General features: G+C 57.7%; 210 protein-coding genes, 1 tRNA gene, 2 pseudogenes and 3 CRISPR repeat arrays (2 of these 216 only partly in view). Of the genes and pseudogenes, 141 read left to right on the top strand and 72 right to left on the bottom strand.

Going from position 1 to position 230,686, the window contains the following annotated elements; all coding sequences use genetic code 11:
• Nucleotides 1–476, top strand: partial view of a zinc-dependent alcohol dehydrogenase family protein gene (locus tag JL015_RS07690; protein ID WP_201018014.1) — the 3' end only. 535 nt of this gene lie to the left of the window's left edge; the window shows 476 of its 1,011 coding nt (coding positions 536–1,011); its start codon lies beyond the left edge, outside the window; the stop codon is at nt 474–476.
• Between the two features lie 11 nt (nt 477–487).
• Here the strand turns inward: JL015_RS07690 and JL015_RS07685 are convergent, their stop codons facing one another.
• From JL015_RS07685 to cas1f, 7 genes are all read right to left on the bottom strand, one after another.
• Nucleotides 488–1,147: a hypothetical protein gene (locus JL015_RS07685; protein WP_201005926.1), complete on the bottom strand. Its 660-nt coding sequence runs from the start codon at nt 1,145–1,147 to the stop codon at nt 488–490.
• 386 nt (nt 1,148–1,533) lie between these two features.
• A CRISPR array of direct repeats spans nt 1,534–1,862; the repeat unit is 28 nt; unit sequence CTTCACTGCCGAATAGGCAGCTCAGAAA.
• Between the two features lie 58 nt (nt 1,863–1,920).
• Complete coding sequence (cas6f, locus tag JL015_RS07680) at nt 1,921–2,484, bottom strand: type I-F CRISPR-associated endoribonuclease Cas6/Csy4 (RefSeq protein WP_201018013.1); 564 nt, start codon at nt 2,482–2,484, stop codon at nt 1,921–1,923.
• A gap of 3 nt (nt 2,485–2,487) precedes the next feature.
• A complete protein-coding gene (csy3, locus tag JL015_RS07675; RefSeq protein ID WP_201018012.1) occupies nt 2,488–3,498 on the bottom strand; it encodes a type I-F CRISPR-associated protein Csy3 in 1,011 nt (336 codons plus the stop codon).
• A gap of 32 nt (nt 3,499–3,530) precedes the next feature.
• Nucleotides 3,531–4,514, bottom strand: coding sequence for a type I-F CRISPR-associated protein Csy2 (csy2, locus tag JL015_RS07670; protein ID WP_201018011.1), 984 nt, complete (start codon nt 4,512–4,514; stop codon nt 3,531–3,533).
• The gene (gene csy1, locus JL015_RS07665; protein ID WP_201018010.1) at nt 4,507–5,853 is read right to left on the bottom strand and encodes a type I-F CRISPR-associated protein Csy1; all 1,347 of its coding nucleotides are present in this window, start codon (nt 5,851–5,853) and stop codon (nt 4,507–4,509) included. Before csy1 ends, csy2 begins: the two co-directional genes overlap by 8 nt.
• A 95-nt stretch (nt 5,854–5,948) precedes the next feature.
• Nucleotides 5,949–9,320, bottom strand: coding sequence for a type I-F CRISPR-associated helicase Cas3f (gene cas3f, locus JL015_RS07660; RefSeq protein WP_201018009.1), 3,372 nt, complete (start codon nt 9,318–9,320; stop codon nt 5,949–5,951).
• Nucleotides 9,317–10,294: a type I-F CRISPR-associated endonuclease Cas1f gene (gene cas1f / locus JL015_RS07655; RefSeq protein ID WP_201018008.1), complete on the bottom strand. Its 978-nt coding sequence runs from the start codon at nt 10,292–10,294 to the stop codon at nt 9,317–9,319. The genes cas3f and cas1f overlap by 4 nt, the downstream gene beginning before the upstream one ends.
• Nucleotides 10,295–12,099: 1,805 nt before the next feature.
• Between cas1f and JL015_RS07650 the strand changes: the two genes are divergently transcribed.
• A complete protein-coding gene (locus tag JL015_RS07650) occupies nt 12,100–12,942 on the top strand; it encodes an AraC family transcriptional regulator (protein ID WP_201018007.1) in 843 nt (280 codons plus the stop codon).
• Nucleotides 12,943–12,992: 50 nt separating this feature from the next.
• Nucleotides 12,993–13,559 (top strand): LysE family translocator, encoded by a 567-nt coding sequence (locus JL015_RS07645; protein WP_201018006.1) that lies wholly within the window; start codon nt 12,993–12,995, stop codon nt 13,557–13,559.
• Nucleotides 13,560–13,561: 2 nt separating this feature from the next.
• Here JL015_RS07645 and JL015_RS07640 read toward each other — a convergent pair whose 3' ends face one another.
• Both JL015_RS07640 and JL015_RS07635 read right to left on the bottom strand, forming a co-directional pair.
• Complete coding sequence (locus tag JL015_RS07640) at nt 13,562–13,957, bottom strand: RidA family protein (protein WP_201018005.1); 396 nt, start codon at nt 13,955–13,957, stop codon at nt 13,562–13,564.
• Complete coding sequence (locus tag JL015_RS07635) at nt 13,947–15,083, bottom strand: DSD1 family PLP-dependent enzyme (protein ID WP_201018004.1); 1,137 nt, start codon at nt 15,081–15,083, stop codon at nt 13,947–13,949. The genes JL015_RS07640 and JL015_RS07635 overlap by 11 nt, the downstream gene beginning before the upstream one ends.
• Nucleotides 15,084–15,178: 95 nt before the next feature.
• Between JL015_RS07635 and JL015_RS07630 the strand changes: the two genes are divergently transcribed.
• Together JL015_RS07630 and JL015_RS07625 are read left to right on the top strand one after the other, a co-directional pair.
• On the top strand, nt 15,179–16,060 hold the full coding sequence (locus JL015_RS07630; RefSeq protein WP_201018003.1) for a LysR family transcriptional regulator: 882 nt from the start codon (nt 15,179–15,181) through the stop codon (nt 16,058–16,060).
• Between the two features lie 115 nt (nt 16,061–16,175).
• Nucleotides 16,176–16,931 carry a hypothetical protein gene (locus tag JL015_RS07625; protein WP_201018002.1) on the top strand — a complete coding sequence of 252 codons (756 nt, stop codon included), beginning with the start codon at nt 16,176–16,178 and terminating at the stop codon, nt 16,929–16,931.
• A 55-nt stretch (nt 16,932–16,986) separates the two neighbouring features.
• On the opposite strand, the gene JL015_RS07620 is transcribed toward JL015_RS07625, so the two are convergent.
• The 6 genes from JL015_RS07620 to JL015_RS07595 form a co-directional block, all read right to left on the bottom strand.
• On the bottom strand, nt 16,987–17,217 hold the full coding sequence (locus tag JL015_RS07620) for a hypothetical protein (protein WP_201005909.1): 231 nt from the start codon (nt 17,215–17,217) through the stop codon (nt 16,987–16,989).
• Between the two features lie 97 nt (nt 17,218–17,314).
• A complete protein-coding gene (locus JL015_RS07615) occupies nt 17,315–18,190 on the bottom strand; it encodes an alpha/beta fold hydrolase (RefSeq protein WP_201018001.1) in 876 nt (291 codons plus the stop codon).
• Nucleotides 18,187–18,978, bottom strand: a complete 792-nt coding sequence (locus tag JL015_RS07610; protein ID WP_201005904.1) for a TSUP family transporter — start codon at nt 18,976–18,978, stop codon at nt 18,187–18,189. Before JL015_RS07610 ends, JL015_RS07615 begins: the two co-directional genes overlap by 4 nt.
• A gap of 82 nt (nt 18,979–19,060) precedes the next feature.
• Entirely contained in the window at nt 19,061–20,140 is a 1,080-nt protein-coding gene (locus JL015_RS07605) for a hypothetical protein (protein ID WP_201018000.1), read from the bottom strand.
• Between the two features lie 966 nt (nt 20,141–21,106).
• Nucleotides 21,107–21,555: a CRISPR direct-repeat array (repeat unit 28 nt; unit sequence CTTCACTGCCGTATAGGCAGCTCAGAAA).
• Between the two features lie 92 nt (nt 21,556–21,647).
• Nucleotides 21,648–22,178: a BRO-N domain-containing protein gene (locus JL015_RS07600; protein ID WP_201005900.1), complete on the bottom strand. Its 531-nt coding sequence runs from the start codon at nt 22,176–22,178 to the stop codon at nt 21,648–21,650.
• A gap of 299 nt (nt 22,179–22,477) precedes the next feature.
• Complete coding sequence (locus JL015_RS07595; RefSeq protein WP_201017999.1) at nt 22,478–23,746, bottom strand: DUF1835 domain-containing protein; 1,269 nt, start codon at nt 23,744–23,746, stop codon at nt 22,478–22,480.
• 252 nt (nt 23,747–23,998) lie between these two features.
• A CRISPR array of direct repeats spans nt 23,999–24,507; the repeat unit is 28 nt; unit sequence TTTCTAAGCTGCCTATACGGCAGTGAAG.
• Between the two features lie 745 nt (nt 24,508–25,252).
• On the opposite strand from JL015_RS07595, the gene JL015_RS07590 reads away from it, so the two are divergent.
• Nucleotides 25,253–26,251 (top strand): tyrosine-type recombinase/integrase, encoded by a 999-nt coding sequence (locus JL015_RS07590; protein ID WP_201017998.1) that lies wholly within the window; start codon nt 25,253–25,255, stop codon nt 26,249–26,251.
• A gap of 31 nt (nt 26,252–26,282) precedes the next feature.
• Here the strand turns inward: JL015_RS07590 and JL015_RS07585 are convergent, their stop codons facing one another.
• The 11 genes from JL015_RS07585 to JL015_RS07535 form a co-directional block, all read right to left on the bottom strand.
• Nucleotides 26,283–26,597, bottom strand: coding sequence for a hypothetical protein (locus JL015_RS07585; RefSeq protein ID WP_201017997.1), 315 nt, complete (start codon nt 26,595–26,597; stop codon nt 26,283–26,285).
• 192 nt (nt 26,598–26,789) lie between these two features.
• Complete coding sequence (locus tag JL015_RS07580) at nt 26,790–27,098, bottom strand: Arc family DNA-binding protein (protein WP_201017996.1); 309 nt, start codon at nt 27,096–27,098, stop codon at nt 26,790–26,792.
• Between the two features lie 69 nt (nt 27,099–27,167).
• On the bottom strand, nt 27,168–27,773 hold the full coding sequence (locus JL015_RS07575) for a hypothetical protein (RefSeq protein ID WP_201017995.1): 606 nt from the start codon (nt 27,771–27,773) through the stop codon (nt 27,168–27,170).
• The gene (locus JL015_RS07570) at nt 27,770–28,036 is read right to left on the bottom strand and encodes a hypothetical protein (RefSeq protein WP_201017994.1); all 267 of its coding nucleotides are present in this window, start codon (nt 28,034–28,036) and stop codon (nt 27,770–27,772) included. The genes JL015_RS07575 and JL015_RS07570 overlap by 4 nt, the downstream gene beginning before the upstream one ends.
• A 79-nt stretch (nt 28,037–28,115) precedes the next feature.
• The gene (locus JL015_RS07565; RefSeq protein WP_201017993.1) at nt 28,116–28,436 is read right to left on the bottom strand and encodes a hypothetical protein; all 321 of its coding nucleotides are present in this window, start codon (nt 28,434–28,436) and stop codon (nt 28,116–28,118) included.
• An 88-nt stretch (nt 28,437–28,524) separates the two neighbouring features.
• Nucleotides 28,525–28,815 carry a hypothetical protein gene (locus JL015_RS07560; protein ID WP_201017992.1) on the bottom strand — a complete coding sequence of 97 codons (291 nt, stop codon included), beginning with the start codon at nt 28,813–28,815 and terminating at the stop codon, nt 28,525–28,527.
• A 5-nt stretch (nt 28,816–28,820) separates the two neighbouring features.
• Entirely contained in the window at nt 28,821–31,517 is a 2,697-nt protein-coding gene (locus JL015_RS07555; RefSeq protein WP_201018097.1) for a toprim domain-containing protein, read from the bottom strand.
• Between the two features lie 8 nt (nt 31,518–31,525).
• Entirely contained in the window at nt 31,526–31,759 is a 234-nt protein-coding gene (locus tag JL015_RS07550) for a hypothetical protein (protein WP_201017991.1), read from the bottom strand.
• Nucleotides 31,760–31,830: 71 nt separating this feature from the next.
• Complete coding sequence (locus JL015_RS07545; protein WP_201017990.1) at nt 31,831–32,196, bottom strand: hypothetical protein; 366 nt, start codon at nt 32,194–32,196, stop codon at nt 31,831–31,833.
• On the bottom strand, nt 32,193–32,666 hold the full coding sequence (locus JL015_RS07540; protein WP_201017989.1) for a YmfL family putative regulatory protein: 474 nt from the start codon (nt 32,664–32,666) through the stop codon (nt 32,193–32,195). The genes JL015_RS07545 and JL015_RS07540 overlap by 4 nt, the downstream gene beginning before the upstream one ends.
• A gap of 29 nt (nt 32,667–32,695) precedes the next feature.
• Nucleotides 32,696–32,917 (bottom strand): DNA-binding protein, encoded by a 222-nt coding sequence (locus JL015_RS07535; protein ID WP_201017988.1) that lies wholly within the window; start codon nt 32,915–32,917, stop codon nt 32,696–32,698.
• Between JL015_RS07535 and JL015_RS28045 the strand changes: the two genes are divergently transcribed.
• On the top strand, nt 32,834–33,364 hold the full coding sequence (locus JL015_RS28045) for a helix-turn-helix domain-containing protein (RefSeq protein WP_374063384.1): 531 nt from the start codon (nt 32,834–32,836) through the stop codon (nt 33,362–33,364). The two genes, JL015_RS07535 and JL015_RS28045, sit on opposite strands and share 84 nt — an antisense overlap.
• A gap of 302 nt (nt 33,365–33,666) precedes the next feature.
• Here JL015_RS28045 and JL015_RS07525 read toward each other — a convergent pair whose 3' ends face one another.
• Genes JL015_RS07525 through JL015_RS07515 form a run of 3 tightly spaced genes read right to left on the bottom strand, consistent with a single transcriptional unit; the run spans nt 33,667 to nt 36,864 of the window.
• A complete protein-coding gene (locus JL015_RS07525) occupies nt 33,667–33,939 on the bottom strand; it encodes an ogr/Delta-like zinc finger family protein (protein ID WP_095068222.1) in 273 nt (90 codons plus the stop codon).
• Between the two features lie 56 nt (nt 33,940–33,995).
• On the bottom strand, nt 33,996–34,868 hold the full coding sequence (locus tag JL015_RS07520) for a phage portal protein (protein WP_236250180.1): 873 nt from the start codon (nt 34,866–34,868) through the stop codon (nt 33,996–33,998).
• Nucleotides 34,795–36,864, bottom strand: a complete 2,070-nt coding sequence (locus tag JL015_RS07515; protein ID WP_201017987.1) for a terminase large subunit domain-containing protein — start codon at nt 36,862–36,864, stop codon at nt 34,795–34,797. Before JL015_RS07515 ends, JL015_RS07520 begins: the two co-directional genes overlap by 74 nt.
• A gap of 160 nt (nt 36,865–37,024) precedes the next feature.
• Between JL015_RS07515 and JL015_RS07510 the strand changes: the two genes are divergently transcribed.
• The 24 genes from JL015_RS07510 to JL015_RS07395 all read left to right on the top strand — a co-directional run bounded on the left by JL015_RS07510 (nt 37,025) and on the right by JL015_RS07395 (nt 54,503).
• Nucleotides 37,025–37,948, top strand: coding sequence for a GPO family capsid scaffolding protein (locus JL015_RS07510; protein WP_201017986.1), 924 nt, complete (start codon nt 37,025–37,027; stop codon nt 37,946–37,948).
• Nucleotide 37,949: 1 nt separating this feature from the next.
• Complete coding sequence (locus JL015_RS07505) at nt 37,950–38,978, top strand: phage major capsid protein, P2 family (protein ID WP_201015516.1); 1,029 nt, start codon at nt 37,950–37,952, stop codon at nt 38,976–38,978.
• Nucleotides 38,975–39,814 carry a phage terminase small subunit gene (gene gpM, locus JL015_RS07500; RefSeq protein WP_201017985.1) on the top strand — a complete coding sequence of 280 codons (840 nt, stop codon included), beginning with the start codon at nt 38,975–38,977 and terminating at the stop codon, nt 39,812–39,814. Before JL015_RS07505 ends, gpM begins: the two co-directional genes overlap by 4 nt.
• A 99-nt stretch (nt 39,815–39,913) precedes the next feature.
• Entirely contained in the window at nt 39,914–40,375 is a 462-nt protein-coding gene (locus JL015_RS07495; protein WP_201017984.1) for a head completion/stabilization protein, read from the top strand.
• Complete coding sequence (locus tag JL015_RS07490; RefSeq protein ID WP_201017983.1) at nt 40,372–40,812, top strand: phage tail protein; 441 nt, start codon at nt 40,372–40,374, stop codon at nt 40,810–40,812. The genes JL015_RS07495 and JL015_RS07490 overlap by 4 nt, the downstream gene beginning before the upstream one ends.
• Entirely contained in the window at nt 40,805–41,491 is a 687-nt protein-coding gene (locus JL015_RS07485) for a phage virion morphogenesis protein (protein WP_201017982.1), read from the top strand. Before JL015_RS07490 ends, JL015_RS07485 begins: the two co-directional genes overlap by 8 nt.
• 14 nt (nt 41,492–41,505) lie before the next feature.
• A complete protein-coding gene (locus JL015_RS07480) occupies nt 41,506–42,621 on the top strand; it encodes a DUF2586 domain-containing protein (RefSeq protein ID WP_201017981.1) in 1,116 nt (371 codons plus the stop codon).
• A gap of 6 nt (nt 42,622–42,627) precedes the next feature.
• Complete coding sequence (locus JL015_RS07475) at nt 42,628–43,080, top strand: phage protein (RefSeq protein WP_201017980.1); 453 nt, start codon at nt 42,628–42,630, stop codon at nt 43,078–43,080.
• Nucleotides 43,080–43,289 carry a TraR/DksA family transcriptional regulator gene (locus tag JL015_RS07470; RefSeq protein ID WP_201017979.1) on the top strand — a complete coding sequence of 70 codons (210 nt, stop codon included), beginning with the start codon at nt 43,080–43,082 and terminating at the stop codon, nt 43,287–43,289. Before JL015_RS07475 ends, JL015_RS07470 begins: the two co-directional genes overlap by 1 nt.
• Nucleotides 43,289–43,591, top strand: a complete 303-nt coding sequence (locus JL015_RS07465) for a hypothetical protein (protein ID WP_236250176.1) — start codon at nt 43,289–43,291, stop codon at nt 43,589–43,591. The genes JL015_RS07470 and JL015_RS07465 overlap by 1 nt, the downstream gene beginning before the upstream one ends.
• A complete protein-coding gene (locus JL015_RS07460; RefSeq protein ID WP_201017978.1) occupies nt 43,588–44,100 on the top strand; it encodes a lysozyme in 513 nt (170 codons plus the stop codon). The genes JL015_RS07465 and JL015_RS07460 overlap by 4 nt, the downstream gene beginning before the upstream one ends.
• The gene (locus JL015_RS07455; protein WP_201017977.1) at nt 44,097–44,609 is read left to right on the top strand and encodes a lysis protein; all 513 of its coding nucleotides are present in this window, start codon (nt 44,097–44,099) and stop codon (nt 44,607–44,609) included. The genes JL015_RS07460 and JL015_RS07455 overlap by 4 nt, the downstream gene beginning before the upstream one ends.
• Nucleotides 44,609–44,899, top strand: a complete 291-nt coding sequence (locus JL015_RS07450; protein WP_201017976.1) for a putative phage tail assembly chaperone — start codon at nt 44,609–44,611, stop codon at nt 44,897–44,899. The genes JL015_RS07455 and JL015_RS07450 overlap by 1 nt, the downstream gene beginning before the upstream one ends.
• A 20-nt stretch (nt 44,900–44,919) precedes the next feature.
• Complete coding sequence (locus tag JL015_RS07445) at nt 44,920–45,063, top strand: DUF6890 family protein (RefSeq protein WP_201017975.1); 144 nt, start codon at nt 44,920–44,922, stop codon at nt 45,061–45,063.
• Between the two features lie 7 nt (nt 45,064–45,070).
• Complete coding sequence (locus JL015_RS07440) at nt 45,071–47,149, top strand: phage tail tape measure protein (protein ID WP_201017974.1); 2,079 nt, start codon at nt 45,071–45,073, stop codon at nt 47,147–47,149.
• The gene (locus tag JL015_RS07435) at nt 47,149–47,466 is read left to right on the top strand and encodes a DUF2590 family protein (protein ID WP_201017973.1); all 318 of its coding nucleotides are present in this window, start codon (nt 47,149–47,151) and stop codon (nt 47,464–47,466) included. Before JL015_RS07440 ends, JL015_RS07435 begins: the two co-directional genes overlap by 1 nt.
• Nucleotides 47,463–48,638, top strand: coding sequence for a baseplate J/gp47 family protein (locus tag JL015_RS07430; RefSeq protein ID WP_201017972.1), 1,176 nt, complete (start codon nt 47,463–47,465; stop codon nt 48,636–48,638). Before JL015_RS07435 ends, JL015_RS07430 begins: the two co-directional genes overlap by 4 nt.
• Nucleotides 48,631–49,155: a phage tail protein gene (locus JL015_RS07425; protein WP_201017971.1), complete on the top strand. Its 525-nt coding sequence runs from the start codon at nt 48,631–48,633 to the stop codon at nt 49,153–49,155. Before JL015_RS07430 ends, JL015_RS07425 begins: the two co-directional genes overlap by 8 nt.
• A gap of 10 nt (nt 49,156–49,165) precedes the next feature.
• Nucleotides 49,166–51,046, top strand: coding sequence for a phage tail-collar fiber domain-containing protein (locus JL015_RS07420; RefSeq protein ID WP_201017970.1), 1,881 nt, complete (start codon nt 49,166–49,168; stop codon nt 51,044–51,046).
• 5 nt (nt 51,047–51,051) lie between these two features.
• Nucleotides 51,052–51,402 (top strand): hypothetical protein, encoded by a 351-nt coding sequence (locus JL015_RS07415; protein ID WP_201017969.1) that lies wholly within the window; start codon nt 51,052–51,054, stop codon nt 51,400–51,402.
• Complete coding sequence (locus tag JL015_RS07410) at nt 51,399–52,328, top strand: hypothetical protein (protein WP_201017968.1); 930 nt, start codon at nt 51,399–51,401, stop codon at nt 52,326–52,328. The genes JL015_RS07415 and JL015_RS07410 overlap by 4 nt, the downstream gene beginning before the upstream one ends.
• Nucleotides 52,325–52,858 (top strand): baseplate complex protein, encoded by a 534-nt coding sequence (locus JL015_RS07405; RefSeq protein ID WP_201017967.1) that lies wholly within the window; start codon nt 52,325–52,327, stop codon nt 52,856–52,858. Before JL015_RS07410 ends, JL015_RS07405 begins: the two co-directional genes overlap by 4 nt.
• Nucleotides 52,855–53,559 (top strand): hypothetical protein, encoded by a 705-nt coding sequence (locus JL015_RS07400; protein WP_201017966.1) that lies wholly within the window; start codon nt 52,855–52,857, stop codon nt 53,557–53,559. The genes JL015_RS07405 and JL015_RS07400 overlap by 4 nt, the downstream gene beginning before the upstream one ends.
• Complete coding sequence (locus JL015_RS07395; protein WP_201017965.1) at nt 53,532–54,503, top strand: hypothetical protein; 972 nt, start codon at nt 53,532–53,534, stop codon at nt 54,501–54,503. Before JL015_RS07400 ends, JL015_RS07395 begins: the two co-directional genes overlap by 28 nt.
• A gap of 371 nt (nt 54,504–54,874) precedes the next feature.
• Here JL015_RS07395 and JL015_RS07390 read toward each other — a convergent pair whose 3' ends face one another.
• The 4 genes from JL015_RS07390 to JL015_RS07375 all read right to left on the bottom strand — a co-directional run bounded on the left by JL015_RS07390 (nt 54,875) and on the right by JL015_RS07375 (nt 58,595).
• Complete coding sequence (locus tag JL015_RS07390) at nt 54,875–55,411, bottom strand: hypothetical protein (RefSeq protein ID WP_201017964.1); 537 nt, start codon at nt 55,409–55,411, stop codon at nt 54,875–54,877.
• Between the two features lie 15 nt (nt 55,412–55,426).
• Complete coding sequence (locus JL015_RS07385) at nt 55,427–55,759, bottom strand: STAS-like domain-containing protein (protein ID WP_201017963.1); 333 nt, start codon at nt 55,757–55,759, stop codon at nt 55,427–55,429.
• A complete protein-coding gene (locus JL015_RS07380) occupies nt 55,752–57,158 on the bottom strand; it encodes a hypothetical protein (protein WP_201017962.1) in 1,407 nt (468 codons plus the stop codon). The genes JL015_RS07385 and JL015_RS07380 overlap by 8 nt, the downstream gene beginning before the upstream one ends.
• Before the next feature lie 1,352 nt (nt 57,159–58,510).
• Nucleotides 58,511–58,595, bottom strand: a tRNA-Leu gene (locus JL015_RS07375).
• A 117-nt stretch (nt 58,596–58,712) separates the two neighbouring features.
• On the opposite strand from JL015_RS07375, the gene queA reads away from it, so the two are divergent.
• The 6 genes from queA to JL015_RS07345 all read left to right on the top strand — a co-directional run bounded on the left by queA (nt 58,713) and on the right by JL015_RS07345 (nt 64,891).
• Nucleotides 58,713–59,777: a tRNA preQ1(34) S-adenosylmethionine ribosyltransferase-isomerase QueA gene (gene queA, locus JL015_RS07370; protein WP_095067088.1), complete on the top strand. Its 1,065-nt coding sequence runs from the start codon at nt 58,713–58,715 to the stop codon at nt 59,775–59,777.
• 14 nt (nt 59,778–59,791) lie between these two features.
• Nucleotides 59,792–60,907 carry a tRNA guanosine(34) transglycosylase Tgt gene (tgt, locus tag JL015_RS07365; protein WP_095067087.1) on the top strand — a complete coding sequence of 372 codons (1,116 nt, stop codon included), beginning with the start codon at nt 59,792–59,794 and terminating at the stop codon, nt 60,905–60,907.
• A 53-nt stretch (nt 60,908–60,960) separates the two neighbouring features.
• Entirely contained in the window at nt 60,961–61,296 is a 336-nt protein-coding gene (yajC, locus tag JL015_RS07360; protein WP_025258825.1) for a preprotein translocase subunit YajC, read from the top strand.
• A 61-nt stretch (nt 61,297–61,357) separates the two neighbouring features.
• Complete coding sequence (secD, locus tag JL015_RS07355) at nt 61,358–63,226, top strand: protein translocase subunit SecD (protein ID WP_201003799.1); 1,869 nt, start codon at nt 61,358–61,360, stop codon at nt 63,224–63,226.
• 9 nt (nt 63,227–63,235) lie between these two features.
• The gene (gene secF, locus JL015_RS07350) at nt 63,236–64,147 is read left to right on the top strand and encodes a protein translocase subunit SecF (protein ID WP_201003797.1); all 912 of its coding nucleotides are present in this window, start codon (nt 63,236–63,238) and stop codon (nt 64,145–64,147) included.
• A 201-nt stretch (nt 64,148–64,348) separates the two neighbouring features.
• Nucleotides 64,349–64,891, top strand: coding sequence for a glycine zipper 2TM domain-containing protein (locus JL015_RS07345; RefSeq protein WP_025258828.1), 543 nt, complete (start codon nt 64,349–64,351; stop codon nt 64,889–64,891).
• Between the two features lie 86 nt (nt 64,892–64,977).
• On the opposite strand, the gene suhB is transcribed toward JL015_RS07345, so the two are convergent.
• Entirely contained in the window at nt 64,978–65,793 is an 816-nt protein-coding gene (gene suhB, locus JL015_RS07340; RefSeq protein ID WP_201003793.1) for a type III secretion system regulator SuhB, read from the bottom strand.
• A gap of 193 nt (nt 65,794–65,986) precedes the next feature.
• On the opposite strand from suhB, the gene trmJ reads away from it, so the two are divergent.
• From trmJ to JL015_RS07230, 22 genes are all read left to right on the top strand, one after another.
• Nucleotides 65,987–66,760: a tRNA (cytosine(32)/uridine(32)-2'-O)-methyltransferase TrmJ gene (trmJ, locus tag JL015_RS07335; protein WP_201017961.1), complete on the top strand. Its 774-nt coding sequence runs from the start codon at nt 65,987–65,989 to the stop codon at nt 66,758–66,760.
• A complete protein-coding gene (cysE, locus tag JL015_RS07330; protein WP_201017960.1) occupies nt 66,760–67,536 on the top strand; it encodes a serine O-acetyltransferase in 777 nt (258 codons plus the stop codon). The genes trmJ and cysE overlap by 1 nt, the downstream gene beginning before the upstream one ends.
• Nucleotides 67,537–67,693: 157 nt before the next feature.
• A complete protein-coding gene (iscR, locus tag JL015_RS07325; RefSeq protein WP_201003787.1) occupies nt 67,694–68,185 on the top strand; it encodes a Fe-S cluster assembly transcriptional regulator IscR in 492 nt (163 codons plus the stop codon).
• A 44-nt stretch (nt 68,186–68,229) separates the two neighbouring features.
• Complete coding sequence (locus JL015_RS07320; protein WP_201003785.1) at nt 68,230–69,444, top strand: IscS subfamily cysteine desulfurase; 1,215 nt, start codon at nt 68,230–68,232, stop codon at nt 69,442–69,444.
• Between the two features lie 83 nt (nt 69,445–69,527).
• Complete coding sequence (iscU, locus tag JL015_RS07315; RefSeq protein WP_002552476.1) at nt 69,528–69,914, top strand: Fe-S cluster assembly scaffold IscU; 387 nt, start codon at nt 69,528–69,530, stop codon at nt 69,912–69,914.
• A gap of 44 nt (nt 69,915–69,958) precedes the next feature.
• Nucleotides 69,959–70,282: an iron-sulfur cluster assembly protein IscA gene (gene iscA / locus JL015_RS07310; RefSeq protein WP_201003783.1), complete on the top strand. Its 324-nt coding sequence runs from the start codon at nt 69,959–69,961 to the stop codon at nt 70,280–70,282.
• 11 nt (nt 70,283–70,293) lie between these two features.
• Nucleotides 70,294–70,815, top strand: a complete 522-nt coding sequence (hscB, locus tag JL015_RS07305) for a co-chaperone HscB (protein WP_201003781.1) — start codon at nt 70,294–70,296, stop codon at nt 70,813–70,815.
• Between the two features lie 44 nt (nt 70,816–70,859).
• Nucleotides 70,860–72,722 carry a Fe-S protein assembly chaperone HscA gene (hscA, locus tag JL015_RS07300; RefSeq protein ID WP_201017959.1) on the top strand — a complete coding sequence of 621 codons (1,863 nt, stop codon included), beginning with the start codon at nt 70,860–70,862 and terminating at the stop codon, nt 72,720–72,722.
• Between the two features lie 3 nt (nt 72,723–72,725).
• Entirely contained in the window at nt 72,726–73,067 is a 342-nt protein-coding gene (gene fdx, locus JL015_RS07295) for an ISC system 2Fe-2S type ferredoxin (RefSeq protein WP_201003777.1), read from the top strand.
• Between the two features lie 14 nt (nt 73,068–73,081).
• Complete coding sequence (gene iscX / locus JL015_RS07290; protein ID WP_117182667.1) at nt 73,082–73,282, top strand: Fe-S cluster assembly protein IscX; 201 nt, start codon at nt 73,082–73,084, stop codon at nt 73,280–73,282.
• Between the two features lie 93 nt (nt 73,283–73,375).
• Entirely contained in the window at nt 73,376–73,801 is a 426-nt protein-coding gene (gene ndk, locus JL015_RS07285; RefSeq protein WP_002552482.1) for a nucleoside-diphosphate kinase, read from the top strand.
• 32 nt (nt 73,802–73,833) lie between these two features.
• Nucleotides 73,834–74,982, top strand: a complete 1,149-nt coding sequence (rlmN, locus tag JL015_RS07280) for a 23S rRNA (adenine(2503)-C(2))-methyltransferase RlmN (RefSeq protein ID WP_201003775.1) — start codon at nt 73,834–73,836, stop codon at nt 74,980–74,982.
• Nucleotides 74,983–74,996: 14 nt separating this feature from the next.
• Nucleotides 74,997–75,755, top strand: coding sequence for a type IV pilus biogenesis/stability protein PilW (gene pilW / locus JL015_RS07275; protein ID WP_201017958.1), 759 nt, complete (start codon nt 74,997–74,999; stop codon nt 75,753–75,755).
• A complete protein-coding gene (locus tag JL015_RS07270) occupies nt 75,755–76,753 on the top strand; it encodes a RodZ domain-containing protein (RefSeq protein WP_201017957.1) in 999 nt (332 codons plus the stop codon). The genes pilW and JL015_RS07270 overlap by 1 nt, the downstream gene beginning before the upstream one ends.
• Before the next feature lie 3 nt (nt 76,754–76,756).
• Nucleotides 76,757–77,866, top strand: coding sequence for a flavodoxin-dependent (E)-4-hydroxy-3-methylbut-2-enyl-diphosphate synthase (ispG, locus tag JL015_RS07265; RefSeq protein WP_025258843.1), 1,110 nt, complete (start codon nt 76,757–76,759; stop codon nt 77,864–77,866).
• Between the two features lie 22 nt (nt 77,867–77,888).
• Complete coding sequence (gene hisS / locus JL015_RS07260; protein WP_200978163.1) at nt 77,889–79,178, top strand: histidine--tRNA ligase; 1,290 nt, start codon at nt 77,889–77,891, stop codon at nt 79,176–79,178.
• A 39-nt stretch (nt 79,179–79,217) separates the two neighbouring features.
• Complete coding sequence (locus JL015_RS07255) at nt 79,218–79,859, top strand: YfgM family protein (protein ID WP_201003767.1); 642 nt, start codon at nt 79,218–79,220, stop codon at nt 79,857–79,859.
• Nucleotides 79,852–81,003, top strand: coding sequence for an outer membrane protein assembly factor BamB (bamB, locus tag JL015_RS07250; protein ID WP_201003765.1), 1,152 nt, complete (start codon nt 79,852–79,854; stop codon nt 81,001–81,003). Before JL015_RS07255 ends, bamB begins: the two co-directional genes overlap by 8 nt.
• Before the next feature lie 139 nt (nt 81,004–81,142).
• A complete protein-coding gene (gene der, locus JL015_RS07245) occupies nt 81,143–82,612 on the top strand; it encodes a ribosome biogenesis GTPase Der (RefSeq protein WP_201003763.1) in 1,470 nt (489 codons plus the stop codon).
• A 121-nt stretch (nt 82,613–82,733) separates the two neighbouring features.
• Nucleotides 82,734–83,882: a pyridoxal phosphate-dependent aminotransferase gene (locus JL015_RS07240; protein ID WP_201017956.1), complete on the top strand. Its 1,149-nt coding sequence runs from the start codon at nt 82,734–82,736 to the stop codon at nt 83,880–83,882.
• A complete protein-coding gene (locus tag JL015_RS07235) occupies nt 83,870–84,661 on the top strand; it encodes an amidohydrolase (protein ID WP_201017955.1) in 792 nt (263 codons plus the stop codon). Before JL015_RS07240 ends, JL015_RS07235 begins: the two co-directional genes overlap by 13 nt.
• A gap of 58 nt (nt 84,662–84,719) precedes the next feature.
• Nucleotides 84,720–85,154 (top strand): hypothetical protein, encoded by a 435-nt coding sequence (locus JL015_RS07230; RefSeq protein WP_201017954.1) that lies wholly within the window; start codon nt 84,720–84,722, stop codon nt 85,152–85,154.
• A 71-nt stretch (nt 85,155–85,225) separates the two neighbouring features.
• Here JL015_RS07230 and JL015_RS07225 read toward each other — a convergent pair whose 3' ends face one another.
• From JL015_RS07225 to xseA, 4 genes are all read right to left on the bottom strand, one after another.
• On the bottom strand, nt 85,226–86,095 hold the full coding sequence (locus JL015_RS07225) for an isocitrate lyase/PEP mutase family protein (protein ID WP_201017953.1): 870 nt from the start codon (nt 86,093–86,095) through the stop codon (nt 85,226–85,228).
• 358 nt (nt 86,096–86,453) lie between these two features.
• The gene (gene leuA / locus JL015_RS07220) at nt 86,454–88,124 is read right to left on the bottom strand and encodes a 2-isopropylmalate synthase (RefSeq protein WP_201003753.1); all 1,671 of its coding nucleotides are present in this window, start codon (nt 88,122–88,124) and stop codon (nt 86,454–86,456) included.
• Between the two features lie 372 nt (nt 88,125–88,496).
• Entirely contained in the window at nt 88,497–89,321 is an 825-nt protein-coding gene (locus tag JL015_RS07215) for a peptidoglycan DD-metalloendopeptidase family protein (RefSeq protein WP_201003751.1), read from the bottom strand.
• Nucleotides 89,322–89,328: 7 nt separating this feature from the next.
• A complete protein-coding gene (gene xseA / locus JL015_RS07210) occupies nt 89,329–90,708 on the bottom strand; it encodes an exodeoxyribonuclease VII large subunit (protein WP_201017952.1) in 1,380 nt (459 codons plus the stop codon).
• A gap of 97 nt (nt 90,709–90,805) precedes the next feature.
• Here xseA and JL015_RS07205 point away from each other — a divergent pair, with 97 nt between their 5' ends.
• The 5 genes from JL015_RS07205 (at nt 90,806) to JL015_RS07185 (ending at nt 100,235) form a co-directional block, all read left to right on the top strand.
• Complete coding sequence (locus tag JL015_RS07205) at nt 90,806–91,585, top strand: sulfite exporter TauE/SafE family protein (RefSeq protein WP_201017951.1); 780 nt, start codon at nt 90,806–90,808, stop codon at nt 91,583–91,585.
• 67 nt (nt 91,586–91,652) lie between these two features.
• Nucleotides 91,653–92,201 carry a sugar ABC transporter ATPase gene (locus tag JL015_RS07200; protein ID WP_201017950.1) on the top strand — a complete coding sequence of 183 codons (549 nt, stop codon included), beginning with the start codon at nt 91,653–91,655 and terminating at the stop codon, nt 92,199–92,201.
• Between the two features lie 95 nt (nt 92,202–92,296).
• The gene (gene guaB, locus JL015_RS07195) at nt 92,297–93,766 is read left to right on the top strand and encodes an IMP dehydrogenase (protein WP_201017949.1); all 1,470 of its coding nucleotides are present in this window, start codon (nt 92,297–92,299) and stop codon (nt 93,764–93,766) included.
• A 125-nt stretch (nt 93,767–93,891) separates the two neighbouring features.
• Nucleotides 93,892–95,469, top strand: coding sequence for a glutamine-hydrolyzing GMP synthase (gene guaA, locus JL015_RS07190; protein ID WP_025258858.1), 1,578 nt, complete (start codon nt 93,892–93,894; stop codon nt 95,467–95,469).
• Between the two features lie 143 nt (nt 95,470–95,612).
• On the top strand, nt 95,613–100,235 hold the full coding sequence (locus tag JL015_RS07185) for an ATP-binding protein (RefSeq protein WP_201017948.1): 4,623 nt from the start codon (nt 95,613–95,615) through the stop codon (nt 100,233–100,235).
• A gap of 441 nt (nt 100,236–100,676) precedes the next feature.
• On the opposite strand, the gene JL015_RS07180 is transcribed toward JL015_RS07185, so the two are convergent.
• Nucleotides 100,677–102,623: a putative bifunctional diguanylate cyclase/phosphodiesterase gene (locus tag JL015_RS07180; protein WP_201017947.1), complete on the bottom strand. Its 1,947-nt coding sequence runs from the start codon at nt 102,621–102,623 to the stop codon at nt 100,677–100,679.
• Nucleotides 102,624–102,974: 351 nt separating this feature from the next.
• Nucleotides 102,975–103,352 (bottom strand): winged helix-turn-helix transcriptional regulator, encoded by a 378-nt coding sequence (locus JL015_RS07175; RefSeq protein ID WP_201003731.1) that lies wholly within the window; start codon nt 103,350–103,352, stop codon nt 102,975–102,977.
• 101 nt (nt 103,353–103,453) lie between these two features.
• On the opposite strand from JL015_RS07175, the gene JL015_RS07170 reads away from it, so the two are divergent.
• On the top strand, nt 103,454–104,578 hold the full coding sequence (locus JL015_RS07170) for an NADH:flavin oxidoreductase (RefSeq protein WP_201017946.1): 1,125 nt from the start codon (nt 103,454–103,456) through the stop codon (nt 104,576–104,578).
• Between the two features lie 241 nt (nt 104,579–104,819).
• Nucleotides 104,820–106,622 carry an amidohydrolase gene (locus JL015_RS07165; protein WP_201017945.1) on the top strand — a complete coding sequence of 601 codons (1,803 nt, stop codon included), beginning with the start codon at nt 104,820–104,822 and terminating at the stop codon, nt 106,620–106,622.
• Nucleotides 106,623–106,696: 74 nt separating this feature from the next.
• On the opposite strand, the gene JL015_RS07160 is transcribed toward JL015_RS07165, so the two are convergent.
• The 4 genes from JL015_RS07160 to JL015_RS07145 form a co-directional block, all read right to left on the bottom strand.
• Complete coding sequence (locus tag JL015_RS07160; protein ID WP_236250175.1) at nt 106,697–109,117, bottom strand: TonB-dependent siderophore receptor; 2,421 nt, start codon at nt 109,115–109,117, stop codon at nt 106,697–106,699.
• A 113-nt stretch (nt 109,118–109,230) separates the two neighbouring features.
• The gene (locus JL015_RS07155; RefSeq protein ID WP_201017944.1) at nt 109,231–110,193 is read right to left on the bottom strand and encodes a FecR family protein; all 963 of its coding nucleotides are present in this window, start codon (nt 110,191–110,193) and stop codon (nt 109,231–109,233) included.
• An 88-nt stretch (nt 110,194–110,281) separates the two neighbouring features.
• Nucleotides 110,282–110,779, bottom strand: coding sequence for an RNA polymerase sigma factor (locus JL015_RS07150; protein WP_201017943.1), 498 nt, complete (start codon nt 110,777–110,779; stop codon nt 110,282–110,284).
• Between the two features lie 201 nt (nt 110,780–110,980).
• Nucleotides 110,981–113,875 (bottom strand): membrane-targeted effector domain-containing toxin, encoded by a 2,895-nt coding sequence (locus JL015_RS07145; protein ID WP_201017942.1) that lies wholly within the window; start codon nt 113,873–113,875, stop codon nt 110,981–110,983.
• A 177-nt stretch (nt 113,876–114,052) separates the two neighbouring features.
• Here JL015_RS07145 and JL015_RS07140 point away from each other — a divergent pair, with 177 nt between their 5' ends.
• Nucleotides 114,053–115,426 (top strand): multicopper oxidase family protein, encoded by a 1,374-nt coding sequence (locus tag JL015_RS07140; protein ID WP_201017941.1) that lies wholly within the window; start codon nt 114,053–114,055, stop codon nt 115,424–115,426.
• Nucleotides 115,426–115,914 carry a tRNA adenosine(34) deaminase TadA gene (gene tadA / locus JL015_RS07135; protein ID WP_201017940.1) on the top strand — a complete coding sequence of 163 codons (489 nt, stop codon included), beginning with the start codon at nt 115,426–115,428 and terminating at the stop codon, nt 115,912–115,914. The genes JL015_RS07140 and tadA overlap by 1 nt, the downstream gene beginning before the upstream one ends.
• Nucleotides 115,915–115,920: 6 nt before the next feature.
• On the opposite strand, the gene mltF is transcribed toward tadA, so the two are convergent.
• Nucleotides 115,921–117,405, bottom strand: coding sequence for a membrane-bound lytic murein transglycosylase MltF (gene mltF, locus JL015_RS07130; RefSeq protein ID WP_201017939.1), 1,485 nt, complete (start codon nt 117,403–117,405; stop codon nt 115,921–115,923).
• Nucleotides 117,406–117,618: 213 nt separating this feature from the next.
• Here mltF and purL point away from each other — a divergent pair, with 213 nt between their 5' ends.
• Both purL and JL015_RS07120 read left to right on the top strand, forming a co-directional pair.
• Nucleotides 117,619–121,515 carry a phosphoribosylformylglycinamidine synthase gene (gene purL / locus JL015_RS07125; protein ID WP_201018092.1) on the top strand — a complete coding sequence of 1,299 codons (3,897 nt, stop codon included), beginning with the start codon at nt 117,619–117,621 and terminating at the stop codon, nt 121,513–121,515.
• 6 nt (nt 121,516–121,521) lie between these two features.
• Nucleotides 121,522–121,833 (top strand): Nif3-like dinuclear metal center hexameric protein, encoded by a 312-nt coding sequence (locus JL015_RS07120; protein WP_201003716.1) that lies wholly within the window; start codon nt 121,522–121,524, stop codon nt 121,831–121,833.
• A 69-nt stretch (nt 121,834–121,902) separates the two neighbouring features.
• On the opposite strand, the gene JL015_RS07115 is transcribed toward JL015_RS07120, so the two are convergent.
• Nucleotides 121,903–122,466, bottom strand: a complete 564-nt coding sequence (locus JL015_RS07115; RefSeq protein ID WP_201003713.1) for a L,D-transpeptidase family protein — start codon at nt 122,464–122,466, stop codon at nt 121,903–121,905.
• A 36-nt stretch (nt 122,467–122,502) separates the two neighbouring features.
• On the bottom strand, nt 122,503–123,054 hold the full coding sequence (locus JL015_RS07110; RefSeq protein ID WP_201003711.1) for an NUDIX hydrolase: 552 nt from the start codon (nt 123,052–123,054) through the stop codon (nt 122,503–122,505).
• A gap of 150 nt (nt 123,055–123,204) precedes the next feature.
• Between JL015_RS07110 and JL015_RS07105 the strand changes: the two genes are divergently transcribed.
• The 5 genes from JL015_RS07105 to purT all read left to right on the top strand — a co-directional run bounded on the left by JL015_RS07105 (nt 123,205) and on the right by purT (nt 126,431).
• Nucleotides 123,205–123,801: a CoA pyrophosphatase gene (locus JL015_RS07105; RefSeq protein ID WP_201003709.1), complete on the top strand. Its 597-nt coding sequence runs from the start codon at nt 123,205–123,207 to the stop codon at nt 123,799–123,801.
• A 57-nt stretch (nt 123,802–123,858) separates the two neighbouring features.
• Nucleotides 123,859–124,383, top strand: a complete 525-nt coding sequence (locus JL015_RS07100; RefSeq protein ID WP_201003707.1) for a gamma carbonic anhydrase family protein — start codon at nt 123,859–123,861, stop codon at nt 124,381–124,383.
• The gene (locus JL015_RS07095; RefSeq protein WP_201017938.1) at nt 124,383–124,595 is read left to right on the top strand and encodes a DUF1289 domain-containing protein; all 213 of its coding nucleotides are present in this window, start codon (nt 124,383–124,385) and stop codon (nt 124,593–124,595) included. Before JL015_RS07100 ends, JL015_RS07095 begins: the two co-directional genes overlap by 1 nt.
• Before the next feature lie 84 nt (nt 124,596–124,679).
• A complete protein-coding gene (locus JL015_RS07090) occupies nt 124,680–125,147 on the top strand; it encodes a VUT family protein (RefSeq protein WP_025258878.1) in 468 nt (155 codons plus the stop codon).
• A 102-nt stretch (nt 125,148–125,249) separates the two neighbouring features.
• Nucleotides 125,250–126,431: a formate-dependent phosphoribosylglycinamide formyltransferase gene (purT, locus tag JL015_RS07085; protein ID WP_201017937.1), complete on the top strand. Its 1,182-nt coding sequence runs from the start codon at nt 125,250–125,252 to the stop codon at nt 126,429–126,431.
• Between the two features lie 72 nt (nt 126,432–126,503).
• Here purT and JL015_RS07080 read toward each other — a convergent pair whose 3' ends face one another.
• From JL015_RS07080 to JL015_RS07070, 4 genes and pseudogenes are all read right to left on the bottom strand, one after another.
• On the bottom strand, nt 126,504–127,814 hold the full coding sequence (locus tag JL015_RS07080) for an MFS transporter (protein ID WP_201017936.1): 1,311 nt from the start codon (nt 127,812–127,814) through the stop codon (nt 126,504–126,506).
• Nucleotides 127,815–128,156: 342 nt separating this feature from the next.
• Nucleotides 128,157–128,891 (bottom strand): annotated as a pseudogene (locus JL015_RS28040) (transporter associated domain-containing protein); the annotation flags it as partial.
• Between the two features lie 62 nt (nt 128,892–128,953).
• Nucleotides 128,954–129,401: pseudogene (locus JL015_RS28035) on the bottom strand (DUF21 domain-containing protein); the annotation flags it as partial.
• A 12-nt stretch (nt 129,402–129,413) separates the two neighbouring features.
• On the bottom strand, nt 129,414–130,226 hold the full coding sequence (locus JL015_RS07070; protein ID WP_201017934.1) for a cytochrome C assembly family protein: 813 nt from the start codon (nt 130,224–130,226) through the stop codon (nt 129,414–129,416).
• A gap of 210 nt (nt 130,227–130,436) precedes the next feature.
• Between JL015_RS07070 and ffh the strand changes: the two genes are divergently transcribed.
• The 11 genes from ffh (at nt 130,437) to JL015_RS07015 (ending at nt 143,971) form a co-directional block, all read left to right on the top strand.
• Nucleotides 130,437–131,813, top strand: coding sequence for a signal recognition particle protein (gene ffh / locus JL015_RS07065; RefSeq protein WP_201003693.1), 1,377 nt, complete (start codon nt 130,437–130,439; stop codon nt 131,811–131,813).
• 246 nt (nt 131,814–132,059) lie between these two features.
• Complete coding sequence (rpsP, locus tag JL015_RS07060; RefSeq protein ID WP_025258884.1) at nt 132,060–132,317, top strand: 30S ribosomal protein S16; 258 nt, start codon at nt 132,060–132,062, stop codon at nt 132,315–132,317.
• 5 nt (nt 132,318–132,322) lie between these two features.
• Nucleotides 132,323–132,862, top strand: a complete 540-nt coding sequence (gene rimM, locus JL015_RS07055) for a ribosome maturation factor RimM (protein WP_201017933.1) — start codon at nt 132,323–132,325, stop codon at nt 132,860–132,862.
• A gap of 5 nt (nt 132,863–132,867) precedes the next feature.
• A complete protein-coding gene (gene trmD / locus JL015_RS07050; protein WP_201003689.1) occupies nt 132,868–133,620 on the top strand; it encodes a tRNA (guanosine(37)-N1)-methyltransferase TrmD in 753 nt (250 codons plus the stop codon).
• A gap of 44 nt (nt 133,621–133,664) precedes the next feature.
• Nucleotides 133,665–134,015: a 50S ribosomal protein L19 gene (gene rplS / locus JL015_RS07045; protein ID WP_025258887.1), complete on the top strand. Its 351-nt coding sequence runs from the start codon at nt 133,665–133,667 to the stop codon at nt 134,013–134,015.
• A 103-nt stretch (nt 134,016–134,118) separates the two neighbouring features.
• Complete coding sequence (gene xerD / locus JL015_RS07040; RefSeq protein WP_201003687.1) at nt 134,119–135,015, top strand: site-specific tyrosine recombinase XerD; 897 nt, start codon at nt 134,119–134,121, stop codon at nt 135,013–135,015.
• A 133-nt stretch (nt 135,016–135,148) separates the two neighbouring features.
• Nucleotides 135,149–135,889: a bifunctional protein-disulfide isomerase/oxidoreductase DsbC gene (gene dsbC, locus JL015_RS07035; RefSeq protein WP_201017932.1), complete on the top strand. Its 741-nt coding sequence runs from the start codon at nt 135,149–135,151 to the stop codon at nt 135,887–135,889.
• A 139-nt stretch (nt 135,890–136,028) separates the two neighbouring features.
• Nucleotides 136,029–137,333: a homoserine dehydrogenase gene (locus JL015_RS07030; protein ID WP_201017931.1), complete on the top strand. Its 1,305-nt coding sequence runs from the start codon at nt 136,029–136,031 to the stop codon at nt 137,331–137,333.
• A 120-nt stretch (nt 137,334–137,453) separates the two neighbouring features.
• Nucleotides 137,454–138,863 carry a threonine synthase gene (gene thrC, locus JL015_RS07025; RefSeq protein WP_201017930.1) on the top strand — a complete coding sequence of 470 codons (1,410 nt, stop codon included), beginning with the start codon at nt 137,454–137,456 and terminating at the stop codon, nt 138,861–138,863.
• A gap of 192 nt (nt 138,864–139,055) precedes the next feature.
• Nucleotides 139,056–142,598, top strand: coding sequence for an ATP-binding protein (locus JL015_RS07020; RefSeq protein ID WP_236250178.1), 3,543 nt, complete (start codon nt 139,056–139,058; stop codon nt 142,596–142,598).
• 89 nt (nt 142,599–142,687) lie between these two features.
• Entirely contained in the window at nt 142,688–143,971 is a 1,284-nt protein-coding gene (locus JL015_RS07015) for an EAL domain-containing response regulator (protein WP_445177104.1), read from the top strand.
• On the opposite strand, the gene JL015_RS07010 is transcribed toward JL015_RS07015, so the two are convergent.
• Nucleotides 143,944–144,606 (bottom strand): response regulator, encoded by a 663-nt coding sequence (locus JL015_RS07010; RefSeq protein WP_201017928.1) that lies wholly within the window; start codon nt 144,604–144,606, stop codon nt 143,944–143,946. The genes JL015_RS07015 and JL015_RS07010 overlap by 28 nt on opposite strands.
• Before the next feature lie 283 nt (nt 144,607–144,889).
• On the opposite strand from JL015_RS07010, the gene JL015_RS07005 reads away from it, so the two are divergent.
• Nucleotides 144,890–145,183 (top strand): DUF3509 domain-containing protein, encoded by a 294-nt coding sequence (locus tag JL015_RS07005; protein WP_201017927.1) that lies wholly within the window; start codon nt 144,890–144,892, stop codon nt 145,181–145,183.
• 195 nt (nt 145,184–145,378) lie between these two features.
• Here JL015_RS07005 and JL015_RS07000 read toward each other — a convergent pair whose 3' ends face one another.
• Complete coding sequence (locus JL015_RS07000) at nt 145,379–146,215, bottom strand: TIGR02285 family protein (protein WP_201018090.1); 837 nt, start codon at nt 146,213–146,215, stop codon at nt 145,379–145,381.
• 296 nt (nt 146,216–146,511) lie between these two features.
• Here JL015_RS07000 and JL015_RS06995 point away from each other — a divergent pair, with 296 nt between their 5' ends.
• The 3 genes from JL015_RS06995 to JL015_RS06985 all read left to right on the top strand — a co-directional run bounded on the left by JL015_RS06995 (nt 146,512) and on the right by JL015_RS06985 (nt 150,013).
• Nucleotides 146,512–147,054, top strand: a complete 543-nt coding sequence (locus tag JL015_RS06995; protein WP_201003674.1) for a YaeQ family protein — start codon at nt 146,512–146,514, stop codon at nt 147,052–147,054.
• 60 nt (nt 147,055–147,114) lie between these two features.
• Nucleotides 147,115–148,824, top strand: coding sequence for a single-stranded-DNA-specific exonuclease RecJ (gene recJ / locus JL015_RS06990; protein WP_201017926.1), 1,710 nt, complete (start codon nt 147,115–147,117; stop codon nt 148,822–148,824).
• An 82-nt stretch (nt 148,825–148,906) separates the two neighbouring features.
• Nucleotides 148,907–150,013 (top strand): NADH:flavin oxidoreductase/NADH oxidase, encoded by a 1,107-nt coding sequence (locus JL015_RS06985; protein WP_201017925.1) that lies wholly within the window; start codon nt 148,907–148,909, stop codon nt 150,011–150,013.
• A gap of 10 nt (nt 150,014–150,023) precedes the next feature.
• Here JL015_RS06985 and JL015_RS06980 read toward each other — a convergent pair whose 3' ends face one another.
• Nucleotides 150,024–152,123 carry a hybrid sensor histidine kinase/response regulator gene (locus JL015_RS06980; RefSeq protein WP_201017924.1) on the bottom strand — a complete coding sequence of 700 codons (2,100 nt, stop codon included), beginning with the start codon at nt 152,121–152,123 and terminating at the stop codon, nt 150,024–150,026.
• Between the two features lie 288 nt (nt 152,124–152,411).
• Here JL015_RS06980 and JL015_RS06975 point away from each other — a divergent pair, with 288 nt between their 5' ends.
• From JL015_RS06975 to JL015_RS06905, 15 genes are all read left to right on the top strand, one after another.
• Nucleotides 152,412–153,155: a tellurite resistance TerB family protein gene (locus JL015_RS06975; RefSeq protein WP_201017923.1), complete on the top strand. Its 744-nt coding sequence runs from the start codon at nt 152,412–152,414 to the stop codon at nt 153,153–153,155.
• Between the two features lie 248 nt (nt 153,156–153,403).
• Nucleotides 153,404–155,026: a methyl-accepting chemotaxis protein gene (locus tag JL015_RS06970; RefSeq protein WP_201017922.1), complete on the top strand. Its 1,623-nt coding sequence runs from the start codon at nt 153,404–153,406 to the stop codon at nt 155,024–155,026.
• Nucleotides 155,027–155,035: 9 nt separating this feature from the next.
• Nucleotides 155,036–155,572: a chemotaxis protein CheW gene (locus tag JL015_RS06965; RefSeq protein ID WP_201017921.1), complete on the top strand. Its 537-nt coding sequence runs from the start codon at nt 155,036–155,038 to the stop codon at nt 155,570–155,572.
• Nucleotides 155,569–156,864, top strand: a complete 1,296-nt coding sequence (locus tag JL015_RS06960; RefSeq protein ID WP_201017920.1) for a CheR family methyltransferase — start codon at nt 155,569–155,571, stop codon at nt 156,862–156,864. The genes JL015_RS06965 and JL015_RS06960 overlap by 4 nt, the downstream gene beginning before the upstream one ends.
• Nucleotides 156,861–157,550, top strand: coding sequence for a chemotaxis protein CheW (locus JL015_RS06955; protein WP_201003658.1), 690 nt, complete (start codon nt 156,861–156,863; stop codon nt 157,548–157,550). Before JL015_RS06960 ends, JL015_RS06955 begins: the two co-directional genes overlap by 4 nt.
• Entirely contained in the window at nt 157,547–159,937 is a 2,391-nt protein-coding gene (locus JL015_RS06950; protein WP_201017919.1) for a hybrid sensor histidine kinase/response regulator, read from the top strand. Before JL015_RS06955 ends, JL015_RS06950 begins: the two co-directional genes overlap by 4 nt.
• The gene (locus tag JL015_RS06945) at nt 159,934–160,944 is read left to right on the top strand and encodes a chemotaxis response regulator protein-glutamate methylesterase (protein ID WP_201003655.1); all 1,011 of its coding nucleotides are present in this window, start codon (nt 159,934–159,936) and stop codon (nt 160,942–160,944) included. Before JL015_RS06950 ends, JL015_RS06945 begins: the two co-directional genes overlap by 4 nt.
• A 45-nt stretch (nt 160,945–160,989) precedes the next feature.
• Complete coding sequence (locus JL015_RS06940; protein ID WP_201017918.1) at nt 160,990–161,997, top strand: response regulator; 1,008 nt, start codon at nt 160,990–160,992, stop codon at nt 161,995–161,997.
• Nucleotides 161,998–162,108: 111 nt separating this feature from the next.
• A protein-coding gene (prfB, locus tag JL015_RS06935; RefSeq protein ID WP_201017917.1) for a peptide chain release factor 2 occupies nt 162,109–163,204 on the top strand; the annotation gives its coding sequence in 2 pieces (ribosomal slippage) (nt 162,109–162,180 and nt 162,182–163,204; 1,095 coding nt in all).
• A 94-nt stretch (nt 163,205–163,298) separates the two neighbouring features.
• A complete protein-coding gene (lysS, locus tag JL015_RS06930) occupies nt 163,299–164,801 on the top strand; it encodes a lysine--tRNA ligase (RefSeq protein ID WP_201003649.1) in 1,503 nt (500 codons plus the stop codon).
• 282 nt (nt 164,802–165,083) lie between these two features.
• Entirely contained in the window at nt 165,084–165,809 is a 726-nt protein-coding gene (locus JL015_RS06925) for a TetR/AcrR family transcriptional regulator (protein WP_201017916.1), read from the top strand.
• A gap of 24 nt (nt 165,810–165,833) precedes the next feature.
• Nucleotides 165,834–166,379, top strand: a complete 546-nt coding sequence (locus JL015_RS06920; RefSeq protein WP_201003645.1) for a hypothetical protein — start codon at nt 165,834–165,836, stop codon at nt 166,377–166,379.
• A gap of 33 nt (nt 166,380–166,412) precedes the next feature.
• A complete protein-coding gene (locus JL015_RS06915) occupies nt 166,413–167,690 on the top strand; it encodes a flavohemoglobin expression-modulating QEGLA motif protein (protein ID WP_201003643.1) in 1,278 nt (425 codons plus the stop codon).
• Between the two features lie 80 nt (nt 167,691–167,770).
• Complete coding sequence (locus tag JL015_RS06910) at nt 167,771–168,685, top strand: alpha/beta hydrolase (RefSeq protein WP_201017915.1); 915 nt, start codon at nt 167,771–167,773, stop codon at nt 168,683–168,685.
• Nucleotides 168,678–168,992: a hypothetical protein gene (locus tag JL015_RS06905; protein ID WP_201017914.1), complete on the top strand. Its 315-nt coding sequence runs from the start codon at nt 168,678–168,680 to the stop codon at nt 168,990–168,992. Before JL015_RS06910 ends, JL015_RS06905 begins: the two co-directional genes overlap by 8 nt.
• Before the next feature lie 60 nt (nt 168,993–169,052).
• Here JL015_RS06905 and JL015_RS06900 read toward each other — a convergent pair whose 3' ends face one another.
• Together JL015_RS06900 and JL015_RS06895 are read right to left on the bottom strand one after the other, a co-directional pair.
• Nucleotides 169,053–169,835 carry an OmpA family protein gene (locus JL015_RS06900; RefSeq protein WP_201017913.1) on the bottom strand — a complete coding sequence of 261 codons (783 nt, stop codon included), beginning with the start codon at nt 169,833–169,835 and terminating at the stop codon, nt 169,053–169,055.
• Between the two features lie 59 nt (nt 169,836–169,894).
• Nucleotides 169,895–170,308, bottom strand: coding sequence for a DUF4398 domain-containing protein (locus JL015_RS06895; protein ID WP_201017912.1), 414 nt, complete (start codon nt 170,306–170,308; stop codon nt 169,895–169,897).
• Between the two features lie 413 nt (nt 170,309–170,721).
• On the opposite strand from JL015_RS06895, the gene ppc reads away from it, so the two are divergent.
• From ppc to JL015_RS06860, 7 genes are all read left to right on the top strand, one after another.
• On the top strand, nt 170,722–173,358 hold the full coding sequence (ppc, locus tag JL015_RS06890) for a phosphoenolpyruvate carboxylase (RefSeq protein ID WP_201017911.1): 2,637 nt from the start codon (nt 170,722–170,724) through the stop codon (nt 173,356–173,358).
• A gap of 281 nt (nt 173,359–173,639) precedes the next feature.
• Nucleotides 173,640–174,287: an adenylate kinase gene (gene adk, locus JL015_RS06885; protein ID WP_201017910.1), complete on the top strand. Its 648-nt coding sequence runs from the start codon at nt 173,640–173,642 to the stop codon at nt 174,285–174,287.
• A 90-nt stretch (nt 174,288–174,377) separates the two neighbouring features.
• Nucleotides 174,378–175,055 (top strand): tRNA (adenosine(37)-N6)-threonylcarbamoyltransferase complex dimerization subunit type 1 TsaB, encoded by a 678-nt coding sequence (tsaB, locus tag JL015_RS06880; RefSeq protein ID WP_201017909.1) that lies wholly within the window; start codon nt 174,378–174,380, stop codon nt 175,053–175,055.
• Between the two features lie 234 nt (nt 175,056–175,289).
• Nucleotides 175,290–175,607 (top strand): hypothetical protein, encoded by a 318-nt coding sequence (locus JL015_RS06875; RefSeq protein WP_201017908.1) that lies wholly within the window; start codon nt 175,290–175,292, stop codon nt 175,605–175,607.
• Nucleotides 175,608–175,609: 2 nt separating this feature from the next.
• Entirely contained in the window at nt 175,610–176,473 is an 864-nt protein-coding gene (locus tag JL015_RS06870; protein ID WP_201017907.1) for a DUF72 domain-containing protein, read from the top strand.
• A gap of 56 nt (nt 176,474–176,529) precedes the next feature.
• Nucleotides 176,530–177,363, top strand: coding sequence for an isocitrate lyase/PEP mutase family protein (locus JL015_RS06865; RefSeq protein ID WP_201017906.1), 834 nt, complete (start codon nt 176,530–176,532; stop codon nt 177,361–177,363).
• A 2-nt stretch (nt 177,364–177,365) separates the two neighbouring features.
• On the top strand, nt 177,366–178,055 hold the full coding sequence (locus tag JL015_RS06860; protein WP_201017905.1) for an extensin-like domain-containing protein: 690 nt from the start codon (nt 177,366–177,368) through the stop codon (nt 178,053–178,055).
• 82 nt (nt 178,056–178,137) lie between these two features.
• On the opposite strand, the gene JL015_RS06855 is transcribed toward JL015_RS06860, so the two are convergent.
• A complete protein-coding gene (locus tag JL015_RS06855) occupies nt 178,138–178,761 on the bottom strand; it encodes an energy transducer TonB (RefSeq protein WP_201003620.1) in 624 nt (207 codons plus the stop codon).
• A gap of 96 nt (nt 178,762–178,857) precedes the next feature.
• Here JL015_RS06855 and JL015_RS06850 point away from each other — a divergent pair, with 96 nt between their 5' ends.
• Nucleotides 178,858–179,640 carry a class I SAM-dependent methyltransferase gene (locus JL015_RS06850; RefSeq protein WP_201017904.1) on the top strand — a complete coding sequence of 261 codons (783 nt, stop codon included), beginning with the start codon at nt 178,858–178,860 and terminating at the stop codon, nt 179,638–179,640.
• A gap of 98 nt (nt 179,641–179,738) precedes the next feature.
• Here the strand turns inward: JL015_RS06850 and JL015_RS06845 are convergent, their stop codons facing one another.
• Nucleotides 179,739–180,371: a TetR/AcrR family transcriptional regulator gene (locus JL015_RS06845; RefSeq protein ID WP_201017903.1), complete on the bottom strand. Its 633-nt coding sequence runs from the start codon at nt 180,369–180,371 to the stop codon at nt 179,739–179,741.
• Nucleotides 180,372–180,461: 90 nt separating this feature from the next.
• On the opposite strand from JL015_RS06845, the gene JL015_RS06840 reads away from it, so the two are divergent.
• The gene (locus JL015_RS06840; RefSeq protein WP_201017902.1) at nt 180,462–181,562 is read left to right on the top strand and encodes an efflux RND transporter periplasmic adaptor subunit; all 1,101 of its coding nucleotides are present in this window, start codon (nt 180,462–180,464) and stop codon (nt 181,560–181,562) included.
• Between the two features lie 6 nt (nt 181,563–181,568).
• Complete coding sequence (locus tag JL015_RS06835; RefSeq protein WP_201017901.1) at nt 181,569–184,628, top strand: efflux RND transporter permease subunit; 3,060 nt, start codon at nt 181,569–181,571, stop codon at nt 184,626–184,628.
• Nucleotides 184,629–184,679: 51 nt separating this feature from the next.
• Here the strand turns inward: JL015_RS06835 and JL015_RS06830 are convergent, their stop codons facing one another.
• The 6 genes from JL015_RS06830 to JL015_RS06805 form a co-directional block, all read right to left on the bottom strand.
• On the bottom strand, nt 184,680–185,369 hold the full coding sequence (locus tag JL015_RS06830; protein WP_201017900.1) for a DUF4197 domain-containing protein: 690 nt from the start codon (nt 185,367–185,369) through the stop codon (nt 184,680–184,682).
• Between the two features lie 97 nt (nt 185,370–185,466).
• Nucleotides 185,467–187,953, bottom strand: a complete 2,487-nt coding sequence (gene plsB / locus JL015_RS06825; RefSeq protein WP_201003608.1) for a glycerol-3-phosphate 1-O-acyltransferase PlsB — start codon at nt 187,951–187,953, stop codon at nt 185,467–185,469.
• Between the two features lie 280 nt (nt 187,954–188,233).
• Complete coding sequence (locus JL015_RS06820; protein WP_201017899.1) at nt 188,234–188,611, bottom strand: hypothetical protein; 378 nt, start codon at nt 188,609–188,611, stop codon at nt 188,234–188,236.
• A gap of 18 nt (nt 188,612–188,629) precedes the next feature.
• Nucleotides 188,630–189,439 carry a putative RNA methyltransferase gene (locus JL015_RS06815; RefSeq protein ID WP_201003604.1) on the bottom strand — a complete coding sequence of 270 codons (810 nt, stop codon included), beginning with the start codon at nt 189,437–189,439 and terminating at the stop codon, nt 188,630–188,632.
• Nucleotides 189,439–190,590 (bottom strand): succinyl-diaminopimelate desuccinylase, encoded by a 1,152-nt coding sequence (gene dapE, locus JL015_RS06810; RefSeq protein ID WP_201003602.1) that lies wholly within the window; start codon nt 190,588–190,590, stop codon nt 189,439–189,441. The genes JL015_RS06815 and dapE overlap by 1 nt, the downstream gene beginning before the upstream one ends.
• A gap of 124 nt (nt 190,591–190,714) precedes the next feature.
• Nucleotides 190,715–192,148, bottom strand: a complete 1,434-nt coding sequence (locus JL015_RS06805; RefSeq protein WP_201017898.1) for a DHA2 family efflux MFS transporter permease subunit — start codon at nt 192,146–192,148, stop codon at nt 190,715–190,717.
• 343 nt (nt 192,149–192,491) lie between these two features.
• Between JL015_RS06805 and tcdA the strand changes: the two genes are divergently transcribed.
• Nucleotides 192,492–193,322, top strand: coding sequence for a tRNA cyclic N6-threonylcarbamoyladenosine(37) synthase TcdA (tcdA, locus tag JL015_RS06800; protein WP_201017897.1), 831 nt, complete (start codon nt 192,492–192,494; stop codon nt 193,320–193,322).
• Here tcdA and JL015_RS06795 read toward each other — a convergent pair.
• The 7 genes from JL015_RS06795 to map all read right to left on the bottom strand — a co-directional run bounded on the left by JL015_RS06795 (nt 193,313) and on the right by map (nt 201,476).
• The gene (locus JL015_RS06795; protein WP_201017896.1) at nt 193,313–193,720 is read right to left on the bottom strand and encodes a SufE family protein; all 408 of its coding nucleotides are present in this window, start codon (nt 193,718–193,720) and stop codon (nt 193,313–193,315) included. The two genes, tcdA and JL015_RS06795, sit on opposite strands and share 10 nt — an antisense overlap.
• Nucleotides 193,717–194,922: an aminotransferase class V-fold PLP-dependent enzyme gene (locus JL015_RS06790; protein WP_201017895.1), complete on the bottom strand. Its 1,206-nt coding sequence runs from the start codon at nt 194,920–194,922 to the stop codon at nt 193,717–193,719. Before JL015_RS06790 ends, JL015_RS06795 begins: the two co-directional genes overlap by 4 nt.
• Nucleotides 194,923–194,982: 60 nt before the next feature.
• Complete coding sequence (gene dapD, locus JL015_RS06785) at nt 194,983–196,017, bottom strand: 2,3,4,5-tetrahydropyridine-2,6-dicarboxylate N-succinyltransferase (RefSeq protein WP_201003594.1); 1,035 nt, start codon at nt 196,015–196,017, stop codon at nt 194,983–194,985.
• A 35-nt stretch (nt 196,018–196,052) separates the two neighbouring features.
• Nucleotides 196,053–196,400, bottom strand: a complete 348-nt coding sequence (locus JL015_RS06780) for an ArsC family reductase (protein ID WP_201017894.1) — start codon at nt 196,398–196,400, stop codon at nt 196,053–196,055.
• A 195-nt stretch (nt 196,401–196,595) separates the two neighbouring features.
• Entirely contained in the window at nt 196,596–197,789 is a 1,194-nt protein-coding gene (gene dapC, locus JL015_RS06775; protein WP_201017893.1) for a succinyldiaminopimelate transaminase, read from the bottom strand.
• A gap of 141 nt (nt 197,790–197,930) precedes the next feature.
• Complete coding sequence (locus JL015_RS06770; RefSeq protein ID WP_201017892.1) at nt 197,931–200,630, bottom strand: [protein-PII] uridylyltransferase; 2,700 nt, start codon at nt 200,628–200,630, stop codon at nt 197,931–197,933.
• Nucleotides 200,631–200,693: 63 nt separating this feature from the next.
• Nucleotides 200,694–201,476 (bottom strand): type I methionyl aminopeptidase, encoded by a 783-nt coding sequence (gene map, locus JL015_RS06765; protein ID WP_025258943.1) that lies wholly within the window; start codon nt 201,474–201,476, stop codon nt 200,694–200,696.
• Between the two features lie 321 nt (nt 201,477–201,797).
• On the opposite strand from map, the gene rpsB reads away from it, so the two are divergent.
• The 23 genes from rpsB (at nt 201,798) to ispD (ending at nt 228,012) form a co-directional block, all read left to right on the top strand.
• Nucleotides 201,798–202,541, top strand: coding sequence for a 30S ribosomal protein S2 (gene rpsB, locus JL015_RS06760; RefSeq protein WP_201003586.1), 744 nt, complete (start codon nt 201,798–201,800; stop codon nt 202,539–202,541).
• Nucleotides 202,542–202,732: 191 nt separating this feature from the next.
• The gene (tsf, locus tag JL015_RS06755) at nt 202,733–203,602 is read left to right on the top strand and encodes a translation elongation factor Ts (protein ID WP_201003584.1); all 870 of its coding nucleotides are present in this window, start codon (nt 202,733–202,735) and stop codon (nt 203,600–203,602) included.
• A gap of 205 nt (nt 203,603–203,807) precedes the next feature.
• A complete protein-coding gene (gene pyrH / locus JL015_RS06750; protein ID WP_025258946.1) occupies nt 203,808–204,551 on the top strand; it encodes a UMP kinase in 744 nt (247 codons plus the stop codon).
• Nucleotides 204,548–205,105, top strand: a complete 558-nt coding sequence (gene frr / locus JL015_RS06745) for a ribosome recycling factor (protein ID WP_201003582.1) — start codon at nt 204,548–204,550, stop codon at nt 205,103–205,105. Before pyrH ends, frr begins: the two co-directional genes overlap by 4 nt.
• 16 nt (nt 205,106–205,121) lie before the next feature.
• On the top strand, nt 205,122–205,877 hold the full coding sequence (gene uppS, locus JL015_RS06740) for a polyprenyl diphosphate synthase (protein ID WP_201003580.1): 756 nt from the start codon (nt 205,122–205,124) through the stop codon (nt 205,875–205,877).
• Nucleotides 205,877–206,692, top strand: coding sequence for a phosphatidate cytidylyltransferase (locus JL015_RS06735; RefSeq protein ID WP_201017891.1), 816 nt, complete (start codon nt 205,877–205,879; stop codon nt 206,690–206,692). Before uppS ends, JL015_RS06735 begins: the two co-directional genes overlap by 1 nt.
• Complete coding sequence (gene ispC / locus JL015_RS06730) at nt 206,689–207,876, top strand: 1-deoxy-D-xylulose-5-phosphate reductoisomerase (protein ID WP_201017890.1); 1,188 nt, start codon at nt 206,689–206,691, stop codon at nt 207,874–207,876. Before JL015_RS06735 ends, ispC begins: the two co-directional genes overlap by 4 nt.
• 101 nt (nt 207,877–207,977) lie before the next feature.
• Nucleotides 207,978–209,330, top strand: a complete 1,353-nt coding sequence (rseP, locus tag JL015_RS06725; RefSeq protein ID WP_201017889.1) for a sigma E protease regulator RseP — start codon at nt 207,978–207,980, stop codon at nt 209,328–209,330.
• A gap of 75 nt (nt 209,331–209,405) precedes the next feature.
• A complete protein-coding gene (bamA, locus tag JL015_RS06720; RefSeq protein ID WP_201017888.1) occupies nt 209,406–211,790 on the top strand; it encodes an outer membrane protein assembly factor BamA in 2,385 nt (794 codons plus the stop codon).
• A gap of 44 nt (nt 211,791–211,834) precedes the next feature.
• Nucleotides 211,835–212,338 carry an OmpH family outer membrane protein gene (locus JL015_RS06715; RefSeq protein ID WP_025258953.1) on the top strand — a complete coding sequence of 168 codons (504 nt, stop codon included), beginning with the start codon at nt 211,835–211,837 and terminating at the stop codon, nt 212,336–212,338.
• Nucleotides 212,339–212,341: 3 nt separating this feature from the next.
• Nucleotides 212,342–213,397 (top strand): UDP-3-O-(3-hydroxymyristoyl)glucosamine N-acyltransferase, encoded by a 1,056-nt coding sequence (gene lpxD / locus JL015_RS06710; RefSeq protein WP_201017887.1) that lies wholly within the window; start codon nt 212,342–212,344, stop codon nt 213,395–213,397.
• Between the two features lie 110 nt (nt 213,398–213,507).
• A complete protein-coding gene (gene fabZ, locus JL015_RS06705) occupies nt 213,508–213,948 on the top strand; it encodes a 3-hydroxyacyl-ACP dehydratase FabZ (RefSeq protein ID WP_201003571.1) in 441 nt (146 codons plus the stop codon).
• Entirely contained in the window at nt 213,945–214,721 is a 777-nt protein-coding gene (gene lpxA, locus JL015_RS06700) for an acyl-ACP--UDP-N-acetylglucosamine O-acyltransferase (protein WP_201003569.1), read from the top strand. The genes fabZ and lpxA overlap by 4 nt, the downstream gene beginning before the upstream one ends.
• A gap of 2 nt (nt 214,722–214,723) precedes the next feature.
• Nucleotides 214,724–215,863, top strand: coding sequence for a lipid-A-disaccharide synthase (lpxB, locus tag JL015_RS06695; protein WP_201017886.1), 1,140 nt, complete (start codon nt 214,724–214,726; stop codon nt 215,861–215,863).
• Between the two features lie 11 nt (nt 215,864–215,874).
• The gene (gene rnhB / locus JL015_RS06690) at nt 215,875–216,525 is read left to right on the top strand and encodes a ribonuclease HII (protein WP_201017885.1); all 651 of its coding nucleotides are present in this window, start codon (nt 215,875–215,877) and stop codon (nt 216,523–216,525) included.
• Between the two features lie 66 nt (nt 216,526–216,591).
• Complete coding sequence (gene dnaE, locus JL015_RS06685) at nt 216,592–220,113, top strand: DNA polymerase III subunit alpha (protein WP_201017884.1); 3,522 nt, start codon at nt 216,592–216,594, stop codon at nt 220,111–220,113.
• A gap of 114 nt (nt 220,114–220,227) precedes the next feature.
• The gene (locus JL015_RS06680) at nt 220,228–221,175 is read left to right on the top strand and encodes an acetyl-CoA carboxylase carboxyltransferase subunit alpha (RefSeq protein WP_201003561.1); all 948 of its coding nucleotides are present in this window, start codon (nt 220,228–220,230) and stop codon (nt 221,173–221,175) included.
• A gap of 132 nt (nt 221,176–221,307) precedes the next feature.
• Nucleotides 221,308–222,639 (top strand): tRNA lysidine(34) synthetase TilS, encoded by a 1,332-nt coding sequence (tilS, locus tag JL015_RS06675; RefSeq protein ID WP_201017883.1) that lies wholly within the window; start codon nt 221,308–221,310, stop codon nt 222,637–222,639.
• Between the two features lie 263 nt (nt 222,640–222,902).
• Nucleotides 222,903–224,534, top strand: a complete 1,632-nt coding sequence (locus JL015_RS06670) for a CTP synthase (protein WP_201017882.1) — start codon at nt 222,903–222,905, stop codon at nt 224,532–224,534.
• 15 nt (nt 224,535–224,549) lie between these two features.
• Nucleotides 224,550–225,395, top strand: coding sequence for a 3-deoxy-8-phosphooctulonate synthase (gene kdsA, locus JL015_RS06665; protein WP_201003555.1), 846 nt, complete (start codon nt 224,550–224,552; stop codon nt 225,393–225,395).
• A gap of 142 nt (nt 225,396–225,537) precedes the next feature.
• A complete protein-coding gene (eno, locus tag JL015_RS06660; protein ID WP_201003553.1) occupies nt 225,538–226,827 on the top strand; it encodes a phosphopyruvate hydratase in 1,290 nt (429 codons plus the stop codon).
• A gap of 188 nt (nt 226,828–227,015) precedes the next feature.
• Nucleotides 227,016–227,294, top strand: coding sequence for a cell division protein FtsB (gene ftsB / locus JL015_RS06655; protein WP_025258964.1), 279 nt, complete (start codon nt 227,016–227,018; stop codon nt 227,292–227,294).
• Nucleotides 227,295–227,304: 10 nt separating this feature from the next.
• Entirely contained in the window at nt 227,305–228,012 is a 708-nt protein-coding gene (gene ispD, locus JL015_RS06650; RefSeq protein WP_201017881.1) for a 2-C-methyl-D-erythritol 4-phosphate cytidylyltransferase, read from the top strand.
• On the opposite strand, the gene JL015_RS06645 is transcribed toward ispD, so the two are convergent.
• Entirely contained in the window at nt 228,009–228,905 is an 897-nt protein-coding gene (locus tag JL015_RS06645) for a LysR substrate-binding domain-containing protein (protein ID WP_201003549.1), read from the bottom strand. The genes ispD and JL015_RS06645 overlap by 4 nt on opposite strands.
• A gap of 105 nt (nt 228,906–229,010) precedes the next feature.
• Here JL015_RS06645 and JL015_RS06640 point away from each other — a divergent pair, with 105 nt between their 5' ends.
• Together JL015_RS06640 and fghA are read left to right on the top strand one after the other, a co-directional pair.
• Entirely contained in the window at nt 229,011–230,123 is a 1,113-nt protein-coding gene (locus JL015_RS06640) for an S-(hydroxymethyl)glutathione dehydrogenase/class III alcohol dehydrogenase (RefSeq protein WP_201017880.1), read from the top strand.
• 97 nt (nt 230,124–230,220) lie between these two features.
• Nucleotides 230,221–230,686 carry the 5' portion of an S-formylglutathione hydrolase gene (fghA, locus tag JL015_RS06635; RefSeq protein ID WP_201017879.1) on the top strand. The gene runs 380 nt beyond the window's last position, so the window shows 466 of its 846 coding nt (coding positions 1–466); the start codon lies at nt 230,221–230,223; its stop codon lies beyond the right edge, outside the window.

Below are 230,686 nucleotides of genomic sequence, written 5' to 3'. Positions count from 1 at the left end.
TCGCCAAAATGGCCGGAGCAACGGTTATCGCCACATCCTCCAGTGACGAGAAACTGGAGCGTCTGCGCGAACTGGGCGCCGATCACCTGATCAACTATCGCAAGGACAGCAACTGGGGCAAGACAGCCCGCACCCTGACCGGTGGCCGTGGTGTCGATCACATCATCGAAGTCGGCGGTCCATCGACACTTGAGCAGTCCATGCAGGCGGCGCGTGTGGGCGGGCATATCTCGGTGATCGGCATTCTGACCGGCGTTGCCGGACAACTGGCAATCGTGCCGGCCCTGATCAAGCAATTGCGCCTGCAAGGCGTGCTGGTCGGCAGTCGCAGCCAGCAGCAGGACATGATCCGCGCGATCAACGCCACCGGTATCCGCCCGGTCATTGACCGCTCGTTCCCGCTGACCGATATCGTCGAAGCATTCCGCTATCAGGAAACCAACCGGCATTTCGGCAAGATCACGCTGGATATCTGATCGGTCCGGGCCTATGTGTAGGACTCTTCCAGCTCTGTGAGCTGTTCTTCGATCGTCGTCATGAGGGTTTCCCAATCGGCCTGGGTTCTTTGCCAGGCCTCACCCTCATGGGCATAGAGAAAATCCACGATGGAGTGGGTGATCTTGCCTTTGCCCACGGCCCCGAACGCTTCGGCACTTAGAGCCCGTGCCAGCATTTCGAGTTCGGCTGCATGGTTCAGCCAGCGCCAGTGACTCTTGATCACCACCTTGTCCAGCAGGATGCACTGTTTTTTGAACGCCCTCAGCGCCAGACCCAGCGGGCTGGCGCTGAGCAGCGAATCGATCTGGCGCGCATCGTTGCCGGCCTTTAGCTCGGCATCCGGGCCGAAGAACCACTCGTTGAACCCGATCTCGATCTCCCGGAACGCCACACTGGCATCCCAGATAACGCCAAGCGCCTTGTGCTGGCGCACATCCCGCTTCCAGGACCCATAAGCCTTGAACGTCACCCCCGCGATCCCGATGATCGCCAGAGCCTCGACCAGAGAAGAGGCCGAATAAATGACAAAATAGGCATCTGCTGTCCGAATCGGATGAGTACCGGAAGCCGCGCTGTAATAAGTCGCCGCAACCACCACCATCAGCGCAAAACAGGCACTGTAGAACCCGAAGGCATAAGGGTCTTTCATTATTATTCTTGTCCCCATCAGTCAAGGTGGCCAGAGCATCAACCGCTTAAATGATGGGTTTGAGGGTAGTCGAGAGTGGGGGTGTTTGCTGCTGAGAGATCTATCCCAAGAACACATAACCCCGTGGGAGGGGCCTTGGCCGCGACTTCAAGTTTCAGGCGCTGAAAATATGTTGTCTGGAAGCAGGTCGTCGCGGCCAAGGCCCCTCCCACTGGTGACATGTATGCCTTAAATGATCGGCATTACCCTTTCCTGACCCTCTTTTTTTCACCATAGGTTCATCCTTTAAAAATCAACGACTTACAAAGCTCGATAAAAAAAGGGGTAAAACGGCTGAAAACGCATATTTTTCTTTGAAAACGGAGGGTTATCGGGGAGAGTGTCTACTTCACTGCCGAATAGGCAGCTCAGAAATCCTGCTCAACCAAGGCATTGACGTTACCCCCCTTCACTGCCGAATAGGCAGCTCAGAAAATCACATCATCCAAGCACTTGCGCAACTCTGACTTCACTGCCGAATAGGCAGCTCAGAAAATCTGCTGTACCACCTCGCTTGGGCTTGGTCACTTCACTGCCGAATAGGCAGCTCAGAAAATTGCGGCGCCGCGGGCTGACGAGCCTCTATCCTTCACTGCCGAATAGGCAGCTCAGAAAAGATGCATCTCGGGAAGCTCCGAGCGCCTGCATCTTCACTGCCGAATAGGCAGCCCAAACCAAACCCCTCGCAGTTACATCACCTGCAAGGGGGGGGCGGTCCATTAGCCAAAAAATCATCAAAACCAGGGAACAGTCGCCGTAGCACTCAACCCATAGCTATTGAAGGTCCCCGGCTGGGCGTTGGCTTGTAGTGATCCATGCTGGATGAACAGCAGAAACGTCTGGCCACTGGTGCGGCTGCGAAGTTGGGTGAAGGGCAGATTGCAGCGTTTCGCGGCGCTGTCGGAGATGCGTTTTCGGGCTTGTTCTTCAGTGATGCCGTGGCGTTTTATCAGGCGCCGTCTTGTGCGTTCCGGGTTGCTGTCCACTTGCACGCGGCTGACGCGGCGATGCTGCGCATCAGCAGGCACCACGCTCAGTTCGCCTACCCGCACATGGTCGCGCATGCCCGTCAGCCAGCTCTGGGCCATCAGGGCATCCAGCGCTTGCACACTGCCATGTAAGCGCAGGCAGTCGCCCAGGCCGCTGGCCTTGCCTCCAAGAGCCGGGAAGCTGATGCCGATGTCATCGCGGCGCAGGTCATGCAAACCGCGATGCAGCTTGGACATCAGCGCGCTCATCAGTTGCGTGGCTGCAAACTCCGGATCGGGCAGTAATTGCAGGTCTAGGTAGTGATCCATGGCTTAGCCCGCCTCACCGAATACGCCGCCACGAATCAGGGTCGCGATGACGAAATGCTGCTGATCCAGCTCCGGCACCTTGTCCTTGAGCACCCAGCCGTCGAGCAGGGTGTAGAAGTTATCCTTGGCGCGATACGCCTTGCCCTGCGTGGTCACCGAGCCATAGGGTTCCACGGCAATCGGGCCGTTGATATCGGCTTCCTGATACCAGGTGTCGATGCTGCGAATGGCGTTGCCGATCTTTTGCGAGTGGATACCTGCGATAGCATCGACTTGATAGAGCGTTCTGCTTTTGGTGCTGCTGGAGCGATCCAGAATCAGCTCTTGGGAAGGAAAAACTTCCTGCCCTGAGCCGATACGCACATAAGCCGTCACGCCTAGCAGTACATGCTGTTTACCTGCCAGACCGCTGGCGATCAATTTCGTCAGTTCGCCCAGCGCCTTGGTGTTTTCAGCGTTGGTTTTGAAGTCCCGCAGAGATAGAGCCAGACCATCGAAATCCCATTTCGATGTAGCCTTGCCATCCACCAGATGAGTGACTTCCACCTCAACCTGTTCGGCACCGATGCGATTGCGCCACAGGAAGCGACCGTTGGCCAGATTGTGGGCATAGCGGCGTGCCAGTTCATCGAAGCCATTGCCGTCTAAGTAGCTTTTTACGGTAGCGAGCAGCTTGTCCCGATACTCGATGTTATTACAGGCCGAAGGCTGGCCGGTGCCGCTCAGGATGCGCAGAGTAAAGCTGACCCGCAGGGTGTCGGCGTCGTGGGGCAGAGCGGCCACATCTACCGTTTGCAGGTTGGGCTTTTCGATCACGGTATTCAGTTTGGCTGGGTCCAGGTCTTTGGTTTTCAGGCGGTTGGAAATGGTGCCACGTACCGATTTTTCACGAACTTCCACCGGCGTCCAGCTTTCGCGAGACTGCCAGTCGCCTGAATGAAACAGCGCATCGGAAGGATCGAGCTTGCGCTCGAAAGCCAGAACGGAAGCGGTCTTGAGGGTGTCTTTAGCCATGTTCAAATACCTTTTAGGAAGATGGTCAGCAGTCAGTCGAAGTCGTGCAAAACAACAGGGCGATAATCGTTGGCGCAGCGATAGAGGCCATCATTGGGTTGCGAATCGGCGTACCAGAGCAGGTGTTCTGGTTTGTGCAGGCGATGGGGGCTGATCCATTCACCGATGCCATACAGGCTTTCGACGAAACAGAACTCGGTTTGCCCATCGCGGGCGTTAGCCACCGAACCAGCGGCTAGCACATCACTCAACGCGCCATAGCCGACAGGAATGGGCACTATCCAGCCTTCGCCTTTTTTATCGTTGACCCACTCGGGCTTCTTGTCCTGATCCTGGTTGGCAACGCTGTGCCAGTTGATGCGTGATAACGACAGCCAGGCGTCGAGCGAGGATGCATCGGGATCGTTTTCCTTTAATGCGTCATGCCGCTTTTCGAGCAAATCCTGACGATCAACCAGCGCAAAGCCCGGCAGCAGGCGCAAGCGGATTTTGCTGAACAAATCTTGCCTGTCGCTCTCTTCTTTGGGCATGAGCGCCAAGAAAGGCTGCTGCTTGTAGGGCGGCGCACTGGACGGAACCACACTGCCGCCTGCAATACGCATTTGCGAAAGCTGATCGCGCACTTGTCTGGCGATCAATTGCGCAGCTTCGCTATCGGTCGGCAACGTGTCGCCTTGCACCCCGAATACAAGGCTGATCTCCATGTGCATCCGACCTTCTTCAACAATCGCGGCGGTGCTGCCGTCCTTGTTGACGGGGTTGCGTGTCAGGCGCAAGGCACTCACGTACTTGCTGTCGGTTGTCTGCTCTTCGTGATGATGCACAACGACGCCGACAGCTTTGAATTTCAGCTCCAGGCCTGCATCGTGGGTCTTGCGTTCGAGTGCCCACATCAGGCCCAGGAAGGCCGTCATCGACGGAAAACCGTGGGTCAGCGGGCTGGAAATGGAGTTGGCGTTCTGCACGCGAATACGTGGGATAACCAGCAGGTGAGTGAACGAGGGGCAGTCAGCCATTGGCGCTCTCCCGACCAGTGATCGGCATGAAAGAGTCAGCCTCAATGATTGCCTGTTTTGTCCAGTGTCTCAGCTCCACATCGCCGACAGGCAAACCTATATCGCGCAGGATCGCGTTCAGCCATTGGCCAAAGCGCTTGGCGACCTGATCGGGCCAGTCATTGCGCTCAAAGGCCGCGATAAATGCCTGATCCTCATCAAGATGATCGTCGCGCAAAGGCAGATCGATGCGGCCAGGGTCGAGCCAGAGTTGTTCGCATAACGGCAGTTCGCAGTCAGTGTGACGGCTCCAGCCCGGTTCTATCAGTTCGCGACTTGTAACGCCGAAGGCTGCCAGTGACTGGTTCAAGGCGTGTTCGATTTTCTTGCGGGCATTACGAGTTGGCAGCGTTTGGGGCGGGTCACTTTTCAGTAGCTTGCATAAAGCATCTATCTGTTCGCTCACGCCTTCAAAATGCTCAAAACGATCCAGTGCCGTTTCGATCTTGAGAAAGTCACGTAGTCTGTTTTGCTTCCATATAGGTGGTATTGAGGCCAGCAGATAATTCACCCCACCGCGCTCGCTGTTGAGCTGGCTGATGTTCTGCGGCTTGGTGCCCCCCAGCTTGCGGGTGACCAGATTACGGTAATCGCGGTATTGGCCATCGTGAAGCTGTTTATCTCGTCTGGCCTGCCGGGCTGCCTTGTTGGCTTCACCGAAGCGCGCATCGTTGATGTTCTGATGTACCGCATGGGCAAGGCTGCTGGCGAACAAGGGCTGCAAGAGATGAAAGCCCGAGTTGTCAGTCGGATCACCGGAAACGCTCCAGTAAACCTGCTTGGCCATGGTGTGAGAAGCCAGTGTAGAGGCTGATCGGATCAGGCCCTTGAATGCCGATGCCCACTCATGAGCAGTGGCTTCATCATCATTCAATGCATTGAGCAGGTCTGGATCATTGGCTTGCAGCCAGTCCAGCAGACGACGGCCTTCGACTTCTACCTTGAGAAATTTGTACACATCGAGAGCGGCAGCATTGCCAACGATATCGTCGGCATACACTCCGCCCAATACATGGCTGCCTACCTCGGCATGTTGATGCAGCGATTGCGGCACGACATGCAGGCTACTGCCCCGAGCATCGGGATGCGTGGCCTTGAGCACATGAGTCACTGCCTGAATCTGAGTGACCCGGCGAGCGGCATCGGCCAGCCAGGTGGCGTAATCATATTTGCCGGCAGCTTGATTACTGTCGCCCTCGTCACTGCCCTTGAGCTTTGCTTCTTTGCGCTCATTGATAAAGGCAGTGATGGCGGCACGAAAAAGGGTGGAGCGGGGCGAGGGCCTAGATCCTTCATCCATGTTCGGAACCTTTAAAAATCGACTTGGCGGATGCCAGTCCCATGACTGGTTTTGGGTAATTCTCTATCTGCATATGCCTTCCTTTGTCTTGATGTTTATTCGTTTCTGGCTTTTTCAAACCCCAAAACCGGGTGATACCTCCACCCAAACCGGCTTTCACGCACGCTGACCGAGGTGAATTTCTCGGCACATCTCTCAAGGGAGAGGCCTTGAGCCTCTGCCTGTTCAACAAGCAGCTCCATCAAGTCATGCCGACCCCAAGGGGTTATCCGTGGGCCAAGCAAGCTGTCGAGGTCGATAGTGGTGAGTTCGCTCTGGGCTAGGGTATGAATTGCAGGCTTGCCGCGTTTTGCTTCTTCATGAATGCGATGCAGCACAAGTTGCTCTTCATCCTCGTCAGGCAGAAACACCAGTTCGGTTTCCTGTGTGGTCTGTTCGCGGAAGGGCTGATGCTGCGGCAAGATCCAGGTCAGTGAAGCCTGTGGATACTGCCAGGCGCAGGCGGCATCCAGGCTGAATGCGGTTTTCGAGACTGGGTTGTGATCCTTGGGCAGCATTTGTGCCGCAAGCCGACTATGTTCGAGATCCACCAGGCTTTTCTTGGCCTGCCACTCCTGAGCTGGTCGCGGCTGGATGCGCGGGCGGGCTGTAAGGGTCTTGTATTCATCTTCTTTCAGCAGCTTTTCGAGCCGATGAGTCATCAGCCTGAACGGATCATCAAGCGTGCCATTTTTGTTCTCGAAACCCGGCTGCACAAAAGCGGCTGCCTGCGGGTGTTCAAAGTGTCGCAGGTTGGCATCGAAGATAAGCTCATTGGGCGACTTGCAGGGTTCGTTGCGATGCCGCTGTATGCGCCCGGCCAGTTGAATGAACGAGCGCATGGACGACGGCTCTACGATGGCCCAGTCATAATCGTGATCACGACCGACTTCCGTCACCGGCGAGCCCAGCACCACAAACAGATGGTTCTGCTCGGGAGACTGATCGATGGCTTGCCTGATTCCCGGCAGCCCATAAACCGCTTCACGCTTGCGCCGGTTCAGGCTGGCGTCCAGTTGCGCTTCGATGGCCGAGCGCAGCAGTAGCGGAAAGCGCGAATGGTAAACGCATAAATGGATGCGGTAATCCTCAGGAGCGCCTGCCTGAAACAACGCCAGAGCGGTATCGAACAGCGGCTCGATATTGGCCATGCGCACCAGACCGAAACTGACCCGCTTGCCGCTGTGCGGGCAGCTTTCTGCGTGTCGGGCATGGGCCTCAAGCATGGCGCTGCGCACATGCCTGGCGAACTCGACACGAATGGCTTCCGGTTTTTTGGCTGTGATATTCAGCGGTATCAGCTCACCGCATCTTCGCGGCTCGGCTTTGCCCAGTTCTTCAACACGACGCTGCACGAAGGCTTCATGCTCGGCGAGAAAGTGCTGGATATCAGCGCAGGTCGTGCCGTGGGCGCTGAACTCATCCACCCACAGGCACGCTACATCTGATGGTGAATAAGTCTGATGGTCATGGGAGCCGCGGTTGCGTCGATAATGCACACGACCTGCTCGATAGGCCTGAAACATCCCGTCCACCAGCGCCGGCGGCAATGTTGCCGATGACAGCAAGACCCGCGTGCCGAGCATACCGGCCCAATGCATCAGGCGGGTCAGGGCGGGCAAATCAGACAGGTCGAAGTCGTCCAGTTCATCGAGCACCAGATCACTGCTCATCATGCGCAACATCGGCGCGATCTGGCGGCCCGAGCGCTGGGCTTCGGTGGCCGGCATCAGATGATCGATGGTGCAGACCAGCATGGGCGCGCTGAGCAGCGAGCGTATGTCCTGATTGGCCATGGCTTTGGAAAGCAGACCGTGATCGCTCGACTGGCCTTCGTACAAAACGTGGCTGTCTTCTTCGATCAAGGCCTGCACCGAGCCCGAGCCTGTTTGCTCCGCCTGCTTCTGGTGGAACTTGAACAAGGCTTTGCTGGCCGAGCCGCCGACATGCACGGCCAGTTCGTCTTCGTTCAGGTGCAGATCCTGGCGATAGCTGGCCCCGGTCTGCAGCGTCAGCGTGCGCAGGCCCAAGGCGAACGTGCAGCGAAACCCCAGTTGCGGGTCGGCCAGGGCATTCATGATGCGGGCGTTGGCGAGAGTCTTGCCGCAGCCGGTCGAAGCCATATTGACGATGAACGCCCCGTGCTCGAATGACTTGTCGCGCAGGCTGGTGGCGGCATCGGTGGCTTTGTCCTGCCACTGAAAGCGTTCCGAACCACTACGTTTGCGCAGCCCTTTGTGCTTTGCAAGACGCGGCAGATGACGCTCGAAACCCGGCAGCCCATGAACAATGGTGCCCGCAAGACGAGCCACGCCCAGCAAGTGTTCATCCAGTTTCTGCTTGAGCACGTTATTTTCGGTATTGGCGTAGAGCAGGCATTGCGCATCGCCCTGGACGCGCTTTTTCGAGTCGGCCTTTAGCCCCGAGTAATGATGGTCGGCCAGCATCAAACTCATGCGTGCCACATGCATGACATAAGGGTTATTCAGCCAGTCGCCTTTGCCTGCCTTGCCCAGCAGTGCTAACAGGCGAGTAGCCAGTTTCGCTGCCTGGGTGCGCCATTTGGGCAGCGTCACCGGTAAACCGTGCTCGAACTGCCAGTAAGGCTTTATCTCGCCCGGTTCGGCAGGGCGTTTCAGCTCGTTCCACTCGTGGGTGATGCCATCCAGAATATTGCTCAGCGATGCTGTGGATATGGTGCGCGATGGCTTGCCGAACCAGAGCTTTTCGTCGCCCAGATAATCCTCAAAAGGCTTTGTCGGCAAGCGATGGTGGGTCACGACCAGCCAGGCAATCGCTGCCGCCAGTGGTGGCAATTGGCGAAAAGGAGGCGGCGTGTCGGGGTCAAGACCATCGCGCAGGTATCGGCCTTCAGCCAACCAGCTAGCGTCGTCCAGTGAGTCGGGTTTGGCCAGACGTCCAAGCCAGGTTTCGTCGGAGTCGCGCCCGACGAATGCCAGAAAAAGCCGCAGCGAAACCCACTCGTGGCGATAAAGGTTTTTCTCGTGGATGGAGCTTGTCAGGCGTTTCTGAAAAGCGATGCTGGATTTGCCAAGGTCGTGCAGTAACGCGGCCATCTGCGCGAGCAAGGTGATGTCTTCGCCCGTGTGCCAGTCGTTTTCATCGCCGTTGCGCAGCACATTGCGGCGTGTGACGTTGGTCGGTACGGCGCCCTGTTCATTGAAGCGGCTGGCATCACCGACAATCCATAGCAATTCGCTATGGTCCAGTCCTCTGATCCAGTGACAGGCCACCGCCGTGTTGCGGCGGGCGCTTTTTCTCAACAGACGGCGCAAGGTGTCGAGGCCGGCCTGGGTGATCGGCGTTTGCCAGGTGCGCTCACCACGACGTTCGGCGAACTGATCCAGGATGCGCCGGGTTTCTACCAGTGCTCGCTTGTCGCACTGGCAGATAAGCAGAATATTCACGCGACGCTGCCTCCCAGTTGCTCGGCAACGTCCTTGAGGCTGTCGATCATGAAATCCAGTGCTTCGCTGCGGGTCAGGTTCTCGATGCAGGCCTGGCGGAACGCTTGCTCATCGTCGCCACGCATGGCCGAGATAAAGGCCTGGGGCAAGATCAGCCCGTCCTTGACCAAGTCGGCGGCATCGAATACCAATCCGCCGCGCCGGGTCTTGCCGTGCAGCACCGCCAGACCATGGGGCAGGCCCAGCACCCACGTGGCCGTTGCAGCCAGGCCATAAGCGAGGTAATTGCCGTGATCGAGAAACCGGTTGGCCGGGTCGCCACCTGCGCCACGCTTGGCCCGCACGAAATCGCCATACTTCATCGCCGTGGCCGCGAGTTTGAAGAGGCGTTTGGTCAGCCGGGCTTCTTCGGTGAGCAGGAAGGTGTGGTCTGGAGCGTTGTTCAGGGCTACGAGAGATTGCTCAAGTGCGCTGTCCAGCTCAGCCGGATCGACTTTGAAACCGGCTTTGGCGAAGGCCTTGTGCTCGACCCATTGGCGCCTGATGTGTGCCAGCCGCAACCGTTGAAAAGCCTTGGCGGCCTCGAGTCGCAGATCATCCTTGAACCAGAACGCGACCCAGCGTTGCAGGTATTCGGTTGGCCGGTATTCGCTTTGCGGCGAGAACCATGCGACCTCGATATCGATCTCGTTGGCACTGAACAACGGCGTGCCGCCACCGCCGCAAAAGCCGACCAGCACACCCGCCTTGGCCAGCTCACGCATCGCCGCCTGAGTGACCGAAGTGCCGGTGCCCAACAACACAGTCGTGGTATTGGCGATGGGGATATTCCAGTACAGCGACTGCTTGCCCGCATCGGTCACATACTCGACCCGACCGCCATTTACCAATAGCCGGCAATGCTGCAAGTAATAAATATTCGCGCGTTTGGAATGCAGGATCGTCTTGAGATCCGAAGAGCTGATGTCATCCATGAAAGAAGCACTACCACTAATGGCACTAGGCCGGTGAGAGGAAACATATATAGCCGATAGCGTAGGGCGGCGCTTTATGTTTTTTGAGCCGGGGAGCGGCAGAGTGTCAGAAAGACCAGTCCGCGATTTGTGTACGAAGGGAGTTACGGAAAGGGCCGTAGGAGAGTGCTTGCCCGCGACGGCATAGACAGAGTCGATACACATCTGTCGTCAGGAATATTGCCGTCGCGGGCAAGCGCGCTCCTACAGTGAGTGCTTTAAATTTATGTAAATCAGTTGTTTATGGTTTTTAGAAAGATGATTTGATTGGTGTTGAGCTGCCTGTTCGGCAGTTAATCAGAGCAGATGACCGTTAGTGACCGGGTCGTATTTCTGAGCTGCCTATACGGCAGTGAAGAGACCCCACCGGCAAGCGGCTTGCCGCGCTCGTTTCTGAGCTGCCTATACGGCAGTGAAGCATCTGCATTGAAACGGTTGGCCCATCCAAGCTTTCTGAGCTGCCTATACGGCAGTGAAGGACTTTCCGTTGTGTCTATCGAACTTTGGAAATTTCTGAGCTGCCTATACGGCAGTGAAGTAGACACTCTGCTCGATAACCTTACGTTTTCAAAGAAAAATATGAGCTTGCGATCGTTTTACCCCTTTTTTTCGTCGGTTCTGTAAGTGATTGATTTTAAAAGGGTGCATGGTGGGCGAAAAAAAGAGGGTCAGGATCAGCAATTGATCCAGACTCGCGGCCTCATCGTCCCTCGATTACCGAACAACCGCAGCGCAAGGCCTCCCGACAATGGTGCCAGCACTGCGAGAGTCACCGTGTGTTGCCTTGTCGCGGGCAAGCCCCTCCCACGGGGATTTGATTTATCTGCGACAAGGTATCGAGGGCAATACATTTTCGTGGAAGGGGCCTTGGCCGCGACAGTGCTCAGACAGAAATGCACCAGCAATGAACCCTTTTTTGACCCTCTTTTTTTCGCCTCAGATTCGTTCTTTAAAAATCAATGACTTACAAAACTCGGTAAAAAAAAGGGTAAAACAGCTTTTGGTGCATATTTTTCTTTGAAAACTGTAGGTTATCTAGCAGAGTGTCTACTTCACTGCCGTATAGGCAGCTCAGAAATGGCAGTTCCGGGGCGACCGCCTTACCAACCTCTTCACTGCCGTATAGGCAGCTCAGAAATTTCAGGTCAGGCGGCGCTTACGCGGCGCGGGCTTCACTGCCGTATAGGCAGCTCAGAAAAATGGCACGGGCAGCGGCAGACGTACCCAACGCTTCACTGCCGTATAGGCAGCTCAGAAACAAGTCAAATATTCTCGGAACTGTTTCACAGTCTTCACTGCCGTATAGGCAGCTCAGAAAATGCGATTCTCCAGGCAATAAAAAACCCGCGACTTCACTGCCGTATAGGCAGCTCAGAAAGACCCAACGAAGCTGCGCTCTCAGCGCCGCGACTTCACTGCCGTATAGGCAGCTCAGAAATTTGGCTACACGGCAGTGAACTCGACTCGGTCGAGCAGGTATTCACCCAGGCGTTTCTAAGCTGCCTGCATGACACTGAAGTCGCCAGCAAGCTGCCTCCCACAAAGTAATTCATGACCTTAACTGATCCGCCTTACTCGGTAGGCGGATTCATTCGCGAAAGGGTACGTCCGACATAGATATGTCGTTTGAAATACCCCTTTCCCGGATGAATCCGGTCCTACAGGTTTTGAGGGCCGTGATCAGCCAACCCTGCACAAACCTTCTAGACTTCCCGCCTCCCATACGCGATAACACTCAACCCGACCCCAAACCCTGTAAGCCCACCATGACTCAGAGCAACTGGATCAATCTTGCTCAGGACCGCGACACCGGTATCGAGACGTTGCATGCCCATTTCCAGGGGAATGCTCATGTCTACGATCCGCATTGGCATGACAGTTATCTGGTGGGTGTCACGGAGCAGGGTGTGCAGCAGTTTCATTGTCGGCGGCAGCGTTATGCCTGTACGCCGGGGCAGGTGTTCATGCTGGAGCCGGGGGAGATTCATGATGGGGATGCGCCAAGTGCAGACGGTTTTACGTACCGGATGCTTTACCTCGACCCGGACTGGGTGGCCCGTGAGTTGCCCTCGCTGTTTGAAGACGCGCCAGATGGCTATCAACTGGGGTTCGCCAGCACTCTGGCAAGCGACCCGCGACTGACCAACGCCACTCTTTTTGCTTTTGCCGCGCTGCATGGGCAGGAAACGCGGTTGTTCCGGCAAAGCGCGCTCGATGGATTGCTGGAGCGGCTGACCGGCAATCTGCGCTGGCGGCTTCGGCAGAATCAGGACCCGCGTCTGCCACAGGTCGCCTTGCGCGCCCGTGACTATCTGCATGCCAACTTTCGACGCGATCTTGGCCTTGATGAGCTGGCTCAGGTCTGCGGCGTGGATCGTTTTCGTCTGAGTCGTGCCTTCAAGTCGGCATTTGGCTTGCCACCCCATGCCTATCTTGTGCAACTGCGTCTGGCCCAGGCCCGAAGGATGCTGGCTGCCGGAGCGTTGCCCGTTCAGGTTGCCAGTGACCTGGGTTTTGCCGATCAGAGCCACCTGGGTCGATGGTTTCTGCGAGCCAACGGCATGACACCATCGGCCTATCGAAACCGCTGCACGGATCTTCCAGACTAAGGCCGCATACCGGGCGAGCATGAGCGCATCCCGCTTCCGGAGTTGTGCTCATGTTGTCCTTCCTGCTGTTTGCCTTTGTTTCCTCGATTACCCCTGGCCCGACCAATATTCTGGTCCTGAGCAACAGCGCCCGTTATGGCCTGCGGGCCAGCCTGCCGATCATTTTCGGTGGCTGCATGGGCGCAGCGGCACTGGTGCTGGTGGTCGGGACTGGCGTGGGACGTTCTCTGGTACAGATTCCGGGTGCTCAGACGCTGATGTCGGTTGTCGGTGTGGCGTGGTTGACCTGGCTGGCGTGGAAGATTTTCACCAGTGCCAGCACCATCGAGCAGGACGACAAACAGCAACGGCTCGGTTTTGTCGGCGCGGCAGGCCTGCAAGTGGTCAACCCCAAGACATGGATGATGGCGCTGGCGGTCGTCAGTGTCTTCAGCCAGGGCACGGTGGTCGATCTGGCGCTGGTGTTCTTCCTGGTATCGCTGCCCTGCATGGCGTGCTGGGCATTGCTGGGCCGTGGATCGGCGCGGCTGCTCAAGTCCGGGCAGGCCATGCAGCGGCTGAACCGTGGCATGGCGGTGTTGTTGCTGGTGTCGGCATGGGCCGGGTTCCTGCGTTGACGTCAGTCCTCACACCGCGCAACCGCCTCGATCTCAATCAGATACCCATGATGCAAAACCGGCACGGGCACCACCGCGCGTGCCGGGCGATGTTGGCCCAGGCAGCGGGCATAGAGTTGATCGAACGCGGGCCAGTGTTCGATGCCGACGATATAGACGGTCACCTTCAGAAGATCATCTGCCCCACTGTCAGCCTTTTCGAGAATCGCCATCAGGTTATTCAGGGCAATCGTGGCCTGTACCTCGAAAGGCTCATCGACACTGTGGCTGCCATCGGCGCGTACCGGTAACTGGCCGGACACCCACAACAAGCCTTGATGACGCACGGCCTGTGAATAATGCCCGCCCGGTGCCGCAGCATTCGGGGTGTGGATCAGGTCAATCGGATTACCAGCCATGCAGACGACTCCAGATGTGCGTTTCGCCATTGGCATCAAGGGCGTGGTAATGAGGAAATTGCGCACCCGTCGCGCAGGCATGGTTCGGCAGGATGCGCAGGCGGCTGCCTATCGGGAAGAAGGCGGTCAGGTCGCTGCCTGCTGACGCTTGCAGAGTCACGATGCCGTGCTCTTGGTTGGCGCTGTGCAGAAGGGTGCCGTCGATCCATTGGCCGTCTTCGCTGCACACCTGGCCATAGGCGAAATCCTGCTGCTGACGTTGCGTGCCACGGTCGCGGCTCATGGCCATCCAGCCCGAGTCGGTAATCACCCAGCCCTTGTCCAGTTGATGGCCGATGACCGTGGTCAGAACGCTCAAGGCCAGTTCATCGGCCTGGCACACACCGACGTTATGCATCACCAGATCAAAGAACACATAGACCCCGGCGCGCACTTCGGTGACGCCTTGCAGATCGGCAGCCGACAGCGCGGTGGGTGTCGAGCCGACACTCACCTGCGGGCACGGCAGCCCTGCCGCCCGAATCCGCTCGGCGGCGCTGACGCATTGATAACGCTCTTGCTCGGCCAACCGTTGCAGGGCTTCGGGGGTGTTCAGTTCATAGCTGGAGCCTGCATGAGTCATGACCCCGACGAGATGCATTCCGCCGTCATGCAGCACCTGAGCGACCTCGATCAGCACATCGTCGTCGTACTTGATTCCAGAGCGATGGCCATCGCTGTCGACTTCGATCCAGACGTTCAGCACCTCACCTTGCTCCTGGCCAAAAGCGACGATGGCCTGAGCTCCGGCAACGCTGTCGGTGATGATGCTCAGCTTGCAACCCTGACGTTTGAGCGCCAGTGCTTGAGCTAACTTGCCGGGCACCATGGCGACCGCATAGAGAATGTCAGTGATCCCGGCCGCAAAGCAGTGCGCGGCTTCTTTCAGGGTCGACACCGTGACACCACTGGCACCTGCTGCTATCTGCGCCTCGATCACCGGCAGGCACTTGCTGGTTTTGACATGAGGGCGCAGGCGAACGCCCAGGCCGTCCATGCGCTGCTGCATACGCTGGATATTGCGCTGCATTCTGGCCACATCAATGATCGCAGCAGGCGTTTCAAGAGTAGAGAGAGCGGTGGGCATGGTCGGTTCTCCAATGTCGACTGATGGCCTCACTCTACTGATCAACCGTAAATCCATGGTTAAATCGGCTGTCACTTATGATTAAGTAAAATTGAATGATCACCATCGAAGATCTGCGTCTGGCCGTGACCCTGGCGCGCTCCGAATCCCTGAGCGCAGCCGCCAGAACCCTCAATGTTTCACCTCCGGCGCTGTCCATGCGCTTGCGCAAGCTGGAGGCTTTGCTGGGTTCCAACCTGGCCAATCGGGATGCCCGACGCCTGAGCCTGACGGCGGAAGGCGAGCGTTTTGCCAAAGAAAGCGCAGCCTTGCTGGAGCGGCTGGAAGCACTGCCCGAGTCTTTCAAGCAGCCAGACGATCAGTTGAGCGGCACCCTGCGACTCGCCGCGCCCTTCGGCTACGGTCGCCAACGCATCGCGCCACTGCTCGCCCGGTTTGCGAAGCTGCACCCAGGGCTGCGCCTGCATCTGGACCTGCGCGAAACTCCTTGGCCTGATCGGTATGACAGCGACGCCGTGATCCATATCGGCAGCATCAATGACAGCTCATGGGTTGCCCGCACGCTGGTGCAAAACGAGCGTTGGCTGTGTGCCAGCCCGCAGTATCTGAAAACTTACGGTGTACCGCAGAGCCCGGCCGAACTGGCTAACCATCGTTGCATCTGCATTCGCGAAAACGAAGAAGACGTCACGCTCTGGCACCTGCGCAAACAGACCGCCCGGCATACGCTGCGTATCGAGCCTGCGATGCTCTGCAACGATGGCAGCGTTGCGCGCCGTTGGGCCGAGCAGGATCAAGGGTTGGTCCTGCGCTCCGAGTGGGATGTAAACGATGCCATCCAGAGCGGCGCCCTTGTGCGGGTACTCGCGGGCTGGTCGTTCGAGAGCGCGCCGATTCTTTTGCTGGTGCCCTCGCGCAAGCACCGCAGTGCGCGGATGCAGGCGCTGGTGGGGTTTCTTGAGGCGTCGTTGAAGTGAGAGCGATGGATTACTTTTAAAGATGAATGATGTCACGCCGATACCGCTGTAACTTCAATCACGGCTCGGCCCAACCTCGCAGGATGCGCAGAGCTTCCGTCATGGACGAACATCAATGAATCAAAGTGGTTACCTGTGTCTGGCCTTCATGCTCGCCGTGGGCTGCCTGAGCTTTTTTCTGCAACCCGAAGCCGCTGGCGTTTCATTCGCATTGATTGCGCTGTTTTCCTGTAGCTACTTCGTCTATTTCCTGATCAAGAACAACCTGCATCACGGCATCATCCGTGGCCTGCTGTTGTCAGTGCTGATCATGGCACTGGCTGTCATCCCGGTGATTGGCTGGATCGTGGTGATCGGTTTTGTGATCTACAACATCTCCAAAGCTGTGGATGGCCTGAAAAGCCTGATCCCGGATGTGCTCACCAGTGTGGTCATTTACGGCCTGCTGCTTGCCCGACTGGCCTTCGATATTCGTGACCCGCTGGCTATTGCCGTACTTGCCAGTGCTTATCTGGTGGCTGCGATCATCTATTGCCGAAGCCTCAACGGGCTGACCACCCGGAATGCGCTGTTCAAGATGAGCATCATGTGGCTCTCGATTCCCTTTGCGGCGCTGACCGTCATTTCCATCGTTTCAGCCTTGGGCAACCTGTTCCGCACCATCAGCTCCACCATCACCCGTACGGTTCTTACGCCTCAAGTGGTTTCTGCCCACATGCGTGGCGGCATTCAGATTGAGGAATACACCCGCACTATCAGCACCTCCGTCAACGAAACCGTCACGCGAGTCGTGCCAGGTGTGGGGGGCGTAGTGACAACTTCCATGGCCGGTGAAGTGGCGCAGAAAGTAAAGGACGAGAAGGGCGAATGACAGGGATGGCCGTCAGTTCTTGGCTGACGGCCAGGTTCTGGATATCCAGGGCAGGTCAGAGAAGTTTCTTCTCTTCCTTGTCGACATGCTTGTCCGCCTTATGGCGTTCTTCATCGTCGTGCTTGGCACCTTTGTCGACTTCTTCGGCGTCATGTTTGACACCCTTTTCCACTTCACGGGCATCGTGCCGGACGCCTTTCTCCAGCTCGCTCTCGGCAAGGGCCGGAGCCGTGACGCTACCCAGCAATAGAGTTGCAGCGAATGTCGCCATCACCAGCTTCTTCATAGACTTCTCCATGTTATGAACGGCCGTCCCTTCATGGGGCGATCAGGTTCAACGATAGACCAGTCGAAAAGAGCGAGTGGGTATTCTGTCGGCGAGTTCAGCTATTGATGAAATCTGAAATCTCTAACGAAAGTTGCTGCGCATATTCCGGGTTATTGCGAAACCAGGCCGAAACAGCATGGTCGCATTCGGGCAGAACATGCTTTTTGAACTGATGGGGAAGCAGGTTCTTTTCAATGGCTTCGATCACTTCATAAGGAATCGCGCTATTGATGATGCGTTCTTGCGGCGTGCCCTGATCTATTGTCACTGTCCCCACCGATGTACCGGAAACTTTGCCGAAAGCCGTGGATTCAAGACCATCGAACTCGCCGATTACCAGCATGAGTTCTCCCTCGAAATCGCGCAGGAACTCAAGCGACGATGAGTCGAGAAAGTTACAGGGGACCGAAATGGCACGTTTGAACGGCTCGCCAAACGGTTGTTGATACGCCGCATCTGCATACAGGGCAGGGCAAAACAGGACGATCTTCTTGACGCTGGTTCTGTGGGCTTCAGCCACTTTCAGGGCCAGTGCTCCGCCCATGCTGTGGCCGATCACGGTATTGAAACCTGTGCCCAGGCAATCGGCAAACCGCAAGGCTTCTTGCAGGTTATTGGCCAGGGAAGTGTCTGCTAACGGGATATCAGTTGTTGTGTTGTGCCCGGAAAGATTGAAACTCAAACTGGCAACGCCCGATGCCTGCAAAGGGTACAGAATGCCGTTCAGTTTGCTGTAATCCGAGCGAGCGCCATGAATGGCCAGAACCTGCGGCATTGCATCTGGCGTTGCTGGGTTCGACAGGATTCGACCTTCAAGTTCATACCCCTCGAAGGCTTGTGAAAAATAACAGGCAGGGCCCGCCGGCGTTTCATCAAACTGCAACCGGGACCGAAGTCGAGAATCGCGGGTTAACGCCGGCAGATTGATCATAACGAAGCCAGTGTGTGCATGAATGCAACGCGCAACGGGTTGGTTTCCACGCTCAAGAGTTTAATGGCCAGCGCGCAGCACACCACGACCAACATGGGTTTGATCAACTTTGGGCCAACCTTTACAGCGGCCCGTGCACCCAGTTGAGCGCCAATGAAGGCCGCCAGGGCCATGGCAATTGCTATCGGCCAGATAATCACGCCCTTGGTGATAAAGACCGACAGAGAACCCAGGTTGCAGGAAGCATTGGCCAGTTTGGTAAAACTCATTGCTCTCATCATTCCCAGGCCGCACAGCAGGACGAAACCCACAATGAAGAACGAACCGACACCAGGGCCAAATACACCGTCGTAAAAACCCAAGGCAGGCGCAACGGTAAATGAGAACAATAGAATACCGATTCTTTTGCGGCGATCTTCATTGCCGATCTTTGGCGAAAAAGCAAAATACAGCGCAACCAGAATCAGCATGATCGGTACACAGACTTCCAGATAGTGCTTGTCGATGGAGCTGACCAGTAACGCACCACTGGCACCGCCAATAAACCCGCATAACACCAGAAAACGACCTTCCCGCCATTCGATCATGCCCTTGCGAGCAAAGGTGACCGTTGCCGAAATGGTTGCCGAAGCCGCCTGGAACTTGTTTGTGGCAATTGCACTGATCGGGTCGACACCGGCCAGAAACAGTGCCGGCAATGTTATCAGCCCGCCGCCTCCGGCAATCGCATCAAAAAAACCGGCGCAAAAAGCCACGAGCGCCAACATGCCAATCAAATCCCAAGACATCACATTCCCTCATTACCCATACAGGCCAGCCATCTGCATGGCTGGCCGTTCAAGAATCTCGGCAAAACCGAGAGCAACGCAATCACCCACGCAGCAACAGCGGGTCCTCTGAAATAACGAGAGGGGAAGAGAACTTGGACATGCCAAAGATACGGACCAGTACCCGCCGGTTATCCTTGATGACATCCCGGCAATGCAAGGCCCGAATATTATTGATGATAATGGCCGACTCCTGAGTCAGTACGTACTCATACGGCGTGCTTTCTTTAATACCGTCGCAAAGAGCCGCGTAGGCTTTTTTCACGAAGGGCGAAGCGTTTTCATTGACTGAAAAACGATATGAATTGAAGCGGGCCGCAAAGCCGACTTTATTATCGAACTCCAGAATCGACACGCCTTTACCATCTTCACCTTTACCGCTGACAAAAGAGTCGCTGCGGGTGAACTGGAAACTGCCGGTGGTTAATGCCAGACAGTTGGTGACACCGATCTTGTCCAGTATCGGTGGGAGCGGAATGACTGTGGTCGGCTCCTGGCTCGGATTCCAGAGGGCTGACAGTATCAGCGAAGACGGTGAAGGCGAATGCCCGTCCTGAGCGTTCACGGCACACCAGTAAGGTGCTTCGGTATGAGGCCCGAGCGCCAGGCCTGAATGGGAACTCAGTTCCTTGATCTCTGGCTCGGCCTCGATTTTAGTCAAGCCTCCGCCTTTGAAGTTGGCGACCAGACGAACCAGTTTGCCTTCGTTGTCCATGTCATAGGCAAAGGAACTGTTATCCACAAGCTTCAACAGGATCTGATTACGTGCGGCCATGCACAGTACGTCGTCTCGATTCTCCAGTGCTTCCAGCTCCGGCAACTCATCGGGAGGGCTGACATCGCTGATCTTTTGCAAACCTTCAAATATCAGCAGCGAGATAAGACCATCGGAATAAGCACCCAGAAGTTCGCATTGCTCTTTCGACATCGAGAACTTCAACTCAGTGGCCGCCACAGAAGCCTTGGCCCTCGCGCCCGCAGCTTGCGGCCCGCCAATGGCCGCCAACTCTTGCGAGAATGTATGCAGCAGTTTGGACTGTTGGTCATCAAAACGGAAAGTTCTGACTTCCTGTTGAGCGATAGATACAACGGATTCGGCACTTTGTTTTATAGCTGTTGTCATGTGTGACATCCCTGTGGTGCTAAGCACCTTTTTTATTGTTTATAAGTACTGCTGGAACAACAACGGGTGAGGCAACGCATGACACAAGATGCATGGCCTCAGGCATAAGCGAATCAATGATGTTTTTGAAGTTAGCGCAACAAGGCAGCCCGCAGAGAAGCGCAAGGCATGGAGGATAGGAACGGGAGCGGCAATTTTTTGCGTTCTTGACGGCGCATATTCTGAAAACCTGGCTGACTGTTTTTATTTTAATTCTTGTAGCTGCTCTCGTATCCAGGCGCTGGCAGTACCCTGGATAGAGGCCTTTCAGAGTGGGTGGGAGTATTGAAACTTCCCGAGGCAGATAACGGCCCACTGAAAAAGCGCGCAGAGATTAACATCAAAATAATGGCCGTCAAATTCTTTTACAATATTGTGCCTGTCATGCCATAAAAAACGCTTGATAAATATATAAACCACTTGGTCAGGTTTTTTAACACTTTGCCATTCGCAAACGATTGCAGGAACGAATTCATTCACGAAGAAGCATATATGGTGCTCTGAAAATACGCAGGAGCGCGCTTGCCCGCGACGGGGCAATGAAAAATGCATGGTTCAAAACGCAGGCAGTGCGAATATCAGCAGCGGTGCATTTCTGAGCTGCCTATGCGGCAGTGAAGAGTGTGCCCTGTCGCGGGCAAGCCCCCTCCCACTGGGATCGGATCTACCCGTGAGATGCATCGCGGGCAATGAATTTTCGTGGGAGGGGCCTTGGCTGCGACATATCAACAGGTACGGCTATGTCGCATAGTGTTTGAACACCTGTCTACAACGGCCAGGAATGAACCCTTTCTTGACCCTCTTTTTTTCGTCTCAGGTTCGTGCTTTAAAAATCAATGACTTACAAAGGTTGATGAAAAAAGGGGTAAAACGGCTTCAGGTGCATATTTTTCTTTGAAAACGGAGGGTTATCGAGCAAAGTGTCTACTTCACTGCCGTATAGGCAGCTCAGAAACGACCAAAGCTGCGACCGGTATGAGTTGTCTGTCTTCACTGCCGTATAGGCAGCTCAGAAAAGTCAGCCTCAAGTGAAGATGAAGCCCGCCGCCTTCACTGCCGTATAGGCAGCTCAGAAATGTTCAGGATCACCCCCGAAGAACAGCAGCAGCTTCACTGCCGTATAGGCAGCTCAGAAACCGCACCCTGCATGCTGTCGCCTTCCACTTGCCTTCACTGCCGTGTAGGCAGCTCAGAAAAGATTCAAATCGCACAGTCCTGAGAGCCGTAACTTCACTGCCGTGTAGGCAGCTCAGAAAGGCCTCGGCCAGCAGTAGGGTGGTGCCCATGACTTCACTGCCGTGTAGGCAGCTCAGAAAAACGAATGACACGCTGCTGCTTACCAGGGCGGCTTCACTGCCGTATAGGCAGCTCAGAAAATCACCGGATGAATGTCGCCGTCCGGCAATCGACTTCACTGCCTATAAGGCAGTGAAGGCAAAAGCCGTTGATCGTGAAGGCCTGTATCACCTCAGCTACCAAACGCGCCCCAAACCTTGCGCCACATTCCTTGCCTGGGCTGCGGCGGGACCTCCATCACCACATGTGGCATATCCCGAAACCGAATCCATGATTCGTTACGCCATTGCAATACGCTCAGGGCATTGCCGAACCATTGCATCTGATTCAGGCACGGTTGATCGCCCGTGACCGCATGTTGCTGATGCAAAACCGGCAACACGTCATGAGTCAGCCAGTGACGCAAGGCGCGGTTTTCGGGGATGTAATGGTGAACCAGCATCGCAAACACACCGGATTCACTGAGCAGCACGCACTTTTCCCAACGGCCATGGGCTTGCAGCCAGGCTGTGCGACGTTGATCCGGGTCGAGCTTGAGGGTGGCGCGTTCGTCCAGCTTCTTGCCCATCAGGCGCGCAAGGTCTGCCAGACAAAACCATGCCTGAGCGTCACACACGACGGCACGCAATGCGCGGTGATGGCGGTTGAAAACGAGGGCTTCAAATTGTTCTGTGCAGGGCGCAGAGGGATTGAGGGGGTACATCGGCGTAGCTCCTGGATGATTGAAGCTGCCAAACAACGTCGTCAAACGAATGGGTGGCAGCTGTGCGAAGGTTGACGAACCGGTATCCAGGAAACCGGCAGACCCGAAGGTCTCCGACGCACAGCCGCCATAACACGTACTTCAAGCGTAAGCCTGAGGCAGTGGGGGAGACGCTGATACGCCTGGATAGATCGGATCGTCAAACCCGGCCGCTGATTTTGCAGCGAACGGCGCGGAGACTAACGCGCACTGCGAGACGTGGCAACTGCTGGCCGTTCGATGCCTGTTTCAATCACTGCTCATTCAGAGAAGCCAGTCAGCTGTTCACGCCAAACCGGCAATAGCTGCTCATCAATCACCCAATGAGACTGCCCAGGACGTATGCAGACACCACCGACCCAACGCTCATGAGCAGCATGCTCCAGCCAATATGCTTCACCCCTCAAAACCTGCTTGCCCAATGGCGTAATCGTCAACAGACGACGAGGCCATTCCAGATGAGCCTCCGACTCGATCAGCAAAGGGCGCGGAGTATCGATCAGCGGTCGCATCATCGCGTGAAACATCAAATCCCCAAGAAACGGCAGCGGTTCGCGTTTGGCCATCAGCTCGGCGAAAACCCTGCCGCATGCCACCGGGCCTGCTTCGTCCACACACTGCAAAGCCAGACGCTCAGTGAGCGACAAACCATCGCGAATACCCGGCAACTCCTGCAATTGCCGCAACAGCGCCGGCGCGAGAAAGGGTAGGGCAGCGTTCGGTTCATGAGCCAGTTTCGCCAACGCGACGGGAGATGAATCGCAATAAGCCAGCCACGCCTGGCGCGCCAACAGCAGCGCGTCCTCATCGATCAGCCTGCGCTGCGGCCAAAGCCAGGCAAGCACATCGGGAGCCAGTTGCCCGATACCGATAAAACGCTGAACGCCGGGCACACGATCCACCTCAATCAGCTCAAGCTTGCGCGGCAGACGCTCAAGCCCCGCCAGCGCCCGAATCAGGAAAAGCTGGTCATAAGCATCCGCTTCACACCACAGCACACTATGGTCGGCGTCGCTCAACTGCGTAAGGTTCGAGTATTCATCGTCGAGCCGTTGCGCAGCATCGGCCACATCAATCCCGAAAGCATCGCTGATGAACTGACCGCGAAGCGCCTTGTACGCCTCGGCAGGCAAATCCTGAACCGGCCCCATGCACAGCGGGTCCGCCAGCATCCGAAATGAACCCTTGAAACCCGCCAGTTGCAGGCTGTGCGCAATGTCATTGCCGCAACGCCAATGCACCGTCCGCGCCTCATCACTCGCCTCGAAATCCGGATGCCGCGCCGCAAAATCCACCGCATCCACATGCGCCTTGAGCTTGGGCCAACTGCTGAAACCCAACTCCCGGGCGATCAGCCACTGAGCATCGGACAGCGTCACAGGCGCGGAGGAATGATTACGTGAAATCAGCGAAAGCTCATCAGGCGCAGCGCCATTTTTCATACGCTGCAAAAGCTCCTTGGCCCGCTTGCGCTGCTGCTCAAGGTTGATACGACCGTCATTGGACAATGACGCAGAACGAGTAGACATACGATCTCCTTGCACAAACCTTGTCCGCTTGAAGGTCGGGAGTCGTAGTGACGAATGCGAGAGGCAAGATCCTGGGCGCAGCCCTTTCCGCGGATGGAGGCGTGGATAGCGCCGAGCGGGAATATAGGCAATGGGTCCGATGAAAGCAATGTTCACCGGACCCTGATACTGCGCTTTCTGTGGGACCGGATTTATCCGGGAAGGGCGTCACCGAATAACCATCTGGATGCTGCTGGTCATACATGTAGGAGGTTTCTGGGCTGCCTACACGGCAGTGAAGGCGCTTCCTGTGCCGTTCTGCGGCCTCGGCCTTTTCTAAGCTGCCTACACGGCAGTGAAGATCGCACGAGCGCCTGGCGGTGATTCGGAGCTGTTTCTAAGCTGCCTACACGGCAGTGAAGATGTCGTTCGGCGACGCCCGCCTAGCCATATGTTTCTAAGCTGCCTATACGGCAGTGAAGTGGGGCGCTTCAGATCGCGACCCTGACACCAATTTCTAAGCTGCCTATACGGCAGTGAAGACACGCGGGCTGGTCGTGCCACATCAACATATTTTCTAAGCTGCCTATACGGCAGTGAAGGCGCCAACGGCGGGCGTATCAGCGCCGTGGATTTTCTAAGCTGCCTATACGGCAGTGAAGCACCAGCCTGCGAACTGCCACTCATCCTCGCCTTTCTAAGCTGCCTATACGGCAGTGAAGTAGGCGCCGCTCAGGTTGGCGTCCTCCAGGTTTTTCTAAGCTGCCTATACGGCAGTGAAGTAGACACCTTGCCTTATAACCCTCCGTTTTTAAAGAGAAATCACGTGCCCAACACTGTTTGACCCTTTTTTCTTAGGCTTCCGTAAGTTATTGATTTTAAAGAAGCCTGAGAGGGCTAGAAAAAAGAGGGTCAGAAAAGGGGTAGTTAAATCGTGGCTTGGCATCGGCAATCTAGGAGTAATGCCGATCAGTTGAGGTCATAGATCGCTTTGTGGGAGGCAGCTTGCTAGCGACTTCACGTACAGACGCAGAATATCTGTCGGTTTCAAGGCCTTTTTCGCCAGCAAGCTGCCTCCTGCAAGCTTGCGTGTGCCTTAAATGATCGGCATCGGGATCTGCAATGTCGGAGGGAGAGGTCGGTACATTCAAGGAATATGTATTGTCTGGAATGCCGTCTCGCGAATGAATTCGCTCCTACTCAGGTAGCTACTTTCTTTCATTGGCAGGACGATAGTTGTCGCCTGTAAGCGGGCTCCAGGCTCAGCAACCAACAAAATCCAGGCACAAAAAAACCGGCTCAGTGGCCGGTTTCTTTTAAACCCAAGTTCTGCAACCGCTTGAGTGTCTTGCTATGTGGTGCCCCGAGGGGGATACGGGATCTTCTGAGCAGAAAAGTACCAAATGCTGCAATTGGGTGAAACGCCCGGCTACTCTGGGGATCGGAGCTGTTTGGTTTTGGCCATAGACGGCAGGATCTTGCAACTGCGTGGTAGCCTTTACGCCATTTTTACGCCAGGAGGGTGCAATGGCTTCGTATAGAAAGCGAAGTGGTGGGTGGCGGGCTGAGGTGGCCAAGCAAGGCGTGCGGGATTCTCAGACATTCGACACCAAGGCTGCGGCCGTCGCTTGGGCGACCGCTCGCGAGGTAGAGATCATGGCTCAGTGCGGGAAGTCGCGTTTAACTGTGTCGATGACTCTCTCTGAGGCATTACGTCGTTACAAGCTTGATGTTTCACCAACAAAGGCTGGTCAGCGCTGGGAAGAGCTGCGACTTGATCGGTTTGACAGAGAGCTGGAGTGGGTCGGTGATCTGATGGAACGTATCACCTCTGAGCAAGTTGCCCAATGGCGAGATGCACGCTTGAAGGTAGTCAAGACTGCTACTGTTCGGCGCGAGATGACTTTGCTTTCATCCGTATTTGAAATCGCCAGGCTGGAGTGGAAGGTATGTTTGGCCAATCCAGTTCGTGACGCAAAGCGCCCGAGCAACGGGCCGCCCCGCGAGCGACGTGTTGCTCCAGGTGAGATCAGTGCACTGATCAACAGGTTGGGCCATGTCGAGGGTCAAGCGCCAGTGACACTGATGCAGGAACTGTCCTACGCCTTCTTGATTGCCATTGAGTCCGCCATGAGGCAGGGGGAGATATTGGGCATGACCGCTAAGTGGGTGAATCTGCGAGAGCGCTTTGTTCGGCTGCCCAAAACGAAAAACGGTTCAAGTCGTAACGTACCGCTCAGCAAGCGTGCGTGCGAGTTGCTGGAGCCGTTGTACAAGGGGAAGGGGCCGAATGATCGATTGTTCCGGCTTGAGTCAGCTTCAGCGGATACGATGTTTCGCAGGGTCCGTGACGAACTGGGGATCGATGGACTGACTTTCCACGATACACGGCATGAGGCTATTACCCGGCTCGCTCGTAAGATCGATGTACTGGACTTGGCCCGCATGACCGGGCACAAAGATCTGAAGTCGTTGATGATCTATTACAACGCCACCGCATCGGAGGTGGCCGAGCGATTGGGATAAAAAAGCCTGCGAGATCCGCAGGCTTCTTTCTTCACGCTGGCTGTCGCAATCGCCTGGCAACGGGCAACTTGGCTCTGTGTTGTCGCAACCAGGTAATCACCTCTCCAGCAAACCACCGCTTTGCAGCTTTCGCGCCAGTGGCACAAGGCTGCATGCTTACCGGAAAGCCTGGCTGAACCACGACTCTACGTTCAACCGTGTAGGTCGAAAGTTTCAAGTAGGCGGCGATATCTTGCGATGTCCATAGTTCGTTTTCAGCGGTCACCGCTGGGCGTTGCAGTTGCCGGATCAGATTTTGGATTGAAACAAGCAGATCTGCATCGCCGTTTGGCAGTTCAGCGTGCATAGCGTTTCTCTCTGGTTGCACGGGCTGCAGCTTGGTTGGCCATCACCGTTGCCCATTCCTCGTTTTTCCGCTGCTGCCTTATTTTGCTGCATCCCATGTGGCGACGTGTTGAGCGTGCGAACCCACATATGTCGCAGATACTGGGTAGATCAAGCCGCTTGCTGGCCATCGCTGGCCGAGTACGAGAGAGAGTCATGCTTGGCCCTCACTATGTCCTGGTCTTTTCTGAGCCGATGCTACTGCTTGTGCAAGAGCATCAAGAAGTAGGTCCTGACGTTTTTGGCGGTCAAGTTTTTCAGCTATGGCCTGGATGACGAATGTGTTCATGCTGATGTACTGATCTACAGAGGCGTTATGAACTTCTTCACGCATTCCATCCGGATACCTGATGACGAACTTATCAGCTTCCCGAGAGTTTCTTATCTTTGACTGGATAGTGTCGTTAGATATGACTTGTGCTTCCCGAGCAATATTTAAGTATTTTTGAGCAATAGACGTCATAGAATGGACTCTCTGTTAAAACTAAAAGATTGGGTTTATATCGATTTTTATATGCAGCCGGAGTGAGGTTTAGGTTTTGGCAACCTTCCTTGCCTGCTGATTGGCTGATCGTGCTGCTTGGTAGTCGCTTGAGGTGATTTCGACCGCACCCTCTATCCAGCCTGCTGATGGCTTACCGGTCGCAATATTTTGGGCGTGCATGACTTCATTGATTTGAAACCCAAGTTCAAAAAAAGCGCTGCTGTCGTGAATAAAGAAGATGCCGCCGCACAGCAGCAGGTTGCCTGTGTTGATGTTTAAGCGATCCCAAGTATCGTGAATCGATAGACGGCTAGGGCAGTATGCTTGCCAAAGGTCAAGCAAACGCTGGTGTTCAGATCGGGCTGCTGTGCGATCTTCCTTCGTTGACCCCTTGGGGAGCCTTGCTGCTACCCGGAGGCTTCGATAGCCATATTCGTCCGGTAGACGCCAATGAACGTCATGCCCTTGGCCAGCACTGAGTTTCACACCACCGGCGAAGTTCGACGTGATATCGCGCATAGGTGCGACTTCCCCGCCAAATTGCTGGCCAAGTGTTTCTAAGGCCCTGAGAAACAAGTCCTTGGATGCATGGAACTCTTCAATGATAGCGACCGGGCAGGGGGCTTGGGTCTTGTAGAAGTAGCTTGTGCTCATGCTTGTGCTCCGGGGTGAAACGGGTTGGCCAGCAGTTGGGCCACAATGGCCGCATCGCTCGCAGTTAGGTCACCTTGGGCTTGAGCCATGCTGGTCAGGCATTCGAGGCGGATCCGGGTAACAGGTGTTTTTTGCACCTGGTAGTCGAATAGCGCCGTGCCGACGATCCGTATGGCCATAAGGCGACGTGCAGGTGTTACCGCTTGCTGATCTGGTGTTGTGGTAGCCTTCGCATCGCTGCCGCTTTGGTGCTGTGCTTTCATCGTGTTGCCCTCAGTGGTGGTTGGTGCCGGGGAGTTGCCCCTCCTCGGCACCGTTCTAATCAACTCTATTAAGAAACTGCTACACCGGGTCCTCCTCACCCATTGATCGTGCAAGCTCTAGAAGTTGATACGGCTCGCAGTTCTGAATCTCCGTAACGTTCAACTCACCGTTCTTGCCAAAATCAAATAACCACTGGCCAGACATGAACCGTTCAGGAATTTCTTTCCCGAACCCCTTCGCTGCATCCCGAGCTGCGTCAAAGCTATTGATAGCTTTTGTTATCTCTCTCTCAAGATCTCCTTTCGCTTTAGAAAGTTCTTCATGTGCTCTTTCCAAATAGAAAAGTTGGCTCTTGAATTTGGTAATTGGTTTTTCTGTAGCATTTGTTTTTGCAGTCAAGATATTTCTCCCTTCGTGGTTTGGCGTTACGTTAGTTGGTATTGGTACTCTGCATTTCTGATCAGATCCGGCGTTAACCGATGCTCATTTATGTCTGATCCTTTCGGACCAGGTGAATCACAAGGTCTTTAAAATCGACGCAATCCTCTGTTTCTGACTGCCAGATCAAAACCGCATCGATCTGCCCTCTCGTGCAGCTATCAACCAGAAGTGTTCTATGTCCGCTGCTTACTACTACATCCATGATCACTAGCAGGCCTTGGTCGCTATAAGCTTCTGCATTGATGATTCGTGTATCGACACCTCTGGTTTCAAGGTGCTTTTGGGTGGCTTTGAGTCGGGCGATGCCTTCGCAAGCGGGGATAAGTTGAATGTGCATATCCCTTACTCCTTGAATACGAAGCAACGAACCGTTGCTGGAAGGGGGGCGAGTGGCGTCAGAGCTTGCTGGTTCGCCCGGATCTGGCTTTCCACACGGCGGCTTGTATCGATTAGCGGATGTGTTCGGCAGTCCTTCAGTAGCCGGCGCAGAACACCCAAGTCCGGAAGCTTCTGCCGGTGTTCGTGGGCCACCTCTGCGAACTGGTTGAGGTTGATCGCAATCAGCCCAGGCTTTTTGCTGTGATTGACCAGAGGCTGATCTGTGAGGCTTTCCAGGTAGTCATATAACTGCCAGAACTCGTTCACCTCTTTAGGGTCTGTAGTGATCGCTGCTTGCCGCTCGTTCGCCATCGCGAGCAGGTATTTGCGTGTCGCTTGGACCATGTGGTCAGGTACTGGCAGCACAAGCTGTAAGCAGTCCACCAGGGCCAACATCATGCTGTGGTTCCGAATCACCCGGTCTGATGACAGTTTGCGAGAGGCCCACAATTCTGTTCGGTATTTGGGGTACATCTCGGCAAATCGCGCCATTACCTTGGACTCGGATTTCATGGCCTTGACGATGAAGTGATTCACTGTGTCCAGGTCCGTCTGCACCAGGGCATCAGCCGCAGCTCTGCTCTCCTCGGTGATTTGTGGCTTCATAAACGGGAGTCGGACGATACGGCTTATGATCGCTTCGTGGGCCGTAACTATGGCGTTCTGAGCGATCACAATTGCTGCCCGGAATGGTGGTTCGTAGGTGTCGTTGGTATTGGTCTTCACACCTCTAGTGCGCAAAAGTCCGCCGCCGTAGAAATCCTTGAACTCGTCCCACTCAAATGACTTTGCGTTATCTGCGTCGGTGTTCCGGTCGGCTTCCAACAAGACCAGGGGAAGATTGGATACTTGGCCCATGGCTCGGCTCCGGCCAGACGTTGACGTCTTGGCGGGGTCGAATCCCTCATAGAGCCGCCCGAACAGCTTCCACACAAACTTGATAAGTGTCGTCTTGCCTGAGTCCGGTTCACCCGACATCTCAAGGAACGGAAAGCTTTCGTATTCGTCCCTGATCTGTTCTGCGAACAACGACCCAAACCAATAAGTAACTGCCAGCAGGCCGTTCTCTGCGAAGCACAGCCACAGATTGCTCAACCAGTCATCACGGTAGTTTTTCGCATCAATGGCCATCTTCACCTTCACCGACCGCATCAGGCACTTGACCCGCTTCCGGCCGAATTCAAAGTAGTCCTCATCGTTGACCTTGAACACGCTGCCGCTGTGGATCGCGATGTCATTGAAGATGTAGGCCTTGTGTTCCTTGCTGTAGCCTAGGAAGTCTATGGTTTCGACCGTACGCAGTCCTTCGGTCTGGCGCATGATGATCTGGTCAAGGTGTTTCTGAGTTCCGAGCCAGGTAGCGCCGGCATACATCAGGCGAGTCTTGAACTCGCCGCTTGAGGAAATCTGTTTGGGAGTGAAGGTGATTTTTTCATCCTTCTCATCCTGAGATCCCGCTACGCACACGTAGAACCAGGCGTCGCCGGTTACATCATTGACCTGCTTGTACAATGTGTTGAATCGGCAGTTAGCCAGTAGCTTGAGTGTGCAGACCTTTTCCAAGGCCTTGCGCCTGGCTTCCCTATCACTTATCAGCTGTTCGTCGTGGTCCTTGGGATCGGTTGGCTCATCATCGAGCTTGGATAGGTCGAACTTGGCCCAATAGGTCTGGTGACCAAACTCCAGGGCAAACTCCGAATTTGTCTCATCCCAGGTGTACATCAGCAGCGCCTTTTCCCTTGGCGTAGGGGCCAGCAGCAGCTTTCCTTCGTGACGGGCAGCAGCCAGGTCACGCTCACGTCGCTTGTCGCGTGCTTCGCCTTTTTCCTCAAAGTTCCAGCGCAGATGTAGATCGTTCCAGTCCACTTTCTTTTTGCCGCGCTGCGGTACTAGTGCTGCCCGGCATGTGAAGCCGAGTTCACGGGCCTGTTTCACCCAACGCATCAGGTAAACGTGGGCCGTAGGTTCGTTGTCCAGTGCCCACACAAGCGTAGGCAGATCACCCTTGCGCTGTTCTGCCAATGCCTTCAGCGCTTCTCCGGGATAGTTGGTGCTGGTCATGGCCGATATAGCCTTGACCCCGTTCAATCCCAGGGCGATTGCATCGAACACGCCTTCCACGATCCACAGTTCTTTCTCCGTGGCCAAGTCAGTGTCAGGTGGGCACCACCACTGGCCCGCGATGCTGTACTGGGGCTTGAAGCGCGCCTTCATTTTGCCGAAGCGTGCAGGCCGGTCGATCAGTCGTTCCCAATACCCACCATTGGGCATTTCAAAACGCACTGTTGCAGACGTGTCGCGATTTTCGTAATTGACGTACGTTTCTTGGGTGAACCAGGCACCGATCATTCCAACATCAAACCCACGGATAAATTCCAGATAGGCCCGTGCTGTAGCGGTAGGGTTTTCCTCAGTTGCAGGTGCTCGCTTGCTCATGTCCTCGAATAGGTCAGGGTAGATGTCCTTGACGTCCTCGATCAGGCCGCATCTAGGGCGTCCGCAGCGAATCTGATAAGGATTGTCATAACGTGCGTACAACTCTTTCTGGCGGCAACTGGGACACTCGCCGCCGCGCATGTAGTTGGCTCCATTAGTTTTGTGCTTGAGGTTGTAGTCATCCTCCAAATACTTCAGCACTTGATCACGGATATTCGCTTCCATCATTTCGATTACTTCACTGTCTTCAGGCTATGCGCGAGTGCGCCTATCAACCGCTTTTGCGCGGCCATTGCAGGGTTTTTCATGAGAATTACGGTGTGGCGTTCTTGGTTATTTACGGTTCGGTAGGCGTCGTCGTACCAGTGCTCGGCAAGGGCCAGGCTGTAGCTAGCCTTCAACAGTTTGAGCAGTGCTGTTGCCTCGGCCGGGGCCAGTTCAGCTCTGATAACAACGGCGTTTCCCATCGTGAAACCTCGATTTCGGGCATAGCTCACCCAAACCCACGGCAAACGGGGCAGGGAATGATTAAGGGGAATTACGAGTTGGTAATGCGGTAGCGCCCGTTGTCGGGGGCGTTAATGATGCGTTCGTAGATCAGGCTGACCGGGATAGCCCAGGCGTGGCCGGTTGATGGGTCGGTGATAACAGAATGGGTTTCCGTGCTACTGGCGACATCGAGGCGCTGCCGATCGCTGATCGCACTCAGGTCGCTATAGGCCAGATGAACCATCCTTGAGGCCATTTGATTCTGGACGTCGTAGTCCGTAACCAGATACTGGACAGTGCGGTCGAAAAGTTGCTGATCGTTGCTCAGGTGTTCTGAGTGGTGACGTTCCAGAAAGGCAAGTGCCGCAGCTTTCAGCACGTCCTGATACTCCAGGGCTACGGGGGACTTGTTCATTGTGCTGACTCCGGGGCCTGGAACAGGTTGATTGCTGCCAAAACCTCTCCATGCCGTGCGGCCATGTGGTCCTTATGGGCACTCAAAATCTGCTTGGACTCGGCCATGCTGATCGAGCCGTCTTCCAACGATTGAGCAATGATCTGATCGACTGTGCCGCGCTTGGCTGCGACCTGGACAGATCGAGCATATAGCTCGACGTTATCTAGTGTTTCAGGGTCAGCTACTTGGACAAATAATCCCCCATAGATCCCAGCTATGTAGGCCGGATAGTGTGTGGTTCCGACCATATTTTCCAACTGGTGGATCTGGAAGTCGGTCAGAGGGCTGCTGCCACAGTTTTGGAAGGCATGGTTTTCAAACTTCTTCTGCTTCATACCGAGACGGCTTGCTGCGAGACGGATACCGCCCGAACTACGGATAACCGAACTGACCATTTTTTTCCGTGCATCTAGAATTTGGCGTTTCATCTTCTAGTTCTCCCTGATGGCCAGCGCCGTTATTGTGAGGCGGCGCTGGTTCTGTTTTCGATCACGCCATCTTTGATCCCCAGCAGTACCGCAGCGCGATGTGCCTCCCCCCGGCGACCTTTGATACGACCGTTGAGAAGGTCGCTGACCAAATTTTTGTGCAGACCATGAAGCCGACTGAATTCCGCAATGCTCATTCCTTTTCGATCAAGCGCTCTGCGGGCTTGCTCCGGCGTAACTGGCGCGGGCATAGTGTGGTCACTCCTGTTTGTTTGGGGTGTTTTGTGTTCAGTGACGGTCATTATGCACGCGAAATTGGTCTTGTACAGAGGGAAAGCTTGAAAAGTTGTGCATCGAATTTAATGGATGAAAGAATTCCAGGTGAGCGGCTGCGTGAAGAACGTGAGCGCCTGGGCCTAAGCCAAGAGGATTTGGCGCAAGCAGGGAGTGTTAATAGGAACACTCAAGGCAGCTATGAACGGGGGGTTCGGAATCCGGACACCTCCTATCTTGCCGCCGTGGCTTCCCTTGGCATTGATGCTGGCTACGTTGTGACCGGGGTTAGGCAGATCTCGGACATTTCCTCGGAAGAGGCCACGATCATTGAGCAGTACCGATTGATTCCAGATGAAGACAGAAAAGCGTTGCGACGCTTTCTGCGAGCCATGGTCGATGACATCGGCAGTGACCGCGAGTGACCTTGATCCGTCTTTCACTTCAAACCTCCTGATCCTTCCCGATACAGCCATTTCCTCAATGCATTTCAAGGAGTTAAGGCATGTTGGAAATGGCAGCGGTCAAGTGTGCGTGTCCCGAAACCATCGCCTTGCAAGGCTTTCAAGTGAGTCACTGCGAACGTCAATTGGTCCAGAGCTACCGGCAAATGACGGAGCTGGAACAACGGCAGATACGGCGGCTCATCGACCAACTGGTTTTACACCCCGAATCATTGGCTGAGTAGCGTTCCTTTCCCCTGATCGTCGGCTTTGGTGTCGACGATTTAAGCAACACGTTGATGCCCCAGATGGTCAAATAGCTCCCTCTGCATATCTGCAGGCAGGCTTCGGATCTGCGCTGCCAGATTGATTGCATCATGGGGTTCCTGATGCAATGCCGATGGGCGCAGCGTGTGATCGAATGAAAGAGTTGAAAGCCAAGTGTGTCCGCACTTGGCGTCCAGACATTGGCAGTACAGCTTGACGTAGGTTCGCGTGATTGTCTCCCGCGAGCTAATCCGCCCCTTGTGTCCGCACGTCGTACAATGAATCCGCATTGTGTCCCTCCCCAGGGTGTCCAGTGGCCAGCATATTAAAACAATTTTTAGTTGTTTTAACTTTGATTTGGTGTATCGGCAGTGTTTTGGTCTGTTGAAGGCAGATCTTTCCAGTTAAATCGCCTGTCTTCCCGCAGTGTTTGGTTAGCCTGGTCAAAGAGCTGGCAGATCGGGCGTATCTCGTTGCTTGTGTACACCCGGTCGATCTTCTCGATGTCACCGAAACCACCGCTGTTTTCCGGGATGATGCCTGCCAGGGCCGGGTTCATTCGCCAGGCTGCAATCACGTCGTTACGGGTGATGTTCTTGACCTTCTCCAACTCGTCCTTGGCCTGGAAGTCACCTACAGGGATGATCTGAATGGCTTTCTCGGCACCGCCCGGAATGTTGACGAACATCGACCGGAAGTTGCCCACGCCCTTGCTGGCCGACATCTGAGCGCGCAGCTCGTCCTCGTCCTCTTCGGTCAGGTTCGGATCGTTCGTGTAGAAGATGTAACCCGCGTGAGCGCCGTTGTTGTAGTAGCGCCGGCGAAACAGGGTTGCTGCCTCGTTGAGCAACAGTGACTGCAGGCCGCCGAGATATTCCGGCACGCCGTAAATGTTCTGTTCCACGTCGTAGTTGAAGATGTGTTCTATCTCGTCCTCTTCAAACTCTTCTTCCTGGCCATTGGGCAGCAACTGGATGAACCCGCCGCCGATCCTCACCCGCATGTTGATCGCTGGCAGGTGCTGCAGCTCCAGGATCTGCCCGATCAAGTTCGGTACTCGATAGAAATACGCCTCACCGAACACATTGAAGTCGAGCGCGGCCCGGCTCATGGTGCTGACCGTCAACCCTTCGGATGGCTTGAATTCACGCAACAGCAGATTGCGCTTGAACCCTGGAATTGCGCCGTGGTGCGCGTTGGCCTTGAGCAGCTTGGCCAGGCCTTGGCGCGACACCGGCGGGGTGTAGATACGTCCGTTTTCGCTGGCGAACACGCCCAGGTACTGCCCGATATTGTTTGTCAGTACCGGTTCCGGTGCTCCGAATGTGAATGCTCGCATTGGCTGCTGTGCCGGCTTTTCCAGCAGTTGGGGTTTTCGCTTTGCCATGTTGTGTGGATCCGCTGAGTGTGTAGCGGCTACGCCGCTGCTTGTCGGTGTTGAGGGGTTCGTATTGCAGGGCGTGCATGATTGCCCAGGCGACGTCGGCGTGGCCGGTGGCGTCGGTGCGTGAAGCGCTGTAGGTGACCTGGCCGCTGTTCGTCGTGCCGCGCTTGATCGTCAGGAAGGCCTGAGCGATATCGTTCCAGCCGGCGTCCCATTCGATACGGCTGCCCTGAATCGTGTCTTGGGCCTTGAGTACCAGGAGATTTTTGGTTTCCAGGCTGTAGTGGATCGAGGTCGCACGCGGGTAGAAGTCCCGCACCATGTCGAAGACGCCATAGCCAATGCCGGTCGTGTCGATGCCGATGTGCTGGACGTTGAAGCGCTCTGTCAGCTTCTTGACCTGAGCGGCCTGGTACTTGAACGACTGCCCGCGCCAGGAATGCTTCTCCAGGATCCGGAACTTGCCGCCCGTCTCCAGCGGTGGTGCGATGACCACACACGTTGCATCGTCGCGGGTCCGGCTCGGGTCGTAGCCGATCCATACCGGGCTGTTGCCGAACGGTCGTGGTTCTTTGGGATCGGGGTCGTAGTCGGTCCATAGCGCCTGGTCCGAGTAACAGCGTTCCAGGTCTTTAAGCGAGAACGCGCCCATGGTGCTGTCGATGAACTTGCACATGAAGAGCTGTTCAAACGTGTCCTCGTCATACTCCAGTTGCAATTGCTCGATGTCGAACAGGTCACAACCGCCGGCAATGGCGTCCAGAATCGTGATGACCTTGCGCCATTGGCCATCCGGACAGAGTGCCCCGGCTGATATCTGCTTATCGCTTGGCCACGGATCCTTTGCCTTCTTGCGTTTGCTGTTGCGGAACTTCTCGCCGTCCCAGAATGGATAGGCCTGGTGGGACACGGCGCTGGGCGTTGAAAAGTAGGTCTTGCGCCACTTCTTGTGGGTCGCCATGGCGCTGGCCACTTTGTTCAACTTATCGAAGTCGCGGATCCAGAAGTATTCATCCACATACACATGGCCATGGTGTCCCTGGGCCGTGCTGCTGTTCGTGCTCAGAAAGCGCAACTCTGCCCAGGGCTTGCCGTCTTTGCTGAGCACAATCGGGTTGCCGGTCAGCTCCAGGCCGAACCACTCCTGGGCAAACGCGATGATGTAGCTTCGGAAGATCTCGGACTGGGCGCGGCTGGCTGACAGAAACACCTGGTTATCGCCGGTCAGCACGGCGTCCATGAAGGCCTCACCGGCGAAGTAGTACGTCAACCCAACCTGGCGACTTTTGAGGATGTTCCGGATCCGGGCGGTCAGTGGGTTCTGTTTGGCGGCAAACAGCTCTTTCTGATAGCCGTACATTTTGCTGATGAACTTGTCGAGAAAGTCCACTTCGCGCAGTTCGCTGACGTCGTTCTTCGCTGCTTTCTCGCGCTTCTTGCCACCTTTCTCCTTGCGCCCGCCACGTTCACGGCGTTCGCCGCGTTGATCGTCATGACGCTGGCCATCGTCGCCCTGGACGTCATTCACGGGTGCCGGCAGGGGCTTGGCGCACTGCTTGGCCAGGCGTTCGCGAACCGTCGTCAGCCGGTCCAGTTCGTCCAGCTCGCCCTTGCTCAGTGTCTCGGTTTTCTCCAGGAGCAGGGTGATGCGCCGGCTGACAGCGGTCAGCGGCTCTTCATCCGTCAGCATGTCTTCCCAGCAGCCCTGGCGGATCCAGTAATAGACGATCCGGATATTGGGCAGGTTGAGCTGCGCCTGGATTTCCTTCGCTTTATAGCGTCGGAGAAACATGCGTTTAGCGGCTTCTTTTACTTCTGTCGAGTAGTACATGGGCCGCAGTCTATGCGGCGAAAAGGCGAGAAACGCGCAGTAAAATTCCTCTTTTCTCCTAGATTGCAAAAATAGGAGAAACGCGGATTTTAACCGTTTGTTCGGGGCCAAACGGGTCAATATTGTGGCGGCTCAAATCACCGATTGAGCGCAGTTATCAATGCCCCGTTCCCTTGTCAGCTTCTGGAAACGTGTCGCCACCAGCGGTCCTACCTGCGACGGTCGCGTCATTCTTCCGCAAGAACTGCGCGATATCGCTGAAACGTACAGCACCTCTACTTACACGGCGGTGATCTGGTCCGAGCATGAGCGCTGGCCAGGATCGTATGGCACGGTCTACTCGGTGCGCCTGATCGAAGGTACTGAGGATCTGCTGCCTGGTCAGGTCGCCCTGGAAGCCCAGTTGAAGCCGAACGACAAGCTGTTGTGGCTCAACGACCAGGGCGAAAAGCTGTTCACCAGCATCGAGATCACCCCGGACTTTGCCAGCAGCGGCAAGGCCTATCTGACCGGTCTGGCCGTGACCGATTCCCCGGCGAGCCTGGGCACCCAGGAACTCTACTTTTCCCGCAAGACCGGCAAGCCCGTTCATTACGCGGCAGCAGTGGCGCTCGGCTCGCTGAAAGACGACGAGCCAAAAGGCGAGATGGCCAAGGTGCTCCATCTGTTCACCAGCCTGTTCAAGCGCTTCGGTATTGAAGAAGCGCCCGCCGACACACCCCCGCAAACCCCTACCGAGAGCAAACCCCCAATGGATGAAGCTACAGCCAAAGCGCTGCAGGCCTTGATCGAGCAGCAACTGATCGTGACTGCTGGCATTCAGGCTCTGATCGACAGTTTCGCAGAAGCACCGCCGGAGCCTGATCAGGAGCCGATCACCGATGTACAGACCGCTGTTGACGACATCGTGGCAACTGCTGAGGAAGAAAAGCAGTTGAGCCGTCGCCAAAACACCGGCAACAAAGCCGTTCTGGCTGGCATGGCCAAGCTTGAACAGCAGTTCAGCAAACTGCTGGACGCTCCTGCAGGTCGCCATCTGTCACGCACCACCGGTGCGAATGACCAGAAAAAGAAGGTGTTCTGACATGGCGCACCCACTGAGCGCCTATGGCGCAAAAATGTATGCAGAGCTGCAGGTGGCCATTGCTGATACCTACGGTGTCGAAACCGCAGCCCGCATGTTCAACGTCGAGCCGACGATTGCCCAGGAGCTGAACGACGCAATCACCGCGAAATCGGACTTCCTGGAGCGCATCAACGTTATCCCCGTTGGTGAGATCAAGGGTCAGAAGGTTTTCCTGGGCACCAACGGTCCCGTTACGGGCCGTACCAACACCAAGACCACTGATCGTGAAGCCAACGATGCGTCAGGTCTGGAAGACGACCAATACGAGCTGTCGTCCACCGAATCGGATGTCGGTCTGCCTTACGCGAAGATCGATGCCTGGGCCAAGTTCCCGGAGTTCCACCAGAAGTATTCGGCAGCGGTCCAGAAACAGATCGCCCTCGACCGCATCATGATTGGCTTCCATGGCACTCATGCCGCTGTTCAGACTGACAAAACCCAGTACCCGCTGTTGCAAGACGTCAACAAGGGCTGGCTGCAGCAGTTGCGCGAAAAAGCACCTGAGCAGGTGCTGAGTGAGGGCGGCAAGGAAGACGGCAAGGTCATCATGGGCGCCGGCGGTGACTATGAAAACCTCGATTCCCTGGTGCATGACGCCAAGCAACTGGTGGATGAGCGGTTGCGTGAGGGCGGCGACCTGATCGTCATCATCGGTTCTGATCTGCTGGCTGCCGACAAGGCGAAGCTGTATGCCCAGCAGGCCGGCAAGCCTACCGAAAAAGAGCGCATCGAAAGCCAACAAGTGATCGCGACATACGGCGGCCTGGCAGCCTTCAACGTTCCGTATTTCCCGGCCAATGCTGTCCTGGTCACCAGCTTCGACAATCTGTCGATCTATTACCAGGATTCCAGCTGGCGTAAGCAGACCATCGACAACCCGAAGCGCAGCCGTGTCGAGGATTACAACAGCCGTAACGAAGGCTATGTGATCGAGCAACTGGAAAAGGCCGGCCTGATCGAAAACGTCGAACAGGCGGTGGCTGCATGAGCCTGGCATTGGCGCACAAGCGCCGCGTGATCGCCCAAGGCCCAGCGGTGGCGGCTTTCGCCACTGCCAAGGTGCCGTACTCGGCGGATACCGCCCTGGCCAGCAAGGCGAATGCAAGTAAGCAATTGAAGCTCATGGAAGATGCGTTGGCCGTGGATCTGGAGCGTATCAGCGGTATCAACAGCCATGAGCAGCGCCAGTTGCTCAAGCGTAACGAGCTGCTGCCCAAATACATGGATTACGTGCAGCGCTACCGCGCTTCGGGCTTGAACTTCCAGAACTCGGTCCTTGCGTACGTCCTGATCTGGCTGTTCGACACCGAACAGTTTGAAGAAGGCCTGGAACTGGCGAGCTTTGCCATGAGCCAGGACCAGCAGTTGCCGGCACGCTTCAATCGCGACATCCCGACTTTCGTTGCTGATGAGCTGATCGAGTGGGCCGAGGCCGAGTACAAGGCTGGCCGCAGCCCTGAGCCCTATGTCTCCAACATGCTGCCCCTGGTCGATGGCCAGTGGAAGCTGTTTGAACGTATTCCGGCTCGCTATCACAAGCTCCTGGGGATGGTGGCCATCGACCGCGAAGAGTGGGCCAATGCCATCGCCAGCTTTGAACGCGCAGAAGCCCTCTACGACCGCATCGGGGTAGGGGGACGCCTGACCGCGTGCCGCAAGGAATTGGCCAAGGAAACTGCGCTGAAGTCTGCTGACTCGCCAGCGCCGGACCAGGCTCAAGAGCACGCCCAGGATCAAGCCGACGCGCCCCCTGAACGTCCTGAAGGTCCCGAGCAGGAAGCACAGGACCCAGAAGACGATCCCGCCGGCAACGGCAACGAATAACCGACTACCCCCCCCGGCGAGAAACTGTGGATGTGAGCCAACCATTTATGGCCATGACCCACTGAAACAGTTTCCTCGCCCCTATTTGAGCGGCCAGCAATGAGCTTTTCCGGGAAACCCACCACTTTTGTGGACCGTGTAATCGAGAACGATGGCTTCTGGCCGGACCTCTCCATTGCCGAGTTCCAGGCAGGTTATCGCCTGCCTGGTGAATACCTGGTGGATCTGCTGGCCGCTGACCTGAACATGGCCATGGTCGAAGTGAATACCGACCTGGCCAAGTGCAAAGCGCGCTGGCAGGCCGCTGGAGTGTCAAACGTTGAATCCGCAGACACCAGGATCCTGCCAGAGCGCACCTTTCAAGCGGCGACGTACAAACGCGCCGTATACAGTCGTGCAAAAGCCAGCCTGTTGACCCAGTTTGCCAGCGTCAATCGACGCACCGAGGCCGAAAACGCGGGCAAGGAAGCCCCAGAGACGCGGGAAACCTTTCTCGCGTTCAGCCAGGCTGCCGTCCGCTCGCTCCAGGGCCGTGGCCGCATCACGGCAGCGCTGCTGTGATCAAGCTCAAGGCGCTGACCGCCTACCTGATCGAGCGCCGGCTTGTTATGCCGGAACAGCTCGACTCCTGGACTGACCAGGTGCAGGTCGAACTGATCTGGAAGCCCGATACCCAGGGCATGCACATGGGCGACATGAATTACGGCGCAACGATAGCCATCGAGCGCTTTGCCGATCATCCGGCGCGCCTGTTTGCCCTGATCGGCAGTTGGCTGGAAACCAATGACGAAGACCGCGACGGCCTGCCTGGCGTGGTGTTTGACGTGACCATGCTCGATGACGACCTGGCCGACGTCGATATCAAGCTGCAGTTCACCGAGCCTCAGTACCTGACTGAGGATCCTGACGGCGAGATCAAGGCGTATGAAAAAACCTGGTCATTCGTGCCCTTTGAATTGTGGGTCGCGGAAAAGGGCGAGGTGACCAGCAATGTCTGATAACCCGTTCAATCTCGACATTCGCGGCATGCTCGATGCCGAAAATCTGCTGGCCCTGATGGATCTGCCCGTTCAGAAGCGCAAGCGGCTGCTGAACAACGTTGGCAAGCGCGTGCGCAGTCTGAGTCGCCAGCGAATCCGCAACCAGGAGAACCTGGACGGCACCCCTTTCGAGGCGCGCAAGGACACCAGCAAGGGCAAGAAAAAGATGGAGGCGGGGTTGGGCAAGTTGCTCGACATCACCCGTCTGACCGCCGAAGAGGCCGAACTGGGCTGGCGCAACACGCTGACCCGCTGGGTTGCTTCGCAGCAGCACAACGGCGTGTCCGAACGTCGCACTGCTGCGCAAATGCGCCAGTGGAATCAGGTTCCACCCGGCACCGCGGCGACCGTCAAGCAGGCCAAACGCTTGCGTCAACTGGGCTTCAAAGCCCGCCAGGCAGGCAAGAAGGTCGCGACCCGGCCACCGGTCGCCTGGATCCAGCAACACCTGAACTACGCCCGTGCCGGCCTGCTGATCCGTGTCCTTGAAACCGGCCCTACCAACGGTACAGGTTCGCAAAGCTGGGAAATCAAGCTGCCGAAACGGCAGTTCCTGGGCGCAAGCAGCAGTGAAACCACGCAACTGGTGAACACCGTGCTGCAGCAAATCCTCAACTCACCCCCTTCACCACGCTAACCAAGAGGCATCACATGGCACTCGGTACAGTCAGCGTTAACAATCTCAATCTTGGCCAAGGTGCCGTGACTGCTATTGAGCGCTATTTCCTCTTCATCGGACCTGGTGCGAAAAGCCAGGGCCAACTGATCCCCCTGAACTCGCAAAGCGACCTGGACGACATGCTGGGCATTCCGGCCAGCGACCTGAAAACCCAGATCACCGCCGCGCAACTGAATGGCGGCGAGAACTGGGCCTGCCTGGCTGCGCCCCTTGCTGACGATGGCGACTGGCAAGACGCCCTGGAGCAATCCCAGCAGCAGAACTATTCGGTGGAAGCCGTGGCGATTACCACGCCCGTGACCGCCAAAGCAGAGCTGTCAGCGATGCATGATGCGGTTATCGCGCTGCAAAGTCGCTACGGCCGTCGCATGTTCGTGATGGCCACCACGGTCGGTATCGATGCGGCCACACAGACCTGGGCGCAGTACCTCGGTGGTCAGAAAGCCCTGGTTGACGGTCTGTCAGCCCCTCGCGTGCTCCTGGTTCCCCAGTTGCACGGCAACAACCTCGGTGTGCTGGCCGGTCGCTTGGCCAACGCCACCGTAAGCGTGGCTGATACCCCCATGCGGGTGGCCACCGGTGCAGTACTGGGCCTGGGCGCAGTGCCGGTCGATGCCGATGGCATTCCGCTGCCGTCCGCCATATCGAGCGAGCTGGACAAGGTTCGGCTGTCCGTCCCGCAGATCTATCCGGACTACGAGGGAACGTTCTGGGGCGACGGCAACATGCTCGACAGCGCAGACAGCGACTTCAAGGTGATCGAGTACCTGCGCATCGTCGATAAGGCCGCCCGGGCCGTGCGTCTGCTGCTGATCCGCCGTGTGGGTGATCGCCGCTTGAACAGCTCGGCCAACTCAATGGCCGTGAATATCAGCGCTCTGATGGCCCCGCTGCGTGCGATGGCCAAGTCCACGAAGTTCGCTGGCCAGGTCTTCCCGGGAGAGATCGAGCAGACCCAGGACGGGGACATCGTACTGACCTGGGCGAGCAAGACCGCCGTTGAAGCCTACATCAAGCTTCGTCCTCTCAACTGCCCGAAATCGTTGACCGCGAACATCGCGCTCGATCTTTCCAGCCTCTCGGAGTAACCCTGCATGGCAGCAAAAATTGGCGGCAAGAACTTTGATGTGAACCTCGGAGATCTGATGGTTCACGTCGAGGCCGGCACCCTGGATATCACAGACAACAGCACCGTGGCGCAGACCCGAGGGGTGCCCAACGGGCATGTCGATGGTGACGTGTCAGCAGCCGGCGAACTGGAGCTGGATTCCACCAACTTCAATCTGTTGATCGAGCAGGCAAAGAGCGCCGGCAGTTTCCGCAAGCTGGAGCCGTTCGACATCGTGTTCTTTGCCAAGGCCGGCGAAGAGGAAATTCGGGTTGAGGCCTTCGGCTGCAAAGTCCGCATCTCCAGTCTGCTGAGCGTGGACCCCAAGGGTGGGGCGAAAAGCACCCACAAAATTCCGTTCGACGTCACCAGTCCGGACTTTGTGAAGATCAACGGCGTGCCGTACCTGGATACCGAAGAGATCGAGGGCCTGACCTGATGGTGTGCCCGTTTGATCGTGCCCAGGCCCTGGAGCTGCGTCAGCGCGAGCAGGCCATTGCCGCCGCGCTCGCCTCGCCACGCCCGAGCGGGCCGAGCCTGACCCATTGCGATGATTGCGGCCACGAGATTCCCCCGGCGCGCCAGGCGCTGGGAGGGATGACCCGCTGCGTCCCGTGCCAGACCCTTTTTGAGCAAGGAAAGCGCTGATGACCGATACCACAGCCAAAGATCCTGTGCGCGAGTTGGAACGCGACATGGCGGTGTTCAAACACCGCCTGGTCAGCCTGGAAAAGCGCCATGAGTCGGTGCCGATCCGGGTCACCAAGCTTGAGCAGCAGTTTGAGCACATGTCCGGACAGCTGGCCGAACTCAACGAGGGCCAGCAGAAGCTGACCAGCGTCGTGTCCGATATCGGCAAGAAGATCACCTGGGCGCTGGCCATCGCCAGCACCCTCTGGGCCATCCTGCAGATGATCGGCCCCACCCTGTTAAAGCAGGTGTTCCAGTGAGCCTGCGTAAGAAGATCGCTGCCGGCGTGCTGATCCTGGGCAGCGGTGTGCTGACCGGGTTCCTGGGCAAGTGGGAAGGCGAAGGCCAGAACGTGGTGTATGCGGACAAGCTGGCCCGAGGCCTGCCGACTGTCTGCAAGGGCATCACGCGCTACACAAGCCCGTATCCCGTGATCGTGGACGACTACTGGTCCGACGCGCGTTGCGCCGAGGTTGAAGCCCTGGTGATCGAAAAGGGCCAACTTTCCCTGGCCGACTGCCTGACGAATCAAGCCATCGGGCAGAACACGTTCGACGCGCTGAGCAGCCATGCCCACAACTTCGGCACCCCGACAACGTGCGCCAGTCGGGCCGTGGGCCTGATCAACGCTGGCCGCATTGCCGAGGGTTGCAAGGCCTTGGCCTGGGCACCGGACGGCAAAACTCCGGTATGGGCCTATGCCGGTAATACCTTCATTCGCGGCCTGCACTACCGCCGTCTTGCCGAGATGGAGCTGTGCCTGAAATGAAAGCTGCCCTGACTGGCTTTGCCTGGCCGTTGTTCAAGCTGCTGTGCAGCGTGCTCATTCTGGCTGCCCTGTACATCCAGAGCGGCCAACTGGACGACGCCAAGCGTGAACGTGATGGCCTCAAGACTGAACTTGCCACCCAGCTCGAAACCGCACGCCTGGCTCGCGAACAGCTCGCAGCGCGTGACGCACTCGACATCCAACACACCCAGGAGCTGAACCGTGTTCAGACTAAAAACCGCGCTCTGCAGCTCGATGTTGCTGATAGCCGTCGCCGGCTGCGCATCAAAGCCATCTGCCCCGCAATGCCCGGTTCCGCCGGCACCGCCGGCCTGGATGATGGCGGATCCGCCGAACTCGCAGCAGACGCTCGACCGGATTATTTCACCCTCCGAGATCAGCTCGCCTTAAGCCGGCAGCAGATCCTCGGCCTGCATGACTACATCCGGCGCGTCGTATTGACCGCGCCGGCCACCGCAACACCTCTCAAACCAATGGAAGCACAGTAATGACCGAAGTAAATCGCACTATCACCCTGGAAATTGGCGTTCAGGAATTCAAGTTCAACATGACGCCCGAGGACGTCACCAAATACTTCAACTCGGTTGGCCCTACCAACAAGGTGGCCCCGGCCCATAACCTGCTGATGACCACAGTCGCCCAGGACGAGAAAGCCAAGCTCAAGCCGCTGCTGGAAAATCCGGTCACCACCATGACCATTGGCGGGGCATTGCTTGAAGAGTACGCGCCGAAAATTGATGTGATCGTAAAAAAGCCCTCGATCAAGCAGAGCGCCTGAACGAAGACGGGTTAGGCCAGTTGCTGGCTTTGACCCAGCGCTGGCTACCCGGTGCCGCGCCCACGGTAGAGAACATGGGCACGGCCAAGTGGCTGGAAGACGAATACTGGAAACGCATGGAATTCGCCGTCGCCAACGGCATTGCCACTGCCTTCAACGGATAACCCCCGCATGGCTGACCGCTCCGCCCGCCTGGCTTTCATCCTGAGCCTGACCGATAAGGTCAGTGCCCCTTTGAATAAGGTGAAAACCACCTTTTCAGATCTGGCTGAACAGGGTGAAAACAACATCAAACAGATGGGCACCGGTCTGGCGGGGCTTGTCGGCGCGGGCGTGGCCATCAATGAATCACTGCAGCCGGCCTTGGAAATGAACCGCGCACTGGGCGAAGTACGTTCCCTGGGCGTGGCTGAGGATGCGTTGGAGTCGCTGAACCGCAAGGCGCTGGAATTCTCAATCGCCTACGGTGCAAACGCTGTGGAGTTCGCCGCCTCGGCCTACAGCATCAGCGGTGCAATCAAAGGCCTGGCCGGCGACCAGTTGGCCACGTTCACGAACACCAGCAACCTCTTGGCCAAGGCCACAAAATCAGACGCCGCCACGATGGGCGCGTACGTCGGCACGATGTACAACTTGTTTAAGGGGCAGGCTGATGCAATGGGCAAAGGCCAGTGGGTCGAGCAACTGGGCGGCCAGACGGCATTGGCCGTTCAACTGTTCCGGACTGACGGCGCGCAGCTCAAAGACGCTTTCAAGGAAGTCGGCGCAATCGCGACTCAGGCCGGCGTCAGTGTGGCCGAGCAAATGGCCGTGATCGGCTCGCTGTCGAGCACCATGGAAGGCGGCGATGCCGGCGGACGCTATAAAGCGTTCTTTGAGAACATCGGCGCTGCGTCCGAAAAACTGGGCATGAAGCTCACGGATTCCGCCGGCAACACGCTGCCGATGCTTGAGATCCTGGACAAACTGGAAGCCAAGTACGGCGACCTGACCAGCGCTTCTGCAGGCAGCAAGCTCATGGAAGCGTTCGGCGGCGAAGGTGCGCAAGTGCTCGGCTCGTTGGCCAAGGACACCGACCGGCTACGCAACGGTATCGACGCCCTGGGCAAAGTCCGAGGCTTGGAAAACGCGGACAAGATGGCCAAGGCCATGGTTGACCCATGGATGCAGTTCTCTTCTGCAGTGCAGGCGTTGCGTACATCCTTCGGCCAGGCACTGATTCCGATGTTGACGCCGCTTATGGACAAGCTTGTCGGCATTGCCTCGACGTTGACCCGCTGGACGCAAATCTTCCCGAACATCACCCGCGTTATTGGCGCGACGGTGCTGATCATTCTCGGCCTGGTCGCGGCCATGTCGGCTGTGACGCTTGTTGTCGGTATCAGCAAAATGGCCTGGCTGGGGATGGTGACAGTCTGGAAGCTGCTGAACCTGCAGGGCCTGAAGTCGGTCGCGATGTTCATGCTCAACGCCTTGTATATCACTGCGTTGGTGGTGGTGATGACGACGCTGTACACCGCGTTGGTCATCGGTCGGACAGCCATGATGCTCTGGCAAGGCGCGATTTGGCTGGCTAACGCCGCCCTATTGGCCAACCCGGCGTTGCTGATTGTTGCCGGCATAGTTGCCCTGATCGCGGTCGTCGTAGCAGCGGTTGTCTATTGGGACCAATGGACCGGCGCGCTGATGAACACGGCAGCGTTCCAGTGGATTGCTGGCCAACTGAAAGGGCTTTCGGAGTGGTTCGGCTCAATCGGCGGCTGGACCGGCATGGCCAGGTCCGCCTGGGACGGGATCGTCAACATCTTCAAGACCGCGATAAACGGCCTGATCGAGATGATCAACAAAATCCCGGGCGTGAAGATCGATGCCGTTTTCAGTGATCTGCCAGCGCCTCCTGAAGTGCCGGATCTGCCCGGGGCAAAGGCCACATTGCCAGTAGCCCCTGGTATTCCAGATCTGCCCGGGGCATCTGCCCCGGCCCAGAAAGCCCCACTTTCATTACCGCTCAACGAAATGCTGATGCCGCCAGGCCTGCCGCAAGCGCAAGAGCCGCGCACGTCGAACGTGCCCTCGATCAGCCCGAGTAAACCCCTATCTGTTCCCCGTGGAGGACTGATGCAGAGCATCCAGAACACAACCATGAATCAACGCCCTGGCACGCACGTCGAGAAGATCGAGATCAACACGTCGAAGCCGATGACGCCCCTTGAGCTTGAAAGCATGGTTGCCATGTCGGTGGGTGGCTGATGGCCGAATACATTGACCTTTTGATCGTCGACAACGACTTGGCACTTGATCCGTCGCAGCAGCCGAATCAGATCGAGGACAGGGCCTGTATTGCCCAGGACATCGCGCACATGATCCGCGACAGCGGCCTGCTTGTGACGCTGGTTGCAGAGCGCGACAGGCTGCGTCAGCGCGACTGCATACAGCAACTGGAGCTGCTGGTGGAGACAGACACACGCATGGTGCCGGGCACGGCGCTGATTACCCAGCAGGAGCCTGGTTTGTACCAGGTCACGGCCACCACCCTTGAGTTCGGATCTGTCGAGGTGACGGTGTGAGTGACGTTGACTTCAAGCAAGCGCTGGCCGACGCCGGCATTCCGACGACCGAAGCAGGCCTGCGCGCAGCATGGGAAACCGAGGTCGCCGCACAGGACAGCAAAGTGAGCAACACCAGCGCCTACAGCCCGTTTTGGCGGGTCGTCACGGCGCTGGTGACCAAGCCCGTGCTGTGGATCCTGGACTTCGTTGTCGCCACAGTGCTGCCGAACTTCTTCGTGAAGACCGCTGTAGACGCCTGGCTCGACATGCTGGCTTGGGCCGTCGACGTCGAGCGCAAGGGCGCAACCAAGGCCGCCGGCCTATTGCTGTTCACGCGCACTACGGCCGGCGGATCGCTGATCGTCGAAACTGGTACGGTCGTCACGTCTGCATCGATCAATGGCCACGTTTACCAGCTCGTTACGACCGCTGACGGGATCTTTGCCGATGGCCTGATGCAGCTCGAAATCCCGGTCGAGGCCGTCGAGAGCGGATCCGGTTATAACCTTGCCCCGGGTTACTACGCGATCCTGCCAGCGCCGGTACCGGGAATTGCCCAGGTCGTGAACGCGGACAACTGGTTGACCACACCAGGTACGGATTCTGAAGACAACGACGAGCTGCGATTGCGGGTTCGCAACCAGTTCAGCGCCGTGAACCAGTGGCACACCGACGCGGTGTATCGGGCCATGATCTCGGCCTTTCAAGGTGTGCGGTCGGACGGCGTGTACTTCGAGCATGGTGCGCCGCGTGGTCCTGGCAGCGCCAATGCATACGTGCTGTTTGAGTCTGGCGTGCCGGCGGATACGTACCTTGAGCAGATCAACGCCCATATCCGCGACCAGGGCAATCACGGCCATGGCGACGATCTGTTGGTCTTGGTCATGCCGGAAACCTTTCACGCGCTGCGCCTTGAGGTCTGGCCGCGCTCGACGCTGACCGCCGAGCAACTGCAGACGCTGCAGGCGAACATCGATCAGTTCGTGCGTGCAGCGTTCCGCGAGAGCAGCAACAACGGCTATCAGCCGACGCTGACGCATCCCCAGTCGCGTTTCTCGTTCAGCCGCCTGGGCGAAGAGCTGCACCAGCAGTTCGCGGGCATCGAGTCGCTGTCATTCACGAACGAAGACATTCTGTCCGAGCTGGCTATCCCCAGGATCCAGAGCCTGGAAGTGGTGCTGCATGATTAAGCTCAACCTCAAGTTCTGGCTTGCCGGCACTGAGCTGACAAAACTCAAGGACGCCGCGCAATCCTGGTGGGAAAACGTCGAGGAATGGCTGCGCTGGCCCCTTCTGCAGATGGACGCCGAAACCTGTCACCTGGTCGTCCTCGATCTGCTGGCTTGGCAGCGCGACATCACACGGTTCAAGGGTGAGCCGGAAAGCCTGTACCGCTTGCGGGTCAAGTACGCATTCATCAACGCCGTAGATGCCGGCAGCACATCAGGGATGAAACGCATCCTGGTGCGCCTTGGTGTGGGCTACGTCGAGATCGAGGAGCGTCAGCCCGGACGCGACTGGGACATTGTGCTGCTACGCCTGACCGACAGTCAGCTCTCGAAAAACCCCGAGCTGCTGCGCGTGCTGATCCAGCAATACGGGCGCACCTGCCGCCGCTACGAATTCTCAACCATCACGCCAGTAAGCCTTTCGATTGCCCTGGTGGACTTCAATGACGATCAGCAAACGCTGGTCGCCCGCCTTTAGGAGTGCCCACATGGGTGCCAACATTACACTTGCCGGCGAAAGCCTGATTGCCCAGAAACAGGGGGCAAAAGAGGTGTTGCGCATTGCCCGCTTCATCTTTGCGAACGTGCCAGATCTCGACACTGCCGGCGCGGTGGACCGCGCTGCAGCGAAACCCGCTGCAGGCCAGATCGTCTACAGCTACGACATTCCGGACAGGAACAGCGGCTATGTGAACCCCAACCAGGTGGTGTACAGCGCGCAGATCGGCTCCGATATCGGTGACTGGGACTTCAACTGGATCGGCCTTGAGAGCATCGAAGGCGTGTTGTTCGCGGTGTCGTATGTGCCGCTGCAGCAGAAGCGCCGCTACATCCCGCCGCTGCAGATCGGCAACAACCTGACCCGCAACTTCCTGGTGGAATTCGACGGTGCCCATGCCCTGACTGGGATCACAATCGACGCAAGCACATGGCAACACGACTTCACCGTGCGCCTGGCCGGCATCGATGAGCGTGAACGGCTGAGCAATCGTGACGTGTTTGGACGTGCCTGTTTCTTCGGCAGCGCCCTGCAGCTTGAAAAGGCCGGCACGACGTATCAGCTCAAGCCAGGCACCGCGTACATCGAGGGCATTCGCCTGGTCCAGTCGGCGGCCTTGCCTGTTGTCATGCCGGCGCTGCCGGCACAGGTCTGGATTGACGTTGTGCTGCAGCGTGAACTGAGCGATGTCGTGGCCCGGTTCAATGTGGCGTTTGGTGCAAACCTGGCCGATTACATCGATGCACAGGGCAAACAGCACTACTGCGTGCCGGTTGCGAATGTGACAGCAGCAACGCTTGTAGATCGCCGGGTTGTTGAGCCAATCAATGGGCCGCTGGTTCAGCAGTTCGCGTTCCGGACAGGGGATTACGCCGCCTTGCGCGCACGCGCAACGACAAAAGAGGACGTCGGCCTGGGCAAGCTGCCGAACGCCCTGAGTGACGATCCAACCACCAACGACAGCCAGATCCTGGCCTCGACAAAATCCGTGATGGCAGCACTTCAGCGGGTGCAGGCCCTGGAGCTGCTGGATGCGGCAGCCGGCCCTTTGACCCATACCTTGCCCGAATCGAACGCGGCATTGGGAGTCAGGGACATCACCTTGCGTCGCACGGATGTGACGATAAATCCCCTCGTCATTGCCGCTGCCGGCAACGACAAGTTGATGCTGGATACCACGGCCTTTGCGAACGGGCAGGCCTCAACCGAACTCTTGTTTGCCGGCGATTTTCTGCATCTGCGCAGTGACGGTAAGGGCAAGTGGTGGTGTGTCGGACAAGCACCGTTGCCGGCCAGCATCGCCTCCGGCTTGTTTGTCCAGGCTGCCGCAGGTTCGTACACCTATATCGTCCCGCCCGTGCTGCGCAGTGGTCGTCGACGTGCAAACGTCACCGTTATTGGTGGCGGCGGTGGCGGGGCCTACGCATACGACATGGTAACGACCGGTGCCGGCGGTGGCGGATATGCCTTTAAACCGCTGGACCTCACGGGCGTGTCGTCGGTGGCCATTGTTGTGGGGCCTGGCGGTCCCGGATCCGTACCGCATATGGGTAACGGGGCGAATGGCGGCACCTCAAGTTTCGGGGCGTACATCAGCGCAACCGGCGGCCAGGGCGGTCAGTACCAGCCTGGCGTCCTCCCGGTCGGAGGTAAAGGGGTCGGTGGCACGCTCAACGTCGCCGGCGGCATGGGCAGTGCCGGACAGACCAACGGCCAGGGCGGGGCGGGTGGTGGAAACGTTATGGCCAGCACCGCGCCCATTTCTGCAAGCGGTGTCCCAGGCGTGTGGCCAGGTGGTGGTGCAGGATCTCGCTCGCAGGATGGCCTGCCGGGATTGGGTGCTGATGGCATGGTTAAGGTGGAGTGGTAAAGAGTATGTGGGCACGAATTGAAAATGCTGCAGTCGCGGAAACAACGGACGTGGACCCAACGGGCAAGTTTCACCCGTCACTGATCTGGGTGCCTTGCCCGGCGGATGCCAAGCCAGGCTGGGGGTATGAGGGTGACAAGTTTCAGGCAAGCCCGTCAGACGTCAACGCGCTGTATCAAGCGCAGGGGCAGCGGATCAGCCTCGCATGTGAAACGGCTGTTGCCGGCTCTTCTGATGCTGAGTTCAAGGCGCAAATGTGGCAGAAAGCCAATGAACTCAAGCGCCAGCTGGATCTGGCCTTGGCCGCCGGCGACATGGCCAGCCTGCAGGCAGTGACCTGGGACGACGAGCAATGAATGCCTGGCTTCCCGTCACAATGCGGTGGCCCGAGCAGGCCACCGCCTGGATGGACGATCTGTCAGCCGCCAAGGATCTGGCCAGCGGTGAGCTGGTCAGCACAGGGCAGCGCCTGGCGAGCCTGGCCGGCCTGGTCAGCACAAGCCCGGGGCCGGTTGGTGCTGCTGCAGAAAGCGTGATCGATGCCGGCAAGACGGCGATGGCCAACACCTTGGGTGAAGCGCCGGCGTGCCTCACCGTGACACCCTTCCAGTCCGGAATTGGGCAGGGCAAGGGCAATCAGCGTTTTCTGTCGGCACCGAATCTGCTGCAGTTGCTCGCAGACAAACTGACGGACGGTACTGACGATGCCCGTCCTGTCGAACAGCAATACGCACTGTCGATCCTGTTCCTTGCGACGCACTACGGCCAGCTGGCCAGCACCTTGTCACGCTTCAATGCACTGCTGCCGATGCCAGATCTGGTGCGGGCCGAGCGCCGGGCTCAGAGCCTATCGACCCTTGAAACAGACAAGTGGGTGATCCCCGAGGCCGGCACGCTGCCTCGCTGGAGCAGCCTGCCGCTTGAACGCTGCACCGTGCTCAAGTCTGCAAAACAGGCCATGTCCGGCCAGATCGCGGCACTGGAGAGCTATGCCGACAGCTCGCCCCTGGAGGATCTGGCCGCGCTGGCCAGCCGCAAGGCCGAGCTGCAGCAGAACCGGGATAAACAAATGGATGACCTCAAGGCGCTGCTGACTGGCAGCGACGAAGACACGACGATGCGCGCCAGGCTGATCGGCCCTGGTACACCTGCTGAACTGAGCAAGGAGCTGCTGGCCGGCGGTGACGATGCACCAGGTCATGAGTGGGTGCTGTCGTCCGGAACGCTGTTGGTCGGCTCGCTTTCGGGCCTGAGCTTTGTGCGCGAGCTGGTGGGCCTATGACGATCCTTCTCAATGGTGAACAGATCATCGGCAACCGCATGAAGGTAACGGCAAACCTCAAGATCGAGGCCGGCGACATGAGTGGCCAGACTTCGGGGACCGACGCTTCACACAAGGGCTTCAAGCCAAAGACCCTCACCGTGGCGATGACTATTCGGTACAAGGACAAAGCCAACCTGCGCACCTTGATGCGCCTGGCAGAGAGTACCGAAGGCGGTGGCCAGCTCACGACGTATCGGATCGTGAACGACACCGCCGAGGCCTTCGGTGTCCGGCAAGTGACCTTTGCCGATGGGGTCAGTGCTCGCGAAGACGACAGCCTTGCCCAATGGATCATCCAGTTCACACTGAGCGAAAAGCTGTCGAACCCGGAGAAAGTCGAGAACCGGCGCGTCGGCAACGCGGTGGCCTCGCAATCCGCGCCTGGTGACGGTGTGTCGGGATCGGATGGGAGCACCAAGCCCGAAGAGCTGACCGGTTTTGAGGCCGTAATGAAGAAGGTGGACACTTATCTGGGCGGTGGGGCATGAAACTCCACAAGATCCTGACCATCGACGGCAGTGTAGTTCCCCTGGTCAACGACGAGGTGCGCCTGGAGCTGAAAAGCCCTGGGCGCGCCATGTTCACGATCAAGGCCAGCGACCAGGTGAAAGGCCTGGTGACGTTCGATATTGGCTACAACGAAGCTACGCTGCAGCGCCATTTCATTGGCTACGTTGAGCGTTGCACGGCGGCCAACGGCATCGAGCAGGTGGTGTTCTGCCGCGAGCTGGCCGCTGTGCTTGCAAACCCGTTGCCAATGAATATGCGGCATGCAGATCTGCGCGCCGTGCTGGCTGATATCAGCACCAAGACAGGCCTGCGTTTCCGTGTTCCGGACAAGGCCTATACCCGGACCAAAACCGCATTTTTCTACAGCCTGGCAGCGGGATATCAGGCCATGGACAGCCTCGGGCGGGTATTCGGCATTGATGACTTTATCTGGCAACAGCAAGGCGATGGTGAGGTGTTCGCTGGATCCTGGGCTGACAGCTTCTTCGGTGCTCGATCTGCACTCCAACTGCCCGTGAGCCTGTTTGACGGGTATCAAGGAAATCAAAGCGCGATGATCGCGGCCCTTCCGGGCATGCGACCGGGCGTTTCATTCAACCAGGGCGAGCGGATCACAAGCGTGACACTCGCCGGCACACAGATGGCGATAAAATGGACGACGCAATCAAGCGCAGCGTAGAGCGCCAATTCCCAGAACTGACTGGCGGCTACCACCTGCCGCGCTTTGCCCGTGTGGTGTCCGTTTCAGACGCGCCGGCCAGCGCAGGACTGTGCGACGACTTTCGACCGAGGTACGCCGTCGATATCGAAGTCCTGACACCAGACGGCGAGCCTGATCCAGATCTGCCATTGCTGGCCGGCGTACCGTTGCCTCTGTCCAATGCTGGCGATGAAAAGGGCATGTTTGGCTTTCCAGAGGAAGGCACCCGCGTGGTCGTGAGCTTCGCCTACGGCCTGCCCAGCAAACCCTACATTCAATCGATCCTGCCGCATGGCCTGAGTCTGCCGAAAGTCCCGAAAGGCGACCAAGTGTGGCAGCACAGCGACGCGGCGCAACAGCGTGTGGACGCTGACGGCAACTGGCTGCGCAAGACGGATGGCAAGATTCGGGACGAAGCCATCGAGCGCGAGGTCGAAGCCCTGAGCAATTCGGAGCAATTCCAGAGCCACACACGGAACGTGGATGATCATTCAACGGAGAAGGTCGGAGGGATCAAGAAGATCGAGGCGATGGGCGCGCTCAAGCTGTTGTCAGCCGGATCTGCGAGCCTGGTAGCGGTGGACGACCTGCACATGGCTACTACGCGGGATCTGAACCTTGTCGTGGCTCAAAAGCATAACTCAACGGTCCGTGGCGACATGCATGAGCGGATCGAGGGGCTTCGTCAGAGCATTGCGAAGGAAAGCCAGCGCCTGCAGGCTCCAAAGAACTGGGTAGGCTCCAGAGGCGTGAACATCTTCAAGGTGCTGTGTGACACCCTAGATCTGTTGCAAGAGATGAACGCGCAGATCGCTGGTCACGTTCATGGGCAGTCACCACCGCCGAACAATGCAGCAACATTCATAGCTGATGCCACTAAAGCTGCGTTACTTTCCGCAATGCTTGAAGCAGTTACACTTTGAACTTTAATATCAGTTGAATATGTTTGACTCATACAAGTCACAATCCCTATAAACACCCTGCTCTTGCATTCAGGATCAGAAGGCGTGATCTGCACATCAGAGGCTGCGCGCGCTAAAACTTCACACTTAAACCTCTTGAAACTCACACTAAGAAATTATACTTTGACGACGTTGCTTTTGCTGTAGGCGTAACTAGGCGATTATTTTTGACTTACATTTGGTCGCCTGGTAAGGGCAGCACCCAGCGCATCAAAACAAATATGATATCTATATCCAAAAACGCTGCGGTATTTTTTATATAAAGTATCAGGTTTGCTCTTGGAGAAGTTGTTAGGGACCAATATTAATTGCGTATGGAGCCCAATTAAAGCTTAGTAGTTTTCCGGCCACTTCCATTCGGACATTGGTTGAAATCGCATAATCACAAAAGATGAGATGTTTCCGGAAAGCTTTAATGTAAGGCTATTGATTGTACTTATTCTTGAATATCTGTCGCGTAATTGATCTAGTTTTTCGGAGTTTATTGTTGATTTGTCGCGTATTTTCGCAATCAGATCAATAGAGTCACTTACAAAACTTGAGCTGGCTACAGCAGGATTCCAACAGGCTTCACTTTTCTTATAAAGAATAGAAATTTTCTTTTCCACAATGTTGCAGCGATAGTCGATATACGATGCGAATAGCTTGCTTTTCGCTAGATGTTCTTCCCGGTCTTCCGACAAATCTTTCCAGAACTTGTAGTTCTCGTCAGAGATTTCTTGTAGCGTTTTTTCCATAGCACTGGCAAGCGCGTTAATCTCAGATTGGCGCGCCAGTGCTCTAGAGTTTTTAAACACGAAAAGCCAGCCAGCAATCATTAACAATACAGCCAATATTCCATATTCCGCGAGAAGCTTAACTACATCCATTCTCAGTAATCCCCATCAAACTTTAGCGGTCATCGGCTTCGCTTCTAGTATGTATTTTTTTATGTTGGTTTTTATGCTTTCAAACTCGGTAATGAAGGAGATCCTTCTCAGCACTTCCTCTTTTGAGAATTTTTCATAAATGACAAGGCCTGCGAATGCCTCATCTGAAAAGGAGGAAGGGCATCCAAGTACATTAGAAAGATCGATAACAACATACTCATATTTATCAAGCGCCTTGAGCAAGATATCTTTCCTGAATCGGTAGCCGTTATCATCACCATCTTTGTCATCTCGACCAAAGGGCATGTCAGAAAACTCGTTTCCAACATCGATTGTGACTTTAGACATTATCTGTTTTCTCCAACTTTAGATTCCATTGAATCAAAGTACCCTTAAATGGCGTGCTTAATGTTCCAAGGGACTCCTTGTCCCCTTCGGTCTTATAAGTGTAATGACCTTGACCGCTGAATATCAGTAGTGATCCCTGCGGATTTCTTTGTACAAAGTCTTTAGCTTCGGTTAAGCCTTTACCTCGGTTGTCCTGCTTGAAACGCGACTTCCCATAATCAACTGATGCCTTGATACTCTTTGCATCAACTGAAAGTATAAAGAATCCAGTTTTTTCAAGAATCTTAGATATACTTTCAATAAGCGCAGGAGCCCACGGTTTAGTGTTTATAGTAGTTGGTATGCCTGCCCCCATATCATACATGGATACAAAAAACTGATCCTGTATACACTGTACAATAATCCACCAGTTCTGGAGCTCTATAGGCACAGGATCTTTGAAAAAGACGTCATCATATGCATGCTGCCATACGTTCGATATGGATTCTGTTATGGCGTTGTAAGCTAAGAGACTTCCTTCATGCATCCCAAACTTCATCACATTGCTTTGGGCGTATTTTAATATTTTCCTTAATTCTTTTTTATGGTCACCCGCCGCATTAGATTCGTGTGGCATGGTACATATTTCTATTGAGTCAGGATAAGCTCTTGTGGAATGAATATTAGATTCGCCTGTCAAAGTCCAAAGACCAAATGTGCGAAACATTATAGCCACTTCTCTGGATACTAGTCCTTTGGTTTTTATTATAGATGAATTGCTATGAATTTTCTGAAGCTGCTCAATATTTGCATAAAGAACAAGAAGTGCTGACACCTTTGCCCTTCGCACTTTTGAAAAATCTATTAGCACCTGCCCTTTTTCGCAGTTATCTATCAGCTCTGAAATGAAAACCGAGAAAGAGTTATATTGCTTATTAAAAAAAGAAAGTATAGAAGGCGCTAAGACTACTGTTCTTGAAAGCAACCTAACTTTGTTTTTTTCTGAGTTGAGGCGATTGTAGCGCCTTTTAAAGGTAGCGTTATTTAGTGCTCTCTTTGAAGCGATTACTTGCTGCGTCCAGTCTGATTCCGTTCTTTTTTTCATGCGCGCATGGATCCCATTAATAACTTTTCGCAACCTAAAAGCTAGTATGCAACCGAAAGGTAAATTGGAGCCTTGCTTAGAGTCAACCAGAATGCGGGGATTTGTTATGCGCAATGAATTGTCAAGTAAAAAATAAATACCTTTGAGCGAAAGAAAATCGAGATCAGTGGGTGGCCTTTGGCCTGCCTTTATAGGCTCCAATCCACTGTGGTGGCCAAGCATAGAAAAGATAGGCATAGCGCCCCATTCGTTGCTCAGTTTGACCTTTGTGATCGCTGGGAGGCTTTGCCGATCCAGTGCGAGAGCGTGGAGCATAGGTGTATCTCAAAATTATCTTGGCACGGTTCGAGGTAATTCGATTTTGACTTTCCGCATGACATCTCTGACACCTTGATCTTCCGAAAAACCACCCAAATAGACGAAAAATTACCAGTGCCGGACGTCCTTGGACTGAGCACGTTGGATGCTGGATCTCTCCTCGCAGCTTAGAGCGATTCTTCTCAGCCTGGAAGGCCGAGAGGTGAGGTTTTGGCGGGATTGTACGGCTATTCCGCGTCAACGGTAGCCGTGGATGGTTTTAGTTGAGTACTCGCCCGAATGTAGCTGCTCCTGCTGAAAACGACCTGCTTGCCAAAGCATTGCCCACCAAGATGCTGCGGAAAGAAAATCTTAGTTTAAAAGCACTTATCCCCCTCCCGCCGACGCGCTTTGCGTCCTTTTTTTGTGCAAATCCTAATGTAGTGCAAACGAACCTGTAGCCCAGGCGGGCCGTGGGCCTCTGTAGGTGATCGGCCATTTCATTGTGTGAAAGGTTTTGCAGAGAAATGAAGCGCAGTTGCACAGCGGCGCTGCAGGCGGTCATTGACGGGGGAATGCTGGAGTGCCCGGATTCATTGGGCGAAAAATTGAAAAACCGCTGAAAGGGCGGGTTTTCAAAATCGGCACCGCTCCAGGAATGGTGCATATGATTGCAGTGCGTCAAACGGGCTGGAGGTGGTGTAGGTCAGGCGGGCTGTGGCCTGGAGGGAATTCAGATGCGTGCAGACCCTTTCACAGCTCTGCATCGTCATGGCGATGGTTGAGGCGGCTCCAATTTAGTCAAACGTGCGTGCAGCTTGGGCCTCCCACCGAACCTTTATTTAGGTTCACCCCAAAAAGCCTGTCAGACAGTGGATATCTGTCGGGACCACGGCTACAGGCCTTGATTTCTCAGGGTTTGTCGTCTGACAACGGGGGTGGATGTAGGTGTACAGTTCTGCCGGTATAAAAATAAAAACCTTACGAATCAATGAGTTATAAGGGTGAAAAAAATAAAAATCTGACACCTAGGTACTGTCAGTGTTTGACACCTATCCGACATCTATCCGACAGTTATTGAAAGCTCTCAAAGCCATATAGAACAAGGCTTATAGAGTAATTGACAATACAATCTGACAAATCTGACAGGCTTTTGAGGTAAGGGTAGAAATTTTTCTTTACCTCGCATACGGGCCTGTCTGTGGCACGCGCTCACACTGCCGAGGGTGGTTAAGTTGGAGGGCTATCACACTGCCGACTACCGAGGCACAGAGGAGGGGCAAGATGCCTCACCCGTTGACACGCATTACGCCACATTTACGCCAGACGAAAAAAAAGGCCTTTAAATTCAAGGCCTTTCTTCATTGTGTTGGTGCCCCGAGGGAGACTCGAACTCCCACTCCTTTCGAAAACGGATTTTGAATCCGCCGCGTCTACCAATTCCGCCATCAGGGCTCAATGGCGGCGAAGTATAGGGATGCGCATACCGTTGGTCAACAAGGATTTTTGCAGGTTTTTTACTAATCTCTCCAAACCGGATAAACTCCCCGGCCCTGCTTATCGAACACCATCATGCGCGTTGCTGACTTTACCTTCGATCTCCCTGATTCCCTGATTGCTCGCCATCCGCTGGCCGAGCGGCGCAGTAGTCGTCTGTTGACCCTGGACGGGGTGAGCGGCGCGCTGGCGCATCGTCAATTCACTGATTTGCTTGAGCATTTGCGTTCTGGCGATCTGATGATCTTCAACAACACCCGTGTGATTCCCGCACGTCTGTTCGGGCAGAAGGCGTCCGGCGGCAAGCTGGAGATTCTGGTTGAGCGGGTGCTGGACAGTCATCGGGTGCTGGCGCATGTGCGGTCGAGCAAGTCGCCCAAGCCGGGCTCGTCGATTCTGATCGATGGTGGTGGCGAGGCCGAGATGGTGGCGCGCCACGACACGCTGTTCGAGTTGCGTTTTGCCGAGGAAGTGCTGCCGCTGCTCGACCGCGTCGGGCATATGCCGTTGCCTCCTTATATAGATCGCCCGGACGAAGGCGCTGACCGCGAGCGTTATCAGACGGTCTATGCCCAGCGTGCCGGTGCGGTGGCTGCGCCGACGGCGGGTCTGCATTTCGACGAGCCGCTGCTGGAGGCGATTGCCGCCAAGGGTGTCGAGACGGCTTTCGTGACGCTGCACGTGGGCGCTGGCACCTTTCAGCCGGTGCGTGTGGACCGGATCGAAGATCACCACATGCATAACGAATGGCTGGAAGTCAGCCAGGAAGTCGTCGATGCCGTGGCCGCGTGTCGTGCGCGGGGCGGGCGGGTGATTGCGGTCGGGACCACCAGCGTGCGTTCGCTGGAGAGTGCCGCGCGTGATGGCGTGTTGAAGCCGTTCAGCGGCGACACCGATATCTTCATTTATCCGGGGCGGCCGTTTCATGTGGTCGATGCCCTGGTGACCAATTTCCATTTGCCTGAATCCACGCTGTTGATGCTGGTTTCGGCGTTCGCTGGTTATCCCGAAACCATGGCGGCCTACAAAGCGGCCATCGAGCATGGGTACCGCTTCTTCAGTTACGGTGATGCGATGTTCATCACCCGCAATCCCGCGCCGACTGCCCCGCAGGAATCGGCCCCAGAGGATCAAGCATGAGTCGCACCTGTCGTATGTCTTTCGAGCTGCTGGCCACCGACGGTAAAGCCCGTCGCGGTCGCTTGACCTTCCCTCGTGGCGTGGTGGAAACCCCGGCGTTCATGCCGGTGGGCACTTATGGCACGGTCAAGGGCATGCTGCCTCGGGATATCGAGGCCACCGGCGCGCAGATCATTCTGGGTAACACCTTCCACCTGTGGCTGCGTCCGGGCACTGAAGTCATCAAGGGGCACGGCGACCTGCACGATTTCATGCAGTGGAAAGGGCCGATCCTGACCGACTCCGGCGGTTTCCAGGTGTTCAGCCTGGGCGCCATGCGCAAGATCAAGGAGGAGGGCGTGACCTTCGCTTCTCCGGTCGATGGCGCCAAGGTGTTCATGGGGCCGGAAGAGTCGATGCAGGTCCAGCGTGACCTGGGCTCGGACATCGTGATGATCTTCGACGAATGCACGCCGTATCCGGCCGATGAAGACGTCGCACGGGTTTCCATGGAGCTGTCGCTGCGTTGGGCCAAGCGCTCGAAAGTCGCTCATGGCGAGAGCACGGCAGCGCTGTTCGGCATCGTGCAGGGTGGCATGCATGAAAACCTGCGCATGCGCTCGCTCGAAGGGCTGGATCAGATCGGTTTCGACGGCCTGGCCATTGGCGGTCTGTCGGTGGGCGAGCCCAAGCACGAGATGATCAAGGTGCTGGATTATCTGCCGGGCCAGATGCCAGCAGACAAACCTCGTTACCTTATGGGGGTAGGCAAGCCCGAAGATCTGGTTGAGGGTGTGCGCCGCGGAGTCGACATGTTCGACTGCGTGATGCCGACCCGCAATGCCCGCAACGGCCATCTGTTCATCGATACCGGTGTTCTGAAGATTCGTAATGCGTTCCATCGCCATGACGATTCGCCGCTGGATCCGACCTGTGACTGCTACACCTGCAAGAACTTCTCCCGCGCTTATCTGCATCACCTGGACAAGTGCGGCGAAATGTTGGGGAGCATGCTCAATACGATCCACAATTTGCGGCATTACCAGCTGCTTATGGCTGGTTTGCGCGAGGCTATTCAACAAGGTACATTGGCCGCCTTCGTCGATGCCTTCTATGCCAAACGCGGCCTTCCAACGCCGCCGCTTGGCTGAAACAGAACCGATTTTTCGTGTTTCTTATACTAATTATGCAATTGGAGCGCTAAATGAGCTTTTTCATCTCTCCCGCTTTCGCGGATGCTGCTGCACCGGCTGCCGGTCCTGCGGGCACCGGCTTTGAGTGGATCTTCCTGGTCGGCTTCCTGGTCATCTTCTATCTGATGATCTGGCGTCCACAGGCCAAGCGCGCCAAGGAGCAGAAAAACCTGCTCAGCAACCTGCAGAAGGGCGATGAAGTCGTTACCACTGGCGGTATCGCTGGCAAGATCAACAAAGTGACCGATGACTTCGTGGTTATCGAGGTTTCCGACACTGTTGAGCTGAAGATCCAGAAGGGCGCTATCGCTGCCACTCTGCCAAAGGGCACCCTGAAAGCGATCTGAGTACCATTTTTACCAATCGACGGGGCGCGCAAGGCGCCCCGCGTTCTAAGCGGGCGGCGTGATGCTGAACAAATACCCTCTGTGGAAATACGTACTGATCCTGGCGGTGCTGGCGATCGGTTTCATTTATTCCGCACCCAATCTCTACCCTGACGACTCGGCTATCCAGATCAGTGGCGCCAGTACTGCGCTGCAGGTCAGTCAGGCGGATCTGGATCGTGCAGGCAAGGCGCTTGCCGATGCCGGTATCTCGGTCAAGGCCTCCTCTCTGGCTGAGAATGGCAAGGGCGGTTTGTTGCGTCTGAGCAAGCAGGAAGATCAGTTGCCAGCCAAGGATGTGGTGCGCAAGGCTTTGGGTGATGACTATGTCGTCGCACTCAACCTGGCCCGTACTACCCCGACATGGTTGCGTAACCTGGGCGCAAGCCCGATGAAGCTGGGCCTGGACCTTTCCGGTGGTGTGCATTTCCTGTTGGAAGTGGACATGGACAAGGCCATCGATGCTCGCCTGAAAGTCTACGAAGGCGAAGTCAAGACTCTGTTGCGCAAAGAGAAGGTGCGTTATCGCAGCCTTCCACAAGTCAACAATGTCATTCAGTTGGGTTTCACCGACGATGCCGAGCGTGAACAGGCCCGTGCCCTGGTCCGCAAGAGCTTCACCGACTTTGAAATCACGCCTGCCGAGTTGAACGGTATTCCTGTTCTGCGTCTGGCGCTGACTGCAGCCAAGCTGGCTGAAATTCGCGAATATTCCATCAAGCAGAACCTGACTACGGTTCGTAACCGCGTCAACGAGCTGGGTGTTGCCGAGCCTCTGGTCCAGCGTCAGGGTGCCAACCGTATCGTGGTTGAGCTGCCGGGCGTGCAGGACACTGCCGAAGCCAAGCGTATTCTCGGCAAGACGGCCAACCTGGAGTTCCGTCTGGGCGCAGGCCCTGATGACTCCAAGGGCACCACCGAGATGTTCGAGTTCCGCGAGGGCGGACGTCCTGCCGCTGCGGTCGAGCGTGGTCTGATCATCACCGGTGATCAGGTAACCGACGCCAAGGCGAGTTTCGACGAGCATGGCCGTCCACAGGTGAACATCAACCTCGATGGTCACGGTGGCGAGCTGATGAGCCGTGCAACCCGCAGCAACGTGGGTCGCAGCATGGCGGTGATCTTCATCGAGCAGCGTCCGACCACGACCTATGTCAAGCAGACGGTCGATGGCGTCGAGAAAGACGTGGCGGTGCAGACTTTCAAGGAAGACAAGAAAATCATCAGTCTGGCGACCATTCAGTCGCCGCTGGGCAGTCAGTTCCGGATCACCGGTCTGAACGGCCAGGGTGAGTCCTCCGAGCTGGCGCTGCTGCTGCGTGCCGGTGGTCTGGCGGCGCCGATGTACTTCGCTGAAGAACGCACAATCGGTCCAAGCCTGGGTGCCGACAACATCACCAAGGGTATCGATGCTTCCCTGTGGGGCATGCTGTTCGTTTCGCTGTTCATCATGGCGATCTACCGTTTCTTCGGCCTGATCGCGACTGTCGCTCTGGCCTTCAACATGGTCATGCTGCTGGCGCTGATGTCTCTGCTGGGTGCAACGCTGACCTTGCCGGGTATTGCCGGTATCGTTCTGACCATGGGTATGGCGGTCGACGCCAACGTGCTGATCTTCTCGCGGATTCGTGAGGAAATCGCCAATGGCATGAGTGTGCAGCGTGCAATCAACGAAGGTTTCGATCGTGCCTACACGGCGATCCTCGACGCCAACCTGACGACGCTGCTGGTCGGCGGCATTCTCTTTGCGATGGGCACAGGCCCCGTCAAAGGGTTTGCGGTGACCATGTCGCTCGGGATCTTTACCTCGATGTTCACGGCCATCATGGTGACCCGCGCTATGGTCAACCTGATCTACGGCGGTCGTGACTTCAAGAAGTTGTGGATTTAAGGGGCTGCCATGTTACGTACCATCAACTTCATGGGCGTTCGCAATGTTGCGTTCGCCGTTACCATGCTCCTTACCGTACTGGCGTTGTTCAGCTGGTTCCATAAAGGGCTTAACTTCGGTCTGGACTTCACCGGCGGTACGCTGATCGAGCTGACCTACGAGCGTCCGGCGGACCTGGGCAAGGTGCGTGAGGAGCTGGCTTCGGCTGGTTACCACGATGCTGTGGTTCAGAGCTTCGGCGCGACCACTGACTTGCTGGTGCGCATGCCGGGCGAAGACCCGCAACTGGGCACCCAGGTCGCTGAAGCGCTGCGCCAGGCGGGTGCCGATAACCCGGCAACCGTCAAGCGCGTCGAGTTCGTTGGTCCTCAGGTTGGTGAAGAGCTTCGCGACCAGGGCGGTATCGGCATGCTGCTGGCGCTCGGTGGCGTTCTGATCTACCTGGCGTTCCGTTTCCAGTGGAAGTTTGCGATCGGCGCGATCATCTCCCTGATTCACGACGTGGTCGTGACCATGGGTATCCTGTCGTTCTTCCAGATCACGTTCGATCTGACGGTTCTGGCGGCGGTGCTGGCGATCATCGGTTACTCGCTGAATGACACCATCGTTGTATTCGACCGGGTCCGTGAAAACTTCCGCTTGCTGCGCAAGGCTTCGCTGATCGAGAACATCAACATTTCCACCACCCAGACACTGCTGCGCACCATTGCGACTTCGGTCTCTACGTTGCTGGCAATCATCGCGTTGTGGGTGTTTGGTGGCGACAGCCTGGAAGGCTTCTCCATCGCGTTGTTCATCGGTGTTCTGGCGGGTACTTACTCGTCCATCTACATCGCCAACGTGATGCTGATCTGGCTGAACCTCACCACAGAGGATCTGATTCCTCCGGTTGTGACCGAGAAGGCGGATGATTTGCCTTGATGTCCTCCTTCTGTAGGAGCGAATTCATTCGCGAATGCCTCTGATGCCAGGGTGATCGGGAATGTTCGCGGATGAATCCGCTCCCACGGAAAATGCAAGAAATGAAAAGGCGCGAGTTCGGAACTCGCGCCTTTTTTTATGCTCCAAGGCTTGGCAGTGCGTAGGAAAGAATCTACGCGAACGTAGGTCAGGAGGTTCAAAGTGAACAAGTCTCTGCTTGTTGGTGCTGTGTTGGGTGCTGCTGTCGTTACCGCTGGTGGCGCTGTTGCCACCTACAGCCTGGTCAAGGGCGGCCCAGAGTATGCAGATGTGTTGGCCGTCGAGCCGATCAAGGAGCAAATCAAGACCCCGCGTGAGGTCTGCAAGGATGTAGCTGTTACCCATCGCGCTCCGGTCAAGGATGAGCATCAGATTGTAGGTAGTGTGATCGGTGCTGTCGCAGGTGGTTTGCTCGGTAACCAAGTTGGTGGTGGTAACGGCAAGAAGATTGCCACGGTCGCCGGTGCGGTAGGTGGTGGCTATGCAGGTAACAAGGTTCAGGAAGGTATGCAGAACCGCGATACTTACACCACGACTGAAACTCGTTGCAATACCGTCAACGATATCAGCGACAAGGTTGTGGGCTACAACGTGAAGTACAAGTTGAACGAGAAGGTTGGACAGGTTCGTATGGCCAATGACCCAGGCAGTCAGATCCCTGTGGACAAGAATGGTCAGTTGATCCTGAGCCAGGCTGCTCAATAAGCTGTGATGCAGGAGTGAATGAATTCGCTCCTGCGGTCAGCAGGCATAAAAAAACCGGCGAAAGCCGGTTTTTTTACATCTGCCATTCAGCGTTTCAGCGAAGGCGGCAGGTGTGGAGCGATGGCGGTCAGGACTGCCTTGAAGCATTTGGTGTTGCCAGCAACGATGTGGCCTTTCTCCAGGAAGTCGTGACCGCCTGTGAAGTCGCTGACCAGGCCGCCTGCTTCCTGAATCAGCAGTGCGCCTGCTGCCATGTCCCATTCGGACAGGCCTGATTCCCAGAATGCATCGAAACGGCCGGCTGCAACGTAAGCCAGGTCCAGGCTGGCAGCGCCTGCGCGGCGGATGCCTGCGGTCTGGCCGACGAGGCTGCGGAACATGCCCAGGTAGTTTTCCAGGCCGTCCATTTGTTCATCGCGGAACGGGAAGCCGGTGCCCAGCAGTGCGCCTTCAAGGCTCTTGCGGGTGCTGACGCGCAGGCGGCGACCGTTCAGGGCTGCGCCACGGCCACGGCTGGCGGTGAATTCTTCCTGGCGAACCGGGTCGAGAACGACGGCGTGCTCAAGGCGGCCGCGATATTTGCAGGCGATGCTGACAGCGAAGTGCGGGATGCCGCGAACGAAGTTGGTAGTGCCGTCCAGCGGATCGATGATCCACAGGTAATCGGCGCCTTCGCCGCTGCCTGCGTGCAGGCCGCTTTCTTCGCCGAGGATGCCGTGGGTAGGATAAGCCTTGCGCAGGGCGGTGATGATGCTCTGCTCGGCGGCACGGTCAATTTCCGTGACGTAGTCTTTGGCTTCTTTTTCGTCAACCTTGATGGTATCCAAGCGCTCGATGGAGCGGAAAATCAATTCGCTGGCGCTGCGGGCGGCGCGCAGCGCGATATTCAGCATGGGCTGCATGGACATTTCACCTAAGGTTGTTAAAGAGAGCCGAACATTCTATGGGTTAAGTCAAATTATTTCCAGCCCTGGCGTTGTCGTCTCGATCAGGTTTTACGATTTTCCGTGGTCAGGCGTTTGTAAGGGTTCATAGCGTTAATGAGGCGGGTTCTGTAATATTTGCACCCCTTAATTTTGTCAGTGAGCGCTTGCATTGCTGCAGAACATTCGTGTTGTCCTGGTCGGCACTACCCATCCCGGAAATATCGGTGGGGCTGCGCGTGCCATGAAAAACATGGGGCTTTCGCGGCTGGTGCTGGTCGAGCCGCGTGTGTTCCCGTCTCCTGAAGCCGATGCGAGAGCGTCGGGGGCTGGCGATATTCTTGAGGGCGCGCAGGTCGTGGCGACTCTTGAGGAGGCGTTGGTCGGTTGCAGTCTGGTGCTGGGCACCAGTGCCCGAGATCGCAGTCTTCCCTGGCCGATGCTCGACCCGCGTGAATCCGGCGTGAAAGTCGTCGAGCAGGCCGGGCAGGGCGCCGAGGTTGCGTTGGTCTTTGGTCGTGAACATGCCGGCCTGACCAACGAGGAATTGCAGCGCTGTCATTACCATGTGCATATTCCGTCCGATCCCTCGTTCAGTTCGCTCAATCTGGCCGCTGCGGTCCAGGTGCTTGCCTACGAGGTACGCATGTCGTGGCTGGCTGCCCAGCAGCAGTCGTCGGGCGCCGATGTGGCTCCAGTCGTTTCGGCGCGCAATGCCGAACTGGCGACGATGGATGAGATGGAAGGCTTTTATGGGCATCTGGAAGCGGCACTGGTTGCCATCGGCTTCCTTGACCCGGAAAAACCACGTCATTTGATGGCGCGACTGCGTCGGCTGTATGGCCGTAGCGAAGTCGAGCGCTCCGAGTTAAGCATTCTGCGTGGCATTCTCACCGAGACTCAGAAAGCGGCTCGCGGTGAACCTTATAAGCGGAAGGATCAGTGATGTTCGAGCGTCTGCGAGAAGATATCCAAAGTGTTTTCCATCGTGATCCTGCTGCACGCAATGCTTTCGAGGTTCTGACCTGCTATCCGGGCATGCATGCGATCTGGCTGCACCGGCTGGCGCATATCCTGTGGCGCAGTGGCTGGAAGTGGCTGGCGCGGCTGGTGTCCAACTTTGGTCGCTGGATGACCGGTATCGAGATACACCCTGGTGCCCGGATAGGTCGCCGCTTTTTCATCGATCACGGGATGGGAATCGTGATTGGTGAGACCGCCGAGATCGGCAATGATGTCACGCTTTATCAGGGCGTGACCCTGGGTGGAACAAGCTGGAATGCGGGCAAGCGTCACCCGACCCTGGAAGATGGTGTCGTCGTCGGTGCGGGTGCCAAGGTGCTTGGGCCGTTTACTGTGGGCGCCGGTGCCAAGATCGGTTCCAATGCGGTGGTCACCAAGGCTGTACCGGCAGGAGCGACGGCGGTCGGTATTCCGGGGCGCATCATCGTGAAGTCCGATGACGAGGCGGAGGCTCGGCGCAAGGCGATGGCCGAGAAGCTGGGGTTCGATGCCTATGGTGTCAGTGCCGACATGCCGGACCCGGTTGCGAGGGCTATCGGCCAGTTGCTCGATCACTTGCAGGCTGTTGATGCTCGCCTGGAGGATATGGGCGGCGCTCTGGGCCGGCTTGGCAGCGATTACTGCGCCAAGGAGTTGCCCGAATTGCGTGACGAGGTCTTCGATTGCGTGAAGGACAAGAGCGAAGAGAAGGTCGGCTAGAGGTCGCTGCATGTGGGGCGTGTCAACAGGACGCACCTTTGCTATGATATCGCCCGCTATTTTTGCTAATCCCGACTATTTCACTTGGTCTAATAGTTGACTTAAATACTCGGGAATAGCATACTCGCTCCCATTCTGAACCTCCGCGGTACACGCCATGCGACTGACTACAAAAGGCCGATACGCTGTAACAGCAATGCTTGATCTGGCATTGCATGCGCAGCACGGGCCAGTGTCTCTGGCCGATATCTCTGAGCGGCAAGGCATTTCCCTGTCTTACCTTGAGCAACTGTTCGCCAAGCTGCGTCGCAGCAATCTGGTGTCGAGTGTGCGCGGTCCTGGTGGTGGTTACCAGTTGTCCCGCGACATGCAGGGCATTCAGGTCGCCCAGGTCGTCGATGCAGTCAATGAGTCGGTCGATGCCACTCGTTGCCAGGGGCTGGGTGATTGCCATGCCGGTGATACCTGCCTGACCCACCATCTGTGGTGCGATCTCAGCCAGCAGATTCACGAATTTCTAAGTGGTATCAGCTTGGCGGATCTTGTCACTCGCCGTGAGGTGCAGGAAGTCGCCCAGCGCCAGGACCTGCGTCGCAGTAATAACAATGTGTCGCAGCTGGGTAAGATTGAAACGTCCGCCGTCGAATGAACGTAGATGAATGAGCGGTGCGCCTGCCTGATAGGAGAGATTCAATGAAGTTGCCGATTTACCTCGATTACTCCGCGACGACGCCGGTCGATCCGCGCGTTGCGCAGAAAATGATGGATTGCCTGCTGGTTGACGGAAACTTCGGCAACCCGGCCTCGCGCTCCCACGTTTTTGGCTGGAAAGCCGAAGAATCCGTCGAGAACGCTCGCCGTCAGGTCGCTGATCTGGTCAATGCCGATCCGCGTGAAATCGTCTGGACCTCCGGTGCTACCGAGTCCGATAACCTGGCCATCAAGGGCGTAGCGCATTTCTACGCCACCAAGGGCAAGCACATCATCACTTCAAAGGTCGAGCACAAAGCCGTTCTCGATACCACGCGCCAGCTGGAGCGTGAAGGTTTCGAAGTGACTTACATCGAGCCGGGCGAAGACGGCCTCATCACGCCGGCCATGATCGAAGCGGCACTGCGCGACGACACCATCCTGGTTTCGGTCATGCACGTGAACAACGAGATCGGCACCATCAACGATATCGCTGCCATTGGCGAGCTGACCCGTTCGCGTGGCGTGCTGTTCCATGTCGATGCTGCCCAGTCCACCGGCAAGGTTGAAATCGATCTGGCCAGCCTCAAGGTTGACCTGATGTCGTTCTCGGCCCACAAGACTTACGGCCCTAAAGGTATCGGCGCGCTGTACGTGAGCCGCAAGCCGCGTGTTCGCCTTGAAGCGACCATGCACGGCGGCGGTCATGAGCGTGGCATGCGTTCCGGTACGCTGGCGACTCACCAGATCGTTGGCATGGGAGAAGCCTTCCGTATCGCCAAGGAAGAGATGGCGAGCGAGAACGTTCGTATCAAGGCCTTGAGCGACCGTTTCTACAAGCAGGTCGAAGATCTGGAAGAGTTGTACGTCAACGGCAGCCTGACTGCCCGCGTACCGCACAACCTGAACCTGAGCTTCAACTATGTCGAAGGCGAGTCGCTGATCATGGCGCTCAAGGATCTGGCGGTTTCGTCCGGTTCTGCCTGCACCTCGGCTTCGCTTGAACCTTCGTACGTGCTGCGCGCCCTTGGTCGTAATGACGAACTGGCACATAGCTCGATACGCTTTACCTTTGGTCGCTTCACGACTGAAGAAGAAATCGACTACGCCGCGCAGAAGGTCTGCGAGGCTGTTACCAAGCTGCGCGCTCTTTCGCCGCTGTGGGACATGTTCAAAGATGGCGTCGATATCTCCAAGATCGAGTGGGCGGCGCACTAATTTAAAGTCGCCGCCAAACAGGCCGGGCGCAACCCCGTTGACCGGCCTGCAGAGCGACTCCCTGATGTGAGAGGAACAGAATCATGGCTTACAGCGAAAAGGTCATTGACCACTACGAGAACCCGCGCAACGTCGGCAAGATGAACGCGGAAGATCCTGATGTCGGCACCGGCATGGTCGGCGCTCCGGCGTGCGGCGACGTGATGCGTCTGCAGATCAAGGTCAACGAACAGGGTGTCATCGAAGACGCCAAGTTCAAGACTTACGGCTGCGGCTCCGCCATCGCTTCCAGCTCCCTGGCGACCGAGTGGATGAAGGGCAAGACTCTGGATGAAGCAGAGACCATCAAGAACACTCAGCTGGCTGAAGAGCTTGCTCTGCCTCCGGTGAAGATTCACTGCTCCGTACTCGCGGAAGACGCCATCAAGGCGGCAGTTCGTGACTACAAGCAGAAGAAAGGCTTGCTGTAAGAAGCGGTCTTTTCAGAAAAGCTGGCGACAAGAAAGGAGTTCCGATGGCTATCAGCATGACAGAAGCTGCCGCTAACCACGTGCGTCGTTCCCTCGATGGGCGCGGCAAGGGTGATGGCATTCGTCTGGGGGTTCGTACCACAGGCTGTTCAGGTCTTGCCTATGTGCTCGAATTCGTCGATGAGGCGGGTAGCGAGGACACTGTGTACGAGCTGCATGGCGTCAAGGTGATTATCGACCCTAAAAGCCTGGTCTACCTCGACGGCACCGAACTCGATTTCGTACGCGAAGGTTTGAACGAAGGCTTCAAGTTCAATAACCCCAACTCGCGCGGTGAGTGCGGCTGCGGCGAAAGCTTCAACGTCTGAGGCTTTTATTCGTGGGTACTCCTTGTCACTTCGCCCTGTTCGACCTCAAGCCTGATTTCCGTCTTGATCTCGACCAGTTGGCGACGCGCTACCGTGAGCTGGCGCGCAGCGTACATCCAGACCGCTTTGCTGATGCCTCCGAGCGTGAGCAGCGTCTGGCGCTTGAGCATTCCGCACGTCTCAATGAGGCCTATCAGACTCTCAGGAGCGCCCCGAAAAGAGCGCGTTACCTGCTGGTCATGAAGGGCGATGAGGTACCGCTTGAAGTCACTGTGCATGATCCCGATTTTCTTCTGCAGCAGATGCAATGGCGCGAAGAGTTGGAAGATCTGCAGGATGAGGCTGATCTGGCGGGTGTCGCGGTATTCAAGCGCCGCCTCAAAAGCGCTCAGGATGAACTGAACGAAAGCTTCGCCGCCTGTTGGGACGATGCTGCACAACGCGAGCACGCCGAACGGCTGATGCGGCGTATGCAGTTCCTCGACAAGCTCTCCTACGAAGTGCGCCAGCTGGAAGAGCGCCTCGACGATTAACTCCGTGCCGCCCTGGCCGCACGCCTGTGATTATTCAGAAAAGCATGGCCTTACTGCAGATCGCTGAACCCGGGCAAAGTCCTAAACCGCACCAGCGCCGTCTTGCTGTCGGTATTGACCTGGGCACCACCAATTCGCTGGTTGCTGCATTGCGCAGCGGCCTTTCCGAGCCTCTGGCCGATGCAGAAGGGCAGGTCATCCTGCCGTCTGCTGTGCGCTATCACGCCGATCGCGTGGAAGTGGGCCAGTCAGCCAAGGCTGCGGCTTCTGTCGATCCGTTCAATACCGTGCTTTCGGTCAAGCGTCTCATGGGGCGCGGTCTGTCCGATGTGAAGCAGTTGGGCGAGCAATTGCCTTATCGCTTTGTCGAGGGTGAGTCGCACATGCCGTTCATCGACACGGTCCAGGGCCCGAAAAGCCCGGTCGAAGTGTCGGCGGATATTCTCAAGGTGCTGCGCCAGCGTGCCGAGGCTGCCCTGGGTGGTGATCTGGTCGGTGCGGTGATTACCGTTCCGGCCTATTTCGATGATTCCCAGCGTCAGGCGACCAAGGATGCAGCTCGGCTTGCGGGCCTCAATGTGCTGCGCCTGCTCAACGAGCCGACAGCGGCTGCCGTTGCTTATGGTCTGGACCAGAAAGCCGAAGGCGTGGTGGCCATCTACGATCTGGGTGGCGGTACCTTTGATATTTCCATCCTGCGCCTGACTGGCGGTGTCTTTGAAGTGCTGGCAACGGGCGGCGATACTGCATTGGGCGGCGATGATTTCGATCACGCGATTGCCAGCTGGATTGTTGCGGATGCCGGCCTGTCGGCCAGTCTCGATCCTTCTGTCCAGCGCAGTCTGTTGCAGGCTGCCTGTGCGGCGAAAGAAGCGCTGACCGATGCTGAGTCTGTAGAAGTCGTTCATGGCGACTGGCGCGGCGTGTTGACACGTGAGGCCTTCAATGCGCTGATCGAGCCGATGGTTGCGCGCAGCCTCAAGGCTTGCCGTCGTGCCGTGCGCGACTCCAATATCGAGCTTGAAGAGGTCGAGGCTGTGGTCATGGTCGGCGGTTCGACCCGTGTACCGCGTGTTCGCGAGGCGGTTGCCGAACTGTTCGGGCGTCAGCCGTTGACCAAGATCGATCCGGATCAGGTGGTGGCCATTGGTGCTGCGATCCAGGCCGATACCCTGGCGGGCAACAAGCGTGATGGCGAAGAACTGCTGCTGCTCGATGTGATTCCGCTCTCTCTGGGGCTGGAAACCATGGGCGGCCTGATGGAGAAGGTGATTCCGCGCAACACCACGATCCCGGTGGCGCGTGGTCAGGATTTCACCACTTACAAAGATGGCCAGTCGGCCATGATGATTCATGTCCTGCAGGGCGAGCGCGAGCTGATCAGCGATTGCCGCTCCCTGGCGCGCTTCGAGCTGCGCGGCATTCCGGCGATGGTGGCTGGTGCGGCGAAGATCCGTGTCACTTTCCAGGTCGACGCGGACGGCTTGCTCAGTGTGTCGGCCCGTGAGCTGGGTTCGGGTGTCGAGTCGAGCATTCAGGTCAAGCCGTCCTATGGCCTGACCGATGGCGAGATCACCCGGATGCTCAAGGATTCGTTCGAGTATGCCGGTGACGACAAGGTCGCTCGCGTACTGCGTGAACAGCAGGTCGATGCCCAGCGCCTTGTCGAGGCGGTGGAGGCTGCGCTTGAAGTCGACGGCGAGCGGCTGCTCGATGCCGAAGAGCGGATGGTGATCGAACTGCAACTGACAGAATTGCGTGAATTGATGCAAGGCACCGATGGCCCGGCCATCGAGCAGCAGACCCGACGTCTGTCGCAGGTGACCGATGCATTTGCTGCCCGACGCATGAATTCGACGGTGAAAGCCGCACTCGCGGGGCGCAACCTGAATGATATTGAGGAATAACTGATGCCGCAGGTGATTTTTCTACCCCATGCCGAGCACTGCCCGGACGGGTTGGTTGTAGAGGTGGAGCCCGGTACGTCTATTCTTGAAATCGCTCACGATAACCATATCGAGATCGAGAGTGCATGCGGCGGTGTCTGCGCCTGCACGACGTGTCACTGCATCATTCGCGAGGGTTTCAACTCGCTGAACGAGGCGGACGAGCTGGAAGAAGATATGCTGGACAAGGCCTGGGGGCTGGAAGTGCAGTCGCGCCTGTCCTGTCAGGCAATCGTCGGAAATGAAGACCTGACCGTTGAAATTCCGAAGTATTCGCTCAACCATGCTGCCGAAGCGCCGCATTGATTCAAGGAACGCTCATGAGTCTAAAATGGGTCGATGTGCTGGAAATCGCGATTCAGTTGTCTGAAACCAGGCCTGATGTCGATCCGCGCTATGTGAATTTTGTCGATCTTCGCAACTGGGTAGCGGCGCTGCCAGAGTTCGATGACGAGCTCAATCGTGGCGGGGAAAAGGTCCTGGAGGCCATTCAGGCGGCCTGGATCGAAGAAGCTGACTGAACCTGTAACGCAAGCAGTTAGGCAATACACCAGAACCCGCGTATAATTCGCGGGTTTAATTTTTCGCTTTAATCATTGTTTCTGGAGTTTCACATGGCTGTTCAACGTACTTTCTCCATCATCAAGCCTGACGCCGTTGCTAAAAACGTAATCGGCGAGATCACCACTCGTTTCGAAAAAGCCGGTCTGCGCGTTGTTGCTTCCAAGCTGAAGCAACTGTCCAAGGCTGAAGCTGAAGGTTTCTACGCTGAGCACAGCGCTCGTGGTTTCTTCGGCGACCTGGTTGCTTTCATGATCTCCGGTCCTGTCGTTGTTCAGGTTCTGGAAGGCGAAAACGCTATCGCTCTGAACCGTGAGCTGATGGGCGCTACCAACCCTAAAGAAGCTGCTGCCGGCACCATCCGTGCTGACTTCGCTGACTCCATCGACGCCAACGCTGTTCACGGCTCGGACTCCGAAGCTGCTGCTGCTCGCGAAATCTCGTACTTCTTCGCAGCTACAGAGGTAACCGCTCGCTAAGTCTTGCCGACTAACGAGTGGAGGGTGAATTCATGATTGCATCGACTGGTAAAACCAACCTTCTGGGCCTTACTCAGCAGGAAATGGAAAAATTCTTCGACTCTATCGGGGAGAAGCGCTTCCGTGCCGGTCAGGTCATGAAGTGGATTCACCACTTTGGCGTCGATGATTTCGACGCCATGACCAACGTCAGCAAGGCATTGCGCGAAAAGCTCAAGGCCTGTGCCGAAATACGTGGTCCTGAAGTCGTCAGCGAGGACATCTCCAGCGATGGCACCCGTAAATGGGTCGTGCGCGTAGAGTCCGGCAGCTGCGTCGAAACCGTTTTCATCCCCCAGGGCAAGCGCGGCACTTTGTGTGTTTCGTCCCAGGCGGGCTGTGCCCTGGATTGCAGTTTCTGCTCCACCGGCAAACAAGGCTTCAATAGCAACCTGACCGCCGCCGAAGTCATCGGCCAGGTCTGGATTGCCAACAAATCCTTTGGCAGTGTCCCGGCAACCGTCGACCGTGCCATCACCAACGTGGTGATGATGGGCATGGGTGAGCCACTGCTGAACTTCGACAATGTCATTGCCGCCATGCATCTGATGATGGATGACCTGGGCTATGGCATTTCCAAGCGCCGCGTGACCTTGTCCACGTCTGGCGTGGTGCCGATGATCGACGAGCTGTCAAAGCACATCGACGTCTCGCTGGCCCTGTCGCTGCATGCGCCCAACGATGCATTGCGCAACCAGCTGGTGCCGCTGAACAAGAAATACCCGCTGAGCGTCCTGCTCGACTCCTGCCGCCGCTACATGTCCAGCCTGGGCGAGAAGCGCGTGCTGACGGTCGAGTACACCCTGCTCAAGGATGTAAACGACAAGGTCGAGCATGCCATCGAGATGATCGAGCTGCTCAAGGACACACCTTGCAAGATCAACCTGATCCCGTTCAACCCGTTCCCGCACTCCGGTTACGAGCGTCCGAGCAACAATGCAATCCGCCGTTTCCAGGATCTGTTGCATCAGGCTGGTTATAACGTCACTGTGCGTACCACGCGCGGCGAGGACATCGATGCTGCATGCGGCCAGTTGGTCGGGCAGGTAATGGACCGCACGCGCCGTAGTGAACGCTATATTGCAGTGCGTGAGCTGAATGCCGACGCCGATGTGGCTCCAGGCACTGGCGCTCGAACCTGACCGAGAGGGACTCCATGTCTGTGCGTGCCTTGCTGTTGTCATGCCTTGTTATCTTGCTGGTAGGGTGCGTTTCGACAGGGCATGTCGATCCGCTCAAGACTTCGCAGGGGCGTGACGAGGCTCGCAAGGCATACGTGCAGTTGGGGTTGGGATATTTCCAGCAGGGCCAGACCGAGCGAGCCAAGGTTCCGCTGAAAAAGGCAATTGAGCTCGACAGTTCCGACCCGGACGCCAATGCTGCACTGGCGCTGGTGTTCCAGGCCGAGATGGAGCCTGAACTGGCCGACCAGCACTTTCGCAAGGCGCTTGCCTCAAGCAGGAACGATGCTCGCATCGTCAATAACTACGGCAGTTTCCTTTATGAGCAGAAGCGCTATCAGGAAGCCTACGAACGTTTCCAGCAGGCAGCAGCAGACAACCTGTATCCTGAGCGGTCCCGGGTCTTCGAAAGCCTGGGCATGACCGCCTTGAAGCTGAACAAGCGCGAGGAAGCTCGCGAGCACTTCACCAAGGCACTGCGTCTTGACCGTCAACAGCCACGTTCCTTGCTGGAAATGGCTGAGTTGTCTTACGAAGACGGGCATTATGTGCCGTCGCGTGACTACTACGACCGTTTCAGCCAGCTAAGCGAGCAGAATGCACGTAGTCTGCTGCTCGGTATCCGGTTGGCCAAGGTCTATGACGACCGTAACAAGGCAGCCAGTTTTGGCTTGCAACTTAAAAGACTCTATCCCGGTACGCCGGAATATCAGCAATACCTGTCGGAGCAATGATGAAAGCGGCGCATCCCGAAGTTGTAGCAACCACTCGCTCGAACCCTGGTGAGACCTTGCGTCAGGCCCGTGAGAGCAAAAACTGGTCGCTGCCAGATGTGGCTTTGAGGCTGAATCTCACCGTGTCTTCCCTGACTCATCTTGAAAACGGGAATTTTGACAAGTTGCCCGGGCATACCTTTGCCCGTGGCTATGTGCGTGCCTACGCTAAATTGCTGGAGCTCGATCAGGCCGCGCTGGTCGATCAGTTCGATCAATGCACCGGCACCGATGGCAAGGGCAGTTCCGTTCACGCGCTGGGCCGTATCGAAGAGCCAGTGCGTCTTTCACACAACATTCTGCGCATTGTCAGCCTTCTGCTGCTGATGGTTCTGGTCGGCGGCGGCTTTTTCTGGTGGCAGGATCAGACCTCCATGCGTGGCAAGGACCAGTCCGGTCTGAGCCTGGAGCACGTCGAGGTCGAAAGCGCCGATGGCACCACTCAGATTCATCAACTGGATGAGTCTCAAGAGCAGGCTGCCACTGAAAGCAGCAAGCCTGCCAATGAAGCGCCGCTGCCTCTGACTCCAAGTGCCCCGGTTGAAACTCCGGCCCCTGCGCCTGTTGCGCCGGCACCGGTCGTCACTGCACCGGCTGCTCCGACTGCACCCGCTTCGCCAGCGCCTGCGGCACCTCATGCTCCGTCTGTCGCACCGGTTGCTCCTGCCGTGCCTTCAGCCCCTGCCGAAGTTGTCGAATCAGCACCTGTCCCTGCTGGCTCTGGCCAGATCAAGCTGCAATTCACTGCCGATTGCTGGACTCAGGTCACCGATGGCAATGGCAAGGTCTTGATGAGCGGTCTCAAGCGCAAGGGGGATAGTCTGGACGTCACTGGCCGTCCGCCATTGACCTTGCGTCTTGGTTACGCCCGTGGTGCGCAAGTCAGTTATAACGGTGAGCCTGTAGACGTAGCTCCCTTTACCAGCGGCGAGACTGCTCGCCTGAAACTAGGGCAATAAGTCATGCACGGCGAATCTCCCATCAAGCGTCGCGAATCCCGCAAGATATGGGTCGGCTCTGTTCCGGTCGGCGGCGATGCGCCGATTGCCGTACAGAGTATGACCAACAGCGACACCAACGATGTCGCTGCCACTGTGGCTCAGATCAACCGCCTTGAAGCGGCCGGCGTCGATATCGTGCGGGTTTCTGTTCCCGACATGGATGCCGCCGAGGCGTTTGGCCGGATCAAGCAACTGGTCAAGGTGCCTCTGGTCGCCGATATCCACTTCGATTACCGGATCGCACTACGCGTCGCCGAACTGGGTGTCGACTGCCTGCGTATCAACCCGGGCAACATCGGTCGCGAAGACCGTGTTCGCGCCGTGGTCGATGCTGCCCGTGATCGCGGCATCCCGATCCGCATCGGCGTCAATGCCGGTTCTCTGGAAAAAGACCTGCAGAAGAAATACGGCGAGCCAACGCCCGAGGCGCTGGTCGAGTCGGCCCTGCGTCATGTCGAGCATCTGGATCGCCTGGATTTCCATGACTTCAAGGTCAGCGTGAAGGCTTCGGACGTGTTCATGGCCGTCGCAGCCTATCGCCTGCTGGCGAAACAGATTGTCCAGCCGCTGCACCTGGGGATCACCGAAGCGGGTGGATTGCGTTCGGGTACGGTGAAATCGGCTGTCGGCCTCGGTATGCTGCTTGCCGAAGGGATTGGCGATACTATCCGCATCTCGTTGGCCGCTGATCCGGTTGAAGAAGTGAAAGTCGGCTACGACATTCTCAAGTCCTTGCGCCTTCGTTCCCGTGGCATCAACTTCATCGCCTGCCCGAGCTGCTCGCGGCAGAACTTCGATGTGGTCAAGACCATGAACGAGCTGGAAGGGCGTCTCGAAGATTTGCTGGTGCCGCTGGACGTCGCGGTCATCGGGTGTGTGGTCAACGGTCCTGGTGAAGCCAAGGAGGCGCATATCGGCCTCACGGGCGGTACGCCGAACCTGATCTACATCGACGGCAAGCCTGCGCAGAAACTGACCAACGACAATCTTGTGAACGAGCTTGAACGCTTGATTCGCGAGAAAGCGGCCGAAAAAGCTGAAGCTGACGCATCTGTCATCGTGCGCGGCTAATCAAGATTGCTAAGGATTTTTTGTGAGTAAGTCTCTGCAAGCCATTCGTGGCATGAACGACATCCTGCCCGAGCAGACCCCGCTGTGGCGTCACTTCGAAGGCACTGTTGCGCGTTTGCTGGATAACTACGGTTATCGGCAGATTCGCATGCCTATCGTCGAGTTCACCGACCTGTTCAAGCGTTCCATCGGCGAAGTCACCGATATCGTCGAAAAAGAGATGTACACCTTTGCCGACCGCAACGGTGACTCCCTGACCCTGCGCCCGGAAGGCACTGCCGCTTGCGTGCGTGCGGTACTCGAACACGGGATTACCGGTGGCGGTCAGGTGCAGAAACTGTGGTACATCGGCCCGATGTTCCGCCACGAGCGTCCCCAGAAAGGCCGTTATCGCCAGTTTCACCAGATCGGTGTCGAAGTCTTCAACCTCGACGGTCCCGATATCGACGCCGAGCTGATTGTCCTGACCTGGCGCCTGTGGGGCCTGTTGGGCATCCGCAATGCCGTCAAGCTCGAACTCAACAGCCTGGGCACCAGCGAAGCGCGTGCGCGTTATCGCGATGCTCTGGTGGAGTTCCTGTCTGCGCGTCTCGAGCAACTGGACGAAGACAGCCAGCGTCGCCTGAAGACCAACCCTTTACGGGTTCTGGACACCAAGCATCCGGATACCCAGGCCGTGCTGGTCGATGCGCCGAAGCTGGCGGATTACCTGGACGACGAGTCGCGTATCCACTTCGAGGGCCTCAAGGCGCGTCTGGATGCTGCGGGCATTCCCTACGTCATCAACCCCAAGCTGGTACGTGGCCTGGATTACTACAGCAAGACCGTTTTCGAGTGGGTTACCGACCAGCTCGGTGCTCAGGGAACTGTGTGCGCCGGTGGCCGTTACGATGGCCTGGTCGAGCAGATGGGCGGCAAGCCTACGGCGGGTGTCGGTTTCGCCATGGGCATCGAGCGTCTGGTGCTGCTGCTGGAAACCCTTGAAAAAGTCCCGGAAGAAATCTCGCGTCAGGTGGATGTCTACCTGTGTGCCTTCGGCGAAGCGGCCGAGCTGGCTGCACTGGCCCTCACCGAGCGCGTGCGTGACCAGTTGCCGAATCTGCGTTTGCAGGTCAATGCCGGTGCTGGCAGCTTCAAGAGCCAGTTCAAGAAGGCCGACAAGAGCGGTGCGCTGTATGCGCTGATCCTCGGCGACGAAGAACTTGCCCGGCAAGAGATAGGCGTCAAGCCTTTGCGTGGGCAGGGCGAACAACAAAATATTGCCTGGGATGCTCTGTCCGAGCACCTGGCCTCCTGCGTCGTGCAGGGTTGAAGCTGATTAACAGCCGATTTAGCGAATAGGAGTATTGGGGTGTCGCGTACCGATGATGAAGAGCTGGCCGTAATGAAGGACTGGTGGCAACGCAACGGCAAACCCCTGGTAACTGGCGGTCTGCTGGCGTTGGTTGTGGTCTTTGGCTGGTACACATGGCAGAACTACAACAGCAAGCAGTCGCAAGGCGCCTCGATGCTGTATCAGCAACTGCTTGAAACCTCGCTGACGCCAAGCGGCCAGGCCGATACCGCTCGCGTTGCCGAAATCGCCGGCAAGCTCAAGAGCGAATTCGGTGGCACTGCCTATGCCCAGTTCGGTAGCCTGTTCGTCGCCAAGGTTGCAGTCGATGCTGGCAAGCTCGACGATGCTGCGGCTGAGCTGAAGCCAGTGGCCGACAAGCCTGCCAGCGCGACGCTGGGCGAAATCGCCCGTCAGCGTCTTGCTCGCGTTCTGGCTGCGCAGAACAAGGCTGACGATGCACTCAAGCTGCTTGCTGGCGATGCCGACAAGGCGTTCCTGGCCAGCCGTGAAGAACTCAAGGGTGACCTGCTGGTGCAGTTGGGTCGTACCGACGAGGCACATGCTGCATACCAAAAGGCCAAGTCCGCTTTGTCTGAAGACGCAGCGGTGGGTGGCCTGCAAATGAAGCTCGACGATCTGGCGAAAGGGGATGCGTGACGTGATTCGTTGGAAACATGCAGCATTGCTGGCTCTGGCCATTCTGGCCGCGGGTTGCAGCAGCAACAGTAAAAAGGAATTGCCTCCAGCCGAACTGACCGACTTTAAAGAAGAAGTGGTTCTGCACAAGGAATGGAGCCGTTCGATCGGTGACGGTCAGGGTAAAACCTACAACATGCTGGTTCCGGCTGTTGAGGGTGACCGGATCTACGCTTCGGATGTGACCGGGGTCATCATGTCCCTGGATCGCCTGACCGGTGACGTGATCTGGAAGAAGGATCTTGAGCTGCCTGTTTCCGGCGCTGTCGGCGTAGGTTATGGCCTGGTCATGATCGGCACCGAGAAGGGCGAAATCGTTGCTCTGGACGTTTCCTCCGGTGAAGAGAAATGGCGTTCCCGTGTGACCAGCGAAGTCCTGGCTCCACCTGCCAACAACGGCGACGTTGTTGTGGTTCAGACCCAGGATGACCGTGTGATCGGCCTTGATGCTGTCACAGGCTCCCAGCGCTGGATCTACGAAAGCACTCCGGCGGTACTGACCCTGCGCGGTACTGGCGCACCGGTCGTGACCAACCGTCTGGCTGTTGCAGGCCTGTCGACCGGCAAGGTCGTGGCTCTGGATATCAGCAACGGCGTACCGGTCTGGGAGCAGCGTGTCGCTATCCCGCAAGGTCGTTCGGAGCTGGATCGTGTGGTCGATATCGACGGTGGCCTTCTGCTGTCGGGCGGTACCTTGTACGTTGCCAGCTATCAGGGCCGTGTTGCCGGTCTGGATCTGGAAAGCGGTCGTGTGCTTTGGCAGCGTGATGCGTCAAGCTACTCGGGTGTCGCTCAAGGCTTCGGCAGCGTATACGTGACTCTGGCCTCCGGCACTGTCGAAGGTATCGACGAGCGTTCTTCCACTGCACTGTGGAGCAACGAATCGCTGGCTCGCCGTCAACTGGGCGCGCCGGAAGTGTTTTCCAGCTATGTAGCGGTTGGCGACCTGGAAGGTTATCTGCACCTGTTGAGCCAGGTAGATGGCCGTTTCGTAGGGCGTGAGCGTATCGACAGCGATGGTCTGCGTGCGCGTCCGCTGGTGGTTGGTGACATGATTTATGTGTTTGGTAACAGCGGCAAGCTGGAAGCCCTGACCATCAAGTGATGATTGTCCATGTTCGGGGCCAAGGCCCCGGACGACCTTGCTTCGGCAAGGCTGCGGCGCCTGCGGGCGCTGCTCCGAACTCCGGCCGCTGCCCTGCAGCGGCTTTTGTATTTTCTGAAATAACGAAGTGGAGAGCCGCATGGTTCCCGTAATTGCCCTGGTGGGTCGACCGAACGTCGGCAAATCCACCATGTTCAACCGCCTGACCAGGACCCGCGACGCCATTGTCGGCGATCTGTCCGGTCTGACCCGTGATCGCCAATACGGAGAGGCGAAGTGGCAGGGGCGCTCTTATATCCTGATCGACACCGGTGGTATTTCCGGCGACGAGCATGGCATGGACGAAAAGATGGCCGAGCAGTCGCTGCTGGCCATCGAAGAAGCCGATGTCGTGTTGTTCCTGGTGGATGCCAAGGCGGGTTACACCGCGGCTGACCAGATGATCGGTGAGCACCTGCGCAAGCGCAACAAGCGTTCTTACGTGGTTGCCAACAAGATCGACAACATCGATGAAAACCTGGCGCGTGCCGAGTTCAGCCCGATGGGCCTGGGCGATGCGATCCCGGTTGCCGGTGCCCATGGCCGTGGCATTTCCCAGATGCTGGAAATCGCCCTGAAAGATTTCCCCAAGGATGAGGACGAAATCGAAGAGGGCGAGGCCGAGGACGTCGCTGAAGGTGAGGAAGCCAAGCGCATTCCCGGCCCGAGCGAAAAAGACGGCATCAAGATCGCCATCATCGGTCGTCCTAACGTCGGCAAGTCGACACTGGTCAACCGCATGCTGGGTGAGGACCGGGTGATCGTCTATGACCAGCCGGGCACCACGCGCGACAGTATCTACATCCCGTTCGAGCGTAACGACGAGAAGTACACGCTGATCGACACGGCGGGTGTGCGCAAGCGCGGCAAGATCCACGAGGAAGTCGAGAAGTTCTCCGTGGTCAAGACGTTGCAGGCCATCAAGGATGCCAACGTGGTGATCTTCGTGATGGATGCCCGCGAAGGCGTGGTCGATCACGACCTCAACCTGCTGGGCTTTGCACTTGAGGCTGGCCGTGCTCTGGTTATCGCACTGAACAAGTGGGATGGCATGACACCGGGCGAACGTGACTACGTGAAGACCGAGCTGGAACGTCGTCTGTTCTTCGTCGACTTTGCCGATATCCACTTCATCTCTGCCTTGCATGGCACCGGTGTGGGTAACCTGTATCAGTCGGTGCAGAACTCCTTCAAGTCTGCCGTGACCCGCTGGCCAACCAGCCGCCTGACCCAGATTCTGGAAGATGCCGTCAGCGAGCACGCGCCGCCGATGGTGGGCAGCCGCCGTATCAAGCTGCGTTATGCGCACTTGGGTGGTGCCAACCCGCCGCTGATCGTGATCCACGGTAACCAGGTCGAGAAAGTACCGAAGTCCTATGTCCGTTACCTGGAAAACACCTATCGCCGTGTTCTGAAACTGGTCGGTACGCCGATCCGTATCGAATTCAAGGGCGGTGAGAACCCGTACGAAGGTAACAAGAACACGCTGACAGACCGTCAGGTCAACAAGAAGCGTCGTTTGATGTCGCACCACAAGAAGGCAGACAAGAAACGCCGCGACAAGCGCTGAGTCTTTCTCCTGAAAAGGCACCCTGCGTCTGCACGGGTGCCTTTTTTTATGCGCGCTCGATGGGCTATCCTGCTGGACCCGTGCCACCGTGATGCCGGGGGTATTGCAGGGAAGGGCCCTAATGATCGACAGCAAGTTGCCTAATGTTGGCACCACCATCTTCACCGTCATGTCTCAGCTCGCCGCCGAAACCGGTGCGATCAATCTGTCCCAGGGCTTTCCCGATTTCGATGGGCCACAAGCACTGCGCGACGCCTTGAGCCTTCATGTTGCTCAAGGCCATAACCAATATTCACCGATGACCGGTCTGCCAGCCCTGCGTCAGCAGGTTGCAGCCAAGATCGCCCGCTGCTACGGGCGTCAGGTAAACTCGGACAGCGAAGTCACCATCACACCGGGCGCGACCCAGGCGATTTTCTGCGCCGTTCAGGCGGTCATTCGTCCCGGCGATGAAGTGATCGTCTTCGATCCTTGCTATGACAGCTATGAGCCCGCCGTGGAACTGGCCGGTGGCCGTTGCGTGCATGTGCAGCTTGGCCTGGATGACTTCTCCATCGACTGGCAGAAGCTGGGCGAGGCCTTGAGCCCGCGCACGCGCATGATCATCCTCAACAGCCCGCACAACCCCAGCGGCGCCTTGATCAGCCGTGCCGAACTGGACCAGTTGGCTGCTCTTATTGCCAATCGCGACATTTATCTGGTCAGCGATGAGGTGTACGAGCATCTGGTCTTCGACGGCGTTCAGCATGTCAGCGTACTGGCCCATGAAGAGCTTTATCAGCGCGCCTTTGTGGTCAGTTCGTTCGGCAAGACCTATCACGTGACCGGCTGGAAGACCGGCTATGTGGTCGCTCCTGCTGCATTGACCGCCGAACTGCGCAAGGTTCACCAATACGTGAGCTTCTGCGGCGTTACGCCGTTGCAGTGGGCACTGGCTGATTTCATGGCCGCGCATCCCGAGCATGTCGAGGAGCTGCCGGCTTTCTATCAGGCCAAGCGTGATTTTTTCTGCGATCAACTGGCGTCTTCGCGCTTCAGCTTCGAGCGGGTGGGCGGCACGTATTTCCAGTTGGTGGATTACTCGCAGATCCGCCCGGACCTCAACGATGTCGACATGTCGTTGTGGATGACCCGCGAGCATGGCGTTGCCAGCATTCCTGTCTCGGTCTTCTACCAGAAGCCGCCTGAAGGCCAGCGTCTGATACGCCTGTGCTTTGCCAAGCAAGAGGAGACGCTGCGTCATGCAGCGGAAAAACTATGCGCGATTTGAGCCAGTTAGAGGATCTGAATCTGGCATTGATCCAGACCAGTCTGGTCTGGCATGACCGGCAGGCCAATCTCGATCACTTCAGCGCTCTGCTGGGGCAGGTGAGAAACGTTGATCTGGTGATTCTGCCGGAGATGTTCACCACCGGGTTTTCCATGGACTCTGAAGCTCTGGCGGAACCCGAAGGCGGTCCGACATCTGTATGGATGCTGGAGCAGGCCAGGCAGGTTCAGGCTGTCATTACCGGCAGCGTGATCATTCGTGATGCCGAGGGTAATCATCGCAACCGGCTGCTGTGGGCACGCCCCGATGGCGAGTTGCTGTATTACGACAAGCGTCACCTGTTCCGTATGGCGGGTGAGCATGAGCACTACAGCCCGGGCGAGCGTCAGGTGATGTTCGAGTTGAACGGCTGGCGCATTCGTCCGCTGATTTGCTATGACCTGCGCTTCCCGGTCTGGAGTCGTGATGCACGGGACACCGACCTGTTGCTCTATACCGCGAACTGGCCCGGCGCACGCCGTCTGCACTGGAATCGTCTGTTACCGGCCAGGGCCATCGAAAACCTGTGTTACGTTGCTGCCGTCAACCGGATTGGCAGCGATGGCAAGGGCTTTGCGTATACCGGTGATAGCCAGGTGCTGGATTTCCAGGGCGACAGCCTGGTCGATATCGGGGATGGAGATGGCGTCTTTCTGGCAACCCTGAGCGCTGCGGCTCTGCGGGACTACCGCACGCGCTTCCCGGCCAATCTGGACGCCGATACATTCGAGATACAATGATTTATTCAAGTTGTGTGTAAATGTGTCGATAGCCTTCGCATACAACCAGGAGTTCGTCATGACTACCATCAATACCTCATCGCTGAGTGCCTATTCGAGCGCACTGACGCTTACCGTCAAGAACAAGGACGCAGACACGGCGACCTCGACCGCAACCGATAGCACGGAAAAAAGCGGTGTAAGTGTTTCGCTTGACGGTGCCAAGGCTGGTGGTAGTGCTGCGGCTGGTGGTGCAGGCGGCTCTTCCGCTAGTGCGGGTGTCGAAGAAACCATCGAAAAGATCAAAGAGCAGATCAAGCAGGCTCAAAAACAACTGGTTCAGCAGCAGGCTCAATTGGCTGCCGCTCAGAACAGCAAAGGCTCGGAAGAGGAAAAGGCTGCGCGTATTCTGGCCATTCAAGGGCAGATCGCTCAGACCTCCTCAACCATACAGACTCTGCAAGGCACATTGCTGCAACTGACAACCAGCGGTGGCGTCAACACTACTGCCTGATTGCAGACAGACAAAAAAGCCTCCGTTTACGGAGGCTTTTTTTATCGCTTCAATCGATAAGTGCAGCGTACTTACTCGTTCACATTCATGAACTTCTTCGCCCACTCAACATAGTCACCGGGTTGTGTGTAAGTGTGGGTAAGTTCAGTCGCGTTCATGTCGCTGGTGCTGCTTAGAATCTGGCGCTGTTCTCTCAGGCAGTCATAGGTTGCCTTGATCGATGCGAAGTAAGCCGCATGGCCGTCTACGCAGATCCGTACGCCCATCTTTGCAAGACGTTCGTTGTCATGCAGTGCAGGGTTTCCGTAAGTGACCAGCATCAATGGAACGGTTACCCCTTCGGATATCTGTTCCAGATGCTCGAAATCACGCACGCCTACAATAGTAATGCCGTCAGCGCCTGCACTTTGATATTGCTGAACACGGCTGATGGTTTCCTGTACGGGAATGATCGCGGCATTGGTGCGAGCGAAAATCGACAGTTCAGGATCGACACGGGCTTCCAGTGCTGCGCGGATCTTGCCTACGCCTTCTGCGGTGGAAATCAGGTCGGTGGACTTGCGGCCAAACTGGGCGGGCAGCAGCGTGTCTTCAATGGTCAGTGCCGCAACGCCTGCGCGCTCCAGCTCAGTGATGGTGCGCATGACATTGAGCGCGTTGCCATAACCGTGGTCGGCGTCTGCAATGAACGGAAGCTCTGCGACGCGGCCGATGCGAGTGGCCTGCTCAACGAATTCGCTCAGTGTGATAAGTGCGAAGTCGGGCGCTGCCAATACTTGCAGGGAGGCGACGGAGCCGCCGAGGATACCCACTTCAAAGCCCAGGTCCGCTGCGATTCGTGCAGACATGGGGTCGAAAACCGAGGCCGTGTGATAGCAGGAACTTGAAGAAGTGAGTGCGCGAAAGTTGCGGCGCAGATCTTGATGGGAAGCCTTAGGCATAATCGCTCCAAATGTGATTGGATCAGCTCAGCGTTACCGAGGCCGATGGTTTTTCAATGCACGGTTGGTCTGCCCGTGCATTCTTTTCGTCCGAAAATCAATGCAGTAGTCATCGTGGTTTTTAAGAAAGGGTGCAACTTGAAACAGGCAAGTTGAACTTGGCGCCAGTAGCTGAAAAAAGTGCTATCAGCAGGCCAAATCCATTAAAGGCAGCATGCTACCACAGCATAAATGAAAAGATTATGCCGAATATGCGCATGGTTATGCGGATTCTGAAACGGGGATTACAAGGTTAAAGGCCTGTGTTAGAGCCTGTTGGAAGATGACGGACGGGCGTCCGTCATCTTCCTTATCCGACTCAGGCGGCCTTGGCTTGAGCCTGGTTCAGCGAACGGTTCAGGGCGCTGAACAGTGCGCGGAAGCTGGCGGTGGTGATGTTCTCGTCAATACCCACGCCATGGACAGCACGATCACCGTTGACGCGCAGTTCTATGTAGGCAGCGGCTTTGGCCGTGGTGCCGGAACCGATGGCGTGTTCGTTGTAATCCATGATTTCCACGCTGACTGGCAGACCGGCAACCAGTGCTTCCAGAGCACCTTTGCCCTTGCCACGCCAGTGTTGGGTTTCGCCATCGACATGCACTTCGGCATCGACCGAGCTGTTGCCGTTTTCTTCCTGCAGCTTATGGCTGATCAGGGCGTAAGGCGTGTTGGCTTGCAGGTACTCGCGACGCAGCAGCGAGTGGATCTGCTCGGCGGTCATTTCCAGGCCCAGACGGTCGGTTTCACCCTGAACCACCTGGCTGAACTCGATCTGCATGCGACGTGGCAGGGAGATGCCGTATTCCTGTTCCAGCAGGTAAGTAATGCCGCCTTTGCCCGACTGGCTGTTGACGCGAATCACCGCCTCGTAGCTGCGACCGATATCGGCCGGGTCGATTGGCAGGTAAGGCACTTCCCACAGGGCGTCGTCTTTCTGCTGGGCGAAGCCCTTGCGGATAGCGTCCTGGTGCGAGCCGGAGAACGCGGTGTGAACCAGGTCGCCGACATAAGGAGCGCGTGGGTGAACCGGGATCTGGTTGCACTCTTCAACGACCTTGCGCACGCCGTCGATGTCCGAGAAGTCCAGGCCAGGGTTGATGCCCTGGGTGTAGAGGTTCAAGGCGACGGTGACCAGATCCACGTTACCGGTACGCTCGCCGTTGCCGAACAGGCAGCCTTCGACACGGTCTGCACCGGCCATCAGGCCCAGCTCGGTGGCGGCAACGCCGGTGCCACGGTCGTTGTGGGTGTGCAGGCTGATGAGAACGCTGTCACGACGGGTGATGTTGCGACCGAACCACTCGATCTGGTCGGCATAGACGTTCGGAGTGGCGACTTCAACGGTGGCTGGCAGGTTGAGGATCACCTTGTTCTCTGGTGTCGGGTTCCACACCTCGATCACGGCATCGCAGACTTCCTTGGCGAACTCCAGTTCGGTGGCGCTGAAGGTCTCTGGCGAGTATTCGAAGGTCCATTGGGTTTCTGGCTGCTGGGCTGCGTATTTGACGAACAGCTTGGCGGCGTTCACGGCGATTTCTTTCACGCCGGCCTTGTCCTGGTTGAAGACAATACGACGGAAGGAAGGGCTGGTGGCGTTGTACAGGTGAACGATGGCTTTTTTCGCGCCGCGCAGGGATTCAAACGTACGCGCGATCAGGTCTTCACGGGCCTGGGTCAGCACCTGAATGGTGGTGTCATCCGGGATGTGGCCGTCTTCGATCAGGGTGCGCACGAAGTCGAAGTCGGTTTGCGATGCCGCCGGGAACGAAGCTTCGATTTCCTTGACGCCGACCTTGACCAGCGTTTTCCAGAAGCGCAGTTTCTTGACCGAATCCATTGGCTCGATCAGCGATTGGTTACCGTCGCGCAAGTCCGAGCTGCACCAGATCGGCGTCGTAGTAATGGCTTTGGAAGGCCAGGTACGATCAGGCAGGTCGATGGTCGGGAACGCACGGTACTTCTTCGATGGATCTTTGAGCATGGTCATTTGATAAGTCCTTTGTACGGAATAGGCCGAAAAGAGGCGGCCAGCCATTGACGCGCAAGACAGGGGCGAGGCACCGCAATCTAGCCTGGCAGTCGGGAACTGACCAGGCGAAGACACCGATGTTGGCGCAATAGAATGAGGGTTTGAGCGTTTTTCATGAAGCCAACCGTAACGATTGAGGTGAAAGTTGGCAAGCACCTGGAAAAAATTGAGATAAGTTCTCGAATTTCGGTTTGTGGCGAGTTTTTATCGCTGTTTAAAGGCGTTTATTGCTTGGTTATTGTGCGAGTTGAAAAGCGTGTGCAAACACCTTCGCGAATGAATTCGCTCCCACACGGTCGCCGTAGGAGCGAATTCATTCGCGAAAAAGGGTTACGGCTGAAACGCGCCAATGAATATCGCCGGGTCTACCCGCGCATCGTTCAGGCTGACGTTCCAGTGCAGGTGTGGGCCGGTGGCGCGGCCAGTGGAGCCGACTTTACCCAGCAGCCCGCCGCGTGGCACGAGGTCGCCGGTCTTCACGTCGATCTTCGACAGGTGGCAGAACATGCTGATAAGGCCTTGGCCGTGATCGACATACACCGTGTTGCCATTGAAGAAGAAATTACCGGTCAGGATCACCTTGCCTGCTGCCGGAGATTTGATCGGCGTGCCTGTAGGCACCGCGAAGTCCAGGCCTGAGTGTGGGTTGCGTTCTTCACCATTGAAGAAACGGCGCACACCAAACTTGCTCGACAGCGGCCCGTTTACCGGTTTGTCGAAGATCAGGTTGCTCGGCGTACCGGGGCTGAACACCGCATAGCCGCCCAGCAGTTTTGGCGTTTCGCTGTTGATGCGCTTGGTGTCCTCGGGGTTCGGGTTGACCTGGCGCTTGTTCTGCAGAGTGATGTGCTGCTCCGGGTATTTCTTGCTGCCAACCGTAAAGCTCAGGTTGCGTCCGCCCGTCGTCAGTTGTTGTGTGCCGGGCTTGACCGTCAGCGGCAGGCCGACAATCGCCAGCCAGCGAATACCCTGTTCCTTGACCACCAGCACCGGTTTGCCCTGGAACGTGGCTTTCGGCGGCTGATTGCTGTCGCCCAGATCAATCACCGCGACGCCACCGGGCACCGGTTTGTTGAGTGCGCGAGTGATGTAGCTATCGGCATGAGCGGGCAGGCATAGCAAAAGGGCGAGCAGCGGAGCGATAAAACGTAGCATCGATAGGTCAGTCCAGAAGAGAGAGGGTCACAGGCGTCAGGTGGTTATCCTCGACGCGCACTTGCAATTCGCCTTCGCCCAGCTTGGCCGTGAGTCGTTGGCCGGGTTGGGTTTGCGCTGCGTTTTGGATGGCATGGCCGCGTTCGTCGAGGAGGATACTGTAGCCGCGACCCAGTGTTGCCAGCGGGCTTACGACATGAAGTGTCTGAATCTGGCTTTGCAGTTGCAGTTTGCGCGTCTTGATCTGTTCGCGCATGGCGCGTGGCAAGCGTTCGGCCAGGACGTCCAGCCGCTGGCGCAGGAAGGCCAGGGTGCGTCCTGGGTGCTGTGCGGCGAGACGACTGTCCATGTTCGCAAGACGCACCTGACGTTTTTGCATGCCTTGCTCAAAGGCGCGGCGCAGGCGCATGTCCAGGTCGTCCAGACGCTGGGCTTGCTGACGCAAGCGTTCACCGGGATGGCGCAGGCGGCGAGCAATACCGTCCAGGCGCAACCGCTCGCGCATGAGTCGATCCTGCATGCGGCTTATCAGTCGGCGATTGAGGTTTTCTACCCGGCGATGCAGGTCGCTGGAGTCTGGCGCCAGCAACTCCGCAGCGGCGGAAGGGGTTGGCGCACGCACGTCGGCGACGAAGTCACTGATGGAAACATCGGTCTCATGCCCCACTGCACTGACGATAGGCGTCACGCAGGCATCGATTGCACGGGCCACGGCCTCTTCGTTGAAGCACCACAGGTCTTCAAGCGAGCCGCCGCCTCGGGCGAGGATCAAGGCATCGAAGCCTCTGGAGTCGGCCAGCTTGAGTGCCCGGACAATCTGCGCAATCGCTTCGCGGCCCTGGACCGCCGTCGGAATCAGGGTCAGCTCGACTTGCGGCGCGCGACGACGGAACACGCTGATGATGTCGCGTATCACTGCGCCCGTAGGCGAACTGATGATGCCAATGCGTTGCGGGTGCAGCGGCAGCGCGATCTTGCGCTCGGCGCTGAACAACCCTTCGTCACTGAGCTTGGCTTTGAGTGCATCGAAGGCCAGTCGCAATGCGCCATCGCCCGCAGGCTCGACGGTATCGAGGATCAGTTGATAGTCGCCGCGCCCTTCAAAGAGGGAAACCTTGCCGCGGACCTTGACCTGCAAGCCATCCTTGAGCGCCTGTCGTACACGCGCCGCGCTCTGGCGAAACAGCGCGCAGCGGACTTGCGCACCGGAGTCCTTGAGCGTGAAGTACACATGGCCGGAGGCCGGGCGCGACAGGTTGGATATCTCGCCCTCGACCCAGATGCTGCTGAACACATCCTCCAGCAACACGCGGGCGCGGCCGTTGAGCTGGCTGACAGTAAGGACTTCCCGGTCCAGGCCGAGTCTTGCGAAGGGATCTTTAATCATGGCGGCATCATAAAGGGATTTGCCTGCTCGTCACCACTGGCGGTTTCCGGGTGGCGCAGCTATATAAGCAGCGCGTAGTGAATTCAGGGAGCGTCGTGTGGCGGCTTTAGAGTTAGGCGAGTGGTTCAGCCATTTGGGCTTTGCGCCGCTGGATCTGCTGTGGATCGAGCTGGCGGTGGTTGCGGCCTATGTGGTGTTCGGTGTTGCCGGTTTTGGCACGGCGCTGGTTGCCGGGCCTGTCCTGATTCATTTCATGCCGCTGTCGCGGATCATTCCTTTGTTGGTGATGCTGGATTTCCTGGCAGCATTTGGCAATCTGTTGCCTTCCCGGCAGTCGGTGGCCCGCTCGGAGTTGCTTCGTCTGCTGCCTTGTATGGCGGTGGGTTGCACTTTGGGTGTGCTGTTTCTGCTCAATCTTAAATCCGATGTGCTGCTTTTATTGATGGGGCTGTTCGTGACCGCGTATGCGCTTTATAGCCTGGCGGTGAAGGTGCGGCCGACGCAACTGGCGGCAGGTTGGGCGATCCCCATGGGGACGATTGGTGGTCTGTTCGGTGCCCTGTTTGGCAGTGGTGGCTTTCTTTATGCGATTTACCTTAATAGTCGACTGACTTCCAAGGAGCAGGCGCGTGCCACGCAAAGCGCGCTGATCAGTTGCAGCACCATCGTGCGCCTTGGACTGTTTCTGCTGGCTGGGGTCTATGCCGAAATCCCGTTGCTGCTTCTGGCTGCCTGTTTATTGCCTGCCATGTTGCTGGGCTCATGGATCGGCAGGTCCCTGGTGATAAAGCTGTCACGCGAAGCCTTTGTGCGGCTGGTGACCTGGCTGGTACTGATCAGTGGCCTGGCGCTGATCGGCCGCTACATTGCCGGTTGATGAGCCGAGGGTTGGGGCTGACCTGTTAAACTGCCGCCCCCCGATCAGCTTTCAGCGACACATTGCCATGAACACCCAAAGCATCATCGTTCCGCAAATCTCCAGTTTTCCCGGGCATGAGGCTCGTGCGCGTCTGATCCTGCGCTGGCTGGTCAAGCTCAATGTGGTCGAGCCGGAACTGAGCACCTGCGGGCGGACCTACAACAAGATGGCCTATGCCATTGCTCCGGGGGCAAGAAGGGTGGTGCAGCACCCCGACGCCTTGCCGTTCGGGCAGGCCGTCAACGGGCTGGAAATCGTGACCAGGCGCTGTATCTTCACGCCGCTGAACAACTTTGCCGAAGAAGCTGGCTGCCCTGAGTGCCGTCGGGAAATCGGTGAGGCGCTGTTCGATAGCCTGGAAGACTGGATGCCCGGCCATACCGATAACTTCATCTGCCCTGAATGCCGCCATGAAGACGATATCAACGGCTTTCTGTTCCTGGATGCCTGCGGTTTTTCCAACCTGGGATTCATCTTCAATAACTGGCTCGATGCTTCGTTCACTCAGAGCTTTCTCGACGACTTCGCCGAACGTCTGGACCGCCCGGTTTCCTTCGTCAAAGTCCGGCTATAAGTTCGTTTGATATTAGGCTGAGGTTTGCATTGAGCCTGCGCGGGTGTGTAGGTATAATGGCGCGCTTCCAATTTTCCCGCCCGGGAGCCCCCGCGATGCTGCGTATCAGTCAAGAAGCCCTAACATTCGACGACATTCTCCTTGTGCCCGGTTATTCCGAGGTGCTGCCCAACGAAGTCAGTCTGAAAACCCGTTTGACCCGTGGCATTGAACTGAATATCCCTTTGGTTTCCGCTGCAATGGATACTGTCACTGAAGCCCGTCTGGCCATCGCCATGGCTCAGGAAGGTGGTATCGGTATCATCCACAAGAACATGACCATCGAGCAACAGGCTGCTGAAGTTCGCAAGGTCAAGAAGTTCGAGGCCGGTGTCGTCAAGGACCCGATCACCATCGAGGCTGACGCCACGGTACGTGACCTGTTCGAGCTGACCCGCCTGCACAACATTTCCGGCGTACCTGTCCTGCATGATGGCGACCTGGTCGGCATCGTGACTTCCCGCGACGTACGCTTTGAAAACCGTCTGGATATCCCTGTTCGCGAAGTGATGACGCCTAAAGAGCGTCTGGTCACCGTACGCGAAGGCGCAGACAAGAACGAAGTGCGCGATCTGCTGCACAAGCACCGTCTTGAAAAGGTCCTGATCGTCGACGCCAAGTTCGCGCTCAAGGGCATGATGACCGTCAAGGACATCGAAAAGGCCAAGGCCTACCCGCTGGCGAGCAAGGACGACCAGGGTCGTCTGCGTGTCGGCGCTGCTGTCGGTACTGGCAAGGACACTGGCGATCGCGTTTCGGCGCTGGTTGCTGCCGGTGTTGACGTCGTAGTTGTCGATACTGCTCACGGTCACTCCAAAGGCGTGATCGACCGCGTTCGCTGGGTCAAGGAAAACTTCCCTGAAGTGCAGGTCATCGGCGGCAACATCGCCACCGGCGCTGCTGCCAAGGCTCTGGCTGCTGCCGGTGCCGACGCAGTCAAGGTCGGTATCGGTCCTGGCTCGATCTGCACCACCCGTATCGTTGCTGGCGTGGGCGTGCCGCAAATCAGCGCTATCGCCAACGTTGCCGCTGCCCTTGAAGGCACTGGCGTTCCCCTGATCGCCGACGGGGGCATCCGTTTCTCGGGTGACCTGTCCAAGGCCATCGTTGCCGGCGCAAGCTGCGTGATGATGGGGTCGATGTTTGCCGGTACTGAAGAAGCTCCGGGCGAAATCGAACTGTTCCAGGGCCGCTCCTACAAGGCTTATCGCGGCATGGGCTCGCTGGGCGCCATGTCCCAGGCGCAAGGTTCTTCGGACCGTTACTTCCAGGATTCGTCCGCAGGTGCCGAGAAGCTGGTACCGGAAGGTATCGAAGGCCGTGTGGCCTACAAGGGTTCGCTGTCGGCAATCATCCATCAACTGATGGGCGGCCTGCGTTCTTCCATGGGCTACACCGGTAGCGCCGATATCGAAGAAATGCGCACCAAGCCCGAGTTCGTACGCATCACCGGCGCTGGCATGGCTGAGTCCCACGTCCATGACGTGCAGATCACCAAGGAAGCGCCGAACTATCGTGTCGGCTAAGGCCGACAGCTGATAGCTTCAAGCTTTAAGCTACAAGCGGTAGTTGCGCTTATGCAGCTACCGCAGATTCCGATAACTTGCAGCTTGCAGCTTAAAGCTCGCAACTGCTCATCAGAGCTCCTTCCATGGCCCTCGATATTCACGCCCACCGTATCCTGATCCTCGATTTCGGCTCCCAATACACCCAACTGATTGCCCGCCGCGTGCGTGAAATCGGTGTGTACTGCGAACTGCATCCGTTCGACATGGACGATGAAGCGATTCGCGAATTCGCTCCACGCGGGATCATCCTCGCTGGCGGCCCCGAGTCCGTCCACGAAGCCAACAGCCCGCGTGCTCCGCAAGCTGTGTTCGACTTGGGCGTGCCGGTCTTCGGTATCTGCTACGGCATGCAGACCATGGCCGAGCAGTTGGGTGGCCGCGTTGAAGGCTCCGACCTGCGCGAGTTCGGTTACGCCCGTGTCGACGTGGTCGGCAAGAGCCGCATACTCGACGGCATCGAAGACCATGTCGATGCCGATGGCGTCCTGGGCCTCGATGTCTGGATGAGCCACGGCGACAAGGTCACCGAAATCCCGGACGGCTTCCACGTCCTGGCCAGCACACCAAGCTGCCCTATCGCCGGCATGGCTGACGATACCCGTGGCTACTACGGCGTGCAGTTCCACCCGGAAGTGACCCACACCAAGCAGGGCGGTCGCATCCTGTCGCGTTTCATCCTCGATATCTGTGGTTGTGAAGCGCTGTGGACCCCGTCGCACATTGCTGAAGACGCGATTGCCAGCATCCGCGCCCAGGTCGGTACCGACAACGTTCTGCTGGGCCTGTCCGGCGGCGTCGACTCCTCCGTGGTCGCAGCTTTGCTGCACAAGGCCATTGGCGATCAACTGACCTGCGTCTTCGTCGACAACGGCTTGCTGCGTCTGCACGAAGGCGAGCAGGTCATGGCCATGTTCGCCGAGAACATGGGCGTCAAGGTCATCCGCGCCAACGCCGAAGAGCAGTTCCTGAACAATCTGGCTGGCGAAAGCGACCCGGAGAAAAAGCGCAAGATCATCGGCCGCACCTTCATCGACGTGTTCGATGCCGAATCCTGCAAGCTCGACAACATCAAGTACCTGGCGCAAGGCACCATCTACCCGGACGTCATCGAGTCGGCTGGCGCGAAAAGCGGCAAGGCTCACGTCATCAAGTCGCACCACAACGTGGGCGGCCTGCCGGAAGAAATGAACCTCAAGCTGGTTGAACCCCTGCGCGAGCTGTTCAAGGACGAAGTCCGCCGCCTCGGCCTGGAACTCGGCCTGCCCTACGACATGGTCTACCGCCACCCATTCCCGGGCCCGGGCCTGGGCGTGCGCATCCTGGGTGAAGTGAAAAAGGAATACGCCGACCTGCTGCGTCGTGCCGACCACATCTTCATCGAAGAACTGCGCAAGGCCGACTGGTACCACAAAGTCAGCCAGGCATTCGTCGTCTTCCAGCCAGTCAAATCGGTTGGCGTCGTAGGCGATGGCCGCCGCTACGCCTGGGTCGTTGCCCTGCGCGCCGTAGAAACCATCGACTTCATGACCGCACGTTGGGCACACCTGCCTTACGAACTGCTGGAAACCGTCAGCGGGCGGATCATCAATGAGATCGAGGGGATTTCGCGGGTGACTTACGATGTTTCGAGTAAGCCACCGGCTACGATTGAGTGGGAATGATCCTACGGTGCAGCATGAAAGAACCGGCTTTTGCCGGTTTTTTCATGCCCGAACGAATGGTTTACTCTCGCTATTGAAAGTTCCGCATTATTGGTAGCAGTTCTCTGTCAGTAGCTGGATATCGTCAAACACGGAAGATCAGAATGAAATTCCTCACAGATGATGAGATTAAAGTTGCGTACGCTCACGTCGGAGCCGTAGACGAAGGGAGTGTTGGGCCAGATAGAGCAAATTATCTTGCGTTAACGGACGCTGATTTTGAACTCCTTCTGTACAGCATCTATAGAGAGTGTACGTCTGATTTTCCGTGGTACAGCAATGCTCGTTTGATGGTCACGGGAGCAGACCAAGGGCGGGATGTTTGGCTTACGAAGGATGAGCGGCCGGTTGGGCTTATTCAGTGCAAAAAAGTTAAAGCTGGTTTTACTCGGCCGGACACGCTCCGTGAGGTAATCAAGTTCCTTCTAAATGTCGTGCTTGAGCCGGCGCTTATGCCGGACCCGACCGATTTCCGCTTTATTCTTGCCCTTGCTTCGGATCCTGCAAGTACAACAGCCGATTTTTTTGACACGTCACAGACTTGGCTAACTGCCAATGAAGCAAAGCTTTTAGGTCTGGTTACCGACGTCATTAAAAAGTATGAGGCATTCTCGACACTTAAGATCGAGGCTGTTATGCCAGGCATCAGTACGGCTCTCAAAAGTTTGAAATATGAGCTTCTTAGGCCAGTCGACCTCGATGCGTTACTGGAGCGCATTCCTGCTGTCCGTCAACGGTTTTTCAAAGTTCAACTTGTCATGTCTCTGAAGGATGCCGATGCCATGATTGAGGCTCGGTTCGCTGCAGTCGGCTTGGTTTCAAAGAGCACAACGACATTCACCAGAGATGATGTTGAAGAAGACATTACGCGCGGGTCACGCGGTCTGGCTGATTGGCCTCAAATGATTTGGGGACAGCATATAGAACGACCAGAGTTCGACGAACTGATCCAGCGGATCAGTCGGCATCCTGCAGGCTCCACGCTGGTCGTCGGAGGAGCAGGGACTGGGAAGTCAGCACTGCTCGCTGAGCTGTATTGTGCCCTCAAAGCCCGCGGCCAGATTGTGCTAGCGATAAAGGCCGACATGCTTAGCCCTGATATTGTGAATTTCGCCGACCTCGCCCGCGATCTTGGTATGTCAGGTGATATCGAACAGGAGCTTCTCTCGCTGGCGGTTGAAGCGCCGGTTGTGCTGATCATTGATCAGCTTGACGCTGTCAGTGAAGTGATGGACCAAAGTTCACAGCGCATGCAGGTTTTACTTCGCCTTGCGTCTCGGCTACAGGAGGCAGAGAGTCAAGAGGGCAATAAACTTCCCATTCACGTAATCGTTTCTTCGCGACCATTTGAGGCGAAGTTCGACGCTCGATTTAGGTTACTTGATGCGGATGAGTTACTACTTGCTCTGCCTCCGTTCGAGCGGATATCCACACTGCTTGGTGAGCTCGGTATCGACTCCACGGTCGTGCCAGATAGTCTCAAAGAGGCGCTGCGTACACCTTTTGCTCTCGCTATATACGTTGATCTTGCCAAGTCTGGCTTGAATCCTGCGGATTTTACAGCAGCAAACTTACTTGATCGATGGCTCGACAAAAAATTACCTGTAGGGACCGCGCGTGCTTCGTGTCTGGCGTTCTTGCGCCAACTCGCAACTGACATGACGCAGTATGAGAGCCTCTGGCGGCCGGCCGCTCACTATGATCCTGATTACAGCGAGATGCTGCGTTGGGCCGAGTCAATTGGCATCGTCATCCGCGAAGACGTCAGTATCGGATTCAGTCATCAGTCATGGCTAGATGATTTCCAAGCTAAGACACTCCGAACCGCACAAGAGCTGGCTGATTATGCATGGAGTCGCCAAGAAGGGTTATTTGCGCGGGGAACAGTCTTGCGTGGCCTTGAGCATATGCGAAGGGTTGATAGGGCTTCCTATGAGGTTGCTATTCGCTTGTTGCTACCAGACCCCAAGACACGCAGACATTTGCGCCATCTTGTGGCCGATTATTTGGCGAGTGTTGATGATCCGAGCGCAAGTGATATTGCTTGGGTCGATTGGATGGCGCGTAACGATCATGCACTTGCGAATCGGGCATTCAGGCAGCTAGCGACAAGATGGCCGTACTGGAGGTCAGGGGTGCTGCCGCTCCTTCCTTTTCTTCTACAGGACGAAAAGCATCGCTGGAATGCGACCATGTTGCTCGTTCGAGAAGTTGCTGAGGACTCGAGCCAAGTTATGGATCTGGTCGACCGCTATTGGTCTGATACTTCACATGACGGAGATGTGTTTAGTCTCTTTGAGCGTTCTGGTATTGCGACCGACCGTGCAATCGCCCATGTCCGTACGATCTTTAATCGAACGACGTTGGCAGATTGGGCGATATCCCATTACGCCAAGACTTTATATGAGAACGGTAATACTCACGTTGCTTTGGATCTCATTTCATTTTGGGCTGAGTTGCAGCCTGCGGATCGGCACAATGACATCAGCGTTTATGGTGTTGAAAAGATTGCGGCAGCCGCACCGCTCTATTGTGCCGAACGGCTCCTGCCTTGGTTTGTTGGGGTGGCATCGCGAGAGGTTGGTGATGGACGGCCAGGGCATCGGTATCCGCAATCGATATCTGTTCCATACGATTGGAAAAATGACTCTGGCCAAGGGCATTTGACGCAGCTTCTGCGAAGTGTGCTCGAAGAGTCAGCAGTTTCTGACCCGCTGGGTGTGCGCACCTTGCTTGTTACTGTTGTTGCTGTAGAAATTGATGAGGTCCAGTCGCTAGTGGCCGATACCCTGGCGGCGAACTCGGCTGTATTTGCTGAGTATGCGCTCGCGTTTCTCCTGGCCGATCAGCGGCGTCTTCATCTAGGTAGCGACATGTTCGACGATGAAAGAAGTGTCGGCCACATGATCTGTGGTTGGTCGTCAAGCACACTGATTGCCCAGATCACTCCCTACCTCTCTCTCGCTGATATTGAGCGGATGCGCGATTACATCGAGGCTTGGGAGCCTTGGGGGAAAGAATTACAGGAAGAGCGAGATCCTGCCCATCGAAGGCAATTGCTCCGTTGGTCTGATGAGCGGAGGTTGCGTTTACTTGCCGAACTACCTGTGCAAGTACTGACGCCCCGTCGTCGTAGGCAAGTTGAGGAGTGGCAGGTCGAACAGCCCACGCTACAAGCAAAGCGTGGCGGTCGGAGGATGGCGCAGTTCGTTGGATCACCCATGAGTCACGATCAGATGGCGAAAGCCAGTGACGATGCGATTATCAAAATGTTCGATGCAGTAAATGACCACACTGGGCGTCATGAGCACCCGAAACACTGGTTGAAGGGTGGTATTACTGAGTTGTCTCGGGCTTTTGCCGCGTTTGCGAAGTCGTTTCCAGACCGTGTTCTTCGTATCATTCCGCGTTTACAACCGGGTCTGCACGAGCAGGTTACAGGCGCCGCGATTAGGGAGTTGTCGGCGGTTGAGGCAGTTGACGCTCAGACACAAAAAGCTTTGATTTTGGATGCCCAGTCCCGTGGCTTTTCGTCGACTAGCTTTCGCCACGATGTTGCCAGCGCCATGGAGGTACTCGCTAAACGCCTGAAAGGTCTTGAGGGTCGTGACATCGAGTTGCTCAAGGGCTGGCTGCAGCGCGACCCCAATGTGTTGGCCGCAGAAACACTACGTCACGCCAAGTTAAACAAATCCAATCGTGAGAGGAATGAAAAACCAGATCAACGCCCTGAGGCCATGCTATTTGGCCGGGGCGGGGGGATGCATTTTCTCCCTCAGCGCAATTTCACGCTGCTGTCTGCGATCGCGGCGGGATATCTTTATCGTGACGGCGTGGATTTTGATGGTTGGCTCGCGGAGTTGGAACTACACGTTACTTATCCTGAAGATCCCGAGGTTTGGAGTGCGATCCTAATATTCAGGTCGTATGAACTTTGGTGGGCAGATGCTGCAAGAGTGGGCGAGCTGATTGAGGCGATCTGGCGGAGGTTTCCAGCGGCGTTTGAAGATGCAGCTGTAGTCCAGTCGTTGTGGCGCCTGCGCGTTAGCATGCATACGAGCTTACAGCAGGAGATTGTCAACTTCTGGCTCAGTCATAGCGATCATAAGCTTAGGCAGATAGGTGGTGAGTTCTCTGCTGCTAGCGTGATTATCGATAGCACTGCTTCTTGTGGGATGGGCGAGATAGTCGAAGCGGTGAAGGGCGGGAATGATGTTTCCGCCAGGTCTGGTGTGTTATTTGCGGCTGCAGCGGGGTGGGGTGAACTTGATCAAGATATTCGAAGCCGCTCGCATGCCTACCTCATTTCTATGGCCAGCATTGTCAGTGGGTTCGAGGCTCATGCTCTATCTACAGCTGTAGATCGTGGCGAGCGATTACCTCCCGATGAGATGACGCGAGCCCTGCTGGCTTCTGTTGCAGTAAATATTGATCTGCTCAGAGAATCGATGGGGTTGCTGTTTGTACGCTCGCTTCAGCACCTGTTGCTTTATCCAGGCTTTGAAATGCTGGTGCTTGAAATCGCAGAGGCTGCAACTGAGCTTGCACGTAAATCGCCAGATAGGACCGTTGGAGGGATGTACGACGGCGAATTTATAGGGCTTGTGATTGCACTTCAGCGCTCACCAATAGAAATCAAAACTCGTGCGATGACGATCTACGAGCGCTTGCTTGACGCCGAGGTTTACGGCGCTGAGGACGCTGCAGCATTTGCGCTGCGTCGTTAAGGCCCAAGCCGTATCCGCTCAACCCGTTCGCTTCCTAGCCTCTCATAGCATGGATGAGACGATATCCCAATCGGTCGCCAGATTCGATTATGGGCTGACGTTCTCCGGACTCCGGTGTTGATGCGGCAGCTTTTACCGGCCTTGCCTTAGGAAGGTGTTCCTAGCGATATCACCCTCAAGAGCAGTCATCCGCATGGTATTTATCATGGTCTCGAAATGGTAGTTGCTTTAAGGAGTACGGTTACAAGGGGCTATATATGCCTATTGATAATAGAGTGGGAGTTATCCTGCGTCCGGTGTAGGCTGGCAGTGATTGGATTGGCAAGAAACACCCAAAAGCCCGCATAACTGCGGGCTTTTCGCTTTTGGGGCTGGCAAATTCAGATAGCGGGGCTTGCTACCGTGGCACGAGCGCCAGCTGCGCCCTGCCCCATCAGCAAATTAAACCGCCTGCACCCTGGCCAGTTGCTCGCCTTCAAGCCAGGTGCTGATGTCGCTGGCGCGCATGGGTTTGGAGAACAGGTAGCCTTGGGCCCAGGCGCAGCCGAGGTTTTTCAGGGCGTCGAGTTCTGCGGCGGTTTCCACGCCTTCGACGATGCATTCCAGCTTCATGTCCTGGCACAGGGCAATCAGTGACTTGACGATCTTGAAGCTGGCCGGGTTTAGGTGGATGTTGGTGACGAAGGTGCGGTCCACCTTCAGTTTGGTCAGCGACAGCGCGTGGATCTGGCTCAGGCTGGAATAGCCGGTGCCGAAGTCGTCGAGGGAAATGCCGCAGCCCAGTTCGCGAAACCGGCTGATTGCTCGCTGGGTCTGCAGCAGGTCCTGGATGACCGCAGTTTCGGTGATTTCCAGATCGAGGCAGGCCGGGTCGAAACGGCTGCTTTTGATCAGCTCGACGATCTGCTGGGCGGCTTCCTCCGAACCACAGTCGTGGGCGGACAGGTTGAATGACAGGCGGATACCCGCAGGCCAGCTCGCGGCTGTGTCCAGCGCCTTGCTCAGCAACGGCACCGTTAGGCGATTGACCATGCCGACGCGCTCGGCAATCGGGATGAACTCACTGGGCGGCACGTTACCCAACTCCGGGCTTTCCCAGCGTGCCAGGGCCTCGAACGCGACGGTTTGCTGGCTGTGAACATCCACAATGGGCTGGAACACCACGTGAAACTCCTCATCCAGATCGGCCCTGCGCAGGGCCTGTTCGGTTAGCCCTTCGCGATTGAGCTGCTGGCGATGGGCTGCGCTGAACAGGCAGACCGTGCCGGGGCGGTGGCGCTTGCTCTGATACAGGGCATAGTCGGCGTATTCATACACTTGCGTTGCGTCGGATGCCTGATCCGGGAAGGTCGCGATGCCCAGTGACGCACTAATCTGGATAGGGATGTCCACCAGCAGAAACGGCTCGCGCATGCTGGCGCAGATTTTCTCGCCAAACGCCCGCAACTGATCGTCGCTCATGGCCTGAGTGATGATCAGGCCGAACTCGTCGCCTCCCAGCCGGGCCAGATGCACATCTTCGTCGAGCAGCCCGGTCAGGCGCTGGCCAACCTGACAGAGCAGTTTGTCACCAATGCTATGGCCATACAGATCGTTAACCGGCTTGAAGCCATCCAGGTCGATCAGCCCCACGGCCAGGCGAATCTCCTGCTCGCGGGCGCGGGACAGCAGCGTATCGAGGCGGGAAAAGAACTGCCGCCGATTGGCCAGTCCGGTCAGGCTGTCCTGATTGGCCAGGTGAAGGTTTTCCTCGCTGAGTTTTGCCGTCTGCGCCTGCATGTTCACCAGCCGGGTGAAGTCGGCGTACTGCGCCTTGAGAATGATCAGCATGGCGATGGACACCAGCAGGACGTCAATCGCAGTGGCAATAAAGGTAATGATATTGGTGGACGCGAAGAACACCACGAACGCCGTGTTGACCACTGCTGTGGTGGCCAGGGCTGCTGGCAGCAGGTGCATCATGCAAAAAATGCAGCCGATGACGGTGATCGCCATATAAAAGGCGACATGCGCCTGGGCATAGCTGTCGCCATAGGGAAACAGCGCCAGCGACCAGGCGGTGAACGCCACGGCGACAAACGGCGCGAGCATATTGGTGCGCTTCAGCGCCGCCAGCATCTGCTCCGGGCTGCGCGTCCGCCCGCGCGTGCGCATCCATTCCGCCGCACGAATCACGCCGAACAACGTCATGATCAACGGGCAATACACCACCAGCCAGCGCGGCGCGACCGCAAAGTGGGTGCCCGCCAGCATCAGGGTGTTGATCAGCAGGATGAAATACATCATGGGCAATTGGCGAGACAGCGCGATGTATTGCGCCTTGACCAGCCCAGGATTGTCCTTGGGCACAGACATCAACGCTCGCACGCCGAGCAGTGTTTTCTTCATCAGACGACGCTCTGAAAATACAACCAGATAAATAACCGAACGGATTATCCTTTCCAGACCGGATCGAGCAGGGCTAGAAACTGCTCTCATGGGATCGTGTCGGCCAATCCTCTGATTTCTACAATCGTTACGACTAGTGGCACTTTGATTTCGTTCCGCCAACCGGTCGTAATAGTTGTAAGCGGGGCAGGCACCGTCGAACAGCATCGACAATTAATGGCCAGTGGGCTGTCATCTGCGACGATTGGCGCTTTTCCGGAGGTGAGACGGTTTTTAACTTTTGGCTTAAGACGGTGCCGGTGGGTTTTGGTTTGGAGGTCAAGAACTTCAATCTCAACAATACACGGCCCCCTAAATCTCCCTCCCAGCCGCACTATCAAACTGCAACCTCGCCTCTTCAACCTCCGGCAATTTCAGCAGTGTCCATTTGTGCAGCTCACGAAATGGCTGTTGCAGGCTTTGGCCTAGCGGGGTGATTTCGTATTGCACTGCCACGGGCGAAAGCGAGATGACCTGTCGGGAAACCAGTCCATTACGCTCCAGTCGTCTCAGGCATTGTGTGAGCGCCTTTTGGGTCACGCCTTCCAGTCGGCGTTTGATGGCGTTGAAGCGGTGTGGCTCTTCATCCAGAACAGCCAGAACCATCATGGACCACTTGTCTGCGATCTGATCAAACAGTGCGCGACTGGGGCAGTCCGACGAAAAACATTGTGGCTGTATTTCGAGCATCAGGTTTCCTCAGGTATACCTAGGCGACTCAAGGTGCCTAATTGACATTAAGTTTACAAAATATACTTATATGCCTTCCGAAATCAATGGATTCAACTTCGATGTCAAACCTTGATACCAGCGTTTTATTCCGTCCTTTTTCCATCGGCTCTCTGGAGTTGAAAAACAGGATTGTCATGGCTCCGATGACGCGCCTCTTCGCTCCGGAGGGCATACCGGGTGAGGCGAGTGCTGCCTATTATCGCCGTCGGGTGGAAGGGGGCGTTGGGTTGGTTCTGTCGGAAGGCACGGTCATTGATCGCCCGGCGTCACGTAATGAGGCCAGCATTCCTTTTTTCCATGGTGACGCGGCGTTGGCCGGATGGAAGAACGTGATCGATTCGGTTAAAGGTGCGGGTGGTCGCATGGGGCCGCAACTCTGGCACACCGGTGCAGTACGTAGCGACAGAGGTTGGGAGCCGGATGCGCCCGTTGAAAGCCCGTCTGGCCTCAATACGCCAAGTGATCCGCGCGGTGTGGCGATGAGCGAAGAGGATATTGCCGATACGGTGGCTGCGTATGCCAAGGCCGCTGCAAATGCCAAACGCCTGGGCTTCGACACCGTCGAGATTCATGGGGCTCATGGTTACCTGATCGATCAGTTCTTCTGGGCGGGCACCAATCAGCGCACCGACCGTTATGGCGGCCCGACCATCAAAGAGCGCTCGCGCTTTGCCAGCGAGATCGTTGCTGCCGTTCGTGATGCGGTCGGCCCCGAATTCCCGATCATCATGCGCGTCAGCCAGTGGAAGCAGCAGGATTTTGGCGTGCGTGTCGCCGAGACACCAGCGTTGATGGAAGACTGGCTGCTTCCGCTGGTCGAGGCCGGTGTCGACGTGCTGCACTGTTCGCAACGCCGCTTCTGGGAGCCTGAGTTCCCCGAGATTGATGGCGAAAACGGATTGAACTGCGCGGGCTGGGCCAAGAAGGTGACCGGGGCCGCAAGCATCAGTGTGGGTTCGGTTGGTCTGGACAACGATGTAACCAATGCCTTTGCCGGCAAGGGTTCGGCCCCTGCGCTTGCGAGTCTGGACCGGCTTGTCGAGCGCATGGAGCGCGAAGAGTTTGACCTGATCGCTGTAGGCCGTGTACTGCTGAGTGATCCGGACTGGGCGTCGAAGGTAGAAAGTGGAGAACTCGCAACGTTGGGCGGATTCAACCCCGCTTCTTTAGCCGAGTTGGTTTAAGCGTCTTGTGATGCAGCTCCCGTGTTACGGGAGTTGCTCTGCAATCGTTCGATATTCGTGAATAGGAAATGTCGGCATGCTCAAGCCCGCTTGAATACGGGCTTTTTTTCACCCCCGAATTATCTGGAAAGTCCCTGTGATGGCACGTTAATCTCATCTACCCATACCCACACAGTACCCCCTGAAAGGAATCACCATGTCTGAACGCTTCCAGTTCGGTTGTGCCTGTTGCAGTCCCCATATGTTGCCGACTTATCAGCACGATCACAGTCAGTGGCAGGACTTGCTCGCTGAAGTGGCCCAGCAGAAAGGCCCAAAAGGGTTGCCGCAGGCTGTGATCTTTCATGGCGGACATATTTATCCGGACCCTGAGCACCCCGAGCATCCTGTCGAGGCTATCGGGATCGCCAACGGTAAGGTGATCGAGAGCGGTATGCTTCATGGTGTGCGTGAGGCGATGAAAAAGTACGAGCCGGTTGAGCGGCAGCTCACGGGTGATGAGACTCTGTTGCCGGGCCTGATCGATCCGCATGCGCACCTGATCTCGAGCGCACTCATGACCACCTGGACGGATTTGTCGCCGTTTAACGGGCAGGACCTGAATACGGATTACAGCATTGAAGTGGTCAAGGAGCGGCTCCGCAAAGCCGTCAAGGCGGCGAGCGAGTTAGCACAGCCGTGGGTGACCGGTTATGGCGTCGATCCTTCGTTGATGACGGTCTGGAAAGACATCGATGCCAAGTTCCTCGATGAGATCAGCGCCGGTACCAAGGTCCAGATTTTTCTGCTCAACGCCTCTGGTCACATCAGCTATGCCAACACTCTTGCGCTGAAGGCGGCCGGGCTCGACAAGGAATACCCGACAGGGGTCCTGACCGAGCAGCAATCCCAACTGATGATAAAAGCAATGCCAGCTACTACACCTCAGCAGATCTTCGACGGACTGAAGATCGTGTTTCGGCAGGCGAACGAGCGTGGCATCACAACCGTGTTCGATGCGAGCGTCGGTCTGATTGCAGGGACGGTTGAGGTCCCACTGATGAAAGGGCTGGCGGCGACCTCGGCGATGACGCTCCGGGTAGGCGGCGCGCTGTACGGTAATAGCAACGACTTTATGACCTGGATCGATTGCTACAAGCCCGAGTTGTCGAGTGACGGAAACAGCCTGTTTACATTGCGTGCGATCAAGCTGATCGCCGACGGCTCGAACCAGGGGTTGACCGGGTTGCAGAGCCAGCCATACCACTGCTGCGAAGAGCATTCTGTGCCAGGCGTCGGTGCCTACGGACTGTTCAACTACGATCCGGTGAGGAAACTGGCGGACGTGATGGCGTTGGCGAACTCGGCGGGCTGGCCGATTCTGACGCACGCCAACGGCGACGAAGGCATCGCCAACGTGCTGGCTGCCTATCAGATGGCACTCAGCAAGGTGCCGCCTCCGCCAGCACCCAAGCGGCCTTTCCCGACTGAACCTGCCTGGGCCGGGCAACGCCACCGGATCGAACACGCTTCGTTGCTTCACGATGATGCAATCGGCCTGATGAAGCGGATGGCGATCTCGCCAAGCTTTCTGATCGGTCACGTCGGTTACTGGGGTAAGGCGTTCAGGGACACGATTCTCGGTGCCGAGCGTGCATTGCTGCTGGACCGTTGCGCCTCGGCGTTGAAAGCGGGCCTGCGAATCAGCCTGCACAGCGACCATTTCGTCACGCCGTTCGGCCCGCTGCGTTATATGGAACAGTCGATCGGGCGTGTGATGGAGGCCTTGAAGGACAAGACTCCGGTGAACGAGGATGACAATGTGCTGAACCCGGATGAGCGTCTTAATGTGCATCAGGCGTTGCGTGCAGTGACGATCGATGCGGCCTGGCAATGCCATCTTGATCATCAGGTCGGCTCGCTGTTGCCGGGCAAGCAGGCCGATCTCGTGATCCTGGCGAAAAACCCGTTGCAGTGGCCGATGATTCACGCCAAGGGAATGCGCGACATCGGGGTACGGGAGACTTGGGTAAACGGCAGCCAGGTGTTTCCAGTCCTGCTGTGATGCCCATGTTGCTCCTGTAACCAGATGACCAAAAGAAAGCCCCTGAACTCAGGGGCTTTCCTGCATCTGGCAGATCAATACTTCCACGTCACCGAAGCCGTCAGATTCCGTGGCGCGCCATAGTTGGTGGAGCCTGCCGACTGATACAGCGACAGCAAGTATTTGCGGTCGGTGACGTTGTTCATGTTCAGCGATGTGCTCCAGTGCTCGTCGATGTCGTAGCTGGCCATCAGGTCCACCAGGGCGTAGGCCTCCTGGCTGACATTTTTGTTGGTGTCCAGCTCGGTTGAGCTTTGCCATTGAAGGCGGGTGCCGACTTTGGCCTTGGGCAGGCCGGGCAGGCGATAAGTCAGGCTGCCGCGCAAGGTATGAGTAGGGATGTACTTGCGAGCCTCCTCGCCATCGTCGTCTTCGATCCGCACAAAGTTATAGCCGCCAGCCAGTTCGAGGCCGGTCAGTACTTCGCCGGAGGCTCCCAGTTCGATGCCCCGGCTTTTGACGTTCGTGCCGCGATAGACGTATTGGCCACCCACGATTTCCCCGGTGAGTTCGGCGACGTTTTGCTGGTCTGTCTTGAATACCGCAGCAGTCACGGTCAGTCGTTCATCGAGCAGGCGACCTTTCACACCGGCTTCCATGCTTTTGCCTTCAAGTGGCAGGATCACTCCACCACTGGTGCTGCGCACGTATTGAGGTTTGAAGATCTCCGTCCAGCTGGTGTACAGGCTCCACTGTGGCGTGAGGTCATAAACCAGGCCGGTATAGGGCGTTACCTTGCCGTGTACTCGGGTGTTGTGTGGCGAGCCGTAGCCAGCCCCTTCGCCATCGGCGCTGAGCATGCGTGCCCCGGCGATCCAGTGCAGTTCATCGACAAGGCTGAAGCGCGCCCCGGCGAACAGGCTTTTCTGGCGGTCGGTGAACAGTTGGGTATTGAGGTCGTCGGTGTAGTTCAGTGCCGGTTGCACCACGTTGCCGGCCAGTGCATCGGAGAGGCTGACAAGCTGGTTGCCCGATGCATCTCTGTAGTGCCCGCGTTCGTCATGATGGGTGCGCCCGTAATTGGCGCCCACGGTCAATTCATGTTCCCGTCCGAGGAGTTTGAATGGGCCGGACAGCCGCGCTTCACCCGTCACCTGATGTTCCGTGCTGGTGGTGCGGTTGATATAGGCATAAGCATCGGTAGCCGTTGCCGGGATGGCGTACAGCATTTTGGTATCGGAGTCCTGGCTCATTCCTGCCAGGGTGACAGTGCTTGCCCAGCCATTGTCGAAAGCGTGTGTCAGCTCGATGAAAGCGCGTTTGGTATGGACGTCCCAGTAGGTCCACGGCTGGCCGACGCTGGAACTGCGGCTGCTGTAGTGAATACGGTTGCCTGCGTAATCGGCGATAGGCAAGGCTCCCCAGGTGCTGCCATTGGAGTAGCTGTTCTGTTGGGTAAAGCCCACGGTCAGGGTATCGGCATCGGACAGGTCAAAGGCCAGCAAACCTGCTGCCACGTTGACTTCGTGGCTGTACTGATCGAGGTAGGAGTTACCTTTGTCGTGGGACGTGATGAAGCGTCCGCGAACGTTGCCGCTGTCTGTCAGGGGGCCGGATACATCCAGGCCCAGTCGGCGGTTGTCCCAGGAGCCGATGCTGCTGTCGATTCTGGCCTGGAAGGTATCGGTAGGCCGTTTGCGGACCAGATTGACGGTAGCCGACGGGTCACCCGTGCCGCTCATGAGCCCGTTGGCGCCATGCAGCACGTCGACCTGCTCGAATTCCGTCATGTCTTGATCGCCGACCAGCACGCCGCCCGAAAATGGCAGGCTCATGCCGTCGTATTCAAAGTTTTCGATCTTGAAGCCACGCGAGGTAAAGGCGGTGCGATCGGTTTCGAACTGTTCGACGGTGACGGATGGTGCGTTGCGCAACGCCTCTTTCACGCTGTTGAGTTTGAAGTCGTCCATTTGCTCGCGGGTTACTACGGTGATCGCCTGTGGTGTGTCCTTGTCGCTCAGGCCCAGGCGCGTAGTGCTGGAGACGGGTTTGCCCTGATAGCCTTGGCTTGGGCTGTCGTCTTGCATGGCGCGATACTGAATCTGGGTAGGGCCAAGGATCACTTCGTTGTCCACACTTTTATTGTCTGACGGGACAAGGTAAACCGTGACCGCGTCAGTACGGGCGAAGCTATAGCCACTGCCTTGCAGTAACTTCGTCAATGCTTCCTCGGCTGAATAACTGCCGATGACTGCGCTACTGCGCAAGGTCGCGTCCAGGTTGCCGTCGAGCAGCACGTTCTGCCCGGATTGTCGGCTGAATATCAACAGTGCCTGACGTAGCTGTTGCGCAGGAATATTGAGCGACAGCTTTTCTACAGTGCTTGCAGCGGCCTGACCTGATGCTCCGTGAGCCTGAACGGTACCGACGAGTAAAGCACACGCGAGTGCTGCGCCAAGGGCATTACGCTGCCAGCGGGGATCGGTTTTCAGGCTCGGGTTTGGTGTTTTGGCCATTCAGGTCGCTTCCTATGAAGTGCGCGCAGATATGCGAATATCAATCAGTCCCGTTAAGACGGATGAGCAATCGCGATTCCTGAAGGTGTCTTGAATTATTTATGCGCGAAGTTTCAGGCGGGGTAGATCAGCGTGACCAAGTCGGTGTAGCGAGTCGTACGCACCGACAGAGCCCTGGCAAGGACATCCAGCATCTGATCGGGCCTGTTCAGGTTGAGGATCAGGCTGACCCGGCGTGCAGCGAGTCGCTTGTCCATGATGAAGATTTTCCCTTCTCGCCATCGCTGCAATTCATCGACAACGGTGAGCAGCGGGGTGTCGAAGAATGCCAGGCGGCCATCGCGCCAGGCCAGTATTTGCTCCAGCTCGGCGTGTTGAATCGTACCGGTCTGGTTGGGGCTGAAGCGTACGGAAAAGCCTTCTTCCAGGTCTGTCTGTTGAGTGGCCGTGACGACCCGTACGTTCTTTCGAGTGACTGCCAGCCGGGCGCTTGCCTTGTCGCATGCCAGGCAGAATTCGCCTTCACGAGCGAGCACCTGGCCAGCTTCCGTATTGATCCGAAACTCAATGGCAGCAGGCACCACGCTGAAAAACGCTTCGCCCTGCAGCAGTTCCACTGAGCGTCTGGAGGATGAAAAGTCCAGATTCAGGGCTGTATCTGCGGCAAGGTCCACGGTCGAGCCATCTGGCAAGTTCACCTGACGACGCTCGCCCACGGCGGTACGCACATCTGCAAAGGGTGAGCCTGTTCCCTTGAGCCAGAAGGAGGTCGCACCCGCCGTGACGGCCACAGCGCTGGCGGCGACCCCAAGACCGACGAAGCGACGCCGGGACAGTTGAGTGCGCGCCACGGGCGGTTCAGGTTTCAGCAAGAGTGCCGATGCGGCCCATAGACTTTCCAGCTCGGCATAGGCCTGAGCATGCTGAGCAGAGGTCTCTATCCACCTTGCCAGTTCCTCGCGCTCGGCCTGAGTTGGCGATCCGCCATTCATCAACGCAAACCAGACGCTGGCCTGATGGCTTATATCATCAGGCTGACGTGCGGATTGATCGAGCAAGGGCGGTTCGGGATTCATTGGATAATCAATTCAACTGGAAAGAGTACTGGCGGGTGATTGTAATCCAGCCTGTTCACATGCGTTGGCTGTTGCGACAGATACAGGCTCACTTGGACATGCCAAGCTTCAGTAAGTCCAGTGCCTTGACCATACGGCTATAGGCCGTTTTCGGAGAAATGCCGAGGCGTTCGCCAATCTCGGCATAGGTCATGCCTTCGACCCGTACCATCAGGAAAACCTCGCGACAAGGCGCAGGCATGCGTTGAATCACCTCGTTCAAGGTTGCCAGTTGCTGGTTGGCGATGGCTGCCTGTTCAAGGGTTGGCGTTCTTTGCCCGACGCTGCTCATTTCCTGGCTTTCCAGCGGCTCGCTTTTACGATGTTCCTGGCGTCTGGTGTGATCGATAAACAGGTTTCTGGCGCTGGAAAACAGATAGGCGCGGAAGTTTTCTATCCGTGTACGACCCATCTGCTCGGAGAGGCGAATGAACGTGTCCTGCGTCAGGTCGGCAGCGGTCTCTTTGCAACGCAAGCGGCGATCCAGGTATTCCTGGATTTCTGCGCGATGGGCGAGATAAAGCGCCTTGAGATCTGAACCGGACATAAAGCCACCTTGGCTGACATGCAAGCGAGCGCGGGAAAATATCACAAACGAGAATCGTTTGTGTTGAGGCTTGGTATCAAAGTGCATTTTCAGCCGGCAGAGATGATGGATGGCGATCAAAGTCGAGCCATGGCGCCCCTAAAAAGGGCGGATACAACCGCTGAGTTCTATCCGCCTCTTGTTCATTTACCTCGGCACCTTCTAGCTGACATCCTTCATTCCCATCAATTTCAGCGCATCGACCAGTTGGCCCAGATTGTCAAAAGGGCGGCCGCTGATGGCCAGCCATCTAGGGCGTTCGATAAAGAACTTGCCGCGGCTGGTCTTGATGGCCGTTCGCACGATAGCGCCGTCCGAGGCGCGGTGGATCAATAGCGGGCTGCCTGTATTTCTATTGATGACAAACATTCCCGGAATGATCAGGCGATTTTCTATCGTTGGTTGTGGATACACCTTGTTGATTGCCATCTGCATTCTGAAGTCGCTTTTGACGAAAGTGGGCAGCCTGCCGATCTCGCCATTCATGACCTGGCCCGGGTCAATCGAAAAGCCTTCGGGCTGGCCCAGGCTGACGTCCTCGGCTCTTATGCCTATGACCCCTTCCAGTTCGCTGATGCCGGGCACCCCTTCATAGGTATTGGCGTGTGCATTGCCGACCAGCGCCAGCCATTTGCCTTTAGGGCCTAGGTTCGGTGCATCGGCCTGGATGGTGGTGTGAGCGAAGTAGTTCATCATTTTGATACGCAGCAGCCCATCGGAGTCGTTCATGCCGACAATTCGATAACTGGCCATGCAGTCGAGGGGCTGGATACGGATGTGGTTTTCATTGGCGGCATTCACCAGTTCGAGAAAGGTGTACTGCCCCATGGGGTCTGTGTGATGACCTGTGTCCAGGTTTCGCAGGTAGGTTTTCAGATTGCCCGGCATGTTCCCCGATTCGGCAAACGTTTTCAGGTCCTGCAAATGGAAGTCGTTGAGCAGATGTTCCATATACAGCGTTCTGACATTAAGTTTTTTCAACAGGCGCATGTTATCGATCAGGAATTTCTTGCTGCCTAATTCGGCGTGGCTTTCCCCGATAACCAGGCCAGGAGCATTGGCCAGGATTTTCTGCAGTGTGGATTTACAGGTGTCGGTGGCTTCAAGCCGTGGCATCTCAGGCCTTTGCGGCAACTTTGTCTGACTGAAGAACTGGAAGGCATCCGTACGCAATCGCTCTCTCAGTGCCCTGAAATCAATGTAGGGGTCTGTCCATGAATGAAGCCTGGCCCAATCCCCCTGCAAGACCTTGCGGTCTCCACCATTGGCTGCAACGGCGAGATCCTGCTTCATGTTTTCGGGGACGTCGTAGGCGCTGGCCCTGATTGGGTAAGTGACTCGCGATGACCTCAGGCTTGATGCCACGGGGCCTCCGCCTCTAAGGCCATTGGTCTTGAGCGTTTCCCACTGACCGGCCGCATTGATGCGTATCGGGACATTGCGGTAGAACGAGAAAGGATTGTTCGGGTCGATAATTGCCCAGCCGTTCATCTCGTTAATGAAGCGAACGCGGTAAGTCTCGCCCTTGATCGAAACGTAGGTACTGCCGTCAGTCAGTTGATAGATACCCTGCATGCGGCCACTTTGCGCCACGGGTGAGCCGACAAGCGAGACTGTGCTCTTGAAGTCTTCAGGCAGCTCCGGCGCCTTGGCCGGTATCACTGCTGAAGCCTCTGTGATTGCAGGGGCAATGCCTGGCTCGACCTCGGTTGCAACAGGCAATGTTGCTTCGTGAGCGATAACCGGGTGTTCTGCTTCCGGAAAACCGCCGATCAGGAACAGGCTGTTGAACAGCACGTCCACTCCGCTGGTGATGGCCCCGATAACACCTGCCTTGCGCTCGGCAGTGGTGTGGCCGTTGACCGCCTGATCGATGTTCAGCCCCATGTCCGCCAGCCCGGCACCCACCACGGCCAGCGCAACAGGCCAGTCAATAGCCGCCAGTGGGCCGATGACATGGGAGAACGCATTGAGATAACCGATCCACATCTGCTTTCGCAGGTCCGAATTGGAGCGCATGGACAGATTGGCATCGGCGTTCATGCGGGTGCGTGCGCTGTCCCGAAGCCAGGTGAATGCATCCATGCCCAGGTCGCGGTCATTTTGATTGATCAATGAGGTGCTGGCAGTGGGCAGCAGATCCATCAGATGGTTGAGGCCGACGTCGTTGCTGATCTCGTTGCGCATTGAAAGCGGGAAATGCGAGAGCAATCGCGCCCGGTCACCGACTTTCGTTGTTTCGCTGACGAGCCAGGTTTTCAAGTGCTCCGGCGTATCGAAAACATGAATAGGGGTGATTTCCCCGGGTATATAGATAATTTGTCGGCCCTTGGGAGTCACGATGCGCAGGATATCGCTGGCTTCATGACCCCCGAGATCAAAGGCCGTGACACGTACTCCGGCAGGCGCGCTGGTTGTAGCAGTCAGCATCGACAACTGGATCGGTGTGTGAATATTGTTCGCGACAGCCTGAATGATCGACTGGGTGTCCTGGGCGGATAAATGACCGTTGTGCCGATCTTCCAGGACCTTGGACAGGAAGTTGGCTTTGCTGAGGGTACGGAAGTCCTCGGCGCAGTTTTGCCAGAAGCTGGCAAGTTTTGCCTTGTATTGCGTGCTGAAATCGATAGCCCACAAATCGCTCATGACATCTGAAACAAGCATTTTTATTTCAGTGTGCTCATCGTAGACATCGGCCTGCGGCCCGGCTGTGTAAAAGCCACTCATCGTTTGCAGTTCGTCTGCATAGTCCTGATCCTCTGCGTTGAATCGATGCAGGATCAGTTGCGGCAGGGTCATTGACTCGATTGGCGAACCATAATGCTGCCAGCCACTGAAGGTGACATGGCTGCTCACCGCCGTGGTGAAGCGGTGCCAGTAGACGGTGTCTGGAGAAATCGTCAGGCCGGTGTGTTTGCGCAGGATATTCCCGGCTGTTTCCAGGGCCTGCTGGCGCATGTCGGGGCAGCCTTCTGCAAGGCGTCGGGCGATGCTTTTCAGCGTCATCCGGTCCTGGGAAAAGGGCGGTGCGGATGTGGGGGTGTTGTTCTGGTTCACAGGTTCTATCTCGTGTATGGAATCCTCCAAGCGTGTCGTGAATCGTGAGAACGGGAGCGCTAGATAGTTAGTGCGGTATTGATGCCCTTATCTTTCCCTAAACGCAGGTGTATCGTATTCGCCCCTCGCACCCACTCTCAGGTGCATCCCGCAGTCGTTCTTGAGGTTTTTTCCCCTATGTCCTTTACCCGTCGACAAATTCTCGGAGGTCTGGCCGGTCTTGCCGTGGTTGGTTTGGGCGCAGGTGGTGCTTCGCGTTACTGGCTGGGACGGCGTGGGCCGGGGGAAGGGCATGATTTCGAGCTGATTGCCGCGCCGCTGGATGTCGAGCTGGTCGCAGGGCACAAGACGCCAGCCTGGGCGTTCGGTGGTTCTGCGCCGGGCACCGAGTTGCGCGTACGTCAGGGCGAGTGGCTGCGCTTGCGCTTTATTAACCAGTTGCCTGTGGAAACCACTATTCACTGGCATGGCATCCGGTTGCCGCTGGAAATGGACGGCGTGCCTTATGTTTCGCAGTTGCCGGTCAAGCCGGGCGAATATTTCGATTACAAGTTCCGTGTGCCGGATGCAGGCAGTTACTGGTATCACCCGCATGTCAGCAGCAGCGAAGAGCTGGGCCGCGGTCTGGTGGGGCCGCTGATTATCGAAGAGCGCGAGCCCACGGGCTTCCTGCATGAGCGCACGGTCAGCCTGAAGAGCTGGCATGTGGACGAAGAGGGGGCTTTCACAGAGTTCAGTGTCTTGCGCGAAGCCGCCCGTGAAGGCACGGCGGGACGGCTTTCGACCTTGAACGGCATTCCCCAGGCGGTTATCGATCTGCCTGCCGGGCAGATTACTCGGGTTCGCCTGCTTAACCTCGACAACACGGTGACCTATCGTCTCAACCTGCCGGACGCTGAGGCGCAGATCTATGCGCTGGATGGCAACCCGGTGACGCCGCGTCCTTTCGGCGAGGATTACTGGCTAGGGCCGGGGATGCGCATCTGTCTGGCAATCAAGGCACCGCCTGCGGGCGAGGAAATCGCCTTGCGCAACGGGCCGGTACGGTTGGGGACTTTCCGTTCGGTCGCCAATAACGACGCGCCGGGCCAATGGCCGCCAGAGTTGCCTGCCAATCCGATTGCCGAGCCGGATCTGGAGAATGCCGAGAAGATCAACTTCAACTTCGAGTGGGTCGGCTCCATGTCGGTCAACACCGACAATGGCAAGCCGCCAAGCCTCTGGCAGATCAATGGCGAGGCCTGGGACATCACCGACAAGACCTGTGCAGACCGGCCTATTGCCAAGCTGGTGTTGGGCAAGAGTTACATCTTCGAGCTGAAGAACATGACTCAGTACCAGCACCCGATCCATCTGCATGGCATGAGTTTCAAGGTGATCGCGTCCAATCGGCGCAAAATCATTCCTTATTTCACCGATACCTTTCTGCTGGGCCGAAATGAGCGGGCGCGGGTGGCGTTGGTCGCGGATAATCCCGGCGTGTGGATGTTCCACTGCCATGTGATCGATCACATGGAAACCGGCCTTATGGCAGCGATAGAGGTTTCTTGATGCGGCAACCGCAAATCATTGATCGCAGTCGCGATCAGGACTTCATGCGCGAAGCGCTGGCGTTGGCCGCCGAGGGCGCGCTATTGGGCGAGGTGCCCGTTGGCGCGGTACTGGTGCTGGACGGCCAGATCATTGGTCGCGGCTACAACTGCCCGATCAGCGGCAGCGACCCTAGTGCCCATGCCGAGATGGTCGCCATTCGCGATGCGGCCAAAGCGGTCAGCAACTATCGCCTGCCCGGCAGCACGCTGTACGTGACGCTGGAGCCTTGCAGCATGTGCGCGGGCCTGATCGTTCATTCCCGTGTGGCCCGCGTTGTTTACGGTGCGCTGGAACCCAAGGCAGGTATTGTGCAAAGCCAGGGGCAGTTTTTCACTCAAGGGTTTCTCAACCATCGCGTGTTGTTCGAGGGCGGTGTCCTGGGGGAGGAGTGCGGGGCGATGTTGAGCGAGTTTTTCAGGATGCGTCGGGCGGCCAGCAAGGGTTAGCGCCGATCAGAGTGCGGGGTTCTGCTTCTGCTCATCCGGCTGTGTAGCCTGCGTGGGTTTGGTCTTGTCTACGGCGGGGACATGCAGATTGCCTTCGGCTACCTGATTGCCTTCGAGTTGTGGCTGTGTGACCCAGGTCAGAATGTCGTAGTAGCGGCGAATGTTGGCGACGAAATGCACTGGCTCGCCGCCTCGGGCATAGCCATAGCGGGTCTTGCTGTACCACTTCTTCTGAGAAAGACGAGGCAGCATCTTTTTGACGTCCAGCCACTTGTTGGGGTCCAGCCCCTCGTTTTCGGCCAGTTTGCGCGCATCTTCCAGATGACCGCCGCCAATGTTGTAGGACGCGAGCGCCAGCCATGTGCGATCCGGCTCTTGTATCTTCTCGTCCAGTTGATCCTTTACATAGGCGAAGTACTTGGCTCCGCCCTGAATGCTTTGTTTCGCGTCGAGCCGGTTGGTAACGCCCATGGCTTGTGCGGTGTTCTGAGTCAGCATCATCAGGCCGCGAACCCCGGTCTTGGAGGTCACAGTGGGTTGCCACAATGACTCCTGATAACCGATGGCCGCCAGCAGCCTCCAGTCGACCTGCTCTTTCTTGGCCGAGGCCTGGAAGTGTTTCTCGTATTTGGGCAGGCGTTCCTGCAGGTGCTGGGCGAAGGTATAGGCGCCGACATAGCCCAATACATCGACGTGACCGTAATAGCGGTCTTTCAGTCGTTGCAGGGTGCCGTTCTTTTCAACCTTGTCCAGGTAGGCGTTGATTTCGTTCAGCAGGCTGTTGTCTTCGCCCGGAGCCACGGCCCAGCGCTGTTCACGGGCTTCGCCGAGATCAAAGGCCACGCGCACGTTGGGGAAGTAGACCTGGTTCATGGCCAGCTCGTTGGAATCGACCAGGGTCAGGTCGATCTGGCCTTCATCGACCATGCGCAGCAGGTCGACCACTTCCACGGCGTCCGACTCTTCATATTCCAGGCCGGGGTTCTGTGCCTTGAGGGCGGCCAGTTGTTCAGCATGGCTGCTGCCCTTGAGGACCATGATGCGTTTGCCTGCCAGATCGCCTGCGTCGGTGGGACGTGACTGGCCGTTGCGGTAGACAACCTGCGGCGTGACCTCAAGATAAGGATGAGAGAAGCGGGCCTGCTGCTTGCGCTCCTGAGTATCGATCAGGCCGGCTGCCGCCAGTACCGGGCCGCCAGGCTTGTTGATCTGCTCGAAAATATCGTCGAGGTTGTCAGCCGTTTCGATCTTGAGTTCGACCCCCAGATCATCGGCAAAACGCTTGACCAGCTCGTATTCAAAGCCGGTTTCACCGTTGCGATCCTGGAAATAAGTGGCGGGGCTGTTACGGGTTACAACGCGCAGGACGCCATCCTCCTTGACTCGCTCCAGTGTGCTGGGTTTATCCACACAGGCGCTGAGCATCAGGAAGAGTCCGGTTGCGACGAGCCATTTGGCGCAACGAGGGCGGAAATCTGCTAGGGAGAACATCGGTGCAGTATACGCAAAGCACCGGTGCCGCCATATCTCGACAGCAAGGCTTGCGTCTGATAGGAGAGGGCTTTTTGGCAAAAAAGGAGGTGTTTTCTGCAAAGAAGCGACATTCGGGCGCATTCCTTGTCGCCGTTTTGGGTGCTCAAAGGGTCGGTTTAGGCTAGAATGCGTGGCCTCAAAGCACACCCCCTTCCCGAGGCTGTCCCGAAGATGTTGATCCTGCGCGGTGCTCCTGCCCTTTCTGCCTTCCGCCACAGCAAATTACTAGAACAACTGAAACAAAAAGTTTCAGCTGTCAGTGGCTTGTACGCTGAATTCGCTCACTTCGCTGAAGTCACTGGCGTTCTGTCCAGCGAAGAACAGCAGGTTCTCGATCGCCTCCTGAAATACGGCCCGAGTGTGCCGGTTCAAGAGCCGAACGGTCGTCTGTTCCTGGTGTTGCCACGTTTCGGCACTATTTCGCCCTGGTCGAGCAAGGCCAGCGATATTGCCCGTAACTGTGGTCTGACCAAAATCCAGCGTCTGGAACGCGGTATTGCCTTCTATGTAGAAGGCCAGTTCAGCGATGCCGAGGCTCAGGCCATCGCCGACAGCCTGCACGACCGCATGACCCAACTGGTTCTGGACAATCACGAGCAGGCCGCCAGCCTGTTCAGCCATGCCGAACCCAAGCCGCTGACTGCCGTGGATATCCTCGGTGGCGGTCGCGCTGCGCTGGAAAAAGCCAACGTCGAGCTGGGCCTGGCCCTGGCTGAAGACGAAATCGATTATCTGGTCACCAGCTTCAACGGTCTGGGGCGCAACCCTCACGACATCGAACTGATGATGTTCGCCCAGGCCAACTCCGAGCATTGCCGTCACAAGATCTTCAACGCCAGTTGGGATATCGACGGCGAAAGCCAGGAAAAAAGCCTGTTCGGCATGATCAAGAACACCTACCAGATGCACAGCGAAGGCGTTCTGTCTGCTTATAAGGACAACGCCTCGGTGATCGTCGGCAATGTTGCCGGTCGTTTCTTCCCGGACCCTGAAACCCGCCAGTACGGTGCGGTGCAGGAGCCTGTGCATATCCTGATGAAGGTCGAGACTCACAACCACCCGACCGCGATTGCTCCGTTCCCTGGTGCATCGACCGGTTCCGGCGGCGAGATTCGCGACGAAGGCGCAACCGGTCGTGGTGCCAAGCCAAAGGCCGGCCTGACCGGTTTCACCGTTTCCAACCTGCAGATCCCCGGTTTCGTGCAGCCATGGGAAGTGCCTTACGGCAAGCCCGAGCGCATCGTGACCGCGCTGGACATCATGATCGAAGGCCCGCTGGGTGGCGCGGCGTTCAACAATGAATTCGGTCGTCCGGCCCTGACCGGTTATTTCCGTACCTTCGAGCAGTCGATCAGCACGCCGCACGGCGATGAAGTTCGTGGTTACCACAAGCCGATCATGCTGGCTGGCGGTATGGGTAACATCCGCGAAGATCACGTCCAGAAGGGCGAGATCACTGTCGGCGCCAAGCTGATCGTGCTGGGTGGCCCGGCCATGCTGATCGGTCTGGGCGGTGGCGCTGCTTCCTCCATGGCGACCGGCACCAGTTCCGCCGATCTGGATTTCGCTTCCGTTCAGCGTGAAAACCCTGAAATGGAGCGTCGTTGCCAGGAAGTCATCGACCGTTGCTGGCAACTGGGTGACAAGAACCCGATCAGCTTCATCCATGACGTGGGTGCCGGTGGTCTGTCCAACGCCTTCCCTGAGCTGGTGAACGATGGCGGCCGTGGCGGTCGTTTCGAGCTGCGTAATGTCCCTAATGACGAGCCGGGCATGGCCCCGCTTGAAATCTGGAGCAACGAGTCCCAGGAACGTTACGTCCTGGCCGTTTCTGCCGAAGATTTCGAGCGTTTCAAGGCGATCTGTGAGCGCGAGCGTTGCCCGTTCGCAGTCGTTGGCGAAGCCACTGCCGAGCCTCAACTGACCGTTACCGACAGTCACTTCGGCAACAATCCTGTGGACATGCCGCTGGAAGTGCTGCTGGGCAAAGCCCCGCGCATGCACCGTTCGGTCGAGCGCGAAGCTGAACTGGGCGACGATTTCGATCCGAGCACGCTGAGCATCGACGAAAGCGTGGAGCGTGTTCTGCGTCACCCGGCAGTAGCCAGCAAGAACTTCCTGATCACCATCGGCGACCGCAGCATCACCGGTCTGGTGGCTCGCGATCAGATGGTCGGCCCATGGCAAGTGCCAGTGGCTGACTGCGCCGTGACGGCCACCAGCTTTGACGTCAACACCGGCGAAGCCATGGCAATGGGCGAGCGCACTCCGCTGGCATTGCTGGACGCCCCGGCTTCCGGTCGCATGGCCATTGGTGAAACCCTCACCAACATCGCCGCTTCGCGTATTGAAAAGCTGTCCGACATCAAACTGTCGGCCAACTGGATGTCGGCTGCTGGCCATCCGGGTGAAGACGCGCGTCTGTACGACACCGTCAAGGCTGTGGGCATGGAACTGTGCCCTGAGCTGGGCCTGACCATTCCGGTGGGCAAGGACTCCATGTCCATGAAAACCCGCTGGAGCGACGAGGGCGCCGAGAAGAGCGTGACCTCGCCGCTGTCGCTGATCGTGACCGGTTTTGCGCCTGTTACCGATATCCGCAAGACCCTGACTCCAGAGCTGCGCATGGACAAGGGCGAAACCGACCTGATCCTGATCGACCTGGGTCGTGGCCAGAACCGTATGGGCGCTTCGATTCTTGCCCAGGTTTACGGCAAGCTCGGCAGCTCTGCGCCGGACGTTGATGACGCTGAAGACCTCAAGGCTTTCTTCGCCGTTATCCAGGGCCTGAATGCTGATGGCCACCTGCTGGCTTACCACGACCGTTCCGATGGTGGCCTGCTGACCACCGTGCTGGAAATGGCGTTCGCCGGTCATTGCGGCTTGAACCTGTACCTCGACAGCCTGGCTGAAACCTCGGCCGAGCTGGCTGCGATCCTGTTCAACGAAGAGCTGGGTGCTGTCATCCAGGTTCGTCAGGATGCAACTCCACTGGTGCTGGCTCAGTTCAGCGCTGCCGGTCTGGAAGACTGCGTATCGGTCATCGGCAAGCCGGTGAACAACGACGAAGTGGTCATCAGCTTCGCGGGCGAGTCGGTATTCACCGGCCAGCGCCGTCTGCTGCAACGTCAGTGGTCCGAAACCAGCTACCAGATCCAGCGTCTGCGCGACAACGCCGAATGCGCCGATCAGGAATTCGATGCGCTGCTGGAAGAAGATAACCCTGGCCTGACCGTCAAGCTGGGCTTCGACGTCAACGATGACATCGCTGCGCCGTACATCAAGAAAGGCGTTCGTCCTCAGGTTGCGGTTCTGCGTGAGCAGGGTGTCAACGGTCAGGTCGAGATGGCGGCTGCGTTCGATCGCGCCGGCTTCAATGCCATCGACGTACACATGAGCGACATCCTGGCCGGTCGTGTCGACCTGAACGACTTCAAAGGCATGGTTGCGTGCGGCGGCTTCTCTTACGGCGACGTACTGGGTGCCGGTGAAGGCTGGGCCAAATCGGCCTTGTTCAACAGCCGTGCCCGCGATGCGTTCCAGGGCTTCTTCGAGCGTACCGACAGCTTCACCCTCGGTGTGTGCAACGGTTGCCAGATGCTGTCCAACCTGCATGAGCTGATTCCGGGCAGCGAGTTCTGGCCGCACTTCGTGCGTAACCGTTCCGAGCAGTTCGAGGCCCGTGTTGCCATGGTCCAGATCCAGGAATCGCCATCGATCTTCCTGCAGGGCATGGCCGGTTCGCGTATGCCGATCGCCATCGCTCACGGCGAAGGTCATGCCGAGTTCGCCCATGACGACGCCCTGCTCGAAGCCGATATTTCCGGCACCGTTGCGCTGCGTTATGTGGACAACCACGGCAAGGTCACCGAAACCTACCCGGCCAACCCGAACGGCTCGCCGCGCGGTATTGGCGGCATGACCACCCGCGACGGTCGCGTCACCATCATGATGCCGCACCCTGAGCGTGTATTCCGTGCCGTGCAGAACTCCTGGCGTCCTGAAGAGTGGAACGAAGACGGCGCCTGGATGCGCATGTTCCGCAACGCTCGCGTCTGGGTTAACTAAACCCCGATGTACAAGCTTGCCTTCTTCGTGCCTGCAAGCCATGTAGAGCAGGTCAAGAACGCCGTATTCGCCGCTGGTGCAGGGCGAATCGGCGCTTACGATCACTGTTCATGGCAAGTGCTCGGCCAGGGTCAGTTCCGCCCGCTGGATGGCAGTCAGCCATTTATCGGTCAGGGTGGAGTGGTCGAGACGGTCGAGGAATGGAAAGTCGAGATGGTCGTGGCCGATGAGTCTATTCATCAGGCAGTGATGGCTCTCAAGCAGAGCCATCCGTACGAAACGCCAGCTTATGAAGTGTGGCGGCTGGAAGCGTTCTAGAGTTACATCGTGTTTTTCGCGTATGAATTCGCTCCCACTGTAGGAGCGAATTCATTCGCGAACATGCGATTACGGCCGAATCTCGATCATCGTGCCGTCCTTCACCAGATCCCAGACCTCACGCATATCGTTGTTCTTCAGCGCGATGCAGCCATTGGTCCAGTCCAGGGTATGGAAATACCACTCCGGATATTCTTCGTCCACGGGCGTGCCGTGCAGCATGATCATGCTGCCAGGCTTGACGCCTTCACGGCGTGCGCGTGCTGAATCTGAGATGTTCGGGTAGGAAATGTGTATCGACAGGTTGTAGTTGTTGCTGGGCTTGCGCCAGTCAAGCCAGTAGAAACCTTCCGGTGTGCGCTGGTCGCCTTCCTGCAACTTTGTGCCCTTGGGGTTTCTGCCCAAGGAAATGCGGTAAGTCTTGAGCGCTTCGCCGCCGCTGATCAGTTGCAACTGGCGTGCGGATTTCAGCACCAGCACCTTGTCGATTTTCTTGTCAGCCAGGCTTTGGGTGTTGATGACCTTGTGGTCGATGATTTTCTGTTCGCTGCCCTTGGGCACGATGGTCTGGGTAAAGGCCGCCTGCGACAGCGGAACGAAAGACATGCAGAAGAGAGCGAACAGCCAACGCATTGCGGTATCCCTGAAAGCACCTGAGTGCCGGATTGATTAGGTGTCCTGTATCGGGCGCGAGGCTGGCAGGGCGCTGGTATGCACTGGGTAAACCTGCTGGCGTCTGTCCGCGAAGAAGTATTCTAGGGTACGCCTGACTGTCATGAAAGCCAGGTCATGCCATGGAATATCGGCTTCGTCGAATAATTGCACCTCAAGGCTTTCGACCCCGGCGGCGAATTCTGGAGTGGCGAGTTCGGCGCGGTAGAACACATGCACCTGATTGATATGCGGTACGTCGATCAGCGCATACAGATGCAAGTCAGTCAGCGTGGCGCAGGCTTCCTCGATGGTTTCGCGGCGCGCCGCCTGTTCGATGGTTTCACCGTTCTCCATGAAACCGGCCGGCAAGGTCCAGAAACCCAGGCGCGGCTCGATGGCGCGGCGGCACAGCAAGACTTTTTTGCCCTGCGTAACCAGGCAGCCCGCCACAATATTCGGGTTCTGATAATGAATGGTATGGCAATGCTCGCATACATGGCGCAGGCGGCTATCGCCCTCTGGAATGCGCAGGATGACTGGGTTACCGCACTGGCTGCAGAATTTCATGGTTTCGTTCGATCCGTTAAAGCAGACGCTATCCTGGCTTGCTGCAGGGCGGACCTGCAAGTTTCGCGATTGTATGACCGTCCTGCAAGGGGTTGGGCAGTTCGCCGCTTTGGTGCATGATGCCAAGAGTGCAACAGATCGAGATTTCCCATGCTGGATGAGCTACTTCTCCGTGTAAGCAGTCACACGCCAGATATTCTTGAGTCGGACCGACGGTTTCCCGAGGCGGCGGTATTGCTGCCGGTCACGCGCAGTGATGAACCCGAATTGATCCTGACCTTGCGCGCCAGCGGGCTTTCCACCCACGGCGGGGAAGTGGCTTTTCCGGGTGGACGACGCGATCCGGATGATCCCGATCTGATATTCACGGCCCTGCGCGAGGCCGAAGAGGAAATCGGCCTGCCGCCCGGCCTCGTCGAGATCGTCGGCCCTCTGAGCCCGCTGATTTCCAAGCATGGCATCAAGGTCACGCCTTATGTCGGCGTGATTCCCGACTTTGTCGAATACCGCCCCAATGATGCTGAAATCGCTGCGGTCTTCAGCGTGCCGCTGGAATTCTTCCGCCAGGACGCTCGCGAACATACCCACCGGATCGATTATGACGGTCGCAGTTGGTACGTGCCGAGCTATCGTTATGGCGGATACAAGATCTGGGGGCTGACGGCGATCATGATCGTCGAACTGGTCAATGTGCTGTATGACACGAAGATCAGCCTGCATCATCCGCCCGAGCGGTCCACCACCTGAGTGATCATTTATAACGAACCGCGCCTGTGAGTGCGGTCATCAGCCTGAGGAAAAACCATGAAATATCGCCTGGGAGACTCCCGTGTCCAGACCGATCCACAAAGCTGGGTCGCGCCCAATGCGGTCCTGATCGGCAAGGTCAAGCTGGAGGCCGGGGCGAGTGTCTGGTTCAATGCCGTGCTGCGGGGCGATAACGAACTGATCCATATCGGCGAAAACAGCAACGTGCAGGATGGCACGGTGATGCATACCGATATGGGCTCGCCGCTGAACATCGGCAAAGGCGTCACCATTGGTCATAACGTCATGCTGCACGGTTGCAGCGTCGACGATTACAGCCTCATCGGCATCAACTCCGTGATTCTCAACGGCGCAAAGATCGGCAAATACTGCATCATTGGCGCCAACTCGCTGATCGGCGAAGGCAAGGTCATCCCCGATGGTTCCCTTGTGATGGGCTCGCCGGGCAAGGTGGTGCGTGAACTCACCGATGTCCAGAAGAAGATGCTCGAAGCCAGCGCCGCGCATTACGTTCACAACGCCCAGCGTTACGCCCGCGACCTGGCCGTGCAGGAAGACTGATGAGCACTGAACCGATTACAGAAAAACCCGTCCGCTCGCCCTGCGTGAGCATCTGTGCGCTGGACGAAGACGATATCTGCACCGGCTGTCAGCGAACGGTCGCCGAGATCACCGGCTGGAGCCGCATGAGCAATGACGAGCGGCGGGCGGTGCTGGGGTTGTGCCATGAGCGGGCCAAGGCGAGCGGGGTGGTCTGGTCTGTTTCTCGGTAATGAATGTGTCGGTTCTGTTGCCGACAAGCCGCCTCCCTCATTCTGCTACCATTGCCACCCGTTTTTCCCAAGACATCTTTTTCCATGCTTTTCCTGATCGCCTACATCAGCAGTGTCGTGCTGATCAACTTCGCTTTTTCCACCGCCCCGCATCTGGATATCATCTGGTCGGCCTGGGGCGGGCTGGTGTTTGTCCTGCGCGATATGGTGCAGACCCGTTTCGGCCATGGCGCGATCCTCGCCATGCTGGTGGCGCTGCTGCTGTCTTACGTCACCAGCGAGCCTGCCATTGCTCTGGCCAGCGCCACGGCTTTTGCGGTTTCCGAATGCATCGACTGGCTGGTGTTCAGCATTACCAGGCGCCCGTTGCATGACCGGCTGTGGATCAGCTCTGCGCTGAGCATCCCGCTGGACACCTTTATCTTTTTCGGCCTGATCGATGCCTTGACGGCGCCGGTGATACTGACAGCTCTTGGCTCCAAATTCGCGGGCGTGACGGCCGTCTGGCTAATCATGGCCTGGCGTATCCGCAAGAACGCTTGTCCGGGTTGAGCCCCTATTTGCAGGGCTTCGTGGTAAATTGCGCGCCTTTCTCCTTAGCGGTCGCTCGCATACGGCGGGCTGCCATCGATATCTGCTTCACGAGGACCTGAGATGACTCAAATCGGAACTCCACTGTCGCCTACCGCGACTCGCGTATTGTTTTGCGGCAGTGGCGAGCTGGGCAAGGAAGTAGTGATCGAGCTGCAACGCCTGGGCGTCGAAGTGATCGCCGTTGACCGTTATGCCGATGCGCCTGCCATGCAGGTCGCCCATCGCAGCCATGTGATCAACATGCTCGACGGTGCTGCTCTGCGTGCGGTGGTCGAGGCCGAGAAGCCGCATTTCATCGTTCCGGAAATCGAAGCCATCGCGACCGCTACCCTGGTCGAGCTTGAGTCCGAAGGTTTCACCGTCATTCCAACAGCCCGTGCTGCGCAACTGACCATGAACCGTGAAGGCATTCGTCGTCTGGCTGCCGAAGAACTCAAGCTGCCGACGTCGCCGTACCACTTTGCCGATACCTTCGAGGACTACAGCAAAGCGGTCCTGGACCTGGGCTTCCCTTGCGTGGTCAAGCCGGTCATGAGTTCGTCGGGCAAGGGCCAAAGCCTGCTCAAGAGCGCCGATGATATCCAGAAGGCCTGGGATTACGCGCAGGAAGGCGGTCGTGCAGGCAAGGGCCGTGTGATCGTCGAAGGCTTTATCGATTTCGATTACGAAATCACTCTGCTGACTGTGCGTCATGTCGGCGGTACTACTTTCTGTGCGCCGGTTGGTCATCGTCAGGAGAAAGGCGACTATCAGGAATCCTGGCAGCCACAGGCCATGAGCCCGGTTGCGCTGGCTGAGTCCGAGCGCGTTGCCAAGGCGGTGACCGAGGCGTTGGGCGGTCGCGGCATCTTTGGTGTCGAGTTGTTCATCAAGGGCGATCAGGTGTGGTTCAGCGAAGTGTCGCCGCGTCCGCATGACACCGGTCTGGTGACCCTGATTTCTCAGGACCTGTCCCAGTTTGCCCTGCATGCCCGTGCCATTCTGGGCCTGCCTGTACCGTTGATCCGCCAGTTCGGGCCATCGGCTTCGGCGGTGATTCTGGTCGAGGGTCAATCCACACAAACCGCTTTCGCTAACCTGGGTGCAGCACTGGCCGAGCCGGATACTGCATTGCGTCTGTTCGGCAAGCCAGAAGTCAACGGTCAGCGCCGCATGGGCGTAGCCCTGGCGCGTGACGAGTCCATCGAAGCCGCTCGCGCCAAGGCGACCCGTGCTTCGGCGGCGGTCAACGTCATTTTGTAAGTAGCCCCGCGTAGGAGCGAATTCATTCGCGAAGCCATTTTTCGCGAATGAATTCGCTCCTACCGGCGATCTTCAGAGTTCTCTGTCTCTCGTCTCTTTCAGGCACAGCACAGCCAGCAGGCTGATCAGCGCTGCTGCCGACACATACCCGCCAACCCAGCTCAAGCCGCCCATTGCCACCAGCTTCTGTGCAAAGAACGGGGCGACGGATGCGCCGACGATTCCGCCCAGGTTGTAGGCTGCCGATGCGCCGGTGTAACGCACCTGTGTCGGGAACAGTTCCGGCAACAGTGCGCCCATGGGGGCGAAGGTCACGCCCATCAGGAACAGCTCGATACACAGGAACAGCGCAACACCCCAGGTCGTGCCGTGGGTGAGCAGCGGCTCCATGAGAAAGCCCGAGAGAATCGCCAGTACACCGCCGACAATCAGCACCGGCTTGCGCCCAAAGCGGTCGCTTGCCCAGGCCGACAAAGGTGTGGCCGCGGCCATGAACAGCACCGCGAAGCACAGCAGGCCCAGGAAGGTTTCCCGGCTATAGCCCAGTGTGGAAACCCCGTAGCTCAGGGAAAAGACCGTCGAGATATAGAACAGCGCGTAGCACACGACCATTGAGGCGGCACCCAGCAGCATCGGTTTCCAGTGCTGGCTGAAGGTTTCCACGATCGGCATCTTGACCCGCTCATGGCGTGCAATGGCTTTGGCGAAGACCGGTGTCTCTTCCAGTTTCAGACGCACATACAGCCCGACCATGACCAGAGCGGCGCTGAGCAGAAATGGAATCCTCCAGCCCCACGAGCGAAATTGCTCGTCGCTGAGTGTCAGCGCCAGTGCCAGAAACAGGCCGTTGGCTGCCAGAAAACCAATGGATGGCCCCAGTTGCGGGAACATGCCGAACCAGGCTCGTTTGCCCTTGGGGGCATTTTCCGTTGCCAGTAGCGCAGCGCCTCCCCATTCACCGCCAAGCCCCAGCCCCTGGCCGAAACGCAGCAGGCAGAGAATGATCGGTGCCCAGGCTCCGATGGTTGCATAGCCGGGCAGCACGCCAATCAGGGTGGTGCAGAAACCCATCAGCAGCAATGAAGCCACCAGCGTTGATTTGCGTCCGATACGGTCACCGAAATGGCCGAACAGTGCCGACCCTAGCGGCCGTGCGAGAAAGGCGATGCCGAAGGTCAGAAATGACGACAGCATCTGGGCGGTGCCGGAGGTCTGTGGAAAGAAAACCGGGCCGATCACCAGTGCCGCAGCCGTGGCGTAGACGTAAAAGTCGTAGAACTCGATGGCGGTGCCAATGAAGCTGGCGGTTGCAACGCGGGTTGGCGAGTTGGTGGGTGGTGTTTGGGTGTCGTCGTTTTCGCTGAGAGTAGCGGTGCTGGTCATGCGGATATCCCTGACAGTCATCTTGCCTGCGACGTGGGCCACGTAGCGGCAAATGTTCATTCTTGTGATTGTGGGCGCAGCACTGATCAGATTGGCCCGGTTGGGCTGGAGGGTAATGACAGCGCTCGTGGATGGGAGCGTGCCATAAAAGGTGCGAGTCGTTCAGGCTGAATGACTGGCCGTCTGCGCTGGGTGCGGGTAGCACGCGCTACGGCTGGCTGGGTAAGCGAAGGGATTATAGGAAGGGCTGTGCTCGCGAAACAAGTAGTAACATCGGGCTGTCTGAAAACTGCTGTGCTCGGTCAGGCTGTGTTTTCACGCAGCCTGAGCATTACGCTTTTCTCAGGTAAAAACCAGGCTTGGAGCGTTCTGCCACATCAGCACCCGCTTCACGCGATTATCCTCGGTTTCCAGGATTTCCAGCCGGTACGGGCCGATTTTCAGGCAGACCGGACCTTCGGGAATGGTTTCCAGCGCTTCGGTCACCAGGCCGTTAAGGGTCTTGGGGCCATCGGAAGGCAGGTGCCAGCCGAGGCTCTTGTTCAGTTCGCGAATCGACGCAGCGCCTTCCACTTCAAGGCGTCCGTCCGTCTGGCGCGTGACATGGGGATTGTTGAGGCTTTGTTCGTTCTCGAACTCGCCGACGATCTCTTCGAGGATGTCTTCCAGGCTGACAATGCCCAGCACTTCGCCATATTCGTCCACCACCACACCCAGCCGACGCTGCTGCTTGTGGAAGTTGAGCAGTTGCAACTGCAATGGCGTGCTTTCGGGCACAAAGTAAGGTTCGTAGCAGACAGCCAGCAATTGCTCCTTGGTCAGTTCGCCCTTGGGCAGCAGATGGCTGATCTGACGGGTATTGAGAACCCCCTGAACCTGATTGATATCGTTGTGATAGACCGGCAGGCGGGTGTGTCGCGAAATGATCAGGCGTTCGATGATCTGCTCGATGGGGTCGTCGAGGTTGACGCCGTCCACTTCGTTGCGCGGTATCAGAATGTCATTGACCGTGATGCTGTCCAGGGCATGAATGCCGGAGATGACATTGGCGCGTGGGTGATATTCCTGAACGCCATCGTGGCTGTGTTTCTGCGATTCGTCGTCCAGGTCTTTATCCTGGCTCGGCACTTTATGTACGCCGAAAAGGCGCAGCAGGTATTTTGCAATCGCGCTGAAGACGCAGGTCAGCGGCCAGACGATCTTCATCGGGATATGCAGCGTCCCGTTACCGAGCAACAGAGTGGCGACGGGGTAGCGGGCTGCGAGGCGGCGCGGGATGAATTCGGCAAATACCAGCATGGCGCCAGCGGTGATGAGCCAGGCAACGGTTGGGCCGTTATCGAACCAGCCATTGACTGCAATCAGCGTGGCGATGACGGTGATCAGGGTCTTGATCAGCGTATTGCTCAGAATCAGGCTGTTGAGCTCGAAGGCCAGTTCCGGAAAGGTCGCCGCCTCACTGGAGCGGCTGCCGGCGCGCAACGTCTTGAGCAGGTGATGAGCCGTCTCGACAGCGGTCAGCAGACCGGACCAGAGCATCAGCAGGGTCAGCACACCCAGAAGTGGGCCGAGGGGCAGATTATCCATGATCGACGCCCGTCAGATATGCAGAATGAATTCGCGTACCAGCTTGCTGCCGAAATAGGCCAGCATCAGCAGGCAGAAGCCGCCCAGGGTCCAGCGAATAGCTTTATGCCCACGCCAGCCGAGGCGGTTGCGACCCCACAGCAAGACGCTGAAAACCACCCAGGCCAGACAGGCGAGCAGGGTCTTGTGTACCAGATGCTGGGCAAACAGGTTCTCGACGAACAGCCAGCCGGAGATCAGCGACAGCGACAGCAGTGTCCAGCCGGCCCACAGGAAACCGAACAGCAGGCTTTCCATGGTTTGCAGGGGCGGGAAGTTCTTGATCAGGCCCGAAGGGTGCTTGTGCTTGAGCTGATGATCCTGCACCAGCAGCAGCAACGCCTGGAACACTGCGATGGTGAACATGCCGTAAGCCAGGATGGAAAGCAGGATATGGCTGAGAATGCCCGGCTCTTCAATGATCGGCTGCACCGTGCCGCTGGGGGCGTACTGGGCGAGCAGGGCAGTTATCATGCCCAGCGGGAACAGCAGAACCAGCAGGTTTTCCACGGGTATTCGCGTGGTGGCGATCAGGGTCAGAGCGATGACCGACACGGCGATCAGGCTGGCGGAGTTGAAAAAGTCCAGTCCCAGGCCTGCCGGGTGCATCAGTTGGGAATAAAGGCCGATGGCATGGGCAATGACGGCCAGGGTGCCGAGCAGTACAAGCAGCCGCTTGTCGGGTTTGGTGGTCTGATTCAGGCGTACGCCCTGATAGACGGTCGCAGCGGCATAGAGGCTGGCGGCGGCGAGGCTTGAAAGCAGACTGGGTGTTAGAGGGAACATAGATCCTGAAGGACGAGCCCGAAAGACGCTGAGTTTGGCATAGAACCGACATTTCACGAAAGACTACATAAGCAGTCAGCGTGGTGTCAGTTCCGCGGAGTCTTCGCTATAATCCGCGACCTGCTCAAGCCGCAGGCTCGCCGAGCGCCATTATTATTGCGGGCCGGGCCGCACCAACCGGGGTTCGACCAGAGCCTGAAAGGATCGCGCATGTTTGAAAACCTTACCGACCGCCTCTCGCAGACGCTGCGCCACGTAACTGGCAAGGCCAAGCTGACCGAGGACAACATCAAAGATACCTTGCGCGAAGTGCGCATGGCTTTGCTTGAAGCCGATGTCGCCCTGCCGGTGGTCAAGGACTTCGTCAATAGCGTCAAGGAACGCGCCGTAGGCACCGAGGTGTCGCGCAGCCTGACGCCAGGCCAGGCATTCGTGAAGATCGTTCAGGCCGAACTCGAAAGCCTGATGGGCGCCGCCAACGAAGATCTGGTGCTCAACGTCACGCCGCCGGCTGTCGTGCTCATGGCGGGTTTGCAGGGTGCGGGTAAAACCACCACCGCCGGCAAACTTGCGCGCTTCCTCAAGGAGCGCAAGAAGAAAACCGTCATGGTCGTGTCGGTTGACGTTTACCGTCCGGCGGCCATCAAGCAGCTGGAAACCCTGGCCAACGATATCGGCGTGACGTTCTTCGCTTCCGATATCAGCCAGAAGCCTGTGGATATCGCCCAGGCTGCCATCCGCGAAGCGAAGCTCAAGTTCATCGACGTCGTGATCGTCGATACCGCCGGTCGCCTGCACGTCGATGCAGAGATGATGGGCGAGATCCAGGCATTGCATGCCGTGGTGAAACCGGCAGAAACCCTGTTCGTGGTCGATGCCATGACCGGTCAGGATGCTGCCAACACCGCCAAGGCCTTCGGCGATGCGCTGCCATTGACCGGTGTGGTTCTCACCAAGGTCGATGGTGATGCGCGTGGCGGTGCCGCACTGTCGGTGCGGGCGATTACCGGCAAGCCGATCAAGTTCATCGGTATGGGCGAGAAGAGCGAAGCTCTGGAACCGTTCCACCCGGATCGTATCGCGTCGCGAATTCTCGGCATGGGCGACGTACTCAGCCTGATCGAACAGGCCGAGCAGACGCTCGATAAAGAGAAAGCCGACAAGCTGGCCAAGAAGCTCAAGAAGGGCAAGGGCTTCGATCTCGAAGACTTCCGCGACCAGTTGCAACAGATGAAGAACATGGGCGGCCTTGGCGGCCTCATGGACAAGCTGCCGAGTATCGGTGGCATGAACCTCTCGCAGATGGGCAATGCCCAGGGTGCTGCCGAGAAGCAGTTCAAGCAGATGGAAGCCATCATCAACTCGATGACGCCGGCCGAGCGCCGCGACCCTGATCTGATCAGCGGTTCGCGCAAGCGCCGTATCGCCATCGGTTCGGGAACCCAGGTTCAGGACATCGGGCGTCTGATCAAGCAGCATAAACAGATGCAGAAGATGATGAAGAAATTCTCCGCCAAGGGCGGTATGGCAAAAATGATGCGCGGCATGGGTGGAATGTTCCCTGGCGGCGGCATGCCAAAAATGTGATTGTGTCGCGCGCAAGAAACTTTGCGCGCATTCATTCTGGAGGCTTGGCCTCCAGCAATCCCGCGTTCTGCGGGACTCAACCGCTGTCTTACGACAGTTTCATTGCAAATCTGGATGGCATGCCGACAGGCGCCGGAAAAAGACATTTGCAAAAGTCGGGATATTCCTTAGAATATGCGGCCTTTCGGGCACCCATGCCCGCTGTGCATCTTAGATTTGCAGCACCGACTACAGGAACGATGTTCAATGCTAACCATCCGTCTTGCCCTTGGCGGCTCCAAAAAGCGCCCGTTTTACCACCTGACCGTAACCGACAGCCGCAACGCTCGTGACGGTTCCCACAAAGAACAAATCGGTTTCTTCAACCCGATTGCTCGTGGTCAGGAAGTTCGTCTGTCCGTCAACGAAGAACGCCTGAACTACTGGCTGGGCGTTGGTGCTCAGACTTCCGAGCGCGTTGCTCAGTTGATCAAAGAGCACAACAAGGCTAAGGCTGCGGCCTGAAACCTATGAACGCGACGCCTGCATCTGCCGACGATCTGATCGTCATAGGCAAGATTTTCTCGGTTCATGGCGTTCGCGGCGAAGTGAAGGTTTATTCCTTTACGGATCCGATTGATAACCTGCTGGACTACACGACCTGGACGCTGCGGCGCGAAGGGAAAGTGGAAAAACAGGTAGAGCTGGTCAGCGGACGCTTGCAAGGCAAGTTCCTGGTCGCAAGGCTCAAGGGTCTCGATGATCGCGACGAAGCGCGTCTTCTGTCCGGTTGCGAAATCTGCGTGCCGCGTAACCTGTTCCCTGATCTGGACGATGGCGAGTACTACTGGTACCAGCTTGAAGGCCTGAAGGTCATCGACACGCTTGGGCAATTGCTCGGCAAGATCGATCACCTGCTTGAAACCGGCTCGAACGATGTAATGGTGGTCAAGCCCTGCGCGGGCAGTCTGGATGATCGCGAGCGCCTGTTGCCCTACACGGAGCAATGTGTGCTGGCAATCGACCTGGATGCCGGCGAGATGAAGGTGGATTGGGATGCGGACTTCTGAATGCCATGGCTAGCATGCGCATAGAAGTCATCAGTTTGTTCCCTGAGATGTTTTCCGCCATCAGCGAATACGGCATTACCAGCCGTGCGGTGAAACAGGGGCTCTTGCAGCTCACTTGTTGGAATCCGCGGGACTACACCACTGATCGTCATCACACTGTGGATGATCGCCCATTTGGCGGTGGTCCGGGCATGGTGATGAAGATCAAGCCCCTTGAGGATGCTCTGGTTCAGGCCAGGCAGGCAGCGGGGGATGCGGCGAAGGTGATTTACCTGTCGCCACAAGGCCGCAAGCTGGATCAGTCTGCGGTACGCGAACTGGCGCAGGAGGAAGCGATTATCCTCATCGCCGGTCGTTATGAAGGCATTGACGAGCGTTTTATTGATGCTCATGTCGATGAAGAGTGGTCGATTGGTGACTATGTACTGTCTGGTGGCGAGCTACCGGCAATGGTGCTGATCGACGCGGTTACGCGACTGCTGCCTGGAGCTTTAGGGCATGTGGACTCCGCGGAGGAAGATTCCTTCACGGACGGTCTGCTGGATTGCCCGCATTACACCCGACCTGAGGTGTATGCGGATCAGCGTGTTCCCGACGTGTTGCTAAGTGGCAATCACGCGCATATCCGGCGTTGGCGTTTACAGCAGTCCCTTGGGCGGACCTATGAACGACGCGCCGATCTTCTGGAAAGCCGCTCGCTTTCTGGAGAAGAGAAGAAGCTGCTGGCGGAATACATCCGCGAGCGGGACGATAGTTAACGTATCGATGGTCGATCCAGACGGATTACCTTAGGAGCACCAGCATGACTAACAAAATCATTCTTGCCCTCGAAGCAGAGCAGATGACCAAAGAGATCCCTACCTTTGCCCCGGGCGACACTATCGTCGTTCAGGTGAAAGTGAAGGAAGGCGACCGCGCACGTCTGCAAGCGTTTGAAGGCGTTGTAATTGCCAAGCGTAACCGTGGCGTGAACAGTGCTTTCACTGTTCGTAAAATCTCCAACGGTGTTGGCGTTGAGCGTACTTTCCAGACCTACAGCCCGCAAATCGACAGCCTGGCTGTGAAACGTCGCGGCGACGTTCGCAAGGCCAAACTGTACTACCTGCGTGACCTGTCCGGTAAAGCAGCTCGCATCAAAGAAAAACTGTCCTGATACAGTCTTTCGATGCATAAAAAAAGCAGCCTTCGGGCTGCTTTTTTGTTGTGTGCTGTTTAATCATGCAACTCATCTGTCGCCATACAGCCTACGAGTGAAAATGCCTGCCATCGACCACCCCCTGATCGACCGTTTTCTGGACGCGCTCTGGCTGGAAAAGGGTTTGTCCGATAACACCCGTGACTCTTATCGCAGTGATCTGGCCTTGTTCAACGGCTGGCTGCAAGAGCGCAATGTGGATTTGATCGATGCCGGGCGCGATGTGATTCTCGATCACCTGTCCTGGCGGATGGATCAGGCCTACAAGCCTCGTTCGACTGCCCGCTTCCTGTCCGGAGCCCGTGGTTTCTATCGTTACCTTCTGCGCGAGCGGCTGATTGCGGTTGATCCGACCTTGCTGATCGATATGCCGCAATTGGGCAAGCCACTGCCCAAATCCCTGTCTGAAGCCGATGTTGAAGCCTTGCTGGCCGCGCCCGACCTGAGCGAGCCGATCGGTGAGCGTGACCGGGCAATGCTGGAAGTGCTTTATGCCTGTGGCCTGCGGGTCAGTGAGTTGATCAGTCTGACGCTGGAGCAGGTCAATTTGCGTCAGGGTGTCCTGCGAATCATGGGCAAGGGTAGCAAGGAGCGGCTGGTACCCATGGGGGAGGAGGCCATTGTCTGGGTCGAGCGTTATATGCGCGGCGCACGTGATGAGCTGCTGGGCGGACGTCCCAGCGATGTCCTGTTTCCCAGCCTGCGTGGTGAGCAAATGACTCGGCAGACCTTCTGGCACCGCATCAAGCATCAGGCCGCTGTCGCCGGCATCGGCAAGTCACTGTCACCCCATACCTTGCGTCATGCTTTTGCCACTCATTTGCTCAATCATGGTGCCGACTTGCGGGTTGTGCAGATGCTGCTTGGCCACAGTGACCTGTCCACGACACAGATTTATACACACGTTGCCCGTGCCCGATTGCAGGATATGCACGCCAGGCACCATCCACGCGGCTGAACCTTGATTTAAGTTGTGTTTGTCCGGGTCGGTGTTACAGGCCTTATGTGATAGGCTTTGCCGGTTTCACAGATTGAAGCTGGCGTCAGTCGTTTTCAGCGCCGCCGGTCTGTCCGCCTTCATAGGAGTTTTCATGCGCTTGCCTCATGTTTTTGCTGCCGCCATTGTTGCCCTGGCCAGCTCTTTCAGTGCGTTTGCCCTGGCTGATGCTGTCCCCGATCAAGCCATCCGCAAGACCCTGGAGTCGCTTCAACTGGAGCTGCCTGTAGAAAGCATCGCAGCCAGCCCGCTCAATGGCCTCTATGAAGTCAAACTCAAGGGCGGTCGTGTTCTTTATGCCAGCGCCGATGGCCAGTTCGTGGTGCAGGGTTATCTGTTCCAGATCCAGAACGGCAAACCGGTCAACCTGACCGAAAAGACCGAGCGTCAGGCGATTTCAAAAACGATCAATGGCATTCCTGCCAGCGAGATGGTGGTTTACCCGGCCATTGGCGAAACCAAATCGCATATCACCGTCTTCACCGACACCACCTGTCCTTATTGCCACAAGCTGCATGAAGAAGTGGCTCAATTGAACAAGATGGGTATCGAAGTTCGTTACCTGGCTTTCCCGCGTCAGGGGCTGGGCTCGCCGGGCGACCAGCAACTGCAGGCGGTATGGTGTTCCAAGGACCGCAAGGAAGCCATGGACCGCATGGTCGATGGCAAGGACATCAAGGCACCGAAGTGCGAGAACCCGGTGACCAGACAGTTTGAAATAGGCCAGTCGATTGGCGTTAACGGTACGCCGGCCATTGTCCTTGCCGATGGCCAACTGATTCCTGGCTATCAGCCGGCTGCCCAGGTTGCCAAGCTGGCGCTGGGTGCCAAATAATCCTGCATCGTCAGGAACGCCTCATGGGCATGGGGTGACGCCTTGCCGTCATCCCGCTAAAAAAATTGGAGTCGCATGGTGACATGCGGCTGTTTTCCACGGCCGACTTCGGGGCGGCCGTTTTTCGGGGAGTTCATCAGTGAAACCGGTCAAAGTAGGCATCTGTGGGCTGGGTACTGTCGGTGGCGGTACCTTTAACGTACTTCAGCGTAACGCCGAGGAGATTGCCCGTCGTGCCGGGCGTGGAATCGAAGTTGCGCAAATTGCGGTTCGTACACCAAACCCCAACTGCCAGATTACCGGTACACCCACCACGAACGACGTGTTCGCGGTGGCGGAAAATCCTGAAATCGATATCGTCGTCGAGCTGATCGGCGGCTACACCGTCGCCCGTGAGCTGGTGCTCAAGGCCATCGAGAACGGCAAGCACGTGGTTACCGCCAACAAGGCGCTGATCGCGGTACACGGCAATGAAATCTTCGCCAAGGCCCGCGAGAAGGGCGTGATCGTGGCTTTCGAGGCCGCCGTCGCAGGCGGTATTCCGGTCATCAAGGCGATTCGTGAAGGCCTGTCGGCAAACCGCATCAACTGGGTTGCCGGGATCATCAACGGTACCGGTAACTTCATCCTCACCGAAATGCGCGAGAAGGGCCGTACTTTCCCGGACGTCCTGGCTGAAGCCCAGGCGCTGGGGTACGCCGAAGCCGATCCGACCTTCGACGTGGAAGGCATCGACGCTGCCCACAAGCTGACGATTCTGGCTTCCATTGCATTCGGTATCCCGTTGCAGTTCGACAAGGCCTACACCGAAGGCATCACCAGACTGACCACTGCCGACGTGAACTACGCCGAAGCCCTGGGCTATCGCATCAAGCACCTGGGCGTTGCGCGCAGCACGGCGCAGGGTATCGAGCTGCGGGTTCACCCGACGCTGATCCCGGCCGACCGCCTGATTGCCAACGTCAATGGCGTGATGAACGCCGTGATGGTCAATGGCGACGCCTCGGGTTCGACCCTGTTCTACGGCGCTGGCGCAGGCATGGAGCCAACGGCTTCTTCCGTGGTTGCCGACCTGGTGGACGTGGTGCGTGCCATGACTTCCGACCCGGAGAATCGCGTACCGCACCTGGCCTTCCAGCCGGATTCGTTGTCCGCTCACCCGATTCTGCCGATCGAAGAGTGCGAGAGTGCCTATTATCTGCGTATCCAGGCCAAGGACCATCCGGGCGTACTGGCTCAGGTTGCAAGCATCCTGTCCGAGCGCGGCATCAACATTGAATCGATCATGCAGAAAGAAGTCGAAGAGCAGGATGGCCTGGTGCCAATGATTCTGCTGACGCACCGCGTACGCGAGCAGCGCATGAACGATGCAATCACAGCGCTGGAAGCCTTGCAGGATGTGGTAGGCCCCGTTGTGCGGATTCGTGTCGAACATCTCAATTAATTGATTAGTTGCAAGCGGCAAGCGGTAAGCGGCAAGCGGCAAGTAGAGGTCAACGTGCCTTTACTTGCAGCTTGAAACTTGCAGCTTGAAGCTTGAAGCTCAAACCAAAGGTTTGAAAAAATGCGCTACATCAGTACCCGCGGCCAGGCGCCAGCGTTGAATTTCGAAGATGTGCTGCTTGCAGGCCTGGCCAGCGATGGTGGCCTGTATGTGCCGGAAAACCTGCCTCGTTTCACTCAGGAAGAAATCGCTTCCTGGGCTGGCCTGCCTTATCACGAGCTGGCTTTCCGGGTGATGCGTCCGTTCGTGGATGGCAGCATCCCGGATGCCGACTTCAAGAAGATCCTCGAAGAAACCTACGGCGTGTTCGCCCACAGCTCGGTTGCCCCGTTGCGCCAGTTGAACGGCAACGAGTGGGTGCTTGAGCTGTTCCATGGCCCGACTCTGGCGTTCAAGGACTTCGCTCTGCAATTGCTCGGTCGTCTGCTCGATTACGTGCTGGCCAAGCGTGGCGAGCGTGTGGTCATCATTGGCGCGACTTCCGGCGATACCGGCTCGGCAGCGATTGAAGGCTGCCGTCGTTGCGACAATGTCGATATTTTCATCCTGCACCCCAACAAGCGTGTTTCGGACGTTCAGCGTCGCCAGATGACCACCATCTTCGGCGATAACATCCATAACATCGCCATCGAAGGCAACTTCGACGATTGCCAGGAGATGGTCAAGGCCAGCTTCGCGGACCAGGGCTTCCTCAAGGGCACACGGCTGGTAGCGGTCAATTCGATCAACTGGGCGCGGATCATGGCCCAGATCGTCTACTACTTCCACGCAGCCCTGCAGTTGGGCGGCCCGGCTCGCTCGGTATCGTTCTCGGTGCCTACCGGCAACTTCGGTGACATCTTCGCCGGTTACCTGGCTCGCAACATGGGGCTGCCGGTCAATCAACTGATCGTGGCCACCAACCGCAACGACATCCTGCACCGCTTCATGAGCGGCAACCAGTACGTCAAGGAAACCCTGCACGCCACGCTGTCGCCTTCGATGGACATCATGGTGTCGTCCAACTTCGAGCGTCTGTTGTTCGATATGCATGGTCGCAGCGGCGCAGCAATCGCCGGCCTGATGGACACCTTCAAGCAGGGTGGCGGTTTCAGCGTCGATGAAGATCGCTGGACCGAAACACGCAAACTGTTCGATTCGCTGGCCGTCAGTGATGAGCAGACCTGCGAAACCATCGCCGAAGTGTTCGCACAGACAGGTGAAGTACTCGATCCGCACACGGCAATCGGGGTCAAGGCCGCGCGTGAGTGCCGTCGCAGCCTGGATACGCCTATGGTGATCCTGGGAACGGCCCATCCGGTCAAATTCCCTGAGGCAGTGGAGAAGGCAGGCGTAGGAAAAGCGCTTGAGCTGCCTGCACATTTGTCTGATTTGTTCGAGCGCGACGAACGCTGCACCGTTTTGCCAAATGACCTCAAAGCCATGCAGGCCTTTGTCAGCCAGCACGGCAACCGCGGAAAACCGTTATAACAGAAGCGTTGTGTAACAACTTAAGGCCCGCCACCCGGCGGGCCTTCTCATTTTCCCGTGCCAAACTTTGGAGGTTTTTGAGTTCCTACGGGTGAGTCAGTGGTTGTGAAACAGGCAAGTATGCAAGGTGTGGTCAGGGCGACCGGCAACCTGATTATCGGGCGTGCATGGCGCACGATTTTGGTCCTGTTGATGCTGTCTTTCGGCCAGTCCGCAAGTGCAGCGCAGGATTTGCCATTTACGCTGAGTGCGCCATTTCTGGCATTGGACGATTTGCCCCTCGATGCGGCGGATCGACAGTGGCTGGAGCAACGCAAGGCTCTACGGGTCGGCATTGCCATTGCCGATTACGAACCTATCGATATCACCAGCGACCGTAATCGTTATCAGGGCATCAGCGCCGATTACCTCAGCCTGATTGGCGACAAGTTGAACATGCCGATCCAGGTGATTGGCTTTGCCGAACGCGATCATGCGATTGCCGCATTGCGTAGCGGCGCCGTCGATATTCTCACCAGTGCCAACGGTTTCGAGCGTGCCGTGAAGGGGTTGGCATTTTCCCATGAGTACATGCCCGATCGTTCGATGGTGGTCGGACGAGGCAGCGACCCGTGGCCGTCGTTGGGGCTGGCAGGCAAGAAAGTCGTATTGCTCGATGGGTATGCGGACTCAAGCACTGTCCATAAAGCCTATCCCGAAAGCGAAATCATTATTGCGCCCAATCTCTACAGTGCTCTGGAGGCCTTGAGCCAGGGAGAAGTTGACGCTTTTATCGGCAATGAAGTGATTGTGCGTTCCTATAACGCCTTGCGGCCTTACCTGGGTTTGCAGATCAAGTTCGAGAGCGCATTGCCGCCCGTGGGCTTTGCGTTTGCCGTGCGTGAGGACGAGCAGCGGCTGTTGACCCTGATCAACCGGGCCTTGAGCAGCCTTGAGCCATCCGTCGCCCGTGAGGTGCTGGGGCGCTGGACACTGGGGCTGGGTGCCGATGTGGTCGGGCAACGGATCACTCTCTCCAGAGCAGAGCGGCTCTGGGTGAGCAAACACCCCAGCGTGACAATCTCCACCACACAGCATCCGCCCTATATCTACAAGGACAATAACGGCCATTGGGTCGGGCTGAATATCGATGTGCTGGCGCGGATTTCCCGCATGACCGGCCTGCAGTTCGTTCACAAGGAAGTACCTTCGACCCAGATGAGCATCGAGGTGCTGAAGGCCGCAGAGGCGGAGATGAATACAACGCTGGCCGAAAACGCCGAGCGCAGGCAGTTTCTGGATTTCACCTATTCGTTTGGCGGTAATAGCTGGGTCTTTGTCGTGCGCTCCGAAAACTCTTCGCACGTTTCCCTGGGCAACCTGTCCGGCCGGGTACTGGCATTGCCTGCAAAGCATGCGCTGGAAGAGGAGATCCGCCGCAACTTTCCCGAGGTCCAGTTGCAACTGGTTTCGACTTATGCCGAAGCACGCAACCTGGTGGAAACCGGGCAGGCGGATGCCACGATCCAGAACGAAGCCGGCGCCTACCTCTTTCCGCCCGGCAATCTGAAAGTGGCGCGCAGTGTCGACGGCAAGTGGTCTCCCGACCAGTTTTCAGTGATCAAGTCGCAACCTGAACTGCTCAGCATCCTGAACAAGGCTCTGGAGGCATTTCCGGTGGCCGAGATGCGCTCCATCCGCATGAAATGGCTGGGTTCGGTATTGCCTCAGCCCTCTCTCTGGAGCCGTATCCCGCAGTGGGTGTTCTGGGTTGTGGTACTGGCATTGTTGCTGGGGCTGGTATCCCTGGGCTGGAGCAGCCGGCTCAAGTCCCAGATTCGCCAGCGGCTCAAGGCCGAAAGGCAACTCAACGACCAGTTGGCTTTCAAGCACGCGCTGTTCGATGGCATTCCCAATCCGATTTACGTCCGCGATCTCAAGGGACGGCTTATTTCCTGTAACCGTAGCTATGAAGAAAGCTTCGGGATCAGCTTTGAGCAAATGAATGGTCGCCGCCTGATCGACGTCGATCTGATCCCGCGCTCCGTGGCCGAACAGATGCATGCCGACTATCTCAAGTTACTGGAGACCAGACGTCCGATATTCGCCGACAGGACCATGGAGCTGTTTGGCAAGCATGTCGATGCCTGGCAATGGACGACGCCTTTCTTTGGTGCCGATGGCCAGTTGCAGGGGCTGTTGGGCGGCTGGATAGATATCACCGAACGCAAGCGGCTGGAGATTCAGCTTGAAGAGGCACTACGGCATGCCGATCAGGCCAGCGAGGCCAAGAGTGCGTTTCTGGCGAGCATGAGTCATGAGATCCGCACGCCGATGGGAGCCATCATCGGCCTGCTGGAGCTGGAATGTGAGCAGGCACTGCGTCGTGGCGAGACACCTTCCCAAGGTTTGCAAGTGGCTCATCAATCGGCAAGGGAGCTTGTCGCTCTGATTGGCGACAGCCTTGATCTGGCCAGAATCGAGGCGGGCGGGATTCAGTTGTCGTTGTCCGCGACTTCGCTCCATCCGTTTTTTGAAGGCATTGTGCAGTTGTTCTCGGCCCAGGCTGAGCAGAAAGGGTTAGAGCTGAGGCTGGATTTTGCAGAGCAGGCCCGTGGTGATTATTGGCTCGACCCGTTACGGCTGCGTCAGGTGCTGCATAACGTGCTGGGCAACGCTCTGAAGTTCACACAACAAGGTTCTGTGGTGATCACTGTCAGTGTGCTTGAGGAGCACAGCGAGTCGCGACGCCTACGGATAATTGTCCAGGACAGCGGAACGGGGATCGATCCCCAGCGTCAGCAGCAGATATTCCAGCCTTTCATTCAGGCCCATGACGATATTGCGGTCCGCTATGGCGGCAGTGGGTTGGGGCTGAGTATTTCCCGGCAGCTTGTAGAGCTGATGAACGGGGAAATCAGCCTGTGCAGTGAACCGGGACATGGCACGCAAGTGACTGTCGATGTGGCGCTCGCCAGAGTGAAACGCCTGACCGTGCAGCAGGATGAAACCCGGATGCAGAGCCGCAATCCGGGTGAGCGCAGTTTGCGTTTGCTGGTGGTGGACGATATGTCGGCCAACCGTCTGGTGTTGACTCAGCAACTGGAGTTTCTCGGCCACCAGGTCGTGCCCGCCGAAGGTGGTGCCCAGGCCCTGGATATGTGGCGCGAGGAGGCGTTCGATGCCGTCATCACAGACTGCAACATGCCAGGGATTACCGGTTACGCACTGACCGAAGCAATCCGCAATATCGAGTCTCAGGAACAGCTCCCGCGTTGTCCGGTCATTGGCTGTACGGCCAATGCCATGACGGATGAGGCCTCGCGATGCGAGCGCATCGGCATGGATGGATTGCTGGTCAAGCCGTTGTCTCTGGAGCGCTTGTCAGAGGAACTGGCCAAAGTCATTCGTGAGCAGACATTCGATATTCGTACCTTGCGGCGCATGACTCAGGCCAACGAGGAACAGATACAGCGCCTGCTGGGAGAGTTGTGGAAAAACCTGCGTCATGAGCGTGAGGTGATGCAGCCAGCGGTCGGAGCCCATGACTGGAAGACTTTAAGTGCCTCCCTGCATCGTTTGAAAGGCGCAGCCTGTCTGGTGGATGCCGTGCCGCTGGCCAAGGCCTGTGCAGCGCTCGACGCCAGCGTGAAGAGCGAATCCGGTGCTGCCTTGAGCGAGCGCTGGCCGGTACTGGATGCTTCCATTGAAAGCCTGCGGGCAGATATTGAATTGCAGTTGGCACAGGTGCCCTGAATTTTAGGACTTGTCTTATGGGGGGCAGCCAACAGGAGATCTAGAGTGCTGTCACTTTCGGCCTGAAGGCTGTGATCTGGAAAATGACCGTGCGCTCTCTCAAAGTTCTGATCCTTGAAGACAATCCTTTTCAATTGATGGCCTTGCACCAGATGCTCAATGCCAATCAGGTATTCGACGTGCTGACCGCAGACAGCGTCGAAGCTGCAAGGCAGTCTTTGCTCAATCGGGGTGAGGTCGATATCGCCATCTGTGATCTGCAGATGGAGGGGCCTGATGGCCTGGAGTTGATTCGTCATCTGGCGCAGAGTGGCCAGGCCAGGGCGCTGATCGTTCTCAGCAAAGTTTCGGAATCGGTGCTTGATGGCGTGGTTCAATTGGCCCGCAGTCAGGGGCTGGAAGTATTGGGGGGTTTGCAGAAACCGGCCTCGGCGGCCCGGCTGTGCGATTTGCTCGAAGCCTATGATCAGTCCGCCTCGATACCCGGCCAGAGCGTGCCGGATACCCAGCCTCAACCTGTCTTTTGTGCCGAGCAATTGCTTGTCCCGGCAGCAGGCCGGGATTGTCCGGATCTGGCAGTGCTGGCTGAGCAGTGGATCACCTGCTTTCAACCCAAGGTCAGCGTCGATGGCGATGTTCTGGGCGTCGAAGCGCTGGTCCGTTGGCAGCATCCATTGCACGGTCTGTTGGCCCCTGGCAGTTTCATGCAGGCGATTGAAAGCGCCGGGCTGCTGGTGCCCTTGACCTGGCACGTGCTTGAGCAGTCTTTGCAATTGTCCGCAGATGTCCGCTGCAAGCAAGGCGAGGCGTTGCCTGTTGCGGTGAACATTGCTCCGCGGGTACTGGAGCAGACGGACTTTGCCACGCGAATCATGGCGCTTCTTGTGCTGTATGAGTTACCGGCAAGCATCCTCACCCTGGAAATTCTCGAACATGACGCCCTGCAACCCGAGGCATGGCAACTGGAGGCGTTGCTGCGCCTGCGCATGCAGGGCTGCACGCTGTCCATCGATGATTTCGGTATGGGAGCCTCTAACATCATGCGGCTTTTGCAGCTCCCGTTCTCTGAGCTGAAGATCCCTGCCGAATTCGTGCGTGGCATGGCGGACGATCCTCGCAAGTCGGCGGTTGTTGCCGGGGTGATGTTCATGGCTCGACGCCTGTCGCTGGATGTCGTGGTGGAAGGGGTGGAAACAATCGATGACTTTCACAGCCTGCTGGTGCTGGAGACTCCGGCCATTCAGGGCTATTTCGTTTCCCGCCCCCTGTGCGTGGCAGATCTGTTGTGCTGGCTCGACGAGCGCAAAAGGTGCAGTCCGAGGCCGGTATCGCGAAAGGTAGCGGGTCAGGAAAGCCCGTGTTCCTGTAGGTAAATGAAAAACGCTGCTTCGTTGCTCAGGCCGAGTTTGCGCATGGCGCTGACTTTTTGTGCGCTGACGGTCTGTTTGCTGCGGCTCAGTTGGGTGGCGATCTCACCGACGGTATTCCCGGCAGCCAGCAGGCGTACGACTTCCAGTTCTCTGGGGCTCAACTGCTCAAGCGGTTTCAGCCTGTCTGCCCCATGATCCTCGGCTTCGAGCAGGATTCTGTGTACCGAGTCGGCCATGAACACTTCCTTGCGCCGGATGCTCCTGATTGCAGCAGGCAACTCGCCCACCACACTGGCCTTGCTCAGCAATCCCTGGACATTGAGCGAAAGCATCGCTCGAAACAGTCCGGCATTGCTCAGGGTTGTCACCACGATAACCGGTAGCTGCGGGAAGTGGCGATGAATGCGCTGCAGCAGACGTAAACCATCGCTTTGCCGTTGCGCCGGCATCATGAAGTCCGTGACCAGCACATCACACTCATGGTTCTTGAGTTCCTGAAACAGTTCGTTCGGGCTACAGGCCTGTGCGACGACACGGGCTGCATTGTCTTGCTCGATCACCACGCGCAGGCCGATCAGAAAGATCGGATGGTCATCCGCCAGGATGATGCGCAGGGGGCGATCAGTGGAAGCGCTCAAGGTATTGCTCCATCGAATGGCAGCTAACGTCATTGCATACGATGTTGCTGTTTGGGTATCACCTTGATCTATAGGAAATTTGTAGGATGTTGGGTGTAGATGGTGGTGAATGTTCCTATAACTAATGAGCGGATCTGATCTCCGGTTTTTTCTTTGTCATATTCGACAGGCATGCTCGGTTATCAGAGCCGTCCAATGAACCTCGCAGGCCAAAGAACTTTCCGCGCTTGCCGATGGTCAGTGATAAGCACCTTTGCATTCAAACTGTTGAGTGGTGATCCAGATGGAAAATATCAGCTTACTGCTAAGCGAAGCGCTGGCTCCTTACCAGGCCAGCCTCAGCCCGGAAGGCGCACGTGGAGAGCGTCTGGTAACACTGAAAGATGCTACTGGTGCCATTGTGATCGAGCGCAGTTTCACTGCCGATCAACTGCGCGATAAACGTCAGCTCACAGATGTCGTGGACGGTTTGCACCGGGATTTGATGGTTGCCGAAGGCCGGATCGAGCCCTGCGTGATCGCTGCGACGCGCCATGCCGCACTGGCCCGTGCGTTCACTGCGCCCGCTTTTGCCTGAGCGAGCCAGGAACCTTATTCCTTGAGAGCGTTCACATAGGTTGTGGCAGGTTCGATCATTGTGCTCCGGTGATCGAAACCTCCCAGGTGTTTGCCCCGGGTAGCTCTCCCCTCTGCCCGGGGTTTCTTTTTTTGAAATGTATCTGCGCATCGGTGATGCTGCGTTGAAAACAGGCTCACCTTCGTCGTACAGCGCTTAGTTAGTCTCAAAAAACGCCTTGGCATCCTCTATGTACTGCGCCCGCAATTCCGGGTCCAGCCAGTTTGCATAGAAATTCAACAGGCTGGTTTCGCGCAGGGTACGCATTTCCCGGTTGATGATTTCCATGGCTTGCCTGCCTTGTGGCGTATCCGAGCAGCCAATGTGGGTGAACTGGTATTTGGGGGTGTCCTTGACAGGCAGGAAGGTCAGTTCCTCGGGCCTTATCCCCTGTAGCAAGGCATGGGCGCGGGCTTCGGGCCAATAGCTGATCAGTGCCTGCAGACGTCCCAATCGCTCCATTTGCAGCAGGCTGCCGACGGCATCGTTGCCATAGTGCTCGCTCAACTCCTGCCTGGGAGTGTGGCTGAGCGCTTCGTCGATCACAGCTCCATAACTGCGCTCTGCAACGACACCCAGCTTGATGGTCTTGCTGGCCATCAGCGCGCGCAGGTCGATATGCCCGTCGGCGATGAACGGGGTGAAGCGCTCAAGGTCATCCTTGCGCACCACCAGCCCATTGCTGAACACGATGTAGGTCGGAATGGAAAAGACGATGGTCCTGGCCCGTGTCGGGGTCCACAGCAAAGTGGGGTCGCAGGTCAGCGAAGTGTCGTTCAGCATCTGTGTGCTGCGGGCCCGATTGACCCGCATCAGCACATGTTCATACTCGGGCATGCGGGCTATCAGCACCGGCATGAATTGATCGATAGCGCCTTGCCCTTGATAAGGGCCGGAAAATATCGTCGCTGGCGGCATGTCGCGCAGAAGCCAGATCAACGTCTCTTTGGCCTGGCTGATGCAAGGTAATCCCGATAGCAGCAGTGCCAGCAGCAACCTGGTCAAATACGATCTTGCAGACGGCGAGGCGAGAGAAGACATTCTCTGGTTTCATCCCGAAAAATAGTATTCAAGTGAATGGACCGTGATTGGATCGTTGCAGTGACGATGGCGTCACAAGTGCTTCAAATCCTGACATCAGGGTCAATATGGTTGCCTTTTTCGCAGTCGTAAATTGCATCAATGTCTGCAATCAAGCCAGTGGATTTTGCTTGCCGGGGCAATGTGGTCGTTCCCCGGCCCGGTATCGGTTAGACTTGCGCCTTTTCCCCGACACTAGAAGCCCGTTCATGGCACAGCCCTCCACGACCTACAAGTTTGAACTGAACCTCACCGATCTTGACCGTGGGGTCTATGAAAGCGTCAAGCAGACCATCGCCCGCCACCCGTCCGAGACTGAAGAGCGCATGACTGTGCGTCTGCTTGCCTATGCCTTCTGGTACAACGAGCAATTATCGTTCGGGCGTGGCCTGTCTGAAGTAGACGAACCAGCCCTTTGGGAAAAAAGTCTCGACGACCGTGTTCTGCACTGGATCGAGGTTGGCCAGCCCGATGCTGATCGCCTGACCTGGTGTTCGCGTCGTACCGAGCGCACCAGCCTGCTGGCCTATGGCAGCCTGCGCGTCTGGGAAGGCAAAGTGGTTCCGGCCGTCAAGAACCTGAAGAACGTCAACATCGCGGCGGTGCCTCAGGACGTTCTGGAAGCGCTGGCCAAGGACATGCCACGGGTCATCAAGTGGGATGTGATGATCAGTGAAGGCACTGTTTTCGTGACCGATGACCGCGGTCAGCACGAAGTACAGTTGCAGTGGCTGGCAGGTGAGCGCGGCTGATAGCCGTGCCTTGACCGACCCGCTCAGATTGTTGAATACACAGAGAATCACCTGAACCGCATGCGCATCGAACCTCGTCTGTTGCCCGACACCCTGCCTTTTCTTGGCGATCTGCCGCCTTTGCTTACCCGGCTGTACGCCTCAAGGGGCGTGATGTCCGAAGCCGAACTGGATAAGGTTCTGAAGCGACTGATTCCGTATCGGCAGCTCAAGGGGATCGATGCGGCCGTAGACCTGCTGGTGACAGCACTCCGTGAGCGCCAGCGCATACTGATCGTCGGAGACTTCGATGCTGACGGCGCGACGGCCAGTACGGTCGGTGTGCTGGGGCTGCGCCTGTTTGGCGCGGCGCATGTGGATTATCTGGTCCCCAACCGCTTCGAGTACGGCTACGGCCTGACCCCTGAAATCGTTGAAGTGGCCTTGCAGCGCAAGCCTCAATTGCTGATCACCGTGGATAACGGCATCTCCAGCGTCGAAGGCGTGGCTGCTGCCAAGGCGGCGGGGCTGCAAGTGCTGGTGACCGATCACCACTTGCCCGGTCACGAATTGCCGAAGGCTGACGCTATCGTCAACCCGAACCAGCCCGGTTGTACCTTCCCGAGCAAGTCTCTGGCGGGCGTGGGGGTGATCTTCTACGTCTTGATGGCCTTGCGCGTGCAGTTGCGTGATATTGGCTGGTTCAATGAGCACGCCGAGCCCAATCTGGCTGAACTGCTGGATCTTGTTGCCTTGGGCAGCGTGGCCGATGTGGTGCCGCTGGACGCCAATAACCGCATTCTGGTGCATCAGGGCCTGCTGCGTATTCGTGCCGGCCGTGCGCGGCCAGGGTTGCGTGCCATCCTCGAAGTCGCTGGTCGCGACGCCTCGCGCATTACCTCTACCGACCTGGGATTTATCCTTGGTCCGCGGCTGAATGCGGCCGGTCGTCTGGACGACATAAGCGTGGGGATCGAGTGCCTGCTCTGTGATGATCCGGTGCTGGCGCGGGAAATGGCCGTGCAACTGGATGAGATGAACCAGGACCGCAAGTCCATCGAACAAGGCATGCAGCGCGAGGCGCTGGCGCTGCTCGAGAACCTGTCGGTCGATTCCATGCCGTTCGGTCTGTGCCTGTTCAAGCCCGACTGGCATCAAGGCGTGATCGGTATTCTCGCTTCGCGCCTGAAAGAGCGTTATCACCGTCCGACCATTGCCTTCGCCAGTGCCGGGGAGGGCGTGCTCAAGGGCTCGGCCCGGTCTGTGCCGGGCTTCCATATCCGCGACGCACTGGATGCGGTTGCCGCCCGTCATCCGCAACTGATCAGCAAGTTTGGCGGGCACGCCATGGCTGCCGGCCTCTCATTGCCCGAAGCGAACTTCCCGATGTTTGCCGAAGCATTCGATCTGGAGGTGCGTCGCCAGCTCAATGAGGAAGATCTCACCGGACGCCTGCTGTCCGATGGTTCGCTGACAGTCGAGGAGTTCAATCTGGGGCTGGCGCGAGAGCTACGCAACGCAGGTCCATGGGGGCAGCACTTCCCCGAGCCTTTGTTTCACGGTGTATTTCGTCTCGTGAATAACTACATCGTCGGCAAGAAACATCTGAAAATGGTGCTTGAAACCGAATGTGGCAGTATCAAGCTTGATGCCATTTCCTTCGGCGTTGACCTCGATATCTGGCCTGTCCAGGAGAAGTGCAAGGTCGAACTGGCCTACCGGCTGGACCTCAACGAATATCGGGGCAACGAGACAGTGCAGTTGATCGTGACTCATATCGCCATTCGTTGAACCAGACTCTCTCCCGGGTTGTCGACTAGGCTCTGTAGACACAAAACAGTCCAGCGCCTGATTTTCAACCTGAGAGGTCGCCATGAGCCTGCTGCTTGAACCCTACACCCTTCGCCAGCTCAACCTGCCCAACCGCATCGCTGTTTCGCCCATGTGCCAGTATTCCAGTGTCGATGGCCTGGCCAACGACTGGCACCTGGTCCATCTAGGCAGTCGCGCCGTTGGCGGTGCAGGGCTGGTGTTCAGCGAAGCCGTTGCCGTGACCGAAGATGGCCGTATCACAGCCCAGGATCTGGGCCTGTGGAGCGACGAGCAGATCGAGCCCCTGCAACGCATCACCCGTTTCATTACGTCCCAGGGTTCTGTTGCGGGTATTCAACTGGCCCATGCAGGACGCAAGGCCAGCACCTGGCGTCCCTGGCTGGGCAAGCATGGCAGCGTGCCCGAGAGCGAAGGTGGCTGGAAGCCCTGGGGGCCTTCGGCCATTGCTTTCGATCCACAACACACGGCCCCGGTGCAACTGAGCGAAAGCCAGATCCAGGGTTTGATCCAGTCCTTTGTCGACGCGGCCCGTCGTTCCTTGATCGCAGGTTTCAAGGTGGTCGAGATTCACGCAGCCCATGGCTATCTGCTGCATCAGTTCCTGTCGCCACTGAGCAATCAGCGCACGGACCAGTATGGCGGCTCGTTTGAGAACCGTATTCGCCTGACCCTGCAAGTGACCGAAGCTGTTCGGGATGTCTGGCCTGAAGAGTTGCCGCTGTTCGTTCGTGTCTCCGCCACTGACTGGGTAGAAGATGGCTGGAATCCCGATGAAACCGTCGAGCTGGCGCGTCGCTTGAAAGCCCTGGGTGTCGACCTGATCGATGTCTCTTCAGGAGGCACTTCCGCCAATGCGGAAATCCCGGTCGGCCCAGGCTACCAGACGCGCTTTGCCGAGCGGGTGCGCAAGGAGTCCGGGATTGCTACCGGCACGGTGGGGCTCATTACCGAACCTGCCCAGGCCGAACATATCCTGCGCACCGGTCAGGCTGACATCATCCTGCTTGCGCGTGAGTTGTTGCGCGACCCTTACTGGCCGTTGCATGCCGACGACGATCTGGGTGGACGCAAGGCTGTCTGGCCAGCGCAGTATCAGCGTGCGACCCATCGGGACCAGCCGATCCATGAGTCCGATCTGCGGGACTGACCGGCCCGCTTCAGCATGGCTCCTGTGCCGACCCGTCCAGCAGCTCCGTGATACGGCTGGTCAGGGTCGTGATAGCAAACGGTTTGGTCAGTACATGCATCCCCGGCTCCAGGTTGTCCTGAGCCAGGGCTGCGTTTTCCGCATAACCGGTCACGAACAACACCTTCAATCCCGGACGTACCGTTCTTGCGGCATCGGCTACCTGGCGGCCATTCATGCCGCCGGGCAGGCCGACATCGGTGATCAACAGATCAATGACTGCTTTCGATTGCAGAATCACCAGGGCTGCGGCGCCATGTTCTGCCTGCAAGACGATATAGCCTTGCTCTTCGAGCACTTCGGCCATCAGCGAGCGCACGGCAGGCTCGTCATCCACCACCAGTATGGTTTCACCGCCTGCGCTCTGGGTGAGCGGAACATCGAGGCTGATGTCATGTTCGGCAGGTTCGGTGTCGCCCACGAACTGTGGCAGGAGAATACAGATCCTCGATCCTTTGCCGGGCCGTGAGTCAATGCTGACCCCGCCGCCTGACTGGCGGGCAAAGCCATAGATCATCGACAGGCCAAGGCCGGTGCCCATGCCGATGGGTTTGGTGGTGAAGAACGGATCGAATGCCCGCCCGACCACTTCTTCGGACATGCCGGTGCCGGTATCGCTGACGCAGAGCGCCACGTAACGCCCCTCGGCCAGCTCATGCCTGGCTGCTGTCGCCGTGTCCAGAATGCGATTGCTGGTTTCGATCCTTATCGTGCCGCCGTCAGGCATGGCGTCCCGGGCATTGAGGCACAGGTTGAGCAGCGAGTTTTCCAGTTGATGCGGGTCGACCATCGTCGACCACAAGTCATCGGTGGGCTTTACCTGCATGTCGATGGCGGGGCCGACGGTGCGGCGTATCAACTCTTCCATGCCCTCGACCAACTCATCGATATGCGTGGCTTTGGGCGCCAGCGTCTGGCGCCGGGAGAAGGCCAGCAGGCGATGGGTGAGGGCGGCTGCACGTCTTGAGCCTTCAAGAGCGGAAGAGATATAGCGTCCCAGGTCTGTGCGACCTTGATTCACACGCGACTGGAGCAGTTCGATATTGCCGGTGATGCCCATCAGCAGATTATTGAAGTCATGGGCCAGCCCGCCCGTCAGTTGCCCGACCGCTTCCATCTTCTGCGACTGGCGCAAGGCTTCCTCTGCTTTGCGCAAGGCTTCGGAATGCAGCTTTTCAGGTGTGATGTGCTTGCCCAGCGCAAAGATCAGACCGTTACCCGGTGCTGCGGTCCAGCCGATCCAGCGATAGCTGCCATCCTTGTGCATGTAGCGGTTTTCAAACAGGGGCAACACGCTGCCAATGGCATGCTGCAAGGCGTCCTGTGTTCTGGAAACATCGTCAGGATGAACCAGATCCAGAATGGAGCTACCGACCAGCTCTCGCGTTTCTCGTCCCAGAATAGTGCCCCAGGCCGGATTTACCCGCAGGAAGTACCCCTTGAAGTCGACTACCGCCAGCAGGTCCGGGGAGATATCCCAGAAGGTATTCAGCTCGGCAGTCCGCTGTTCCAGCTTGGCGGTCTGCTGTTTTTCCAGTTCGATCAGGTCATTGATCAGTGCCTGTCGCTTCAGCTCACTGGATTCCAGTGCCTGTTTATCCAGGACATAGCGGGTGGTTTCCTTTGTGATGCAGAACATGCCGGCGGTCACGCCATGTTCATCAATCACCGGGGAGAACGAGAACGACCACCAGGTCTGCTCGGTCTCGCCATAGCGAGCCATGGTCAGTGGCATGTCCTTGTACAGGCAGGTCTTGCCAGCCAGGGCATTTTCAACCATGGGCGCCACCTGGTCCCAGACATCAGCCCACAATTCAGGGGCCTTGGCACCGATTGCATTGTCTTTGCGCGGGCCGAGAATGGGCGTGTAAGTGTCGTTATGGAAGAAGATCAACTGCGGCCCCCAGAGCAGATACATCGACTCCGGTGAGTTCAGGATCAGGTTCAACGTATTTTTCAGTGAAGCAGGCCACTGTTCTATCGGGCCCAGAGATGTCTGGCTCCAGTCCTTGTTTCTTATAGTCCGGGCCGTTTCGCTGATGCCCGCAGGAAAACCAATGCTTGACGTCACTTCAGGCAAGCTCCGGTAGGGCAATGTGGATGGAATGGGGATTTCATAGACTTTTTTCGGAGTCAATTATCAATGTACCCACATGGGCGCATAATTTCTTCTTGAGTGAGTTGACCTTTGAAATGCATCAGGGTTGCACCTGCTGCGGTTTAACTTTTTGCGGCGTGAATTGACCTCGCCGATAACGTCATCTGCAACATTCAGATGCACACCTGAAATCACCCGTTTGAGACTTCGCTTTAACCTGCGTGTCAATGAATCATCTGACACGCCTTGTGGAGGTTTCTTATGAATACGCGCGGTTTACTCGACCAGTTGCTCAAGTCTGGTCAAAACATGTTGCAAGATAAGGTAAGCGGCAAGTCTGGCAAGCGCTCTTCCAGTAGCGACGCGCTGGTAAATGGCCTGGGCAGCCTGCTTTCTGGCTCAAAATCCGGTGGCAAGAGCGGTGGCCTGGGCAGTCTTTTGTCCGGTGCGGGCGGTGGTGCTTTGGCGGCGGGTGCCATGAGCCTGCTCAAGGGCAAACGCTCATCCGGGATGGGAGGCAAGGTGTTGACCTATGGCGGCCTCGCGGCATTGGGCGTTCTTGCCTACAAGGCCTACAGCAACTGGCAGGCCAGCCAGGGCGTTACCGCTCAGCGTGAGCCACAGACCATCGACCGCTTGCCGGAGTCGCAGGCCGAGGAGCACAGCCAGGCGATCCTGCGGGCTCTGGTTGCCGCAGCCAAGGCCGACGGGCATGTCGACGAGCGTGAGCGCGAATTGATCGAGGGCGAGTTCAGCAAGTTGAGCAACGACCACGAGCTGCAACACTGGCTGCACGCCGAACTGAACAAGCCGCTGGACCCTTCTGAAGTGGCGCGAGCGGCAAAAACACCGGAAATGGCGGCAGAAATGTACATCGCCAGCGTGATTCTGGTGGATCAGGAACACTTCATGGAAAGGGCTTACCTTGACGAACTGGCTCGCCAATTGAAACTGGCGCCGGGCCTCAAGAGCGAGCTGGAAGAGCAGGTGCGCCAGGCTCAGTAAACGGTTTGAGGAGCGAGGGCTACGTGTCTGTCGATAGCCCTCCGGATCACAACGTACCCTGCATCCATGCGCGCGCCCGTCAGCCCGGATTCCTGCGCCACCCCGCCTGCCAGGGTCACTTTCAATTTCCTTTCCCTGCAACACGCTAATACATAAAAGCCTGGGCTATACTCAGGCCGCTTGGACCGTCTGTAGGTCCGCTTCTTGAACACGGCCAGACGCCGTTGTTGAACTCTTGAGGGCTGACTGTGAAGAACTGGACTCTGCGCCAAAGGATTTTGGCGAGTTTTGCCGTCATCATTGCGATCATGCTGTTGATGGTGGTTGTGTCTTATTCGCGCTTGCTGTCGATTGAGTCCAGCGAGGAACAGGTTCGCCTTGATGCACTTCCCGGCGTCTATTACAGCACTCTGGTCCGCAGTTCCTGGGGCGAAAGCTACATTCGTACTCTGGAGCTCATCGGTGAAGGCCGGGCGCGACCGCTGACCAAGCAGGAGCAGGACCAGTTCGAGGGGTTTGACGATAATCTTCAGACCCAGATCAACGGTTACAAGAACTCCATTTTCGACGATGCCGAAAGAGCAAACTTCACGCTCTTCGAGAAACGGCGCGAGATCTACGCCCGTTTGCTCAAGGAAGTGCATACCGCTTATGGGTCTGGCGACTATGCCAAGGCCCGCTCCGAATTCTATGAACAGGTGAATCCGGTCTGGAGCGATGGACGCAAACAGCTCAACGACATCATCGTCGCCAACAAGCAACTGGCTGACCGGGCGACCGAGAACATCGTTTCCGCAGTATTGAGCGCCAAGATCAGCATGGTCTTTTCCCTGCTGATTGCACTCATGGCGGCGGCCTCCTGCGGTTTGCTGCTGATGCGCTCGATCATGTCGCCTATGCAGCTTATCGTGAAAATCCTCGACGTCATGCGCACCGGCGATTTGAGTTCGCGCCTGAACCTTGCCCGCAAGGATGAGTTCAACGCCGTGGAAACCGGCTTCAACGACATGATGACCGAGCTGACTGCACTGGTTGCCCAGGCGCAGCGCTCTTCGGTCCAGGTCACCACTTCCGTGACCGAAATCGCCGCCACCTCGCGCCAGCAACAGGCTACAGCCACTGAAACCGCTGCCACGACCACCGAAATCGGTGCCACCTCGCGAGAAATTGCCGCCACGTCCCGCGACCTGGTGCGCACCATGACTGAAGTGACCTCGGCCGCCGATCAGGCTTCGGTTCTGGCGGGGTCCGGCCAGCAAGGGCTGGCACGGATGGAAGACACCATGCATCAGGTGATGGGCGCGGCCAATCTGGTGAACTCCAAGCTGGCGATCCTCAACGAGAAAGCGGGCAACATCAACCAGGTGGTGGTGACCATCGTCAAGGTTGCGGACCAGACCAACCTGTTGTCGCTCAATGCTGCCATCGAGGCCGAGAAAGCCGGTGAATACGGTCGCGGTTTCGCGGTGGTTGCCACCGAGGTGCGTCGTCTGGCCGACCAGACCGCCGTCGCCACCTACGACATCGAACAGATGGTTCGCGAAATCCAGTCGGCGGTATCCGCTGGCGTGATGGGCATGGACAAGTTCTCCGAAGAAGTGCGCCGTGGCATGTTCGAGGTAACGCAGGTCGGCGAGCAGCTTTCGCAGATCATTCATCAGGTTCAGGCCCTTGCACCGCGAGTGCTGATGGTCAACGAGGGGATGCAGGCCCAGGCCACGGGTGCCGAGCAGATCAATCAGGCGTTGGTGCAGTTGGCCGATGCCAGCAGTCAGACTGTCGAGTCATTGCGTCAAGCCAGTTTCGCCATCGACGAGTTGAGTCAGGTAGCGGTAGGGCTGCGCAGTGGCGTCTCGCGTTTCAAAGTCTGAGTCCGGGCCATGATGGATCACTCACCCAAACGCCAAGGCCCCGCGCCTGTCGTGAACAAGCTGTTTCTGTTGTTCCGTATCGGCGAGGAGCGTTACGCGCTGGAGGCGGTCGAGATCGCCGAAGTGCTGCCGCGTGTGAAACTCAAGGCTATCGCTCACGTGCCGCATTGGGTGGCGGGGATCTTCTCCCATCGTGGCGAAATCGTGCCGGTCATCGATATCAGTGCGCTGAGTTCGGGGCAGGCAGCTCCGTCGCGCACCAGCACCCGCATGGTGCTGGTGCATTATCGTCATGACGCCGCACATCCGGCTCAGTTGCTGGGCCTTATCCTGGAGCAGGCGACCGAAACCTTGCGTTGCCCGCCTTCGCAGTTCAAGGAGTACGGTCTGGAAAATCGTCTGGCACCTTATCTGGGGCCGGTTCGAGAGGACGAGCAAGGGCTGCTGCAATGGATTCACGTTCAGGAACTGTTGACCGAACCTGTGCGCGAATTGTTGTATCCCATTCCTCCGCTTGATCTGGAGCTTCTTGAGGATGCGCCATGAGCGATGACTCGCGCTTTTTCAGTTTCCTCAAGGATCGTATCGGTCTGGACGTCACGTCGGTAGGCGAGGCCATCATTGTGCGTGCGTTGCGCCAACGCTCTCAGAACACCCGTTCCGTGGACGATGAAGCCTATTGGCAATTGCTGCTGAGTTCGCCCGAAGAGCAGCAGGCGCTGATTGAAGCGGTGATCGTTCCGGAAACCTGGTTCTTCCGTTATCCCGAATCCTTCCTGACACTGAGCAAGCTGGCACTGGAGCGTCTGATAACGCTTAACGACGCCAGACCGTTACGCATTCTCAGCCTGCCATGCTCGACAGGCGAAGAGCCTTACTCCATTGCGATGGCTCTGTTCGATGCCAATATCGGCGCGCAGCATTTCAAGATCGATGCCGTCGACATCAGTCCCTTGTCGATTCAAAAGGCCTGTCGCGGTATCTATGGCAAGAACTCGTTCCGGGGCAACGATATCGGCTTCCGCGACCGGTTTTTCAGGCCGGTGGAGGATGGCTACCAGATTGAGGACCGGGTGCGTGCGCGGGTGAATTTCCAGCCCGGCAATCTGCTTGACCCTGCTCTGGCGACGCAGGAACCCTACGACTTCGTGTTCTGCCGCAATCTGGTGATCTATTTCGATCAGCCTACGCAGCGCCATGTATTCAAGGTGCTCAAGCGCCTGACCCGAGAAGACGGCTTGCTGTTTATCGGCCCTGCCGAGGGCAATCTGTTGAGCCGGGTTGGCATGCGCTCTGCCGGTATCGCGCAATCATTCGCTTTCAGGCATGCGCCCGGACACGACGCGAGTGCGTCTGCAGTTGTCGAGCCTGTACCGATTGCCCGCAGCATGGCGCCACCGGTTCGCGAGCCGGCCCGGCCTGCTCCACGGCCTTTCGCTCCTGCGGCACCTTCATCTGCATCAGGCAATGCGCCTGCTCCTTCCCGGCCTGCGCCTGCCGTGGCCGGCAAGGATGATGTCGCGGCCCAGTTGGCGACTATTGCCAGCCTTGCCAACGAGGGCAAAAGCGTTGAGGCGCGGGCTGCGTGCGAGCGTTATCTGCAACAGCACGAGCCTGTGGCTCAGGTGTTCTACTGGCTGGGGCTGCTCAGCGAAGTGGAGGGGAGCGTGTCGCAGGCTCAGGGTTTCTATCGCAAGGCGCTGTACTTGCAGCCGCAGCACCCTGAATCCCTGGCGCAACTGGCCGCTTTGCTGGCGTCCCAGGGAGACAGTGCCGGTGCCCGTCGTTTGCAGGACCGTGCTACGCGCGGCGCCAATAAACAAGGAAGCAATCGATGACGGGGCTGTCCACTCTTTCGAGTCTGACTCACGACGACGCCCAGGCCATCGATGATTGCTGGAACCGCATCGGCATTCACGGTGATCGTTCCTGCCCCGTATTGCAGGAGCATATTCATTGCCGTAACTGTGCGGTGTACTCTGCTGCGGCTACCCGCTTGCTGGATCGTTACTCCCTGCTTCAGGAGCATCGCGATCAGTTTCAAAGCATAGAACTGCAACGTGATGTCCAGACCCGCTCGATTCTGGTTTTTCGCTTGGGCGATGAGTGGCTTGGGCTGGCAACTCGCAGCCTGGCGGAGGTCGCGCCCGATCAGGTCATTCATTCGCTGCCCCATCAGCGTTCTCGTGCCTTGCTCGGGGTCGCCAATGTACGCGGTGCCCTGGTGGCATGTATTTCTCTGGTCGAGCTGCTGGGGCTCGATAGCAGTTCTGTGGTCGCTACATCCGGGCGGATTGTTCCGCGCATGTTGATCATCGCCGCGCAAGGCGGGCCGGTGGTTGTTCCCGTTGATGAGGTCGATGGCATCCATGCCATGGAAGAGCGTCATCTGAACGCCGCGTCGGCTTCCGGTACGCACGCCAATGCACGATTTACCCGCGGTGTCCTGCAATGGAAGGGCCGCAGCTTGCGTTTGCTCGATGAAGAAGAGTTGTTGGCGGCCATCAACCGGAGCCTTACATGACCCCAGATCAAATGCGGGACGCTTCGTTGTTCGAGCTGTTTACCCTGGAAGCCGAAGCGCAGACCCAGGTGTTGAGTGCTGGCCTGCTGGAGCTGGAGCGTAATCCGACCCAGGCCGATCAACTGGAAGCCTGCATGCGGGCCGCTCATTCGCTCAAGGGTGCGGCGCGGATTGTCGGGGTCAATTATGGCGTCAGCGTTGCGCATGTCATGGAGGACTGTCTGGTCAGCGCCCAGGAGGGCCGACTGCTGCTCCAGCCCGACCATATCGACGCCTTGCTGTCGGGCACCGATCTGTTGATGCGCATTGCCACACCGACTGACAGCAGCATCGGGCAGAGCGATATCGACAGCTATGTCGAGCGAGTGAATTCATTGCTGGCTTCGGGAGTCGGAGCGGCGCGATCGGTCAGTGTTCCATTGCCTGATTCATTGTCAGAGCCTTTACCCGACCTGCTGACGGCCAGCGATATACCGCTGGTCGAGCCGCTGCTGGTGCCAGCGCCGGGTAGCAATCAGGCATCCCTCGATGCTCTGGCTGCCGCTTTGCGTCTTGAACAGCCGCCGCCCCCCGAGCCTGTTGCTGCCGAGCCGGAACCTGCGCCTGCCGCGACACGTGAGCGGCGGGTGTCCGATGGCGGCGAGCGAGTCTTGCGGGTTACTGCCGAGCGGCTCAATGGCCTTCTCGATCTGTCCAGCAAGGCGCTGGTCGAAACTCAACGCTTGAAGCCCCTGCAGGCCGGAATGCAGCGTCTTAAACGTCTGCAGGTCAGCAGCGACAGGGCGCTGGAGGTCTTGGGAGCGTGTTTTGGTGATACAGGTCTGGAGCCGGATGCACAGAGGGCTTTGGAGGAGGCTCGCGACTTTCTGTCTCAGGCTCAGCAAATGCTGATGCAGCAGGCTGCTGAGCTGGATGAGTTCGGCTGGCAGTCTGGGCAACGAGCCCAGTTGCTGTACGACACTGCACTGGCCTGCCGTATGCGCCCGTTCGCCGATGTGCTTAACGGTCAGGCGCGCATGGTGCGTGATCTGGGGCGCGAACTCGGCAAGCAGGTGCGCCTGAAGATCGAGGGCGAAAAGACCCAGGTCGACCGCGATGTCCTGGAAAAACTGGAAGCCCCCCTGACGCACCTGCTACGTAATGCGGTGGACCATGGCATCGAATCGCCCGAGCGTCGCAAGGAGCTGGGCAAGGACCCTGAAGGGCAGATTCAGTTGCGGGCCTCCCATGAGGCGGGTCTGCTGGTCGTGCAGCTCAGCGATGACGGCAATGGTGTCGATCTTGAACGTTTGCGCCGTAATATCATCGAGCGCAAGCTGTCGCCTGCCGAAACCGCTGCGCAGTTGAGTGAAGAAGAGCTGTTGAGCTTTCTGTTCCTGCCGGGTTTCAGCATGCGCGACAAGGTCACGCAGATATCCGGCCGGGGTGTAGGCCTGGACGCCGTGCAGCATATGGTTCGCCAGATGCATGGCAGTGTCGAATTGCAGCAATGGTCCGGTGAAGGCAGTCGTTTCCGCATCGAAATGCCGCTGACGCTGTCGGTCGTGCGCAGCCTGGTGGTGGAGGTGGGCGGCGAAGCCTACGCCTTCCCGCTGGCGCATATCGAGCGCATGCGCGATTTGCAGCCCGAAGATATCGTGCAACTGGAAGGGCGCCAGCATTTCTGGCATGAAGACCGCCATGTCGGTCTGGTTTCTGCCAGTCAGTTGTTGAATCGTCCGCAACCCCAGAGAAGCGACGAGGCGCTCAAGGTCGTTGTCATCCGTGAGCGTGATGCCGTCTACGGCGTGGCTGTCGAGCGGTTCATCGGTGAGCGCACGCTGGTTGTCATTCCGCTTGATGCCCGTCTGGGCAAGGTTCAGGATGTTTCTGCAGGCGCTCTGCTCGATGACGGTTCGGTAGTGTTGATCATCGATGTCGAAGACCTGCTGCGCTCGGTGGAAAAGCTCCTCAATACAGGGCGTCTGGAGCGTATTGACCGGCGTAATCGTCAAGCCGACCATGTGGCGCGCAAGCGTGTCCTGGTGGTTGATGACTCGTTGACTGTTCGTGAGCTGGAGCGCAAATTGCTGGTCGGCCGCGGTTATGAAGTGGCCGTTGCCGTTGATGGCATGGATGGTTGGAATGCCTTGCGTGCCGAGGACTTTGACCTGCTGATCACCGATATCGATATGCCGCGTATGGACGGCATCGAGTTGGTGACTCTGGTGCGTCGTGACACTCGTTTGCAATCTCTGCCAGTGATGGTGGTTTCCTACAAGGATCGTGAAGAAGATCGGCGCCGTGGCCTGGATGCGGGCGCTGACTATTATCTGGCCAAGGCCAGTTTCCACGACGATGCCTTGCTTGATGCCGTCGCTGAATTGATAGGGGACGCGCAAGAATGAAGATTGCCATCGTCAATGATATGCCCATGGCTGTAGAGGCCTTGCGCCGGGCGTTGGCGTTCGAGCCTGAGCATCAGATCGTCTGGGTAGCCGGTAATGGCGCCGAAGCGGTCAAACGTTGCTCCGAGCTGACGCCGGATCTGATCCTGATGGACTTGATAATGCCGGTCATGGACGGCGTCGAAGCCACGCGGCAGATCATGGCTGCGACACCATGCGCTATCGTTCTTGTGACCGTTGACCGTCAGCAGAACGTCCATCGTGTATTCGAGGCCATGGGCCATGGCGCTCTGGACGTAGTGGATACGCCTGCTATCGGCGCTGGAAACCCTCGGGAAGCTGCGGCGCCACTGCTGCGCAAGATATTGAATATCGGCTGGCTGATCGGGCAACGCACCAGTCGTGAACGTACTGCGCCTCCTTCGCTGCGCAAGATTGCCTTGCGTGAAGGATTGGTCGCTATCGGCTCGTCTGCCGGAGGCCCGGCGGCGCTTGAGGTTTTATTGAAAGGGCTGCCGGCGAGTTTTCCGGCGGCTATCGTTCTGGTGCAGCATGTGGACCAGGTATTTGCCGCGGGTATGGCTGACTGGCTGTGTACGGCCTCGGGGTTGCCGGTGCGTCTGGCACGCGAGGGTGAGCCGCCACAACGCGGCGAGGTGCTGCTGGCCGGTACCAACCACCATATCCGCTTGTTGAAGGACGGGACGCTGGCTTATACGGCCGAACCTGTAAACGAAATCTACAGGCCTTCTATCGATGTTTTCTTCGAGAGTGTGGCCCGCTATTGGAATGGTGATGCTGTGGGTGTTTTATTGACCGGCATGGGGCGAGACGGAGCTCAAGGTCTTAAAATGATGCGTGAGCAGGGGTTTCTGACCATCGCTCAGGATCAGGCCAGTTCTGCGGTCTACGGCATGCCCAAGGCGGCCGCTGCCATTGACGCTGCTGCTGAAATCCTGCCGTTGCAGACTATCGCGCCTCGCCTGACCGAGGTATTCGCCCAATGACTTTCCAGGTGAATTCACCCGCAGCAGGTGACCAGGAGACGCATCATGCATGAAGTGCAGCCCGAAGAATTGAAGACCCCAGACGAAAATTCGGCGATGGTGCTGCTGGTAGACGATCAGGCAATGATCGGTGAAGCGGTGCGTCGTGGCCTGGCCAATGAAGAGTCGATCGACTTTCACTTTTGCGCTGACCCTCATCAGGCCATTGCCCAGGCAGTGCAGATCAAGCCGACGGTTATTCTGCAGGATCTGGTCATGCCCGGTCTGGATGGTCTTACGCTGGTGCGCGAATACCGCAACAACCCCATGACGCGGGACATTCCGATCATCGTGCTTTCCACCAAGGAAGACCCATTGATCAAGAGCGCGGCATTCGCGGCAGGGGCCAACGACTATCTGGTAAAGCTGCCCGACACCATCGAACTGGTGGCGCGCATCCGTTACCACTCGCGCTCCTACATGACCTTGCTACAACGCGATGAAGCCTATCGCGCCTTGCGTGTCAGCCAGCAGCAGTTGCTCGATACCAATCTGGTGCTGCAACGCCTGATGAACTCCGATGGCCTGACCGGCCTGTCGAATCGTCGTCACTTCGACGAATACCTGGAGCTTGAATGGCGCCGGGCGACCCGTGAGCAAAGCCAGTTGTCGCTGATGATGATCGATGTGGACTACTTCAAGGCCTACAACGATAACTTCGGTCACCTTGAGGGGGACGAAGCATTGCGTCAGGTTGCCAAGGCGATTCGTGCCAGTTGCAGCCGTCCGTCCGATTTACCGGCCCGCTATGGCGGTGAAGAGTTCGCCATGGTTCTGCCCAATACCACGCCCGGCGGCGTTCGGTTGCTGGCCGAGAAACTGCGTCAGAGCGTGGCGAGCATGAACATCCCGCACATTGCTCCGGCACCGGGTTCTACGTTGACCGTCAGTATTGGCGTGGCAACGGTGATACCGCAGAACGGCCTCAACAGCCGACAGCTGATTCTCGATGCCGACAAAGGCCTGTACCTGGCCAAGCACAGTGGCCGTAACCAGGTGGCGGTGGGCGGTTAAGGTTTCGTCTGCAGCCCGATGCCATAACGCATATTCAACGGGCTGCTTTCAGTGCCATCCCTGGGGTATACTCGTCGGCTTTGAAAATTTCGCCTGCGAGTGCTGCCCACCATGGAAATCAACCCGATCCTAAACAGCATCAAGGACCTGTCCGAGCGCTCCGAAACCATTCGGGGGTATCTTTGACTACGATCACAAGCATGATCGTCTGACCGAAGTAAACCGCGAGCTCGAAGATCCAAGTGTCTGGAACAACCCCGAGTACGCACAGAACCTGGGTCGCGAGCGCGCTTCACTGGCGCAGATCGTCGAAACCCTGGATGACATGACCTCAGGTCTGGCCGACGCCAGGGACCTGCTGCTGATGTCTGCCGAAGAGGAAGACCAGGCTGCCGTCGACGATGTGGCTGCTGAAGTCGAGCGCCTGCGCGAACTGCTGGAGAAGCTGGAATTCCGTCGCATGTTCAGTGGCGACATGGACCCGAACAACGCTTACCTGGATATCCAGGCCGGTTCCGGTGGCACCGAGGCTCAGGACTGGGCCAACATCCTGCTGCGCATGTACCTGCGCTGGGCTGACAAGCGCGGTTTCGACGCGACCATCATGGAGCTGTCCGCCGGTGAAGTCGCCGGTATCAAGGGCGCGACCGTACACATCAAGGGTGAATATGCCTTTGGCTGGCTGCGTACCGAAATCGGCGTGCATCGTCTGGTGCGCAAGAGCCCGTTCGACTCCGGCAACCGTCGCCACACCTCGTTCTCGGCCGTGTTCGTCTCGCCGGAAATCGATGACAACATCGAAATCGACATTAACCCGGCAGACCTGCGGATCGACACCTACCGCTCCTCGGGTGCCGGTGGTCAGCACGTAAACACCACCGACTCGGCGGTACGTATCACTCACGTTCCGACCAACACCGTGGTCAGTTGCCAGAACGAACGTTCCCAGCATGCGAACAAGGACACCGCCATGAAAATGCTGCGGGCCCGTTTGTATGAGCAGGAAGTGCAGAAGCGCAACGCTGCGTCCCAGGCGCTTGAAGACACCAAGTCCGACATCGGCTGGGGTCATCAGATTCGCTCCTACGTTCTGGATGCCTCGCGCATCAAGGACCTGCGGACCAACATCGAGCGTAGCGACTGTGACAAGGTGCTCGACGGTGACCTCGACGAGTACCTGATCGCAAGCCTCAAGCAAGGCCTGTAATAACGCGCAGCCACCTCGATCCGTGAGAGTGGCTTGCCCGCGATCCCCTGCCGAGGGCGGGGGACAACGAACCTGTGATGGAATATCTAAAGACATGAGCGACCAACAACTCGACCCGCAAGCCCTGCAACAGGAAGAAAACACCCTGATCGCCCTGCGCAAGGAAAAACTTGCTGCCGAGCGCGCCAAGGGTCAGGCCTTCCCCAACGACTTCCGCCGCGACAGCTACTGCAACGATCTGCAGAAACAGTATGCTGACAAGACCAAGGAAGAGCTGGCCGATGCAGCGATTCCGGTCAAGGTTGCCGGTCGCATCATGCTTAACCGTGGCTCGTTCATGGTGATCCAGGACATGACCGGTCGCATCCAGGTCTACGTCAACCGCAAGACCCTGCCGGAAGAAACACTGGCTGCGGTCAAGACCTGGGACCTGGGCGATATCATCGCTACAGAAGGTACCCTGGCCCGTTCCGGCAAGGGCGACCTGTATGTCGAAATGACCAGCGTGCGCCTGCTGACCAAATCCCTGCGCCCGCTGCCGGACAAGCATCACGGCCTGACCGACACCGAGCAGCGCTACCGTCAGCGTTATGTCGACCTGATCGTCAACGAGGAAGTGCGCGATACCTTCCGTGTCCGCTCGCAAGTCATTGCCCATATCCGCAGCTTCCTGATGAAGCGCGACTTCCTGGAAGTCGAAACGCCGATGCTGCAGACCATTCCTGGTGGCGCGGCCGCCAAGCCGTTCGAGACGCATCACAATGCCCTCGATATGGAAATGTTCCTGCGTATCGCACCGGAGCTGTACCTCAAGCGCCTTGTGGTCGGCGGCTTCGAGAAAGTGTTCGAGATCAACCGCAACTTCCGTAACGAAGGCGTTTCGACTCGTCACAACCCTGAATTCACCATGTTGGAGTTCTACCAGGCTTACGCCGACTACGAAGACAACATGGACCTGACTGAAGAGCTGTTCCGCGAACTGGCGCAACTGGTTCTGGGCACCACCGATGTGCCATACGGCGACAAGGTGTTCCACTTCGGCGAGCCGTTCGTGCGTCTGTCGGTGTTCGACTCGATCCTCAAGTACAACCCCGAGCTGACCGCTGACGACCTGAACGACATCGACAAGGCCCGTGCCATCGCCAAGAAAGCCGGTGCCAAGGTGCTGGGCTTCGAGGGGCTGGGCAAGCTGCAGGTCATGATTTTCGAGGAACTGGTCGAGCACAAGCTTGAGCAGCCGCACTTCATCACCCAGTACCCGTTCGAAGTCTCGCCGCTGGCGCGCCGCAACGACGACAACCCGAGCGTCACTGACCGCTTCGAGCTGTTCATCGGTGGACGTGAAATTGCCAACGCCTACTCCGAGTTGAACGACGCGGAAGACCAGGCCGAGCGTTTCCAGGCCCAGGTGGCGGACAAGGATGCCGGTGACGACGAAGCCATGCATTACGACGCTGACTTTGTACGTGCGCTGGAGTACGGCATGCCACCGACGGCTGGTGAAGGTATCGGTATCGACCGTCTGGTGATGCTGCTCACCAACTCCCCGTCGATCCGCGACGTGATCCTGTTCCCGCACATGCGGCCACAAGCGTAATCAGCTACAAGACAAGCCGCCCGAACAGGGCGGCTTTTTTATATCCATGTTTCGCGAATGAGTCCCTGCAGGAGTAATGTCGATCAGTTAAGGCACACACAAACTTGTAGGAGGCAGCTTGCTGGCGAAAAAGGCCTGAAAACCGGCAGATATTCTGTGCCTGTACGCTGAAGTCGCCAGCAAGCTGCCTCCCGCAAAGTGATTGACGACCTTAACTGATCAGCATTGCCCCGCAGGAGCAAATTCATTCGCGAAGGGACCGACCACAAAGGAACCCCCGTCGTGACAATCGCTCAAGAAGGAGCCGCAGGTGTTGCAACCGCCGTGGCCAGGAGTGTCAGGTATCAGGGCCGCAAGGCCAGTCGGGAGGGAAGTGAACAGCGTCGGCAGAAGATTCTCGATGCCACCATGCGTATCGTGGTTCGTGATGGTGTGCGGGCTGTGCGTCACCGGGCCGTGGCGAGCGAGGCAGGTGTGCCGCTGTCGGCCACGACCTATTACTTCAAGGACATCGATGATCTGCTGACCGATGCCTTCGCCCAGTATGTCGAACGCAGCGCTGCCTATCAGGCCAAGCTCTGGCAGAACACCGAAGTCGTCCTGCGTGAAATGATGACTCGCGGCACCGCCAACCCGGACGATCGCTTACGTCTGGCCGATGATATTGCGCGCATGGCCATGGAATATATCCGGCATCAACTGCTGACTCGCCGTGATTACCTGATTGCCGAGCATGCCTTTCATCATGAGGCGCTGATCAATCCCGGGCTGGCGCCTCTTGTCGTTGCCCACCAGAAGATATTGCTGCAAGGCACCTGTCAGTTTTTGCAGGTTATCGGCTCGTCGCAGCCCGATCAGGACGCTCAAGTGTTGACGGGGATTATCCGGCGGATGGAATATCAGGGCCTGCTTCATGGCCCGCACTATCATGCGGACGAAGAAATACTCGGTATTCTCACTCGCCAGATGCGTCTGGTCCTGGGGATCGATTTATCGGTCCGCAAATGAGATAGCCCTTTTCAGGAGAGCACCATGAAAGCCTGGCGCGCATTGATTGCGCTGTCGTTCCTGTTCTTGAGCGGTTGTCTGGTGACCTTCGAGGACTCCATTCCCGCAGGCGACGCTGCTCCAGCCCACTTGTTGGGGCCATGGACCAGCAAGAATGCCTGGGGAGAGCCGCTTGAACTCGAACTTTCCCGTATCAGCGGCAACCTCTACAAGGCAGTCAGCTATCGTAAGGGAGATCGCAAGCATCGCGATGAGTACCGCTTTACGGTGACCGAGCATGGCAGCCGCTGGTATCTGTCGGCGCAACTGCCGGAAAAATATGGCTCTCACCATGTAATGGCTGGCTTTGAGGTGACCGATGCCCATGAACTGGTTGTCTACAACCTGGATCTGGATCGATTCAGGCAATGGGTGGATCAGAAGAACCTCAATGGCCAGTCAGTGGAGAGTGAGATCGGGCAAGGCCTGCTGATCACCAGTCCTCTGGACCAGGTGTTCGGCTACCTCGACGATCCTGCCAACTCCGATGTTTTCCTGGAGGTCGCACGCTATCAGCGTGTACCCAAGTAGTAGGGCAGCAGCCCGCCAGCCAAGGAGTACCGGGTGGACGAGTACCAGCAAACCATTCGTGGGTTATCGGATCGAATCGTCGTTGCCCAGACGCCGATTCGTGTACTGGATGCGGTGAAGTGGGACGAAAAAGTACGCAAGGATTTTCTGGCCGCCAAAGGCAAGGCACTGCCCGCCGTTGACCGTGCCTATTACGAGAATCGCCCGCTTGGGTTCGATTCCGGGGCATTGAAGCAGGAATTCCAGAACATCGAGCGCGATATCACTCGACAGTTGGGCCAGTTCAACCCGGTCGGGCAGATCATGCGCCGCATGTGCAAGGAATACCGCATGGTGATCCGCATGCTCGAAGCGCGTGGCACGCCGGATTTCGGTCTGATCTCCCAGGAACTCTACGGCGCGGCGTCCGATGCATTTCATGCCGGTGATCCGACCCTGGCCGACCTGGGGCTGATGCTTTCGGATTATCTGAACAACATCGCCGGGCGTGGCGACCTGAAGGACGAACCCAAGATCCTGACAGCCAAGGATGCTGTTTCCCTGCTGCAAACCCGCTTGAACAGGGTGTTTGGCGAGGCCGAGGAAACCATTCGGGTGTTCGAGTCAGACGGTATCGTTGCCGATGCGGCGGCGGGTGCCGATTACATCAAGATCCGCTCTGACGCGATGTTCAACGAGCGCGATGTGCGAGCGCTTGAAGTCCATGAAGGGCTGGTGCATGTCGGCACCACGCTCAATGGCCAGAACCAGCCGATCTGCACCTTTCTGTCCAAGGGGCCGCCCTCATCGACCGTGACTCAGGAAGGGCTTGCCATCCTGATGGAAGTCATCGCGTTCGCGTCCTATCCCAGCCGTCTGCGCAAGCTGACCAACCGTACTCGTGCGATTCATATGGCGGAGGAGGGGGCTGACTTCCTGCAGGTTTTCGAGTTCTATCGCGAGCAGGGTTTTGGCATGCCGGAGAGCTATGGCAATGCCAGCCGGGTCTTCCGTGGATCAACGCCCAACGGGCTGCCATTCACTAAAGACTTGTCCTACCTCAAGGGTTTCATCATGGTTTACAACTATATTCAGTTGGCCGTGCGCAAGGGCAAGCTTGAACAGGTCCCGCTGTTGTTCTGTGGCAAGACCACCCTTGAAGACATGCGTACCTTGCGTCAACTGGTGGATGAAGGGCTGGTGGTCGCGCCTAAATACCTGCCTGACCAGTTCCGCGACATGAACGCCCTGTCGGCCTGGATGTGCTTCTCCAACTTCCTCAACCACCTGAGCCTGGATCGTATCGAGGCCGATTATTCGAATATTCTGTAGCTCCCTTTCGCGAATGAATTCGCAGGCCGTGCAGGACTGAATTCATTCGCGAAAGCACCCAAACCAAAAGGACCTCCAACTTGAAGCTGATCAGCATCCTCGTGTTGATCTTCAGCCTCACAGGCTGCAGTTCGATGCTGTTCTACCCGGAACCCGGTTTGCCGTTCACACCTGAAAAGGCCCACCTTCAATACCGTGACGTAACGCTGACAGCGGCCGATGGCACTCGCCTGCATGCCTGGTGGCTGCCCGCCAAGGAAGGCGTCCCGGTCAAGGGCACGGTGCTGCATCTGCATGGCAATGGCGGCAACCTGGCCTGGCATCTGGGTGGAAGCTGGTGGTTACCCGAACAGGGTTATCAGGTCCTGATGCTGGACTATCGCGGTTACGGGCTGTCCGAAGGGGCGCCGAGCATACCGGCCATCTATCAGGACATTCAGGCTGCATTCGACTGGCTGGATGCCGAACCTCAGGTACAAGGCAAGCCACGGGTAGTGCTGGGTCAGAGCATTGGTGGCGCGTTGAGTGTGCATTATCTGTCGCAACATCCTGAACAGCGCAGCAAGCTGAAGGCGATGATTCTTGACGGTGTGCCCGCCAGCTATCGCGATGTCGCTCGCTACACCCTTGGCACATCCTGGCTGACCTGGCCGCTGAAGACGCCGCTGTCCTGGCTGATCCCCGATGCCGACAGCGCCATCAACGGCCTGCCGCAACTCAAGGGCACGCCGATGATGATCTTCCAGAGCATGGACGACACCCTGGTGCCACTTTCCAACGGCATCAGTCTCTATAAGGCCGCGCCTCTGCCGCGGGTGTTGCAAGTGACCCGTGGCGGTCACGTGCAGACCTTCTCTGACCCGCTCTGGCGTCAGGTGATGCTGCGCTATCTGGAAGACCCGGAGCATTTCAACGGCCTGCGTCGTCTGGCTGAAGTCCCCAACTACCCGCAACCGACTATTCAAACCGAACCGGCAGAGAGCCCCAATGAGTGAAGAGCGTAACCTTATCCCACTGATCCTCACCGGCATCGGCACCATCATCGGTACGGTCGGGTGCCTGTGGTTCTACGGCTATCTGCACTTTGCCAGGCCCGAAGATGCCTTGCTGCTCAGTGACTTCACCATGCTCAAGACCGTGCCGGGGGAGGACTACAAGATCGCCGCGACCCCCGCTGCGGAAGTGGCGCAATGCATTGATGGGGTGCTGGTGCTGTTCGACACGTCCCGGAAAGGGCTGTCGGGCGTGTTGGTCAACAACAAGAAACAGGCTGTGCGCTGTATGGGGCAGGAGATTAGATAGGCTTTCGCGACTGAAGTCGCTCCTACGCCGGTAGGAGCGAATTCATTCGCGAACGAGCGATTAACGCAGCGAAGAGCGCGGAGCCACTGGCTGGTTGTCGTTGGAAATCGTCACTTCCACACGACGGTTCATGGCGCGGCCCGAGTTGCTGGTGTTGTCAGCCACCGGGTATTCCTTGCCATAGCCCTGAGCGACGATGCGCGATGGGTCTACACCTACACGAACCAGCGCGGCACGTACCGAGTTGGCACGACGCTCGGACAGCGACTGGTTGTACTCGGCGGAGCCGGTACTGTCGGTATAGCCTTCGACGATCACTTTACGATCCGGGTTTTCCTGCAGGAACTGCGCGAGCTTGGAGATGTTGCCCTGTGCGCCCGGCTTGAGTTCGGCACGGTTCAGGTCGAACAGCACGTCACCGAAGGTCACCAGGGTGCCACGTTCGGTCTGCTTGGCGTTCAGGCTGTTCTTGAGCTGGGCGATCTGTGCATCGCGAGCGTCCAGACGAGCCTTGGCGCGCTCGGCAGAGGCGTTTTGCAGGGCCGCTTCGGAAGTACGCAGGTTGATGGTCTCTTTGGCCAGTTCAACGCGCTGATTGGTCAGGTAAGCCAACTGGTCGACTTTCTTTTCGTCTTCCTTGTCGCGGAATGCTTTGTCAGCCTTGTCCAGCCAGTCGCTGGCGTCCTTGGTTTCAAGGGCGGCGACCTTGGTCGCTTGCGGGTTGCTTTGCAGGGCCGAGAAGTTGGTCCGCGCCTGTTCCAGATTAGGGTTCGGTTTAGTGGCACAGGCCGCCAAGGCTACGCTCATGGCCAGCAGGGCAGGGATCATCAATTGTTTGCGCATAATAGGATCGTCCTTTAATCAATTACCAATGCATGAAAAACGTAGAGTGCGATCTGGGCTTATTGCACCTGACGCAGGCCTTCTTCACGTAGTTCGTTGACGCCCTGACGAGCATCCTGCACGGCTTTCTCGGCCTTGGCGGCCTGCGATTTACGTTCGGCTACACGGGCATCCCATTCGGCTTGCTCGGCCAGACGGCGCGCTTCGTCGTATTTATGTTCCTGCATGGCCAGGTCGGCTTGCTTGAGTTTGTCCTGGGCCGACTTCGTTTCCACCGCGGCGTACTCGGTCCCGCCAGCGCTGACTGCACTGTTGACGGCCGACTGAGTCACTGCGTACTGCTCGGTTGGAGGGTTACCCGCGCAACCGGCCAGAATGAAGGTGCTACCCAGGGCCAGCGCAGCCAGTTTCAGCCCGCGCAGGCTTTTGAACTTGGATTTGGCAGTAAGGGTGTTCATGGTGATCAACTCCATTGTCAGACTCCGAACGTGGTTATCCATGACAGTCATTTTTCCTGGCCGGAAGGCTTCAGGGAGTGGTCCCGCTGCCTTGTGGCTTTCCTGTAATGGTCAATGGCTCCGACCTGTACGTTTTTTGAATAGTTCAGTTGAATTTTTTCAACACGGTCAGGATTCGCCGGTTACTTGCGCTCTATCACCCTTTTGGCGAGGCAGGTAAATACAGGCCCACACATTGAAACGGGCGGGCTGTAATGGCCCTTTGAGCCGATTAACCTCTGTCCGCAAAAGGGCACGTCAGCGGTTGAAGGGATACAAGAATTTGTCGCGGCACAGGTTTTTGGTGCACTGTTGGGCACAGTTCATTGAAAACTACCCATACAAGCCACCCATACAAGCTATCTATACAAGAACAGGGGGAGAGAACGATGGCCGATATCGATGCGCGTTTGCGAGAAGACGTCCACTTGCTGGGCGAGCTTTTGGGGAACACGATTCGCGACCAGCGCGGGGCCGCTTTTCTCGACAAGATCGAGCGTATTCGCAAGAGTGCCAAGGCCGGCAGGCGCGGCTCTGCGGCGGGTGCCGAGCAGTTGAGTTCCAGTGTCGACAGCCTGGACGATGACGAACTGTTGCCTGTGGCGCGAGCCTTCAACCAGTTTCTGAATCTGGCCAATATCGCCGAGCAGTACCAACTGATGCGCCGTCGCGATAATTCCCAGCCCCAGCCTTTCGAGGCGCGGGTGTTGCCGGAACTGCTCGATCGCCTCAAGGCAGAAGGCCATTCTCCCGATGCTCTGGCACGCCAGTTAGGCAAGCTGGAGATCGAGTTAGTGCTCACTGCGCACCCCACCGAGGTGGCACGTCGTACCCTGATCCAGAAATACGACGCCATTGCCGCGCAACTGGCGGCTCTGGACCATCGCGACCTCAACAGCATCGAACGCGAACAGATCACTTCCCGACTGCAACGCCTGATCGCTGAAGCCTGGCACACCGAAGAAATCCGCCGTATCCGGCCCACGCCTGTCGATGAAGCCAAATGGGGTTTTGCGGTCATCGAGCACTCGCTCTGGCATGCGATTCCAAGCTATCTGCGCAAGGCCGATCAGGCGCTGCAAGCCGCCACCGGGCTGCATTTACCGCTGGAGGCCGCGCCGATCCGCTTTGCTTCATGGATGGGCGGTGACCGCGATGGCAACCCCAATGTCACGGCCAGCGTCACCCGCGAGGTCCTGCTGCTGGCGCGCTGGATGGCCGCCGATCTTTTCCTGCGGGATGTAGACCAACTGGCTGCCGACCTTTCCATGCAACAGGCCAGCGATGCCTTGCGCGCCAGCGTCGGTGAGAGTGCCGAACCTTATCGTGCCGAACTCAAGCGTTTGCGTGAACGTCTCAGGGCCACCCGAAACTGGGCCAATGCTTCGCTGACGGCGCCACAGCCTGCGCCGGATGCCGTACTGCACGATAACCGTGAACTGCTTGAACCTCTCATGCTGTGCTTCCAGTCGCTGCATGACTGTGGAATGGGAGTGATCGCCGATGGGCCGCTGCTCGATTGCCTGCGTCGTGCGGTGACGTTCGGTCTGTTTCTGGTGCGTCTGGACGTGCGCCAGGATTCCAGCCGTCACAGCGCGGCGATGACCGAAATCACCGACTATCTGGGCCTGGGTCGTTACGAAGACTGGGATGAGCCGACGCGCATCGACTTCCTGTTGCGTGAATTGAGCAACCGCCGTCCCTTGCTTCCCGGCCATTTCAAACCGGCTGCCGACACCGCCGAAGTTCTGGCAACGTGCCGGGTAGTGGCTGCTGCACCTGCGGCTTCGCTGGGTTCTTACGTGATCTCCATGGCCGGTGCAGCATCGGATGTACTCGCGGTGCAATTGCTGCTCAAGGAGGCAGGCCTGCAACGGCCGATGCGCGTGGTGCCGTTGTTCGAGACCCTGGCTGACCTGGATAACGCCGGGCCGGTGATCGAACGCCTTCTAAGCCTGCCGGGTTATCGTTCGCGCTTGCACGGCCCGCAGGAAGTGATGATCGGCTATTCGGACTCCGCCAAGGATGCGGGCACCACTGCTGCTGCATGGGCGCAGTATCGGGCGCAGGAAAAACTGGTCGGGATCTGCCGCGAACAGCAAGTCGAACTGCTGTTGTTCCATGGTCGTGGCGGCACGGTCGGGCGTGGTGGTGGTCCGGCTCATGCGGCGATTCTGTCGCAGCCGCCAGGTTCGGTTGCGGGGCGTTTCCGCACGACCGAGCAGGGCGAAATGATTCGTTTCAAATTTGGTCTGCCGGACATTGCCGAGCAGAACCTCAACCTGTATCTGGCAGCGGTTCTGGAAGCAACCCTGCTTCCTCCTCCTTTGCCAGAGCCGTCCTGGCGACAGATGATGGATCAGATGGCGGCCGACGGGGTAAATGCCTACCGTGCCGTAGTGCGGGAAAACCCCGAGTTCGTCGAGTATTTCAGTCAGGCCACGCCCGAGCAGGAGTTGGGCCGCTTGCCGCTGGGCAGCCGTCCGGCCAAGCGTCGTGCAGGAGGTGTCGAGAGCCTGCGGGCCATTCCATGGATCTTTGCCTGGACCCAGACGCGCCTGATGCTACCCGCCTGGCTCGGCTGGGAAGCCGCCCTGAGCAAGGCGCTGGAGCGTGGCGAAGGCGATGTGCTGGCGCAGATGCGCGAGCACTGGCCATTCTTCCGCACCCGCATCGATATGCTGGAAATGGTGTTGGCCAAGGCTGATGCAGACATCGCCCAGCTCTACGATGACCGCCTGGTGAGCCCTGAACTGCAACATTTGGGCTCGCATCTGCGCGGCCTATTGTCGCAGGCCTGCGCAGTTGTCCTGGGCCTGACCGGGCAGCAACAACTGTTGGCGCACAGTCCGGAGACGCTGGAATTCATCAGCCTGCGCAACACTTATCTGGACCCGCTGCATTTGCTCCAGGCCGAGCTTCTTGCCCGTTCCCGCCATCGTGAATCCAGCCTGGACAGTCCTCTGGAACTGGCTTTACTGGTCTCTGTTGCGGGCATTGCAGCCGGATTGCGCAATACGGGCTGACAGGTTGGGGAGCATGTCGCCAGCGCGCCGATGTCAGCGCAATGGCGACATGGGGGCAGGGCAGGTGTTTATCCCGTCAGGGGCATTGAAGGTCGTACCGTCATGTGCAGGGTGGCGCAACTGCCGCCATGCCGTGGGTTGCTGCGACTTTTGGCGTCTTGTGCGGCCTGTGTCTGCTGTGTATCTTGGTCAGCCTTTTGGCCTTTGGCCGACGTTTATTTTTCAGATTGGCCCAAGAGGCGAATCCGACGATTGACTATAAAAATTTGAGGAGCATGACGATGCGCGTGATTCTGCTGGGAGCTCCTGGAGCCGGTAAAGGTACTCAGGCAAAATTCATCACTGAAAAATTCGGCATCCCGCAGGTTTCGACTGGCGACATGCTGCGCGCAGCGGTCAAGGCCGGCACTGAGCTGGGCCTGAAGGCCAAAAGTGTCATGGACTCGGGTGGCCTGGTTTCCGATGACCTGATCATCGGTCTGATCAAGGATCGCCTGTCCCAGCCTGACTGCGCCAATGGCGTGCTGTTCGATGGTTTCCCGCGCACCATTCCTCAGGCTGAAGCCCTGCTGAATGCTGGCCTGGACATCGATCATGTGGTGGAAATCGCGGTCGATGACGAAGAAATCGTTCAGCGCATTTCGGGCCGTCGCGTTCACGAAGCTTCCGGGCGTGTCTACCACGTGCAGCACAACCCGCCGAAGCAGGAAGGCATCGACGATGTCACTGGCGAGCCTCTGGTACAGCGCAAGGACGACGTTGAAGAAACCGTGCGTCATCGCCTGTCGGTCTACCATTCCCAGACCAAGCCGCTGGTTGCGTTCTACAGCGAGCTGAGCAAGAAGAATGGCAAGCCAAAGTGCAGCCATATCGAAGGTGTCGGTTCCGTGGACGCGATCACCACCAAGGTGCTTGCTGCCCTGACCTGAGCCCGCAAGGCCTGAGTTCAACAATGGCCCGCTTGCGGGCCATTTGTCATTTATACTGCGTCACTTTTTCCAACGAAGACGGATACACCGATGACCACCTTGCTGGCCCTGGACACCGCCACTGAAGCCTGCTCGGTCGCTTTGCTGCATGACGGCAAGGTACTGAGCCACTATGAGGTGATCCCGCGTCTGCATGCCCAGCGCCTGCTGCCCATGATCAAGGATCTGCTGGCCGAGGCGGGCATTGCCATGTCGGCACTGGATGCCATCGCTTTCGGTCGTGGTCCGGGCGCTTTCACCGGCGTGCGTATTGCCATCGGTGTGGTTCAGGGGCTGGCCTTCGCGCTGGAGCGCCCGGTGTTGCCGGTCTCGAACCTGGCAGTGCTGGCGCAACGAGCCCATCGTGAGTACGGTGCCTTGCAGGTCGCTTCGGCTATCGATGCCCGGATGGATGAAGTCTATTGGGGTTGCTATCGCGAAACGGCCGGTGAGATGCGTCTGGTCGGCAACGAAGCGGTTCTGCCGCCCGAGCAGGTTGCATTGCCTGTCGATGCCGACGGTCAATGGTTCGGTGCCGGTACTGGCTGGGGTTATGCCGAGCGTATTCCGCTTTCGCTGGTCGGTCAGGACGCCAGCATGCTCCCACATGCCCAGGATCTGCTGACCCTGGCGACGTTTGCCTGGAACCGTGGCGAGTCGATTCCGGCAGACGATGCACAGCCAGTCTATCTGCGCGACAAGGTGGCGACGCCCAAGGGGCCAAAGTAGGAGCGACTTCAGTCGCGAAGAGGCCAAAGAAAATAGATCGCCTGGAATGGTTCGCGAATAAATTCGCTCCCACGAAAATGTCAATTAGCCATCTACCACTTGTCGACTAATCCGTTGGTTATGCCCGACGGCGCAAACAATTTGCAATATGTGTGGTCTAGTTATCGTTCACGGAATTGCCAATTCCCGGCCTGTGACGTTAAATTGCCACTACAAGACGCCGAGTAGATATCGATGCGCATAGACGGACCCTCATCACGTTCATACCCCATCAAGCGAAAGCCCAAGAAGGCTCCTTCGACCGTTGAAGGCTCTTTCGAGGAAATCGATGGTGATGTTGAGTTGCCGTCGCCTCCCGCCCAGGCGTCGCGTCGCGAGTCTTCGGGTCAGGCGCAGATTGGCTCTACTGCCAACGTGCCTGCCCGTCCGCAGGACATTATCTTCCCCCGCTCCATGAGCACTCGTGTCGCCAACGCTTTGGCCAGCTATCTGACCACGGCCAGTTTTGTGGATTGGGACCTGGAAGTGTCGGGGCTCGATCTCCACGTCTGATCTTGTCCAGCCTGCCTTACTATCTGGGATGTCCGTCATGGAGCGAGAGCGCATGGCGTGAGTCGTTCTACCCCGAGGACACCCGTCCTTCCGATTTTCTGCGCCTCTACGCCCAGGTCTTCAACGTCGTCGAAGGCAATACCACGTTCTACGCTCGTCCCGCGCCCGCCACAGTCCAGCGCTGGGCCGAAGTCCTGCCGAAAGATTTTCGTTTCACTGCCAAGTTTCCCCGCGACATCAGTCACGAGGGCGATCTGCGCCTGCAACTGGATGCCGCAGAAGCCTTCGTGAAACTGCTTTCGCCCCTTGGCGAACGGGTATCGCCATTCTGGCTGCAACTGCCAGCCAGTTTCTCGCCGCAGCGCCTGGCGGAACTGGCGGGGTTTCTCGATGAACTCAAAGTGCCTTTGGCGGTGGAAGTACGGCACATGGCCTTTTTTGAGAAGGGCGATGAGGAGCGCATGCTCAATCGCTTGCTGCTGGACCGTGGCGTTGAGCGTATCTGCCTGGACTCGCGGGCATTGTTCAGTTGCGTGTCCACTGATCCGGCTGTCCTGCATGCCCAGTCCAAGAAACCTAGAGTGCCGCCACGCCCGGCTGCATTGACCCAGTCGCCGCAAGTGCGCTTCATTGGCCGTCCGGTTCTTGAAGACAACGACCCGTACCTTACGCAATGGATCGAAAAGGTCGCCGTCTGGATCGAGGAAGGGCGTACACCTTATGTGTTTCTCCATACCCCGGACAACCTGAAGGCCCCCGACCTGGCCCAGCGTTTTCATCGGTTTCTGATGGCGCGCCTGCCGGGGCTGGCGCCATTGCCCGAGCTGGATCGCGGGCCGCAAGTTGAGCAACTGGGCTTGCTCTGAGGTCGATAGTTGTGGGTTCAATAGACACCCACATCACGATGACCTGGAAAAAGCTCATGGACTCTCGACAACTGCACCGGGCACAAGCATTCAAGGCACTGCATGAGCGCGATAGCGCTTTTGTCATTCCCAATCCCTGGGACGCGGGCTCGGCAAAACTGCTGGCTTCGCTGGGGTTTGAGGCCTTGGCGACCACCAGCGCCGGGTTTGCTTTCAGCCTGGGGCGAGCCGATGCCGAAGGCGCAGTCGGTCGCGATGAGGGGCTGGAGAATATCGCCGCCATCGTTGCAGCAACCGAGTTGCCAGTAGCTGCCGATCTGGAGAACTGCTTTGCCGACAGCCCTGAAGGATGCGCCGAGACCTTGTTGAAGGCCGCTGCAACCGGGATTGTCGGTGGCTCCATCGAGGATGCCAGCGGTAACGCAGCCCGGCCCATCTACGATTTCGAGCTGTCCGTCGAGCGCGTCAGGGCGGCGGTTGCAGCTGCGCGTAGCCTGCCGTTTCCCTTTCTGCTGACGGCACGTGCCGAGAACCTGCTGCATGGCCGGCTGGATTTCTCCGACACCCTGCGCCGCCTTGAGGCCTACGCCGAAGCCGGTGCAGACGTGTTGTATGCACCGGGATTGCGGACTCGTGAGGAAGTCATCGCCGTGGTTCGGGCCGTAGCGCCCAAGCCTGTGAACGTTCTGATGGGGCTGAGCGGCGTGACCCTGTCGGTGGCGGACCTGACCGAGTGTGGCGTCAGGCGCATCAGCGTGGGCTCTTCCATGGCGCGTGCGGCCTTCGGTGCGCTGTATCGGGCCGCAGAAGAGATCCGCACCCACGGCACCTTCAGCTATGCCGAGCAGGGGCTGCCATTCGCTCAGCTCAATGAATTGTTCAAACGCTGAGGATGCGGATTTTTCTGCTGGGGTTGCTGTTGTGTGCGGGAGCCGTTGTCGCAGTCTGGCGAGGCTGGATCGATGTACCGCCGCAGTGGAACCCGTGGGCACCTCTGGATGTGCGGCTTGAGCCTAACCTGCTGACGCCTTTCAAACTGGCGCGGTTGAAGGATGACCCGGCGCTGTGCGATCTGGCGCTGGGTTCATCGAGCCTGCGTTTCAGTCGTCAGGCCGACAGCGACCCGTCTGCCCGATGTCCCTTGCAGAACACCTTGCGCATACAGGGTGGCGATATCGCCTTGAGCAGCAGCTTTCTGGCCAGTTGCCCGCTTGCTGTGGCCTATGCCTTGTTCGATATCCACACTTTGCAGCCCGCCGCCCAGGCCGTGTTTGGCCAGCGTGTCGCTCGGATCGATCACTTGGGCAGCTTTGCCTGTCGCAACGTCTATAACCGTGCCAATAGCCGTCTCAGTCAGCACGCCACCGCCAATGCTCTGGATATCGCAGGGTTTCGTCTGGCTGACGGGCAGAGAATCAACCTGCTCAAGGACTGGAATGATGACGGTGAAAAGGGGCGCTTTCTAAGGCTGGTGCGCGATGGCGCCTGCAAGAACTTCAGCACGGTGCTGGGGCCGGAATACAACGCGGCGCATCGTGATCATTTTCATCTGGATATGGGGTTGTGGCAGGTGTGTCGTTAGGCTCTATATGAAATGTATCTGCGCTCGGTGATGCTGCGTTAAAAACAGGCTCACCTTCGCTCGAAAACATTTCAAGCAGAGCCTAGGCAGCCATGCGCAGGTTTTGCAGGATCAGCGGACGAGCCCAGCCGTTTTCATAGTCGAACTGGCGCTGTTGAGCCTGGATGGTTTCTTCGTCCAGTGGCAAGGCAGGCTTGTCGGCCAGCTCCCACTCGAATTCGGCAATCGGCAGGTGCAGAGGGCGCGGTTGCGGGCCTGGACCCGGGTTGCCGTTGTAGTTGTAAGGGTTGACCACGGTCGGGCGAACCCAGTTGCTGTCGAATTCCAGGTGGCGTTGCTGTTCGATGATTTCGCTGATGCTGAAAGGCTCGGCAGCCGGTGGCAGCAGGTCGAGTTCGAATTCGGCAATCGGCAGGAACAGCGGCTCTGGTGGTTTGACCTGAGTATCGGTAACAGGGCATGCGCGCTGCTCGACGATCTTGCTCAGTGTACGTGCGCCAGTGACCGGTTCGCCGGTTTCAACATCGACTTCAATCTTGATCGGCGCTTGCTCAGGCTTGCTGCCGTCACCGATCTGTTCTGCCATCGCCCGGGCAAATGCATCCGACCACAACTGCGTGACACCGGTCAGGGTGCGGCTGTTGCTGAGGCTGTAGTCGCCTGCGTGCGACAAGTAGCCGATGGATGATTGAACAATCTCTGACATGGCGATCAGTTCTGGCCTTGGGTCTGGCAAAATGCCCGATACTTGGTTATCGGCAGATTTTGCCGATCATTAACATTTTTTGAGTGTGTGCAGCGAATGAGTGAGCAGCAAGCGGGCAGCCGCATACGGGTCGAAGCCCTGACGGTGAGCGGACAGGATCAGGCATCGCAGTGGGCGCAGCGTCTGAACCTGCCTTTGCAGGACGAACAGGCCGACTTTGCCCTGCAACTGGGCGACAATGGCCTGCAATTGCAGCAGTTGGGCGACGATGCTCCAGGCCCCGTGCGAGTGGATTTTGTCGAGGGCGCGGTGGCCCATCGTCGTCTGTTCGGCGGCGGTAGCGGGCAAATGATCGCCAAGGCCGTCGGTATTCAGCCGGGCGTGCGGCCACGGGTTCTGGATGCCACGGCGGGGCTGGGCAAGGATGCATTCGTGCTGGCCAGTCTCGGCTGCGAAATGAGCCTGATCGAGCGTCAGCCGATCATTGCCGCCTTGCTGGAAGATGGCTTGCTGCGCGGGCGTCATGACGCTGACGTGGGCGGGATCATCGCTCAGATGCGTCTGCTGACCGGCAATTCCATCGAACTGATCCGCGCATGGGAGGGTGAGCCGCCACAGGTGATCTACCTCGACCCGATGTTCCCGCATCGTGAAAAGACCGCGCTGGTGAAAAAGGAAATGCGCCTGTTCCGTCCCCTGGTGGGCGATGACATGGACGCGCCAGCCCTGCTGGAGGCCGCTCTTGCCCTGGCGACCCACCGAGTAGTGGTCAAACGCCCACGCAAGGCACCCTGCATCGAAGGCCCCAAACCGGGTTATGCGCTGGATGGTAAGTCCAGCCGTTATGACATTTATCCGAAGAAGGCCCTCAAGAGCTAAATTCCCGCGTGTGTGGGAGCGAATTCATTCGCGAGAGGCCAGTAAATCCAGCGCAGTGTGACCTTCGCGACTGAAGTCGCTCCCACAGTTTTGCAGTGCTAAACCCCATAAGCCCGCATGAACAATTCCACCACCTCCCGAACATGCTGCTCGGCGGTGTCTTCGTCGGGCAGCTCTCCGCAGCCCACCAGCAGACGGAAATGGCATAGCCCTTTGACCATGGTCAGAAAGTGCTCGGCGGCGGTTTTCGGCGACTGGATGCGCAACCCGCCTGCCTTGTCTATCTGCCTCAGCAGGCTCTCCATCTCGCTGAGAATGCGTTGTGGCCCAGCCTCGAAGAAGATCATCGACAGCTTCGGGTCCTGAGTACCCAGGTTGACCATCAGGCGGTTCAGCTCAAGCGATTCAGGGCTGTTGATCAGTTTCTGGAATGCCCGGGCGATGTTCAGCAGCACCGTTTCGACCGGTAAATCACTGTTCAGATGAAGAAACAGGGCAGGCATCTGTTCTTCGCAGCGGGCGACCACGGCTGCTGAGAACAATGTTTCCTTGTCGGTGAAGTGGCTATAGACCGTGAGTTTGGAGACGCCCGCTTCGGTGGCGATGCTGTCCATGCTGGTATTGGCATAGCCATGGCGCACGAAAAGGTCTTTCGCGGCTTCCAGAATGGCTTTGCGTTTTTCCAGGTTTTTGGGGCGACCTGGACCTGCGTTTAACGAAGTGTTTGGCATATGTGGAAATAATGAACTGGAGAGTTTGAAATATTTTAATATACTCGCCGGTACAATTATTCCAAGCCCTATTGTGCAAAGGTCCACATCATGTTCCGCGATGCTTTGTCTCTTGTCGTGCCTTTTTGTCTGTTGTCGCTGCTGACAGCATGTGGTCAGGAAGTGGCTGCGCCTGTAGTGGTGCGCCCTGCAATGGTGGTGCAGCCATTGCTTTCCTCGCAATCGGTGGACAGTTACCCCGGTGAGGTGAGGGCTCGTTTCGAGCCTGAGCTGGCGTTTCGTATTGGCGGCAAGGTCAGCAAGCGTCTGGTCGAGGTGGGGCAACGGGTCAAGGCCAACCAGCCGTTGGCCGAACTGGATGCTGAAGACGTGCGCCTGCAACTGGAAGCGACCCGTGCTCAGGTGGGCGCCGCAGAAGCCAACCTGAACCTGGTACGTTCCGAGCGTGATCGCTACAAGACCCTGCTGGATCGGCAGATGGTCAGCCGCTCGCAGTACGACAACGCGGAAAACCTTTATCGTTCCGGCGAAGCCCGGCTCAAGCAGATCAAGGCTGAATTGACCGTCGCCGATAACCAGACCAGCTACACCGTTTTGCGTGCCTCGCAGGATGGCGTCATCGCCGCACGTTCGGTGGAAGTCGGGCAGGTGGTTGCAGCAGGCCAGACGGTCTTTACCCTGGCGGCAGATGGTGAGCGGGAAGTCCTGATCAGTCTGCCGGAACAGAACTTTGCCCGTTTCAAGGTTGGCCAGCCGGTTTCAGTCGAACTGTGGACCCTGCGCGATCAGCGTTTTGCCGGTCGCATTCGTGAGCTTTCACCGGCAGCCGATCCGCGTTCACGCACCTTTGCCGCCCGCATTTCCTTTGCCACCGGGCAGATTCCGGCCGAGCTGGGCCAGAGTGCGCGAGTGTTTATTGCCGCCGAGCAAGCGGTCCCGCTGGCGGTGCCACTGTCGGCCGTCACTTCGGAAAATGGCGCCAGTTACGTCTGGCGGGTAAATCCTGACAGCACCCTCAAGCGTACCCCTGTGCAGCTTGGGCCGTATGGGCAGGAATCGGTGCCAGTGCTCGAAGGCCTGAAAGAAACCGACTGGATAGTCGCTGCCGGTGTGCATGTGCTGCGTGAAGGCGAGCAGATCCGCCCGGTAGACCGCAGCAACCGTGCGGTAAAAATGGCTGCCAAGGAGTAGGCGCGGATGAATTTCAATCTTTCCGAATGGGCGCTGCGCCACCGCCAGGTCGTCCTGTATCTGATGATCGTGCTGGCTGTGGTCGGTGCGCTTTCCTACACCAAGCTTGGGCAAAGCGAAGATCCTCCTTTCACGTTCAAGGCCATGGTCATTCGTACCCTGTGGCCGGGAGCAAGTGCCGAGGAAGTGGCGCGGCAAGTGACGGATCGAATCGAAAAGAAACTGATGGAAACCGGTGAGTACGAGCGGATTTCTTCGTTCTCGCGTCCTGGCGAGTCGACCGTGACATTCATGGCTCGCGATTCGATCTTTTCTTCGGCATTGCCCGAACTTTGGTATCAGTTGCGCAAGAAGATCGGCGATATTCGGCAAACCTTGCCTGAAGGCGTGCAGGGGCCGTTTTTCAACGATGAGTTCGGCACGACCTTCGGCAGTATCTATGCACTGACCGGCAAAGGCTTCGACTACGCCGTGCTCAAGGATTATGCCGAACGTATTCAGATCCGTTTGCAGCGGGTCAAGGACGTCGGCAAGGTTGAGCTGATCGGCTTGCAGGACGAGAAAATCTGGATCGAGCTGTCGAACATCAAGCTGGCCACGCTGGGCCTGCCCATGCAGACCGTGCAGCAGGCCCTTGAGGCGCAGAACGCGGTGTCGTCTGCGAGCTTCTTTGAAACCCCGGCCGAGCGTATTCAGTTGCGGGTCAGCGGGCGTTTCCAGTCGGTGGACGAAATTCGCAACTTCCCGATTCGGGTCGGGGATCGCACGTTGCGTATCAGCGATCTGGCCGAAGTGCATCGCGGCTTCAACGATCCGCCGGCACCGCGCATGCGCTTCATGGATGAGGATGCAATCGGCCTGGCCGTGGCCATGAAGGATGGTGGCGATATTCTGGTGCTGGGCCGTGCGCTGGAAGGCGAGTTTGCCCGTCTGCAGAACAACCTGCCCGCGGGCATGCAGTTGCGCAAGGTATCCGATCAGCCCGCGGCGGTAAAAACCGGTGTCGGTGAGTTCGTTCAGGTACTGGCCGAGGCGCTGGTCATTGTCTTGCTGGTGAGCTTTTTCTCTCTGGGGATGCGTACCGGCATGGTGGTCGCCCTGGCGATTCCACTGGTTCTGGCCATGACCTTCGCCACCATGTATTACCTGGGGATCGGCCTGCACAAGATTTCCCTTGGCGCTCTGGTGCTGGCGCTGGGTTTGCTGGTGGATGACGCGATCATTGCTGTGGAAATGATGGCGATAAAAATGGAGCAGGGCTACGACCGGCTCAAGGCGGCCAGCTTCGCCTGGACCAGCACGGCGTTCCCGATGCTGACCGGCACCCTGATTACTGCGGCCGGTTTCCTGCCTATTGCCACTGCACTGTCGAGTACCGGCGAATATACCCGTTCGATCTTTCAGGTCGTGACCATTGCCCTGATCGCTTCCTGGATTGTCGCGGTGATGTTTGTGCCTTATCTGGGCGACCGCTTGCTGCCGGATCTGGCGAAGATTCATGCGGCCAAGCATGGCACGAATGCTCCCGATCCTTACGCAACACCCATGTACAAGCGTGTGCGTGCGCTGGTGGGGTGGTGCGTCGAGCGGCGCAAGACGGTGATTGTCGCGACCGTTGCCCTGTTCGTCCTGTCGGTGGTGATGTTCCGCTTCGTTCCGCAGCAGTTCTTCCCGGCATCGGGACGTCTTGAATTGATGGTTGATCTGAAACTGACGGAAGGTGCGTCTCTGCACAATACGGCCGAGCAGGTGAATCGACTGGAACAGATGCTCAAGGATCATCCGGGGATCGATAACTACGTGGCTTACGTGGGTACCGGTTCGCCGCGTTTCTATCTGCCGCTGGATCAGCAACTGCCCGCTCCGAGTTTTGCCCAGATCGTGGTGCTGGCCAAAAGCATCGAGGATCGTGAAGCCTTGCGCAGTTGGCTGATTACCAGCCTCAACGAGCAATTCCCCACCTTGCGTTCACGGGTGACGCGCCTGGAAAACGGCCCGCCCGTGGGGTACCCGGTGCAGTTCCGGGTGACGGGCGAGCATATCGAGGTGGTTCGGGCTCTGGCTCGTCAGGTCCGGGAGAAAGTGAGGGAGAACCCGCATGTCTCCAATGTCCATCTGGACTGGGAGGAGCCCAGCAAGGTCGTGCATTTGAATATCGATCAGGACCGGGCGAGGGCGCTGGGCGTTACCACGGCGGATCTTTCATCCTTCCTGCGGCATTCGCTTACCGGCTCCAGCGTCAGCCAGTTCCGCGAGGACGATGAGCTGATCGAAATCCTGCTGCGCGGCACTCGTAACGAGCGTGAGCAACTGGGTTCACTGTCGAGCCTGGCGGTGCCCACGCAAAGTGGAGCCAGCGTCGCGCTGTCGCAGGTTGCAACACTGGAATATGGTTTTGAAGAAGGCGTCATCTGGCACCGCAACCGTTTGCCCAGTGTGACCGTACGTGCCGATATCTATGGCAAGGAACAGCCTGCGACACTGGTCCAGCAGATCCTGCCGACCCTTGAGCCGGTACGTGCTGAACTGCCGGATGGTTATCTGCTGGAAGTGGGCGGCACCGTTGAGGATTCGGCTCGCGGGCAGAACTCGGTGAATGCCGGTGTGCCGCTGTTCATCGTGGTCGTGCTGACCTTGCTGATGATCCAGTTGCGCAGCTTTTCACGCATGTTCATGGTGTTCGTGACGGCGCCTCTGGGCCTGATCGGCGTGACGCTGTTCCTGCTGATCTTCAATCAGCCGTTCGGTTTCGTCGCCATGCTGGGCACCATCGCCCTGTCCGGGATGATCATGCGTAACTCGGTGATTCTGGTGGACCAGATCGAGCAGGATATCGCCGGTGGGCAGGATCAATGGCACGCCATCATTGAGGCCACGGTACGCCGTTTCCGCCCGATCGTGCTGACTGCACTGGCCGCCGTCCTGGCCATGATCCCGCTGTCACGCAGCCTGTTCTTCGGCCCGATGGCGGTCGCGATCATGGGCGGCCTGATTGTCGCTACTGCGCTGACCTTGCTGTTCCTGCCAGCGCTTTATGCGGCGTGGTTCAGGGTAAAACGACCGTAGGAGCCAATTCATTCGCGAAACCATTCGCGGATGAATCCGCTCCTACTCGGTTTAGAGCGCTCCAAACACCTTCTTCGCCAATCCGGTCGCTGCGGCAGCCGGGTTGGCGCGGATGCTTTCTTCCTGTCTGGCGATCATCTCGAACAGGCCGTTGAGCGCTTGTTCAGTCACATAGCCTTCAATATTGGAGCTTTTCGCGTCCAGAACGCCCAGGGTTGCTGCCTGGCTGGCAAAGGCATTGTATTTCTGTGCCAGACCTACCTTGTCGGTGGCTTGCTTGACGATAGGCAGGAACTTGGCGCGGATCTGCTCACGGCTGCTGCTGTTCAGGTACTGGGTGGCCGAGTCCTTGCCGCCACTGAGGATCGACTTGGCATCGGCCACGCTCATCTTCTTGACGGCATCCACCAGCAAGGCCTGAGCCTGAGGCACAGCGGCTTCGGCGGCCTGGTTCATGCTGGCTTCCAGTTGATCGACCTGGGCGCCCATGCCGAACTGTTTCATCTTTTTCGCGACCTTGCCCAGATTGCCCGGCAACTCGATGCGCACTTCCTGGTTATTGCTGAAACCGCCGGGAACGCCCAGTTGTTTGACCGCGACTTGCGCGCCTTGAGTCAGTGCATCCTTGAGCCCGCCTGTGGCATCCGATTGCGACAGGTCGCCAAGAGACAGGGCAAACACGTTAGCCGACAGCAACAGGCCTGCACACAGGCCGGCAAAGGTAAACGATGGGCGAAGCATGGCAGCATCCTTATTTTGTAGAGTCTTGGAAGTCGCGCTGACACGACCGTCAGCGCGACCCTGAATTGAGGTTATCAGGGAACCGGAAAAACGTGGCTCAATCTGCGGCAGGCGTTTCTTCGATCTCGTTATGCAGCGCCACCTGTCGAATCGACAGGCGAATCTCTGCCGGCAGTACACGCTTGGCTGCACCCTCCGCCAGCTCACCGAGCAGCGGGTGATGGCTCAACTTGCCAGCGCTGTCCTTGCGCAGCACGCCGAGGTCGAGCAAGGTCTGGATGAAGTGCCGGAACAGGCTCTTGTCGAAGAACTCCGGCGCATTGAGGCCATGCAGGATCGACAGCCGCTGAGCCATGACCGTACACAGGTCTTCCAGCTCTTCTGCGCTGAGCGTGTTCTGGCCGCTGTTGAGCAGCAACGAGATGGCCATGTAGAAACGCTGCAAGGTCTGGGCGATGGCCCTGGACAGCAGCGTCAGTTGCACAAACTCCCTCGAACTCGGTTCCGGGCGTACGAAGGCATCGTTCTTGAAGCGCAGCAGGCCTTGCTCGACGAATGCGGCCAGCCACTGGTCGACGATTTCATCCAGCTCTTCCAGCGTCCAGCGAATGAACAGCTCCGATTGCAGATACGGATACAGCGCACGGGTGTAGCGCAGGATCTGCTCACGGCTCATGCGCGACGAACTCTGGAAGAAGCTTGCCAGCAGCGAGGGCAGGGCGAAGATATGCAGCACGTTGTTGCGGTAGTAGGTCATCAAGACCGCGTTCTGTTCGTTCAGATACAGAATCTTGCCCAGCGCATCCTTTTGCTCGGCCAGCAGATCCATGCCTTTGACATGCTCGATCAGCGCCCGGCCATCGCCCTCTGGCAATGTGGTGTGCGGTGAGTACGGTACTTTTCGCAGCAGTGTCAGGTACAGATCCAGCACCCGCTCCATGGCCTGATCGTCCAGCGCCAGCCGCTGGGTGGAGAGCAATGCTACGGCCACCAGATTCACCGGGTTGACGGCGGCAGCTTCGTTCAGATGCTGAGCCACACGCTCGCCCAGGCGATTGGTGGTTTCATTGAGCCACGCCGGGCGGAATTGCGGCCCCAGTTCCTGTTCGCGCCAGTCGGGTTGTTCGTTATCGAGGAACTGTGCCAGCTTGATCGGCTCGCCAAAGTTCACCGACACCTGCCCGAAACGCTGCTTGAGGGCGCCGATGACCTTGAAGATATCGAAGATCGATTCTTTCTTCTTGCTGGCACCGCGCAATTCGCCCAGGTAGGTACGACCTTCGAGCACCCGCTCATAGCCGATATACACCGGGACGAACACGATGGGCATGCGCGAGTTGCGCAGGAAACTGCGCAGGGTAATGGCGAGCATGCCGGTCTTGGGTTGCAGCATGCGCCCGGTACGCGAACGGCCACCTTCGACGAAGTACTCGACCGGGAAACCCTTGGTGAACAGGGTATGCAGGTATTCGTTGAAAACGGCGGTATACAGCGGGTTGCCCTTGAAGGTGCGGCGCATGAAGAACGCGCCGCCGCGCCGTAGCAAGCCACCGATCACTGGCATGTTCAGGTTGATGCCAGCCGCAATGTGCGGCGGAGTCAGGCCGTTGCGAAACAGCAGATAGGACAGCAGCAGGTAATCGATGTGGCTGCGGTGGCACGGGACATAAATCACTTCATGGCCGGGCGCGACGTTCTGTACGCCTTCGATATGACTGACCTTGATACCGTCGTAGATCTTGTTCCAGAACCAGCTCAGCACCACTTCCAGAAAACGGATGGCCGAATAGGTGTAGTCCGAGGCGATTTCGTTGCCATAACGCAGAGCCTGCTCCCGGGCCTTTTCGTGAGTGATCTTCTCGCGCTCGGCCTCTTCCACGATGGCCTGCTGGACCATCGGTTCGTCCAGCAGCCCTTTGACCAGATTGCGGCGGTGCGAAACGTCGGGGCCGATCACCGCGCTTTTCAGGTTGCGAAAGCGGACACGCAACAAGCGCTGGCTCATGCGCAGGGTGAGTTCAGGGCTCTTGTTCTCGTTGATCAGATCACGCAGGTGGATGGGGTCTGAAAACTGTACGCGGGTCTTGCGGCCCAGAATCAGGATGCTGACCAGGCGGCGCAGACGCCCGGTAACCGCCCAACTGTCAGCGAACAGCAGTTTCCACGCACTGGATTCATGGTCCGGCGATTGTCCCCAGAACACACTGACCGGAATGATCTGAGCATCTTCGGCGGGGTTGCGGCTGACCGCCTCAAGCAGTCGCTCCAGCGTGGGCGGCGCACCGCGCTTGTCCTGGCGACCCAGCCAGTCCGGCTCGGGCGTCAGATAAAAGAACGCAGCGGGCTCCATCAGATTGCCCACCGGTACAGGCAGGACCGGGCGCGGCAGGCCTGCCTTGCGGCATTCGGTATCGATGACTGCCAGGTCGCTCAGTGAAGGCGATTGCAGTACATAGAACACCGGACGGCTGCGATCCAGATTGAGCGTGAAGGACGACTGGTTGATGGTTTCCGAGCGAACCCAGAGATACAGCAACCGGCGCAGAGTGCCGAATACAAGACGACGGAACGGGGAACGGGTCATACGGCTTCTGCTGAGTGGGATGTAGGGGCGAGCGCCCGATGGGCGTCAGTGTGCCGTATCTGCCCGGTATCGGCAAAGCGGCCGATAGCGGTGGCAAGTGAGCCTGATGCTGATCGGTTACGGCATATATGTCATGAAGTGGGAGGGGCCTTGGCCGCGACGACCCCAATTGACAGGCAACACATTTTTAGCGCCTTCAAACTGGCTGTCGCGGCCAAGGTCCCCCCACGGATTGCGGCCCAATCACTCGATATCGATATCTTGTGCTTGCTGTATGTCTTTACGAAGTGCGCCAGGTAATCTCTTCTTCCCCATCGGCGCTGATGCGAATCCAGCGGTCGGCGGCATCGTCGCTTTCTTCTTCGACCCAGGTCCCCGGCGCGCAGCGTACTTCGACATTGAGTGCAGCGAAGGCGGCGCGGGCGCAGGCGATATCGTCCTCCCACGGGGTCTGGTCGCTTTCCAGGTACAGGCTGTTCCATTTGCCGACAGCCTTTGGCAGCCAGGTGACCGGAACATTGCCGGCCTTGCATTTCCAGGTCTGGCCTTTCTGGGTCCAGTCGCTGCAAGGACCGAGTACGGTCCCGAGCCATTGGGCGATGGCCTTGTGATCGACGTCTTCGTCTTTCAGGTAAATCTCGATATCGGGTTGGCGCATGGGGGCCTCGTTTGAATGCTACTGCAGCACGAAATAATCGTAGCGCATGGATACGGTGACCTTGAAAGGTCCTGGGTGCTCGATGACCGCTGTGCGACGCTCGGCGCTGGCACGCCATCCGTGAGGCGTCATGGCCAGCAGGTCGGCGCGTGACTGCCCGTCGATCAGCTTCAGGGTGTAGCGCAAGGTTTCGCTGTGTTGTAGCTGCATGCCTTCCGGCACCAGGGCCAGATGCTTGTCGTCAGCGTAATCGCGCACTTCATCGTAGAGTCGCTGGCGCAGTTCCATCAGGTGCTCGTTGGTCGGGCCGACGCGCATCAGGCCGCCACCGGGCGTCAGCAGGCGCTTGGCTTCTTTCCAGTCCAGCGGGCTGAAGACGCTGGCCAGAAACTGGCAACTGGCGTCCGGCAATGGCACGCGGGCCATGCTGGCGACCATCCAGGTCAGCTTCGGGTTGCGACGGCAGGCACGCTTGACCGCTTCGCGGGAAATATCCAGCGCATAGCCATCGGCGTGAGGCAGGGCTTCGGCGATCTGCGCGGTGTAGTAACCCTCACCACAACCGATGTCCAGCCAGTGAGCCGGGGCGCGCTCGGCAGCCAGTTCGGCCAGACGCTGCGCCACCGGTGCGTAATGCCCTGCATTCAGGAAGTCACGCCGGGCCTCGACCATGGCCTGGTTGTCTCCAGGATCACGGCTGTTCTTGTGCTGCACGGGCAACAGGTTCAGATAGCCCTGACGCGCACGGTCGAAGCGATGATTGGCTGGGCAGACCACGCCATTGTCGGCGGCGCCCAGAGGCGCCGAACAGATTGGGCAGGTCAGCATCAGGCGAGCAACTTGACCATGGTCTGGTAGTAGATCTCGGTCAAGACATCGAGATCGCTGGCCAGGATGCGTTCGTTGACCTGATGGATAGTCGCATTGACCGGCCCCAGTTCAACCACTTGAGTGCCCAGGGTCGCGATGAAACGGCCATCCGAAGTGCCGCCACTGGTGGAAGCCTTGGTTTCGCGCCCGGTGACCTGCTTGATGCTGGCCGAAACCGCATCCAGCAATGCGCCGGGTTCGGTGAGGAATGGCAGACCCGACAGCGCCCAGTCCACGTGCCAGTCCAGACCGTGCTTGTCGAGGATTGCGGCGACACGTTGCTGCAAGCCTTCGACAGTGGATTCGGTCGAGAAGCGGAAGTTGAATACCGCTACCAGATCACCGGGGATCACGTTGGTCGCGCCCGTACCGGAATTGAGGTTGGATATCTGGAAGCTGGTCGGCGGGAAGAACGCATTGCCATCGTCCCAGTGCTCGGCAGCCAGTTCGGCCAGTGCCGGCGCAGCCAGATGAATCGGGTTCTTGGCCAGATGCGGGTAGGCCACATGGCCCTGTACACCGCGCACGGTCAGTTTGGCACCCAGCGAGCCGCGACGACCGTTTTTCACCACGTCGCCCACCAGTGTTGTACTCGATGGTTCGCCGACGATGCACCAGTCCAGACGCTCTTTACGGGCAGCAAGACGTTCAACGACAGCCTTGGTGCCATGGTGCGCCGGGCCTTCTTCGTCGCTGGTGATCAGGAATGCCACCGAACCCTTGTGATTCGGGTAATCGCTGACGAAACGCTCGGACGCCACCAGCATTGCAGCCAGACTGCCTTTCATGTCCGCTGCACCACGACCGCAGAGCATGCCGTGCTCATCGATCAGCGCATCGAACGGATCGTTCTGCCACGCCTGGACAGGGCCGGTCGGCACCACGTCGGTGTGGCCGGCGAAACACAGCACCGGACCTTCGCTGGTGCCATGTGTTGCCCAGAAGTTGTCGACGTCTTCGATGCGCATGGGCTCCAGCTTGAAGCCCGCATCGCCCAGACGTTGCATCATCACGGTCTGGCAATCGGCATCGACCGGAGTGACCGATGGACGGCGAATCAGGTCGCAGGCGAGTTGAAGCGTGGGCGAAAGGTCGGCTGGGGCTGTCATTAACAGAACTCCGGGAACAAGGCTGTGGGCGCGAAAAGGCGGATATCTTAAAGCAAAACGAAGTTAAACGGCGTTCATGACTGCCGTTCGATACCCGGACCTTCAATCAGCGTCATCGTCGCCATTACTTGCGCAGGAATACTGCGCCGGTTACTGAGGCCAGAAGAGACAGCAGGCCACCCAGCAGGAAGGCCGCGCCATAACCGCCACTCAAGGCTTCCAGTGCTGTGTAACCGGCTTCTGCGAGTCGTTCGTTATAGTACGAAGCCAGGCTGCTGATAATGGCCAGACCCACTGCGCCTCCGAGCATGAAAGAGGTATTGACGATCCCCGAGGCGATGCCTTCTTCGCCGGGTTTTGCATCGCCCATGGCGACAACTAGTATGGGGTTGAAGCCCATTCCTGCGCCCACGCCGATCAGCAGCATGCCCGGCAGGATATCAAGCAGGAAATTACCGGCGGCAGGTGCCTTGGCCAGCAGGAAAAGGCCTGCGGCAGCGAGCGCGAGCCCAAGGACCAGCGGCAGTTTTACCCCGTAGCGAATGATGAGCCTGGAAGACAGGAGTAATGAGCACAGCGCCATCACCAGATTGGCCGGAAGAAACGCCAGCCCGACCTCAAGAGGTGAGTAATCCAGTACTTGTTGAAGATACAGGGCACAAAGAAAAAACCAGGCAAACATGGAAGTTGCCCAAAGTACGCCAATGAAATTGGCTGTTGTCAGATTCCTTGAGCGGAAAAGTCGTACAGGGATCAAAGGGGCTTTCGTACGAAGTTCTATAACGATAAACAGAATGAAAAGTAGTGCCGAAGTGGCAAGTTGGCTAAGTGTGCTCGTAGAACGCCAACCGATATGATTGCCATTCATGATTGCGTAAACGGCCAGCATCAACGCTGCAATTATCGTGATTGCCCCTGCTATATCGAGAGCGCCTTTTTCCGTTGCTTCGACACGTGGAAGCAAGCGCCTGCTCAACGCAAGGACAAGAACACCTGTCGGCAGATTGATCAGGAAAATCGAATACCACTCATAGAGGTTGGTCAGGACGCCACCCAGCAACACTCCGATACTGCCGCCACCGGTACACACGAAGCTGTAGGCTGCAATGGCTTTTGCACGTTCAGTCGGGTCCGTGAACAGGCGGATGATAAGCGACAGCGCTGTTGCGGTGAGCAGTGCGCCGCCAAGGCCTTGAAATGCGCGGGCTGCGATGAGTGTTTCTTGAGTCGTCGCGATACCGCAGGCCAGTGATGCGATGGTAAACAGGCTGGTCCCCCAGATAAAAACCGCTCGTTGCCCATACAGATCGCCAAGGCGGCCGCCCAGCAGCAGAAACCCGCCAAAGGTCAATAGATACACATTGATGACCCATGCCAATGAGGCATCGTCAAAGCCCAGGTCCAGTTTGATGGACGGGAGTGCCACGTTCACGATCGTTGTATCCAGCACGATCATAAGAGTTGCCAGACAGATAACGGTTAATGCTTGCCAGCGTTTTTCGTGAAAGGCAACTTGTTCCTGAGGTGAGTCAAGCGGGCTGGTGTTGAGAGTGCTCATGAACATGCATCCGTTTTGTCATTTTTCTGATTGCACAGATATGGTTTTTTTGAAACGTCAGAATATAGAGTTCATCTGGTCAGTGTGTTGTTGTGCTGATCCTGATTTATAAACAAAATAATTCGCTTGGGGGATGTATATATTTAGTTGTGGTGGGTTGTTTCGAGTTGATGGGCGCGCTTTCCTGATCGATATGCCCGTGGCCTTTTGCATGTTTGCTGCGGCCTTTTTTATCTTCTTGTTCAGTGCTCCGTAGGCAGTGATTGCCAGTCAGGCGATGAGAAGGGTGCCGAGCCTCTGCCAAACCTCTTATAATGCGCGCCGGTTTTTCGGGGTAATTGAGATGAGCACAGAAGATCCACGGTTCGCAGGCATCGCCCGTCTGTACGGCGTTGAGGGACTGGAACGCTTGCGCGCAGCCCATGTGGCCGTGGTCGGTATCGGCGGCGTGGGTTCCTGGGCGGCCGAGGCCATGGCTCGCTGCGGTGTAGGCGAGATTTCCCTGTTCGATATGGACGACGTCTGTGTCAGCAACAGCAATCGTCAGTTGCATGCGCTGGACAGCACGGTGGGCCGGCCCAAGGTCGAGGTCATGGCTGAGCGGATAAAGGCGATCAACCCGGCGTGCGTCGTGCATGCGGTCAGCGATTTCGTGACCCGTGACACCATGGCGGATTACATCACCCCGGATCTGGACTTCGTGATCGACTGCATCGACAGCGTCAACGCCAAGGCCGCGCTGATTTCATGGTGCAAGCGGCGCAAGATCCAGATCGTGACTACCGGTGGTGCTGGCGGGCAGATTGACCCAACCCAGATTCAGATCGGTGACCTGAACCGCACCTTCAACGATCCGCTGGCCTCCAAGGTACGCTCGACTCTGCGCCGCGAATACGGTTTCTCCCGCACTCCGAACCGTCACTACAGCGTGCCCTGTGTGTTTTCCAGCGAGCAACTGCGCTATCCCAAGCCTGATGGCAGCATCTGCTTGCAGAAGCGTTTCGTGGGGGATGGCGTCAAACTCGACTGCGCGGGAGGTTTCGGTGCGGTGATGATGGTGACGGCGACCTTCGGCATGGTCGCGGCCACCCGGGCTATCGACAAGCTGGTGGCCGGAACACGGCGTCCTTCCGAGCGTGCAAAACCGGTTTCGGCTCCGCTGCCTCAGGCGTGAGCCAGTTGCCGCATCTTGTGCAGCACGGCGTTCAGGCCGTTGCTGCGCGAAGGTGACAACTGGCGACTCAGGCCCAGTTGATTGAACCAGTCGGGCAGGTCCACCTCCAGCAGTTCCTGCTCCGAGAGGCCGTTGACCCGCTCCAGCAGCAGCGCCACCAGACCGCGAATCAACCGTGCATCACTGGCGGCCCGAAACTGCCAGCGTCCATCGCTGACAGTGCCCAGTAGCCAGACCTTGCTTTCACAGCCCTGCACCAGATGCTCTTCGGATCTTTCGTCTTCGCTCAGGGCGGGCAGCCGGTCGCCCCATTGCATCAGCAGGCGAGCGCGTTGCTCCCAGCCTTGAAGCTGGCTGAAGGTGTCCAGTGCCGTTTGCGCGCCTGTGGTCAGAGTCATCGCAGCAACTCCAGCGCCTGATCCAGAGCACTGAAAAAGCGCAGCAGGTCATCCGAGTCGTTGTACAGGCCAAGTGATACACGGATTGCGCCTGACAGACCAAGGTTCTTGAGCAGTGGCATCGCACAATGATGGCCTGCGCGTACGGCAATGCCCTGTTCAGTCAGCAGATGAGCCAGATCGGCGTTATGTATGCCATCGACTACGAAGCTGACCAGCGCCAGTTCCGGCGAACCCAGCACGCGAATGCCGTCACGCTGTTGCAGGCCTTCCAGCAGGCGTTGATGCAGCCGGGCTTCATGTTCGGCCACGGCCTGCTGATTCAGACTGTCCAGATAATCCAGGGTCGCACCCAGGCCGATCACGCTGGCAATCGGCGGCGTACCGGCCTCGAAACCCAGGGGCGCGGAGCGGAAACGGGCCCGGTGGTAATCGGCGTCCAGTACCATTTCACCGCCGTATTGCCAGTGTTTCAGGCGTGGCAGTGCTGCGTTGCTGGCATACAGCACGCCGAGCCCGTCCGGGCCATAGAGCTTGTGGCTGGAAAATACATAGAAATCGCAACCCAGTGCCTGCACATCATGTCGGCCATGGACCACGCCCTGGGCGCCATCCACTACCGTCAATGCGCCTTGTTCTCTGGCCAGCTCAAGCAGGCGTGGCAATGGCTGCCAGGCGCCGAGTACGTTGGAGAGCTGACTGACTGCCAGCAAGCGAGTGCGCGGGCCGATCAGCGTAGTGGCCGCATTCAGGTCGATCAGGCCATTGCTGTCGAGTGGCAGGATCACCAGTTTCAGGTCGCGGCGCTGGGCCAGTTGCTGCCAGGGCAGCAGGTTGGCGTGGTGTTCCAGTGCGCTGATAACGATTTCGTCGCCTGCGGCAAACTCCTGCTCCAGGCCGTAAGCCAGCAGGTTGAGCGCCGAGGTTGCGCCGTGGGTGAAAATGATCTGGCCGGATTCACTGGCGTTCAGCCAGTGGGCAATCTTGTTGCGGCTGTCCTCGAACGCCTGGGTGGCGTGGGCACCGGGTAAATGCTGCGCACGATGCACATTGGCGGCACCGTTTGCGTAGTAATGGGTCAGGGCATCGATCAATGCCTGGGGTTTTTGCGTGGTTGCAGCGCTGTCCAGATACGTCTGGCCCTGGCGCTGAAGGGCGTCGATGGCAGGGAAGTCAGCGCGCCATGGAGAAATGAGGGGCATTGTTCATCCAGCTCGATGGGGGCGGGTACAGGGTGTGAAACCCTGTACCCGGACACGGCATCAGTTATGAGCGTGCAGTGCTTCGTTCAGCTCGATGGCCGACTTGTGGGTCTTGCATTCCACTGCGCCGGTCTGCGAGTTGCGACGGAACAGCAGATCGGTCTGACCTGCCAGGTCGCGAGCCTTGACGACTTTGACCAGCTCGTTGTTTTCATCGAGCAGAGCGACTTTGGTACCGGCAGTGATGTACAGGCCGGCTTCGACGGTGTTGCGGTCGCCCAAAGGAATGCCGATACCGGCGTTGGCACCGATCAGGCAGCCTTCGCCGACCTTGATGACGATGTTGCCGCCACCGGACAGGGTGCCCATGGTCGAGCAGCCGCCGCCGAGGTCCGAGCCCTTGCCGACGAAGACGCCTGCCGAAACACGGCCTTCGATCATGCCCGGACCTTCGGTGCCGCCGTTGAAGTTGACGAAACCTTCGTGCATCACGGTAGTGCCTTCGCCCACGTAGGCGCCCAGGCGAACACGTGCGCTGTCAGCGATACGCACGCCGCTCGGCACTACGTAGTCGGTCATTTTCGGGAACTTGTCCACCGAGAAGACTTCCAGCAGCTCGCCTTTCAGGCGTGCTTCGAGTTGACGCTCGGCCAGCTCGGCCAGATCCACGGCACCCTGGCTGGTCCATGCAACGTTTGGCAGCAGCGGGAAGATACCGGCCAGATTCAGACCGTGTGGCTTGGCCAGACGATGGGACAGCAGGTGCAGCTTGAGGTAGGCCTCAGGCGTTGAAGTCAGGGGCGCGTCTTCTGCCAGCAGAGTGGCGACCAGCGGCTTGTGGCTTTCAGCCAGACGAGTCAGCAGGGCAGCTTGAGCAGCATCGATGGACTTGACCGCATCGGCCAGTTTCGAGGCTTGGTCGGTGTTGAACGCAATGGCCTGGTTGCCAGCGGTGTAGCCCAGAACCGGAGCGATAGCGGCGATCAGTTCTGCCGACGGGTTGATCAGCGGCTGAGCGTAAAAGACTTCCAGCCACGCGCCTTGACGGTTTTGAGTGCCGACACCGAAGGCCAGGCTGAACAGGGTAGTAGACATGCAAATTCCTCTTGCCAATTAAAGGGCCATCTCAATCAGGCGATGGCCGTTGCATACAGGTCGGGTTTGAAACCAATCAGGGTTTTATCGCCAAGATCCAGCACCGGGCGCTTGATCATCGACGGCTGCGCGAGCATCAGTTCGATTGCCTTTGCCTGATCGAGATCGGCCTTCTGTCCGTCATCGAGCTTGCGAAAGGTCGTCCCCGCGCGGTTCAACACCACTTGCCAGCCATGTTCATCGCACCACTGCGTCAGGTGCTCACGGTCAATGCCAAGTGTCTTGTAATCATGAAACTCGTAGCTCACGGTATGTTCATCGAGCCAGGTACGAGCTTTTTTCATCGTGTCGCAGGCTTTGATGCCGTATAGAGTGTAAGTCATTGTTTTACCCTAGAGTCACCGGGTTTCCCCTGATGCCCCACTATCTTCCCGGAGTTCAGCCAGCGATTATGCCACGCCCAAACGTACTGTGCCCGGCCGGGCTGTGTTGAGAGCAGTCTGGTCGAGAGCGTTCTATAAGCTGTTTCTGAAATGATCTTGTTCCATGGCACGTTGCGTGCCATGGAATCGCAACACTCAGCGCGTGATGAAGGCGCGAATCCGCTCGGCGGCTTCGATGCATTCGGCCAGTGGTGCAACCAGCGCCAGACGTACGCGGCCAGCGCCCGGGTTGATGCCATTGGCTTCGCGGGACAGGTAGGAGCCCGGCACTACTGTTACATGCTGATCGACGAACAGGTCGCGGCAGAACCCGGCGTCATCCTTGCCCACGTTCGGCCAGAGGTAGAAGCCGCCATCCGGGCGTTGTACATCCAGCACGGGAGCGAGGATTTCCAGGACTGCGTCGAACTTCTCGCGATACAGGTCGCGGTTGGCGCGTACGTGCTCTTCGTCATTCCACGCCGCGATACTGGCCAGTTGGGTCTGAACCGGCATGGCACAGCCATGGTAGGTGCGGTACAGCAGGAAAGCCTTGAGAATATCGGCGTCGCCTGCCACAAAACCTGAGCGCAGGCCCGGCAGGTTGGAACGCTTGGACAGGCTGTGGAAGACCACGCAACGCTTGAAGTCCTGGCGGCCCAGCTCGACGCAGGCTGTGAGCAGGCCAGGCGGAGGTGTCTGCTCGTCGAAGTACAGCTCGCTGTAGCATTCGTCCGCCGCGATCACGAAATCGTACTCGTCGGCCAGGGCAATCAGCTTTTTCAGGGTCGGCAGTGGAATCAGCGCGCCGGTCGGGTTGCCGGGCGAGCAGAGGAACAGGATCTGGCAGCGTTTCCAGATATCCGGCGTGACAGCATCGAAGTCAGGGTTGAAACCGTTTTCGCTCAGGCATGGCAGGTAGTGCGGCTGAGCACCGGCCAGGAATGCCGCGCCTTCGTAGATCTGATAGAAGGGGTTGGGGCTGACCACCAGACCATCGTCGCTACGATTGACCACGGTCTGGGTGAAGGCAAACAGCGCTTCGCGGGTGCCGTTGACCGGCAAGACGTTGCGCGCCGGGTCTATCCAGCCTTCAGGCACATTGAAACGGCGGTTGCACCAGCCGGCAATGGCTTCGCGAAGGGCCGGGATGCCCAGCGTTGTTGGATATACCGCCATTTGGTCGAGGTTGTCGGCCAGGGCCTTGGCGACGAACTCGGGTGAACGATGCTTCGGCTCGCCGATGGACAGGGCTATGGGGCGCTTGTCCGGGTTGGGCGTTACGCTGCCGAGCAGAGCGCGAAGCTTCTCGAACGGGTAAGGCTGAAGCTGTTGCATGGCGTTATTCATGGTGCTGGGTTCTCAATGGCTGGGCACCGGTTAAGGTGCCGTTGAGTCGATTCTTCAGGCTTTGTACGAAATGTATCTGCGCTCGGTGATACTGCGTTGAAAACAGGCTCACCTTCGCTCGAAAACATTTCGTACAGACCCCTAGATATTGATTCGCAAATTGCCGCCCGGCTCTGAGTTGAGGCTCAATTGCTTGGCGATGGCTTCCTGCAGACGGCTGCACAGCTGGGGGTCGGAGAGCGGTTGATTGTTGGCATCGGTAATGAAGAACACGTCTTCCACGCGCTCGCCCAGGGTCGCGATCTTGGCGTTCTGCAAGGACAGATCGAACTCCAGGAAAATCTTGCCGATGCGTGCCAGCAATCCAGGGCGGTCCGGCGCCAGCAGTTCCAGTACGGTCACCGGGCGTTGTGCATCGTTATGGATCGTCACCTGGGGCGCAAAGGAGAAATGCTTGAGCTGGCGCGGTACGCGACGCTTGATGATGGTCGGGTAGTTGTCCGGGTTGCGCAGGGCTTCGGTCAGGCCATCACGGATCTGCCGGGTTCTCTCGGGATTGTCGCCAATGGCGCCGCCATCGTTGTCCAGCACGATATAGGTGTCGAGGGTGAACTTGCTGCTGGACGTAATGATGCGGGCGTCATGAATGTTCAGGTTCAACTGGTCCATCGCAGCCACGGTCACGGCGAAGAAATCATGCTGGTCCGGGGCATAGATGAAGATCTGGGTACCACCCTCGAATTCTCGCTGCGTGGTTTCCTTTATAAGGACCAGCGGGCCGCCATCGGCAGGTTGCTGAAGGATGGCATCGCTGTGCCATGCCACGTCGCCAGCGGTATGGCGCAGGAAGTAATCATCACCCAGCGCGGACCAGAGCTGTTCCACATCGTCCGGGTCGACGCCGTTGCGCACCAGGATATCCAGTGCGGCAATCTGTGTGCGGCGAATCTGCTCTTCGCGATCGACCGGGTTTTCCAGGCCGCGGCGCAAGGCCCGCTTGGTTTCGGTGTACAGCTGGCGCAACAGGCTCGCACGCCAGGAGTTCCAGAGCGTCGGGTTGGTCGCATTGATGTCGGCGACAGTCAGCACATAGAGGTAATCGAGGTGGACTTCGTCGCCGACGAACTGCGCGAAGTCATGGATGACCTGCGGGTCGGACAGGTCCTTGCGCTGTGCGGTGGTCGACATCACCAGATGGTGGCTGACCAGCCACTGGATCAGGTGCGTATCCCATTTTGGCAGATGATGGCGCACACCGAAGGCCTGGGCGTCCACGGCGCCGAGTTCGGAGTGGTCTCCGCCGCGCCCCTTGCCGATGTCGTGATACAGGCCGGCCAGATAGGCCAGTTCCGGTTTGGGCAGGCGTGCCATGAGCTTGCTGGCCAGCGGGAATTTTTCGGCCACATCGGCGTATTGCAGCCTGCGCATGTGCTTGATCAGGTTCAGCGTGTGCGCATCCACCGTATAGATGTGGAACAGGTCATGTTGCATCTGCCCGACGATATGGCCGAATTCGGGCAGGTACAGGCCCAGAATGCCGTAGCGGTTCATCCTGCGCAGGTTGCGGTGAATGCCGAGTTCACACTTGAACAGTTCGATGAACAGGCTGGTATTGCGGATGTCGTTGCGGAAATCATCGTTGATCAGGTGCCGGTGTTCGCGCAGCAGGCGAATGGTATCGGCACGCACGCCTTTGATCTCCGGGTGCTGGGCCATCAGCACGAAAATCTCGATCATGGCGAACGGGGTGCGTTTGAACACGTTCGGGTTCGTGGCTTCGATATAACCGTCATGCAACTGGAAGCGCGAATTGATCGGTTGTGTGCTGCTGCCATCATCCTGAGCGAGGATGACCTCTTCAAAATGCTGGATGATCAGGTCGCTCAGCTCGGCGATGCTCATGACCACCCGGTAGTACTTCTGCATGAAGCGTTCTATGGCCAGCTTCGCATCGCTGTCCTGATAACCCAGCAGGCTGGCGATACGGCTCTGGTAATCGAACAGCAGCCGGTCTTCGGAGCGCCCGGCCAGCATGTGCAGGGCGTAGCGTACTTTCCAGAGAAACTCCTGGGAGGAGGCCAGCAGATTGTTCTCGCTTTCCAGCAGGAAGCCTTCGCCCGCCAGGGCGTGCAGGTTCAGGGTGCCGTATTGACGGCGGGCTACCCAGAGGATGGTCTGGATATCGCGCAGGCCGCCGGGTGAGCCTTTGACGTTGGGCTCAAGGTTGTATTCGGTGTCGTTGTACTTGTGATGCCGGGTCTTCTGCTCGGCGCGCTTGGCCAGGAAGAAGTCCTTGCTCGGCCACATATGCTGAGTGCTGGTGACTTCCAGCATGCGCTGGCGCAGACGTTCCGGGCCTGCGATGGTGCGGCTTTCCATCAGGTTGGTGATGACGGTCAGGTCGGCCAGGCCTTCCTGCGCGCATTCATCGACAGAGCGCACGCTTTGCCCGACTTCAAGGCCGATGTCCCACAGCAGCGTCAGAAAGCGTTCTATGGATTCGCGGAAGACCTCGTGATCGGCGCTGTCCAGCAGGACCAGCAGGTCGATATCCGAATAAGGGTGCAGTTCGCCGCGACCGTAGCCGCCGACGGCCAGCAGGGCGATGTCGGCGTCTTCGCTCCAGTCGAACTGATCCCAGGCCTGTTGCAGGATGTTATCCACGAACCAGGCACGATCCTCGATGAGGCGGCGTATATTCCGGCCTTCGCGAAAGCGCTCGTCGAGCACGTCACGAGCGTTGCGGATGGCTTTCTTGAAGGCGGCGATAGGGCTTGCCTTCAAGGCCAGTTCGGCCTGGAACTGGCCGCGGTCGAACAAATCGGGATCCACCTGCGGCATGGAACAGCTTTCCTTTATCTCTAAATCTGACTGTGCGGGCTTGTGTCGGGCGAGCAGGCCTTGTCAGGCTGATGTTCGCGCGATGGTATCGTCGCTGCGCAGGGTGAAAATCTCATAGCCGTCAGCGGTTACCAGAATCGTGTGCTCCCATTGTGCCGAGAGTTTGCGATCCTTGGTAATGGCGGTCCAGCCGTCGCCGAGAATCTTGGTGTCGGCGCGACCCTGGTTGATCATCGGCTCGATGGTGAAGGTCATGCCCTCAAGCAGTTCGATACCGGTGCCAGCCTCACCATAATGCAGTACCTGCGGTTCTTCGTGAAAGACCTTGCCGATCCCGTGGCCGCAGAATTCACGAACGACGGAAAAACCGTTCTTCTCGGCGTGCTTCTGGATGACTGAGCCGATATCCCCGAGGCGCGTGCCCGGACGGACGATCTCGATGGCCTTGTACAGGCATTCCTGGGTGATCTTCGACAGGCGCTCGGCCCACTCGGGGACCTTGCCGACATGGAACATCTTGCTGGTGTCGCCGTGATAACCGTCCTTGATGACGGTGATGTCTATATTCAGGGTGTCGCCATTCTTGAGCTGCTTCTCGCCGGGAATGCCGTGGCAGACGACATGGTTGATCGAGGTGCAGATCGACTTGGGAAAGCCTTTATAGTTGAGCGGCGCCGGAATCGCCTGTTGCTCGTTGACGATGTAGTCGTGGCAGATGCGGTCCAGCTCTTCGGTGGTGACACCCGGCTTGACGTGGGGAGTGATCATTTCCAGTACTTCGGCGGCCAGGCGACCGGCGATGCGCATCTTTTCGATGTCTTCGGGAGTTTTGAGGGTCACGGTCATGCGAATTTCTCTCTGCGTGGTTGCACGCGGCCAATGCGGAAAGGGACGATTCTATCAGACACAGGCTCATGACTAGCGCTTCCTTCTATAAAGGAAACGTTGGGGAATCTGTCTGTTTTCAAAAGGATGGAGAAACAAGCGTGTGATTCGGGTTTCACTGGCTTTCCTTTTGTGATATAAAATGCGCCGCTTTCCAAGGTCCGCCCTGGAAGCATAAACCCACACACGTGTCGACACGATGACCTGGGTGCCTTTGGCGGCTCGCCACTGGTTGGTCATTGGGATACGTGGAGGCCTAACCCGACTTATCAAGGAACTATCATGTCCCAAGTCAATATGCGCGATATGCTGAAGGCCGGTGTGCACTTCGGTCACCAAACCCGTTACTGGAACCCGAAAATGGGTAAGTACATTTTCGGCGCGCGTAACAAGATTCACATCATCAACCTTGAAAAAACCCTGCCAATGTTCAACGAAGCTCTGACTTTCGTTGAGCGCCTGGCTCAGGGCAAAAACAAGATTCTGTTCGTCGGCACCAAGCGTTCCGCTGGCAAGATCGTTGCTGAAGAAGCAGCACGTTGCGGTTCGCCGTACGTCGATCACCGCTGGTTGGGCGGCATGCTGACCAACTTCAAGACCATCCGTCAGTCGATCAAACGTCTGCGCGAGCTGGAAGTACAGGCTGAAGACGGTACTTTCGCCAAGCTGACCAAGAAAGAAGCCCTGATGCGCTCCCGTGATCTGGAAAAACTGGATCGCAGCCTGGGTGGTATCAAGGACATGGGCGGTCTGCCTGACGCACTGTTCGTTATCGACGTTGATCACGAGCGCATTGCTATCACTGAAGCCAACAAGCTGGGCATCCCGGTCATCGGCGTAGTCGATACCAACAGCAGCCCGGAAGGCGTTGACTACATCATCCCAGGCAACGATGACGCAATCCGCGCTATCCAGCTGTACATGGGTTCGATGGCTGACGCTGTTATCCGTGGTCGCAACAATGTTGCTGGCGGCACCGACGTCTACGTCGAAGAAGCTCCAGCTGCAGCAGCTGTAGAAGGCTGAGTAACAGACGCTTAGCGTTTACTCAGTACGCGAAAAGGGGGCTTGGCCCCCTTTTTGCCACCTCGAAAATGATTTGTTGGCGTGACCGTGGGCTGCTTGTCATGTGTTGCTGTCACCCTGATTTTTCAAGAATTTGAACGCCCGTTTACCCCGGGTGGAATGGTTGAAAACCTATCCAAGAGGATTTTGAAATGGCAGAGATTACTGCAGCGTTGGTCAAAGAACTGCGCGAGCGTACCGGCGAAGGCATGATGGATTGCAAAAAGGCCTTGACCAAGGCTGGCGGCGACATCGAAAAAGCCATTGATGACATGCGTGCTTCCGGCGCCATCAAGGCTGCCAAGAAAGCAGGCAACGTTGCTGCTGAAGGCGCTATCGGCGTTAAAGTCGGTGCAGACGGCAAAGCTGCTGTCATCATCGAAGTCAACTCCCAGACCGACTTCCTGGCTCTGCAGGACGACTTCAAGAACTTCGTGAACAGCAGCATCGAGAAAGCTTTCGCCGAGAAGCTGACCGACGTGGCTCCGCTGATCGAAGCTCAGGAAGTAGAGCGTACTGCTCTGGTTGCCAAGGTTGGCGAGAACGTCAACATTCGCCGCCTGACCCGCATCGAAGGTGATGTGGTCAACGCTTACCTGCACGGCAACAAGATCGGTGTGGTTGTAGCTCTGAAAGGCGGCGACGCCGAGCTGGCCAAAGACATCGCCATGCACGCTGCTGCAAGCAACCCTGAATTCCTGCTGCCTTCGGAAGTTTCGGCTGAAGCGATCGAGCGCGAGAAGGGCGTCTTCCTGCAACTGAACGAAGACAAGATCAAAGGCAAGCCAGCTGAAATCGTCGAGAAAATGGTGAGCGGTCGTATCACCAAGTTCCTGGCCGAAGCCAGCCTGGTTGAGCAAGCATTCGTCAAGAACCCGGAAATCACCGTGGGTGCTCTGGCGAAGAAAGCTGGCGCTGAAATCGTATCGTTCACCTACTTCAAAGTAGGCGAAGGCATCGAGAAGCCAGTCGACAACTTCGCTGAAGAAGTTGCTGCTCAAGTAGCTGCAAGCAAGAAGTAAGACAGTTTTTCAACTGTCGCCCCAAAGAGGCTGCCCGCTCACGCGCGCGGCCTCTTTGTCAAAAAGGAAAGGGAATTTTCCCTTTGAGAATTGGTCGTCAAGGCTGCATTCTCCAGACGCTCTTGCAGCGTCAAGCTAGAGTAAGCGCAGGTCTGAAATGGCCCGCACAGATTTTTTTCAGAAAACGCCGCAGGAGAGATTCGCAATGGCTCAGCAGGGCAGTGGTTATCAGGCTCGCTATAAACGCATTCTACTCAAGCTTAGCGGCGAGGCCCTCATGGGGTCGGAAGATTTCGGTATCGACCCCAAGGTACTGGATCGCATGGCGCTGGAAGTCGGCCAGTTGGTTGGCATCGGCGTTCAGGTCGGGCTGGTGATCGGCGGTGGCAACCTGTTCCGTGGTGCAGCCCTGAGTGCTGCCGGCATGGATCGGGTAACGGGCGATCACATGGGCATGCTGGCCACTGTGATGAATGCCCTTGCAATGCGTGATGCGCTGGAGCGAGCTAATATCTCGGCCATCGTGATGTCCGCCATCTCGATGATGGGTGTGACCGATCATTACGATCGTCGCAAAGCCATGCGCCACCTCAACTCCAAGGAAGTCGTCATTTTTGCTGCCGGAACCGGTAATCCGTTTTTCACTACGGATTCGGCTGCCTGCCTGCGAGCGATCGAAATCGATGCCGATGTCGTCCTCAAGGCGACCAAGGTCGATGGCGTCTACACCGCAGACCCGTTCAAGGACCCGAATGCCGAGAAGTTCGATCATCTGTCTTACGATGAAGTGCTGGATCGCAAGCTGGGTGTGATGGATCTGACGGCTATCTGTCTGTGTCGCGATCACAAGATGCCGCTGCGCGTCTTCAACATGAACAAGCCCGGCGCCCTGCTGAATATCGTACATGGCGGCGCTGAAGGAACCCTGATCGAGGAAGTTCAACAATGATCAACGAAATCAAGAAAGATGCTCAGGCGCGTATGCAGAAAAGCCTGGAATCACTGGCTCATGCATTTGGCCAGATTCGTACCGGCAAGGCTCACCCAAGCATCCTGGGTAGCGTAATGGTGCCTTACTACGGCGCTGACACCCCTTTGAGTGCTGTTGCCAACGTGACGGTCAAGGACTCCCGGACCTTACAAGTCGTGGCCTTCGAGCGCAACATGCTCGCAGCCGTCGACAAGGCGATCCAGAGTGCAGGCCTGAACCTGAACCCGACCAACCTTGGCGAGATGCTGCTGATCTCCATGCCTGCCCTGACTGAGGAAACCCGTAAGGGCTTCACCAAGCAGGCGCGCAGTGCTGCTGAAGATGCTCGCGTTGCCGTGCGCAACATTCGCCGTGATGCGTTGAGTGATCTGAAGAAGTTGGTCAAGGACAAGGAAATCAGCGAAGACGAAGAGCGTCGCGCGTCCACAGATATCCAGAAACTGACTGACAAGGCTGAGGCAGATATCGACTCGGCGACGAAGCAGAAAGAAGCAGACCTGATGGCCGTATAAGGTTCGGGGCGCTTTCATGGAAAAGACAAAACCGGCCGCATCGTCTTCGGTGCCGCGTCATGTCGCGATTATCATGGATGGTAATAATCGCTGGGCCAAGAAACGCCTGTTGCCAGGCGTTGCCGGGCACAAGGCAGGCGTTGATGCTGTGCGTGCGGTCATTGAGGTGTGTGCCGAGGCCAAGGTCGAGGTGCTGACGTTGTTCGCGTTCTCCAGCGAAAACTGGCAGCGACCGGCCGAAGAGGTCGGGGCCCTGATGGAGTTGTTCTTCACGGCCCTGCGGCGCGAAACCCGTCGCTTGAACGAGAATGGCATCAGCCTGCGCATCATTGGTGATCGCTCGCGCTTCCATCCCGAGCTTCAGGCAGCCATGCGCGAGGCGGAACTCCAGACGGCTGGCAACAGCCGTTTCGTTCTGCAGATCGCGGCCAATTACGGTGGGCAGTGGGATATCGCCCAGGCTGCCCAGCGCTTGTCCCGTGAGGTTCAGGCCGGGCATCTTCAACCTGAAGACATCACGCCCGAACTGTTGCAGACCTGTCTGGCAACCGGCGACCTGCCGTTGCCGGATCTGTGCATTCGTACGGGTGGCGAGCACCGTATCAGTAATTTCCTGCTCTGGCAGTTGGCTTATGCCGAGCTGTATTTTTCCGACCTGTTCTGGCCGGACTTCAAACACGATGCCATGCGCGCTGCGCTGGCCGATTTCGCTTCGCGCCAACGTCGCTTCGGTAAAACCAGCGAACAGGTCGAAGCTGGAGCCCGGGTTTAATGCTGAAACAACGGATCATCACTGCACTCATTTTGCTGCCGGTTGCTCTATGCGGGTTTTTCCTGCTCAAGGGCGCTGACTTCGCACTGTTCATCGGCCTTGTCGTTGTGCTGGGTGCATGGGAGTGGGCGCGGCTGGCCGGGCTTGTGGCCCAGGGCATGCGGGTGGCTTATGCCGCTACGGTCGCGCTTCTGCTGTTCCTTATGTATCTGGTGCCGGGGCTTGCGCCCTGGGTTCTCGTCGCGGCGGTTATCTGGTGGGGGGTAGCGACCTATCTGGTCCTGACATTCCCCACTTCCAGCGATTACTGGGCGAGCGCTGCCTGCAAGCTGGTCATTGGTCTGTTGATCCTGCTGCCTGCCTGGCAAGGACTTATCCTTATCAAGCAATGGCCTCTGGGTAATTTGCTGATTCTGGCGGTCATGGTGCTGGTATGGGCTGCGGATATTGGTGCCTATTTTTCCGGCAAGGCATTTGGCAAGCGCAAGCTGGCCCCCAAGGTCAGTCCGGGGAAAAGCTGGGAAGGTGTTTATGGTGGTCTGGTGGTTACTCTGCTCATAACAGCGGGAGTAGGGCTGTCCCGTGACTGGCCGGTTTCGCAACTGATCATTGGGCTTCTGGGCGCTGCGCTCATTGTGCTGATCTCCGTGGTCGGTGATCTGACCGAAAGCATGTTCAAGCGTCAGGCCGGTATCAAGGACAGCAGTAACCTGCTGCCCGGTCATGGTGGCGTGCTGGACCGCATCGACAGCCTGACGGCTGCCATTCCTGTTTTTGCAGTGCTGCTCTGGGCTGCTGACTGGGGTGTGCTGTGAAGCCGCAACAGATTACCGTCCTGGGTGCTACCGGTTCGATTGGTCTCAGCACGCTGGATGTCATAGCCCGGCATCCAGCTCTTTATCAGGTGTTTGCTCTGACCGGCTTCAGCCGCCTGAAGGAATTGCTGGCGTTGTGCATCAGGCATACGCCGCGTTTCGCTGTGGTGCCCACTCAGGATGTCGCTCGCAAGTTGCAGGACGATCTTGCTGCTGCCGGGCTCGATACCCGTGTGCTGGTGGGGGAGGGTGGTCTGTGTGAAGTGGCTGCGCATCCTCAGGTCGATGCCGTCATGGCTGCCATTGTTGGCGCAGCCGGTCTGCGTCCGACACTGGCGGCGGTCGAGGCGGGCAAGAAAGTCCTGCTGGCGAACAAGGAAGCACTGGTCATGTCCGGTGCCTTGTTCATGCAGGCCGTCCGGCAAAGTGGTGCTGTGCTGTTGCCCATCGACAGCGAGCACAATGCGATCTTTCAGTGCCTGCCGGTCGATTTTTCCCGTGGCCTGAGTGCTGTAGGCGTAAGACGTATCCTGCTGACCGCGTCGGGTGGGCCGTTTCGCAAGACGCCTCTGGCGCAATTGCATGACGTCACGCCTGAACAGGCTTGCGCTCACCCGGTATGGTCGATGGGGCGCAAGATTTCCGTGGACTCGGCCACCATGATGAACAAGGGGCTGGAGCTGATCGAGGCCTGCTGGCTGTTCGATGCTCGCCCGGCCCAGGTCGAAGTCGTCATTCACCCCCAGAGCGTGATCCATTCGATGGTGGATTATGTGGATGGCTCGGTACTGGCGCAGCTTGGCAATCCGGACATGCGTACACCTATCGCCAATGCGCTGGCCTGGCCTGCGCGCATGGATTCGGGGGTTTCTCCGCTGGATCTGTTCCGTATCGGTCAGCTGGATTTCGAGGAGCCCGACGAAGAGCGCTTCCCGTGCCTGCGTCTGGCCCGGCAGGCTGCTGAGGCAGGAGGCAGTGCTCCCGCCATGCTCAATGCTGCCAATGAAGTGGCCGTCGCGGCATTTCTCGAGCGACGCATTGGTTATCTGGAAATCGCGGGTATGATCGACGAAGTACTGAATCTTGAGCCTGCCGTCGCTGTCGAAGAGCTCGATGCGGTCTTTGCGGCAGATGCAAAAGCGCGTGTTCTGGCAGGGCTTTGGCTGGAACGAAACGGACGATAACTGAACATGGATGATGGGGTTGATGTGATGTATCGGGAGCAGGCTGGTGTGGCTGCGATGATAAACACAGTTGCCGGCATCCCGGCACCCGGAGATGGTTGATGAGCGCGCTATATATGATCATTGGCACCCTGATTGCCCTGGGTGTTCTGGTTACCTTTCACGAATTCGGTCACTTCTGGGTGGCCCGGCGTTGTGGTGTCAAGGTCCTCCGCTTTTCGGTGGGCTTCGGCACGCCGCTGATTCGCTGGCATGACCGCCATGGCACCGAGTTTGTCGTGGCGGCGATTCCCCTGGGTGGTTACGTCAAGATGCTCGATGAGCGTGAAGGCGATGTACCACCGCATCTGGCTGATCAGTCTTTCAACCGCAAGACGGTGTATCAGCGCATTGCAATCGTCATTGCCGGCCCGGCAGCCAACTTTCTGCTGGCCATCGTGTTCTTCTGGGCGTTGGCCATGCTGGGCAGCCAGCAGGTCCGGCCGGTCATTGGCGCCGTAGAGGCGGGAAGCATTGCGCAGCAGGCAGGCCTGAGCGCTGGCCAGGAAATTGTTTCGGTAGACGGCGAGGCAACTTCGGGCTGGTCTGCCGTCAACCTGCAACTGGTTCGTCGCCTGGGCGAGAGTGGCACCATTGCCTTGAAGGTTCGCGATCAGGGCTCGACGGTCGATACCGCGCACAGCCTGACGCTGGACAACTGGCTCAAGGGTGCCGAAGAACCCGATCCGATCCGCTCCCTGGGGATTCGTCCATGGCGTCCTGCGCTGGCGCCGGTGCTGGCGGAACTCGACCCAAAAGGCCCTGCGCAAGCGGCAGGCCTGAAGACCGGTGATCTGCTGCTGGCAGTCGATGGCAAGCCTCTCAACGAATGGCAGCAGGTCGTCGACTGGGTACGTGAGCGTCCTGATGCAAGGATCTCGCTGCGTATCGAACGTGATGGTGCGCAGCTCGACGTTCCGCTGACTCTGGCGGTGCGCGGTGAAGGCAAGGCTGCGACCGGTTATCTGGGGGCGGGTGTAAAGGGTGCCGACTGGCCACCTGAGATGTTGCGTGAAGTCAGCTATGGTCCTTTTGCCGCTGTGGCAGAGGGCGCCAGGCGCACTTGGAACATGAGCGTGCTGACACTGGATTCGCTCAGGAAAATGTTGTTCGGCGAGCTCTCGGTAAAAAACTTGAGTGGACCGATAACCATTGCTAAAGTGGCGGGCGCTTCAGCCCAGTCGGGCATTGGCGATTTCCTGAACTTCCTCGCTTATCTGAGCATAAGCCTGGGGGTTCTGAATCTATTGCCGATCCCTGTGCTTGATGGGGGGCATTTGCTGTTTTATCTGATCGAGTGGGCACGTGGTCGCCCCCTTTCGGAAAAGGTACAAGGTTGGGGAGTTCAGATCGGTATCAGTCTGGTGGTGGGCGTCATGTTGCTCGCGCTGGTCAACGATCTGGGACGACTGTAAGTCCTTGCTGTATTGCGAAATCTGCCGCATTTTGCGGCAGTTTGTTTATTGCCAGTTGGAATAAGAAAGGACTTCATGAAACGTCTGCTGCTAACTGCGGTTCTTGCCGTACTGATGATCGCCGAAGTTCACGCCGAGTCCTTCACCATCTCCGATATCCGTGTCAACGGCCTGCAGCGGGTGTCCGCCGGTAGCGTCTTTGGTGCGTTGCCGCTCAACGTGGGCGAGCAGGCGGATGATGGTCGTCTGGTTGACGCTACTCGTGCGTTGTTCAAAACCGGTTTCTTTCAAGATATCCAGCTGGGACGTGATGGCAATGTTCTTGTCATTACTGTCGTTGAGCGTCCTTCCGTTGCGAGCATCGAAATCGAGGGCAACAAGGCGATTTCTACCGAAGACCTGATGAAGGGCCTGAAACAGTCCGGTCTGGCCGAAGGTGAAATATTCCAGCGTGCGACCCTTGAAGGTGTGCGTAACGAGTTGCAACGCCAGTACGTTGCACAAGGCCGTTACTCTGCCGAGGTTGCTGCCGAGGTCGTGCCTCAGCCGCGCAACCGTGTCGGTCTGAAGATCAACATCAACGAAGGCACCGTTGCTGCCATTCAGCACATCAACGTGGTGGGTAACTCGGTTTTCCCCGATGAAGACCTGATCGACCTGTTCGAGCTCAAGACCACCAACTGGCTTTCCTTCTTCAAGAACGACGACAAGTACGCCCGTGAAAAACTCTCCGGCGACCTTGAGCGTCTGCGTTCCTATTACCTGGACCGCGGCTATATCAATATGGATATCGCCTCGACCCAGGTTTCGATCACGCCTGACAAGAAGAACGTGTACATCACGGTCAACGTCAACGAAGGCGAAAAATACACGGTCAAGTCGGTCAAGCTCAGCGGTGACCTGAAAGTGCCTGAAGATCAGGTCGAGTCCCTGTTGCTGATTCAGCCGGGCCAGGTGTTCTCGCGCAAGGTCATGACCACGACTTCCGAGTTGATCACCCGTCGTCTGGGTAACGAAGGCTATACCTTCGCCAACGTCAACGGCGTACCGACTCCGAACGACCAGGACCATACCGTAGACATCACTTTCGTGGTCGATCCGGGCAAGCGTGCCTACGTCAACCGTATCAACTTCCGTGGCAACACCAAGTCTGCGGACGAAGTGCTGCGTCGCGAAATGCGTCAGATGGAAGGTGGCTGGGCTTCGACCTACCTGATCGACCAGTCGAAAACCCGTCTGGACCGCCTGGGCTTCTTCAAGGAAGTGAACGTCGAAACGCCAGCTGTTCCGGGCACCGACGATCAGGTGGACGTCAACTACGCCGTGGAAGAGCAGGCTTCCGGTTCGATCACCGCCAGTGTCGGTTTCGCACAGAGCGCCGGTCTGATCCTCGGTGGTTCCATCAGCCAGAACAACTTCCTGGGTACAGGTAACCGCGTCAGCATTGGCCTGACCCGTAGCGAATACCAGAGCCGCTACAACTTCAGCTATGTCGATCCGTACTGGACCGCTGATGGCGTGAGCCTGGGCTACAGCGCCTTCTACCGCACCACCAACTATGACGACCTCGATGTCGACGTGGCGAGCTATGCAGTAGACAGCCTGGGTGCCGGTATCAACCTGGGCTACCCGATCAGCGAGACTTCGCGTCTGACCTACGGCCTGAACGTTCAGCAGGACAAACTCAAGACCGGTACCTACACCGTTGAGGAAATCTTCAATTTTATTGATAGAGAAGGCGACAGCTTCCTGAACTTCAAGGGGTCAGTAGGCTGGTCCGAGTCCACCCTGAACAAAGGTGTACTGGCAACCCGTGGTCACTCGCAAAGCCTTGTGTTTGAAACCACCTTGCCGGGCAGTGACCTGTCGTTCTACAAACTGGACTACCGCGCACAGTATTTCCACCCGATCACCGATAACTACACCCTGCGTCTGCACACCGAGCTGGGTTATGGTGACGGCTACGGTTCGACCTCCGGTCTGCCGTTCTATGAAAACTACTATGCCGGCGGTTTCAACTCGGTTCGTGGCTTCAAGGACAGCACCCTGGGTCCTCGCAGCACACCTAGCATTGGCGCAGCCAACGGTGGTCGTCCTGGCACTATTGAGGACCCGGATCAGGACCCTCTGCCATTTGGTGGCAACGTTCTGGTCCAGGGTGGCGTAGAGGTCATGTTCCCTCTGCCGTTCATCAAGGATCAGCGTTCCCTGCGTACTTCCCTGTTCTGGGACGTGGGTAACGTGTTTGACTCAAATTGCGATTCCAGCAGAACGCTCAATGGTCAAAGAGTCGAGTGTAACAACGTAGACTTTTCCGGTATGGCCAGCTCTGTTGGTGTTGGCGTCACCTGGATCACTGCTCTCGGTCCTCTGAGCTTCGCACTGGCCATGCCGGTCAAGAAGCCAGACAACGATGCAGAAACTCAGGTTTTCCAATTCTCCCTGGGCCAGACGTTCTAAGCGTCTGATCCTTGATAACGAAACGAATTCTGTAGGAGTGTATTGTGCGTAAGTTGACTCAATTGGTAATGCTGGCAACCGTTCTTGTCGCTGGCCCTGCATTTGCGGACATGAAAATCGCTGTTCTGAACTATCAGATGGCGTTGCTGGAATCCGATGCTGCGAAGAAATACGCTGTGGATGCCGAAAAGAAATTCGGTCCGCAACTGACCAAACTGAAAACCCTGGAAAGCAGCGCCAAGGGCATCCAGGATCGCTTGGTAAGTGGTGGCGACAAGATGGCTCAGCCTGAGCGCGAGCGTCTGGAGCTTGAATTCAAGCAAAAGGCCCGTGATTTCCAGTTCCAGTCCAAGGAGCTGAATGAAGCCAAGGCCGTTGCTGACCGTGAAATGCTCAAGCAACTCAAGCCAAAGCTGGATCAGGCAGTGGAAGAAGTCATCAAGAAAGGCGGCTTTGACCTGGTATTCGAGCGCGGTGCAGTGATTGATGTCAAACCACAGTATGACGTCACTCGCCAGGTCATCGAGCGCATGAATCAGCTGAAGTAACCCATGAGCACAATCATCAAACTCGGCCAGTTGGCCGAGTTCCTTGGTGCCACGCTACGTGGCGACAAGGACAAGAACATTACGGGGCTGGCCACTTTACAAGAGGCCGGCCCTGATCAGATCAGTTTCCTGGCAAATCCCCAGTATCGTAAGTTTCTTGTGGATGCCAAGGCGGCTGCCGTGTTGCTCAAGCCTGCAGATGCCGAAGGCTACGCTGGCGATGCCTTGCTGGTGCCTGACCCGTATCTGGCCTATGCCCGAATCTCCCATCTGTTCGATCCCAAGCCCAAGGCTGTTGCCGGTGTTCATGCCACGGCTGTCATCGCTGATGACGCCCAGGTAGACCCGACCGCCAGTATCGGTGCCTATGCCGTGATCGAAAGCGGTGCGCGCATTGGTGCGAACGTGACCATCGGCGCTCATTGCTTCATCGGTGCTCGTTGCGAGATTGGTGAGGGCGGCTGGCTCGCTCCTCGCGTGACGCTTTATCACGATGTTCGCATTGGCAAGCGTGTGGTCATTCAGTCGGGTGCGGTGCTCGGTGGCGAAGGCTTCGGTTTTGCCAACGAGAAGGGTGTCTGGCAAAAGATTGCGCAGATTGGCGGTGTCACCATCGGTGATGACGTAGAAATCGGCGTCAATACGGCAATCGATCGCGGTGCCCTGGCTGATACCCGCATCGGTAATGGCGTCAAGCTCGACAACCAGATCCAGATTGCCCACAACGTCCAGATCGGCGATCACACTGCCATGGCAGCCTGTGTCGGTATTTCGGGAAGCACGAAAATCGGCAAGCATTGCATGCTGGCCGGTGGCGTCGGGCTTGTGGGGCATATCGAGATATGTGATGGCGTTTTCATCACCGGTATGACTATGGTTACCCATTCCATTACCGAGCCTGGCTCCTATTCTTCCGGTACCGCCATGCAGCCTGCTGCCGAATGGCGTAAGAGCGCAGCCCGGATTCGCAAGCTCGATGACATGGCGCGGCGACTCCAGAAGCTGGAAAAGATCGTAGAGACAGTGACCTGTAACGGTAATGTTTCATCTGATGGCTGATACCTTTTTCATATCAAGTGATCACAGTCGATAAACTGCCATCCTTGATGCAGAGGAGTGTTGCGTAGTAGCGACGCACTCCCAATCTTTACTACAGGCTTCCCCTCGAAATGATGGACATCAAAGAAATTCGCGAATACCTGCCTCATCGTTACCCGTTCCTGCTGGTGGACCGTGTGACGGAGTTGGATATCGAGAATAAAAGAATTCGCGCCTACAAGAATGTCAGTGTCAACGAGCCTTTTTTCAACGGCCATTTTCCTGATCATCCAATCATGCCGGGTGTTCTGATCATCGAAGCGATGGCTCAGGCCGCAGGTATCCTGGCATTCAAGCTGCTCGACTCGAAACCGGCAGACGGCACGCTTTACTATTTCGTGGGTTCGGACAAGCTGCGCTTCCGTCAGCCGGTGCTTCCGGGCGACCAACTGGTTCTTGAGGCCAGGTTCCTGAGCAGCAAGCGCCAGATCTGGAAGTTTGAATGTCAGGCCTCGGTCGACGGTAAACCTGTATGCTCCGCAGAAATCATTTGTGCGGAACGCAAGCTATGAGTTTGATTGACCCTCGCGCAATCATCGATCCGACGGCCATCCTGGCCGATGATGTTGAGGTCGGCCCCTGGTCGATCATCGGAGCCGATGTGGAAATTGGCGAGGGTACGGTTATTGGTCCGCATGTCATCCTCAAGGGGCCGACGCGGATTGGTAAGCACAATCGCATCTACCAGTTTTCCTCTGTAGGGGAAGACACGCCCGATCTCAAGTACAAGGGTGAAGCGACTCGTCTGGTGATCGGTGATCACAACGTTATTCGCGAAGGGGTGACCATTCACCGCGGGACCATTCAGGATCGCGCTGAAACCACTCTGGGTGACCATAACCTGATCATGGCCTATGCCCATATCGGGCATGACAGCGTCATCGGCAATCACTGCATTCTGGTCAACAACACTGCACTTGCCGGGCATGTGCATGTGGATGACTGGGCGATCCTTTCCGGATTCACTCTGGTTCATCAGTTCTGTCATATCGGTGCCCACAGCTTTTCAGGTATGGGGACGGCGATTGGCAAGGATGTTCCGGCCTTTGTCACCGTGTTTGGCAACCCTGCCGAAGCGCGCAGCATGAACTTCGAGGGCATGCGTCGTCGTGGTTTCTCCGAGGATGCGATTCATGCTTTGCGCAAGGCCTACAAGACGGTCTATCGCCAGGGGCTGACAGTGGATCAGGCGATTGTCGAGCTGGCCGAGCCAGCCGCGTTGTTTCCTGAGGTCGCGATCTTCCTCCAGTCAATCCAGACTTCGACCCGCGGCATTACCCGCTGACCATGGCTGGCTTACTACGCATTGCGCTGGTTGCTGGAGAGGCATCCGGCGACATTCTTGGTTCGGGACTGATGCGTGCCATCAAGGCGCGCCATCCCGATGTCGAGTTCATCGGTGTCGGTGGGCCGTTGATGGAAGCCGAGGGCATGGTCTCCAGCTTCCCTATGGAACGCCTGTCGGTCATGGGGCTGGTGGAAGTGCTTGGCCGTCTGCGAGAGTTGCTGGCCCGACGCAAGCTGCTGGTTCAGACGCTCATCGAAGAAAAGCCTGATGTATTCATCGGCATCGATGCACCTGATTTCACGCTCAATATCGAACTCCAGCTACGGCGTGCCGGGATCAAGACCGTGCATTACGTCAGCCCTTCGGTATGGGCCTGGCGGCAGAAGCGTGTCCTGAAGATTCGTGAAGGCTGCGATCTGATGTTGACCCTTCTGCCGTTTGAAGCCCGTTTCTATGAAGAGAAGGGCGTGCCGGTACGTTTTGTCGGGCATCCTCTGGCCGATACGATCCCTCTTGAGTCCGATCGTCCGGCTGCCCGCGCCGAACTTGGCCTGGGTGACGGCCCGGTGGTTGCGCTTATGCCCGGCAGTCGTGGCGGTGAAGTCGGTCGCCTGGGAAGCCTGTTCTTCGAGACTGCCGAACGTCTTCTGGCCCAGCGTCCCGATTTACGTTTCGTCCTGCCTTGCGCGAGTCCTCAGCGGCGGGCGCAGGTCGAGCAATTGCTGCAAGGCCGTGATCTGCCTGTCACGCTGCTCGATGGCGGCTCCCATACCGCATTGGCGGCCTGCGATGCGGTACTTATCGCTTCCGGTACCGCGACTCTGGAAGCCTTGTTGTACAAGCGGCCGATGGTGGTTGCCTACCGTCTGGCGCCGCTGACTTTCTGGATACTCAAGCGGCTGGTCAAAAGTCCTTACGTTTCCCTGCCGAACCTGCTGGCTCAGCGTCTGCTGGTGCCTGAGTTGTTGCAGGATGCCGCAACCCCCGAGGCGCTGGCCCGGACGTTGCTGCCGCTGCTCGACAATGGGCAGGTGCAGACCGAGGGCTTTGATGAAATTCACCGTATCCTGCGCCGTGACGCCTCCAATCAGGCTGCCGATGCGGTACTGAGCCTGCTTGGCCATTCGCCTTCACTGTGAGTTCTCGATCAATGCAAATAGGTTTGGATTTCAATCTGGTCGAGGATCTGGTTGCGGGTGTCGACGAAGTCGGCCGTGGTCCGCTGTGCGGCGACGTGGTGACGGCGGCAGTCATCCTCGATCCTGCCCGTCCGATACTGGGCCTCAATGACTCCAAGAAACTCACCGAAGCCCGTCGCGAGAAGCTTTACGACGAGATTCGCGAGAAAGCCCTGTGCTGGTTCATTGCCCGGGCCGAAGTCCACGAAATCGACGAGCTTAATATCCTGCATGCGACCATGCTGGCCATGAAGCGGGCAGTGGAAGGTCTGAGCATCACGCCCAGGCTGGCGCTGATCGATGGCAATCGTTGCCCGAAATTATCGGTCCCCTGTGCGCCAGTGGTTCAGGGCGATGCAAAAGTGCCGGCTATTGCCGCTGCATCGATTCTGGCCAAAGTCACCCGTGATCGCGAAATGGCCGCTTTCGAGCTGATGTATCCCGGTTATGGCATGGGCGGGCACAAAGGCTATCCAACACCGGTTCATCTGGAAGCCCTGGCCCGCCTTGGGCCGACGCCGATTCACCGGCGCTCCTTCGGGCCGGTTCGTGCCGCCTGGGAAGCGCGTGAAGTCTTGTCGAGCGCTTCGTCCTTGCGCCCGAACGGGTTTTTGCAGGACTGACGTATCGGCCAAGGCTCGCTACAATCCTGACCTTCGTTTTTTGTGTTTTCGCGCTATAGGATCACCATGCCGGCTTCTTTCGTTCATCTACGCCTGCACACCGAATACTCACTGGTCGATGGTCTGGTCCGGGTCAAGCCACTGATCAAGGCTCTGACCGGCATGAATATGCCTGCCGTGGCGGTGACCGATCAGAACAACATGTGTTCGCTGGTCAAGTTCTACAAAGCGGCGCAGGGCGCCGGGATCAAGCCGATCTGTGGTGCCGACCTGTGGCTGGCAGGCAGGGACGAAGATGCCCAGCTCAGCCGTATCAGCCTGTTGGTGATGAATCCCCAGGGCTATCGCAACCTGACCGAACTGATTTCCCGAGGCTTTATCGAAGGTCAGCGCAACGGGCTGATCATCGTCGAACGTGAATGGGTTGCCGAAGCCAATGAAGGGCTGATTGCCCTGTCGGCCGCCAAAGAGGGTGAGATCGGCATGGCTCTGCTCGGCGGTAATCCGGGCGAGGCTGATGAGTTGCTGCGCTGGTGGATGACGGTGTTTCCCGACCGCTTCTACGTCGAGTTGCAGCGCACCAACCGGACCAACGATGAAGAGCATCTGCATGCTGCCGTTGCTCTGGCCGATCGTCACGGCGCACCACTGGTTGCGACCAACGATGTGCGCTTCATCAAACAGACTGATTTTGAAGCGCACGAAACCCGCGTATGTATTGGCGAAGGCCGGGCGCTGGATGATCCGCGTCGTTCGCACAACTACAGCGATCAGCAGTATCTGAAAAGCCCCGAGGAAATGGCCGAGCTGTTCAGCGACCTGCCCGAAGCGCTGGAAAACACCGTAGAAATCGCCAAGCGGTGCAATATCGACGTCAAGCTGGGCACGCACTTCCTGCCCAACTTCCCGATTCCCGATGGCATGACCATCGACGAGTATTTCCGCAAGGTGTCGTTCGAGGGGCTGGAAGAGCGTCTGGCTGTTCTGCTCCCCAGGGACACGACCGAAGATTATGAAGCCAAGCGCCAGGTCTATGTCGACCGGCTGAATTTCGAGCTGGATATCATTATCCAGATGGGGTTCCCCGGTTACTTCCTGATCGTTATGGACTTTATCCAGTGGGCCAAGAACAACGGCGTGCCGGTTGGTCCGGGACGTGGGTCGGGTGCCGGGTCGCTGGTGGCTTATGTGCAGAAGATCACGGACCTCGACCCGCTGGAATACGACCTGCTGTTCGAGCGCTTCCTCAACCCGGAACGGGTATCGATGCCCGACTTCGACGTCGACTTCTGCATGGATGGTCGCGACCGGGTGATCGACTATGTGGCCGAGAAATATGGCCGCAACGCAGTAAGCCAGATCATTACCTTCGGTTCCATGGCCGCCAAGGCTGTGGTGCGTGACGTGGCGCGGGTGCAGGGCAAGTCCTACGGCCTGGCTGATCGTCTGTCGAAAATGATTCCGTTTGAAGTCGGCATGACATTGGAGAAAGCTTTCGAGCAGGAAGAGATCCTGCGCGACTTCCTCAAGGTCGATGAAGAAGCGGCTGAAATCTGGGAGATGGCCCTCAAGCTTGAAGGCGTTGTGCGTAACGTCGGCAAGCACGCCGGGGGCGTGGTTATTGCACCGACCAAGCTGACCGACTTCTCGCCGATCTATTGCGACGAGGCGGGCGACGGTCTGGTAACCCAGTTCGACAAGGACGATGTCGAGGCTGCGGGGCTAGTGAAGTTCGACTTCCTCGGTCTGCGGACCCTGACCATCATCGACTGGGCGCTCAAGACCATCAACCGTGACCGCGCCAAGGTCAACGAAGAGCCGCTGGACATCGCTTTCATCCCGCTCGATGACATGCCGACCTACCAGCTGTTGCAGCGGGCAGAGACCACTGCGGTATTCCAGCTTGAATCCCGCGGCATGAAAGAGCTGATCAAGAAGCTCAAGCCCGACTGCCTGGAAGACTTGATCGCACTGGTGGCCCTGTTCCGTCCGGGGCCTTTGCAGTCCGGGATGGTGGATGACTTCATCAACCGTAAACACGGTCGTGCGGAGTTGTCCTACCCCCACGTCGATTACCAGTATGAAGGCCTCAAGCCGGTACTGGCGCCCACCTACGGCATCATCCTGTATCAGGAACAGGTGATGCAGATCGCTCAGGTCATGGCGGGTTATACCCTCGGTGGTGCAGACATGCTGCGTCGTGCGATGGGTAAGAAGAAACCCGAGGAAATGGCCAAGCAGCGCGGCGGCTTCATTGAAGGTTGCAAGACCAACAATATCGACCCGGACCTTGCGGGTAACATTTTCGACCTGGTGGAAAAATTCGCCGGTTACGGTTTCAACAAGTCCCACTCCGCTGCCTACGGCCTTGTATCGTATCAGACCGCATGGCTGAAGACCCACTACCCGGCGCCTTTCATGGCGGCCGTGTTGTCTGCGGATATGCACAACACCGACAAGGTCGTGACCTTGATCGAAGAAGTGCGGACCATGAAATTGCGCCTCGATGCGCCGGACGTGAACATTTCGGAGTTCAAGTTCACGGTCAGCGACGATGGCCGGATTCTGTACGGGCTGGGTGCGATCAAGGGCGTGGGTGAAGGGCCGGTCGAGGCCATTACCGAGGCCCGTGCGGCGGGGCCGTTCAAGGACCTGTTCGATTTCTGTGCTCGCGTCGACCTCAAGCGCGTCAACAAGCGGACTCTGGACGGCCTGATTCGCAGTGGTGCGCTGGATCGTCTCGGTCCCTATTTCGAGCAGGAACCCAAGGCCTATCAGGCCAATATCGATCGTAACCGTTCGGTGTTGCTGGCGGCCCTCGAAGAGGCGATACAAGCGGCCGAGCAGACTGCGCGCAGCCGTGACAGCGGGCACTCGGACCTGTTCGGCGGCCTGTTCGTCGAAGAAGATGCCGATGTCTATGCCAACCATCGCAAGACCCGCGAGCTTAGCCTCAAGGACCGGTTGCGTGGCGAGAAGGAAACCCTGGGGCTTTACCTGACCGGGCATCCTATCGATGAATACGAAGGCGAGATTCGACGTTTCGCCCGCCAGCGGATCATCGACCTCAAGCCGGCACGCGATACTCAGACGATAGCGGGGCTGATCATTGCCCTGCGGGTCATGAAGAACAAGAAGGGCGACAAGATGGGGTTCATTACCCTGGACGACCGCTCTGCGCGTATTGAAGCTTCACTGTTCGCCGAAGCGTTCCATTCGGCGCAATCGCTTTTGCAGACCGATGCTATGGTGGTAGTCGAAGGCGAAATCAGCAATGACGATTTTTCCGGTGGTCTGCGCCTGCGTGCCAAGCGGGTCATGAGCATCGAGGATGCGCGTACTAACCTGGCAGAAAGCCTGCGCCTGACCGTGCATTGCGATGCGCTCAAGGGCGACCGGCTGCGCTGGCTCGGTGATCTGTGCAAGCGTCACCGGGGAGCGTGCCCTATCACGCTGGACTACACGGGGCCTGATGCCAAGGCATTATTGCAGTTTGGCGAGGAGTGGCGAATTGATCCGGCAGATAGCTTGATTCAAGCTCTGCGTGACCAGTTCGGACGTGAGAACGTCTTTCTCCAGTATCGCTGAACGACTAGGCTCAGCCTGAACTTTTAATCTCGACCGGAATGCGCCCTTTCCACGGAGCAGGGCGCTGACGGACAACCGGCCGGCCTCTTGGCCGTCGACCCAAGACGGATGCCTATGAACCCGAATTTTCTTGATTTCGAACAGCCTATCGCTGACTTGCAAGCCAAGATCGAAGAACTGCGCTTGGTCGGTAATGACAACTCGCTGAACATCAGCGATGAAATCTCCCGGCTGCAAGACAAGAGCAATACGCTCACCGAAAGCATTTTCGGAAATCTGACCAGTTGGCAGATTGCGCGTATGGCGCGTCACCCACGTCGTCCTTACACCCTGGACTACATCGAACACATCTTCACCGAGTTCGATGAGTTGCACGGTGATCGTCACTTCTCCGATGACGCTGCCATTGTTGGTGGTATTGCTCGCCTGGAAGACCAGCCTGTCATGGTGATCGGTCACCAGAAAGGCCGTGAAGTCCGTGAAAAGGTGCGTCGCAACTTCGGTATGCCGCGTCCTGAAGGCTATCGCAAGGCCTGCCGTCTGATGGAAATGGCCGAGCGTTTCAAGATGCCGATCCTTACCTTCATCGACACACCGGGTGCCTATCCGGGCATCGACGCCGAGGAGCGCAACCAGAGCGAAGCCATTGCCTGGAACCTGCGTGTCATGGCGCGTCTGAAGACGCCGATCATCGCTACCGTTATCGGTGAAGGCGGTTCCGGTGGTGCGCTGGCCATTGGTGTCTGCGACCAGTTGAACATGCTGCAATATTCGACCTATGCGGTCATTTCGCCAGAAGGCTGTGCGTCGATCCTGTGGAAGACTGCCGAGAAGGCTCCGGATGCTGCCGAAGCCATGGGCATCACCGCTGAGCGTCTGAAGGGCCTGGGTATCGTTGATAAAGTGATCAGCGAGCCTCTGGGCGGCGCGCACCGCGACCCGGCTGCTGCGTCTGCCACCATTCGTGCAGAGCTGAGCAGCCAGTTGGCGATGCTCAAGAAGCTGGATAACGATGCCCTGTTGGCACGTCGTTATGAGCGCCTGATGAGCTACGGCCTCTGATATAGCGTTGCTTTCTTTGCGGATGAATCCGCTCCTGTTTCCCGCAGGAGCGAATTCATTCGCGAAAAGCGTCGTATCGGGAATGCTGCTCTTTCGCGGATAAATCCGCTCCTACAGGGCTGCGACCTTTCTGTGTACAAGCATGACGGTCACGATCTCCCCGCCAGACTGCTTCAAGTCCTGGCCCCCTGGCGTCACGCGCCTGTCTGGCATGTCGGTTTCTCCGGCGGTCTGGATTCCACTGTATTGCTGCATCTGCTGGCTGAACTCGCCACGCGCGCGAACTTGCCGCCACTTAATGCCATTCATGTTCACCACGGTCTGCAAGAGGCTGCCGATGCGTGGCCGGAGCATTGTCGGCAAGTGTGCCTGAAACTGGGCGTTCCCTTTCAGAGTGTGGCGGTGCAGGTGAAGCCTGGCGCAAGCATCGAGCAGGCGGCCCGTGAGGCACGCTATGCCGCTTTCATTGAATTACTGGGCGAGGGCGATCTGTTGCTGACGGCGCAGCATCGTGACGATCAGGCCGAGACATTGATGTTTCGTCTGTTGCGAGGTGCCGGTGTTCGGGGGCTTGCCTGCATGCCGTTGCATCGGGCCGTCGGCAAAGGGCAGATGTTGCGGCCGCTGCTGTCGGTTTCCCGTGCCGAACTGGAAGGCTATGCGCAACAGCATGGCCTGAGCTGGGTTGAAGATCCGAGTAACGAGGATCAGCAACTCTCCCGAAATTTCCTGCGCAAGCAGGTCATGCCGTTGCTGGCTTCGCGCTGGCCGCAAGTGTCCACGAGTATGGCGCGTACCGCCGAGCATATGGGTGAGGCGGAGCAGTTGCTGGGAGAGCTGGCGGAGCAGGATCTGGCCAGTGCCCGGCCAACCACATCCTTTGCGTGGCTGGGTATGCCGGTATTGGCCCTGGGGCCTCTGGCCGATTTGTCCGTCGCCCGGCAGCGCAATGCGCTTCGCCACTGGCTTGCGCCGCTGACTCGTCTGCCGGATACCGATCACTGGGCTGGCTGGGAAACCTTGTGCAATGCGGCGGAAGGCGCACGACCCTCATGGCGACTGGCCGACGGTGAGTTGCATCGGGCCGAAGGGCATATCTGGTGGCTGTCGGGGAGCTGGTTGCAATCTCCTGAGGCGATGCCGCTCTGGTTTGATGCATCCGGTTCATTGAGTCTGCCCGGTAACGGTCACGTCAGTATCGAAGGCGACAGCCCCCTTGGTCCTCTGCAGATCCGCTATCGCCAGGGCGGTGAAATCATGCAGCTACAAGGCCGTGGCCATCGCGATCTCAAGCGCTTGCTCAATGAACGTGGCGTGCCGCTGTTCGTGCGCGGCAGATTGCCGCTGCTCTATCGTAATGATCAATTGTTGGCCGTCGCCAACCTGCCGGGGCTGGACGGCGCGTCCCATGGAAACTGGCGATTGCACTGGATTGCACCGACGAGCGACCAATGTTTGAGCTGAAAGGCCCTTTCAGGTAGACTACGCTCCCTTCTTGATACAGCTTCTGTTGGCTCTTTTGAACCAACGCAAGTTGCCGGTTACCAACCAGTGTTTACTGGGCGATTCTTAAAATGTGGCGCCAATGGACAAGCTTCTGGCATGTCGGTTCAAACGCAGCAGTTTCGGGAGTGCACCGTGAATTTTGTCGGTAATCGGGGGCTTCGGCCTTCCTTCGCTTTCCCCGGCGGCTCTGACCGCTTTAACGCAGACTTCTAGGGTTTTTCATGACGCGCTACATCTTCGTCACGGGCGGTGTTGTTTCTTCATTGGGGAAAGGCATTGCCTCGGCTTCATTGGCGGCCATCCTGGAGGCGAGGGGACTTAAGGTCACCATGCTCAAGCTGGACCCCTACATCAACGTGGACCCAGGGACCATGAGTCCTTTCCAGCACGGTGAAGTGTTCGTTACCCACGACGGCGCCGAAACCGACCTGGACCTTGGCCACTATGAGCGGTTCATCCGCACTACCATGACCCAGAACAACAACTTCACCACTGGCCGTGTGTACGAACACGTCCTGCGCAAAGAGCGCCGTGGTGATTATCTGGGCGCGACCATTCAGGTCATTCCGCACATCACCGACGAAATCAAGCGCCGTATCATCAAGGGCGCCGGTGATGCCGACGTCGCGCTGGTCGAGATCGGCGGCACCGTGGGTGACATCGAATCGCAACCTTTCCTGGAAGCCATCCGCCAGTTGCGCGTCGAGATCGGTGCCAAGCGCGCCATGTTGATGCACCTGACGCTGGTTCCCTACATCGCCACTGCCGGCGAAACCAAGACCAAGCCGACCCAGCACTCGGTCAAGGAACTGCGCTCCATCGGCCTGCAGCCTGACGTGCTGATTTGCCGCTCCGACCATCACGTCGATGTGTCCTCGCGTCGCAAGATCGCGCTGTTCACCAACGTTGAAGAGCGTGCGGTCATTTCCCTGGAAGACGCCGACACCATCTACAAGATCCCGGGCATGCTGCACGCCCAGGGCCTGGACGATTTCGTCGTCGAGCGTTTCGGCCTGCAATGCAACGGTGCCGACCTGTCCGAATGGGACAAGGTGGTCGATGCCAAGCTCAACCCGGAGCACGAAGTCACCATTGCGATGGTCGGCAAGTACATGGAACTGCTCGACGCCTACAAGTCGTTGATCGAAGCCATGAGCCACGCCGGTATCACCAACCGCACCAAGGTCAACCTGCGTTACATCGACTCCGAAGACATCGAGAACCAGGGCACCAGCCTGCTCGAAGGCGTGGACGCGATTCTGGTTCCTGGCGGTTTCGGTCTGCGTGGTGTCGAAGGCAAGATCACTGCCGTGCAGTTCGCTCGCGAGAACAAGGTTCCTTACCTGGGTATCTGCCTGGGCATGCAAGTGGCCGTCATCGAGTTCGCCCGTAACGTGCTGGGCTGGAAAGACGCCAACTCCACCGAGTTCGACCGCACCAGCGCTCACGCTGTCGTCGGTCTGATTACCGAATGGGAAGATGCTACCGGTGCTGTGGAAACCCGTACCGAAACTTCCGACCTGGGCGGCACCATGCGTCTGGGCGCGCAGGAATGCCAGCTTGAAGCCGGCTCCCTGGTTCACGATTGCTATGCCAAAGACGTCATCGTCGAGCGCCATCGCCATCGTTATGAAGTGAACAACAAGCTGCTGCCGCAATTGATCGAAGCCGGCCTGAGAATTTCCGGCCGCTCCGGTGACGGCGCGCTGGTCGAAGTGGTTGAAGCACCGGATCATCCATGGTTCGTGGCTTGCCAGTTCCACCCTGAGTTCACTTCGACGCCTCGCGACGGCCATCCGCTGTTCAGTGGCTTCGTCAAGGCCGCACTGGCTCAACATCAGAAGAACGCCTGACAGGGATATCAGAACATGGCTCAGAAAATCATCCGCGTAGGCTCCATCGAGATTGCCAACGACAAGCCAATGGTCTTGTTTGGCGGCATGAACGTGCTTGAGTCACGGGACATGGCCATGCAGGTCTGTGAGGAATATGTACGGGTTACCGAAAAGCTCGGTATCCCTTACGTGTTCAAGGCCAGCTTCGACAAGGCCAACCGCTCTTCGGTAACGTCCTACCGTGGGCCGGGCCTGGAAGCGGGCATGCGGATCTTCGAAGAGATCAAGAAGACCTTCAATGTTCCGCTGATCACTGACGTGCATGAGCCTGAGCAGGCGGCAGTGGTTGCCGAAGTCTGCGACATCATTCAGTTGCCGGCCTTCCTGTCGCGCCAGACCGATCTGGTCGTCGCGATGGCCAGGACCGGTGCCGTGATCAATATCAAGAAAGCCCAGTTCCTTGCGCCTCAGGAAATGAAACATATCCTGACCAAGTGCGAAGAGGCCGGTAACGATCAGTTGATCCTGTGCGAGCGTGGTTCCAGCTTCGGTTACAACAACCTGGTCGTGGACATGCTCGGTTTCGGCATCATGAAACAGTTCGACTACCCTGTGTTCTTCGACGTGACCCACTCCCTGCAGATGCCGGGTGGTCGCGCCGATTCAGCCGGTGGCCGTCGTGCCCAGGTTCTGGAGCTGGCCAAGGCCGGCATCAGCCAGAATCTGGCCGGGCTGTTCCTTGAAGCGCATCCCGATCCTGACAACGCCAAGTGCGATGGCCCCTGTGCCTTGCGCCTGGACAAGCTGGAGCCGTTTCTGGCTCAGCTCAAGGCTCTGGATGAACTGGTCAAAAGTTTTCCGACAGTCGAGACCGCTTGAGTCCGGATCTCCGGTAAAGTGCCGTTCCCCCGTCCATGTGTCGGGGGTTGTCTCATTCAGGCCTGCCTCGTTTCTTGCCTGACAGCGGTAATCGTTTTTTCCCAGCTGCGTCGTTTTCGTCAATCTTGGAGTGTTTACAACAATGGCAAAAATCGTCGACATCAAAGGTCGTGAAGTTCTCGACTCCCGTGGCAATCCCACCGTGGAAGCAGATGTGCTCCTCGATAACGGCATCATCGGCACCGCCTGTGCGCCGTCGGGTGCTTCAACCGGCTCGCGCGAGGCGCTTGAGCTGCGTGATGGCGACAAGAGCCGTTACCTGGGCAAGGGCGTTCTCAAGGCCGTAGCCAACATCAATGGTCCGATCCGCGAACTGCTGCTGGGCAAGGACCCGGTTGACCAGAAGGCACTGGATCAGGCGATGATCGCGCTGGACGGTACCGAGAACAAGGCAAGCCTGGGCGCCAACGCGATCCTCGCTGTTTCCCTGGCTGCCGCCAAGGCCGCTGCGCAGGATCAGGATCTGCCGCTCTACGCTCACATCGCCAACCTCAACGGCACACCGGGCGTCTACTCGATGCCGGTTCCGATGATGAACATCATCAACGGTGGCGAGCACGCCGATAACAACATCGACATCCAGGAGTTCATGGTTCAGCCGGTTGGCGCCAAGACCTTCTCCGACGCGCTGCGCATGGGCACCGAGATCTTCCACCACCTCAAGGCTGTTCTGAAGGCCCGTGGCCTGAACACTGCAGTCGGCGACGAGGGTGGTTTCGCACCTAACCTGGCTTCCAACGAAGACGCCCTGGGCGCCATCTCCGAAGCTGTGGCCAATGCCGGTTACAAACTGGGCACCGACGTGACCCTGGCGCTGGACTGTGCAGCGAGCGAATTCTACGAAGACGGCAAATACAACCTGTCGGGCGAAGGTCACTCCTTCGACGCAGCCGGTTTCGCGGATTACCTGGCTGGCCTGGCCAACCGTTACCCGATCATCTCCATCGAAGACGGTCTGGACGAGTCCGACTGGGCTGGCTGGAAAATCCTGACCGACAAGATCGGCGACAAGGTTCAACTGGTCGGTGACGACCTGTTCGTGACCAACACCAAGATCCTGAAAGAAGGCATCGACAAGAAGATCGCCAACTCGATCCTGATCAAGTTCAACCAGATCGGCACCCTGACCGAAACCCTGGAAGCCATCCAGATGGCCAAGGCTGCCGGTTACACTGCCGTGATCTCGCACCGTTCCGGCGAAACCGAAGATTCGACCATTGCCGATCTGGCCGTCGGTACTTCGGCTGGTCAGATCAAGACCGGCTCGCTGTGCCGCTCCGACCGCGTTTCCAAGTACAACCAGTTGCTGCGTATCGAAGAGCAACTGGGCAGCAAGGCCGTTTACCGTGGTCGTGCAGAGTTTCGCGGCTGAGTCGCAGATGGTAAAAGACAGCGGGTGCTGTAGAAAAAGCCGGCCATGCCGACATATTTGCAGCCCTGATGCGGACGCTCCGCTGTAATCAGGAGTGATTGAGCCTGGCTTATGTCAGGCTCAATGCCCTCAGTCGATTGTTCATATTGTTGGCTCTGCAGTCTTTTTTACTGGGTACCTGATATTTCATGCGCAGTCCTAACTGGTTGTTCCTCATCCTGATCCTGCTGCTAGGTGGTCTTCAGTATCGCCTGTGGGTGGGTAATGGAAGTCTGGCGCAAGTGGCCAGCCTGACCGAGCAAATTGCAGAGCAGCATGCCGAAAACGAAGTTCTGCTTGAGCGAAACCGCGTTCTGGATGCTGAGGTCATGGAACTGAAAAAGGGCCTTGAAACCGTTGAAGAACGTGCCCGCCATGAGCTTGGCATGGTCAAGGATGGCGAAACCCTCTATCAGTTGGCGCAATGACGTTGGTGCAATGAAAGATTCTCTTCCTGCCTTCTGGGCAGTGATTCCTGCGGCGGGCGTTGGTGCTCGCATGGCAGCAGACCGTCCCAAGCAATACCTGCAACTGGGCGGCCTCACTATTCTTGAACACAGCCTGCTTTGTTTCCTCGATCACCCACGCCTCAAGGGCATGGTGATCAGCCTGGCTGTGGACGATCCATACTGGCCAACCTTGCCGTGTGCGCTGGATTCCCGTATCCAGCGGGTGGATGGCGGCAAGGAACGGTCGGACTCGGTACTCAATGCCTTGTTGCACCTGCATGCCCAGGGAGCCAGCGATGACGACTGGGTACTGGTCCACGATGCAGCGCGCCCGAACCTTGCGCGCAGCGATCTGGACAACCTGCTGGGCGAACTGGCGGACGATCCGGTGGGTGGCCTGCTGGCGGTGCCGGCTCGCGATACCCTCAAGCGTGCGGATGAGCATGGTCGTGTCGCGCAAACCGTTGATCGTAGCCTGATCTGGCAGGCCTACACGCCACAGATGTTTCGGCTGGGTGCCTTGCATCGGGCGCTGGCCGACAGCAAGGTGTCGAATGTCAGCATTACCGATGAAGCTTCGGCCATCGAGTGGGCAGGACAGTCGCCGCGTCTGATCGAAGGGCGGTCCGATAACATCAAGGTTACGCGCCCCGAAGACCTTGAATGGTTGCGTCAGCGCAGGCCCATGGGCAATTAGGCGTTGTATTCCTCACGCATCGCCAACCCTTCCTTCAAATAATCGACCAGCTTGCGCACCTTGGGTGACAGGTGGCGCTGCTGCGGGTAAAGCGCCCAGACGGCGGTGTTGGGTGGTTGATGCGCTTCCAGCAGGGAAATCAGGCTGCCGCTTTTAAGATGTTCCTGCACGTAGTAATCCGGAAGCTGGCACAGGCCGACGCCATGCAGCGCTGCATTCAGCACGGCCTGCCCGCTATTGCAGCGCCAGTTTCCCTGAATGCGTTGCGAAAACTCTCTCCCGTTCTGCTGTAGCAGCCAGGTGTCACTGCTGCCAATCAGGCAATTGTGGCGGCTCAATTCCGACAGGCTATGAGGCCGACCGTAACGTTCCAGATAAGACGGCGACGCGCACAGGTACATGCGCCGTGGCGCAAGCCGCACGGCGACAAGTCGCGAGTCCTGTAGTCGGCCCAGGCGAATGGCCAGATCCATCCCTTCGTGAACCAGGTCCAGGGTGTCATTGCTCAGCTCGATATCGACACGCAGTTGCGGATACAGGTCCATGAAGCGTGTGACCAGCGGTGTGATGAAGCGCTCGCCGTAGGCCACGGCGCAGGTCATGCGTAACAGGCCTTTCGGCTCGCTGGTCAGATCGCCCACGGCGCGCAGTGCTTCTTCACGCCCATCCTGCAGGCGCTGGCAATGATGCAGAAATGTCTGACCGGCCTCGGTCAAGGCTACACGTCTTGTGCTGCGGTACAGCAAACGGGTTTGCAGGCGTTCTTCAAGACGCACGATCTGGCGACTGATGTGCGAGGAGGAGACGCCAAGGCGTTGGGCTGCCGCAGTGAACTGCCCGCATTCCGCTACCGCGACAAATTCATCCAGACCTTCCCAGCGATTCGTGTACATCGATTATCCCTGTGCAGCAATAATGTTTTGCTTTTGTCTGGATTATTAACTGAACGGCACTGTACTACACTCCAGACCTTGTTTTTATCTCGCTGGAGAAGATCGATGATCAAGTCGCGTGCTGCTGTTGCCTTTGAAGCCAAGAAGCCATTGGAAATCGTTGAAGTCGATGTCGCCATGCCCAAGGCGGGAGAAGTGCTGCTGCGTGTCGTGGCTTCCGGCGTTTGCCACACCGATGCCTACACGCTCTCCGGTGCTGACCCGGAAGGCATCTTCCCGGCGATTCTGGGCCATGAAGGCGGCGCCATTGTCGAAGCCATCGGTGAAGGTGTGACGTCGGTTGCCGTGGGTGATCATGTGATCCCGCTGTACACCCCGGAATGCCGCCAGTGCAAATTCTGTCTGTCGGGTAAAACCAACCTCTGCCAGTCGATCCGTGCGACTCAAGGCAAAGGCCTGATGCCGGATGGTACTGCACGCTTTTCCTACAAAGGTCAGCCGATTTTCCACTACATGGGCACATCGACCTTTTCCGAATACACAGTCCTGCCGGAAATCTCGGTAGCCAAAATCCAGAAAGAAGCACCGCTGGAAAAAGTCTGCCTGCTGGGTTGCGGCGTCACCACCGGGATCGGTGCGGTACTCAATACCGCGAAGGTAAAACCGGGTGACACCGTAGCGATCTTCGGCCTGGGCGGCATTGGCCTTTCGGCGGTTATCGGTGCGGTCAAGGCCAAGGCTGCGCGCATCATTGCCATCGACATCAACCCGGCCAAGTTCGAAATCGCCAAACAGCTGGGTGCAACCGATTGCGTCAATCCGAAAGACTTCGATCGTCCGATCCAGGAAGTGATCGTCGACATGACCGATGGCGGTGTGGACTTCTCCTTCGAGTGCATCGGCAATGTGCAACTGATGCGTGCAGCCCTGGAATGCTGCCACAAGGGCTGGGGGGAGTCGGTCATCATCGGCGTGGCCGGTGCCGGCCAGGAAATCTCCACCCGTCCATTCCAGCTGGTGACCGGCCGCGTCTGGCGCGGTTCGGCATTTGGTGGCGTACGTGGTCGTACCGAGTTGCCAAGCTACGTCGACATGTCGCAAACCGGCGAAATCCCGCTGGACACCTTCATCACCCACACCATGGGCCTTGAAGACATCAACAAGGCATTCGACCTGATGCACGAAGGCAAAAGCATTCGTTCTGTCATTCATTTTTGAGGGGCAGCTGCAAGCTGAAAGCTAAAAGCTGCAAGTGAGCGTACGGCCTCTTCTTGCAGCTTAAAGCTTGAAACTTGAAGCTCAGGAGCGTGCGACTATGACTCTGGAAAATATTTCCTGCCAGAAAAGCTTCGGCGGCTGGCTCAAGCGTTACAAGCATCATTCTGCGGTGCTGGGTTGCGACATGGTGTTTGCGGTTTACCTGCCGCCACAGGCGGAGCAGGGCGGCAAGTTGCCTGTGCTGTACTGGTTGTCCGGCCTGACCTGCAACGACGAAAACTTCATGCAGAAAGCGGCGGCCCAAAGGGTTGCCGCCGAACTGGGGTTGATCCTGGTTGCACCTGATACCAGCCCGCGTGGCGCGGATGTACCCGATGATCCCGATGGCGCCTGGGACTTTGGGCTGGGGGCCGGGTTTTACCTGAATGCCACCGCGCAACCCTGGGCTAAGCACTATCGGATGCACGACTATGTGGTCGATGAGCTGCCGGCTCTGGTCGAGGAGCATTTTCCTGCTTCTCAGGCCCGTGGGATCAGCGGCCATTCCATGGGCGGTCACGGGG

Source organism: Pseudomonas cichorii, from assembly GCF_015471405.1.
Taxonomy (GTDB): domain Bacteria; phylum Pseudomonadota; class Gammaproteobacteria; order Pseudomonadales; family Pseudomonadaceae; genus Aquipseudomonas; species Aquipseudomonas serbiensis.
This window is presented reverse-complemented; position numbering and strand designations above follow the sequence as displayed.

Coding starts and splice junctions, on each gene's coding strand:
- JL015_RS07685 (WP_201005926.1), bottom strand. CDS start 1,147: ATGAAAGACCCTTATGCCTTCGGGTTCTACAGTGCCTGTTTTGCGCTG.
- cas6f (WP_201018013.1), bottom strand. CDS start 2,484: ATGGATCACTACCTAGACCTGCAATTACTGCCCGATCCGGAGTTTGCA.
- csy3 (WP_201018012.1), bottom strand. CDS start 3,498: ATGGCTAAAGACACCCTCAAGACCGCTTCCGTTCTGGCTTTCGAGCGC.
- csy2 (WP_201018011.1), bottom strand. CDS start 4,514: ATGGCTGACTGCCCCTCGTTCACTCACCTGCTGGTTATCCCACGTATT.
- csy1 (WP_201018010.1), bottom strand. CDS start 5,853: ATGGATGAAGGATCTAGGCCCTCGCCCCGCTCCACCCTTTTTCGTGCC.
- cas1f (WP_201018008.1), bottom strand. CDS start 10,294: ATGGATGACATCAGCTCTTCGGATCTCAAGACGATCCTGCATTCCAAA.
- JL015_RS07650 (WP_201018007.1), top strand. CDS start 12,100: ATGACTCAGAGCAACTGGATCAATCTTGCTCAGGACCGCGACACCGGT.
- JL015_RS07645 (WP_201018006.1), top strand. CDS start 12,993: ATGTTGTCCTTCCTGCTGTTTGCCTTTGTTTCCTCGATTACCCCTGGC.
- JL015_RS07640 (WP_201018005.1), bottom strand. CDS start 13,957: ATGGCTGGTAATCCGATTGACCTGATCCACACCCCGAATGCTGCGGCA.
- JL015_RS07635 (WP_201018004.1), bottom strand. CDS start 15,083: ATGCCCACCGCTCTCTCTACTCTTGAAACGCCTGCTGCGATCATTGAT.
- JL015_RS07630 (WP_201018003.1), top strand. CDS start 15,179: ATGATCACCATCGAAGATCTGCGTCTGGCCGTGACCCTGGCGCGCTCC.
- JL015_RS07625 (WP_201018002.1), top strand. CDS start 16,176: ATGAATCAAAGTGGTTACCTGTGTCTGGCCTTCATGCTCGCCGTGGGC.
- JL015_RS07620 (WP_201005909.1), bottom strand. CDS start 17,217: ATGAAGAAGCTGGTGATGGCGACATTCGCTGCAACTCTATTGCTGGGT.
- JL015_RS07615 (WP_201018001.1), bottom strand. CDS start 18,190: ATGATCAATCTGCCGGCGTTAACCCGCGATTCTCGACTTCGGTCCCGG.
- JL015_RS07610 (WP_201005904.1), bottom strand. CDS start 18,978: ATGTCTTGGGATTTGATTGGCATGTTGGCGCTCGTGGCTTTTTGCGCC.
- JL015_RS07605 (WP_201018000.1), bottom strand. CDS start 20,140: ATGACAACAGCTATAAAACAAAGTGCCGAATCCGTTGTATCTATCGCT.
- JL015_RS07600 (WP_201005900.1), bottom strand. CDS start 22,178: ATGTACCCCCTCAATCCCTCTGCGCCCTGCACAGAACAATTTGAAGCC.
- JL015_RS07595 (WP_201017999.1), bottom strand. CDS start 23,746: ATGTCTACTCGTTCTGCGTCATTGTCCAATGACGGTCGTATCAACCTT.
- JL015_RS07590 (WP_201017998.1), top strand. CDS start 25,253: ATGGCTTCGTATAGAAAGCGAAGTGGTGGGTGGCGGGCTGAGGTGGCC.
- JL015_RS07585 (WP_201017997.1), bottom strand. CDS start 26,597: ATGCACGCTGAACTGCCAAACGGCGATGCAGATCTGCTTGTTTCAATC.
- JL015_RS07580 (WP_201017996.1), bottom strand. CDS start 27,098: ATGACGTCTATTGCTCAAAAATACTTAAATATTGCTCGGGAAGCACAA.
- JL015_RS07575 (WP_201017995.1), bottom strand. CDS start 27,773: ATGAGCACAAGCTACTTCTACAAGACCCAAGCCCCCTGCCCGGTCGCT.
- JL015_RS07570 (WP_201017994.1), bottom strand. CDS start 28,036: ATGAAAGCACAGCACCAAAGCGGCAGCGATGCGAAGGCTACCACAACA.
- JL015_RS07560 (WP_201017992.1), bottom strand. CDS start 28,815: ATGCACATTCAACTTATCCCCGCTTGCGAAGGCATCGCCCGACTCAAA.
- JL015_RS07555 (WP_201018097.1), bottom strand. CDS start 31,517: ATGGAAGCGAATATCCGTGATCAAGTGCTGAAGTATTTGGAGGATGAC.
- JL015_RS07550 (WP_201017991.1), bottom strand. CDS start 31,759: ATGGGAAACGCCGTTGTTATCAGAGCTGAACTGGCCCCGGCCGAGGCA.
- JL015_RS07545 (WP_201017990.1), bottom strand. CDS start 32,196: ATGAACAAGTCCCCCGTAGCCCTGGAGTATCAGGACGTGCTGAAAGCT.
- JL015_RS07540 (WP_201017989.1), bottom strand. CDS start 32,666: ATGAAACGCCAAATTCTAGATGCACGGAAAAAAATGGTCAGTTCGGTT.
- JL015_RS28045 (WP_374063384.1), top strand. CDS start 32,834: ATGAAGCCGACTGAATTCCGCAATGCTCATTCCTTTTCGATCAAGCGC.
- JL015_RS07535 (WP_201017988.1), bottom strand. CDS start 32,917: ATGCCCGCGCCAGTTACGCCGGAGCAAGCCCGCAGAGCGCTTGATCGA.
- JL015_RS07525 (WP_095068222.1), bottom strand. CDS start 33,939: ATGCGGATTCATTGTACGACGTGCGGACACAAGGGGCGGATTAGCTCG.
- JL015_RS07515 (WP_201017987.1), bottom strand. CDS start 36,864: ATGTACTACTCGACAGAAGTAAAAGAAGCCGCTAAACGCATGTTTCTC.
- JL015_RS07510 (WP_201017986.1), top strand. CDS start 37,025: ATGCCCCGTTCCCTTGTCAGCTTCTGGAAACGTGTCGCCACCAGCGGT.
- JL015_RS07505 (WP_201015516.1), top strand. CDS start 37,950: ATGGCGCACCCACTGAGCGCCTATGGCGCAAAAATGTATGCAGAGCTG.
- gpM (WP_201017985.1), top strand. CDS start 38,975: ATGAGCCTGGCATTGGCGCACAAGCGCCGCGTGATCGCCCAAGGCCCA.
- JL015_RS07495 (WP_201017984.1), top strand. CDS start 39,914: ATGAGCTTTTCCGGGAAACCCACCACTTTTGTGGACCGTGTAATCGAG.
- JL015_RS07485 (WP_201017982.1), top strand. CDS start 40,805: ATGTCTGATAACCCGTTCAATCTCGACATTCGCGGCATGCTCGATGCC.
- JL015_RS07480 (WP_201017981.1), top strand. CDS start 41,506: ATGGCACTCGGTACAGTCAGCGTTAACAATCTCAATCTTGGCCAAGGT.
- JL015_RS07475 (WP_201017980.1), top strand. CDS start 42,628: ATGGCAGCAAAAATTGGCGGCAAGAACTTTGATGTGAACCTCGGAGAT.
- JL015_RS07470 (WP_201017979.1), top strand. CDS start 43,080: ATGGTGTGCCCGTTTGATCGTGCCCAGGCCCTGGAGCTGCGTCAGCGC.
- JL015_RS07465 (WP_236250176.1), top strand. CDS start 43,289: ATGACCGATACCACAGCCAAAGATCCTGTGCGCGAGTTGGAACGCGAC.
- JL015_RS07455 (WP_201017977.1), top strand. CDS start 44,097: ATGAAAGCTGCCCTGACTGGCTTTGCCTGGCCGTTGTTCAAGCTGCTG.
- JL015_RS07450 (WP_201017976.1), top strand. CDS start 44,609: ATGACCGAAGTAAATCGCACTATCACCCTGGAAATTGGCGTTCAGGAA.
- JL015_RS07440 (WP_201017974.1), top strand. CDS start 45,071: ATGGCTGACCGCTCCGCCCGCCTGGCTTTCATCCTGAGCCTGACCGAT.
- JL015_RS07435 (WP_201017973.1), top strand. CDS start 47,149: ATGGCCGAATACATTGACCTTTTGATCGTCGACAACGACTTGGCACTT.
- JL015_RS07425 (WP_201017971.1), top strand. CDS start 48,631: ATGATTAAGCTCAACCTCAAGTTCTGGCTTGCCGGCACTGAGCTGACA.
- JL015_RS07420 (WP_201017970.1), top strand. CDS start 49,166: ATGGGTGCCAACATTACACTTGCCGGCGAAAGCCTGATTGCCCAGAAA.
- JL015_RS07415 (WP_201017969.1), top strand. CDS start 51,052: ATGTGGGCACGAATTGAAAATGCTGCAGTCGCGGAAACAACGGACGTG.
- JL015_RS07410 (WP_201017968.1), top strand. CDS start 51,399: ATGAATGCCTGGCTTCCCGTCACAATGCGGTGGCCCGAGCAGGCCACC.
- JL015_RS07405 (WP_201017967.1), top strand. CDS start 52,325: ATGACGATCCTTCTCAATGGTGAACAGATCATCGGCAACCGCATGAAG.
- JL015_RS07400 (WP_201017966.1), top strand. CDS start 52,855: ATGAAACTCCACAAGATCCTGACCATCGACGGCAGTGTAGTTCCCCTG.
- JL015_RS07395 (WP_201017965.1), top strand. CDS start 53,532: ATGGACGACGCAATCAAGCGCAGCGTAGAGCGCCAATTCCCAGAACTG.
- JL015_RS07390 (WP_201017964.1), bottom strand. CDS start 55,411: ATGGATGTAGTTAAGCTTCTCGCGGAATATGGAATATTGGCTGTATTG.
- JL015_RS07385 (WP_201017963.1), bottom strand. CDS start 55,759: ATGTCTAAAGTCACAATCGATGTTGGAAACGAGTTTTCTGACATGCCC.
- JL015_RS07380 (WP_201017962.1), bottom strand. CDS start 57,158: ATGCTCCACGCTCTCGCACTGGATCGGCAAAGCCTCCCAGCGATCACA.
- queA (WP_095067088.1), top strand. CDS start 58,713: ATGCGCGTTGCTGACTTTACCTTCGATCTCCCTGATTCCCTGATTGCT.
- tgt (WP_095067087.1), top strand. CDS start 59,792: ATGTCTTTCGAGCTGCTGGCCACCGACGGTAAAGCCCGTCGCGGTCGC.
- yajC (WP_025258825.1), top strand. CDS start 60,961: ATGAGCTTTTTCATCTCTCCCGCTTTCGCGGATGCTGCTGCACCGGCT.
- secD (WP_201003799.1), top strand. CDS start 61,358: ATGCTGAACAAATACCCTCTGTGGAAATACGTACTGATCCTGGCGGTG.
- secF (WP_201003797.1), top strand. CDS start 63,236: ATGTTACGTACCATCAACTTCATGGGCGTTCGCAATGTTGCGTTCGCC.
- suhB (WP_201003793.1), bottom strand. CDS start 65,793: ATGCAGCCCATGCTGAATATCGCGCTGCGCGCCGCCCGCAGCGCCAGC.
- cysE (WP_201017960.1), top strand. CDS start 66,760: ATGTTCGAGCGTCTGCGAGAAGATATCCAAAGTGTTTTCCATCGTGAT.
- iscR (WP_201003787.1), top strand. CDS start 67,694: ATGCGACTGACTACAAAAGGCCGATACGCTGTAACAGCAATGCTTGAT.
- JL015_RS07320 (WP_201003785.1), top strand. CDS start 68,230: ATGAAGTTGCCGATTTACCTCGATTACTCCGCGACGACGCCGGTCGAT.
- iscU (WP_002552476.1), top strand. CDS start 69,528: ATGGCTTACAGCGAAAAGGTCATTGACCACTACGAGAACCCGCGCAAC.
- iscA (WP_201003783.1), top strand. CDS start 69,959: ATGGCTATCAGCATGACAGAAGCTGCCGCTAACCACGTGCGTCGTTCC.
- hscA (WP_201017959.1), top strand. CDS start 70,860: ATGGCCTTACTGCAGATCGCTGAACCCGGGCAAAGTCCTAAACCGCAC.
- fdx (WP_201003777.1), top strand. CDS start 72,726: ATGCCGCAGGTGATTTTTCTACCCCATGCCGAGCACTGCCCGGACGGG.
- iscX (WP_117182667.1), top strand. CDS start 73,082: ATGAGTCTAAAATGGGTCGATGTGCTGGAAATCGCGATTCAGTTGTCT.
- ndk (WP_002552482.1), top strand. CDS start 73,376: ATGGCTGTTCAACGTACTTTCTCCATCATCAAGCCTGACGCCGTTGCT.
- rlmN (WP_201003775.1), top strand. CDS start 73,834: ATGATTGCATCGACTGGTAAAACCAACCTTCTGGGCCTTACTCAGCAG.
- pilW (WP_201017958.1), top strand. CDS start 74,997: ATGTCTGTGCGTGCCTTGCTGTTGTCATGCCTTGTTATCTTGCTGGTA.
- JL015_RS07270 (WP_201017957.1), top strand. CDS start 75,755: ATGAAAGCGGCGCATCCCGAAGTTGTAGCAACCACTCGCTCGAACCCT.
- ispG (WP_025258843.1), top strand. CDS start 76,757: ATGCACGGCGAATCTCCCATCAAGCGTCGCGAATCCCGCAAGATATGG.
- bamB (WP_201003765.1), top strand. CDS start 79,852: ATGCGTGACGTGATTCGTTGGAAACATGCAGCATTGCTGGCTCTGGCC.
- der (WP_201003763.1), top strand. CDS start 81,143: ATGGTTCCCGTAATTGCCCTGGTGGGTCGACCGAACGTCGGCAAATCC.
- JL015_RS07240 (WP_201017956.1), top strand. CDS start 82,734: ATGATCGACAGCAAGTTGCCTAATGTTGGCACCACCATCTTCACCGTC.
- JL015_RS07235 (WP_201017955.1), top strand. CDS start 83,870: ATGCGCGATTTGAGCCAGTTAGAGGATCTGAATCTGGCATTGATCCAG.
- JL015_RS07230 (WP_201017954.1), top strand. CDS start 84,720: ATGACTACCATCAATACCTCATCGCTGAGTGCCTATTCGAGCGCACTG.
- JL015_RS07225 (WP_201017953.1), bottom strand. CDS start 86,095: ATGCCTAAGGCTTCCCATCAAGATCTGCGCCGCAACTTTCGCGCACTC.
- leuA (WP_201003753.1), bottom strand. CDS start 88,124: ATGACCATGCTCAAAGATCCATCGAAGAAGTACCGTGCGTTCCCGACC.
- JL015_RS07215 (WP_201003751.1), bottom strand. CDS start 89,321: ATGCTACGTTTTATCGCTCCGCTGCTCGCCCTTTTGCTATGCCTGCCC.
- xseA (WP_201017952.1), bottom strand. CDS start 90,708: ATGATTAAAGATCCCTTCGCAAGACTCGGCCTGGACCGGGAAGTCCTT.
- JL015_RS07200 (WP_201017950.1), top strand. CDS start 91,653: ATGAACACCCAAAGCATCATCGTTCCGCAAATCTCCAGTTTTCCCGGG.
- guaB (WP_201017949.1), top strand. CDS start 92,297: ATGCTGCGTATCAGTCAAGAAGCCCTAACATTCGACGACATTCTCCTT.
- guaA (WP_025258858.1), top strand. CDS start 93,892: ATGGCCCTCGATATTCACGCCCACCGTATCCTGATCCTCGATTTCGGC.
- JL015_RS07185 (WP_201017948.1), top strand. CDS start 95,613: ATGAAATTCCTCACAGATGATGAGATTAAAGTTGCGTACGCTCACGTC.
- JL015_RS07180 (WP_201017947.1), bottom strand. CDS start 102,623: ATGAAGAAAACACTGCTCGGCGTGCGAGCGTTGATGTCTGTGCCCAAG.
- JL015_RS07175 (WP_201003731.1), bottom strand. CDS start 103,352: ATGCTCGAAATACAGCCACAATGTTTTTCGTCGGACTGCCCCAGTCGC.
- JL015_RS07170 (WP_201017946.1), top strand. CDS start 103,454: ATGTCAAACCTTGATACCAGCGTTTTATTCCGTCCTTTTTCCATCGGC.
- JL015_RS07165 (WP_201017945.1), top strand. CDS start 104,820: ATGTTGCCGACTTATCAGCACGATCACAGTCAGTGGCAGGACTTGCTC.
- JL015_RS07160 (WP_236250175.1), bottom strand. CDS start 109,117: ATGGCCAAAACACCAAACCCGAGCCTGAAAACCGATCCCCGCTGGCAG.
- JL015_RS07155 (WP_201017944.1), bottom strand. CDS start 110,193: ATGAATCCCGAACCGCCCTTGCTCGATCAATCCGCACGTCAGCCTGAT.
- JL015_RS07150 (WP_201017943.1), bottom strand. CDS start 110,779: ATGTCCGGTTCAGATCTCAAGGCGCTTTATCTCGCCCATCGCGCAGAA.
- JL015_RS07140 (WP_201017941.1), top strand. CDS start 114,053: ATGTCCTTTACCCGTCGACAAATTCTCGGAGGTCTGGCCGGTCTTGCC.
- tadA (WP_201017940.1), top strand. CDS start 115,426: ATGCGGCAACCGCAAATCATTGATCGCAGTCGCGATCAGGACTTCATG.
- mltF (WP_201017939.1), bottom strand. CDS start 117,405: ATGTTCTCCCTAGCAGATTTCCGCCCTCGTTGCGCCAAATGGCTCGTC.
- purL (WP_201018092.1), top strand. CDS start 117,619: ATGTTGATCCTGCGCGGTGCTCCTGCCCTTTCTGCCTTCCGCCACAGC.
- JL015_RS07120 (WP_201003716.1), top strand. CDS start 121,522: ATGTACAAGCTTGCCTTCTTCGTGCCTGCAAGCCATGTAGAGCAGGTC.
- JL015_RS07115 (WP_201003713.1), bottom strand. CDS start 122,466: ATGCGTTGGCTGTTCGCTCTCTTCTGCATGTCTTTCGTTCCGCTGTCG.
- JL015_RS07110 (WP_201003711.1), bottom strand. CDS start 123,054: ATGAAATTCTGCAGCCAGTGCGGTAACCCAGTCATCCTGCGCATTCCA.
- JL015_RS07105 (WP_201003709.1), top strand. CDS start 123,205: ATGCTGGATGAGCTACTTCTCCGTGTAAGCAGTCACACGCCAGATATT.
- JL015_RS07100 (WP_201003707.1), top strand. CDS start 123,859: ATGAAATATCGCCTGGGAGACTCCCGTGTCCAGACCGATCCACAAAGC.
- JL015_RS07095 (WP_201017938.1), top strand. CDS start 124,383: ATGAGCACTGAACCGATTACAGAAAAACCCGTCCGCTCGCCCTGCGTG.
- JL015_RS07090 (WP_025258878.1), top strand. CDS start 124,680: ATGCTTTTCCTGATCGCCTACATCAGCAGTGTCGTGCTGATCAACTTC.
- purT (WP_201017937.1), top strand. CDS start 125,250: ATGACTCAAATCGGAACTCCACTGTCGCCTACCGCGACTCGCGTATTG.
- JL015_RS07080 (WP_201017936.1), bottom strand. CDS start 127,814: ATGACCAGCACCGCTACTCTCAGCGAAAACGACGACACCCAAACACCA.
- JL015_RS07070 (WP_201017934.1), bottom strand. CDS start 130,226: ATGTTCCCTCTAACACCCAGTCTGCTTTCAAGCCTCGCCGCCGCCAGC.
- ffh (WP_201003693.1), top strand. CDS start 130,437: ATGTTTGAAAACCTTACCGACCGCCTCTCGCAGACGCTGCGCCACGTA.
- rpsP (WP_025258884.1), top strand. CDS start 132,060: ATGCTAACCATCCGTCTTGCCCTTGGCGGCTCCAAAAAGCGCCCGTTT.
- rimM (WP_201017933.1), top strand. CDS start 132,323: ATGAACGCGACGCCTGCATCTGCCGACGATCTGATCGTCATAGGCAAG.
- trmD (WP_201003689.1), top strand. CDS start 132,868: ATGGCTAGCATGCGCATAGAAGTCATCAGTTTGTTCCCTGAGATGTTT.
- rplS (WP_025258887.1), top strand. CDS start 133,665: ATGACTAACAAAATCATTCTTGCCCTCGAAGCAGAGCAGATGACCAAA.
- xerD (WP_201003687.1), top strand. CDS start 134,119: ATGCCTGCCATCGACCACCCCCTGATCGACCGTTTTCTGGACGCGCTC.
- dsbC (WP_201017932.1), top strand. CDS start 135,149: ATGCGCTTGCCTCATGTTTTTGCTGCCGCCATTGTTGCCCTGGCCAGC.
- thrC (WP_201017930.1), top strand. CDS start 137,454: ATGCGCTACATCAGTACCCGCGGCCAGGCGCCAGCGTTGAATTTCGAA.
- JL015_RS07020 (WP_236250178.1), top strand. CDS start 139,056: ATGCTGTCTTTCGGCCAGTCCGCAAGTGCAGCGCAGGATTTGCCATTT.
- JL015_RS07005 (WP_201017927.1), top strand. CDS start 144,890: ATGGAAAATATCAGCTTACTGCTAAGCGAAGCGCTGGCTCCTTACCAG.
- JL015_RS06995 (WP_201003674.1), top strand. CDS start 146,512: ATGGCACAGCCCTCCACGACCTACAAGTTTGAACTGAACCTCACCGAT.
- recJ (WP_201017926.1), top strand. CDS start 147,115: ATGCGCATCGAACCTCGTCTGTTGCCCGACACCCTGCCTTTTCTTGGC.
- JL015_RS06985 (WP_201017925.1), top strand. CDS start 148,907: ATGAGCCTGCTGCTTGAACCCTACACCCTTCGCCAGCTCAACCTGCCC.
- JL015_RS06975 (WP_201017923.1), top strand. CDS start 152,412: ATGAATACGCGCGGTTTACTCGACCAGTTGCTCAAGTCTGGTCAAAAC.
- JL015_RS06965 (WP_201017921.1), top strand. CDS start 155,036: ATGATGGATCACTCACCCAAACGCCAAGGCCCCGCGCCTGTCGTGAAC.
- JL015_RS06960 (WP_201017920.1), top strand. CDS start 155,569: ATGAGCGATGACTCGCGCTTTTTCAGTTTCCTCAAGGATCGTATCGGT.
- JL015_RS06955 (WP_201003658.1), top strand. CDS start 156,861: ATGACGGGGCTGTCCACTCTTTCGAGTCTGACTCACGACGACGCCCAG.
- JL015_RS06950 (WP_201017919.1), top strand. CDS start 157,547: ATGACCCCAGATCAAATGCGGGACGCTTCGTTGTTCGAGCTGTTTACC.
- JL015_RS06945 (WP_201003655.1), top strand. CDS start 159,934: ATGAAGATTGCCATCGTCAATGATATGCCCATGGCTGTAGAGGCCTTG.
- JL015_RS06940 (WP_201017918.1), top strand. CDS start 160,990: ATGCATGAAGTGCAGCCCGAAGAATTGAAGACCCCAGACGAAAATTCG.
- lysS (WP_201003649.1), top strand. CDS start 163,299: ATGAGCGACCAACAACTCGACCCGCAAGCCCTGCAACAGGAAGAAAAC.
- JL015_RS06920 (WP_201003645.1), top strand. CDS start 165,834: ATGAAAGCCTGGCGCGCATTGATTGCGCTGTCGTTCCTGTTCTTGAGC.
- JL015_RS06905 (WP_201017914.1), top strand. CDS start 168,678: ATGAGTGAAGAGCGTAACCTTATCCCACTGATCCTCACCGGCATCGGC.
- JL015_RS06900 (WP_201017913.1), bottom strand. CDS start 169,835: ATGCGCAAACAATTGATGATCCCTGCCCTGCTGGCCATGAGCGTAGCC.
- JL015_RS06895 (WP_201017912.1), bottom strand. CDS start 170,308: ATGGAGTTGATCACCATGAACACCCTTACTGCCAAATCCAAGTTCAAA.
- ppc (WP_201017911.1), top strand. CDS start 170,722: ATGGCCGATATCGATGCGCGTTTGCGAGAAGACGTCCACTTGCTGGGC.
- adk (WP_201017910.1), top strand. CDS start 173,640: ATGCGCGTGATTCTGCTGGGAGCTCCTGGAGCCGGTAAAGGTACTCAG.
- tsaB (WP_201017909.1), top strand. CDS start 174,378: ATGACCACCTTGCTGGCCCTGGACACCGCCACTGAAGCCTGCTCGGTC.
- JL015_RS06875 (WP_201017908.1), top strand. CDS start 175,290: ATGCGCATAGACGGACCCTCATCACGTTCATACCCCATCAAGCGAAAG.
- JL015_RS06865 (WP_201017906.1), top strand. CDS start 176,530: ATGGACTCTCGACAACTGCACCGGGCACAAGCATTCAAGGCACTGCAT.
- JL015_RS06860 (WP_201017905.1), top strand. CDS start 177,366: ATGCGGATTTTTCTGCTGGGGTTGCTGTTGTGTGCGGGAGCCGTTGTC.
- JL015_RS06855 (WP_201003620.1), bottom strand. CDS start 178,761: ATGTCAGAGATTGTTCAATCATCCATCGGCTACTTGTCGCACGCAGGC.
- JL015_RS06850 (WP_201017904.1), top strand. CDS start 178,858: ATGAGTGAGCAGCAAGCGGGCAGCCGCATACGGGTCGAAGCCCTGACG.
- JL015_RS06845 (WP_201017903.1), bottom strand. CDS start 180,371: ATGCCAAACACTTCGTTAAACGCAGGTCCAGGTCGCCCCAAAAACCTG.
- JL015_RS06840 (WP_201017902.1), top strand. CDS start 180,462: ATGTTCCGCGATGCTTTGTCTCTTGTCGTGCCTTTTTGTCTGTTGTCG.
- JL015_RS06835 (WP_201017901.1), top strand. CDS start 181,569: ATGAATTTCAATCTTTCCGAATGGGCGCTGCGCCACCGCCAGGTCGTC.
- JL015_RS06830 (WP_201017900.1), bottom strand. CDS start 185,369: ATGCTTCGCCCATCGTTTACCTTTGCCGGCCTGTGTGCAGGCCTGTTG.
- plsB (WP_201003608.1), bottom strand. CDS start 187,953: ATGACCCGTTCCCCGTTCCGTCGTCTTGTATTCGGCACTCTGCGCCGG.
- JL015_RS06820 (WP_201017899.1), bottom strand. CDS start 188,611: ATGCGCCAACCCGATATCGAGATTTACCTGAAAGACGAAGACGTCGAT.
- JL015_RS06815 (WP_201003604.1), bottom strand. CDS start 189,439: ATGCTGACCTGCCCAATCTGTTCGGCGCCTCTGGGCGCCGCCGACAAT.
- dapE (WP_201003602.1), bottom strand. CDS start 190,590: ATGACAGCCCCAGCCGACCTTTCGCCCACGCTTCAACTCGCCTGCGAC.
- JL015_RS06805 (WP_201017898.1), bottom strand. CDS start 192,148: ATGAGCACTCTCAACACCAGCCCGCTTGACTCACCTCAGGAACAAGTT.
- tcdA (WP_201017897.1), top strand. CDS start 192,492: ATGAGCACAGAAGATCCACGGTTCGCAGGCATCGCCCGTCTGTACGGC.
- JL015_RS06795 (WP_201017896.1), bottom strand. CDS start 193,720: ATGACTCTGACCACAGGCGCGCAAACGGCACTGGACACCTTCAGCCAG.
- JL015_RS06790 (WP_201017895.1), bottom strand. CDS start 194,922: ATGCCCCTCATTTCTCCATGGCGCGCTGACTTCCCTGCCATCGACGCC.
- dapD (WP_201003594.1), bottom strand. CDS start 196,017: ATGTCTACTACCCTGTTCAGCCTGGCCTTCGGTGTCGGCACTCAAAAC.
- JL015_RS06780 (WP_201017894.1), bottom strand. CDS start 196,400: ATGACTTACACTCTATACGGCATCAAAGCCTGCGACACGATGAAAAAA.
- dapC (WP_201017893.1), bottom strand. CDS start 197,789: ATGAATAACGCCATGCAACAGCTTCAGCCTTACCCGTTCGAGAAGCTT.
- JL015_RS06770 (WP_201017892.1), bottom strand. CDS start 200,630: ATGCCGCAGGTGGATCCCGATTTGTTCGACCGCGGCCAGTTCCAGGCC.
- map (WP_025258943.1), bottom strand. CDS start 201,476: ATGACCGTGACCCTCAAAACTCCCGAAGACATCGAAAAGATGCGCATC.
- rpsB (WP_201003586.1), top strand. CDS start 201,798: ATGTCCCAAGTCAATATGCGCGATATGCTGAAGGCCGGTGTGCACTTC.
- tsf (WP_201003584.1), top strand. CDS start 202,733: ATGGCAGAGATTACTGCAGCGTTGGTCAAAGAACTGCGCGAGCGTACC.
- pyrH (WP_025258946.1), top strand. CDS start 203,808: ATGGCTCAGCAGGGCAGTGGTTATCAGGCTCGCTATAAACGCATTCTA.
- frr (WP_201003582.1), top strand. CDS start 204,548: ATGATCAACGAAATCAAGAAAGATGCTCAGGCGCGTATGCAGAAAAGC.
- uppS (WP_201003580.1), top strand. CDS start 205,122: ATGGAAAAGACAAAACCGGCCGCATCGTCTTCGGTGCCGCGTCATGTC.
- JL015_RS06735 (WP_201017891.1), top strand. CDS start 205,877: ATGCTGAAACAACGGATCATCACTGCACTCATTTTGCTGCCGGTTGCT.
- rseP (WP_201017889.1), top strand. CDS start 207,978: ATGAGCGCGCTATATATGATCATTGGCACCCTGATTGCCCTGGGTGTT.
- bamA (WP_201017888.1), top strand. CDS start 209,406: ATGAAACGTCTGCTGCTAACTGCGGTTCTTGCCGTACTGATGATCGCC.
- lpxD (WP_201017887.1), top strand. CDS start 212,342: ATGAGCACAATCATCAAACTCGGCCAGTTGGCCGAGTTCCTTGGTGCC.
- fabZ (WP_201003571.1), top strand. CDS start 213,508: ATGATGGACATCAAAGAAATTCGCGAATACCTGCCTCATCGTTACCCG.
- lpxA (WP_201003569.1), top strand. CDS start 213,945: ATGAGTTTGATTGACCCTCGCGCAATCATCGATCCGACGGCCATCCTG.
- lpxB (WP_201017886.1), top strand. CDS start 214,724: ATGGCTGGCTTACTACGCATTGCGCTGGTTGCTGGAGAGGCATCCGGC.
- rnhB (WP_201017885.1), top strand. CDS start 215,875: ATGCAAATAGGTTTGGATTTCAATCTGGTCGAGGATCTGGTTGCGGGT.
- dnaE (WP_201017884.1), top strand. CDS start 216,592: ATGCCGGCTTCTTTCGTTCATCTACGCCTGCACACCGAATACTCACTG.
- JL015_RS06680 (WP_201003561.1), top strand. CDS start 220,228: ATGAACCCGAATTTTCTTGATTTCGAACAGCCTATCGCTGACTTGCAA.
- JL015_RS06670 (WP_201017882.1), top strand. CDS start 222,903: ATGACGCGCTACATCTTCGTCACGGGCGGTGTTGTTTCTTCATTGGGG.
- kdsA (WP_201003555.1), top strand. CDS start 224,550: ATGGCTCAGAAAATCATCCGCGTAGGCTCCATCGAGATTGCCAACGAC.
- eno (WP_201003553.1), top strand. CDS start 225,538: ATGGCAAAAATCGTCGACATCAAAGGTCGTGAAGTTCTCGACTCCCGT.
- ftsB (WP_025258964.1), top strand. CDS start 227,016: ATGCGCAGTCCTAACTGGTTGTTCCTCATCCTGATCCTGCTGCTAGGT.
- ispD (WP_201017881.1), top strand. CDS start 227,305: ATGAAAGATTCTCTTCCTGCCTTCTGGGCAGTGATTCCTGCGGCGGGC.
- JL015_RS06645 (WP_201003549.1), bottom strand. CDS start 228,905: ATGTACACGAATCGCTGGGAAGGTCTGGATGAATTTGTCGCGGTAGCG.
- JL015_RS06640 (WP_201017880.1), top strand. CDS start 229,011: ATGATCAAGTCGCGTGCTGCTGTTGCCTTTGAAGCCAAGAAGCCATTG.